The 230,686-nt window shown below is 36.6% G+C and carries 206 protein-coding genes, 2 tRNA genes, 2 pseudogenes and 1 riboswitch (2 of these 211 running past the window's edge); of the genes and pseudogenes, 47 read left to right on the top strand and 163 right to left on the bottom strand.

From position 1 onward, the window contains the following. The 3 genes in view from srtB to E5Z56_RS06460 are tightly spaced (at most 14 nt apart) and all read right to left on the bottom strand, a layout consistent with a single transcriptional unit that may run on beyond the window. On the bottom strand, positions 1-929 hold the start of the coding sequence (gene srtB / locus E5Z56_RS06470; protein ID WP_175405402.1) for a class B sortase. The gene continues 1,192 nt to the left of window position 1, outside the view; 929 of the gene's 2,121 nt are visible here — the first part of the coding sequence; its start codon is at positions 927-929; its stop codon lies off the left edge, out of view. A gap of 11 nt (positions 930-940) precedes the next feature. Continuing rightward, entirely contained in the window at positions 941-2,113 is a 1,173-nt protein-coding gene (gene thiI / locus E5Z56_RS06465; RefSeq protein WP_138157094.1) for a tRNA uracil 4-sulfurtransferase ThiI, read from the bottom strand. A 14-nt stretch (positions 2,114-2,127) separates the two neighbouring features. Continuing rightward, positions 2,128-3,249: a cysteine desulfurase family protein gene (locus E5Z56_RS06460; RefSeq protein WP_138157093.1), complete on the bottom strand. Its 1,122-nt coding sequence runs from the start codon at positions 3,247-3,249 to the stop codon at positions 2,128-2,130. A 118-nt stretch (positions 3,250-3,367) separates the two neighbouring features. On the opposite strand from E5Z56_RS06460, the gene spoVAC reads away from it, so the two are divergent. Then, on the top strand, positions 3,368-3,823 hold the full coding sequence (gene spoVAC / locus E5Z56_RS06455; protein WP_138157092.1) for a stage V sporulation protein AC: 456 nt from the start codon (positions 3,368-3,370) through the stop codon (positions 3,821-3,823). Between the two features lie 1,725 nt (positions 3,824-5,548). On the opposite strand, the gene E5Z56_RS06450 is transcribed toward spoVAC, so the two are convergent. The 8 genes from E5Z56_RS06450 to E5Z56_RS06415 all read right to left on the bottom strand — a co-directional run bounded on the left by E5Z56_RS06450 (position 5,549) and on the right by E5Z56_RS06415 (position 17,789). Beyond that, positions 5,549-5,625: transfer RNA gene (locus tag E5Z56_RS06450), tRNA-Pro, on the bottom strand. A 139-nt stretch (positions 5,626-5,764) separates the two neighbouring features. Beyond that, positions 5,765-6,148, bottom strand: coding sequence for a hypothetical protein (locus tag E5Z56_RS06445; protein WP_022505416.1), 384 nt, complete (start codon positions 6,146-6,148; stop codon positions 5,765-5,767). Between the two features lie 2 nt (positions 6,149-6,150). Further along, complete coding sequence (locus E5Z56_RS06440; protein WP_138157091.1) at positions 6,151-6,927, bottom strand: class C sortase; 777 nt, start codon at positions 6,925-6,927, stop codon at positions 6,151-6,153. Beyond that, on the bottom strand, positions 6,917-7,843 hold the full coding sequence (locus E5Z56_RS06435) for a class C sortase (protein ID WP_232842411.1): 927 nt from the start codon (positions 7,841-7,843) through the stop codon (positions 6,917-6,919). Before E5Z56_RS06435 ends, E5Z56_RS06440 begins: the two co-directional genes overlap by 11 nt. Before the next feature lie 151 nt (positions 7,844-7,994). Next, positions 7,995-9,503 (bottom strand): SpaH/EbpB family LPXTG-anchored major pilin, encoded by a 1,509-nt coding sequence (locus tag E5Z56_RS06430; RefSeq protein ID WP_138157089.1) that lies wholly within the window; start codon positions 9,501-9,503, stop codon positions 7,995-7,997. A gap of 39 nt (positions 9,504-9,542) precedes the next feature. Continuing rightward, entirely contained in the window at positions 9,543-13,463 is a 3,921-nt protein-coding gene (locus E5Z56_RS06425) for a SpaA isopeptide-forming pilin-related protein (RefSeq protein WP_138157088.1), read from the bottom strand. A 382-nt stretch (positions 13,464-13,845) separates the two neighbouring features. Continuing rightward, positions 13,846-16,890 carry a type I pullulanase gene (pulA, locus tag E5Z56_RS06420; protein WP_175405401.1) on the bottom strand — a complete coding sequence of 1,015 codons (3,045 nt, stop codon included), beginning with the start codon at positions 16,888-16,890 and terminating at the stop codon, positions 13,846-13,848. Positions 16,891-17,192: 302 nt separating this feature from the next. Next, positions 17,193-17,789, bottom strand: a complete 597-nt coding sequence (locus E5Z56_RS06415) for a hypothetical protein (RefSeq protein ID WP_138157086.1) — start codon at positions 17,787-17,789, stop codon at positions 17,193-17,195. Between the two features lie 125 nt (positions 17,790-17,914). Here E5Z56_RS06415 and E5Z56_RS06410 point away from each other — a divergent pair, with 125 nt between their 5' ends. Beyond that, positions 17,915-18,493, top strand: coding sequence for an LOG family protein (locus E5Z56_RS06410; protein WP_138157085.1), 579 nt, complete (start codon positions 17,915-17,917; stop codon positions 18,491-18,493). A 50-nt stretch (positions 18,494-18,543) separates the two neighbouring features. On the opposite strand, the gene E5Z56_RS06405 is transcribed toward E5Z56_RS06410, so the two are convergent. The 3 genes from E5Z56_RS06405 to E5Z56_RS06395 form a co-directional block, all read right to left on the bottom strand. Next, on the bottom strand, positions 18,544-19,821 hold the full coding sequence (locus tag E5Z56_RS06405; protein ID WP_138157084.1) for a leucine-rich repeat domain-containing protein: 1,278 nt from the start codon (positions 19,819-19,821) through the stop codon (positions 18,544-18,546). 109 nt (positions 19,822-19,930) lie between these two features. Further along, complete coding sequence (locus tag E5Z56_RS06400; RefSeq protein ID WP_138157083.1) at positions 19,931-21,022, bottom strand: zinc ribbon domain-containing protein; 1,092 nt, start codon at positions 21,020-21,022, stop codon at positions 19,931-19,933. A 197-nt stretch (positions 21,023-21,219) separates the two neighbouring features. Continuing rightward, a complete protein-coding gene (locus tag E5Z56_RS06395; RefSeq protein WP_138157082.1) occupies positions 21,220-22,374 on the bottom strand; it encodes an iron-containing alcohol dehydrogenase in 1,155 nt (384 codons plus the stop codon). Between the two features lie 116 nt (positions 22,375-22,490). Between E5Z56_RS06395 and E5Z56_RS06390 the strand changes: the two genes are divergently transcribed. The 5 genes from E5Z56_RS06390 to E5Z56_RS06370 all read left to right on the top strand — a co-directional run bounded on the left by E5Z56_RS06390 (position 22,491) and on the right by E5Z56_RS06370 (position 26,040). Next, the gene (locus E5Z56_RS06390) at positions 22,491-22,811 is read left to right on the top strand and encodes a thioredoxin family protein (protein WP_175405400.1); all 321 of its coding nucleotides are present in this window, start codon (positions 22,491-22,493) and stop codon (positions 22,809-22,811) included. Positions 22,812-22,923: 112 nt separating this feature from the next. Further along, entirely contained in the window at positions 22,924-23,637 is a 714-nt protein-coding gene (locus tag E5Z56_RS06385; protein WP_175405399.1) for a TraX family protein, read from the top strand. Between the two features lie 18 nt (positions 23,638-23,655). Then, the gene (locus E5Z56_RS06380; RefSeq protein WP_138157079.1) at positions 23,656-23,829 is read left to right on the top strand and encodes a chorismate--pyruvate lyase; all 174 of its coding nucleotides are present in this window, start codon (positions 23,656-23,658) and stop codon (positions 23,827-23,829) included. Between the two features lie 67 nt (positions 23,830-23,896). Next, positions 23,897-25,279 (top strand): Mur ligase family protein, encoded by a 1,383-nt coding sequence (locus tag E5Z56_RS06375; protein ID WP_408638761.1) that lies wholly within the window; start codon positions 23,897-23,899, stop codon positions 25,277-25,279. Beyond that, positions 25,279-26,040: a type 1 glutamine amidotransferase gene (locus E5Z56_RS06370; RefSeq protein WP_138157078.1), complete on the top strand. Its 762-nt coding sequence runs from the start codon at positions 25,279-25,281 to the stop codon at positions 26,038-26,040. The genes E5Z56_RS06375 and E5Z56_RS06370 overlap by 1 nt, the downstream gene beginning before the upstream one ends. A 123-nt stretch (positions 26,041-26,163) precedes the next feature. On the opposite strand, the gene E5Z56_RS06365 is transcribed toward E5Z56_RS06370, so the two are convergent. From E5Z56_RS06365 to E5Z56_RS06320, 11 genes are all read right to left on the bottom strand, one after another. Beyond that, on the bottom strand, positions 26,164-26,787 hold the full coding sequence (locus tag E5Z56_RS06365) for a hypothetical protein (protein WP_138157077.1): 624 nt from the start codon (positions 26,785-26,787) through the stop codon (positions 26,164-26,166). A gap of 102 nt (positions 26,788-26,889) precedes the next feature. Further along, complete coding sequence (locus tag E5Z56_RS06360) at positions 26,890-27,582, bottom strand: CpsD/CapB family tyrosine-protein kinase (RefSeq protein WP_138157076.1); 693 nt, start codon at positions 27,580-27,582, stop codon at positions 26,890-26,892. A 2-nt stretch (positions 27,583-27,584) separates the two neighbouring features. Then, positions 27,585-28,403: a YveK family protein gene (locus E5Z56_RS06355; RefSeq protein ID WP_138157075.1), complete on the bottom strand. Its 819-nt coding sequence runs from the start codon at positions 28,401-28,403 to the stop codon at positions 27,585-27,587. Positions 28,404-28,433: 30 nt separating this feature from the next. Then, complete coding sequence (locus E5Z56_RS06350) at positions 28,434-29,438, bottom strand: LCP family protein (RefSeq protein WP_138157074.1); 1,005 nt, start codon at positions 29,436-29,438, stop codon at positions 28,434-28,436. Position 29,439: 1 nt separating this feature from the next. Further along, on the bottom strand, positions 29,440-29,562 hold the full coding sequence (locus E5Z56_RS12025; RefSeq protein WP_269801945.1) for a hypothetical protein: 123 nt from the start codon (positions 29,560-29,562) through the stop codon (positions 29,440-29,442). A 1-nt stretch (position 29,563) separates the two neighbouring features. Continuing rightward, positions 29,564-30,271, bottom strand: a complete 708-nt coding sequence (locus tag E5Z56_RS06345) for a CpsB/CapC family capsule biosynthesis tyrosine phosphatase (RefSeq protein ID WP_138157073.1) — start codon at positions 30,269-30,271, stop codon at positions 29,564-29,566. 244 nt (positions 30,272-30,515) lie between these two features. Beyond that, positions 30,516-31,808 (bottom strand): phosphopyruvate hydratase, encoded by a 1,293-nt coding sequence (eno, locus tag E5Z56_RS06340; RefSeq protein ID WP_138157072.1) that lies wholly within the window; start codon positions 31,806-31,808, stop codon positions 30,516-30,518. 302 nt (positions 31,809-32,110) lie between these two features. Continuing rightward, a complete protein-coding gene (locus tag E5Z56_RS06335; protein ID WP_138157071.1) occupies positions 32,111-32,893 on the bottom strand; it encodes a ZIP family metal transporter in 783 nt (260 codons plus the stop codon). A gap of 286 nt (positions 32,894-33,179) precedes the next feature. Beyond that, entirely contained in the window at positions 33,180-33,479 is a 300-nt protein-coding gene (locus E5Z56_RS06330; protein WP_138157070.1) for an Ig-like domain-containing protein, read from the bottom strand. A gap of 129 nt (positions 33,480-33,608) precedes the next feature. Further along, positions 33,609-34,043, bottom strand: a complete 435-nt coding sequence (locus E5Z56_RS06325; RefSeq protein WP_175405398.1) for a CAP domain-containing protein — start codon at positions 34,041-34,043, stop codon at positions 33,609-33,611. A 227-nt stretch (positions 34,044-34,270) separates the two neighbouring features. After that, on the bottom strand, positions 34,271-36,328 hold the full coding sequence (locus E5Z56_RS06320) for an elongation factor G (RefSeq protein ID WP_138157068.1): 2,058 nt from the start codon (positions 36,326-36,328) through the stop codon (positions 34,271-34,273). A 345-nt stretch (positions 36,329-36,673) separates the two neighbouring features. On the opposite strand from E5Z56_RS06320, the gene E5Z56_RS06315 reads away from it, so the two are divergent. After that, entirely contained in the window at positions 36,674-37,894 is a 1,221-nt protein-coding gene (locus tag E5Z56_RS06315) for a glycoside hydrolase family 3 N-terminal domain-containing protein (protein ID WP_138157067.1), read from the top strand. Positions 37,895-38,025: 131 nt separating this feature from the next. On the opposite strand, the gene E5Z56_RS06310 is transcribed toward E5Z56_RS06315, so the two are convergent. The 31 genes from E5Z56_RS06310 to rimM form a co-directional block, all read right to left on the bottom strand. Beyond that, entirely contained in the window at positions 38,026-39,426 is a 1,401-nt protein-coding gene (locus E5Z56_RS06310; protein ID WP_138157066.1) for an Ig-like domain-containing protein, read from the bottom strand. 50 nt (positions 39,427-39,476) lie between these two features. After that, on the bottom strand, positions 39,477-40,595 hold the full coding sequence (locus E5Z56_RS06305; RefSeq protein ID WP_138157065.1) for a 3-phosphoglycerate dehydrogenase: 1,119 nt from the start codon (positions 40,593-40,595) through the stop codon (positions 39,477-39,479). A 31-nt stretch (positions 40,596-40,626) separates the two neighbouring features. Continuing rightward, entirely contained in the window at positions 40,627-41,712 is a 1,086-nt protein-coding gene (gene serC, locus E5Z56_RS06300) for a 3-phosphoserine/phosphohydroxythreonine transaminase (protein ID WP_138157064.1), read from the bottom strand. A gap of 184 nt (positions 41,713-41,896) precedes the next feature. Then, complete coding sequence (pyrF, locus tag E5Z56_RS06295) at positions 41,897-42,835, bottom strand: orotidine-5'-phosphate decarboxylase (RefSeq protein ID WP_138157063.1); 939 nt, start codon at positions 42,833-42,835, stop codon at positions 41,897-41,899. Between the two features lie 15 nt (positions 42,836-42,850). Beyond that, positions 42,851-43,516 carry an orotate phosphoribosyltransferase gene (pyrE, locus tag E5Z56_RS06290; protein WP_022505116.1) on the bottom strand — a complete coding sequence of 222 codons (666 nt, stop codon included), beginning with the start codon at positions 43,514-43,516 and terminating at the stop codon, positions 42,851-42,853. Positions 43,517-43,582: 66 nt separating this feature from the next. Then, complete coding sequence (locus tag E5Z56_RS06285) at positions 43,583-44,860, bottom strand: dihydroorotase (RefSeq protein WP_232842410.1); 1,278 nt, start codon at positions 44,858-44,860, stop codon at positions 43,583-43,585. A 2-nt stretch (positions 44,861-44,862) separates the two neighbouring features. After that, positions 44,863-45,975: a hypothetical protein gene (locus tag E5Z56_RS06280; protein WP_138157062.1), complete on the bottom strand. Its 1,113-nt coding sequence runs from the start codon at positions 45,973-45,975 to the stop codon at positions 44,863-44,865. Positions 45,976-46,172: 197 nt separating this feature from the next. Then, entirely contained in the window at positions 46,173-46,535 is a 363-nt protein-coding gene (locus E5Z56_RS06275) for an integrase core domain-containing protein (RefSeq protein WP_232842498.1), read from the bottom strand. A 2-nt stretch (positions 46,536-46,537) separates the two neighbouring features. Then, complete coding sequence (locus E5Z56_RS06270) at positions 46,538-47,110, bottom strand: helix-turn-helix domain-containing protein (RefSeq protein WP_175405397.1); 573 nt, start codon at positions 47,108-47,110, stop codon at positions 46,538-46,540. A gap of 734 nt (positions 47,111-47,844) precedes the next feature. Then, positions 47,845-49,068 carry a fibronectin type III domain-containing protein gene (locus E5Z56_RS06265; RefSeq protein ID WP_138157059.1) on the bottom strand — a complete coding sequence of 408 codons (1,224 nt, stop codon included), beginning with the start codon at positions 49,066-49,068 and terminating at the stop codon, positions 47,845-47,847. Positions 49,069-49,101: 33 nt separating this feature from the next. Continuing rightward, a complete protein-coding gene (locus E5Z56_RS06260) occupies positions 49,102-50,373 on the bottom strand; it encodes a fibronectin type III domain-containing protein (RefSeq protein ID WP_138157058.1) in 1,272 nt (423 codons plus the stop codon). Between the two features lie 160 nt (positions 50,374-50,533). After that, positions 50,534-51,379, bottom strand: coding sequence for a pantoate--beta-alanine ligase (gene panC, locus E5Z56_RS06255; RefSeq protein ID WP_138157057.1), 846 nt, complete (start codon positions 51,377-51,379; stop codon positions 50,534-50,536). A gap of 1 nt (position 51,380) precedes the next feature. Next, the gene (panB, locus tag E5Z56_RS06250; protein WP_138157056.1) at positions 51,381-52,217 is read right to left on the bottom strand and encodes a 3-methyl-2-oxobutanoate hydroxymethyltransferase; all 837 of its coding nucleotides are present in this window, start codon (positions 52,215-52,217) and stop codon (positions 51,381-51,383) included. Continuing rightward, positions 52,207-53,067, bottom strand: coding sequence for a Rossmann-like and DUF2520 domain-containing protein (locus tag E5Z56_RS06245; RefSeq protein ID WP_138157055.1), 861 nt, complete (start codon positions 53,065-53,067; stop codon positions 52,207-52,209). The genes panB and E5Z56_RS06245 overlap by 11 nt, the downstream gene beginning before the upstream one ends. Before the next feature lie 236 nt (positions 53,068-53,303). After that, positions 53,304-54,404 (bottom strand): cell division protein FtsZ, encoded by a 1,101-nt coding sequence (gene ftsZ / locus E5Z56_RS06240; protein ID WP_138157054.1) that lies wholly within the window; start codon positions 54,402-54,404, stop codon positions 53,304-53,306. A gap of 202 nt (positions 54,405-54,606) precedes the next feature. Next, positions 54,607-55,974, bottom strand: a complete 1,368-nt coding sequence (locus E5Z56_RS06235; RefSeq protein ID WP_138157053.1) for a cell division protein FtsQ/DivIB — start codon at positions 55,972-55,974, stop codon at positions 54,607-54,609. An 18-nt stretch (positions 55,975-55,992) separates the two neighbouring features. Further along, positions 55,993-57,246 (bottom strand): UDP-N-acetylglucosamine 1-carboxyvinyltransferase, encoded by a 1,254-nt coding sequence (murA, locus tag E5Z56_RS06230; protein WP_175405396.1) that lies wholly within the window; start codon positions 57,244-57,246, stop codon positions 55,993-55,995. 67 nt (positions 57,247-57,313) lie between these two features. Next, positions 57,314-58,429, bottom strand: a complete 1,116-nt coding sequence (gene murG / locus E5Z56_RS06225; protein WP_138157052.1) for an undecaprenyldiphospho-muramoylpentapeptide beta-N-acetylglucosaminyltransferase — start codon at positions 58,427-58,429, stop codon at positions 57,314-57,316. Between the two features lie 13 nt (positions 58,430-58,442). After that, complete coding sequence (locus E5Z56_RS06220; RefSeq protein ID WP_232842409.1) at positions 58,443-59,666, bottom strand: FtsW/RodA/SpoVE family cell cycle protein; 1,224 nt, start codon at positions 59,664-59,666, stop codon at positions 58,443-58,445. A 33-nt stretch (positions 59,667-59,699) separates the two neighbouring features. After that, positions 59,700-60,731 (bottom strand): phospho-N-acetylmuramoyl-pentapeptide-transferase, encoded by a 1,032-nt coding sequence (gene mraY / locus E5Z56_RS06215; RefSeq protein ID WP_138157051.1) that lies wholly within the window; start codon positions 60,729-60,731, stop codon positions 59,700-59,702. 40 nt (positions 60,732-60,771) lie between these two features. Continuing rightward, a complete protein-coding gene (locus tag E5Z56_RS06210; RefSeq protein WP_232842408.1) occupies positions 60,772-63,021 on the bottom strand; it encodes a penicillin-binding transpeptidase domain-containing protein in 2,250 nt (749 codons plus the stop codon). Between the two features lie 113 nt (positions 63,022-63,134). Beyond that, complete coding sequence (locus tag E5Z56_RS06205) at positions 63,135-63,632, bottom strand: cell division protein FtsL (RefSeq protein ID WP_138157049.1); 498 nt, start codon at positions 63,630-63,632, stop codon at positions 63,135-63,137. Between the two features lie 236 nt (positions 63,633-63,868). Next, entirely contained in the window at positions 63,869-64,792 is a 924-nt protein-coding gene (gene rsmH / locus E5Z56_RS06200; RefSeq protein WP_022505099.1) for a 16S rRNA (cytosine(1402)-N(4))-methyltransferase RsmH, read from the bottom strand. Between the two features lie 2 nt (positions 64,793-64,794). Further along, entirely contained in the window at positions 64,795-65,211 is a 417-nt protein-coding gene (locus E5Z56_RS06195; RefSeq protein ID WP_022505098.1) for a division/cell wall cluster transcriptional repressor MraZ, read from the bottom strand. Between the two features lie 259 nt (positions 65,212-65,470). Then, entirely contained in the window at positions 65,471-65,926 is a 456-nt protein-coding gene (locus tag E5Z56_RS06190) for an ATP synthase subunit B family protein (protein ID WP_138157048.1), read from the bottom strand. A gap of 1 nt (position 65,927) precedes the next feature. Continuing rightward, on the bottom strand, positions 65,928-66,416 hold the full coding sequence (gene coaD / locus E5Z56_RS06185) for a pantetheine-phosphate adenylyltransferase (RefSeq protein ID WP_138157047.1): 489 nt from the start codon (positions 66,414-66,416) through the stop codon (positions 65,928-65,930). 30 nt (positions 66,417-66,446) lie between these two features. Beyond that, positions 66,447-66,995 carry a 16S rRNA (guanine(966)-N(2))-methyltransferase RsmD gene (gene rsmD / locus E5Z56_RS06180; protein WP_138157046.1) on the bottom strand — a complete coding sequence of 183 codons (549 nt, stop codon included), beginning with the start codon at positions 66,993-66,995 and terminating at the stop codon, positions 66,447-66,449. A 40-nt stretch (positions 66,996-67,035) separates the two neighbouring features. Then, on the bottom strand, positions 67,036-68,868 hold the full coding sequence (gene uvrC, locus E5Z56_RS06175) for an excinuclease ABC subunit UvrC (RefSeq protein ID WP_232842407.1): 1,833 nt from the start codon (positions 68,866-68,868) through the stop codon (positions 67,036-67,038). Between the two features lie 66 nt (positions 68,869-68,934). Next, positions 68,935-69,201, bottom strand: coding sequence for an HPr family phosphocarrier protein (locus tag E5Z56_RS06170; RefSeq protein ID WP_138157045.1), 267 nt, complete (start codon positions 69,199-69,201; stop codon positions 68,935-68,937). Between the two features lie 269 nt (positions 69,202-69,470). Then, on the bottom strand, positions 69,471-70,208 hold the full coding sequence (gene trmD / locus E5Z56_RS06165) for a tRNA (guanosine(37)-N1)-methyltransferase TrmD (protein WP_138157044.1): 738 nt from the start codon (positions 70,206-70,208) through the stop codon (positions 69,471-69,473). Continuing rightward, on the bottom strand, positions 70,198-70,710 hold the full coding sequence (gene rimM, locus E5Z56_RS06160; protein WP_138157043.1) for a ribosome maturation factor RimM: 513 nt from the start codon (positions 70,708-70,710) through the stop codon (positions 70,198-70,200). The genes trmD and rimM overlap by 11 nt, the downstream gene beginning before the upstream one ends. Positions 70,711-70,897: 187 nt before the next feature. On the opposite strand from rimM, the gene E5Z56_RS06155 reads away from it, so the two are divergent. After that, positions 70,898-72,592, top strand: coding sequence for a glycosyltransferase family 39 protein (locus E5Z56_RS06155; RefSeq protein WP_138157042.1), 1,695 nt, complete (start codon positions 70,898-70,900; stop codon positions 72,590-72,592). A 104-nt stretch (positions 72,593-72,696) separates the two neighbouring features. Here the strand turns inward: E5Z56_RS06155 and E5Z56_RS06150 are convergent, their stop codons facing one another. Genes E5Z56_RS06150 through ylxM form a run of 4 tightly spaced genes read right to left on the bottom strand, consistent with a single transcriptional unit; the run spans position 72,697 to position 75,016 of the window. Further along, positions 72,697-72,930, bottom strand: a complete 234-nt coding sequence (locus E5Z56_RS06150; RefSeq protein WP_138157041.1) for a KH domain-containing protein — start codon at positions 72,928-72,930, stop codon at positions 72,697-72,699. After that, positions 72,930-73,172 (bottom strand): 30S ribosomal protein S16, encoded by a 243-nt coding sequence (rpsP, locus tag E5Z56_RS06145; protein WP_138157040.1) that lies wholly within the window; start codon positions 73,170-73,172, stop codon positions 72,930-72,932. Before rpsP ends, E5Z56_RS06150 begins: the two co-directional genes overlap by 1 nt. A 59-nt stretch (positions 73,173-73,231) precedes the next feature. Beyond that, positions 73,232-74,638, bottom strand: a complete 1,407-nt coding sequence (gene ffh, locus E5Z56_RS06140) for a signal recognition particle protein (protein ID WP_022505087.1) — start codon at positions 74,636-74,638, stop codon at positions 73,232-73,234. A gap of 12 nt (positions 74,639-74,650) precedes the next feature. Continuing rightward, entirely contained in the window at positions 74,651-75,016 is a 366-nt protein-coding gene (gene ylxM, locus E5Z56_RS06135) for a YlxM family DNA-binding protein (RefSeq protein ID WP_138157039.1), read from the bottom strand. A gap of 336 nt (positions 75,017-75,352) precedes the next feature. Between ylxM and E5Z56_RS06130 the strand changes: the two genes are divergently transcribed. From E5Z56_RS06130 to E5Z56_RS06110, 6 genes are all read left to right on the top strand, one after another. Then, positions 75,353-76,324: a PhoH family protein gene (locus E5Z56_RS06130; protein ID WP_138157957.1), complete on the top strand. Its 972-nt coding sequence runs from the start codon at positions 75,353-75,355 to the stop codon at positions 76,322-76,324. Beyond that, positions 76,311-76,817, top strand: a complete 507-nt coding sequence (gene ybeY, locus E5Z56_RS06125) for an rRNA maturation RNase YbeY (protein WP_138157038.1) — start codon at positions 76,311-76,313, stop codon at positions 76,815-76,817. Before E5Z56_RS06130 ends, ybeY begins: the two co-directional genes overlap by 14 nt. 138 nt (positions 76,818-76,955) lie before the next feature. Beyond that, positions 76,956-77,867, top strand: coding sequence for a GTPase Era (gene era / locus E5Z56_RS06120; protein WP_022505083.1), 912 nt, complete (start codon positions 76,956-76,958; stop codon positions 77,865-77,867). Positions 77,868-77,927: 60 nt separating this feature from the next. After that, positions 77,928-78,092: a hypothetical protein gene (locus E5Z56_RS11685; protein ID WP_175405395.1), complete on the top strand. Its 165-nt coding sequence runs from the start codon at positions 77,928-77,930 to the stop codon at positions 78,090-78,092. Further along, positions 78,043-78,795, top strand: a complete 753-nt coding sequence (gene recO / locus E5Z56_RS06115) for a DNA repair protein RecO (RefSeq protein ID WP_138157037.1) — start codon at positions 78,043-78,045, stop codon at positions 78,793-78,795. Before E5Z56_RS11685 ends, recO begins: the two co-directional genes overlap by 50 nt. A 1-nt stretch (position 78,796) precedes the next feature. Then, positions 78,797-81,151 (top strand): endonuclease MutS2, encoded by a 2,355-nt coding sequence (locus E5Z56_RS06110; protein ID WP_138157036.1) that lies wholly within the window; start codon positions 78,797-78,799, stop codon positions 81,149-81,151. Between the two features lie 60 nt (positions 81,152-81,211). Here the strand turns inward: E5Z56_RS06110 and E5Z56_RS06105 are convergent, their stop codons facing one another. The 16 genes from E5Z56_RS06105 to alr all read right to left on the bottom strand — a co-directional run bounded on the left by E5Z56_RS06105 (position 81,212) and on the right by alr (position 97,155). After that, complete coding sequence (locus E5Z56_RS06105; protein WP_138157035.1) at positions 81,212-81,997, bottom strand: hypothetical protein; 786 nt, start codon at positions 81,995-81,997, stop codon at positions 81,212-81,214. A 48-nt stretch (positions 81,998-82,045) separates the two neighbouring features. Further along, the gene (locus E5Z56_RS06100) at positions 82,046-82,225 is read right to left on the bottom strand and encodes a DUF6472 family protein (protein WP_022505078.1); all 180 of its coding nucleotides are present in this window, start codon (positions 82,223-82,225) and stop codon (positions 82,046-82,048) included. Between the two features lie 14 nt (positions 82,226-82,239). Further along, a complete protein-coding gene (locus E5Z56_RS06095) occupies positions 82,240-83,802 on the bottom strand; it encodes a lipopolysaccharide biosynthesis protein (RefSeq protein WP_138157034.1) in 1,563 nt (520 codons plus the stop codon). A 25-nt stretch (positions 83,803-83,827) separates the two neighbouring features. Then, positions 83,828-84,322 carry an acyltransferase gene (locus E5Z56_RS06090; RefSeq protein WP_175405394.1) on the bottom strand — a complete coding sequence of 165 codons (495 nt, stop codon included), beginning with the start codon at positions 84,320-84,322 and terminating at the stop codon, positions 83,828-83,830. Between the two features lie 11 nt (positions 84,323-84,333). Beyond that, a complete protein-coding gene (locus tag E5Z56_RS06085; RefSeq protein WP_138157032.1) occupies positions 84,334-85,173 on the bottom strand; it encodes a polysaccharide pyruvyl transferase family protein in 840 nt (279 codons plus the stop codon). Between the two features lie 8 nt (positions 85,174-85,181). Beyond that, positions 85,182-86,162, bottom strand: a complete 981-nt coding sequence (locus tag E5Z56_RS06080) for a glycosyltransferase family 2 protein (RefSeq protein ID WP_138157031.1) — start codon at positions 86,160-86,162, stop codon at positions 85,182-85,184. A 20-nt stretch (positions 86,163-86,182) separates the two neighbouring features. Continuing rightward, complete coding sequence (locus E5Z56_RS06075) at positions 86,183-87,307, bottom strand: EpsG family protein (protein ID WP_138157030.1); 1,125 nt, start codon at positions 87,305-87,307, stop codon at positions 86,183-86,185. 14 nt (positions 87,308-87,321) lie between these two features. Then, on the bottom strand, positions 87,322-88,425 hold the full coding sequence (locus tag E5Z56_RS06070) for a glycosyltransferase (RefSeq protein WP_138157029.1): 1,104 nt from the start codon (positions 88,423-88,425) through the stop codon (positions 87,322-87,324). Between the two features lie 43 nt (positions 88,426-88,468). Beyond that, positions 88,469-89,458: a glycosyltransferase family 2 protein gene (locus E5Z56_RS06065; protein ID WP_138157028.1), complete on the bottom strand. Its 990-nt coding sequence runs from the start codon at positions 89,456-89,458 to the stop codon at positions 88,469-88,471. Next, entirely contained in the window at positions 89,458-90,570 is a 1,113-nt protein-coding gene (locus E5Z56_RS06060) for a glycosyltransferase family 1 protein (RefSeq protein WP_175405393.1), read from the bottom strand. The genes E5Z56_RS06065 and E5Z56_RS06060 overlap by 1 nt, the downstream gene beginning before the upstream one ends. Then, positions 90,563-91,702 carry a glycosyltransferase family 4 protein gene (locus E5Z56_RS06055; RefSeq protein WP_138157026.1) on the bottom strand — a complete coding sequence of 380 codons (1,140 nt, stop codon included), beginning with the start codon at positions 91,700-91,702 and terminating at the stop codon, positions 90,563-90,565. Before E5Z56_RS06055 ends, E5Z56_RS06060 begins: the two co-directional genes overlap by 8 nt. 18 nt (positions 91,703-91,720) lie before the next feature. After that, positions 91,721-92,323 carry a dTDP-4-dehydrorhamnose 3,5-epimerase gene (gene rfbC / locus E5Z56_RS06050; RefSeq protein WP_022505066.1) on the bottom strand — a complete coding sequence of 201 codons (603 nt, stop codon included), beginning with the start codon at positions 92,321-92,323 and terminating at the stop codon, positions 91,721-91,723. A 19-nt stretch (positions 92,324-92,342) separates the two neighbouring features. Further along, entirely contained in the window at positions 92,343-93,257 is a 915-nt protein-coding gene (rfbD, locus tag E5Z56_RS06045) for a dTDP-4-dehydrorhamnose reductase (RefSeq protein WP_138157025.1), read from the bottom strand. Next, positions 93,257-94,279 carry a dTDP-glucose 4,6-dehydratase gene (gene rfbB / locus E5Z56_RS06040; RefSeq protein ID WP_138157024.1) on the bottom strand — a complete coding sequence of 341 codons (1,023 nt, stop codon included), beginning with the start codon at positions 94,277-94,279 and terminating at the stop codon, positions 93,257-93,259. Before rfbB ends, rfbD begins: the two co-directional genes overlap by 1 nt. Positions 94,280-94,289: 10 nt before the next feature. Next, a complete protein-coding gene (locus tag E5Z56_RS06035; RefSeq protein WP_138157023.1) occupies positions 94,290-95,741 on the bottom strand; it encodes a sugar transferase in 1,452 nt (483 codons plus the stop codon). A 250-nt stretch (positions 95,742-95,991) separates the two neighbouring features. Continuing rightward, positions 95,992-97,155: an alanine racemase gene (gene alr, locus E5Z56_RS06030; RefSeq protein ID WP_138157022.1), complete on the bottom strand. Its 1,164-nt coding sequence runs from the start codon at positions 97,153-97,155 to the stop codon at positions 95,992-95,994. A 211-nt stretch (positions 97,156-97,366) separates the two neighbouring features. Between alr and E5Z56_RS06025 the strand changes: the two genes are divergently transcribed. Further along, complete coding sequence (locus E5Z56_RS06025) at positions 97,367-97,762, top strand: hypothetical protein (protein WP_138157021.1); 396 nt, start codon at positions 97,367-97,369, stop codon at positions 97,760-97,762. A 35-nt stretch (positions 97,763-97,797) separates the two neighbouring features. Next, the gene (locus E5Z56_RS06020; RefSeq protein WP_138157020.1) at positions 97,798-98,445 is read left to right on the top strand and encodes a 4'-phosphopantetheinyl transferase family protein; all 648 of its coding nucleotides are present in this window, start codon (positions 97,798-97,800) and stop codon (positions 98,443-98,445) included. Between the two features lie 63 nt (positions 98,446-98,508). Here E5Z56_RS06020 and E5Z56_RS06015 read toward each other — a convergent pair whose 3' ends face one another. After that, a complete protein-coding gene (locus E5Z56_RS06015) occupies positions 98,509-99,960 on the bottom strand; it encodes a TrkH family potassium uptake protein (protein ID WP_138157019.1) in 1,452 nt (483 codons plus the stop codon). Further along, the gene (gene trkA, locus E5Z56_RS06010) at positions 99,957-101,312 is read right to left on the bottom strand and encodes a Trk system potassium transporter TrkA (protein WP_138157018.1); all 1,356 of its coding nucleotides are present in this window, start codon (positions 101,310-101,312) and stop codon (positions 99,957-99,959) included. The genes E5Z56_RS06015 and trkA overlap by 4 nt, the downstream gene beginning before the upstream one ends. Before the next feature lie 210 nt (positions 101,313-101,522). Between trkA and E5Z56_RS06005 the strand changes: the two genes are divergently transcribed. Together E5Z56_RS06005 and E5Z56_RS06000 are read left to right on the top strand one after the other, a co-directional pair. Then, positions 101,523-102,107, top strand: coding sequence for a YARHG domain-containing protein (locus E5Z56_RS06005; protein WP_138157017.1), 585 nt, complete (start codon positions 101,523-101,525; stop codon positions 102,105-102,107). Between the two features lie 102 nt (positions 102,108-102,209). After that, the gene (locus E5Z56_RS06000) at positions 102,210-104,138 is read left to right on the top strand and encodes an NAD(+) synthase (RefSeq protein WP_138157016.1); all 1,929 of its coding nucleotides are present in this window, start codon (positions 102,210-102,212) and stop codon (positions 104,136-104,138) included. 70 nt (positions 104,139-104,208) lie between these two features. Here the strand turns inward: E5Z56_RS06000 and E5Z56_RS05995 are convergent, their stop codons facing one another. Together E5Z56_RS05995 and E5Z56_RS05990 are read right to left on the bottom strand one after the other, a co-directional pair. After that, on the bottom strand, positions 104,209-104,937 hold the full coding sequence (locus E5Z56_RS05995) for an HAD family hydrolase (RefSeq protein WP_138157015.1): 729 nt from the start codon (positions 104,935-104,937) through the stop codon (positions 104,209-104,211). Positions 104,938-104,960: 23 nt separating this feature from the next. Further along, entirely contained in the window at positions 104,961-106,229 is a 1,269-nt protein-coding gene (locus tag E5Z56_RS05990; RefSeq protein ID WP_232842406.1) for a chloride channel protein, read from the bottom strand. A gap of 112 nt (positions 106,230-106,341) precedes the next feature. Between E5Z56_RS05990 and E5Z56_RS05985 the strand changes: the two genes are divergently transcribed. The 3 genes from E5Z56_RS05985 (at position 106,342) to E5Z56_RS05975 (ending at position 109,094) form a co-directional block, all read left to right on the top strand. Beyond that, positions 106,342-107,280, top strand: coding sequence for an L-lactate dehydrogenase (locus E5Z56_RS05985; RefSeq protein WP_138157014.1), 939 nt, complete (start codon positions 106,342-106,344; stop codon positions 107,278-107,280). An 8-nt stretch (positions 107,281-107,288) separates the two neighbouring features. Beyond that, positions 107,289-108,014: an NAD-dependent protein deacylase gene (locus tag E5Z56_RS05980; protein WP_175405392.1), complete on the top strand. Its 726-nt coding sequence runs from the start codon at positions 107,289-107,291 to the stop codon at positions 108,012-108,014. 93 nt (positions 108,015-108,107) lie between these two features. After that, positions 108,108-109,094, top strand: a complete 987-nt coding sequence (locus E5Z56_RS05975; protein ID WP_138157012.1) for a YitT family protein — start codon at positions 108,108-108,110, stop codon at positions 109,092-109,094. Positions 109,095-109,879: 785 nt separating this feature from the next. Here the strand turns inward: E5Z56_RS05975 and E5Z56_RS05970 are convergent. The 5 genes from E5Z56_RS05970 to E5Z56_RS05950 all read right to left on the bottom strand — a co-directional run bounded on the left by E5Z56_RS05970 (position 109,880) and on the right by E5Z56_RS05950 (position 116,541). Then, positions 109,880-110,113, bottom strand: a complete 234-nt coding sequence (locus tag E5Z56_RS05970; protein ID WP_138157011.1) for a hypothetical protein — start codon at positions 110,111-110,113, stop codon at positions 109,880-109,882. 97 nt (positions 110,114-110,210) lie between these two features. Further along, entirely contained in the window at positions 110,211-111,215 is a 1,005-nt protein-coding gene (locus tag E5Z56_RS05965; protein WP_022505048.1) for a GGGtGRT protein, read from the bottom strand. Between the two features lie 22 nt (positions 111,216-111,237). Then, positions 111,238-111,930 (bottom strand): iron-sulfur cluster assembly scaffold protein, encoded by a 693-nt coding sequence (locus E5Z56_RS05960; RefSeq protein ID WP_022505047.1) that lies wholly within the window; start codon positions 111,928-111,930, stop codon positions 111,238-111,240. A gap of 203 nt (positions 111,931-112,133) precedes the next feature. Further along, complete coding sequence (locus E5Z56_RS11890) at positions 112,134-113,321, bottom strand: Ig-like domain-containing protein (RefSeq protein ID WP_232842405.1); 1,188 nt, start codon at positions 113,319-113,321, stop codon at positions 112,134-112,136. Between the two features lie 277 nt (positions 113,322-113,598). Next, positions 113,599-116,541: a YhgE/Pip domain-containing protein gene (locus E5Z56_RS05950; RefSeq protein WP_138157010.1), complete on the bottom strand. Its 2,943-nt coding sequence runs from the start codon at positions 116,539-116,541 to the stop codon at positions 113,599-113,601. A gap of 149 nt (positions 116,542-116,690) precedes the next feature. On the opposite strand from E5Z56_RS05950, the gene E5Z56_RS05945 reads away from it, so the two are divergent. Next, entirely contained in the window at positions 116,691-117,242 is a 552-nt protein-coding gene (locus tag E5Z56_RS05945; protein WP_138157009.1) for a TetR/AcrR family transcriptional regulator, read from the top strand. A 58-nt stretch (positions 117,243-117,300) separates the two neighbouring features. On the opposite strand, the gene E5Z56_RS05940 is transcribed toward E5Z56_RS05945, so the two are convergent. The 3 genes from E5Z56_RS05940 to E5Z56_RS05930 all read right to left on the bottom strand — a co-directional run bounded on the left by E5Z56_RS05940 (position 117,301) and on the right by E5Z56_RS05930 (position 120,173). Further along, on the bottom strand, positions 117,301-118,095 hold the full coding sequence (locus tag E5Z56_RS05940) for an ABC transporter ATP-binding protein (RefSeq protein ID WP_138157008.1): 795 nt from the start codon (positions 118,093-118,095) through the stop codon (positions 117,301-117,303). Then, positions 118,082-119,047 carry an ABC transporter permease gene (locus E5Z56_RS05935; protein ID WP_353845988.1) on the bottom strand — a complete coding sequence of 322 codons (966 nt, stop codon included), beginning with the start codon at positions 119,045-119,047 and terminating at the stop codon, positions 118,082-118,084. Before E5Z56_RS05935 ends, E5Z56_RS05940 begins: the two co-directional genes overlap by 14 nt. 136 nt (positions 119,048-119,183) lie before the next feature. Then, positions 119,184-120,173, bottom strand: coding sequence for an ABC transporter substrate-binding protein (locus E5Z56_RS05930; RefSeq protein WP_138157007.1), 990 nt, complete (start codon positions 120,171-120,173; stop codon positions 119,184-119,186). A gap of 320 nt (positions 120,174-120,493) precedes the next feature. Between E5Z56_RS05930 and E5Z56_RS05925 the strand changes: the two genes are divergently transcribed. Beyond that, a complete protein-coding gene (locus E5Z56_RS05925) occupies positions 120,494-122,188 on the top strand; it encodes a glutamine--tRNA ligase/YqeY domain fusion protein (RefSeq protein WP_138157006.1) in 1,695 nt (564 codons plus the stop codon). Between the two features lie 70 nt (positions 122,189-122,258). Next, positions 122,259-122,993, top strand: a complete 735-nt coding sequence (ymfI, locus tag E5Z56_RS05920) for an elongation factor P 5-aminopentanone reductase (RefSeq protein WP_138157005.1) — start codon at positions 122,259-122,261, stop codon at positions 122,991-122,993. A gap of 659 nt (positions 122,994-123,652) precedes the next feature. Here ymfI and hydF read toward each other — a convergent pair. The 3 genes from hydF to E5Z56_RS05905 all read right to left on the bottom strand — a co-directional run bounded on the left by hydF (position 123,653) and on the right by E5Z56_RS05905 (position 126,933). Next, a complete protein-coding gene (hydF, locus tag E5Z56_RS05915) occupies positions 123,653-124,840 on the bottom strand; it encodes a [FeFe] hydrogenase H-cluster maturation GTPase HydF (protein ID WP_138157004.1) in 1,188 nt (395 codons plus the stop codon). Between the two features lie 9 nt (positions 124,841-124,849). Next, the gene (gene hydG, locus E5Z56_RS05910) at positions 124,850-126,271 is read right to left on the bottom strand and encodes a [FeFe] hydrogenase H-cluster radical SAM maturase HydG (protein ID WP_138157003.1); all 1,422 of its coding nucleotides are present in this window, start codon (positions 126,269-126,271) and stop codon (positions 124,850-124,852) included. A 143-nt stretch (positions 126,272-126,414) separates the two neighbouring features. Then, on the bottom strand, positions 126,415-126,933 hold the full coding sequence (locus tag E5Z56_RS05905) for a peptidylprolyl isomerase (protein WP_138157002.1): 519 nt from the start codon (positions 126,931-126,933) through the stop codon (positions 126,415-126,417). 218 nt (positions 126,934-127,151) lie between these two features. Here E5Z56_RS05905 and E5Z56_RS05900 point away from each other — a divergent pair, with 218 nt between their 5' ends. The 4 genes from E5Z56_RS05900 (at position 127,152) to E5Z56_RS05885 (ending at position 131,962) form a co-directional block, all read left to right on the top strand. Next, on the top strand, positions 127,152-128,858 hold the full coding sequence (locus E5Z56_RS05900; RefSeq protein WP_207668576.1) for an ABC transporter permease: 1,707 nt from the start codon (positions 127,152-127,154) through the stop codon (positions 128,856-128,858). Positions 128,859-128,870: 12 nt separating this feature from the next. Next, complete coding sequence (locus E5Z56_RS05895) at positions 128,871-129,539, top strand: ABC transporter ATP-binding protein (RefSeq protein ID WP_138157001.1); 669 nt, start codon at positions 128,871-128,873, stop codon at positions 129,537-129,539. 277 nt (positions 129,540-129,816) lie between these two features. After that, complete coding sequence (locus E5Z56_RS05890) at positions 129,817-130,890, top strand: ComEC/Rec2 family competence protein (RefSeq protein ID WP_232842404.1); 1,074 nt, start codon at positions 129,817-129,819, stop codon at positions 130,888-130,890. 13 nt (positions 130,891-130,903) lie between these two features. Beyond that, complete coding sequence (locus tag E5Z56_RS05885) at positions 130,904-131,962, top strand: FkbM family methyltransferase (RefSeq protein ID WP_138156999.1); 1,059 nt, start codon at positions 130,904-130,906, stop codon at positions 131,960-131,962. A gap of 35 nt (positions 131,963-131,997) precedes the next feature. Here the strand turns inward: E5Z56_RS05885 and E5Z56_RS05880 are convergent, their stop codons facing one another. The 4 genes from E5Z56_RS05880 to coaBC all read right to left on the bottom strand — a co-directional run bounded on the left by E5Z56_RS05880 (position 131,998) and on the right by coaBC (position 136,058). Further along, positions 131,998-132,840 carry an asparaginase gene (locus E5Z56_RS05880; protein ID WP_138156998.1) on the bottom strand — a complete coding sequence of 281 codons (843 nt, stop codon included), beginning with the start codon at positions 132,838-132,840 and terminating at the stop codon, positions 131,998-132,000. A gap of 83 nt (positions 132,841-132,923) precedes the next feature. Then, complete coding sequence (locus E5Z56_RS05875) at positions 132,924-133,865, bottom strand: transketolase family protein (RefSeq protein ID WP_138156997.1); 942 nt, start codon at positions 133,863-133,865, stop codon at positions 132,924-132,926. A gap of 2 nt (positions 133,866-133,867) precedes the next feature. Continuing rightward, a complete protein-coding gene (locus tag E5Z56_RS05870) occupies positions 133,868-134,710 on the bottom strand; it encodes a transketolase (protein ID WP_138156996.1) in 843 nt (280 codons plus the stop codon). A gap of 151 nt (positions 134,711-134,861) precedes the next feature. Beyond that, positions 134,862-136,058 (bottom strand): bifunctional phosphopantothenoylcysteine decarboxylase/phosphopantothenate--cysteine ligase CoaBC, encoded by a 1,197-nt coding sequence (coaBC, locus tag E5Z56_RS05865; RefSeq protein ID WP_138157952.1) that lies wholly within the window; start codon positions 136,056-136,058, stop codon positions 134,862-134,864. A 142-nt stretch (positions 136,059-136,200) separates the two neighbouring features. On the opposite strand from coaBC, the gene E5Z56_RS05860 reads away from it, so the two are divergent. Both E5Z56_RS05860 and E5Z56_RS05855 read left to right on the top strand, forming a co-directional pair. Then, complete coding sequence (locus E5Z56_RS05860) at positions 136,201-136,968, top strand: type III pantothenate kinase (protein ID WP_138156995.1); 768 nt, start codon at positions 136,201-136,203, stop codon at positions 136,966-136,968. A gap of 10 nt (positions 136,969-136,978) precedes the next feature. Next, positions 136,979-137,965: a biotin--[acetyl-CoA-carboxylase] ligase gene (locus tag E5Z56_RS05855; RefSeq protein WP_138156994.1), complete on the top strand. Its 987-nt coding sequence runs from the start codon at positions 136,979-136,981 to the stop codon at positions 137,963-137,965. 54 nt (positions 137,966-138,019) lie between these two features. Here the strand turns inward: E5Z56_RS05855 and E5Z56_RS05850 are convergent, their stop codons facing one another. From E5Z56_RS05850 to E5Z56_RS05840, 3 genes are all read right to left on the bottom strand, one after another. Further along, positions 138,020-138,814, bottom strand: a complete 795-nt coding sequence (locus tag E5Z56_RS05850) for a hypothetical protein (protein ID WP_138156993.1) — start codon at positions 138,812-138,814, stop codon at positions 138,020-138,022. Positions 138,815-138,891: 77 nt separating this feature from the next. After that, complete coding sequence (locus E5Z56_RS05845; RefSeq protein ID WP_138156992.1) at positions 138,892-139,563, bottom strand: SdpI family protein; 672 nt, start codon at positions 139,561-139,563, stop codon at positions 138,892-138,894. 2 nt (positions 139,564-139,565) lie between these two features. Then, the gene (locus E5Z56_RS05840) at positions 139,566-139,832 is read right to left on the bottom strand and encodes an autorepressor SdpR family transcription factor (protein WP_138156991.1); all 267 of its coding nucleotides are present in this window, start codon (positions 139,830-139,832) and stop codon (positions 139,566-139,568) included. A gap of 179 nt (positions 139,833-140,011) precedes the next feature. Between E5Z56_RS05840 and E5Z56_RS05835 the strand changes: the two genes are divergently transcribed. Continuing rightward, on the top strand, positions 140,012-140,344 hold the full coding sequence (locus tag E5Z56_RS05835) for a cupin domain-containing protein (RefSeq protein ID WP_138156990.1): 333 nt from the start codon (positions 140,012-140,014) through the stop codon (positions 140,342-140,344). A 951-nt stretch (positions 140,345-141,295) separates the two neighbouring features. On the opposite strand, the gene E5Z56_RS05830 is transcribed toward E5Z56_RS05835, so the two are convergent. Then, positions 141,296-142,837 carry an alpha-amylase family glycosyl hydrolase gene (locus tag E5Z56_RS05830; protein ID WP_138156989.1) on the bottom strand — a complete coding sequence of 514 codons (1,542 nt, stop codon included), beginning with the start codon at positions 142,835-142,837 and terminating at the stop codon, positions 141,296-141,298. A 121-nt stretch (positions 142,838-142,958) separates the two neighbouring features. Between E5Z56_RS05830 and E5Z56_RS05825 the strand changes: the two genes are divergently transcribed. Beyond that, positions 142,959-143,486, top strand: coding sequence for a hypothetical protein (locus E5Z56_RS05825; protein ID WP_138156988.1), 528 nt, complete (start codon positions 142,959-142,961; stop codon positions 143,484-143,486). On the opposite strand, the gene rpe is transcribed toward E5Z56_RS05825, so the two are convergent. From rpe to E5Z56_RS05780, 9 genes are all read right to left on the bottom strand, one after another. Continuing rightward, complete coding sequence (gene rpe / locus E5Z56_RS05820; protein WP_022504894.1) at positions 143,467-144,117, bottom strand: ribulose-phosphate 3-epimerase; 651 nt, start codon at positions 144,115-144,117, stop codon at positions 143,467-143,469. The genes E5Z56_RS05825 and rpe overlap by 20 nt on opposite strands. Positions 144,118-144,130: 13 nt before the next feature. Then, positions 144,131-146,800, bottom strand: coding sequence for a hypothetical protein (locus E5Z56_RS05815; RefSeq protein ID WP_138156986.1), 2,670 nt, complete (start codon positions 146,798-146,800; stop codon positions 144,131-144,133). Positions 146,801-146,814: 14 nt separating this feature from the next. After that, entirely contained in the window at positions 146,815-147,573 is a 759-nt protein-coding gene (gene rlmB / locus E5Z56_RS05810; protein WP_022504896.1) for a 23S rRNA (guanosine(2251)-2'-O)-methyltransferase RlmB, read from the bottom strand. 112 nt (positions 147,574-147,685) lie between these two features. Then, positions 147,686-148,261 (bottom strand): DUF6512 family protein, encoded by a 576-nt coding sequence (locus tag E5Z56_RS05805; protein WP_138156985.1) that lies wholly within the window; start codon positions 148,259-148,261, stop codon positions 147,686-147,688. A 52-nt stretch (positions 148,262-148,313) separates the two neighbouring features. After that, on the bottom strand, positions 148,314-148,580 hold the full coding sequence (locus tag E5Z56_RS05800; RefSeq protein ID WP_138156984.1) for a hypothetical protein: 267 nt from the start codon (positions 148,578-148,580) through the stop codon (positions 148,314-148,316). A 389-nt stretch (positions 148,581-148,969) separates the two neighbouring features. Beyond that, the gene (gene spoVAD, locus E5Z56_RS05795) at positions 148,970-149,980 is read right to left on the bottom strand and encodes a stage V sporulation protein AD (RefSeq protein ID WP_138156983.1); all 1,011 of its coding nucleotides are present in this window, start codon (positions 149,978-149,980) and stop codon (positions 148,970-148,972) included. A gap of 63 nt (positions 149,981-150,043) precedes the next feature. Further along, complete coding sequence (locus E5Z56_RS05790; protein ID WP_138156982.1) at positions 150,044-151,285, bottom strand: hypothetical protein; 1,242 nt, start codon at positions 151,283-151,285, stop codon at positions 150,044-150,046. A 204-nt stretch (positions 151,286-151,489) separates the two neighbouring features. Beyond that, positions 151,490-153,682 (bottom strand): starch-binding protein, encoded by a 2,193-nt coding sequence (locus tag E5Z56_RS05785; RefSeq protein WP_138156981.1) that lies wholly within the window; start codon positions 153,680-153,682, stop codon positions 151,490-151,492. 219 nt (positions 153,683-153,901) lie between these two features. Beyond that, a complete protein-coding gene (locus tag E5Z56_RS05780) occupies positions 153,902-155,728 on the bottom strand; it encodes a VanW family protein (RefSeq protein WP_138156980.1) in 1,827 nt (608 codons plus the stop codon). Between the two features lie 286 nt (positions 155,729-156,014). On the opposite strand from E5Z56_RS05780, the gene E5Z56_RS05775 reads away from it, so the two are divergent. Then, a complete protein-coding gene (locus E5Z56_RS05775) occupies positions 156,015-157,175 on the top strand; it encodes an MGDG synthase family glycosyltransferase (protein ID WP_175405391.1) in 1,161 nt (386 codons plus the stop codon). Between the two features lie 39 nt (positions 157,176-157,214). Here E5Z56_RS05775 and E5Z56_RS05770 read toward each other — a convergent pair whose 3' ends face one another. The 5 genes from E5Z56_RS05770 to E5Z56_RS05750 all read right to left on the bottom strand — a co-directional run bounded on the left by E5Z56_RS05770 (position 157,215) and on the right by E5Z56_RS05750 (position 165,321). Continuing rightward, the gene (locus tag E5Z56_RS05770) at positions 157,215-159,536 is read right to left on the bottom strand and encodes a SpoIIE family protein phosphatase (protein ID WP_175405390.1); all 2,322 of its coding nucleotides are present in this window, start codon (positions 159,534-159,536) and stop codon (positions 157,215-157,217) included. 201 nt (positions 159,537-159,737) lie between these two features. After that, on the bottom strand, positions 159,738-161,354 hold the full coding sequence (locus E5Z56_RS05765; RefSeq protein ID WP_138156977.1) for an alpha-amylase family glycosyl hydrolase: 1,617 nt from the start codon (positions 161,352-161,354) through the stop codon (positions 159,738-159,740). A gap of 235 nt (positions 161,355-161,589) precedes the next feature. Next, positions 161,590-162,444, bottom strand: coding sequence for a sugar ABC transporter permease (locus E5Z56_RS05760; protein WP_138156976.1), 855 nt, complete (start codon positions 162,442-162,444; stop codon positions 161,590-161,592). Next, positions 162,441-163,943, bottom strand: a complete 1,503-nt coding sequence (locus E5Z56_RS05755; RefSeq protein WP_138156975.1) for a carbohydrate ABC transporter permease — start codon at positions 163,941-163,943, stop codon at positions 162,441-162,443. Before E5Z56_RS05755 ends, E5Z56_RS05760 begins: the two co-directional genes overlap by 4 nt. 103 nt (positions 163,944-164,046) lie before the next feature. Next, positions 164,047-165,321 (bottom strand): extracellular solute-binding protein, encoded by a 1,275-nt coding sequence (locus tag E5Z56_RS05750; RefSeq protein ID WP_138156974.1) that lies wholly within the window; start codon positions 165,319-165,321, stop codon positions 164,047-164,049. A gap of 500 nt (positions 165,322-165,821) precedes the next feature. Here E5Z56_RS05750 and E5Z56_RS05745 point away from each other — a divergent pair, with 500 nt between their 5' ends. Next, positions 165,822-167,288, top strand: a complete 1,467-nt coding sequence (locus tag E5Z56_RS05745) for a UDP-N-acetylmuramoyl-L-alanyl-D-glutamate--2,6-diaminopimelate ligase (RefSeq protein ID WP_138156973.1) — start codon at positions 165,822-165,824, stop codon at positions 167,286-167,288. Positions 167,289-167,340: 52 nt separating this feature from the next. Further along, entirely contained in the window at positions 167,341-168,192 is an 852-nt protein-coding gene (locus E5Z56_RS05740; protein ID WP_138156972.1) for a patatin-like phospholipase family protein, read from the top strand. Positions 168,193-168,243: 51 nt separating this feature from the next. Here the strand turns inward: E5Z56_RS05740 and E5Z56_RS05735 are convergent, their stop codons facing one another. Next, complete coding sequence (locus E5Z56_RS05735; RefSeq protein ID WP_207668593.1) at positions 168,244-168,927, bottom strand: SHOCT domain-containing protein; 684 nt, start codon at positions 168,925-168,927, stop codon at positions 168,244-168,246. A 183-nt stretch (positions 168,928-169,110) separates the two neighbouring features. Between E5Z56_RS05735 and E5Z56_RS05730 the strand changes: the two genes are divergently transcribed. After that, positions 169,111-169,186 (top strand) — tRNA-Trp (locus tag E5Z56_RS05730). A 177-nt stretch (positions 169,187-169,363) separates the two neighbouring features. Here the strand turns inward: E5Z56_RS05730 and E5Z56_RS05725 are convergent. The 9 genes from E5Z56_RS05725 to E5Z56_RS05685 all read right to left on the bottom strand — a co-directional run bounded on the left by E5Z56_RS05725 (position 169,364) and on the right by E5Z56_RS05685 (position 174,961). Further along, positions 169,364-170,506 (bottom strand): tyrosine-type recombinase/integrase, encoded by a 1,143-nt coding sequence (locus E5Z56_RS05725; protein ID WP_138156971.1) that lies wholly within the window; start codon positions 170,504-170,506, stop codon positions 169,364-169,366. Between the two features lie 94 nt (positions 170,507-170,600). Continuing rightward, positions 170,601-170,807: a helix-turn-helix domain-containing protein gene (locus E5Z56_RS05720; protein ID WP_138156970.1), complete on the bottom strand. Its 207-nt coding sequence runs from the start codon at positions 170,805-170,807 to the stop codon at positions 170,601-170,603. Then, positions 170,800-171,354, bottom strand: a complete 555-nt coding sequence (locus E5Z56_RS05715; protein ID WP_175405389.1) for a type II toxin-antitoxin system PemK/MazF family toxin — start codon at positions 171,352-171,354, stop codon at positions 170,800-170,802. Before E5Z56_RS05715 ends, E5Z56_RS05720 begins: the two co-directional genes overlap by 8 nt. A 65-nt stretch (positions 171,355-171,419) precedes the next feature. After that, positions 171,420-171,968, bottom strand: coding sequence for a sigma-70 RNA polymerase sigma factor region 4 domain-containing protein (locus E5Z56_RS05710; RefSeq protein ID WP_138156968.1), 549 nt, complete (start codon positions 171,966-171,968; stop codon positions 171,420-171,422). A gap of 217 nt (positions 171,969-172,185) precedes the next feature. Then, the gene (locus E5Z56_RS05705) at positions 172,186-172,428 is read right to left on the bottom strand and encodes a hypothetical protein (protein ID WP_021882716.1); all 243 of its coding nucleotides are present in this window, start codon (positions 172,426-172,428) and stop codon (positions 172,186-172,188) included. 1 nt (position 172,429) lies between these two features. Continuing rightward, on the bottom strand, positions 172,430-173,152 hold the full coding sequence (locus E5Z56_RS05700; RefSeq protein ID WP_138156967.1) for an ImmA/IrrE family metallo-endopeptidase: 723 nt from the start codon (positions 173,150-173,152) through the stop codon (positions 172,430-172,432). Positions 173,153-173,165: 13 nt separating this feature from the next. Further along, entirely contained in the window at positions 173,166-173,420 is a 255-nt protein-coding gene (locus E5Z56_RS05695; RefSeq protein ID WP_138156966.1) for a hypothetical protein, read from the bottom strand. 4 nt (positions 173,421-173,424) lie between these two features. Continuing rightward, the gene (locus tag E5Z56_RS05690) at positions 173,425-173,715 is read right to left on the bottom strand and encodes a hypothetical protein (RefSeq protein WP_138156965.1); all 291 of its coding nucleotides are present in this window, start codon (positions 173,713-173,715) and stop codon (positions 173,425-173,427) included. 10 nt (positions 173,716-173,725) lie between these two features. Then, entirely contained in the window at positions 173,726-174,961 is a 1,236-nt protein-coding gene (locus tag E5Z56_RS05685) for a DNA polymerase Y family protein (RefSeq protein ID WP_138156964.1), read from the bottom strand. A gap of 165 nt (positions 174,962-175,126) precedes the next feature. Here E5Z56_RS05685 and E5Z56_RS05680 point away from each other — a divergent pair, with 165 nt between their 5' ends. The 7 genes and pseudogenes from E5Z56_RS05680 (at position 175,127) to E5Z56_RS11680 (ending at position 179,008) form a co-directional block, all read left to right on the top strand. Then, positions 175,127-175,543, top strand: a complete 417-nt coding sequence (locus tag E5Z56_RS05680) for a helix-turn-helix domain-containing protein (RefSeq protein ID WP_138156963.1) — start codon at positions 175,127-175,129, stop codon at positions 175,541-175,543. 296 nt (positions 175,544-175,839) lie between these two features. Beyond that, positions 175,840-176,385, top strand: a complete 546-nt coding sequence (locus E5Z56_RS05675; protein ID WP_138156962.1) for an ImmA/IrrE family metallo-endopeptidase — start codon at positions 175,840-175,842, stop codon at positions 176,383-176,385. A 234-nt stretch (positions 176,386-176,619) separates the two neighbouring features. Continuing rightward, positions 176,620-177,051 (top strand): radical SAM mobile pair system MarR family transcriptional regulator, encoded by a 432-nt coding sequence (locus E5Z56_RS05670; protein ID WP_138156961.1) that lies wholly within the window; start codon positions 176,620-176,622, stop codon positions 177,049-177,051. Then, positions 177,047-177,175 (top strand): annotated as a pseudogene (locus E5Z56_RS05665) (radical SAM mobile pair protein A); the annotation flags it as partial. The gene E5Z56_RS05670 and the pseudogene E5Z56_RS05665, both read left to right, overlap by 5 nt. Then, on the top strand, positions 177,172-178,086 hold the full coding sequence (locus E5Z56_RS05660; RefSeq protein ID WP_408638883.1) for a radical SAM mobile pair protein B: 915 nt from the start codon (positions 177,172-177,174) through the stop codon (positions 178,084-178,086). The pseudogene E5Z56_RS05665 and the gene E5Z56_RS05660, both read left to right, overlap by 4 nt. Before the next feature lies 1 nt (position 178,087). After that, positions 178,088-178,441 (top strand): cupin domain-containing protein, encoded by a 354-nt coding sequence (locus E5Z56_RS05655; RefSeq protein WP_138156959.1) that lies wholly within the window; start codon positions 178,088-178,090, stop codon positions 178,439-178,441. A gap of 357 nt (positions 178,442-178,798) precedes the next feature. Continuing rightward, positions 178,799-179,008, top strand: coding sequence for a hypothetical protein (locus E5Z56_RS11680; RefSeq protein WP_175405311.1), 210 nt, complete (start codon positions 178,799-178,801; stop codon positions 179,006-179,008). Between the two features lie 188 nt (positions 179,009-179,196). Here E5Z56_RS11680 and E5Z56_RS05645 read toward each other — a convergent pair whose 3' ends face one another. The 11 genes from E5Z56_RS05645 to E5Z56_RS05595 form a co-directional block, all read right to left on the bottom strand. After that, positions 179,197-179,586 carry an SMI1/KNR4 family protein gene (locus E5Z56_RS05645; protein ID WP_138156958.1) on the bottom strand — a complete coding sequence of 130 codons (390 nt, stop codon included), beginning with the start codon at positions 179,584-179,586 and terminating at the stop codon, positions 179,197-179,199. Between the two features lie 11 nt (positions 179,587-179,597). Further along, positions 179,598-180,260 carry an HNH endonuclease gene (locus E5Z56_RS05640; protein WP_207668592.1) on the bottom strand — a complete coding sequence of 221 codons (663 nt, stop codon included), beginning with the start codon at positions 180,258-180,260 and terminating at the stop codon, positions 179,598-179,600. Between the two features lie 17 nt (positions 180,261-180,277). Beyond that, positions 180,278-183,274, bottom strand: coding sequence for an ATP-binding protein (locus tag E5Z56_RS05635; RefSeq protein WP_138156957.1), 2,997 nt, complete (start codon positions 183,272-183,274; stop codon positions 180,278-180,280). Further along, a complete protein-coding gene (locus E5Z56_RS05630; protein ID WP_138156956.1) occupies positions 183,271-183,636 on the bottom strand; it encodes a hypothetical protein in 366 nt (121 codons plus the stop codon). Before E5Z56_RS05630 ends, E5Z56_RS05635 begins: the two co-directional genes overlap by 4 nt. Then, complete coding sequence (locus tag E5Z56_RS05625) at positions 183,633-186,032, bottom strand: dynamin family protein (RefSeq protein ID WP_175405388.1); 2,400 nt, start codon at positions 186,030-186,032, stop codon at positions 183,633-183,635. The genes E5Z56_RS05630 and E5Z56_RS05625 overlap by 4 nt, the downstream gene beginning before the upstream one ends. 142 nt (positions 186,033-186,174) lie before the next feature. Next, entirely contained in the window at positions 186,175-186,462 is a 288-nt protein-coding gene (locus E5Z56_RS05620; RefSeq protein ID WP_138156954.1) for a hypothetical protein, read from the bottom strand. An 82-nt stretch (positions 186,463-186,544) separates the two neighbouring features. Next, positions 186,545-186,631: riboswitch (SAM riboswitch) on the bottom strand. A gap of 28 nt (positions 186,632-186,659) precedes the next feature. Beyond that, positions 186,660-189,710 carry a type I restriction endonuclease subunit R gene (locus E5Z56_RS05615; RefSeq protein WP_207668591.1) on the bottom strand — a complete coding sequence of 1,017 codons (3,051 nt, stop codon included), beginning with the start codon at positions 189,708-189,710 and terminating at the stop codon, positions 186,660-186,662. Between the two features lie 2 nt (positions 189,711-189,712). Then, positions 189,713-190,984, bottom strand: coding sequence for a restriction endonuclease subunit S (locus tag E5Z56_RS05610; RefSeq protein ID WP_138156952.1), 1,272 nt, complete (start codon positions 190,982-190,984; stop codon positions 189,713-189,715). Continuing rightward, positions 190,977-192,755, bottom strand: coding sequence for a type I restriction-modification system subunit M (locus E5Z56_RS05605; RefSeq protein ID WP_138156951.1), 1,779 nt, complete (start codon positions 192,753-192,755; stop codon positions 190,977-190,979). The genes E5Z56_RS05610 and E5Z56_RS05605 overlap by 8 nt, the downstream gene beginning before the upstream one ends. A gap of 20 nt (positions 192,756-192,775) precedes the next feature. After that, positions 192,776-193,291: a hypothetical protein gene (locus E5Z56_RS05600; protein WP_138156950.1), complete on the bottom strand. Its 516-nt coding sequence runs from the start codon at positions 193,289-193,291 to the stop codon at positions 192,776-192,778. A gap of 5 nt (positions 193,292-193,296) precedes the next feature. Next, complete coding sequence (locus E5Z56_RS05595; protein ID WP_138156949.1) at positions 193,297-194,994, bottom strand: N-6 DNA methylase; 1,698 nt, start codon at positions 194,992-194,994, stop codon at positions 193,297-193,299. A gap of 358 nt (positions 194,995-195,352) precedes the next feature. On the opposite strand from E5Z56_RS05595, the gene E5Z56_RS05590 reads away from it, so the two are divergent. After that, a complete protein-coding gene (locus tag E5Z56_RS05590) occupies positions 195,353-196,015 on the top strand; it encodes a hypothetical protein (RefSeq protein WP_138156948.1) in 663 nt (220 codons plus the stop codon). 65 nt (positions 196,016-196,080) lie between these two features. On the opposite strand, the gene E5Z56_RS05585 is transcribed toward E5Z56_RS05590, so the two are convergent. The 29 genes from E5Z56_RS05585 to E5Z56_RS05445 form a co-directional block, all read right to left on the bottom strand. Next, complete coding sequence (locus tag E5Z56_RS05585) at positions 196,081-198,339, bottom strand: phage tail tip lysozyme (RefSeq protein ID WP_175405387.1); 2,259 nt, start codon at positions 198,337-198,339, stop codon at positions 196,081-196,083. Positions 198,340-198,464: 125 nt separating this feature from the next. Further along, positions 198,465-198,821, bottom strand: a complete 357-nt coding sequence (locus E5Z56_RS05580) for a cysteine-rich VLP domain-containing protein (protein WP_232842497.1) — start codon at positions 198,819-198,821, stop codon at positions 198,465-198,467. 24 nt (positions 198,822-198,845) lie between these two features. Further along, positions 198,846-199,679 (bottom strand): class B sortase, encoded by an 834-nt coding sequence (locus tag E5Z56_RS05575; RefSeq protein WP_138156946.1) that lies wholly within the window; start codon positions 199,677-199,679, stop codon positions 198,846-198,848. Positions 199,680-199,695: 16 nt separating this feature from the next. After that, positions 199,696-202,026, bottom strand: a complete 2,331-nt coding sequence (locus E5Z56_RS05570) for a VirB4-like conjugal transfer ATPase, CD1110 family (protein WP_138156945.1) — start codon at positions 202,024-202,026, stop codon at positions 199,696-199,698. After that, entirely contained in the window at positions 202,019-202,384 is a 366-nt protein-coding gene (locus E5Z56_RS05565) for a PrgI family protein (protein ID WP_138156944.1), read from the bottom strand. The genes E5Z56_RS05570 and E5Z56_RS05565 overlap by 8 nt, the downstream gene beginning before the upstream one ends. Beyond that, a complete protein-coding gene (locus E5Z56_RS05560; RefSeq protein WP_138156943.1) occupies positions 202,374-202,565 on the bottom strand; it encodes a hypothetical protein in 192 nt (63 codons plus the stop codon). Before E5Z56_RS05560 ends, E5Z56_RS05565 begins: the two co-directional genes overlap by 11 nt. A gap of 3 nt (positions 202,566-202,568) precedes the next feature. Then, the gene (locus tag E5Z56_RS05555; RefSeq protein WP_138156942.1) at positions 202,569-203,405 is read right to left on the bottom strand and encodes a hypothetical protein; all 837 of its coding nucleotides are present in this window, start codon (positions 203,403-203,405) and stop codon (positions 202,569-202,571) included. A 61-nt stretch (positions 203,406-203,466) separates the two neighbouring features. Then, positions 203,467-203,829, bottom strand: a complete 363-nt coding sequence (locus E5Z56_RS05550) for a glutamyl-tRNA amidotransferase (protein ID WP_138156941.1) — start codon at positions 203,827-203,829, stop codon at positions 203,467-203,469. Continuing rightward, positions 203,816-205,639 carry a VirD4-like conjugal transfer protein, CD1115 family gene (locus E5Z56_RS05545; protein WP_207668590.1) on the bottom strand — a complete coding sequence of 608 codons (1,824 nt, stop codon included), beginning with the start codon at positions 205,637-205,639 and terminating at the stop codon, positions 203,816-203,818. Before E5Z56_RS05545 ends, E5Z56_RS05550 begins: the two co-directional genes overlap by 14 nt. Then, positions 205,629-205,826 carry a hypothetical protein gene (locus tag E5Z56_RS05540; RefSeq protein ID WP_138156940.1) on the bottom strand — a complete coding sequence of 66 codons (198 nt, stop codon included), beginning with the start codon at positions 205,824-205,826 and terminating at the stop codon, positions 205,629-205,631. The genes E5Z56_RS05545 and E5Z56_RS05540 overlap by 11 nt, the downstream gene beginning before the upstream one ends. Before the next feature lie 17 nt (positions 205,827-205,843). After that, a complete protein-coding gene (locus tag E5Z56_RS05535; protein WP_138156939.1) occupies positions 205,844-206,728 on the bottom strand; it encodes an ArdC-like ssDNA-binding domain-containing protein in 885 nt (294 codons plus the stop codon). A gap of 5 nt (positions 206,729-206,733) precedes the next feature. Beyond that, on the bottom strand, positions 206,734-207,555 hold the full coding sequence (locus tag E5Z56_RS05530) for a PcfB family protein (protein ID WP_138156938.1): 822 nt from the start codon (positions 207,553-207,555) through the stop codon (positions 206,734-206,736). Next, positions 207,539-208,915, bottom strand: a complete 1,377-nt coding sequence (locus tag E5Z56_RS05525) for a relaxase/mobilization nuclease domain-containing protein (RefSeq protein WP_138156937.1) — start codon at positions 208,913-208,915, stop codon at positions 207,539-207,541. Before E5Z56_RS05525 ends, E5Z56_RS05530 begins: the two co-directional genes overlap by 17 nt. Further along, positions 208,906-209,244, bottom strand: a complete 339-nt coding sequence (locus E5Z56_RS05520; protein ID WP_138156936.1) for a plasmid mobilization protein — start codon at positions 209,242-209,244, stop codon at positions 208,906-208,908. Before E5Z56_RS05520 ends, E5Z56_RS05525 begins: the two co-directional genes overlap by 10 nt. Beyond that, a complete protein-coding gene (locus E5Z56_RS05515; RefSeq protein WP_138156935.1) occupies positions 209,228-209,374 on the bottom strand; it encodes a DUF3789 domain-containing protein in 147 nt (48 codons plus the stop codon). Before E5Z56_RS05515 ends, E5Z56_RS05520 begins: the two co-directional genes overlap by 17 nt. Before the next feature lie 138 nt (positions 209,375-209,512). After that, a complete protein-coding gene (locus E5Z56_RS05510; RefSeq protein ID WP_138156934.1) occupies positions 209,513-210,256 on the bottom strand; it encodes a YodL domain-containing protein in 744 nt (247 codons plus the stop codon). Beyond that, positions 210,257-211,219: a DUF3991 and TOPRIM domain-containing protein gene (locus tag E5Z56_RS05505; protein WP_138156933.1), complete on the bottom strand. Its 963-nt coding sequence runs from the start codon at positions 211,217-211,219 to the stop codon at positions 210,257-210,259. 5 nt (positions 211,220-211,224) lie between these two features. Further along, positions 211,225-211,560, bottom strand: coding sequence for a DUF3848 domain-containing protein (locus E5Z56_RS05500; RefSeq protein WP_138156932.1), 336 nt, complete (start codon positions 211,558-211,560; stop codon positions 211,225-211,227). 15 nt (positions 211,561-211,575) lie between these two features. Next, a complete protein-coding gene (locus E5Z56_RS05495) occupies positions 211,576-217,665 on the bottom strand; it encodes a MutS N-terminal domain-containing protein (RefSeq protein ID WP_232842496.1) in 6,090 nt (2,029 codons plus the stop codon). 1,460 nt (positions 217,666-219,125) lie between these two features. Further along, on the bottom strand, positions 219,126-219,458 hold the full coding sequence (locus E5Z56_RS05490; RefSeq protein WP_232842495.1) for a TnpV protein: 333 nt from the start codon (positions 219,456-219,458) through the stop codon (positions 219,126-219,128). 859 nt (positions 219,459-220,317) lie between these two features. Further along, a complete protein-coding gene (locus E5Z56_RS05485; protein ID WP_138156929.1) occupies positions 220,318-221,286 on the bottom strand; it encodes a hypothetical protein in 969 nt (322 codons plus the stop codon). After that, the gene (locus E5Z56_RS05480; protein ID WP_138156928.1) at positions 221,276-221,677 is read right to left on the bottom strand and encodes a hypothetical protein; all 402 of its coding nucleotides are present in this window, start codon (positions 221,675-221,677) and stop codon (positions 221,276-221,278) included. Before E5Z56_RS05480 ends, E5Z56_RS05485 begins: the two co-directional genes overlap by 11 nt. A gap of 145 nt (positions 221,678-221,822) precedes the next feature. After that, positions 221,823-222,059 carry a hypothetical protein gene (locus E5Z56_RS05475; RefSeq protein ID WP_138156927.1) on the bottom strand — a complete coding sequence of 79 codons (237 nt, stop codon included), beginning with the start codon at positions 222,057-222,059 and terminating at the stop codon, positions 221,823-221,825. Then, a complete protein-coding gene (locus tag E5Z56_RS05470; RefSeq protein ID WP_138156926.1) occupies positions 222,059-222,382 on the bottom strand; it encodes a hypothetical protein in 324 nt (107 codons plus the stop codon). The genes E5Z56_RS05475 and E5Z56_RS05470 overlap by 1 nt, the downstream gene beginning before the upstream one ends. 144 nt (positions 222,383-222,526) lie before the next feature. Next, positions 222,527-226,729, bottom strand: coding sequence for a SpaA isopeptide-forming pilin-related protein (locus E5Z56_RS05465; RefSeq protein WP_138156925.1), 4,203 nt, complete (start codon positions 226,727-226,729; stop codon positions 222,527-222,529). 193 nt (positions 226,730-226,922) lie between these two features. Then, a complete protein-coding gene (locus E5Z56_RS05460) occupies positions 226,923-227,870 on the bottom strand; it encodes a ParB/RepB/Spo0J family partition protein (RefSeq protein ID WP_138156924.1) in 948 nt (315 codons plus the stop codon). Further along, positions 227,827-228,651 (bottom strand): ParA family protein, encoded by an 825-nt coding sequence (locus E5Z56_RS05455; protein ID WP_138156923.1) that lies wholly within the window; start codon positions 228,649-228,651, stop codon positions 227,827-227,829. The genes E5Z56_RS05460 and E5Z56_RS05455 overlap by 44 nt, the downstream gene beginning before the upstream one ends. A gap of 516 nt (positions 228,652-229,167) precedes the next feature. Then, the gene (locus E5Z56_RS05450) at positions 229,168-229,347 is read right to left on the bottom strand and encodes a hypothetical protein (protein ID WP_138156922.1); all 180 of its coding nucleotides are present in this window, start codon (positions 229,345-229,347) and stop codon (positions 229,168-229,170) included. A gap of 71 nt (positions 229,348-229,418) precedes the next feature. Beyond that, on the bottom strand, positions 229,419-229,613 hold the full coding sequence (locus E5Z56_RS05445) for a helix-turn-helix domain-containing protein (protein WP_232842487.1): 195 nt from the start codon (positions 229,611-229,613) through the stop codon (positions 229,419-229,421). 301 nt (positions 229,614-229,914) lie between these two features. On the opposite strand from E5Z56_RS05445, the gene E5Z56_RS05440 reads away from it, so the two are divergent. Then, entirely contained in the window at positions 229,915-230,358 is a 444-nt protein-coding gene (locus E5Z56_RS05440) for an Hsp20/alpha crystallin family protein (protein ID WP_138156920.1), read from the top strand. Positions 230,359-230,524: 166 nt separating this feature from the next. Next, positions 230,525-230,686 (top strand): annotated as a pseudogene (locus tag E5Z56_RS11885) (ISAs1 family transposase) (its annotated part continues 54 nt past the right edge of the window); the annotation flags it as partial.

Genomic DNA, 230,686 nt, shown 5'->3' with positions numbered 1-230,686 from the left:
TAATCAATATTTGTATGTGGTACATTTATCCATGCTACAATTTCACTGTTGATGTTTTGTAGTTTTTTAAAATTTCTTACCTTTTCTTTTTCAGAAACTTTCTTTGTTGTGTCACCATCATAGTAGATAGACTGAATTTCTGACTGAATAGCAGTATTCTCAACTGACTTATAAACATTGTTATAAAGTAAGAACACACCTGCAACTACAAAAGCCACAACTGCAACATTCTGAATAGTCTTACGGATTACTTCATTCTTGTTATCTACCTTTAGTGGAATGTGGTTCTTAATAAATTTATTAATGCCACTGTCGTAATTCTTAACTATGTACTGTTGTTGTAGCTTTTTCTCAGCTAAGAACTTTTCACCTTTTAAAATAACTTCATCACTTACATTAACAAAAGCAAAGAAGTCGATTTTTTGGGTACTAAAGCAGAAATAATCCACATCAAGATAAACAGGAATTTTCTTTTTGTTATAGGTTTTGCCCTTTAAATATTTCCAATAATTTTTAGCATAACTTAAAGCAGTTTTTGCTTTAGGTTTAAACTTTGCAAGGGCTATTTCTAACTTTGAAACATCCTTTTTCTTGAGAAGTTCTTTGTCCTTTTCAGAAATATCAAAGTGCTTACCTTGTACCTTTTCTTTCTCAGGAAGCCCCTCTTTATCTTTGTTCAGTTGTTTCTCAAGATATGCAATAGTGTCTGCATAAGTTGTTCTGAACTTTCTTTCTGTATCTGAAGAACCACAAGTAATGATTTCTGTTACATCACTGTTTTTCTGCAACTCAAGAACAGCTTTCTTTAAAAGTTTTGGATTCACTTCATAAGTTTTGTCCACACTTTCCAAGTCAGTTGGCACTTCTTTTAATACAGAAGTTTTTCTATTAACTTGTATATCTTCTTTTAGTAGCAGAAGTATCTTCATTTTCCTCATCCTTATGGATTAATGTGAGTAACTTTTAGGTTATTTAATGATGTTTCGATTAATTCATCAAAATTAGCTTTTTCTTGTGCATCCTTAACTCTCTTTAGTACAGGCTTTGTACGAGGATGCTTTGGTGTAAATACTGTACAACAGTCTTCATATGGTTCAATTGATGTTTCAAATGTATCAATCTTACGAGAAATTTGGATAATTTCTTCCTTATCCATACCGATTAATGGACGGAATACAACCATATCTGTTGCTTCATCAGTAGTAACAATTGCTTGCATTGTTTGGGATGCAACCTGACCTAAACTTTCACCTGTAATTAGGCAACTGCTCTTTGTATCCTTTGCAATTCTTTCGGACATTTGCATCATAAGTCTTCTCATAATAATTGTGAAAAGTTCTTCAGGACAATTGTTCTTGATTCTTTCTTGAATTTCTGTAAATGGTACTGTGTACATTGTGATTTCACCGGCATAAGCAGAAACCTTCTTTAGTAGTCTGACTACCTTGTCCTCTGCTCTCTGTGAAGTATATGGAGGTGAAGCAAAATGTACTGCATTTAGTCTTAGACCTCTCTTAGCCATCATCCAAGCAGCTACAGGGGAATCAATACCACCACTGATTAGAATTGTACCGTTGCCACTTGTGCCAACAGGTACACCACCTGCACCCTTAACAACTCCTGCATGAATATATGCACCAAAGTCACGAATTTCAACAGTAACTTGAACATCAGGGTTGTGTACATCAACTGATAGATGGTTAAAGTGCTTTAGGATAATTCCACCCATTTCACGAGAAATTTCAGGTGACTTTAGAGGGAACTTTTTGTCACTACGCTTAGCTTCAACTTTAAAAGTATTGGCAGTATCAAGATAATCAGCTAGGTACTCAACTGCAACCTCAGAAATACTTTCCATTGTCTTTTCTGCTACTGCTGCTCTATGGAATGCAACAATACCAAAAACCTTGCTGATTCTGTCACAAATATCCTCAATATCAGCATCATCATAAACAGGTTCAACATAAATTGTTGATTGAGCTGAAATAACCTTACATTCATCTCCACCATCAAGTGCTGATTTAATATTCTTAATTAGCTTACTTTCAAAGCTTTTTCTATTTAAACCTTTTAGGATAATTTCTCCAACTTTAATTAAAACAATTTCTTTCATATTATCTCTCAACTTTATTTAAATTTTACCAGTTCTTTCAAACCGTTTTTTATACCCATTACTAAAGCATCAACATCTTCTTTAGTGTTACTTTCACAAAAGCTGATTCTTAGTGCAGAGTTGATTCTATCGGCACTGTAACCATAAGCAGAAAGCACATGGCTAAGTTCACCTTTGTGACAAGCAGAACCTGAACTAATACACACATCATACTTATCGGCAAGATATGTTAACATTGTCTGACTCATAACACAATTTGTTGACACATTTATAACATATGGAAAGTCTGTACTATTAACAGTTAAGCCATCAATATCACCTAACTGTTCCATACAGTAGGAATGTAGTTCCTTGACTTTCTCATAATTTTTATGAACATTAAATTTTTCTACTGCATTTGCAAATGCACCAATCAAAGGCAAAGCCTCTGTACCGGGTCTTACTTTATTTTCTTGCATACCACCATAAGTATTTGGTACAAGTCGTGTACCCTTCTTCACATACAAAGCACCCACACCCTTAGGTCCATGTACTTTGTGAGAAGAAACTGTTAGCAAATCACAACCGATTTTCTTTACCTTACAATTTAGCTTTCCATAGCCTTGAACAAAGTCAGTATGGAAAACAGCCTTGGAATTATTTTTCTTAATAATTGAAGGTATCTTTTCTGTAGGTGTTACAAGCCCTGTTTCGTTATTAACTGTCATAACAGACACAAGGATAGTATCCTTATCAATTTCCTTTTCTAAAGCAGAAAGTGGAATCACACCATTCTCAGGCTTAATATAAACAACATTAAAGCCTCTTTCTTCAAGGACTTTCATTGTTTCCAAAACTGATGGGTGTTCAATAGCTGTTGTGACAATTTTATTGCCATTTCTCTTTTTAGCATTTACAGTACCCATAACTGCAAGGTTATTGGCTTCTGTACCACCGGAAGTAAAATAAATTTCCTTTGGTTCAGCACCAACAGACTTTGCAATAACTTCTCTTGCATTATCAAGTACAAGAGATGCATCATAGCCCATTTTATGCAATGAGCTGGGATTACCGTAATTTTTTGTCATAATGTCATAAGCAACTTTTGCTGAGTCCTGATAGACACAAGTAGTTGCACTGTTATCTAAATAATGCATTTTCATTCCTCTTCATAGTTATACAAGGATATTATACAACAAAAATTTAACAAATGAAATAGCAAAATAAAATTTCATAACATTACATTTATTGGATAAAATAAATTTAGGTGATAATATGATTTCAAACAAAGAATATAGTAAACTTGTAAAGAAATATAGCCACAACAGTCCTATCATAAAGGATTGTTTCAATGCATTTTGGATTGGTGGGCTAATCTGTGCTATTGGTCAAGGCTTTCAAAACCTATATGAATATTTAGGAATGAACAAGGATAATGCCGGTACACTTGTATCTATTACATTAATATTCATAGGAATACTTATAACTTTTATTGGCTGGTATGACAACATTGCAAAAATAGGTGGTGCCGGTACACTTGTACCTATTACCGGTTTTGCAAACTCTATTGCCTCTCCTGCTATTGAATTTAAAAGTGAAGGTCTTGTGCTAGGCTTAGGTGTTAAAATGTTTATCATTGCCGGTCCTGTGTTAGTCTATGGTATCTCAGCATCTGTAGTTTGTGGCCTTGTACTTCAAATTCTTTCCCTATTCGGAATAAAGCCGTTGTAATTATTGTTGCTTATTTTAAATCGTTACCCATATTAATTTGATATTGTTCTTTATTTTATTAGATTTCCTATTTTTGAAATAGTCACAATAATGTGAAATAATAAAAATATAATACATTTAATTATGTAATTAATTAGAATCATATATAATTAAAACAACATAAAAAGATAAAGACCTACAATTTATCCATTGTAGGTCTTATTATAAAATATTAATTTGTTGGCTTTGTGTTGATTATAAGAATTTTTTAATTTTTTGTTGGTAAAGGTGAGTTAGATAAATTAGGGTTTGTAGTGCTAGATGTAAAGTATTAAATTTCAGCAAATAAGGCTCCCTTGTGTAAAGGGAGCTGTCGCTCGTAAATTGGAAGAATGACAATTTACTCTTAAAGAGCGACTGAGGGATTGTTATGGTACATACTTTTTAATATATCAGTTTTATTCGATAGATATATAATAGGTTTTGTTTTCCTATCTAAATTTTATCTATCTATTACTGCCTACTAGACAATCCTTCCACCACTTCGTGGTCCCCCTCCCTTTACACAAGGGAGACTGGTTAGTCTCTGCTAATTCTAAATATCTACCACAAAACAAGCTGAATTCTAACTCTACAAACCCAAATTTGTAGTACTTGTCACTATTTTGCTGGATATAAAAAAATACGGATACCAAACGGTATCCGTAATAATAGTATATATTACTTTTTATTTGTCTATTAATTTCTTCTTACTTTATCGGTGACATACTTTCTTCTTGCACTACTGCCTACCTCGCTTTATTAGCACAAATACGAAAGGATAGGAGCATCTACGCTCTCCCTAAAAACAGTCCACCGGACTGTTTTCTTAACTCCAAGTACAACATGGTCGTTTAGCGTTGTGCATAAATGCACTGCCTCAAACTCCCTGTTGTAGCTCTTCCTCGAACTCCTTTCATCTGCCACCGGCAGCAGTCGTTCTCGTCACCTTCAACTCCTGTCACTCTATTGTTGGATAATAAAAAAACAAGGATTCCTAATGGAATCCGTAATAATAGTATATATTACTTTTTATTTGTCTATTAATTTCTTCTTACTTTATCGGTGACATACTTTCTTCTTGCACTACTGCCTACCTCGCTTTATAAGCACAAATACGAAAGGATAAAGGCATCTACGCTCTCCCTAAAAACAGTCCACCGGACTGTTTTCTTAACTCCAAGTACAACATGGTCGTTTAGCGTTGTGCATAAATGCACTGCCTCAAACTCCCTGTTGTAGCTCTTCCTCGAACTCCTTTCATCTGCCACCGGCAGCAGTCGTTCTCGTCACCTTCAACTCCTGTCACTCTATTGTTGGATAATAAAAAAACAAGGATTCCTAATGGAATCCGTAATAATAGTATATATTACTTTTTATTTGTCTATTAATTTCTTCTTACTTTATCGGTGACATACTTTCTTCTTGCACTACTGCCTACCTCGCTTTATTAGCACAAATACGAAAGGATAGAAGCATCTACGCTCTCCCTAAAAACAGTCCACCGGACTGTTTTCTTAACTCCAAGTACAACATGGTCGTTTAGCGTTGTGCATAAATGCACTGCCTCAAACTCCCTGTTGTAGCTCTTCCTCGAACTCCTTTCATCTGCCACCGGCAGCAGTCGTTCTCGTCACCTTCAACTCCTGTCACTCTATTGTTGGATAATAAAAAAACAAGGATTCCTAATGGAATCCTTGTTTTTTATGGTCGAGGTGACAGGAGTTGAACCTGCGGCATCTTGGTCCCAAACCAAGCACTCTACCAAACTGAGTTACACCTCGAAGTGCCTCATCTCTAACGCTCGTTTATTATATCCTATATAAACTTAAATGTCAACACTTTTTTAAAATTTTTTTAAAATTATTTTTTCTTTGTGTTAAGTGGGCTAAAAGTCTCCTTAACCTTTAGCCCATTTCTATTTTATTTATTCAAAGGTCTTACGAATGTTTTAAAAATATTCTTTGCATCTTTAGAGTCAATTCCATTTTCCAAAGCATACTGCAAGGTTTCTCTATCCTTTTCCCAATCATCAGGGTTGTTGCTTATGAAAAATAATCTTAACTGTAAATTGCCATCATCAAGAACAGAATATCTATATAGATAAGTAAAGATATTTTGTTCTTCTTCCATTTTTAGAAATGGTGCAATATTTATTTCTTCCGGTACTTCATTACTGTCTGCCTCTTGTAACTTTAGGGCAAATTCTTCATCAAGGTATTTTTCACAAACATCTTTTTCATAACCTAAAATTTCAAGTCTGCGGCCTGCCTCTACTCTTTGTAAATTGTTCAAATTATTATCCATTATTACCTCTCACAAAAAACTAAATATCTATCAAAACCACCACTACCGTTGGATATACAAGTCATAAGGATAATCATATCCTTATCTTTATGAATAAATATGTCACCGGCTTGATTTGGCTTTATAATCTTCGTATCTGTTACCTTATATGTAATCTTTGACCAATAGGTTCTTACCTTTACTTTATCCCCAATATTAAGTTGCCTAATATTGTCAAAGAAAATTCTTCCTACATAACCTGTATGACCGGCAAGAACTGCATTTGTATCTTTGCCACCTATAGGTAATGAAGTGTATGTTAAATGAGCTGCACCATAGTTTAGGTGATTTCTGGCAGTACCTAAATATATAGGCAGTTTCATATCAATAGTAGGTGCTTCTAAGTAACCATACACACCATCAAATATTCCATATTTACTTAGCTTTAGGCTAGGCTCTACATATGAAAGTGAACTTGTCAGTTTTTCTCTCTGATGTTTTTTAAGCATATTATTGTACTTAATGCTATCTTCCTTAAGTCTTTTAATGTCAACATCATAAACAACTTGTGTACCATCAGATAGGCAACCGTTACTATCGACTTCACCTTTTTTCTTAGCATCAGCATAAGAGCCTTTTCTTGGGTGATTTGCCCTAGTTTCAAAGTCATCAGAAATACCCTTAGCTACATACTTACCATAAGTATTTGATACAGGTGGAAACAGTACAAGACCTATTCCTGTAACAAGAAAGATTGTAGCAATAATTGTTAGAACTCTACGAACTTTTTTACTTTTCATGAGACTCTACCTTCTTTTCGGAATTATCATCAATATGCTTTAAAGAAGATTTTTTCTTATTCTTTCTAACTGCAATTAAAACAATAATCACAACTAAAAGAACAAACCCACCAATAACTGCACCGGCAGCCCAATAAGGGATTTTGTAACCTAAGAAGTAGAAACACTTTTCAAATGGTGCTTGTTTTACTACTTTATTTTTCGCCACTTCTTCCGGTACATACTTTGTACGAACACCTCTTACAAGAAGTCTGTGGGTATTAATACCATAGGGTGTACAAGTTAAAAGTGTTACATGATCCTCACCGGGAATAATTCTAAGGTCATTTGTATCTTCAGGAAGAACAACTTTGATTTGGTCAACCTTATAGGCTAAAGTTTTATCAAGTACCTTTATGTAGAAAATATCCCCCTTAACAAGGTCAGTTAAGTTATCAAAGAAAGTTTGGTCAGGAAAGCCTGTATGAGCAGAAATAACTGCATGGGTACTTTTACCACCAATAGGCATTGAAGTGTTCTGCAAGTGACCTGCACCTTTTTCCAGCACCTTTTTACTGGAACCATGATAAATAGGTAAATTAACATCAATTCTAGGTACAACAACATAACCGATAAGACCTTTGCCATCAACATTAAGCACATCATTATAATGAGCACCTATAGCCTTATATGCTTCTTCGTCAAATGGGTCGGTGATAATTGAGGTTTGTGTTAAGCTATGATTATACTTTTTAGCAGATTTAAATAATCTGGAATAATCCTTTTTATCAAGTTTCTTAACAGTTTCGGTATAGTCATTCATACCGTCCTTAAACTTAGAATTGTTAATCATGGAACTAACAAGAGGGTAACTCATTATTCCAAGACCAATTATAAATATCAAAATTATTGCTATTATCGGAAGTTTCTTTTTCATAAACATTGTCCTTATTTCTTAATAATACAATTATAAAATATACCTAAAATTATTGCAACACAAAAAATATTGGGATGTAGTCACCCACATCCCAATTAGAAAAATTACATATATCAAATAAAGTTTTAACGATTATTTGTTTATATTAAAATTACTTAGAAGTTTTCTTTCTCTTTAGAACTACAAACATTACACCTGCAAGAACGATTAGAGAAGCACCACAAATTGTGAATAGAGTTGTACCCATACCACCTGTCTTAGGAACTGTAATCTTTACATTCTTAACTGTCTTTGTAACGAAAGCGAAAGTATTATTGTCACCTGCATTTGTTAGACCTGTTAGTTCATACTGAGCATCATTTGCACCGGCATTTGTCTTCTGAGTAATTGTAGGAGTTACTTTGATTTCTGTCCAAGCTGCATCACCTGTTGGTAGAACATAACCTTCCGGAGCAACTGTTTCTTTTACATAATATGTACCCTTAGCTAATAGGCTTGAAAAAACAATCTCACCCTTTGCATCAGTTTCTCCTGTTTCAATCACTTTTGACTTTGCTTCATTATATAGTTCAAATGTTGCACCCTTAAGCTTTTTGTTAGAATCACTAGCATCTGCCTTAACTAACTGTAGCTTAAATGTAAATACCTGTACTGTTGGACCAGGTTCAACGATTTCTGTATCGTCATTAGCGTAGTCTAGAGAAACCTTGTTGTCATTTGAAGTCTTACCTACTGTTGCATTTTCATTAACTGTAGCATTAAATACAACTACCATCTTCTTGCCAGCATCATAAATGTTCTTTACATAACCATCTGTATCAGCCTTGAATTTAACTGCAAATGTATATTCTGTATCCTTAGCTGTGAAAGGTGCATCTACTGTATAATCAGCAGCATCTACTAGGTCAGCAGCACTTAGTGAAGAAGCATCAGTTGTGTAGTAAACCTTAACAGAATTCTTGTTAAATGATAGACCTGCATCCATCTTATCAGCGATAGCATACTTCTTTAGTTTTGAAGTAGCAGAACCGGGAACATTAGCTTCTAGCTTAAATTCAACTGTGCTACCTAAACCGGCTGTAGCATACTTAGCGTTTACATCTGTGTTATCAACCTTAGTGATTGTCTTGTCAAGAACGATGTCCTTTGTGCTAACCTTAGAAGCTAGATCAATATCATCATTCTTAACCCAAGACTTTGTATCAGCATCATACTTAGGTGTTGTTACAATTGAGTCAGCAATCTTTGTAGCTGTACCCTTAGCAACCGGGTGAATGTAATAGATACCGGCTGTTAGGTCTGTGTATGTAACAGAATCTGTTGTAGCATCCCAAGTCTTAACAGCAGAACCTAGGCTTGCTAGGTTGCTCTTACAAGCGTTGATTAGAGCTGTTGTGTTAGCATCTGTACCTTCAGCTTCAACAGCTGTTTTAACAGCAGTAGGTAGACCTGCAACTGTTGTAACTGCGCCTGTTGATGTAGTAATATCAGCAAGCTTGTAAATGTCAAACTTAAACTTGCCTACAACTGATGAGTCACTTAGTTTAAAAGTAACATCTGTTGATGCATCTCTTGCTGCACTGGCACTAAATGGAATCATAAGTGCTAGAGTTGCAACTACAAGAAGAGCTGCAAAAATTTTCTTAATTGATTTTGTCATTTTTCATCTTCTCCTTTTTAATTAAAATATATATGTAATTTATTTCCTACCATGTTTATTGACAGGAGCTTTTGCTCCAAGTCTTCTCTTTCTTAGCATATAGCCACAAGAACAAATTGCACCTAAACCAAGAACTAATGTACCATAAAGAATAAAGTTATGTTGCATTAGATAGTTAACACCGGCATAAGGAACTGTAATGTGTGTATTTAGTGCTACGAAAGAATGAGTATAGCAGTTCTTTGTAGTATCAAAATTTGCACCACTAAAGTTAAACCATTGTTGGTTATCTGCTAGAGTATAACCTTCAGCAGCTGCAGTTTCTACAACATAGTACCACTGATATTCCTTAACACCACCATTACCGTTTTTACTGGTACCGTTTTTATCTGATTTGAAAATATCTAGGCCAGTAAAGGTTATTTCACCATTTTTATTAGTTGTAGCAGTTGCAACCTTTACCATATTATCTTTACTTCTATCAGCGTCAACCTTGTAAAGTGTAAATTCAGCACCTTCAAGTTTCGCATCAGCAGGAACAGTACCGTCAGGGTTAACCTTGTCAGCCTTTAGAACTGTAGCCTGAGCCTTAGTTGATGTATTTTCAAAACTTGCAATATTAGTTGTATTATTAGCATCAATAATATCTTTTACAGATTGTGAAGAAGTACCTCTATAATAAGTACCTGTTGCCTTTAGAACACCGTTATCCTTAGCAACAACAACCTTAAAGATATATACTGAAGAATCAGTTTGATAATCATGACCATTAACTAATGGTTCTTCTGTAATCTTATATAGATATGTACCTTCTGTGCTATAGACAATAGAGTTAAATGTTGCATTACCGTCAGTAACACTGCTAATTGTATCTGTTACTGAATAAGTATCTACAGTTGTTACACCACCAACAGTTGTAGGTTTCATACCTACAAGGTTAAATTTAAATGTTGTACCATTATAAATTTGACGGTCAAGTGTCTTTGTAATACCGGCTGTAATACTTGCAGGAGTTACTGTGTTGATAACATCTACAGTAGCACCTGAATTACCAAGTGTACCTTCATTCTTATTTGTTGTACCATAAGAAACCTCATATCCACTTGGTGTTTGTTCTTCAACCTTATACTTAACACCTACAGGAATTCCTGTGAATGTATAAGGTGAACTCTGTGAAATCTTACCGGTTAGACCGTAATCTTGATATACACCGTCACCGTTAATGTCAAGTTTTAAAGTAACATCAAACTGTGTATCATCATCATCAATTGTATTACCACTTTCGTCAACAACACTCTTGTTTACTGTAATGTCAGCAACCTGAGGTGTGTTTACATAATCAAGTCTTAGATGAGTTGAAACCAAATCATCCTTTGCTTTATTTTTATACTGAAAGTTAGAAACCTTTGTGTCCCCTTTTGTAATTAAGTTCGGTGAAGTGCCACTAACATCATACAATGACCAATTAGTATTGTAATGATCTGCTAACAAACTTTCCTTTGTTGTATCAATTGTGTAATCACCACTTGATGGTGGAGTTGAAGTAAACTTAGTTACTTCACTAATTGAGCTAGAGTTATCACCAACACTAGTATCACCGGTAGAAGTTGATCTCCAAGCCTTTACTTTAATACAGTTAGTATTTTCAGTAATTGCTGAGTATCTTACTTTGTTCCAAACGCCCTTATCATCTTTTCTACCAATGATAAAGCCTTTGTTATTACCACTACTATCTTTTTCAGATTCATAGTAGTAAATTGTTCTGCCATCTGTTTGATAACTATACATTTGATGGAATGTTGCACCATTATCAAAGGAAATTGCAGGAACTGCACCATTATTGAAGAACCACGAACAACTCATATCCTTTGTATCAAGGTAAATCAAACTATCGGTATCCAAATTAGAAACTAGTGTTTCCTTCGGTTCACCTTCGGTGACTTTTATATAATTTCCAATATTAAACTGACTATTAAATGAGGCACTGTCACCATTACCTAGTGTTGCAGTGTTTCCCTTAGTTTTTGCTTTATACTGAGCACTACCATCTGAATAAGTATATCTTTTATCATTAGTGTCTGTATATCCTGTATTCTCAGATTCACTGGTTTGGAAATTAAAACCAAAGTCATCAGCATTTTTTACTGCTGACTGTAGTTTAGAGTTAACACCGGATGCGTCAACTTTCTTTGTAACATCAAGAGAATCTGTAATAGGTTCAAAGTTGAAACCAACCTTTAAGTTAGACTCAATCATACCTCTTTCCATATAGAAAACAGTTAGTGTGTGGTGAGCGTTAACATTGTTGTTGTTAAATTTACTTGAACCTCTGGTTTCTGTATCATTAGAGAATAGTAATGGGAAATCAGCTGAGTAACCGTAACCTGATTTATCTGAACTATTCTTATATACTAAATCAGAGTCTTGATTTTGATATGTAGTATCAATATTATTTACATAAGACTTTAAAGTTGTAAAGTCAATACAACCCTGTGACATCTTGTGGTCACCACCCATATCAAGAACAAGTACACCGTCAAGATAAACCCAAAGGTCATCGTCACCTGAGAAATTAAATACTGTATTCTGACCGTTAGTCTTACCGTAAGCACCAAGAGTAAAATCTATATCTAATCTCATACCAAAACCAAAGTCGTATGCATTGTTGCTATGGTCACTTCGTCTGTCAAATGGGAAGAAACCGGGATTGTTAATAGTACTTTTCGAGAAACCACTTAAAGCATCATAAACCGAGTTACTCTTACCACCGGCATAATTCATTGTAAGATTTCCACCACTTGCAAGATTTTCATAACCATCAAAGTAGCAGTTATCTTTACCATTTAAACTATCATATTCATAGTAATCCTGACCGTGTTTATCAGTTGTCTTTCTCATAGGGAAGTCAGAATGAACAACTGTACCATAGCCATTATTTACAAGCCAATCTTCATCAAAGTATGGCATTGTAACACCATTCTTACTTAACTTCTTGTTATCTGCAAGTGTAACATCGGCAAGGCCGGCAACAGAACCTGAGGTTCCTGATGATGTGGCATTTGAGTTATTTGGTACACTCAAGAACTTCTTTAGGTTACTTACGCCATAACCCTTATAACCGTCTTTTTGATAACCGTCTTTATCTGTGTTAAAATCACCAAAATAAAGAGGTGTTGTCCACGAACTGTTATTTACTCCGTTAGCATACTGTGCAATAGCTCTGTTGAACTTTTCATATGGTTCTCTGTTGTGGCTAGTGTTACCTGACTTAACTGTACGATAGAAACCTGACAGGCTTGTTCTCCAAGAACCATCAACTTCTTCATCGTTATAGTAGTCGAAGAATGTACTCTTAACATTAAGAAGTTCTGTGTCTGATGAATGGTTGATTACACCACTCTGTGCTTTGTAGCTATGACCAGTACCACCTTGAGTTACATCACCTGTTCCTAAATTATTAAGAGTAAATGTAACCTGACTATCATTTGAGTACTCACAATACATATCAACAGTAATTTCTGTTGTACCAGCTGGAATAACAAATGACATATTGCTAGCACCGGCATCATTTGTTAAGCCTCTAACGATCTGTGTTCCTTCACTAAAGGAAGCACCAGACTTAGAATAATAGTCCCCGTTACTGTTGTAGATTTTGAACTCATAAGTCTTTTGACCAGTTAGTCTAAAAGTTCCGGTATAATGGTTATTATCACCATTAACTTTAGTTAGTGCAAAACTTGTATCAGCTGTTGACCATATTGGACTGCACATATCACCAACAAGATAGTAGTCAACGCCTTTAGTCATTGTACCACCGGTAACTTCAATGTCCTTTTTTGCACCAGACTCAGCTACACTCTTATTTACAGCAACGGCAGAAATACAAGAAATAATTATCATTACTATTAATGTAATTGCTGTTAAAGACCTTGCAGCTACTTTTGATGTTTTGTTAATCAAAGTTCTTTTCTCCTTTCTTCTTTTAAGTGTATTAAAAATACACTTATATTTCCATAATTTGTCTGTTATTAATACATTAATAATTATAACACAATATTATATTTTTAAAATAGTTATAGTAAACAAAAATTTTAGTGCTTCTAGAGAAATATTTTATGCAATATTTCACTATGCTAAAGAGTTTAACTTATAAATCATATACCTATTATATAAAATAGACAAAAAGTTAACAATATTCTCTATTTTTATTCATCATTTCGTAATATTGTTATGCATCCAGTATGAAACTTTGTACAAATGCACAAATGATAGACATAGTTTTTGTGCATAAAAACAAAGTGCCAACAAATGTTGACACTTTGAATGTTCATAGTTTATTTAATTATGCCCAGTTACCTGTGAACAGATTACCTGAACCCCAACCGGTAGCAACATACTTTGTGCTTGAACCGATTGTTAAGTCTTCTGACTGATTCCAACGATTATCCCAAGTATTTTCTGTTGTTTTTCCGTTCATACGAACAAAGATAACTGTATCCATACCATCAGGTACTTTTACTGAGTTACTGCTGTCTAAGTCAACCCATACATAATTTGATGTATTTGTTGAATTAAAGAAGTAAGCAGCCCATCTTTCATTACCTGCTGAAACTGCTGATGGGTCAAGTGTTAACACCTTATCACCGGTAGAAACAGTAGATGATGGAGTAGTAGCAGTTGTAGGAACTGTTACTGTTGTAGCTGATGTTGTTGTAATTGTATTTGTAGGAATTGTATATGTAGGTTTCTCATCAGAGAAGCTTTTACCTGATGGGAAACTTGATACTGCACCTGCAATATACTTTTGAATCATTGTTACATCCTTAACATCAACATGATTGTCATTATTAACATCTGATGACTTAAGTTCTGTAGCACTTAGGTCAGTTATATTAGCAACATACTTCTGTAGTCTTGAAGCGTCCTGAACAGTAACTGAACCGTCACTGTTGGTATCACCATATAGGTGAGTATCAGGAATCTTTGTTGCAATAATTGTTACATCTGTATCTGCAGTAGCATTAAAGCTAAGTGTACTTGTTGCTGAGTTATATGCAGTAGAAGTAATATCGTTGCCACCACATACTACCTTAGCATAAACAATTTCGTAACCATCTTCAGGTTCAATTGTCTTTGTAACATTTTGACCATTTGTTACTGTTTCTGTAGAAACACCATCATTAAAGTTCTTAATCTTTGATGTGTTATAAGTGATTGTTTTCTTAGCAGAAGTTGTTGTAGGTGGTACTGTAGTAGTTGATGTTGTAGGAGTTACACCTCTGTCAAATGTACTTGCATCAACTAGGATTAGAGAACTTCTTGCAGGAACTGAAACAGTTGAACCGTTAACTGTACCTAAGTTCTTTAGACCTGCACTGTTACCGTTAGCAACAGTAACCCAAGATGATGGAAGTGTTGTACCGGCTTGTAGCTTAACTGTCTGAGTGTTAGAAGTTGCATTTGTAATTACTGCAACCATACCCCATTCTTTGTTAGCATTAGCTGTCTTGTTCTGCATTGTATAAGCAACCACACCACTAGGTGTTGAACAGAAGTAAGATGAATTTACAGAAGTCATTGAGCTATCTGTAAATGGGCTATATACAGAACGGATTTCTCTTAGACCTTTATAATAGCTTACTAGATCGGAATACTTAGAAACTCTGTTCCAATCAATTAAGTTCTTGCTATCACCCTTGTTATAAGAGTTGTCTTCACCGTACTTAGTTCTTGCAAATTCTTCACCTGCAATAGTAAAATTAATACCTTGAGAAGTAAATTCAATTACTGAAGCAAGTTTGTTCATAGCTAGGTATGTTGAGTTAGAACCATCATAGTCACTACTACCACAAACCTTCATAATCTTATCCCAAAGAGTTAGGTTATCGTGACAACAAGAATATGTTACTGTTTGAGTAGGTGCTTTTGACCAGTTACTGCCCCACATTGTGGAGGTGTTAGCCATTTCACCGGCTTTAATTGCAGTATCAAAACCACTTGTACCCATAATATAGCCGGATGCTGCACCGTAGTTATCGTTGCTACCTCTGATAGCATCTCTAACCTTATCGTTAAACATACCAACTCTTGGATTTAGCTTACTTGCGTTATCCATTAGTGCTGCTGATGAATCGGCAATACCGTTAGGGTCTCTTGGCCATGTACCTGTCCAAGGTTCACCATAAGTTAAAATTCTCTTATCAATAGTATCAAGCTCATCTCTAAGCTTATTCATTGTTGTAATATCGTGACAACCCATTAAGTCAAAACGGAAACCATCAATATGGTATTCATTTGCCCAATACTTAACTGAGTCAATCATATATTTTCTATACATTGTCTTGTCGGAAGCAGTTACATTACCACAACCTGAACCGTTAAGGAACTGACTACCGTTCATTCTGTAGTAGTAACCCGGAACTGTATTTTCAAAGCAAGAGTCAGTTGTGTTATATGTGTGGTTATAAACTACATCCATAACAACAGAGATACCGGCATCATGAAGTGCCTTAATCATTGTTTTCATTTCCTTAATTCTTACTGCACCGTCATATGGGTTAGTAGAGAAAGAACCTTCAGGAACATTGTAGTTCATTGGGTCATAACCCCAGTTTTGACCACCCTTTGTTTCATCAACTGAACCAAAGTCATACATTGGCATAATCTGAACACAATTGATTTTGTTTTCAATTAGATAGTCAATACCTGTTTTAATATCACCTTTGCCGTTAAGTGTTGTACCATGCTGAGCAACACCTAGGAAAGTACCTCTCTTGTCAGCATCTACACCGGAAGAACTGTCAATAGAAAAATCTCTTACTGACATTTCCCAAACTGTAGCTTCTGAAGAGCTATTGAAAAGAACATGAGAGTCATTGTTCCAACCATCAGGATTAGTTGAATTTAAATCAACAACCATTGAACGCTTACTGTTAACACCACAAGCTGTTGAATATACATCTCTTGTTTCATTTGTTTTGCCATTGACTGTTACTAGGTATGTGTAGTAGATACCGTTTAAGTCACCACTTTGTTTTAATGACCAAACACCATTAGAGCTGTCCTTAGTCATATCATAAGTGCCAATGACACCTGCACCAGCTTCGCTATCTGAACCTGTCTTGTATAGTTTAACCTTCACGCTAGATGCTGAAGGTGCCCATACCTTAAAGGTTGTAGAGTCAGCTGAATAATTTGCACCCAAGTCATTACCACTATAAGTGGCATACCCATCACTTGAGTTAGTATACGCTGCTACTTTTTCCACATTAATACCTGCCCCAGTTAGATTTTTGTCGATTGTAGCTGACAACGCTGAGAAAGTCGTTGTTGTAGCTAGAACAACCAGCACCATTACCAAAGATAATGGTCTAAACATTTTTTTCATTTTAAGTGCCTCTCTTTCAAATTTCATAAAACATATTTACCAAAATCTCTTACTACTAATTATATCAAAAAATACAGTAATGTACTATACTCTTTTTCCATAACATTGAGTTTAAGGTTTTATATAAAAAGCACTAATTTTATGAACATATTATGAACAGAAAAACCCTTAAAAAAGGAGCAGTGACCTACTGCTCCTTTACAAGTCCTTGTAATACTATCACAAACCTTGAAATATTTCAAGGCTTATTATAATATGTAATATTTTAAACATTATCTATTAAGGCTTAAACTTTTAATTATTCACAAGGTAACTACTTTTACCTTTCCACCAATAGTATTAACATGGGTAGGGTCATTTATAGAAATTTCTTTGTCTTTGTCAATAGTTTCCTGTACTCTATTCTTAACATAAACTTCTAATTCTTTTAATGACAAATGGTTATAATCTTTTAGTGGAAGTTTGTTCATAATGATTTTTCCACTACCACCCTCAATAGCAAGTGGTGCAAAGAAAGTATTTCTCTTGACTTCCCCATTTTGTATATTCATTCTTATAAGTATTTTCCTCTTTAACTTGTAGCCAATCAGAATATCCATAGCACTACCGTTACCGATATAGTTATAACATTCCTTAGTGACTCTCTCTATCATAATCTGTAGTCTGTCTATCTTTTCAATAAAAGATAGGTTAGTATCTCTCAATATACTTTCCACTACATCAATATAGTCTATTCCGTTATATTTTGTAATGCCACAACAAGCCCAAATAAGATTTTGCTTTTTGTCAACAAAAACCTTCTGTCTATTGTCCAAAAATTTATTTGGTGCAACAGTTTCCCTTGAGTCACTACCTGCTACTATTCCATTTTCATTTCCAATCAAACAAATATATGACATAGCAACGCTCCTTTTTAATATTATACAACCAAAATTAAACAATTTCAACATTAGGTATTAATTGAATTTTTCTGAAATATGATATATAATCAAGATATAATAAGTATTAGAAAAGAGGTAATTATATGAGAATATGTATTTTGGGTTCAGCAAGTAACATCATTGATGATTCATATATAAAAGCAACAGAGGAACTGGGTTATGAACTTGGCAAGAGAGGTCACTCCCTAGTATTCGGTGCAGGTAGCGAAGGACTTATGGGTGCTTCTGCAAGAGGTATGAAAAAGGCCGGTGCTGAGATTACCGGTGTTGTACCTGAATTTTTCTTTGATGACAAGATTGAAAGTTTATATACTGAATGTACTAAACTAATCAAAACCCAGTCTATGAGAGAAAGAAAGCACATTATGGAGGATTTAGCCGATGCTTTCATTATTACTCCCGGTGGTGTAGGTACATTTGAAGAAATGTTTGAAATTGTTACTCTAAAGCAGTTAGGCAGAATTAACAAGCCTATTGCTATTTACAATATCAACCACTACTATGATAACCTACAGGAAATGATGGAACACTCAATGCGTGAAGGTTTTGTAAGAGAAAAATGTCACGACCTATACCGTTACTTTGATGATATGGATAAACTTATTAACTTTGTTGAAACTGACAAAGGTACTAAGTGGACAGTTGCTGAACTAAAAAGATAATATACTATATAGTAAGCAAAAAACCTATGACGAAAGTCATAGGTTTTTCTTTATGCTTTAAACCACAACTTGCTTTCCATAGCACCTATCTTTGTGGTTATTTGATACCATACTTTATTTTTATTATCAACATAATAATCTTCAACTTTAGTGATAGTAGAGTCGGAATTAACGGTAGCAACTGTTTCGGAATATTTATTATGGTCAGACTTTAGTTCAGTACCTTTTGAAAGGTCATAAATATCTTGACCTAAATACATTCTTTCACATTTACTGTATGTAGAAACAGTAGATTTACTAACCTGCTGTATGTTTACAGTAAAAGTACTTTGTTCTTGAGCAACAACAGAAAGAAAATATTCCTTGCCACTTTCAAAATAAGCAAAATAGTCATCGGTATTATTCTTTACCGTTGAAAGTTTTTGTGTATTCTTAGTGGCTTTATTAATATCAAAATCAACACTACTACCCTTTAAAGTAACTCTGTAATATCCACTTTGTGACGGTAAGAAATTCATAATACCGTTATTACCGTTTGACACTTCAACAGTAGAGTATCTATTGCTACCTACATATACAGGGTACTTTGTATATACTTCATAGTATTCATTACAAGGTGCATATTCAATATTATTTTCTCTTGCATAATCCTCAACAATACTACCTGCTACACTACAAAGCATAAAGTCTCTGTTTTCATTACTAAAAGTATCTTTGCCGATTTTTCTTATACCCTCACCAACAGTCATTTTGCTTAGTGAAGTACAACCATAAAATGCCTCATCATCAATAAATAGCAATTTGTTAGGGAAAGAAACACTTGTTAGTTTCTTACAATTCTTAAACATTGATTTACTGATTTTTTGAAGGTCACTAGGTAATGTTACCTTTTTTACTGAAGAATTTTCAAAAGCATTGTTCCCAAAGTTAGTTACCTCTGAATTAAACTTAACTTCCTTTAAATTCTTACAATTTGCAAAACAGTAACTGCCAACTTCTTTTAAATCTTTTGGCATTTCTACTTTTTCAACATTAGTATTATAAAAAGCCTTTTCTCCTATTGAAACCACACTTAGTCCGTTTATTAAGTCGGGGATTTTAAGATTTTTTTCATCACCGGTATATTTTACAATTTCAACACCAATGCCACTTCTCTTAATTTCCATACCACTTGGAGCAAGTTTTATTACACAAGTAAAAATTAGAAATAAACACAGTACCGTTACCAAAACTAAAACAATAACTCCACCCACAATAAGCCTTATTGTACTTAAATTCTTCTTAGTTACCTTTTCAGTTGTTATGTTTTTTACATTTTCTTCAGCCATAACATACCCCTAAAATTTATCTATCTTGATTTTAACATTATTATTTAGGTAGGTCAAGGCAATAAAAAAGGACTGCTAAAACTTTAGCAATCCTTTAGTGAATTTTAAATTACATTTCAAATAGATACCAGCTACCGTCATACTTAACAAAGTAAATATCCTTAGTTAAGTCATTCTCACCTAGAGAGGCTAAACCTGCAATAGCATTTGCAGTATCATTGTCAAAGTCAATATCGTACTTAACCTTAGCTTTTGTTACTTCCTGTACTTCTCCACCATCATAGCCATCATAATTTTCATATCTATCTTGGATATATTCTTTCCAAGTGTAGTTATTTGCTTCACTACAGTTAGAGTCAGTTACATCTTCTTCACTCTTAACATCAAAGTTAATTTCAAAGCTATATTTATCGCTAACACCAAACATATCGTCAATATCACTTTGACTAATATCCATATCCTTAACCATAAATTCAGGTACACATTTCTTGATAGACTCTACATTCTTATCATTAATACCATCTTCCAGGTTATTAAGTACACTGTTAATACCACTGTTGCCTATAACACTAAACACAATAACAATAGCAACAATAACAGCTACTACACCACCGGCAATACCAATGATAAGTGGTAAATGTTTTTTGAAGTTATTGTTCTTTACCGGTTGACCTGTAATTGGGTCAATGACAGTTTGGTTAACACCTTGATTTGGAAAGTTGTTAAACTGAGGCATACCGTTCTGAGGCATTCCGTTCTGTGGTTGGAAGTTACCCTGTGGCATATTGTTCTGTGGATTGTAGTTGTTAGGAATATTATTAGGAACATTACCCTGTGGAATATTATTGTTTGGCATATTATTCTGTGGGTTATAGTTATTTGGAATGTTACCCTTAGGAACATTACCTTGTGGATTATAATTATTAGGAATGTTGTTTTCAGGGACATTGTTCTGCTTCACATTACCCTGATGAACAAAATTACCCTGAGGTACATTGTTCTGATGTACAGAATTATGCTGATTGTTATTCTGAGTAACACTGTTCTGTTGAGCATTATTCTGTGGAATATTATTCTGCTGAGTGTTATTTTCAGGAATATTATTCTGTGGGATTGGATTTGACATTTCTATTTTTTGACCACAACTGGCACAAAACTTTGCACCCTCCGGATTTTGAAAACCACAATTTTTACAAATCATATTTTACCTCCAAAATGCAATTAATCTGTAAATAGTTATTACATTATACCACAAATAAATCGCACAAACAATTTGTTTTTATAAAAAGTTTCATAATATAATAAAATTCTATTTTATAGCTAACAGTACAACATAAATATATATTTAAATTGTATATTTATTATCAATATATGAAACATCAATATTAGTTAGAATACTTACCACAAACCATTATATATTGCAACAATATTTTCTTTGGTACATTCTTTAATTGTATTCTGTGGTGAACCGGACTCTAAAGCATCTGTTGCCATTTTGTCAATATATTTTTCAAATTCAGCCTTATCAACACCATACTCTTTCAAAGTAGGAATGTTACAAATAGCACATAATTCCTTTACTTTTGCTACAAACTTTTCTGAGGCTATTATGTCACTGTCACCTTTATCGGCTATCATACATTCTTTTGCCAGTTTACCGAATTTTTCATATGCTCCATCAATAGCAAATTCAAAACAATGTGGCAACAACATTGCATTGCTTAATCCATGAGGTATATGAAACAATGCACCTATAGGTCTGCTCATTCCATGAATCAAAGTTACAGATGAATTGTTAATACAAAGTCCACCTTGCAAGGAGGCAACACTTAACTTCTCACGAGCTACTTTATCATTACCGTTTTCATATGCTATCGGTAAATACTGGAATATATTTTTCACAGCAGATACAGATAGTGACTCTGTAAGTGGTTGTGACTTTCTAGAGGTATATGCCTCTGATGCATGACAAAAGGCATCTAAAGCAGTAAATGCAGTTACATTCTGTCCTGAAGTATATGTAAACTTTGGTTCTACAATAGCCATATTAGGTACAAGGCTATCACCCTTTAATAGCATTTTTACATTATTTTTTGTATCGGTAATAATAGTAAATTTTGTTGCCTCACTACCTGTACCGGCAGTTGTAGGAATAGCAATCATAGGATACTTTACCTTTCCTATTTCTTCACCACTACAATTATCTATATTTTTATTAAGTGACAATACTGCATTTATTGCTTTCATAGAGTCAATAGGACTGCCACCACCAACTGCAAGTAAAAAGTCAAAGTCATTTTCTTCTTTAAATTCTTCAACTGCTAAGTCAATCATTTCATCAGTTGGTTCACCTGTAATTTTGTCAAACACTCTATACTTAATACCAACTTCATCAAGTACATTTGTAACTTCCTTTGCTATACCTATTTTATTAACATTAGGACCGGTAATAACAAATGCTTTTTTGCCATAATTCTTAATGCTTTCTTTTGCCAATTGTAAAGCATTTTCCCCTGTAAACATTTCATTTGGTGCTACAAATCTATAACCCATTACTATACCTCCAAATATTAATACAACTTAATTTTAATATATTACTTTCTCTTTGCTATGTCAAACACTAATTATAACTAACAATTTGGTTATAATAATTTTGGGAGGTGTTACTGTTGCCTGTAATTGAAATTAGAGGAAACTCAAAGGAAATATTTAACAACAAAGATTTGTATATAGTAGATTTTTATGCAAGTTGGTGCAACCCTTGCAAAATTCTACTGCCTACTATTGAAGAAGTTGGTAGGAAAGAAAACATAACTATCTACAAATGCAACATTGATGATAATACTGAACTTACTAAGAACTTTCACATAATGAGTGTACCTACATTGGTTTTTGTTAAGGATGGTCAAGAAATGAAAAGACTTTCAGGTGTTCATAGCAAAGATGAAATTCTTACTGAATACTATAGTCTAAGGGATAGTGAATTATAGTTTTATGAAAGCACTTCGTAATGAGGTGCTTTTCTTATATAATAATAAAATTACACATTGTTTTTATTTATTCTCAATGATATAATCTATAATGGAAAATGAGGTATTAACAATGAGTAATTTACGGACAACAGAAAACAAAGGTATTTTCTCAGGCAATATGCTGAAAATTTTTGCTTTAGTATGTATGACAATTGACCACATAGGGTTGCACCTAATGGACAACTCCTATCCTATGAGAGCAATAGGAAGATTAGCTTTTCCAATCTTTGCATATATGATTGCTGAAGGTTGCAAATACACCCACAACAGAACAAGGTACTTTTACACTATATTTATAATGGGACTTGCATTTCAGACAGTTTGCATCTTAGCTGATGACAATTATCATATGAATATATTTATAACCTTTTCATTATCTATATTATTAATATATTCACTTGATTACGGCAGAAACAACTCAGAAACAGTACAATGGCAATTTCCTATTTTAGCAGTTTTGTTTGTACTTTTTGTATCGGAGATTATGCCAATGTTTTTAGGTGACATAAACTACGGCATTGACTATGGTTTCTTTGGTATTGTACTGCCACTAATGGTATATCTCTTTGACAAAAAAGAACTAAAGCTAATAATGTTTACAGTAGGGCTTATACTTCTTTGTTTAACAAGGGATGCAATTCAATGGTGGAGTATGTTTGCAGTTATCCCTATTGCTTTTTACAATGGTAAAAGAGGAAAATTAAAAATTAAATACTTTTTCTACGGATATTATCCGTTACATATTGTTGCAATTCAATTAATAAAACACTTTATACTAAAATAAAATTTATGGAGGTACATAATGGGACCATATTATTATGTTGTTGAAAGAATCAGTGGTGACTATGGTTTTCTAAAAAGAACCGATATTGAGGATAATGACTTGTTACAGGTTGCTATGGCACTTTTGCCTAGTGACATTGATGAGGGTACTAAACTAAAATGGGAAAACCTAGTTTATACTGTAATTGATTGATTTTAATTTCATATATAAAATATCACTACACCTATATACCTTGTATTTAGGTGTAATTTCTTGTATAATGATTTTATATATAAAAATTAATGAAATAATTTGTGAGGTTATTATGACTTTCAGACAGAAGTTTGCAATTAAGTTTGCCAAGTTTGTTGCCAAGTTATGCCTAAAGATGGGCAGACAAGGTGTTACATGGGCAGGACTTATTGCCAGAAAAATCGAACCAAATATTCTAAAGGTACTATCAGACCAAGTTAGAGAAAAGGTATATATTGTATGTGGTACAAATGGTAAGACAACTACCAACAATATGCTATGTACAACATTACAGTCACAAGGCAAGAAGGTTCTTTGTAACAGAACCGGCTCTAATATGCTAAACGGTGTTGTTTCTGCATTTGTACTTGCAACAAATGATGATTGTCAGCTTGACTGTGACTATGCTTGTATTGAAATTGATGAGGCATCTACAAGAAGAGTTTTGCCAACACTAAAACCTGACTATATGGTACTGACTAATATCTTCCGTGACCAGCTAGACCGTTACGGTGAAATTGATATTACTATTGATATTCTTAGTAAATCAATTAAAATGGCACCAAATATGACACTTGTTATTAACGGTGATGACCCACTTTCACTTTTCTTAGCTAAGAAAAGTGGCAACAAATTTATTACTTACGGTATTAGTGAAAAGGTATTTGATGCTGATGAAAATTCAGAAATTCGTGAAGGTAGATTCTGTGAAATGTGTGGTACAAAGATGCACTATAACTACTACCACTACAGTCAGCTAGGTGACTATGAATGTCCTCACTGTGGATTTAAGCGACCTGAAATTGACTACCCTGCTACTAATATTGAATGTGGTGACCACCTTGCTTTTACAGTACAAGGCATGAACATTCACGCAAAGTACAAAGGCTTTTACAACATTTACAACATTCTTGCAGTATATGCAGTTGCAAGTCATTCCGGTGTTGATATGAGAGGCTTCCAATCAATGCTTGATAACTTTAACCCTGAGAATGGTAGAATTGAACACTTTAATATTAAAGGTACAATAGTTGAACTTAACCTTGCTAAGAATCCGGCAGGTTTCAACCAAAACATAAATGCTGTTATGGCTGACACTAAGGATAAAGATGTAATTATCCTTATTAATGACCGTGACCAAGACGGTAATGATGTATCATGGTTATGGGATGTTGACTTTGACAGATTTAAGGATAAGAGCATTAAGTCAATTACAGTTAGCGGTATTCGTTGTCAAGATATGAGATTAAGATTAAAGTATGTTGATATTCCAAGTACCCTTGAACCTAATATTGAAACTGCTATTAGAAACAAAATCGAAAACGGTACAAAAAACCTATATGTACTTGTTAACTACACAGGTCTATACAGTACAAGAAACATTCTAAAGAGAATGGAGGGTGAAAAATAATGAAACTAACTATTGGACACCTATTTCCGGATTTACTTAACCTTTACGGTGACAGAGGTAACATTCAATGTATGGTGCAAAGGTTAAAGTGGAGAGGCATTGACTCAGAAGTAAAAACATATAGCTTAGAGGACAATATTGATTTTGAAAATCTTGACATTATTCTTCTTGGTGGTGGTTCTGACAGAGAACAAATGCTGGTTTGTAACAGACTTAAGGAAATCAAAGATAAGTTCAAATCATATGTAGAAGATAACGGTGTTGTAATTGCTATTTGTGGTGGTTATCAGCTACTTGGTAAATATTACGAAACTGATGATGGTAAAATTGATGGTCTTGATATTGTAGATATTTATACTGTTCAAGAAAAAGGCAGACTAATCAACAACATTTTCATTGAAAGTGATTTGTGTGAAATGCCTATTGTTGGCTTCGAGAACCATGGTGGCAGAACTTATATTAACAAAAACAAACCATTAGGCAAAGTTGTTTTCGGCAAAGGTAACAACGGTAAAAGTGGTTACGAAGGTGTTGTGTACAAAAATGTTATTGGCACATATCTACATGGGCCACTACTTCCAAAGAACCCTCAGCTTTGCGACTATCTGCTAACTAAAGCATTGGAAAGAAAGTATGGTGAACTTTTCAAAGGTCTTTCACCTCTTGAAGATAAGGAAGAAAAAGAAGCCAATAAATATATTGTTGACAGATACTCCAACAAAATTGAAAACTTCAAAGAAAGAATCCGTAAACTAATATAAAATTAAGGTCAGTACAAAGTACTGACCTTTTTATTTTCAAAAATATAGATATACAAAAGAAAGCAGACACTTCCGTGGCTAAAGTGTCTGCTTATTTATTTAACAATTTAATTCAAGCTAAAATTATTTAACTCTGATTGTAATTGTCTTTGTACCAGCCTTGTAGTTTCCAGTACCATAATATTTAACTGTTACTTTATAAGTACCCTTCTTAGCACCCTTCTTTAGAGTAACCTTACCCTTAGAGTTAACTGAGATGTACTTTCTTAGGCTTTTAGATGTTGAAGCAGTTGAATATGTCTTCTTACCCTGACCACTAGCCTTAACTGTTACTGTTGTAGCCTTCTTCTTAGAATACTTAACAGTTGTCTTTGAAGCTCTCATAGTAATCTTGTTGTTAGCTTTATTAATCTTATAAGTTTTTGTTAGTTTAAAATTCTTATAAGAATTAATACCAACAACAGTTACCTTATATGTACCGGCATTCTTAGCCTTAGTGTAAACAAGCTTATAGTCTTTACCTTCTCTTAAAGTAACATTACCATAGTTTGTCTTAACCTTGATTGTAACCTTATTGTTAAGGCTCTGAGTCTTACCATTGTAAGTTAGTGACTTAATGGAAACATTTGACTGCTTAACAACGATTGGCTGTGATGGCTTTGATGGGCTGTTAGCTGCTGCAGAAGCACCGGTTACAACAGACATCATCATTAGTACTGCCATAATTACTGTAACAATCTTTTTCATAAATATCTCCTCCTTATAAAATCAATACAAAGGCACTTTTTGCCACGAATTGTACCCCTATATATAATAAACACACTTGCATAACAAATATGTTATTACCAATTAGTTTTCTTTGTATTCACCATACTCTTTATACTTACCATAGTATTTATTGTAAGTATGGGTCTTTGTTTCAACTCTGTTTAGGATTGTACCTAGTAGGTTGCAACCTACATAGTTAAGCTGATTCATTGATTCCTTAACAAGTTTCTTTGATGTTGAACCTGCTCTGACAACAAGGATTGCACCGTCACACAAAGAAGCAACAAGCGAACTATCTGCTACTGCACATAGTGGTGGTGTATCTATCAATACATATCTATAATCATCTGAAAGTTTATCAAGTAATTCTTTGAATCTTTCATCTTCAATTAGAGAAATAGGATTCTCTAAAGAAGTAGTACATGGAACAATATATCCATTTTCTACATTTGTTTCATATACAACATCACTATATTCACATTGACCGGATAGGTAGTGGCCAATACTGTTAATCTTTTCATCAGCAAAATCATGACGATTTTTCAGTGTAGACTTTCTAAGGTCACAGTCAACTAAAACTGTTTTGAAACCTGATTCACTAAGCATTTTCCACAGCTGAACCGATACCATACTTTTACCTTCATTAGGAACACTGCTTGTAATTAAAATTCTCTTAGTATTCTTACCACAGAACTTTACATTAACCCTTAATCTGTTCATAGCTTCTTCAACAGCATAAGGTAGCTTTGGAATTGATAACTGGATTTTTTCCATTGTTAAACCTTCTTTCTCTTGCGCTTTTGTGAAGTTTCTTCTTCACCATCATCAAGTGATTCGTTTTCCGGAATAACTGAAAGTGGTGCAACTCCAAAGTACTTTTCCATATCCTCAGCAGAATGAATTGTATCATCCATTAGATATCTGGCAATAATTACTGCACATGAAAGGATAAGACCGATAACAGCACCAATCATAGTATATTTGGTATAACTTGGACCTGACTTTTGGTCAGCCAGTCTTGCTCTTTCAGCTACATTAGGAGTATTTGAACCCATAGTATCAGGCAAGTAATCAATAGAAATATCCATAACCTTATTGGCAATATCCATTGCTTCCTTAGGGTCAGTTGAAGTAACTGTTATGTTCAAAATTCTTGTATCACTTGGATTTTCAATAGAAATCATTGACTGCAAATCTTTCATTGTATAATTAAGACTTAAACTATCACTCACCTTGCTAAGTACAGGATAGCTTAGAATCAACTGTTCATAGTCAAGTGTAAGGGAAGTACCAACATTGATATCTGAGAAATCAATTACAGAATCCTTTGATGCTGAAACAACATAGATTTTAGATGTTGACTGGTATGTTGGTTTAATAAAGAAATATGAAAAAGCATTTAGTAGCAATGCACCTACAAGTGTACACAAAATAATAATGTGTAGCTTATCAAATAGTGCAAAAAACATATCCACTAAATCAATTTCAGTTTCTTTTGTTTCTTCCTCCTCAAAAGCAAGTAAAGCCTTCGGATTTAATGCTGTTGCATTTTCCACATTTTCAAGAGAAGTATTTTCCTTATTCTCCAAATTCATTTTTTTCTCCCTTCAAGTACAATGTACCGATTATTTTTCAACTTTATCGTAGAATAAATCAATTATTGCATTGTTTAGACTGTTCTTATCAACTCTAAATTCCATAAATCCAAAGTCACCCATCTTGCTTGTGCCCTCTAGAGTAGGGCCTTCAACTTCTTTATATTTAGAAAGTTTTAATGCAACCTTTGACATTTTACTTAGTGACATATCTGTATTCATATACTTTTCTACTTCTTTGTAAACAGTTTCAACAAACTTATTACTTTTGTTGAACTTATCCATATAAGTAGATTTTAGTTCATTTAGATATACCTCTTGACGAGCCATTCGGTTTTCATTAGTACCATCGGCAACATTTTTTCTGTCATGTACATAATGATAAGCCTGGTTGTCATTTAGCTTAACAGTTTCACCTTTCTTAAGTGTTTTATCTGACTTAGAAAAGTCATCAGTAATCTTTACAGTAACACCATCGGCAAGGTGGTTTAATACCTTAATAGAATCCATATTTAATGCTACATAACCGTCAATTACTTGTCTGTTTAAAAACTTTGATACAACTTCCTTAGTAACCTTACTGCCAAAATCAGCAACATCACCATTAGCATGAGCTAAAGCAATTTGACCGTTCATTTCGCCAATAGATTCACCATTTTCATTATATACAAGCATATCAACCATAGTGTCACGGTTAATAGTCAGTGTTTTGTAAGTTTTATTTTTGTCATCCAGCACAAGAACTTTTAATACATCACATTGACCTGTACCATTGTACTTTTTAATTTTAGTCAGTTCGCCTCTTTGGTCAACACCCATAAATAGATATGTTTTAATATCTTTCTTTGGGATACATTTTACATTACCGATTTTTACAATCTCACTAGACTCAGTACCTTTACTTGTTAGCTTTATAGGTTCTTTTGCATCAAGCAAAAAGTACATTCCAACACCAAAGCAAACACCAATTACCAGAATAATTCCTACAATCAATAAATTTTTCTTTAGTTTTTTATTATCCTTATATGTACTCATTTTAACCTAGTAGTCCACCTAATAGACTAGAGCCCACCTCCGGAAATAATTTTTCACAAACAATCAAGCCACATAGTACAACAAATACTGCTGCACTAATAATATAAGCTAATTTTTTTGACATTCTACTTTCCTCCATTAAACAAAAATTCTTCACTGAATATATCTATATTAGAAATAACCTTTTCTCCTAAATCATCAGAAAGTAAATTTCTGCAATCTAAAAGATTAGGCTTTCTGGAAGTTAGGTTGTGGCAATCACTACCTAAAACTATTTTATCACATTTCTTGATTAAAGAATATGTTTTCTTTTTTCTTTTACTATCAAGAATACTACCTGCGTTTATTTGCACCACAAGTGGCATTTTTACTAGCTTTTTGATATATTTTTTATTTTCAGAAATACTGATATATCTGTCTAAATGAGCTAACAAAACAGTAAACTTTCTCTTATTTATTAAATAATCTACTTCTTCAATAATACTATTATCCCATTTATCAAAAGGAAATTCCAAAAGTAAAATTGAAGTATCTTCAGTAGTTAACTTCTTAATTTCATCTGCTTTGCTTATCCCCTGAAAATAAGTAACCTCAGCACCTAGCTTAACATTGATGCCAATATTATTTATTTCATTCTTTATGCTATTATAAGCATTTTCCCTATTACTAAGGAAATCGTCAATTCTATTTTCATCAGCATAAAAATGAGGAGTTGCTACAACAGTATCAACATTTTGCCCTTTCATTTTCTTTAGCATTTCAAGTGACATTTCTGCACTTTTACTGCCGTCATCAATACAAGGCAAAAAATGTGAGTGAAAATCAATTATCAAATCTAGACCCCCACTATTTATTAATACATTAAATATTATATCATTAAAGTATATTAATCACAATTGAAAATATTGCCGATTTTCGTGCTAATCTTTAGTAATTATTTGAGTTTAATAGACAAATTTTAACATTATCTAACAATTCTAACTGTCTAAAAACAAAATAATAAGGAGCATACACAACTGTATGCTCCCAAAATTCGTTATTTTATAATATATGATATGTAAATGAGTATAAAAAATTTTATTTAATATTAAATGCTTTCATCTGAGGATATACAGCACTATCCCCTAGTTCTTCTTCAATTCTAAGAAGTTGATTGTACTTTGCCACTCTTTCTGAACGAGATGGTGCACCTGTCTTAATCTGACAAGTATTTAGTGCAACTGCTAAGTCGGCAATTGTTGTATCGGCAGTTTCACCTGAACGATGAGAAGAAATAGCAGTATAACCTGCCTTATGAGCCATCTTGATAGCCTCTAGTGTTTCAGATACAGAACCAATCTGGTTTAGCTTAATTAGGATTGAGTTACCACAACCCATTTCAATGCCCTTTGATAATCTTTCTGTATTTGTAACAAATAGGTCATCACCAACAAGCTGAACTTTATCACCGAGTTCTTTAGTAAGAACCTGCCAACCTTCCCAGTCCTCTTCATCAAGTGCATCTTCAATAGAAACAATAGGATACTTCTCAATTAGATTTTTCCAATGGTCAATAAGTTCTCTTGAAGTAAACTTCTGACCTGACTTAGGAAGAATATATTCACCTTTCTTTTCGCCTTTCCATTCAGAAGATGCTGCATCCATTGCAATCATAAAGTCTTTCTTAGGTTCATAACCTGCATTTTCAACAGCTTGAAGAATGTACTGAATAGCCTCTTCGTCACTTGCAAGGTTAGGAGCAAAACCACCTTCGTCACCAACAGAAGTTGCAAGACCCTTTGACTTTAGAAGTGAAGCTAATGCGTGGAATACTTCTGCACACCATCTAAGTGCCTCTCTAAATGAAGTAGCACCAACAGGCATAATCATAAATTCCTGAACATCAACTGTGTTTGCTGCATGAGCACCACCATTTAGAATATTCATCATAGGAACAGGTAGTCTGTTACCGGAAATACCACCTAGGAATTTATATAGTGGAATACCAAGTGAAGTTGCTGCTGCTCTGGAAGTTGCAATAGATACTGCAAGAATAGCATTAGCACCTAACTTTGACTTATCCTTTGTACCATCAGCAGTAATCATAGCCTTATCAACTGCATAAACATCTGATGCATCAAGACCTTTTACTGTATCCTGAATAATAGTGTTAATATTTTCTACAGCTTTCAAAACACCTTTGCCTAGGTATCTTGACTTGTCACCATCTCTTAGTTCCAATGCTTCAAACTCACCGGTAGATGCACCACTAGGAGCAGTACCTCTGGCAACTGTACCATCAGCAAGAGTAACCTCTGCTTCAACTGTAGGATTACCTCTTGAATCAAGGATTTCTCTACCTACAACTTTAGTAATTTCTAAATTATTCATTTAACACTCTCCTAAGACAGACAATCTTCCGAAAGGTAAGCACTCCCTTTCGGAAACTCAAACAAATCAAAGAAAAAAGTTAAGTAAAAATACATAGATTGTCTGTAATATTTATTTTAGTTAGCCTCCGCTAACTGCATCTATTATATATCATTTATTTTCAAAATGTCAAGGGATTTTTCAATTTTTTGTTTTAATTTTATTTTTCAATCTTTATTTACAAATTTAAAATTATGCAAACAAAACAAAAACCACTAAACCAAGGGTAAATTACCTATAGTTTAGTGGTTTAAATTTAGAAATTATCCAAAGGCTGAGTCAAGTACCATCATAACAACAAAACCTACTGCTACACCGATTGTACCGATATTAGAATGTTTGCCTTGTTGTGACTCAGGAATAAGCTCCTCAGTTACAACATAAATCATTGCACCGGCAGCAAAAGACAAAAAGTATGGCAATATAGAACTTATCATACTTGCAAATACTAATGTAAGTACTGCACCGATAGGCTCAACTACACCTGAAAGCACACCCATAACAAAAGCCTTTCCTTTGTTCATTCCTCTATCCTTTAGTGGCAAAGAAATTATTGCACCTTCCGGAAAATTTTGAATTGCGATACCTACTGCCAAAGAAAAAGCACCTGCTACTGAAATACTTGTATCCTTCATCATTGCACTTGCAAAAGTAATGCCTACTGCCATTCCCTCCGGAATATTATGTAGAGTAACTGCCAGAACAAGCATTGTACTTTTTGAAAGACTGGACTTTACACCTTCAGGTTGATTACTGTCTAAATGAAGATGAGGAATCACACTATCCAGCAACAATAAAAAGCCTATACCTAACAAAAACCCCACACTTGCCGGAATATACTTTACTATTCCCTTTTCCTCAGCAAGTTCCATTGATGGAATTAACAGTGACCACACAGAAGCAGCAATCATTATTCCCGATGCAAAACCAAGCATAAACTTTTGCAATTTTGGATTTAATTGATTTTTAGAAAACAACACCAATGCCGAGCCAAGGGATGTTCCCAAAAATGGAATTAAAATAATTATTAAACCTTGTAATATCATTTTTCACCTACCTATATAATTCATATGCTGTAAAACAAATCATATATCAGTAAATAACGAATACAAAATTAAATATTACTCATTTACTTCTCCATTATATCATAAGAGTAAAAATCTGTCATCTGATATTATTTAGAAATGTTTTCCACATTATATTGACAAATTGATAAAAACTTAATAGCAAGACGAAAGGGTTGCCCCACCAACACACCAGGAGCAACCCTTCAGGAAATAAATCTTATGTATAAGACTTTAGCCTATAATATAGGCAATTAAATTTTATTTTTTACATTTCTTCAACATCTACAATAACTGTCCAAGTTACCTTTTTACTAGGATAGCCTTTCAGATTTGCAGTAATTGTAGTTTTACCATTGGCTACCGGTAAGACTACACCATTTGCGTTAATCTTAGCAATATTTTCATTAGCTGATTTGTACTGAATACAACTATTGTCCAGATTAGTTACAAAGTCATAGTTATCAACTCTTTTATTAAACTGATATGTGGTGATTCTTCTTGTATAGAAATCATCAAACCATACAGACTTTACACTAGAGCGTAACTTAACATTGGAAGTCTTCATAGATACTGTATATGTAACATCTGCATTAGATTTTTGGGCAGCGTTTCTACTTGCCTTATTATCAACAAAGAATTGTTCCCAATAAATGTAACCGTTTACTTTAAAACAGCCAATACCAACGCTGTTAAATTATTTATTTAAAATGTTCTTTCTATGGGCTGAACTGTTCATCCAGCACTTTACAACCTGCTCAGGAGTTTGCTGATTTAAAGCAATATTTTCACCAACATAGTGTTTCCACTTGTACATTTTAAATGGGTTTTTCTCACCGTTAGGACGGCTATGTGCATAACACAAAGAAATCTCAGCAGCTCGTCTATTAGCTACACCAATAAGACCTTGTGTCATCTTTAACTGTGAAAGTTTCTTTTTCTTTCTTTCCTTGTTGATCAATGTTAGCACTTTGTAGCTATAGCTATAAAGTACCTTTCCTCTTACCTTTTCGTTAACCATAGTGGTAGTAGCTGCACTAACACTTTCAGTTTTTGCGAAAAGTACTGGCAATGATGTTGCAAAAATCATAACACACAAAAATAGCGAAATGAATTTCATTACTTTTTTCATTACCGGCACCTCCATTCCTCATTTTTCATTCTGTCTCTTTATATATATTTAAATAATTTTGTCCACACATTTATAATTATACAATTTCTTTGTTATATGAGGAAAGGACCACAAATGTGGTCCTTTCCATGGAAGAAAGAGAATAGAGAATTAATAAATTCTCAAGAAATGGAGAACAAAATTTATATTGAAATAGGTGTTACCCTATAACAAACTTATTAGTATGATTATTCTTTAACTTCTGCAATAACCTTTTCAGCTACATTAGCAGGTGCATCTTCATATCTTGCAAAGTCAAGAGTAAAGCTACCTCTGCCTTGTGTAACCTGTTTAATAAAGGTATTGAAGTCACCCATCTCAGCCATTGGAACTTCTGCTTCAATCACCTGCATACCATTAGGTGTTGAATCCATACCAATAACTCTGCCTCGTCTTTTTGTAACTTCACCCATAATGTCCCCGGTATGTGTTTCCGGAACTGTTACCTTTAATGAACCAATTGGTTCAAGTAAAGTAGGTTTAGCTTGTGTAATGCCATTCTTAAAAGCAATTGATGCTGCCATTTTAAATGACATTTCAGATGAGTCAACCGGATGGTAGCTACCATCATACAAGTTAGCTTTTACCCCAACAACCGGATAACCGGCTAATGGGCCTTTTTTCATTGAGTCCTGTAGTCCTTTTTCAACAGCCGGGAAAAATCCCTTTGGAACAGAACCACCAACAACTGTTTGTGTAAATTCAAGTCCATCACTGTCACTAGGAGAGAACTCAATCCACACATCACCAAACTGACCGTGACCACCACTTTGTTTTTTGTGACGACCTTGTACCTTAACAGTACCACGAATTGTTTCTCTATAGGCTACCTTTGGTTTCTTCAACTTAACATCAATGTTGTACTTTGACTTTAGTTTACTAACAATAACATCAAGTTGTTGTTCACCTAAACCTGTAACAACTCTTTCGTGAGTTTCGTGATTGTGTACATATTTAATAGTTGGGTCTTCTTCCATTAATTTAAGAATACCCTGAGTAATTTTTTCTTCGTCATCCTTACTGTCAGCATATACTGCCATAGAAAGGTTAGCAACAGGATAATCAATACCGTCAAGTGTTACTTTTCTAAGTGGTGAACAAAGTGTATCACCTGATAAAGTATCAGAAAGTTTTGGTATTGCACCAATATCACCTGCTGAGATGAATGGTGTATCTTCCTGTTTCTTACCTTTTACAGTAAGAACCTTGGTAACTCTTTCATTTGCACCTGTCCTCATATTTACAAGAGGTGTGTCAGTAGAAATTTTACCACTAAGAACTTTTATATAACTTAATTTCCCCACAAATGGGTCAATAACAGTTTTAAACACTATTGCAGTTGGTACACCATCAGAATTAACTGTAACTTCTACTGGCTCTCCATTAACATCTGAGCCGATTTCTGCACCTGACTCCGCTTTTGGAGCAAGCCAAGTAAGTGAATTCAATAACTGGTCAATACCGTATGTATTATGTGCATCACCACAGAATACAGGTATAATTGTACCTTCTCTAACACCTTGTGAAACACCAAGGATAATTTCTTCAGGAGTAAATTCTTCCCCTTCAATAAACTTCTCTAGTAGTTCTTCTGATGTTTCTGCAACAGCCTCTTTGATAGCCTCTCTAAGACCATCAAATCTAGTACCTAAGTCAGGCATATCGGTTGGTTCAACCTTGCCTCCCTCAGAGTACTTATAGGCTCTATATTCAAAAAGGTTTACATATACTTCAGCCTTACCGTCGTTAATGTAAGGAACAACAACAGGACAAACTGCCGGACCAAAAACTGTCTTTAAATCTTCAAACACCCTATAGAATCTGGCACTTTCATCACATAGTCCGTTAACAAAGAACATCTTTGTTTTGCCCATCTCAGTAGCCATATTAACTACTTTCTCAGTTCCTACATCGACTCCATCCTTACCGGATACGACAACCAGCACACTTTCTGCAGCTCTCATACCCTCTGCGATACCACCGGAAAAATCAAACAGTCCCGGTGTATCGATAAGATTAATCTTTGTATTTTTCCATTCAACCGGAGCAACAGCAGTAAGAACAGAAGATTTTCTCTTAACTTCTTCTGGGTCATAATCCAGAGAAGTGTTTCCTTCTTCAATTTTCCCGAGTCTTGAAACATTTCCTGTCAAATATAGCATACTTTCGGCAACAGAGGTTTTACCTGAACCTTTGTGACCGGCTAATGCAATATTGAGAATATGTTTGGAATCATAATTTCTCATTGGATTAAATCTCCTTAATTAAATGTGTAAACATTAATCTCTTTTGATTACAGTTATATTATAACACCCTTGTTCAAAATATACAATATTTTTTAGTAATTTAATATTATTTTCGATTTTATTAACAACATAAACTAATTGTAATTGTATATTTTAACCAATGGAATGTATAAATTGCATAAATTTATGCCTTGTATTTTGAACAATAAAACCACTATTTCATATTAATTATATTTTACAATGTGTACAAAAAAGAACTTATATAATATATTTTTTCTCTCTTATTTTTACTATTAATATATTTTATTATGATATATAATAGGTTTAACCGAAAGGAGCATAGTAATGAATAAAATTAACAATAAAATAATCACTTCTGTATTATGTATTGTGCTAGTACTTTTATTTTCAAGTTGTAGTACGCAAAAGGAAAATAATAGCAGTAGTTCTGCTACTGTATCAACAATTGAAACTACATCTTCCTCAACAGAACCTACCACAACAACAGTTGAACCTACTACTAATATTGAAGAAACTTTTGATAAAAGTTTAGACAATTACATTAGCCAAATGACTACCGATGAAAAGGTAGGTCAAATGTTTTATGTTAGATGTCCCGATACTGATGCACTTGAACAAATAAATCAATATCATATTGGTGGATATATTCTTTTTGGCAAAGACTTTCAAAATAAAACTAAAGAAGAAGTAAAAAGCACTATTAAATCATATCAAGATAAGGCTAAAATACCACTACTTATTGGTGTTGATGAAGAAGGTGGTACTGTTGTAAGAGTCAGTAGCAACCCTAACCTAAGAGAAAGTCCTTTTCTTTCACCTAAAGATACTTTTGCAAATGGTGGTTGGGACGGTATTATAAATGATGCTGAAGAAAAAGCTAAACTTTTACTTTCACTTGGAATTAATGTAAATATGGCACCTGATTGTGATATTACTTCTGATACAAATGGGTTTATGTATGACCGTTCATTTAGTGACAATGTTGATGATGTTGATAAATTTGTCAGTACAGTTGTTAGCACCTCAAAAGAAAATCACCTAGGCACTGTACTAAAGCATTTTCCCGGTTATGGAAACAATGTTGATACCCACACTGGCATTGCATATGACAACAGAGATTATTCTGAATTTACCGAAAAAGATTTTAAACCGTTTATTACCGGTATAAATGCCGGTGCTGACTGTATTCTTGTTTCTCACAACATAGTAAACTGTATGGACAAAAATTATCCGGCATCCTTATCAGAGAATGTACACAAGATTATTAGAAATCAGCTTAATTTTAATGGTGTTATAATGACTGATGACTTAATTATGGATGCAATCACCCAGTTTACCGGTGATGAATCGGCAGCAGTCATTGCAACAAAAGCAGGTAACGACCTACTATGTTGTTCATCGGTTGACACTCAATATCCGGCAGTATTAAATACAGTTAAGAATAATGAAATACCTATTAGCCAAATTAATGATTCTGTAAAAAGAATTTTAAAATGGAAAATTGACCTTGGTATTCTTGATGTTGACACAATATTAAATAGCTAATTAATTACAAAAAAATAATAAGTAGGTCATATTCCCTACTTAGACGAAACAAAGCCCTATTCATTACGAATAGGGCTTTTAGCTAATTATTTTTTAGATTGTATTATTAAAACATTTTAGATTAATTATTATTATTTTTTAACTGTTACCTTACAAGTAGCAGACTTCTTGCTACCATCTTTAGCAGTAAATGTAACCTTAGTTGTACCCTTCTTAACAGCAGTAATCTTAACTGTCTTACCGGACTTAACTGTTGAAGCAGAAACCTTAGCAACCTTTGTGTTAGCAGACTTAACTGCAACATTCTTGTTGTAAGCATTCTTAGGAGCAACTGTTACCTTAACATTGTAAGAAGAACCCTTCTTAGGAAGAACAACATTTGTCTTGCCTAAAGTAATCTTAGATACTGACTGACGAACTGTTACTGTACATGTTGCAGACTTTCTGCTACCGTCCTTTGCAGTTGCAGTAATCTTAACTGTACCTGCCTTAACACCTGTAACTACACCGTTAGAAGCAACCTTAGCAATTTTTGTGTTAGATGACTTCCAAGTTAATTCCTTCTTAGATGCGTTAGCTGGGTTAACCTTAGCCTTTAGAGCTAACTTCTTACCTGTATACATTGTTGCTTTCTTTGATAGAGAAATGCTTGTTACAGGTTGGTTAACTACTACTAGGCAGTAAGCAGTAAGATTTGAACCGTCAGTAGTCTTTACAGTAATAGTAGCTCTACCTGCCTTAACACCCTTAACTACACCATTAGATACAGTAGCAATCTTTGTGTTAGAAGATGACCAAGCTAGATTCTTGTTAGTAGCATTTTTAGGCTCTAGTGAATAAACCAACTTAGCTGTCTTGCCAATATTTACACCAACAGACTTTTGAACATACAACTCTTTTACAAGAACAGGAGTTGTTGGTGATGGTGTTGAAGATGTAACTGTTGGAGTAGTTGAAGATGGCTCTGTATTTGTTGGTTCAGGCTTAGTTGTTGATGGTTCGGTATTTGTCTTTGTAGTTGTTGTTTCTGTTGGCTTTGGAGTAGCTGTAACAACTTCACGAGTGATTAGTCTTTCAGGGTTAAGAATAATACCATCATCAACAATCATATCAACATCGTTACCGTCAGCAACTTCCCAAACATTGTTAACTACATAGCTACCGGCCTGACGAACTGTAAACTTAATTCTGTAGAAGTTTACTTCGTTATAGAACTTGTAGTTACTGTTAATATCAACACCGGTATAATATACTAAACCTTTGTTAAGAGTGTTAGTCATAATACCTGTTGTTACATCCGGCATTTCAAAGCTTTCAAGCTGTAGTCCGTCATAATCATATGTTACATGACCCTGGAAATCTTCCCAAATACAGTCGGACTTTACGAAGTAATCAATAGTAACTGTGTCACCAACATTAGCAACTACACCGTTAACTGTAGCAGTTTCTTCAGCACTTGCTGATGTTACTGCAACTGTACCCATAGCAGTTAGCATTAGAACTGCTAAAAGTATTGAAACTACTTTTCTCATTGTTTTGACCTCCTTTTTAATAATATTAATCTAAAAATTTAAGCTCATAATTATAGACTTCTTACCTTGATAACACCATCAACATTAACTTCTGTGTTTGTAGCATTATCAATAATTGTGTAGCTAAAATCACCTCTTGTAGCAGTTGCAAAGTCATCAGAACCTGTTGCCTTTACAATAGCATCTGTATCAGCATCAGCTTTAGCAATTACACATACTCTTGTGCCACCTGTCTTATCCTTTGATAGACAAGGTAGGTTTACAGAGTTTACGATATTACCGTTTTCTAGGTAATCCTTAACTTCTGTTGCTGCCATAACAGCACAGTTGTCTTCACTTTCAGGAGTTGAAGCACCTAGGTGAGGCATTGCAATAACACCATCTTCACCAAGAATATCATCTGTAGCAAAGTCAGTTACATAAGCACTCATCTTGCCACTCTTTAGTGCATCAAGAATATCTGTTGAATTTACAAGACCGTCACGGCTATAGTTAAGAACTCTTACACCGTCTTTCATCTTGCTGATTGTTTCTTTATTAATCATACCACGAGTACCGTCATTTAGAGGAACATGAACTGTGATATAGTCAGCTTCTGCATAAACTTCATCGTTAGTTTCAACAATCTTACAGTCAACTAACTTAGCCTTATTTGCTTCACTTAGGAATGGGTCGCAACCAACAACCTTCATACCTAAAGCTGAAGCTACATTAGCAACCTTGATACCGATAGCACCAAGACCGATAACACCTAATGTTTTGCCCATAATTTCAGGACCGGCAAAGTTTGACTTACCTTTTTCAACCATTTTGCCAACCTGATCACCGTTGCCCTTTAGAGTCTTAGCCCATTCAATACCGTTAACAATCTTTCTTGAAGACATTAACAGACCTGCAACAACAAGTTCCTTAACTGCATTAGCATTAGCACCGGGTGAGTTAAATACTACGATACCCTTTTCTGCACAATCCTTAATAGGAATGTTGTTAACACCTGCACCTGCTCTTGCAATAGCAAGTAGGCTTTCAGGCATTTCCATTTCGTGCATTGATGCTGAACGAACAAGAACAGCAACAGGATTTGTTTCATTATCAGAAACTGTATAGTTATCGCCAAGAATGTCTGTACCACACTTAGCGATTTTATTTAAAGTTAGTACATTGTACATCAGTAATTCTCCTCACAATAAATAGACTTGATTAAGCGTTTTCTTCTTCAAACTTCTTCATAAATTCTACTAGCTTTTCAACGCCTTCATATGGCATAGCATTGTAGATAGAAGCTCTCATACCACCAACAGTACGGTGACCCTTAATGTTAACGAAACCTGCCTTAGTTGCTTCTTCAACAAACTTAGCGTCCATATCCTTGTCGCCTGTAACGAAAGGAACATTCATAAGGCTTCTGTCTTCTTTAACTACTGTACCCTTAAATAGCTTTGAGTTATCTAGGAAGTCATAAAGAACCTTAGCTTTCTTTTCGTTAAGTTCTTTCATCTTATCTAGGCCACCAACTTCGTTCTTAATCCATTCAAGAACTAGCTTTGCAACATAAATTGTCCAGCATGGAGGTGTGTTGAATAGAGAATTTGCATCTGCATGAGTCTTGTAGTTAAACATTGTTGGAGTAATATCCATTGCATTGCCGATTAGGTCTTCACGAATAATAACAATTGTTAGACCTGCAGGAGCAAGGTTCTTCTGAGCACCGGCAATTAGGCAACCAAACTTGCTAACATCAATTGGTTCACTCATAATGCAAGAAGAAATATCAGCTACAAGTGGAATATCACCTGTGTCTGGTAGTTCGTGATAAACAGTACCGTAAATTGTATTGTTCATACAAATATAGAAATAGTCAGCATCCTTAGAGAATGTTGATTTGTCTAGCTTAGGAATATATGTGAAAGTCTTGTCTTCGGAAGATGCAACAATATTAACTTCACCATATCTGGCAGCTTCTTTAGCAGCTTTCTTAGCCCACTGACCTGTGATAACATAGTCAGCCTTGTTATTCTTGTTCATTAGGTTCATTGGAACCATAGCAAACTGTGAAGAACAACCACCCTGTAGGAATAGAACCTTGTAGTTATCAGGAATATTCATTACTTCTCTTAGTAATGCTTCGCAATCCTTGATGATACCATCAAACTGCTTACTTCTGTGTGACATTTCCATTACGGACTGACCGCAACCCTGATAATCAAGCATTTCATCTGCTGCTTTCTTTAGAACCGGTTCAGGTAACATTGATGGACCTGCTGAAAAATTATAGACTCTTGACATTTTAAAAATCTCCTTATCTGATATCAAAATATTTCAAACCGACAGTTAAGTCGATTATACTCATAAATCACTAATAAAATTATATTACTTTAACATCTTAAAGTCAACAAATTAACTTTTTACATAATGTACAAATCATTATGCAAAAGTAAACTTTTTGTTAACAAGGTTAAACTGTAAAAAATTACTTTAACTTCATTTCACCAATAACAGACTTTAGGTCATCTCTCATACGGATAGCTTCCTGTCTTGCAGCCTTAGCATAATCCTTTTCATCAAGGCCTTCAATCTTCTGCCATGCACACATAATGCCTCTTGATGAGTTAACAATAGCACCAATACCGTTCTGGTCAAATGCACCCTTACAGTCATTAGCACCACCACCCTGAGCACCATAACCGGGTACTAGGAAGAATGTCTTAGGAAGTTCACCTCTTAGTTCAGTTAGCATTTCAGGATATGTTGCACCTACAACTGCACCTACGCCACTGTAACCATACTTGCCAACTACCTTTTTGCCCCAATCTTCACACATTCTGCCCATATGTAGGTAAACTGTTTCGTCACCTCTGAATTCAAGGTTCTGTAATTCACCTGATGATGGGTTAGATGTTTTAACTAGAACAAAGATACCCTTGTCTTTTTCTTCACAAATTGTTAGTAGAGGGTTAATACCGTCAGAACCTAGGTAGCCGTTTACTGTTAATGCATCGCCACCAAAAGCTTCTTCCTTTTCACCGTCAATATCAGTTTCACCAAGGTGAGCAATAGCATATGCTTCCATAGTTGTACCAATATCGTTTCTCTTACCGTCTGTAATAACAAACATACCCTTTGACTTAGCATACTTAATAGTTTCTGCTAAAGCTCTTACACCGTACCAACCGTACATTTCATAATATGCACATTGTGGCTTTACTGCCGGAACAATATCATAAAGTTCATCAATTAAACCTTTGTTATATGTAAGAATTGCATCAGCAGCACCCTCAAGTGTCTTGCCATACTTTTTAAATGATTCTTCCTTAATATATTCAGGAATGTAAGCTAGTTTTGGGTCAAGACCTGCAACAGTTGGGTTTTGCTTTTCTACAATTTTCTCAATTAGTCTATCAAATGACATAATAAATTCTCCTTCTTAAACACCATAAGTTTCTCTGTACTTCTTCATAGCGTCTAGGTGTTCTTTACCTTCAACAACACCATCTTCAATAGCCTTAATAATATCGTCCATTGTAACTACAGAGTGAACTTTGATACCAAATTCTTCTTCCACTTCTTGAACGGCAGACTTCTTGCCACCCTTACCGATTTCCATTCTATCAACAGAAATAACCATATCCTTAACATTTGCGTTACAGATACCCTTGATTTTTTCCATTGACTCTCTTAGTGCTTTACCGGAAGTAATAACATCATCAACAAATACAAGTGTATCATTTTCGCCAAACTGATAGCCGATAATCATACCACCTTCACCGTGGTCCTTGACTTCTTTTCTATCAAAGCAATAGTTCATATCAACACCGAATTTGTTGTTAAGGATAATACCTGTTGCAATTGCAAGAGGGATACCCTTATAGGCTGGACCAAAGATAGCGTCACCCTTAATGTTGTTATCCATAATACATTCAGCATAGAATTCACCAAGTTTGGAAATCTGAGAGCCAGACTTGTAGTTGCCTGTATTGATGAAATATGGCGACAATCTACCACTCTTTAGAGTGAATTCCCCGAAACGAAGAATACCACCATTTACCATAAATTTAATAAATTCTTCTTTGTAAGTAAGTCCATTACCCATTTTTTTACTCCTTTTTATATATTTTAAACTTATTAATAACTAATTTATATGAAACTAATTATATAGTCAGTCTTCTTCAAAAACTACCTTGCCTTCAAGGATAGTCTTTACAACCTTACCTTTCATTTTCATACCCTTGAAAGGTGTGTTCTTACTTTTGCCATGTAGCTTATCTCTGTCAACAATCCATTCCTTGTCAACATCTACAAGGGCAATATCAGCCAAAGCACCTGTCTTTAGAGAACCGGCATTGATTTTTAGAATCTTTGCAGGTGTTGTACTCATTAACTTTGCAATATCAAGTAGAGAAAAGTCTCCATTATGGTATAGCACTGTTAGTGCTGCTGCTAATGAAGTTTCCATACCGATAGAGCCGTTAGGTGCTTTCTCAAAATCCTTTTTATCCTCTTCTGTATGAGGAGCATGGTCTGTTGCAATACAATCAAGTGTACCGTCAGCAAGACCTTCTATAATTGCTAATCTATCTTCTTCTGTTCTTAGAGGTGGGTTCATTCTGTAATCGGCATCCCTTTTCTCAAGAACATCTTCTGTTAAAGTAAAGTAATGTGGTGCTGTTTCGGCAGTAACCTTAACACCATCTTCCTTAGCCTCTCTAATCATTTGTACAGAAGTCTTTGTGCTTACATGACAAACATGAATCGGTACATTATTCTCTTTAGCTAAGTTAATTTCTCTCTTTGTACCTTTATCTTCAGCTTCGGCAGGAATACCCTTAATTCCTAGCTTTTTGGACATTTTGCCTTCATTAATCTTGCCACCGTCAGCAAGTTCAAGGTCCTCACAATGAGCAACAACTGTCATACCAAGTTCAGGGGCTTTCTTCATAGCAGAAGCCATAATTTCAGGGTCAAGTACAGGTCTGCCATCATCAGAAAGACCGATAGCACCGGCTTTTCTAAGTGCTTTTAGGTCAGTAGGTTCTTTACCCTCAAGACCCATTGTAATTGAACCGGCAATATAAACTCTTGACTTACAGTTCTTTGCTTTTTCTTTAATGTAACTGATTACACCGGCATTATCAATTGTTGGGTTAGTGTTTGGCATACATAGTAAGCTGGTAACACCACCGGCTGCTGCTGCATTAGTACCGGTAATAATGTCTTCCTTTTCTTCTTGACCGGGATCACGAAGGTGAACATGAAGGTCAACAAGACCCGGCATTGCTACAAGACCTGTACCGTCAATTACTGTGTCTTGTTCTGTTTTTCTAAATGGGTCTGCTATTCTACCGTTATTTACATATAGATTAGCAACCTCATCTCTTTGTTCTTCCGGAGAAATGATACGAACATTCTCGATAATCAATCTGTTAATAAAAATCACCCTTAAAATTTTCTTCTGGAACTACCCTTAGAGCGTTTATTCTTCTTGTTTCTTCTAGAATTATCTCTTCTAGGAGGTCTTTGGCTAGTTCTGTTATTTTTAGTATTCTCATATTCTTCAAAGAAATCACTATAATCTACTTTATCCGTACTAGTGTTCTTTGGTTCTTCAGTTAGGTTTTCTACATTTCTATGAGCCTCACGGATTAAATCTCTCTCGATTTTATCCATATTTTCAGAAGTTTCATAGCCATCTACACCGTCAAAGAAAGCATCAGGTCTGTTTGCACCTGTAGCAGTATGGCGATTTTTTCTTGCTCTGTCTCTTTCTCTGTTTCTCTTTCTGTCGTTATTATGGATTTCTTCATCAATTTCTCTTAGTCTTTTTCTTAACTTTTTCTTTCTTCTGTGACTGATGATAATGATAAAGATAATCAGTAATACTAAGACACCACCAACAATACAAACAAATGTGATAATGTTAGCATCCCAAAAACCTTTCTCACTATCATATGTTGCAGATTCAAGAACAGAATTTAAAAGGTCCTTATCGTCATCACTGACTGCACCGTCAGCAGAAACCAAGTTAAAATGATAATACTTACCGTCAACCAATGTATCACCCTGCATTGAGTAAGTAACCTCTGCATCAGTACTGTTATTGATTTTTGACTGAATCATAGAAGTGAAATAAACCAGATTGTTGTAATTTTCGATAGAACAACTTTCACAACCATCATTCTTTTGATAAGAATCTTTAATTGTGTTTAGCTGACTTTCACTTAAAGTGTTGTAGTTTTTTACTTTTTTACTATTCTTATCCTCTGTAACAGTAACAGTAAGTGTCTGTGTTGCATCGGCAGAATAAGCTACAAGGTACATATCAAGGTCAGTTAAGTCCTTGCCGCTTGTACCGTACTTTTTATAAACTTCATCATTAGTTGATGTTTCTCTGGTAATAACATTCATATAAGCAGGAAGGCTGATTTTCAGTCCAATTTCCTGAATCTTATAATCTCTAACTGTGTCTCCGGAAACTGTTATTAATGTAGTAGAAATCATAATTATCACAGTTGCAATTAGTGATAATAGTCTTTTCGTTCCCTTGTTTATCATATATTTTCCTCCATAGAAATCCAATATACTAATATACACATTACCATTATACTGTTTTTTCATAGAAAATACAAGGAAAGTTGTAAATTAAATTTTTAATTTTCTGTGTTGTAAATAGATATGACCCATTTTAGGGTAAAAATAAAATACGATTTAATATTTCGCTTGTTTTACTGACTTTTGATTATGAATATTAATTAATGAATGGATTTCAATTCTAACTTTTCACTCAATAACTGCATTGGACTCTTGTAATCAAGTGTTCTCATTGTTTTGTTATTACTCCATTCCAAATGTCCTTTTAATTTTGTGTTTAATTCTTCAATATTTCTGAATGTTTCCCATTCATAGAAATATCTTTGGTCGTTTCTATGACTTCTTTCTACCTTTCCGTTGTGCCAAGGTGTTCGTGGTGGTATTAATTTATGATTTATACCTAGTTTGTTTAATTCTATTTCAAAAGGACTTTTCACTTCACTGCTCTGATATTTATATGTGAACTCTCTTCCGTTATCTGTTTGAATAGTCTGTATTTTAAACGGAAATTCTTTCAATAACATTTTCAAAATTTGGTTGAGTTTTCCAGTGTATGTTCTTCAAACCCATATACAAATCTCATCCTTGTACATTCATCTATTGCAGTCCATTGATAAAAATGCTTTCCGTCCCTTAAAGCCTTACCTCTTAAGCAATTATATGGCACTTCTTTTACATCTATCTGCACCTTTTCTCCAGGTATTAACAGTTCCGGATATCTTCTATGCTTACGGCTCTTTTTCTTGGTCTTTTTATATTTTACTAAGCCCATTCTTTTAGCTGCATATATCATTCCTGAGTAGCTTCTTGTATATCCTTTTCTCTTTAAATCACTGTATACTCCATCCCATCCATATCTTTCATAGCACTTTTTGAAAGAATTTCTAATTTGTCTTTCTTCTCTTTTTGTGTGCCTGTTAGGATGACTATGTGGTCTGTGTGATTTAGGCAATAGCGATTGCCAGGTACCGTCATATTGGTTACACCATCTCTTTACGCTTGAAAGACTTACACCGTACACTCTACTTGCTTTGCTTTTTCCTTTTCTTAGTGCGTATTTTACTATGGCTTGCTTTTTCTTTGCTTCTTGTGTTATCATATTCATGAGGAGTACTTCTTTCTTAGGTTAATGTTTTTTAGCGATTCCATTATACCATATTTTGAAGTTACTCCTCTTTTTTATTGGGTCATATCATTTTAGCACATACAAGTTGTAAATTAAATTTTTAATTTTGTCTGTGGGTTAAAGTGAGAAAGATAAATTTAAATAAATTTGGTTTTCAATTTTACTGCATATGAAGATAAATCATTTCTGCAAATTTGGGTTTGTGGGGATGATTAAATATGAAAAGTGTAAACTATGTCCTTGTATAAACTGTAAACTATGTGGTTGCACAATTCATAATACAATATTATTTTGTAGCATAAACTGTACCATATTTTATATCATATTTTGGCTTACAGTCGTAGGGGCGAACATCGTTCGCCCGTAAAAAAGTGCGATACCTATGGGATTATTGTCCTATGTAGAAACTAAAAATTATAACTTACCATATAGGGCAAAGTACCTATATAAAGGCTAGTTTGTAACGGTCCAACAATGTTGGACCCTACACCTGTGAGTCATAGTTACATATAATTTTAAGTGCATATTCTCACTATGAATTTTTCTTTATAGACGATTGAATTTGATAATTCACCTTAACCCACAATCAAAATTGAAAAAAACTAGTTTATCTAACAAAACAAAATAGGCATAAGAAAAGGCACTTCAAGTGAAGTGCCTTTAGAATTAAAAACTTTAGACTTAATATTCTTTAAACTTAGATAGAATTATTTTACATTAATCTGAACAAAGCCGATTTCTTCATTCATACCTAACATAGAAACCTGAACCTTAGCCTTAACCTGACCTGCTGAAACACCGGTTACAACATAATCATCAGAAACAGTAGCAATACTTTCATCTAATGAAGTAATCTTTAACATTGCCTTTAATTGGTCAAATATAATCATTCCACCTGTTTGTTTAATAGCTTGTTCAAAGCTTTTCTTGATAGACTCATCAGTTGCACCAACATTGACATTAACTGTCATAACACCTTTGTACTGAGCCTTTGTTAACATAGCTACAGAGTTTGCTGAACCTTTATAGGTAACAATCTTGTAGTAGTATGTTTTATTCATTTCTACCTTAGTATCTGTATAAGAAGACTTATTCTTTGACAGTTTGCTTATTAATGTATAATTGCCATACTTACCGTTAGTTGAACGATATAGCTTGTAACCATCACAACCGTCATTTTTACTCCAATTAATATACATACCCTTTGTTAAAGCCATAGCAGAAATATCTGTTGGTTCAACATAAGTAATTTTTCTTGTTGCACTTACAGCACTTGTTGAATTATTTCTTCTTGCAACAACTCTATAGTAGCAAGTTTTTACATCATAAAGATTTTCGTCAACAAAGTAAGAAGTGTTGCCTGTTGTCTTGATTTTGCTTAGCTTACCGTTACCGACTTTTCTGTAAATATCGTACTTATTAGCACCCTTTGACTTTGTCCATGTAATTTTTACACCATAGATATTATCATCAACATCATCAAAATCGTCAAGAGAACCACTACTTAAGATGTCATCAACATCTATTGTACAATCAGGATTCTTAACATAAGACTGAACCTTAACATTCTGTGGTGCAAGTAGTCTTGTGATAGACTTTGTCTTTGACTTTGAAGTTTCTTTGCCTTTAACTGCAACAACCTGATAAGAATAAGTCTTACCTGCTGAAACTTTTTTGTCAAGATACTTTACAGTTTTGTTGTTAGTTTTCTTAACAACTGAATACTTCTTTGCACCGGATGCTTTTCTGTATAATTTATAGCTTTTTGCACCGGAAACCTTTTTCCAACTTACATTAACACCACTTGAAGTGTTGCTAACAGAAACTGTTGTTTTCTTCAATGTTGTCTTTGCAGATGCAGTAATGTCAAATGAAACAAACACAGACACCATAATGCATAGTGAAAGACAAATACTTAATAATCTTTTCATAATTAACCTCCTGAAAATTTATAATAAAAATTATTAGTTTACATTAATTAGGATGAAACCGGCTTCATAACTCTTGCCGTCTAACAATAAATCAAACTTAGCTTTAACTTGACCTTTTGAAACACCGGTTACAACAAAATCTCGTGAAATAGTTGCAATTTTGTTGTTTAATGAAGTAAACCTTAAATACGGTTTTAAATCATCTACTGTAATATCACCTAAATCAGAACGCTTTATCGCTTTTTCAAAGCTCTTCTTAACTGAATCATCAGTAGCTCCAACAGAAACATTAACTGTTTTCATTGGTTTATACTGAGTTTTTGTTATTATTGCAACAGAATTTAATGAACCTTTATATGCAACCATTTTGTAATAATAGGTTTTATTAAATTCTACATTTTTATCAGTAAATTCTAATGTATTTTTTGAAAGTTTAGCTATTAAAGAGTACTTACCGTTTTTACCATTGGTTGAACGATATATTTTGTAACCGTCGATACATTCATTAAAACTAGAACCCCAACCTAAGAACATACCACTTGCATAAGACTCAGTAGAAACTTTTCTTGGGTCAATATAAGTAATTTTTCTTACAGTACTTGATAAACTGGTTGATTTATTTCTTCTTGCTACAACTTTATAGTAACACTTTTTTACTTTGCAACTATCATCATCTATATCATCATCTATATAATAAATATCCTCATCAACATATGCTGATGTGTTACCTGTTGTTTTGATTTTTTCAAACTTTCCACCAACAATTTTCCTATAAATATCGTACTTATTAGCACCCTTAGACTTAGTCCATGTAATTTTTACACCCATTACATTGTTGTCAGGTTCACCAGGATTATCAACAAATAGTTTTGCACTATCTATATCCATATAACCCTTATCTACATAATAGTTATTCTTTACATATGACTGAACTTTTACATTCTTTGGTGCAAGTAGTCTTGTAATAGACTTTGTCTTTGACTTTGAAGTTTCTTTGCCTTTAACTGCAACAACCTGATAAGAATAAGTCTTACCTGCTGATACCTTTTTATCAAGGTACTTTACAGTTTTGTTGTTAGTCTTTTTAACAACTGAATACTTCTTTGCACCGGATGCTTTTCTATATAATTTATAGCTTTTTGCACCGGAAACCTTTTTCCAACTTACATTAACACCACTTGAAGTGTTGCTAACGGAAACTGTTGTTTTCTTCAATGTTGTCTTTGCAGATGCAGTAATGCCAAATGAAACAAACACAGACACCATAATGCATAAAGAAAGACAAACGCTTAGTAATCTTTTCATAAGTACCTCCTTTTACAAATAAAAATTGTATCTCTATAAGCACATTATACTATATTATGGTACAAAATGGAAGTATTTTAAATAAAAATAAATTACTAAGCGTAGAATATTTTGATTAAATTTTATAAAAATTGTACAAACAATGTAACATTATTTTACATTATTTAACTGAGAAATTGTCAATCAATCTTGTTTTGCCGATATAAACTGCCATAGCAACAAGGGTGTTTTCTTTAATTTCCTTAACAGGGTTCATTGTAACACCGTCAACTGCCTCAACATAGTCAATTTTTGCCAATGGTTCATTATTTATAAGTTCTTTCATTTTTGAAATTACAGTTTCTGCATTCTTTTCACCATTAGCAATAATTTCTTTACCTAGATTTACTGCTTTAGATAGGCACAAAGCTGCCTTTCTTTCTTCATCACTTAGGTATGTATTTCTGCTTGACTTTGCAAGACCGTCACTTTCTCTAACAATAGGGCAACCGATAATTTCAATACCATAGGACATATCCTTAACCATTTTACGGATAATTGCAAGTTGCTGAGCATCTTTTTCACCAAAGAATGCTTTGTCAGGAGTTACAATGTTAAATAACTTTGAAACAACAGTACAAACACCTCTAAAGTGAATTGGTCTTGTTTTGCCACAAAGTTGCTTTGGCATATCTGATAGAATTTCTACAAATGTACTGCTGTCTTCATCATACATTTCAGAAACTTCAGGATGGAAAACCAGGTCAGCACCCATTTCTTCACACAACTTTTTATCATTGTCAAAATCTCTAGGATAAGACTCTAAGTCTTCATTAGGTGCAAACTGTGTTGGGTTTAGAAAAACACTGACAACTGTTTTGTCACAATGTTCAACAGATGTTTTAATAAGACTTGCATGACCTTCATGTAAGTAACCCATTGTTGGCACAAGACCTACTGTTAATCCATTTCTCTTCCAATCTTTAACTTGTTGACGAACTTCACTGATTTTTGTTGCTACTGTCATTTTACTTCTCTTCTTTCCTTAATTCATCAATAATTTCTTTATCTATTGCAAAGCTATGGTCTTTATCAGGGAAAGAACCATTCTTTACTTCCTTATCATACTGCTTAAAAGCATCTACCATCTTGTCACCAAGAAGTTCATATCTCTTTACAAACTTGGGTACATAGTCACTAAACAAACCCAACATATCTTGATATACAAGAATCTGACCATCTGTGCCATTACCTGCACCAATACCGATTGTAGGGATAGTTAGTTTCTCTGTAATATATTCACAAAGTTCAGTTGGTGCACATTCAATAACTACTGCAAAAGCACCGGCTTTCTCTACTGCTAAAGCGTCTTCCACCATTTTTCTTGCACCGTCAATGCTTTTGCCCTGAACCTTAAAGCCACCAAAAGCATTTACACTTTGAGGTGTCATACCGATATGTGCCATTACAGGAATATCTGCATTAGTAATAGCCTTGATACGGTCACACATTTCTACGCCACCCTCAAGTTTAACTGCATTTGCTCTAGCCTCTTTCATTAGTCTACCGGCATTCATTACTGCTTGTTCAACAGAAACTTCATAAGACATAAAAGGCATATCAACAACAACCATTGCATTTTTACATGCTCTTGATACTGCACTACCAAAGGTAATCATATCTTCCATTGTAACTGAAAGTGTATCTTCATAACCTAGCATAACATTACCTAGGCTATCACCTACCAAAATACCGTTTACACAATTATCCATAATTTTTGCAGTTGAATAATCGTAAGCTGTTAGCATTGAGATTTTCTCTCCATTTGCCTTCATTTTTGCAAAAGTTGAAACATTATTTTTCATTTTCTGCTCCTTCCAAAAGTTTCTCTAATTCACTATAATCTCGGTTTTCATTTTTTACTTTACTAATACTTAAAATTCTCTTTGACAGTAAAGTATAAATTTCTTTTTCTTCACCACTTAAACAGTTTAAGTGCTTAGTTACTGTATTAGTGTCACATCTTTCTACCGGTCCTGTTAAGCTATTTACCACATCATTTTCCATAACATTCTTAACATTATTAGTCACTATTGGTGTTAGAGCCTTCAAGGCATTTTCCCTTGTGAAGCCACAATCTACTAAAGTAGAAATACAAAAATCAAGTAACCCTACCACAAGGTTGCTACCAATAGTAGCTGACAAGTGATACTTATGCTTCATAGATTTATCAATAACTTGAAAATCATTGCCACACTTTTTAAGAATATCTGTAACTAACTTAACACCAAAGGCTGAGCCTTCCACAGAAAAAAAGCCATCAGCTATTTCACAATATGACTTATACTTGTCACTAATTGCAAATAACGGATGGACTGAACATATCATTGCACCAAAATCTTCTGCATCATCAAAAGCCTCTTTAGCAGACATAACACCACTACAATGGCAAATTAATTTTCCCTTGATTGCTTGTTTTGAAAGAGAAGAATATACATCTCTTATATTATTATCCGGAACTGTAAGAAAAAGAGCGTCACAATTTCTAACCAAATCATTTATACTTTCAAAACAACTTGTGTTTGTAAAACTTGATGCTTCCTTTGCACTAGTGATATTTCTGCTAAAATATCCAACAACAGATATACCCTTACTCTGAAAATATTTTCCCAAAGTAAAGCCAACTTTACCTGCTCCTACAAATCCAATTTTCATAAAATCACCTACTTTCAAGGTGACACCCAAAGTCCCATTCCTTACGGATATAAGCTATAAAAGGATATTAAAAAACATTGTATGTGGTACTATTTCATAAGAATACAGTCCACAAAATATAATATAACATTCTAAAGAAAAAAAGTAAAGAAAAATATATCTTTACACTAAATAATTTTACAGAAAAAGGCAAAATAAAACTCCCCACAATGTGAGGAGTTTAAGTTTAAAACTAATTACTTATTAAAGATTGACATAATGTCATAGAAAGTATCGTCATCATCTTCTTCAGCCTTTGGAGCAGGAGTAGATGCAGGTGTACTACTTACAGGAGCAGTAGCAGTAACCGGCTTTGCAGGAATCTTATCTTCATCCTTATCGCCGTTGAAACCTGTAGCAATAACTGTAACGCTGATTTCGTCTTCCATATTTTCATTGATAACAGCACCCCAGATGATGTTTGCATCTTCAGAAGCCTTGTTAGAAATCATTGTAGAAGCAATATCAATATCTTCAAGTGAAATATCAGCAGAAGCAGTAACATTAATGATAACGCCCTTAGCACCGTCAATAGCTGTTTCTAGTAATGGTGAAGAAATAGCCTGTTCAGCAGCAAGAGTAGCCTTATCCTTACCGGAAGCCTTACCGATACCCATATGAGCATAACCTGCGTTCTTCATAATAGCAGTAACATCGGCAAAGTCAAGGTTAACAAGACCCGGAACAAGGATTAGGTCAGAGATACTCTGAACACCCTGACGAAGAACATCATCAGCAATGCTAAATGCATTCTTAAGAGTGATTGACTGGTCACTAAAGTACTTTAGTCTTTCGTTAGGTACGATAATCAGTGAGTCAACAGATGTTGCAAGTTCCTGAATACCCTGTTCAGCCTGAGCCATTCTCTTCTTACCTTCAAAAGCAAAAGGCTTAGTAACAACAGCAACAGTTAGGATGCCCATTTCTTTAGCAATCTGAGCAACTACAGGAGCAGCACCTGTACCTGTGCCACCACCCATACCGGCAGTAACAAATACCATATCTGTATCTTTAAGTAGAGCTGCAATTTCTTCCTTTGATTCTTCAGCTGACTGCTGACCGATGCTTGGAAGAGAACCTGCACCCTTACCTCTTGTAATCTTTTCACCAATCTGAACTTTCTTGTCAGCCTTAGAGAACTGAAGAACATGTTCATCTGTATTTATAGCAATAAATTCAACATTTTGAACTTCACTAGAAACCATTCTGTTGATAGCGTTACCGCCGCCACCACCGACACCGATAACTTTAATAACTGGTAAATAATTCATTGGTTCATTTTCTAACTCAAAAGCCATTTAAACTTCCTCCTTGTTTCCTATATATCTAATACATAATGCTTTAAATAGACACAATTACTATTATATAAGGTATCATAAAATACGGAAAAAATCAAGTAATTTTGTGCTTTATCTTAAATTTCAAAAAGTATAACTACATATGGTGTATATAGTAATTTTTTCGTCAATATATTACTTATTATTTTAGTAAATATTTAACTTAGTTGTATAGTGTACCATCACCATAACCTGTATCGTAACCTGTACCATAGTCTGTACCGTAGTCAGTGCCATAATCAGTACCATAGTTTGTGCCGTAATCTGTTCCATAATCGGTACTGTTACCGGTACCATAGTCAGTTACACCACCACTTGTGTCAGTACTATAACCATTTGGATCAACATAAGAATTTGCATCGGTAGCATCTGTAGTTGGTTCAGTAGTAGTTGTGGTTGTATCGTCTGATTTATCGGCTTTATCTACAATAGAGTCTTCGTTAAAGTAACTTCTCTTTGTATCATAGCAAGAACTTACATCCAAAGTTCCCTCAATAATACCTTGATTATTTGGGTCTAGCTTTTCTGTAATAATAGCCTTTGCTGTTTTGATTTTATAATTAATATTTTCCGGTAAACCAAGTTTTACAAGAATTCTATTATCATAAGTAAAGGTTAAGTTTGCACTTTTTGATACATTGATTTCTGTTATATCTTCAAGTTTATTGTTGTTAAGTGAAGTGACAATTTCTGTAAGTGACTGTCCTACTGCCTTGTTGCTATATTCAACATAGTCACCTGGAGTATTGGACTTAAGTTTTGCACCTTTTAGGATTGGCAGTCCCTTTACCTTTTTGTTGGAATTATCAAGAATTCTGCCTTCCTTAGAAACTGTACAATACTCTTTGTCGTGTTTAACCATATAACTTGCTTCGCCCTCAGTAACATCAATTACGATTCTGTCAGGCAAACCAAAAGAAACATCAACCTTTTGTACATATGGGAAAGTATTTTTAATATTTTCTTCAGCCCACTTCTTGTTAGCTAAGAAAATATTTTCACCTTCCTTTATACCACAAGCAGAAACAAGCTGTTCCTTAGAATACCTTGTATCTCCCTCAATTTCAAAATTAGCTGTCTTAAAAAATACTGTTAAAGAAAGTGTAATACCGGCTACAACTACAACAGCCACCAAGGCTGAATATGTAATTATCATTCTCCATCTACGACTTTTCTTAGTATTTATACTTTTTGCCGGATTTTTCTTTCTTCTCATTCTGCGTAAATCGTTTTTGTCAAGATATTTGTTGTCATCATAAGCTGATTGGTCAACAATATTCTCACCTAAAAAGTCATTACTTCCGGAATTTCTGTCTTTCCTGGTATTTCTCTTTGTTGTATCAATTTTTCTTACATCTTTACGAGGTGTAATTACATCTTCTTTTAACTTTTTCTTTCTCTTTTTATTGGCTCTTTTAATTGCTTGGTCTCTTCGCTTTTGCTCAGCTTTTCTTTCTTTTTCTCTTTTTTTCTTTTCTTCTTTTATTTTTTTCTTTCTGTTCTTTTCAATGTTCTTTTTTGCATCAGCCAATTTTCACACCTCTTTCCTCTATACTTTCCTTATATTTGCTCCTAAACTTGACAGTACAACCTCTAGGTCTTCATATCCTCTTTCAAGGTACTTAATTCCTTCAATTTCGGTTCTACCCTCTGCTTTTAAAGAAGCAACAACCAAAGCAGCAGCACCCCTTAGTTCTTTTGCTACTACCTTAGCACCAAATAATCTATCTACACCTTCAACAACTGCAACCTTGTTGGCTACCTTTATATTAGCACCAAGTCGTGTTAAGTCCTCAACATGACGGTATCTGCTTTCAAAAATATTTTCAACAAATACAGTTGTACCCTTAGCAACTGTTGCAACAGACATCATAACTGCTTGTGCATCAGTCGGAAAACCGGGATAAGGCATTGTCCTTACAGATTTAAAGGACTTTAGTCTATTAGGACTATCTATCTTAAGTTTACTGTTTCTCACCTTTATATTGCAACCGGCCTCCTCAAACAGAGGAATAACTCCGTCAAGGTGGCTACTGATAATACCGTTAAGTATTAACTCACCACCGGTAACTGCTGAAGCAGCCATAAAGGTTGAGGCAACAATTCTGTCCGGAATAATAGTATGGACTGTTGGAGTTAAATTATCAACACCATAAATATAAATTGTGCTTTCACCGGCACCATATATTTCAGCACCACACTTAACAAGATAATCACACAAATCAACAATTTCAGGTTCTCTGGCAGCATTACTGATTATTGTAGTACCTTTTGCCAAGACGGCAGAAAGAATAATGTTTTCAGTAGCACCTACACTAGGGAACGGCAAAGCAATCTTTGCTCCATGTAATTTATCTTTTACTCTACAAGTGATAAGCCCATATCTTTCGTCAATAATAACACCCATTTTCCTAAGTGCAGAAAGGTGCAAATCAATAGGTCTTGGACCTAATTCACATCCACCCGGAAAGTACAACTTTGCCTTTCCTTTTCTTGCGATTATTGCACCTAAAAATACAATAGATGAACGCATTTCATTCATCAAATTCTCCGGTATATCACACCTATTCATATCTTTGCTATCAACAATAAGTGTGTGGTCGCTGAGTTTTGCACTACAACCAAGATACCGTAAAATCTGTATTGATGCATTAATATCACTAATAATCGGACAACAATGAATTACACTTTCACCACTGCACAAGAGAGTTGCCGAGATAATAGGCAATGCACTGTTCTTAGCACCTTGCAAATTAACTTCTCCCTGCAACCGTCTGTTACCATCAACTATAAACTTAGCCACTTACAACACCCTTTATAAAATACTGAAACTATTTCTACATATTTTATGTTGGTGTTTCAAAAATGTGTTAGCCTAGAATACCTTTAATAACACTAAAGATTCTTTCATTAGCATCAACAATAGCCATCTTTCTGGCATTCTTGCTATATTCTTCAAGAGTAGCACTGCTCTCAAGTAGCTTATCAACTTTTTCAATTAGAAGTTCAGGAGTTAAATCCTTTTCTTCAATAATTTCAGCAGCCTTTTTGTTTACCATAGCCATTGCGTTGTGATACTGATGATTTTCAGCTACATTTGGAGATGGAATCAGAACTGCCGGTTTGCCCTGAGCTTGAATTTCTGAAAGTGTAATTGCACCGGCTCTTGATACAACCACATCACAAGCAGCAAGACAAGTTGCCATATTGTTAATATATTCTCTAATATCAAGGTTAGGACACTTTGAAATGTCTGTACCTTTCTCTTTAACTAAATCAGGAAACCACTTACCGTATTGACCATAAGCATGGATATGCTGATATTTACCGTCTTTACCACTTCTTGCGATTAGGTCAGCTAAGTTTTCGTTAATCTTTCTTGCACCTAAAGAACCACCAAAAGATAGAACAACAGGTCTTTCATCAAGACCAAGTTCTGCTCTTGCACTTTCTCTGTTAGCAGAAAGGATTTCTTGTCTTACAGGGTTACCCGTAATAACATAATCTAGGTTAGGGTCAAGGTGTTTCTTAGCATCAGGAATAGCTAACATAACTTTCTTAGCTAACTTTGATAGCATCTTTGTAGTAACACCTGGATAAGCGTTTTGTTCGTGAATAATAATCGGAACACCCATCTTTGCTGCAGTACGAAGTACAGGACCACTTACATAACCACCTGTACCAACTGCAAGGTCAGGTTTAAATTCCTTAATAATTTTCTTTGACTCAGCAGAGGCTGTAAACATTCTCTTTACTGTTTTAACATTGTGACCGATTGCCTTAACATTAAAACTTCTCTTAAAGCCACTGATAACAATTTGCTTAAAGTCAAAACCTGCCTGTGGAACAAGTCTTTCTTCCATACCACCCTTGTTACCAACAAAAAGGATTTCTGCTTCAGGCATTTGTTTCTTTACATATCCGGCAATAGCAAGTGCCGGATTAATGTGACCGGCTGTACCCCCACCGGCAAATAAAATTCTCATATTTTACACCTCATTATGCTTTTTCAATATTAGAGTGTCTTGAAATTGAAAGTATTACACCCATCTGTGCCATCAATACAACCAGGGAACTACCACCATAAGAGAAGAATGGTAAGCTGATACCTGTATTAGGCAACCAGTCTGTAATAACAAAAATATTTAGAATAACTTGAATACCAATCTGTGAAATCAAACCGATACCAAGTAGTTTACCAAATCTGTCCGGTGCTTTTAGTGCAATCTTTACACCTCTATAAACAAGTGCTGCAAAGATAATTAAGATTACTATTGCACCTACTAAACCAAGTTCTTCACATACAACTGCAAAGATAAAGTCGTTCTGTGGTTCAGGCAGATAACCATACTTCTGTCTTGAGTTACCAAGACCTAAACCGAATAGACCACCTGAGCCTATTGCATAAAGACTGTTTCTGGTCTGCCAAGTTGTTTGCCACATTTTTTCAGTTGTATATTCAAGAGCCTGACCCCAACCTTCCATTCTTGTCATAGCATAAGAAAGAAGACCGGTTACCCAAGCAATCAAGAAAGCAATTACAACTGCCACACCGGCAACAGCAAGCCATTTTGTGTTAATACCGGCTAGGTAAAGCATTACAACTGTAAGTAATAGAATAATTACAATACCTGAATAGTGAGGTTCAAGCACAAGTAAAACTGCAGTACTGACAAATACTGCAAGTGCAGGAACAACCCCATACTTAATGGTACTCATTTTATCATAATAAAGACTTCCCCAATGTGCCAAGAAAAGCACAATTGCGAATTTTGAAAATTCCGAAGCCTGAATACCGTAACCACCAACACCAATCCATCTATGAACATTGTTTACCGGTGGCAACAACAATACCAAAAATAGTGCCAAATAGGAAAGTCCTAAGAATACATAACATAAATGATGCAAGCTATGATAGTCAATATAGGAAATACCCATCATAAGCACAAAGCCGATAACTGCAAATATTAACTGCCTTTTCAAGAAGAAGAAACTGTCTCCCTGATTATAATATGCAACTGCATAAGATGCTGAAAACATCATTATCAGACCGGTTACAAGAAGAACCAATAGAATAATTAGGAAAGGTAGGTCAATACCCATACCAATAGAGAAAGCTATTCTCTTTCTCTTTTTTGGAGGAGCATTTTTTCTTCTTGTCCTGCCACGACTATCATATCTTTGTCTTTCATTTGACATTCTTTTTAAAGTTTCTGATGACATTAAATTCTCCTCCTCCCTATATTATATGAAGTATCAAAGTCCTAAAATTACTAATGCAGTAACAATACCACAAATAACAATTGTAAATGCACTGAATACTACAACAATCTTTGTTTCGCTCCAACCACACTTTTCAAAGTGATGGTGGATAGGACTCATCTTGAATAATCTTTTACCGTGAGTAATTTTAAAGTATGTTACCTGTAGAATAACAGATAGCATTTCAAGTAAATAAGTCAGTGCCATTGGAATTAGGATAACCGGCATATTCATTGAATAAGCCATTGCACAAACAATACCGCCTAAGAATAGTGAACCTGTGTCACCCATAAATACCTTAGCAGGGTTAAAGTTCCATAGTAAGAAACCTAGACAACCACCGGCTACTGCTGCTGATAAAACACCTGTTGCAGAAGAAGTCATAATGCTTGAAATAATCATATAGAAAATAGCAACAAAGAATGTTTCTGAACCAACAAGACCATCAATACCATCAGCTAGGTTAACTGCGTTAACCACACCAACAATAACAATTACACTGATAATGTGGTAGATAATTGCAAAGTTGCCCATATGAACAGTACCTGCAAAAGGAATATATGTTGTGTCACCATAGCCAAAGAAAGCATTGATTACAACGAATGCAATTGCAATTGCAAACTGGAACACTAGTTTCTGCTTAGCAGTTAGACCAAGGTTTCTTTTCTTAACAACCTTAATATAGTCATCAAGGAAACCAACTGCACCGTAAAGTACAGCCATACCTAGGCTGACAAATACCATTAGAACCTCTTTGTTATAAGAATAACCTGTTGGTTCATAAATATCACCGAAAATTGATAAACAAGGAATTGCAATTACTGTTGCAACAACAATACCGATGATAAACATAATGCCACCCATTGTTGGAGTACCTTGCTTTTTCTTATGCCAAGATGGTCCAATATCAAGAATTGTCTGACCATACTTTAACTTGTGTAAAATCGGAATCAAAAATCTTCCTATTACTGCTGAAAGAACGAATGCAACAACTGCACCCACAAGTTCCCATAATCCTGTTGTCATTCTAACACCTCATTTTAACATCTTTTATATAAAAAATTTATTATTCTGCAATACCACTTTGTGGCGAGAAGGTAACTGTAATAACTGTACCTTCACTAACCTTAGTACCCTCAGCTATACTTTGCTTTGTAGAGATACCGTCACCACTTGTACTTGAAGTACCCTTAACAGATACATTCAGTCCATACTGAGAAGCAATACTGTTTACATCACTTAAACTCATATCAAGTAAGTTAGGTACTTCTACCGTTTCTTTTGCCGAAGATTTGTCGGTATAAAGAACAACTGTTCCACCCTTTGGTACAGTAGAATTTGATTCCGGCATTTGAGCAATAACCTTGCTACCTGAACCCTTAACTACCGGTGTAAGTCCGGCATCAGAAATCTTTTGTTGTGCATCTTCTGTTGATAGACCAACATACTGATCGGCAATAACATCTAAGTCTTCTCTTTCGCTATCTGTATATTCTGTTTCAACCTCTAAGTAAGGTAAAACTTCTTCCATAATCTGTGAGAATACAGGTGCTGCTACAACAGAACCGTAGTAGTTATCACCTGTAGGAGTATCAAAGAACATTAGCATTGCATATTTTGGGTTATCTGCAGGAGCATAACCTAGGAAAGACGCAATGTAATCTTCTACACCATCACCATTGCTATCTACCAATTTTTCTGATGTACCTGTTTTACCGGCTACTCTGTAACCTGCAACATAACCACACTTTACACCGCCCTGTTCTGAGTTGTGTTGTAGAATTGTGTTTAATGTTTTAGATACGCTGCTTGATACAACTTTTCTCTTAATCTTTGTATCATAGTTTTGTACAACATTACCGTTGCTGTCCTGAATTTGCTTTACAACATGTGGTTGAACCAAGTTACCACCGTTTGCAACTGCTGATACGGCAGTAATCATCTGAATTGGAGTAATTGAGAAACCTTGACCGAAAGAAGCAACTGCAAGGTCAACAACACCCATTGAACCGTCCGGTGTAAAGAACTGGTCGTCACTTTCACCCGGTAGGTCAATACCTGTTAATTCGGAATAACCAAATGCCTGATAGTATTCCCAGAACTTTGCTGCACCTACTTTTGCACCAATCTGCATAAATGCAGGGTTACAAGAATTGATAATTGCTTGTTCAAAAGTCTGTGTACCATGACCGTTCCAGTCATGACAGTGGATAAGTCTATCACTTACCTGCATAGAACCGGTACAGTTGAAAGTACTTGTATCTGCATTAACAACACCTTCTTCAAGTGCCATAGCAGAAGTAATAATCTTAAATACCGAACCCGGATAATAAGTGTCGGAAATAGCTTTATTACGCCACTGTTCAGCTAAAGCCTCATTATAGGCTTTGTTCTTTTTCTTTTTATCTGTAATAGCTTTGATTTCTTTTTGCTTTGTTTCATCGGCTATTGTATAAGGTTCGTTAAGGTCATAGCCACCGACTGTAGCCATAGCAATAATTTCACCATTTGTAACATCCATCATAATAGCACAACCACGGTTATAAACCTTATTAGTTATGATGTTCTGTTGCATATACTTTTCAACAACAGCTTGAACTGTTTCATCAATAGTAAGAACTAGGTTGTTACCGTCTTTAGCATCAACACTTTGTTCATAGGCAAACGGCATATCAACACCTTGTGAATTTCGTGCTGAAATTAGTCTGCCACTTGTACCTGACAAATACTTATTGTACTGATACTCAAGACCTTCAAGACCTTGGTCGTCTTCACCGGTAAAACCGATTACTGAAGAAGCAAGTTCGTTATAAGGATAATATCTCTTGTAGTCATCAAGTAGCTGAATAACATTTTCCAATTGATATTTTTCACTTAAAGTATCTTGTAATTTTAAAATTTTATTTCTTTCTTTTGTTTCTATTTTTCTCTTAACACTAACATAATATGAATTTTCTTTAGTTTCCTTTAAAACTTCATCATAATCCAAATCAAGAATTTTTGAAAGATTTTTAGCTACATACTCTCTCTGTTCATCAGTTTTGAAGTTAGCAGGAGCCATAACAACTCGCCATACCGAAGCACTCTGGGCTAATACTTTACCGGTTCTATCATAGATAGTTCCTCGTTTTGCTGAAATCTCAGTATCATGTAACTGTTGTTCAACAGCCTTTTGGCTTAAACTTTCTCCCTTAACCACTTGCAAAAATGCAAGTCTACAAGTAGCAGCACCAAAACCAATAACCAAAATAATAGCCAAAAGAATCATTGTTCTATGTCGTAACTTTTGATTTACGCCTTTTACATTCTTAGCCAACTGGTCTTGCTCCTTTCTTATCTCTTTCATATCAATAAATACGGAAAAAGAGTTAAGATAATTAAAATCTCAACTCTTGTACCCTCTATAATCTTATTACACAAACCTAAGGGTTATGACCAAATTGAGGATATCCAATCTACTATAGTATCAAAAATACTTTTATCCTCTTTTTCAACAACCTTGGCTTTATCCCCGCTAGATAAATCCACAAATTCCTTTTGGCTACTGTTTGCTTTAGTCATACCTAGTTTATCCTGTGCATATTCCTCAATAATAGAAGTTGTGTATTTAGCATCAACATTCATTTGCATTTGAGTATATTCACTTTGGCTATTCTCTAATGTTTCCTGTGCTTCTGAAATTTTCTGATTTAATTCTGTTAGCTGAACTTGGCTATAAATAATCATACCAACTACTGCTACAACAACTGCAGAAAACAAGAAACCGACAGTTAACTTCAAAGGATTGCGTTTGCGTCTTTTTGCTTGTTCAATTTTTTTCTTAGGTATTTTTACTACCTTATTTTTCTTATGTAAGTCCTGATTCTCAAGATTTTCATCTTCAAAAACAGAAATGTCATAAGCATTATTACTGCTCAAAAATGCCATTTATTCACCTATATAACCAATTCTTCATTTTTCTAAGATACTATATATAGTACCTTAAAATTTCTTTCTTCTCATAATCTTTACTTATTCGTAGTAATTAAAATCTCAATATATATTTATTGTAATTGTTTTGTTACACTATCTATAGATATTTGTAACTATAATTACACCACTGATATATTTTACTACATATACAGTACTTTGTCTAGGGAAATACTACAAAACTGTCACTTTACCTAAATTTTTTCGCAAATCCTTAGTTTTGCACTTCTACTTCTAGGGTTTTTGTCCAGTTCTTCCTGTGTAGCCTCTATAGGCTTACGGTTTACCAGCTTTGCCTTTGGTACATTTCCACAAACACATACCGGAAAGTCCTTTGGACAAGTACAACCCTTGCACCAAGATGCCATCTTTTGCTTTACTATTCTATCCTCTAATGAATGGAAAGAAATAACTGCAAGTCTGCCCTTTGGACTTAGCATTTCAAATGCTTCATCAAGACCGTTTTCAAGCTGAGTAAGTTCTCCATTTACTTCAATTCTAAGTGCCTGGAAAGTCTTTCTTGCAGGGTGACCTTCTCTTCTAACCTTTTGAGGTACAGAATTCTTAATAATCTCAGCAAGTTGAAGAGTAGTAGTAATTCTTTCTTCTTCTCTTGCTTTAACTATACCCTTTGCAATAGATGGTGCAAATTTATCTTCACCATAGCGATATATAATATCTCTAAGTTCTTCATAACTTAAGTCATTAACTAAATCCTCAGCAGAAGTACCACTTTGGCTCATTCTCATATCTAAAGGTGCATCCTTATGGAAGCTAAAACCTCTTTCGTCAGTATCTAACTGATGAGAACTGACACCAATATCAAGAAGAACACCATCTACTTGATAAATACCTCTGTCGTTTAATAGCTTTTTCATATCACCAAAACAACCATTTACAATAATTGAATTTGGCTCATTTTTAAATCTTTCGGAAATTGTTGTAATAGCATCCGGATCTCTGTCAATAGAAATCAGTTTGCCACAATCAAGTTTCTTTAGAATTTCTGCTGAGTGACCGCCACCACCTGCTGTACCGTCAACATAAATTCCGTTAGGGTTAATGTTCAGTCCCTCAATACATTCATTGAGAAGAACTGAAATATGATTAAATTCCATAATTAAAACTTAATAAGCTGAAGAGCATCCTCAAGTTCTTGGCGTTGTTTAGCCATAAATGCATCGAACTTATCTTTGTTCCATACTTCAATACGACTATCCATACCAACAACTACAGCCTCACCTTGGATGGCGCTGTCCTCACGCAATTTTTGGGGAATTTGAATTCTACCCTGACCGTTTGGACTAACTAGTGTTGCTGCAGATAAAAGCAAATACTGAAGTGCCATAGCTTTGTTAGCAGGTAGCTCCCTTATCTGCTCTCTTAGACGATTAAACTCATCAACAGACATAATCTGTATATTTTCAGAAAAGCCATTGGTTACATAAAATTCTTCACCAAGTTCTTCTCTGAATTTCTGTGGCAGTACAATTCTGCCTTTTGCGTCAACTGAATGAACTGTTGTACCGGAAAACATATTAAACTGCCACCTCCATTTTTAAGTAAATATGACACACGGAAATCACTTATCGACACCAAGTGTCCTATTGTGACACCAAATGCCACTTCTATATGAACCATTATATACTACTTGTAATGATATTGCAAGGAATTTGTAACAATTTCTTTATATTTTCAAACTGTTCACATAATGAGTTTTGGCATTAAAATATTGTTTTAGGCAAAAAAATAACCACTACTTTCGTAGTGGTTAAAAATCTCAATTATTTTCTAAATCAGTCTTTCTTCTGAGCCTGAATGTCCTGACGAGTCTTACGGATTTCGTTAGTTAAATCTGTTAGAGTTTCATCAGCTCTCTTCATTAGGTCAGTAACATAACCGTTAGCTGCTTTCTTCATTTCAGAAGACTTCTTCTTTGCATCACTTAGGATGTCTGCTGCCTGAGCCTGTGCCTGTTTTGTGATTTCATCTTCAGCAACTAACTGCTTCTTCTTTTCTTCACCGGCACGGATAATTTCTTCTGCTTCCTTCTTAGCTTCAGCAAGAATCTGGCTTCTATCGGCAACAATGCTCTTAGCCTGTCTAACTTCACCAGGTAGTGCATCCTGAATGTCGTCAAGGATATCAAGAACTGCTTCTGTATCTACAACAGCCTTACCACCTGTTAAAGGTAGAACTTTTGCATCGTTCATCATATCTTCTAACTCATTGATTAGGTCTTCCACTCTCATCTTAATTAACTCCTTTTAATCTACTGTATATTTTGTCATACAAACAAGCCGGAACAAAATCACTAATGTCCCCACCGAAGGATGCTACCTGCTTAACCATACTAGAGCTTAAGTACATATACTTTGCACTGGTAGTTAGGAAGATAGTTTCCAAATCGGGATTGAGTTTTTTGTTTGTTAAAGCCATTTGAAATTCATATTCAAAGTCAGATACAGCTCTTAACCCCTTAACAACTGCAACTGCTGATCTTTCCTTTGCATAACTTGCCAAAAGACCATTAAAAGATACAATCTCCAAATTGCTGATATGTGTTGTCGCTTCCTTTAACAAATCAATTCGTTCGTTAATAGAAAAACTTGGTTGTTTATTTGGATTAACCATAACGGCAACAATAACTTTGTTGAACATCTTGGATGCTCTTTCTATAATATCAATATGTCCAAGGGTTACCGGATCAAAGCTACCCGGACAAATTGCTATTTTATCCATTCTTTTTCCTCTTTCCAAGTTTAGTACGAACTACTCAATATTTTCTTTGTAACAAAAACTGCTTACCTTTATTTTACCATAGCGATATTCTCTGTCAAGGCTAAAATTAGAATATTTTTCAATAATTTTTTCATCAACAGGATGTTCACATAGTACAACACCGGTTTCTTTCATATTTTCAAATACCAAAGGCAGTACTTCTTCAAGTAGTCCTTGTCTATATGGTGGGTCAAGAAAAGCAATATCAAACTTCTCCTTATTCATCTTTAAGAAACTTACTGCTGAGCCGTTAACGACCTTTGATTTATCTTGAAATTTACATTTTTCAATATTCTCATTTACTACTTGCAAAGACTTTTTGCTACTGTCAACAAACACAGCTTTCTTTGCACCTCTTGAGATAGCTTCTATTCCCATTTGTCCACTACCGGCAAACAAATCAAGAAAAGTTCTACCTTCTATTCCAAATTGTAAAGCAGAAAAGATACCTTCCTTTACTCTGTCTGTAGTAGGTCTTACATCATTACCCTCCAGAGTTCTCAGTCTTGTACCTTTTGCTATTCCTGTAATAACTCTCATAATATCACCACCGTAATTCTAACATATATAAAAGAAAAACTCAATTACTATTATTTTCATTATGAAAATAATTATAAACACTATCAGCAGAAACCTTGTTCATTTTAGGTGCATTAAGTAATTCTTCATAATCAGCCTCGCTGATATTTTTAATTGTTCTAAAATGCTTTAGGAGTGCTTTTGCTCTTTCAGTACCTACTCCCGGAATATCCGTTAATGAACTTTTAAAGGTATTCATACTTCTTCTTTGACGCTGATAACCAATAGCAAATCTATGGACTTCATCTTGCATTTTGCTGATAAAGGTAAACAGTTTTCTCTTTCTGCTAATTGCAATTTCGCCTTTATCGGAAACAATAGCCCTTGTACGGTGACTGTCATCCTTAACCATACCAAAAGTAGGTATATCAATGTTATGCTTCTTTAGTATAGGCAAAACTGCATTTACCTGACCTTTACCACCATCAAGCAAGATTAAATCAGGCTTTCTGCCAAATCCAACAGGCTCTTCTGCTTTTTCATATTCATCAAGTCTTCTGTCAATAACTTCTGCCATACTTGCATAGTCATCTTGACCTTCAAATCCTTTTATCTTGAACTTTTTGTATGCCTTTTTATTTTTCTTGCCATTTTCATAAACTATCATACCACAAACATTTTCACTGCCACTAAGGTTACTGTTATCGTATGATTCAATATATTCAGGAATTTTATCAAGTCCTAAAACTTCCTTAAACTCTTCCAGCACACCATATTCACCGGTAGTACTGCCTTTAGTTTGGGCAAGTCTTTCAATTGCATTTTTCTTGCACATATCTACAAGGTGCTTTTGGTCACCGATTTTGGGTACAACAATATGAACTGCCGAACCTTTCTTTTCACTAAGCCACTTAGTAAGTAGTTTACTGTCCTCAATTTCTCTGTCTAATGTTAACTGTTTCGGAACATCATCTCGGATTGTGTAATAACGGGTGATAAACTCAGCCATTAATTCTTCTTCATTCTCACCGTTATCAACCATAAAATGTTCTCTGTCAAAAAGTCTACCGTCTTTAAATCTAAAAACTTCAAATGTACCTTTGTCACCATCAGTAATATAAGCAATTACATCTTGTTCATCAACCTTAATATCAACTACCTTTTGCTTATCATTCATTTTCTTAACTGAGGCTATTCTGTCACGAATTTTTGCAGCTAATTCAAAGTCTAGATTTTCTGAGGCTTTGTTCATTTCTTCTGTCATTTTTGCAATAGACTCTGTTGTACCACCTTTTAAAAATTCTAACGCTGAGTCAATATGCTCATTGTATTCTGCCAATGACATTTTTCCTCTACATGGTGCACAACATTGCTTAATGTGATAATTTAGGCAAGGTCTTGTTTTCCTAAAATCCTCAGGAAACTTCTTGTTGCAAGTAGGAAGCTGAAAAATTTTGATTGCCTCATCAATAGCATTCTTAACATAATAGGAACTTTTATAAGGTCCGATATATGTTGCCTTTGGGTCATCCTGTTGCAAAGCATAAGAGATTCTTCGCCACTTATCACTACTGACTTTAATATAGCTATAGCCCTTATCATCCTTCAAAAGAATATTGTACTTAGGTGCATTTTGCTTAATCAATGAACATTCAAGGATAAGAGCCTCAAACTCACTGTCGGTAATAATATAGTCAAAGTCATAAACATTACTAACCATTCTACGGACTTTTTCTTGATGGTTATTTTGGCTACCAAAGTACTGACTGACTCTGTTCTTAAGAGCCTTTGCTTTACCGATATAAATGATATTGTGACTGCTGTCTCTCATTATATATACACCGGGTAATAACGGTAAAGCCATTGCCTTTTTTCTTAATTCTTTTATATTCACAATATCACCTCACAATAAAAAAATAAGGGTGGTTAAAAACTAACCACCCATAATGAAAGTCAAAAATTACATACCAGTAAAACCTGATTCTACAAGAGCAACAATACCTTCTGTTGCATCCTTTTCATCAGGACCATCTGCAATAATCTTAATTGTTGTACCACCAACAACACCTAGGGATAAAACACCAAGAAGACTCTTACCACTTATTCTTCTTTCATCCTTTTCTACCCATACAGTTGACTTATATTCGTTAGCCTTCTGAATAAAAAATGTTGCAGGTCTACCTCTTAGTCCTGCTTTGTTCTGAACTAAAACTTCCTTTACATACATGCCTAAATCCCTCTCTTGTCAGTGAATAAAAACCTAAAATTTATCAAATTTTGCTTATAAAATCCAAACATCATAAGCAAATTTTCACATTCAATAAGTGTATTATAACCCTAGAAAACAACTAAATCAACCTTATTTTTTAAATTTGTTTCACTACACATTTGAAAAGAAAATAAAAATCTGTTTCTTGTGCAATCCGACGAAAACAACAACACATTTTTGTTATTACATCACAAGAATTTAATTTAGTTATAACCAATATTACAAAACTACTTTAGTGAGTTTATATAATTTTCCAAAAATTCCTTATCTTCTTTTGATAATTCTTTCTTTTCTAACAAGTCAGGTCGCTTATTATATGTGTTAATTAGGGAATGTTCCTTCTGCCATTTATCCACATTAGCATGATGACCACTATATAGTACAGGTGGAACTTCTCTATCTCTCCACACCTGTGGCTTTGTATATTGTGGACATTCAAGAAGTCCATTATAGTGGCTTTCATCAGTAAAACAAACTGTATCGGAAAGCACACCCTCTGTCATTCTGGAAAGTGCATCAATAAATACAAGTGCAGGTAATTCACCACCGGTTAATACATAGTCACCGATAGAAATTTCTTCATCTACATATTCATCAAGTACTCTTTGGTCAACACCTTCATAGTGACCACACAATACACAAACATTTTTATGGCTTGAAATATCAATTAACTTTTGCTGATTTAAAGTTTTGCCTTGTGGTGACATATACACAAAGTAAGGTTTTTCACCAACTTGTTCACAAATGTTCTCAAAGCATAAAGCAATAGGTTCTGCTTTCATCAGCATACCTTTGCCACCACCATAAGGTGTATCATCAACTCTCTTGTGTTTATCAAAAGCAAAGTCCCTAAGTTGATGAGTGTTGATTTCAATTACACCTTTCTTTTGAGCTCTACCTAAAATACTTTCGTTTAAAACTGTTTCACACATTTCCGGAAACAATGTTATCAAATCAATCCTCATCAAATAGTCCTTTCATAGGCTCAATGAGAATATACTCCTCATAAACATTAATTTCCTTAACAATCTCATCAATCTTAGGCATTAAGTAAGTTTTGCCGTCACTTGCTTTAATTTCATAAACATCGTTTGCACCGGTATAAAGTACATCTGTTACTTTACCATATACAGTACCGTCATTTATATCTCTAACTTCACAACCGATAATATCTTGTACAAAATACACATCTTCAGGAAGTGGACAATCATCTCTGTTAATATACAGAACTTTACCGACAAGAGGAATTGCATCATCAATATTATCAATGCCTTTAATTTTCATTAGTGCAATATTTTTATGAGGTCTGCTTTTTACAGAAATACTTTCCTTGCCGTCTTTATCAAGATAAAGTGTTGTAAAGCAACTAAAAAAGTCACCACCATCACACCACAATTCTACTCTACACTCACCCTTAATACCGTGAGTGCCTACAATTTTACCTACTTCAAGATATTCCTTAATCATAGTATCTCTCCTATTATTTTAAGTATTCTTATTATCTTTTTTTCAATTAACTTTATATAATATATAAATAATACCCATACTTTTAGGATATTTTAACACAAATCACAACTACATTCAATATTCACTTGAATTTATGTTATATTTTAGATATAATTTATAAGTAGAAAAAAGAAAAGGATTTTTTATTATGGACAATTCAAAAAAACTTCCTTCTAATAAAAAGGAAAAAGTAGTTGCCCCTAACCTAAAAAAGCAAAATCTTTTTGAGACTATATGCTCATATGGTATCACAATTCTTTGCTTTATTTTCTTTGGTTATGTGGCAATAATGTCGGTATTACAAACCAGTGAATTTGACAGTGCTAACTTTGGTGGAGAAGTTATTCAGTTTAACTATGATGACCTGGTAATGAACTTCTTTTTACTTGGTGGATTTTTCTTGTTAGTTTTTGCACTAAGCAGATACGCCAATGTTTTCAAGAAAGTTTCCGATTTAGCATTAGTAGTTGGACTTTCGGTTTACACCGTAACACTTGGATTTATATGGATATTTATGGCACAGAGTGTTCCTGCTGCTGACTCAGGCACAGTTACTCAAACTGCTATGGAAGCAGCGAAAGGTAACTATCAATCATTCCAGGCAAGTAATGATACTTTCTATAACAATGTTAGTTACTACAAGATTTATCCATTCCAACTTGGTTTTGTATTCATAAGTGAAATTGTTTACAGAATTTTCGGTACAACAACTTCAATGCCAATGCAAGTATTTAATGTACTGGCTTTAACTGCTCTTTACATTGCTATTGTAGCAATCAGCAAAAGACTGTTTAAGAGTAAGTCAGTTACATTTATTACAGTATTTATGTTAGCCGGTTGTATTCAAGGTATTTTATTTACAACATTTGTTTACGGTAATATTATCGGTATTGCATCAGCAATGTGGGCTTGTTACTTTGTAATCAGATTTATGCAAAGTGAAGAAAAACGCAACTACTTAAACCTACTACCTGCATCACTATTGATGGCACTTTCAGTTGTAGCAAAGTACAACAATATGATTTGGCTGGTAGCTATTTGTATTGCACTTCTAATTTACATTATTAAGAATAAAAAGTGGTTACACTTTGTTTCTATTGCATTTGTAGTTTTGATTTCTGTTGGTTCATTTAACCTGGTTATTATGAGCTATGAAAAGAGAAGTGGTGTTGACTTTGGTAAAGGTGTTGACCAAATTCTTTACTTAGATGCCGGTTTAAACGAATCTGCTATGGCTCCGGGTTGGTACAATGATATGGCAAAGTCAAAGTTCTTAAATGCTAACTTAGACAATAAACAAGCTGACACATGGGCTAAGACAGATATAAAAGAAAGACTAAATAAATTTAAGCAAGACTCTCACTACAGAAACAATTTCTTTAGCAAGAAAATTCTTTCACAATGGAATGAACCATCATACGAAAGTTTATGGGTAAGTCAAGTTAAGGGTCATTACTTTGGTGAAGTTAAAGAAAATACAACACTATACAGTATTTACAATGGCAAGATAAATAAGTTCCTATATGACTACTTTGATTTCTTCCAGATGATTACATTTATTCTATTTGCAATCGGTGTTGCAGGATTAATCAAAAAGAGATGTTCAGCAGAAACAATTATGATTTTGACAGGTCTTGCCGGTGGTTTTATTTACCACACATTGTTTGAAGGTAAGAGCCAATATGTACTTACATACTTTATTGTAATGATTATGTTCTCATCATACGGTTTATATTTACTTGTTAAGCCAAAGAATTTTAACAGTAACAGTGAAAAAGAAACTCTTGGTGACAAATTCAAGAAAGTAATCTTTAAGATTGACAGTAAAACAAGACAATCTTAATAAACTAAATTAACAAAAGCAAAAACTGACTCAAGTAAAACTACTTGGGTCAGTTCTTTTTCTGCATAAAAATATCCCCCATATTGGGGGTTATTTTTGGAATATCAGTCGATTTCAACTGAGATTCTTTCGTTATTACGGATAGCTGCAGAACGAGCTACTGTACGGATAGCCTTAGCAATTCTGCCTTGCTTACCGATAATTCTACCCATATCACTTTCAGCAACATGAATATGATATACAGTAACGCCTTCAGCGTCCTTTTCGTCCTGAGTTACAGAAACCTTGTCAGGTTCTTCAACAAGACCTTTGGCAATGATTGTGAGTAATTCTGTCATTATAGAATACCCTCCTTCTTTAACAATGCCTTAACTGTATCTGTAGGCTGTGCACCCTTTGCAATCCAAGTCTTAACTGCATCAGCATCAACATTAACTGTTGAAGGATTTGTTAGAGGATTGTATGTGCCGATTTCTTCGATGAAACGACCATCTCTAGGATATCTTGAGTCAGCAACTACGATTCTGTAGAAAGGAGACTTCTTAGCACCCATTCTTCTTAGTCTAATCTTTACCATTATATTTTCACCTCCATATTAAGTATCTATATCACCAAAATTAATTGGATAATAACTATTTGTTAGAATGGAAAACCTCCACCCATTGGTGGCATTCCGTTTCCACCCATATTGCCTAGGTCACCAAGTTCATTTAAGTTTGGCATACCTTTCATCATGGCTCTGCGTTTGCCTTTCTTGCCTTTACCGGTAAACTGTTTCATCATTTTCTGCATTTGTTCAAGTTGCTTTAGAAGTCTGTTAACTTCTTCAACCTTTCTACCTGAACCGGCAGCAATTCTCTTCTTTCTACTGGCATTAATTAGGCTTGGCTTTTCTCTTTCGGCCGGTGTCATTGAGTAAATAATAGCCTCACACCAGTCAATTTGTCTATCATCAATATCGGCATTTTCAAGTTGTTTTCCAAGTCCCGGAATCTTACCCAAAATGCCCTTAATAGGACCCATCTTCTTAATCTGCTCAAACTGTTGTAGCAAATCGTTAAAGTCCATCTTGTTTTCCATCATTTTCTTGGCAACTGCTTCAGCTTTCTTTTCATCAAGCTTTGCCTCTACATCTTCAATAAGAGTAAGCACATCGCCCATACCAAGAATACGGCTTGCCATTCTGTCAGGGTGGAAAACTTCTAGATCCTCAAGCTTTTCACCTGTACCACAGAACTTAATTGGTTTGCCTGTAACTTCCTTAACAGAAAGTGCTGCACCACCACGAGTATCACCGTCTAACTTAGTTAAGATAACACCTGTGATTTCAAGCAAGTCATTAAATGACTTAGCAACATTAACTGCGTCCTGACCTGTCATTGAGTCAATAACCAAAAGAATTTCATCAGGATTAACTTCCTTCTTAATATTCTTTAGTTCTTCCATAAGTTCTTCATCAATGTGAAGACGACCGGCAGTATCAAGGATAACTACATCATTACCGTAGTCTTTAGCATGTTTAATAGCTTCTTTTGCAATTTTTACAGGGTTCTTCTTGCCCATTTCAAATACAGGAGCTCCTGCCTTTGCACCAACAACCTTTAACTGGTCAATAGCAGCAGGTCTGTAAATATCACAAGCTACAAGCAAAGGTCTTCTACCCTGTGATTTTAGCATTTTTGCAAGTTTAGCAGTATGAGTAGTTTTACCACTACCCTGAAGACCACACATCATAATTACTGTTGGTGGCTTAGATGCGAATTTAATCTTTTCTTCTTCTCCACCCATCAGTGCAGTCAGTTCTTCATTTACTATTTTAACAACCATCTGTGCAGGAGTTAGGCTTTCCATAACATCCTGACCGATAGCTCTCTCAGTAACTTTGTTAGTAAAGTTCTTAGCAACTTTAAAGTTTACATCAGCCTCTAGAAGTGCCAATCGCACTTCACGCATAGCTTCTTTAACATCACTTTCAGTAAGTTTACCTTTATTTTTTAACTTTTTAAAAGCATTACTTAGCTTATCAGAAAGACCTTCAAATGCCACAGGACTTACCTCCTATTCTTGATTTAGCAGTTCATTTACAACCAAAGTCATTTCATCGACCTTAGCAATAACCGAACTTTTATCTTCTTTATCTAAAACACATTTTGTTTCTTCAAGTGACTTTTTCAGTTTAGAAAGTCCTTCTTGAGTTTCAACAAAACGCTTGTGTAATCCTAATTTTTCTTCAAAAGTTTGGAGGTTACCTTCGGCTCTCTTAATTAAGTCCCTTACTCCTTGACGAGTAATTCCCATATCATCAGCAATCTCCGAAAGTGAGAGGTCATCATTATAGTACATCTCAGTTGCGTATCTAACCTTATCGGTCAAAAGCTCACCGTAAAAGTCAAGCAAAAGAGAATTCTCTATGTTCTTTTCCATTTGACTCACCTTTCAACTGTAAAGTTTTTTTCTTTACAGCATAGTTATTATATAATAAAGCCATACTAAAGTCAATAGTTTTCTTACTTTAATTAAATTTTATTAAAAACACCTTTACTATATTATTTATATAAAGTTTACATCTTGTTTATATTCACTTAATTATCACCTATATATGAATAAGTAAACATATTATATAGCAAAATAAAACAACAGAAAAACTACAAAATATATTTTTGTTAGTGAAAATCACAAAATTAAAATTTCTAAAAAATTTTTGGTGATATGTACTAAAAAATGTGTTATAATTTATTAGTATCAAACAAATGGGGGATTATTTTGGAACAAATAATCAGCATCGACAGAATGGAACACGCAGTTGCTCTTTTCGGTAGCTTTGATGAAAACATCAAAATGATTGAAAACGAGTACAATGTTCATGTAATTGGTCGAGATAGTGAATTAAAAATTTCAGGTGAAGCAGAAAGTGTAAGCAAAGCAGTAAAAGTTATTGATAGCTTACTTTCCTTTATCAACAAGGGTGAAGCCCTTAGTGAACAAAACATTAGATACTGTATGAGCCTTGTAAACGAAGGCAGTGAGGAAAAGATACAAGAACTTTCCACCGACTGTGTATGTATTACAAGCAAAGGTAAGCCTGTTAAGCCTAAGACCTTAGGTCAGAAAAGATACTGTCAAAGTATCGCAAAGAACACTATTACAATTGGTGTCGGTCCTGCCGGTACAGGTAAAACTTATCTTGCAGTTGCAATGGCAGTTACTGCCTTTAGAGCAAAGCAAGTTAACAGAATTATTCTAACAAGACCTGCTGTAGAGGCCGGTGAAAAGTTGGGATTCTTACCCGGTGACTTACAGAGTAAGGTTGACCCATATTTAAGGCCACTATACGATGCACTATTTGATATGCTGGGTGCAGAAACCTACAACAAATATGTTGAAAGAGGTAACATTGAAGTTGCACCTTTAGCTTATATGAGAGGTAGAACTCTTGACGATAGCTTTATTATCCTTGATGAAGCACAGAATACTTCTAGGGAACAGATGAAAATGTTCCTTACTCGACTTGGTTTTAACTCAAAAATGGTTATTACCGGTGACATAACACAGATTGACCTACCCGGTGGAGTAAAGAGTGGTTTGAAGGATTGTATTCGTGTACTAAAGGATATTAAGGATATACAACACATTTCATTTAGCGAGAAGGATGTTGTAAGACATCACCTTGTACAAGATATTATTAAAGCATATGCTAAGACTGAGGAGAGAAGGAAAAATGACAGAAAATAAAATCAGAGTAATCATCACCAACAAGCAAAAGACTGTAAAAATTCCTACTGGCCTAAGAATGTTAGTAAGAAGAACTTGCAATGCAGTTTTGAGAATGGAAAACTTCCAAGGTCCTGCTGAAGTTAGTGTAACTTTCGTTGACAATGCAGGTATCAAGGAACTTAATGCACAGTACAGAAACAAAGATATTGAAACAGATGTACTATCTTTCCCTATGGGTGAAAACGGTGTGTGGGACAAGAACCCTGAAACCGGTGCATATATCTTAGGTGATGTTGTAATTTCTATGGAAAAGGCTCTTAGCCAAGCTGAAACATACGGTCACTCACTTCAGAGAGAAGTTGGTTACTTAACTGCTCACAGTGTGCTTCATCTTCTCGGTTATGACCATATGGAACCACTTGAAAGAGTACATATGAGAGAAAAAGAAGAATTAGTTATGGAACAGCTTGGTCTTCCTGCAAGTATCAGCTACATTCCTGATAACGAATAATCATATCCATCATAGAATATTTCACGCCACACAGATAAGACTGCTGTCAATCTTGTGGCGTGTTTTTGTGTAAGGATTATTATTGCATAAAACTACTGTTTCAATTATAATAGATACAGAAAATTAAGGAGTACAAATATGAACTTTAACGATAAATCAGCCTTTATTGCAATTATTGGCAGACCTAATGTAGGCAAAAGCTCAATTCTAAATAAATTACTTGGTCAGAAAGTGGCTATTGTTTCTTCAAAGCCACAAACTACAAGAACAAGAATTATGGGTGTATTAACAGAAGGCAAGGACCAGCTTGTTTTCCTAGATACACCGGGTATGCACAAACCTAAAAATTCTCTTGGGGACTATATGGTTCGTTCAATTAACGAGTCTGTTGCCGGTGTAGATGCTTGTTTACTTGTAACAGAGGCAGGTCAGGAAATTAGAGAAAACGAAAAGATGCTAATTGAAAAGGTTAAGAAACTTGATTTACCTTGTGTATTGGCAATTAACAAAACCGATACTATAAACGATAAGGAAGTTATATTGGAACAAATCATTAAGTATTCAAAGGAAATGGACTTTGATGCTATTGTTCCTGTATCAGCAGAAACAGGCTCAAAACTTGATGAACTAAAGGAAGAACTAAAGAAATTCACTTCAGAAGGTGGTCACTTCTTCCCTGATGATACACTAACAGACCAACCTGAAAAGGTTCTTGCTGCTGAAATGATTAGAGAGAAAATTCTAAGACTGACAGAAAAAGAAATTCCTCACGGCACAGCAGTAGTTATTGAAAGAATGAAAATGCGTGATGACAAAAATCTTATGGATATTGACGCAACAATTTATTGCGAAAGAGATACTCACAAAGGTATCTTAATCGGAAAAAAAGGTGCAATGCTTAAAAAGATTTCCACATATGCAAGACAAGATATGGAAAACTTCTTTGGTTGCAAGGTTAACCTAAAAACATGGATTAAGGTAAAAGAGGACTGGAGAAACAAAGAAAATCTAATGCGTAGCTTTGGATTTGATAGTAATGATTTTCAGTAATCCCATAATTTTCTGACAATATATTTATCCCTAGGTAAAATACTATTAGGGGTGATAAATATGAATGAAACAGATGCATGGAATTACTTTTTACAAAGTGGTGCAGTTAACGATTACCTAACCTATCTATCTATACAACAAGCTAAAAATACAGGTAAGGAGCTAGAAAACAACAATGAAAACTCTGACAGAGGGGCTAATACTGAGAGAACAGAATATCGGTGAAAGAGATAAGCTAGTAACTGCCCTTACTGTAGATAAAGGCATAATCAAAGGCTTTGCTAAAGGTGCAAAAAATATAAAAAGTCAAAATTGTGCCGGTACTCAGCTATTTACCTATTCTCGACTTTGCTTAATAGAAAGCAAAGGTCGAGATACATATGTTATCAGTGAGGCAAAGTCAAAGGAACAATTCTTTGGTCTTAGGAAAGATATAGCAAATATGTGCTTAGCACAATACTTTTCTGAGTTACTAATGAATATACTTGTTGATGGTGAGAAAAATAAAGAGGTTCTATCCTTAACACTAAATTCCCTATATTTATTGTCAGAAAACAAAAAGCCCCCTACCCTAATCAAAAGTTGTTTTGAGATGAGGTTACTTTCTATTTGTGGATATATGCCTGACCTTACTATGTGCAGTATTTGTGGCGAATATGACAGAGAAACTTTTTTCTTCCTACCACAAACAGGTTCGCTGATTTGTTCCCACTGTGCAAGTAGCGACAGTTTACCTTTTTCCATTACAATGGATAGAGGTATTACCAAGGCTCTCAGACACACTATTTATGCTGATGACAAAAAGCTATTTTCCTTTTCACTTAATGAAACCGGACTTGACACCTTAAACAGAGCAACAGAAGAATATGTAATCCGTCAAACGGAACGACATTACAAAACACTAGATTTTTATAAGGCAATGAGATAATATGAATAAACATTTTAAAGCACTTGAATTTGATAAAATATTAGAAATGCTTGGCAAAGAATGTTCATTTGCCGATGCAAGAGAACAGGCACTTACACTAAAACCTGTTTTCACAAAAGAAGAAACAGAAAAATTACTAAAAGAAACTGATGATGCCTATGTGCTTATCGGTAAATTTGGCACACCTAGCTTTGGTTCACCTACTAACTGTGCAAATCAGTTAAGGAGAGCACAAGCCGGTTCAGGACTAACTACCCTAGAGTTACTTCGCATTGGGGAAAATTTACGAGTTATTCGCTCACTAAGACAATGGCGTAATGCAAGTGATGACAGAGCAAGTTCACTTGATAAATACTTTAACAACCTAATGCCAAATAAGTTTCTTGAAGAAAAAATCAATGATGCAATTATTGCAGAGGATGAAATTTCCGACAAAGCATCCCCTACTCTATCTGATATTCGTAGGAAAATCCGTACTGCATCATCAAAGGCAAGAGAAGTTCTTGACAAGATTGTTAGAAGTTCCAACTACTCAAAGTTCCTACAGGACAAGGTTATCACTCAGCGTGACGGTAGATTTGTTGTACCGGTAAGAGCAGAATGCAGAGGCAGTATTCCCGGACTTGTACATGATACATCAGGTAGTGGTCAAACAGTATTTATTGAACCTATGGGTGTTGTTCAGGCTAACAACGATATTCGTATGTTACGAAACAAAGAAAAAGAAGAAATTGACAGAATTTTACTTGAACTTTCTTCAATGGCAGGTAACTGTGCAGACAGTATTATCGGCAGTTATCAAAACTTAATTGACCTTAATGTTATCTTTGCAAAAGGTAACTTAGCTTACACTATGAAGGCAGTTACACCTATTGTAAATGACAAAGGTTACATTAATCTAAAGAAAGCAAGACACCCACTAATCGACAAAGAAAAGGTTGTACCAGTTGATATTACTTTAGGTAAAGACTACACACTACTAGTTATTACAGGTCCTAACACAGGTGGTAAAACTGTATCACTAAAGACTACAGGACTACTAACCCTTATGGCAATGTCAGGTCTTATGATTCCTTGTGGTGACGAAAGTGAAATCTCTGTATTTAAGAAAATCCTTGTTGATATTGGTGACGAACAAAGCATTGAACAGAACCTTTCAACATTCTCTGCTCATATGACAAATACCATTGATATTCTAAAACAAGCATCAAGATTTTCACTTGTACTGATTGATGAACTTGGTGCAGGTACTGACCCGGTTGAAGGTGCAGCACTTGCAGTTGCAATTTTGCAGAAGTTAAAAGAAAAAGGTGCTAAAATTCAATGTACAACTCACTATGCAGAGTTAAAGGAATTTGCCATTACTACCGAAGGTGTAGAAAACGGTTGTTGTGAATTTGATGTACAAACATTAAGACCTACATACAAACTTTTAATCGGTATTCCCGGCAAAAGTAATGCCTTTGCAATCAGCAAAAGGCTAGGTCTTTCCGATGATATTATTGACAATGCACAACACCTTGTAAGTAGCGAAAGCAGAAGATTTGAAGATACTATTGAACAGCTTGAAAAACGCAGACAAACACTTGAAAAGCGACTAAAAGAAGCTAACGACACAAAGGCACTTGCAGGTCGTCAAAGAGAAAAGGCAAACAGTATTATTGAGAAAGCTAAGCGTGAGGCTGAAAGAGAAATCGAAAAAGCTCATCAAGAGGCTGAAAGAATCAGCAGTCGTACAAAGGCACAAGCACAAAGTATTCTTGACAGACTTGAAAACCTTGAGAAAAAGCAAAAAATGTCTGCTGAAGAAAAAGCAAAACTTCGCAAAAGCATTGACAAAATGGAGAATACTGCTGACCCAATCAAGGAAAAGAAAAATGAAAAGTACACACCACCAAGACCATTTAAGGTTGGTGACTCTGTACTTATCTTTGACATTGACAAGGATGCAGAAATTCTAAGTATTAACGAAAAAGACGGTACTGCTTATGTTCAGGCCGGTATCATCAAGACTAAGGTTAAATTATCTAACCTACGACTAAACAAAGAAAAGCCAAAGGTTACTGTACAGACTTCAAGAAAGAGAAATATGCCTAGCAAAATGGATATGAACCCTACAACAGAGGTTGATGTTCGTGGTGAAACTGCTATGGAGGCAATTATGGATGTTGATGCTGCTATTGACAATGCAGTTCTAATGAACATTAATCAGCTAACCATTATCCATGGTAAAGGCACAGGTGTACTTCGTGCAGAAATTCAAAAATACTTGCGTACCCACAAAAATATTAAGTCATTTAGACTTGGTAATTTTGGTGAGGGTGATGCCGGTGTTACAATCTGTGAAATTAAATAGTCTATAAATTTAATACTACAAAAGCAAAAAGGCAGTTAGTTCAAAACTAACTGCCTATTTTTACTTTTTCAATAGTATATCTAAATCACTTTTATCTTTTTCATAATAATCAAAATCATCTTTTGTACAATCAACAACCTTGCGAATATTATAGCTATGTAACACCTCATCAAGCTTTACCAGTTCACCATAACTATCATTATCATACTTTTCATTAGCCATAGTTTGGGTGTTACCACCTATTCCATATTCTTCACCGTTTTTCATTTCAATAGTAATCATTGCATTTCCACGGTCATCATCACTAACATAATACTTCTTAGCATCACTATAATTTATGGTAGTGCCTTTCCAATCAGTTATGCTATATTCAATAATTTTGTCATTCTTATAAACCACTTCATTTCTAAACATAAAAAGACTTAAGACACAATTTGCAACTAGGAATACAGCTATTGCAACAATAACAAAAGTAATGGCTTGTTTATCTGTCCAACCTGACTCATCATCTTCTAATTCTTTAAGAATTTTTTCTGTTTCTAACTGTTCTTGTGCAGTAGTAGTGTCCTTTTTCTCTGTATATGCCTCTATAACCCACTTGATTAAATATAGCAACACAAAAATAATCAGTGCTATCTCAATAAAAAATATAACAAAACCTATATCCAATATTTTGCCTAAAGTAACACATATTACACCATTTTCATCACTATCAACCGGCATTATATTTTCCAGTAATTTAATAATTCTACTTGCCAGAAAAAATCCACCTACTGCTGATATTGTGGCAAAAATAATTTTTATAGGGCTTGAATTTTTGATAGCTCTTATCTGTCTAAATAACATAATTCACCTTTACTAAAATGCACCCTAAAAATAGGGTGCATTGACTAATTAATTCTGTTTTCTAACGATTTTGTATTCATCATATGGGTCATAGAATGAACAATCATCAAAGCTACCTTGCATAAACTTAACTGCCTCATCTTCATCTAAGTTTACATCACAAGTGTAGTAGTCAAACTCATCATCATACACATAATGACTACAATAATCACAATTTGAACTTGCCATAATATCACTACCTTTTAATTATTCTTTGGTAAAATTTTATGTAAAGGAAGTTTTCCTTTAAACATTTTTTCAATTAGATAAATTGCTTCACCAAATCTTTTATTCTTTCTAAATACTGCAATAAATAAAACATTACTGATAACTACACAAACTATACCTCGTACTACAAGAGTAACAAGGTCACTGCTAAATGTAATTAAGTTACAAACAATATTTGTAACTGCACAAATAATTCCACCTACAATTGCAAATGTAAAAAGTAACTTTAAATAATCTACCATATGCTCTTTTTTGAACAACACAGTAAATAGGTTATGAATAAGCCATGGCATACCAATTACTAATGTTGAAATAACTGTAGAAAGTACAACACCGTATAAACCCCAAAACTGAACCATAATAATATTCATTGCCAAATTAGCAAGAGCAGTTACAAGTGGTCTGAATCTATCCTTATGCCAAAGTCCGGCAGCATCTTTATACATATTTAGCAGTTGATTTATTTCGTATATAAAGAAATAAATACAAATACAAATTACGATTGAATATTCCATCTGTAAATCTTTACCAACCCAAAATGCAATAAATGGCTGATATAAGCAAAGCAAACAACTGGTACAAACAGTTGAAACCCATACAATAAGTGCAGTGAATTTTTTCAAATCATTTAGATTTTTCTCTAAAGTTTCTACAATAATACTATTGCCGATACCTGCCAGACAAGCTGAATACACCATAGTCATTAAAGCTATAAGTGAAGTAATAACAAAGAAATAGTTTTGATAAATAGCTAAAGCAGTTAGTCCAAGGAAAGCAGAAATAACAATTGTATCTGCTGAATTAACAATTGTGCCACCTAATTTTGAGGTAAACAAATCTTTAATTCTTCTGTTAATTTTCTTAACTTCCGATTTTGGTAATTTACCCATTGGGTCATACTGTGGGTACATTTTCTTTGAAAAATATGCAGTAATTACATTTGCAAGAATTTGAGATACAAGAAGTGCAATTACATAGTAATAATAATTATGAAAAACACAAAGACCAACAACCTGTAATAAATACTTAAAGGTATCTGTACCTAAAGTAACTTTACTTGTAACATCAGTACGCTGATATGCTTGTAAAATACTATTACGGAAAGCAAATAGCCAATATGTAAATACTGTAGCCAATAGGTTTAGCAAATACAGTACATACACATTCATATCACTAGGAACTTTGCCACTAATTAAGTTAGGAATAAATGGTAGCAAAATCAAACCAAATACAAGGATTACACCACCGATTATTCTGTAATACCACTTATACAAATTCATTAATGCACAAATGGTTTTATTATCATCCTTTGTAATAGGCTCATACATTGAAAATACCATTGCAGAGCCAACACCAAGTTCAGCAATATTTAACACCTGTAAAATAGATGTAAACAAGCTATTCAGACCTAAATACTGTACACCTATTGTGTATATCATAACTGTTCTCATTACAAATGGTAGAACAATTTGATATAACTTTAATGCAACACCAAAAATAATATTTCTTGTTGCGTTTTTTGTTCTCTCTAACTTCATCTTATCAATTCCCTATATATAACCACTATTTAGAAACAATTTTTTCTATTGTACCATCTCTCTTTAAAATTGAGTTATCTGGTACATCCTTATCTACAATACAACCGGCAGATATTACGCAATTGTTTCCAACAGTAACACCTTTTAAGACCACAACATTAGTACCAAACCAACAATTATTTCCAATTGTAATCGGTGCTGTTTTGAATCCTTGTCTTGCAATAGTTTCAGGAATATTTTTAAAGATATGATTGTGATCATATATCTTTACATTTTCACCAAAAATACAATAATCACCAATAGTAATTTTTTCCTGTGCAGTAATTGAACAATCCCTATTAAAAAAAGTATGTTCACCTATTGTTAAAGTAGCACCCTTTTCTATTAAGAAATCTAGTCTTTCTCTGAAACTAACTGACTTTGGCCATATTAATTGCCCTTTATAAATAAAGTTATAATAAGCTTTTTTAAACTTATTTCCAATACGGAGTTTTAAATACATGATTTTCAATCTATTCATATAAACCTCTTTCAAACTTTCCATACATCAGTTGGGAAAGCATTTATTAGATCATTTCTGATTCTTCTATAAATTTCATCACTTGGTAAATGCATAGGTGACATTTCTATAGCTTCTTCAACATTATTTGCAACTTTAACTGAATATCTTTCAGTTGACCAATAATAATCATAATACTTTAAAAATTCATCTTTTCTAGTTCCTATATATACGGTAGGCACACCATATGCCTCTGCTAAAATAATACCATGCAATGAAGAAGAAACAACTTTTTCGGATGAGGCTATAACATCAATAAAATTTTTATAGTCTGTTGTTGCAACATTTAAATAATTAACACCATCGATTTTTTTAACATTTTTTTCAAAAAAATGAATAATAGCCGTAACTTTATACTTCTTTTTACAATTCGGTTTATAGATAAGTGGCATCAATATTGCCGGATCCCCATATACATTAGGACAATCGTAACCACAATTTAAAAGAATCTGTTGAGTGATAGGACCTCTTACAGCTCTAATATCATACTTAACATATTTTCTTTTGGAATAAATTTTATTAGCAAAAGCTATAGTATTTACACCACTACCCCAAATAATTGCATCAAATTCTTTTATACCTATTATTGAACCTATACCCAGAAAATGAGTGAATGACTTTACCGGCTTATTGATGTCAATATTGTTTCTTTCAATCATATAATCAAAAACTGTTTTAGATAATAAATCACCTATATTGGTATGGTCTTTCCAATATTCTAAATTCATACAATGTTTTTTATAGACAATCTTGTTCATACTTAGTTTATTTCTAAATATTCTTCTATATATCTTTTTCAAAAATTTTTTCATAATAACCTCTATATTTTGCACAACAAACTAAATAAAAGATAACACTTGTGTTTAATTATCTGCAACATTATTTCTTGTTTTTTGCTTAAACCTTGCTTCGAACAATTTTTCAAAATATCAACTACTGCAGGCTCTTTATAATATCTTTTTATGTCAGAATAAAGTTCAGAAAAACCTTTTGTTCTATCAAATCTCTTTGTATACCCTAAAAAACTTTTAAAATACTCATTATGTAATTCTATATTTTGCTTTTCGTTAATGTGCAAATTATAGTGATTAATAAGCTTTATTCTTGTGTTATACACCTTAACTTCATCCATAATTGTGCTGATTTTTGCACTTTTCATAGCACCTAAACTATTGATATAATAATTATAAATAGGCTCATCAATATACTCAAAATCATCTACACACATAAGATATTCCATTACAAAGCAAGCATCTTCTCCAACTTTCATTGATTTATCAAAACGAAGATTATTGCTCTTGATAACATCAGTGCTAAAAACTTTACACCAACAACTATTTACACTTTGATTTAAAACGAACAAATTAGTAATATCTAATTTTAGGTCGGTATTAGTTATTGTGGGATAATGATACACCCACGAACTTCCATCATCATTAAAACAATTATAGTTAAAGAAACAAAGTTTTCTACTGTCATAATCCTTTAAAACACTACGCAAAACACTATCTGCTTTATCATTAAAATAATCATCAGCATCAACGAAAATTATAACTTCACCATTTGCCATATCAATACCGGTATTTCTCGCATTTGAAACACCTTGATTTTCAATAGAAATACCTCTAATTCTTTTATCTTTAACCATATAATTTTCAATTATATTCCATGAGTTATCCTTACTACCGTCATCAACCAATATTAATTCAAAATCAATACCGGTTAGATTTAATACAGATTCTACACATCTCTCAAGATATTTCTCAGCATTATAAACCGGTATTATAAAACTAACTTTCATTTTTTCACCTACTATTACTTTTAGTAAAATAAATATGGGACTGTTTCGTTATATCCTCTGAATACAAAAGTATACCACCAAAAGAAAAATGTTATACCTATAATAATTGTTCCCCAAATAATTCGTGACCTTTTATTAAAAGCCTTAAGTGTATTGCATAATAACAAAATTTGAAACGGCATAAAGTAATAGCCGATTCTAGAAATATAAGTAGAAATCATAGAACCGAAATTTGCCATAAATAAAACAGCAACACTAACAATTAAAAATATACATTCAATATTTTTATTTTTCAGTTTTCTATAGAATAATATACCAAAAGCAATACAAATAGCATATTGCAATATCACCATAAATTCAACACCATTGTTACCGGCAAAACTACCACCTGTAAGATAATTTAAATAATTATCTCTCAACAAGCCAAAGCCTACAAGAGAATCAATTAGAGTTGTGCCTACTACTAATAGAATAGCAATACCAACAACAATAATACCTACTTGAAATATCTTTGTGGATGTTTTTTTGTTTCTATTTTCCCTTAATAACAAATAAATAGGTAAAATCACTAATCCGATTATTGCAGAAGAATGGAAAAGTATAGCAATAATATTAAATAATGCATACATTTTATATTGTCTATTGGCTAAATATGTCCAAGCATAAAACAAAATAGAAATTGCAATACACTGTCTCATTATATTTAAGGAATAGTTATATATTGTTAAATAAAACAACAACATTCCAAACCAAATAGGTATATTGTACATTTTTTTGCATCTTTTTAATGCAAAATACATAAACCCGCAAGTAATCAGTGAATAAACAAAAAATCCTAAATGATAATCTTTTACTACAAGTGAAAGTAAATATGTAATAAAATAATATGCCGGGTCTGATAAAACTGATGTAACTCTAGTACTGAAAAAATTAGAAAATCCTGTGCTATTTACAGCATCTAAATATGAGGATTTACCATAAACTAATACATCTGTACCAATAGTATCGGCTCTAAAACCGGCTAATAATGTTGGTAATAATATGCCCACAATTATAAATACTCTTCTAACTATACTGTATTGTGATTTTTCGGCGAATAAAAGTAAAACTGTGGATAAAGTAAATGTTACAATATAAGGTAACATTAGTTCATCTCCTTTTATTTAAGATAGAAATTTTGCATTTCTAAACTTGCACTTTTAATGTCGTAACCATTATCAATAATCTGTTGTCTGTAAGATTTTCTATTTTCGATAGTTGGTTTGTAATTACAAATTTCTTCAGCCCACTGCTCTTCTGTACCTTCAATTGGCAAGAAATTTACTAAATCAGTCACTGCCATTTCATCAGTTATCTTATCTGAAGCAAGAGACATTAAACCGTTTGATTGATTCTCTACAAGGACTACCGGCAAGCCTTCATATAGTGAAGGTAAAACAAATAAGTCCATAGCATTTAATAATTCAGGAACATCATCTCTAACACCAAGGAAATTTATTTTATCATATATTCCCATCTTTTTAGCTAAAGATTTAATTTCTTTTTCTTCAGTTCCTCTTCCTACAACTACAAGTGCAGTATCATTTCTTTTTTCAAGAACCTTTTTATATACTCTCCATAAGAAAGGATAATTTTTTGGTTCGGATAACCTACCAACAATACCTATCACAAACTTATCTTCTACGCCAAGTTCTTTTCTTTTTTCAAGGCGTTTTTCATTTGAAAATGCAAATTTAGAAGTATCAACTGCATTTTTCATAATGTGAACTTTGCCACTTTCAACTGCTCTCTTACCCCACATAAAAACACCGGCATCTCGGCCACAAGCAAATAAATCTGTTGCATTAGATAATGCTATTCTTTTATGTATAATATTTTTCACTTTTTGCATAAAAGTAATAGGTTCGTAGGCAACATGAGAATGTATAATTCTCTTTTTGATATTATGTTTTTTTGCTATTTGCATTACCTCATCTGCATAAATTCCATAATGAGAATGAATAACATCATAGTCACCCTTATCAATAATATCTTCAATTTGTTTTAAGTATTTTTTCTTATTTTCTGTTTTTTTTACAATTTTGAAAATTTTACAACCTTGTTCAGTCAAATAATCTTCAAAAATACCTTTCTTATATAAATCACTTATAACAAAATCGAATTGCACCTTATTGTGATCCATATTCCGATAGTAATCATATACTAATCTTTCTACTCCACCACCGTCTAAAGAAAATAGTTCATGTAATACTCTTACCATCATAATCTCCTCTTAATCCATATTTATCATTATAATCAAAATTATTTTAAACTGATACACTACCATCAAACTTATTGTATAGTTTCAAGAACAATCTTTTATTAATTAGCAATGATAAAATTTTTACCTTTTCAGCTTTTCTTATTTTTTTAGACTTTAACAAATAACCTGAATTAGTCTTTATAAATTTAATAATTCTTATTTGGTAATCTGGAAAATCATCCATACCACTATTTAAAATCTGCTGAAGATTTTTTAAATAAACTCTTACTTTTAAATTCATAATTTCATCACTAATATTAGGCCAAGTTTTTAGCATAAATTCTGTTTCTTGATCAGCAACATCAAGAACAGCAAGGGTTTTTTCGGAACACTTCATATGCATTATTGATTCATTATGTTGAATGTAAAAGTACATTTTTGCATCACTATATGCAATTTTATCAACTTTTGAAAGCACCCTATATGTAGTTAAATAATCCTCGTATAATTTTCCAACAGGATATTTAAAATCTTTCCACAATTCAGCTGAAAATAATTTTCCCCAAGCCGTGTGGTCAATATCATCACAAAGACATATTTTTCTAACTATTTCTTCACTTGTTGCCACCTTTGAAAAGGTGGCTTTACTGCCCTTAGGTTTTGAATTTTCACCAAATGCCACTCCACCAACAATAGAGACTGAAATATTATCTTCAAGTGTTATTAATCTATATAGCTCTTGTAAATAATCTTTATCTACAATATCATCACCATCAACAAATGCTAAATACTTTCCTACACTCTTTCTTATACCTGCGTTACGAGCATCTGACAGTCCACCGTTTTCTTTATGAATAACAGTTATTCTACTGTCTTTATTGGCTAATTCATCACAAATTTTCGGAGTGTTATCCTTTGAACCGTCATCAACTAACAAAATTTCAAAATCACTGAAACTTTGCTCTAAAATGCTATTTACACATTTTTCAATATATTTTTCTACATTATAAGCAGGTATTATTACTGATATTTTAAGAAAAATATTTTTATCCATTATTCAAATTCTCCTATATATAGTTTTTCAAGTTCTTTTGATTCTTTTTCAATATCATAATGAGCTTTTCTTATGTCATTTAACACATTGGTTTCTCTAGGTACACCCAGCATACTGTCAATCTTTTCTGCCCATTCTTCTGGTGACTTTTCTATTGAATAAAATTCAATATTATCTGTAATTGCACATTTCTTGTCAACTCTATCAGATACTAAACACTTTAAATCAGCAGCTTGTGCTTCGATTGATACTACCGGCAAACCTTCAAATAAAGATGGCAATACAAAAGCATCCATTGCTTGGTAACATTCATTGGCGTTTGTAATATTGCCTGTAAAAATTACAGAACTTTCAATATTCTTTTCTTTTATATATTCTTTTACATTTTCTTCTAATTCTCCGGATCCAATTAACATTAGCTTTGCATCCGGATGGATTTTTAAAAATTTAGCAAAAATATCTACCAAAAATAAATGATTTTTTTGTTCCATAAAACGACCAATATGACCAATACATATTTCGTTATTAATGCCGTATTTTTTTCTTATTTTATTTCGGATTTCTTCATTATATTTAAACTTATTAAGGTCAATAGCATTGTTCATCATATAAACATTACCATTGTCCATATTTTTTTTGCCAAACATAAATACCCCTGCATCATAACCACAAGTAGCATATACATTAGCACAAATTTTATTTACTACCTTAAGCACTTTCCAAGTAACTTTTTTTACAAAACTGTTTGTTTTAAAGGCATTATGTGAATGAGAAATTCTCACCTTTACACCTGCTAATCTTGCAAAAAACAATACTGTAAAGTTTGTCAACGTCATATGACTATGTACAATATCAAACTTTTCTTTTTTCATTAATTTCCTTAAATCAGAGAAATTCTTTACAATACTTTTATTTTTATGTGTTACAATATGTACCTTTACGCCTGCATCTTCAAACTGCTTAATACAACCATCAACATTTATATCTTGTGTAATAATATGAAAATCGAGCTTTTCTTTGTCCATGTGAGAAATGTAATTCAAAAGAATACTCTCAACGCCACCAAATTCTAATCTTGTTACTGACTGTGCTATCTTTATTTTATTATTCATTAATACTTTCCTCATCGTTTAAAAATAATTTTTCTGTTTCTAATGACACTCTCTTTGCATCAAACTTTTCATATACTGCTTTAGTGCTGTTTTCTATTAATTGATTTCTAAATTCGTTATCACTATAAATCTTATAAATAGCATCAGCAGTTTCTTTTGGTGACTCAGGTTTTACCAGCACACCTGTTTTGTTATTATCAATAACTGTAGGTATAGCATCTACACCACAAGCAACAATAGGCTTTTTCGCAAGCATATATTCCGGCAATACAAGGCCAAAACCTTCCCATCTTGAAAGCAAAGTAGCTATATCAAAAAGTCCAACATAACTTAACGGATTATCTACCCAACCGGTAATAGTTAGGGAATTTTCTATGCCCTTTTCTCTTGCATATGAAAGCACTTCTTCTTTCATATCACCATCGCCAACAAGAACAAAATGGGCATTTTTTATCTTTTCTTTAACCTTTACTGCTGATTGAATAAAAATATCAGGTGACTTTTGAAGTGACAATCTTCCTACCTGACCGATTACAAATGCATCCTCCTTGATACCAAGACTTTCTCTTGTAACTGAATTTGCTAATTGTTTTTCACAATTTTCAATATCAATACCATTTAGAATTACATTTAATTTTTTATCTTTTGCGATTTTGTTCTCCTGTGCAGAAACTTTCTCAGCATCGGAAATACACACAAAATCAGTAGTTAACGGTGACAAAAACTTCTCAATCATTCTGTACATCAACTTTTTCTTACTGCCACAATCCATATTAAAAGCCCAACCATGTGGATTATATACAACTTTATTTTTAATACCAAAGTCTGCAATTCTACCGATTGCACCGGCTTTGCTAGAGTGTACATAAACAATGTCAGGCTTTTCATTTTTTATTATTTTTCGTACAGATTTAATAGCAGAGAAATCAGCCTTTGCACTGATTTCTCTCTGCATTTTTACAACAATAAATTTGTCAACTATATTTTTATAGTCTTTTTCTTCAAAGTCATTTGAACATACCAATACATTTTCAAATTTTTCTCTGTCAAAATACTTAAGTAGTGATTGTAAATATCTATCTACACCACCTGCTGCTTGAGCAATATGTAAAACTTTAGTTTTCTTATGCATTGTTATGTTCTCCCACAATTAAAACTTAAATGTATCCTTTAAACCTAACCACTTTTGGTCTTTATCGCTTAGGTTTAGCTTTGTACCGTCTTTTAGGTGATAATTACCTACTTCACAAGTACCGTCATAGTTGCCTTCAAGTTCAGGCCATTCAATACCAATTTCAGGGTCATTCCAAGCAAGACCACCTTCATCTCCCGGATGATAAAAGTCGGTAACCTTGTAACAAAATTCTGCTTCATCACTAAGAACTAGGAAACCATGAGCAAAACCTTCTGAAATATAGAACTGCTTTTTATTTTCTTCAGTTAGTTCAACACCATACCACTTACCGTATGTTTCGCTACCTGAACGCAAGTCAACTGCCACATCAAAAACTCTACCCTTAATAGCTCTTACAAGTTTACCTTGTGGGTACTGCTTTTGGAAGTGAAGACCCCTTAGTACACCCTTTGTACTCATACTTTGGTTATCTTGTACAAATACCATATCAAGACCTGCTTCGTGCATATCGTTCTGGTTATATGTTTCCATAAAATAACCACGGTTGTCACCATGTACTGCAGGTTCAATAATATATAGTCCTTCGATTGGACACTTTGTTACTTTAATCTGTCCCATTTCTCTTACCTCTTATAAATCAATAATCAATTTCTTTCAAATATCTGCTTAAAGCATCTTTCCATTCAGGTAGTGGAGTAAATCCATTATCAACTAATTTAGTTTTGTTAAGTCTTGAGTTAAATGGTCGTCTAGCCTTAGACACACCGTATTCCTCAGTAGTTACAGGATTCACTTTTGTGTTATAACCTGCCTGTTTAAAGATTTCACAAGCAAAATCATACCAGCTAATATATCCACCCTCATTAGTTGCGTGGTAGTAACCATACTTATCGGTTTCTATCATATCAACTAAAAGTCTTGATAAATCATAAGTATATGTTGGTGTACCGATTTGGTCATTAACAACCTTTAGGGTATCAAACTTCTTACCTACATTAAGCATAGTTTTGATAAAGTTATTGCCGTTTACACCGAATACCCATGCAATTCTTACAATAAAGTATTTCTCTAGGTTTAGGCTAACAACCTTTTCACCCATAAGTTTAGATTCACCATATACATTAAGTGGTGCATAGTCCTTGCAATCTTCATTCCAAGGTCTTGTACCATAGCCGTCAAATACATAGTCGGTACTTATATAAACCATTTTGCAATCAAGTTCTTTACAAACCTTTGCAATGTTTTCTGTACCACCAACATTGATAGCCATTACTTTTTCTTTATTTTCACTTTCTTCTGCCAAGTCAACTGCAGTCCAAGCAGCACAATGAACAACTACATCAGGATTTACCTTTTTGATAGTTTCAGTTACTTCTTGGCTATTAGTAATATCCATTTGTACATAGTCCATCTTTGTTACTGCTGTACCGTCATCAGCACCACTGTACTTAGGTGCAATATCTGAACCTACACCTTCATAACCTCTTTTATGAAGTTCGTTCATTACATCATGACCAAGCTGACCTGCAACACCTGTTACTAAAACCTTCATTATCTGTCACCATACATTTTTTCGTAATAGTTCTGATATTCACCACTAATGATAGTTTCCCACCATTCACGGTTATCAAGATACCACTGAATTGTCTTTTTTATACCGTCTTCAAACTTAGTTTCAGGTAGCCAACCTAGTTCGTTGTGAATCTTTGTAGGGTCAATAGCGTAACGCATATCGTGACCCTTTCTATCTGTTACATATGTAATTAAGCTTTCAGGCTTATTAAGTTCTTTACAAATAATCTTAACAATGTCAATGTTTCTCTTTTCGTTATGACCACCAACATTATAAACTTCACCAACTCTACCATTGTGAATGATTAAGTCAATAGCCTTACAATGGTCCTCAACATATAACCAGTCACGAATATTTAAGCCTTCACCATAAACAGGAAGTGGCTTATCGGCTAAAGCATTAGCAATCATAAGTGGAATTAGCTTTTCAGGGAAGTGATATGGACCATAGTTGTTTGAACAACGGCTGATTGTTACAGGTAGGTCATATGTTCTGTGATAAGCAAGAACTAATAAGTCAGCACCTGCCTTTGATGAACTGTATGGACTACTTGTGTGGATAGGTGTTTCTTCTGTAAAGAATAAATCAGGTCTGTCAAGTGGCAAATCGCCATAGACTTCATCTGTAGAAACCTGATGATAACGCTTGATACCATACTTTCTACAAGCATCCATAAGAACAGCAGTACCCTTAATGTTAGTATCTAGGAAAACTTCAGGGTTTTCAATAGAACGGTCAACATGGCTTTCTGCTGCAAAATTTACAACCATATCAGGATGTTCTTCTTCAAATAGCTTATAAACTGCTTCTCTGTCACAAATATCTTCCTTTACAAAACGGAAGTTAGGGTTATCCATAACCGGTGCAAGTGTTGATAAGTTACCGGCATAGGTTAGCTTATCAAGACATACAATTCTATAATCCGGATATTTATTTAGCATATGAAATACGAAATTTGAGCCGATAAAACTGGAACCACCTGCTAAAATAATACCTTTCATATTTTACTCCTTACATGGAACCTTCTCTTTTAAGGATTACTTTTATGGTTTTTAAAATAATTTTCACATCATAACTTAAAGACCAGTTTTGGATATACTGTGTATCAAGTTTTACTACTTCTTCAAAATCAGTAATATCACTTCTTCCACTAACCTGCCACAAACCTGTAATACCCGGCTTTGTAGAAAGTCTTGCTCTGTGGTGAAGTTCATACTTCTGCACTTCATTAACTGTTGGTGGTCGAGTACCGATTAAACTCATATCACCCTTTAGTACATTTAAAAATTGAGGAAACTCATCAAGGCTTGTATCTCTTAAAATATTACCTATACCTCTCTTGGTTGTACCATCCGGTAACTTTTCAAAACCAATAATTCTTGGATCTTCATCCATCTTAAACATAAGACCATCACCAACTTTATTGTGTTCTTCAAGTTCCTTCTTTCTTTCCTCAGCATCCATATACATACTACGGAATTTATACATTTTAAATGTTTTACCGTTTTCACCAACTCTTTCTTGAGCAAAGAATATTGGACCCGGATCAGCCTTTTTAATTAACGGACCGATAATCAGTGTTAAAATGCCTGTTAAAACACAACCGATAATACCGACTACAATATCAATAAGTCTTTTAACAAGTAGTTGGAAAGGTGAAGCATAGTTAATTGTTGTTGTTAATACAGTGTAACCCGCCATATGTTCAACAAACTGTTTTCTACCTAAAGTATTATTCTCATTAAACAACTTAATGTGAGTGATAACACCCATTTCTTCAAACATATCAACCAAGAATGTAGGATAAGGTTGTTCTTGGTCTAGGTTAATAAATACTTCATCAACCCAGTTCTTGCAAACAAACTCATATACATCATCACTATTTGCAACAATCTTTACACCATCAATGTATTCACCTTTTAAATCCTTGTCAATAACAGAAATACCTACAATGTTATATCTTTGATAATTTTTATTTCTGATATTGTCAAGTACAGTTTCCATTAAACTTTCTGTTGTAACAATAAATAGTTTTCTTTTGCCACCGTTAGTTGCTCTTTTAGTTAGAAAAAGTTTCCATAAACATCTTACAGTAAAAGTGATTACAACATAGAATACAAACATCAATAGCAATAAGTATCTATTGTAATAGTTAGTTGTATCTGTAATATAGATTGAAATAATAGAAAGTAACGCAACTATTATTGAATGTTTAACCGTTATAGAAATTTCTTTAAACAAATCTCTCTGTATTACATTTCTGAAGGTCTGATAAAAAACAATAACTGCACTATCAATTAGCGTTACAACAAGTAATGCATTGTTATAAAATGTATTTCCATAAGGGTTTTGCCCTTTAAAAATTATTAAATATGAAAATAAATAAGCCAAATGTAAGCAAAATAAATCTAACAATAAAAAGTCAAAATGCTTTCGCCAACTTTGATACCGCTTTTTATACACAGTACCCCTCCAACAAATTCTTCCACAAATCGCCTTAAAAGCCCATTGTATCTACATTTTTAGACACAAATATACATATAATATTATACAAGATAATAATTGTTCTTTCAATGTATCGAATAACCAAAATAATGTAAATTATAATAAACATTTATAAGAGTTTGACTATAAGTTGTTATCAAATAAAAGATATATGCCAAATAACGGCAAAAATTAAGGGCATCTGCAACTAGATACCCTTAAAATTCTATTAAATTCCAACATAATGGACTTCATCCACTATTTCACCGTTAAAGTAATACACTCTAGGAATTCTCTTACTTACATCACAAACAAATTCATAGTTAAATGAACCGGCTGTTTCAGCTACTTCTTCACAAGATAAGAAATCATCACCATCTTTGCCTACTAAAGTAACTGTATCTCCAACCTTAACATTTGGAATATCTGTAACATCAATCATAAACTGATCCATACAAACTCTGCCGATAATGTTAGCTCTCTTACCGTGAATAAGAACTTGACCTTTGTTACTTAGTGAACGAGGATAACCGTCAGCATAACCAACAGGTACAGTAGCAACTACTGTGTCTTTATCAGCAACATAAGTACCACCGTAACCAACTGCAACACCTTTGCTGATAGTCTTAACAAATGAAACAGAAGTTTTTAGTTCCATAGCAGGAATAATCTTAAAATCTTCTTCTCTCATTTCATGACTAGGATATAGACCATAGTTGATAATACCACTACGAACAATATTTAGATTCATATCAGGTAGTTCCATAATAGCTGCTGAGTTACTAACATGGCAATTCTTAAGCTCTATTCCCTCATTCTCTAGCTTTTCTTTAAAGTTCATAAATCTGTTATACTGGTCAATAGCAATGCTCTTATCGACTTCATCAGCTCTGTATAAATGAGTAAACATACCGTCAATCTTAATGTTAGGCAATTTTGCAATTTCCTTAATCACTTCAACACTTTCATCAGTATCGGCAAAACCGATTCTGCTCATACCTGTATCAAGTGCTAGGTGACATATTGCAAACTTATTCATCTTTACTGCTGTATCAGAAAAGTCCTTTGCCATATCATAAGAGAAAATCGCAGGTATTAAATCATAGTTAATTACATCTTCATACTGTAATTTATCGGTATATCCCAAAAGATTAATAGGCTTTGTAAAACCGGCTACTCTAAGGTCAATACCTTCTTCTACAACTGCAACTGCATATCTATCAATTAAGTCGTCACAATACTTTGCAATTTGTTTTGCACCGTGACCATAACCGTCAGCCTTGATAACTGCCATAAGCTGAGTACCTTCTTTGATACTGTCTTTAACTAACTGAAAGTTATGATGGATTGCATCCAAATTTATATTAGCTTTTGCTCTATAATATTTTTCCATTGTAAACACTTCTTTTCGTTTATTCTTTATAATTATACATTTCCAAACAAGGATAATCAAGTTTATTTAAGTTTTTTATTTAACTACTTTTATATTTCAGATTTTTGTACTATAATATTCTAAAAATATAGAGAACATTAACCCTTATAAGCTCTCGACTTTTTCTATTAAATATGTTAAAATTTATTATATATGAAATAGAGGAAAAGATATGTTATTAGTAAATTTTTTTGATTTTATATGTAAAAAATTCGGAAGAAGTTTCTTTATAATCTTTAAGATAATTATTCCATTACTTGCAATGCTAGTACCAATTGACCAAGTATGCAGATGGCTACTGAGTTCTTCTTCCAAAGTTACTGTACTGATTTTATATGCTTGTTTTTTGGCAATGCTTATTTTTGTACCAAAAATAGCATCAGTAGTTGAATTTATTGTAATAGGACTTGCATTTGTTCTGTGCTTTTCTTTAGGTTCAGTTACCCATTTATTTGGATGGGTAGTTATGATTTTTGCCGGAATATTTCTATTCTTTAAAATTCTGTTTTTCCTAGCCATATTAATTAAACAAGCAAATCCTAATATAGAAATGGATAGTAAAGAGTGATATGCAAAATTTAAATTTTGCAAAAGGAGAAAATTATGGTTGAAACATTTATCTTAAATACCGACCCACTGGATAGCAAAGAGCTATTTGAACAGTTACTTGAACAGGTCGATGACACCAGAAAAGAAAAAATATTAAAATTAAGAACCTTTACAAAACAAAAGCAATCTTTAGGTGCCGGACTATTAATCAAAAAATATGTTGGAGATGTTCATTCTCTAAACAAAAACGGCAAACCTAAGAATAACGATACTGAATTTAACATTAGTCATAGTGGTAAGTATGTTGTACTGACAAAAGGTGGTACAGAACCTGTCGGTGTTGATATTGAACTTATGCAGAGAGGCAACAAGCACATTGCACCAAGATTCTTTACACTTGATGAATGTGTACAAATTGACCGTAGCTATGACCCGGACAAAACATTTACACAGATTTGGACTTTAAAGGAAGCATTTCTAAAATGCATCGGTTCAGGTGTTGGCAAAGATTTAAAGAGGTTTACAATTCATATTGATGATGAAAAAATCAGAATTGACAACAGAATCAACAGAAATTTCTACTACTTTAAGGAATATGATGTTTCCGGTTATAAGCTTTCTGTTTGTAGTGAAGACAACAGATTTGCAGAAACTTTGGAAGATGTTACCGATGAAATCTTTAAATTAGAAGAAACTAAATAAGCAATAACAAAAGTAATGGCACTTCAAATGAAGTGCCATTTTTGTATTTATATTAATTTTTAATTAAACTCTTCTTTTCCAAGTTGATGGAATTAGTAAAATCATCATAGGGAAAATCTCAAGTCTACCGGCAAGCATATCGAAAGAAAGAACAATCTTGCTTAAAACAGATAAATGTGCAAAGTTAGAAGTTGCACCAACACCATCCATACCGGGACCAATGTTGTTGAAACAAGTAACTACTGAAGTAAATGTAGTTACAAGGGACTGTCCCTCAATACTGACAAGTAAAGTACTTGTTAAAAGAATAAACACATAAATAACTAGGTAAGTGTTAATACCCTTTAGGATACTGTTATCAACACTTTTTTTGTTTATTCTAACACTCATAACCTGTCTAGGGCGTACCATCTGTTTAATATCTCTTATCATCTGCTTAAAGTACAGTACAATTCTTGTAACTTTCATACCACCGGCAGTTGAACCGGCCATACCACCGACAAACATTAAACTGATTAGTATTACCTTAGAGAATACAGACCATTGTTCAAAGTCAGCCGTTACAAAACCTGAGGTACTGACTATGGAAGTTACTGTAAAGTAAGAATCTCTAAATGCAGTTTCAAATGCTATTTTGCCTGTTGATAGCAAGTTAATACATATCAAAGTGATACTTGCAACTACCATTCCTAAGTAAACTTTAAGTTCGGTATCTTGTAGCACTGCCTTAAACTTTCTTAGTATCATAAAGAAATATAAGTTAAAGTTTACACCGAATAATAGCATAAATGTTGCAACTACATATTCAACATATGGACTGTGATAACCGGCAATAGATGCATCCTTTACCGAGAAACCACCTGTACCGGCAGTTGCAAAGGCAGTAACAACACTGTGATAAAAGCCAATACCGGAGAACATTAACATAATAATCTCAAGTGCAGTTAAGATAAAGTACAGAATATAAAGAATTCTGGCCGTATCAGTTAGTTTACTAACAATTTTACCGGCTTTAGGACCCGGAACTTCAGCTCTCATAAGGTGCATTGCCTGACCATCACCCTGAGGTACAATAGCCATTAAGAATGTAATAACACCCATACCACCTATCCAGTTAGTAAAACTTCTCCAAAATAGTAATCCGTAAGGATTACCTTCAACCTTAGTTAAGATTGATGAACCGGTTGTGGTTAAACCGGAAACTGTTTCGAAAAATGCGTCAAGATAATTAGGTATCATACCTGAAATAACAAATGGTAAGCAACCAAATGCTGACATAAATATCCACGCAAGACCACAAATCATAAAACCTTCTTTAGCAAGAAGCATTTTATTCTTTGGGGTTTTCACACCAAAAGCAAGTCCAACACTAACTAAAATAACTATTGGAATCAAAAATGCAATCAGTGTATCATATTCACCATAAATAATAGCAACGATAAGTGGAAGTATCATCAAAGTACCTTCCATAAACATTATCTTGCCAAGTACATTTACTACTGCTCTGTAATTCATACAAATATATCCTCGATTGAACGAATTGATTTACTCTTAGTAACAATGATAATTGAGTCACCGGCCTCAATTATATCATCACCGTTAGGGAAAATAATCTTTTTCTTTCTGCTAATTGCTGCAACAAGAAGGTCCTTCTTAAACTTCAAAGTGTGAATTGGCTTTCCTAAATAATCAGCATCATTTGGAGTAATAAACTCAATAGCCTCAATTCTACCACCCATTAGTTTATATAGGTTTCTAATCTGGTCACTATTAGCATTAAGCTTTGCTCTTAAATACTTAACAATAGTAGAAGAAGTTACCTGACTAAGTGAAATCGCACTTTCTCCCATTACCTTTTCGTAAAGCTGGAAAAACTCAGGTTCATTAATTTTAGTTACTTGCTTATGAACATGCAAGTTCTGTGCATACATAGCAACAAGGAAATTAGCCTCATCACTGTCTGTAACAGTAACAACTGCATCACATCTGTCAATGCCTTCTTCAATAAGAAGTTTATGGTCAGCAGAGTTGCCAAGCACAACTCTGGCTTCAGGAAGATTACTGGCAAGGAACTTACATCTGTCACTATTCTTTTCTATGATAGTAACATCAATACTCATCTTTGCAAGAATTGCAGCAAGATAAAAGGAAATCTTTGAACCACCGATTATCATAACATTCTTAACCTTATCTTTTAAGATTCCCATACCCTTTAAGAAGTTTACAACTTGCTTATGGATACCGGTAATATAGATATTATCCTTTTCTCTGATAATAAAGTTACCGTTAGGGATAAATACCTCTTCACCACGCTTTACGGCACAAATTAGGAATTCATTACCGTAAATCTGAGAAATCTCATAAATAGGTTTATCAATAATATTGTTACCTTCCTTGATAGATATTTCAATCATATCAATTTTGCCATTAGCAAAGGTTTCATAATTAGTTGCAGTAGGGAATTTTAGAATTCTGGAAATCTCCGAAGCAACACTCATATCAGGGTTAACCATCATAGAAATGCTAAGTTCATTTCTCATAAAGTCAATCTGATTAACATACTCAGGACTTCTAACTCTTGCGATAGCATGTCTTGCACCCATTTTTCTTGCGATTAAACAAGAAAGGATATTTATTTCATCAGAATATGTTGTAGCAATTACAAGGTAAGCGTTCTCAACTCCTGCTTCTTTCAGAGTATCACACTGAGTACCGTTACCAAGTACACCGTTGACATCTTGTTCATCAACAACTCTGTCAACTCTCTGTTCATCAATATCTACCACAACAACATCATGGTTTTCTTCTCTCAGGCTGCTAATAAGGCATTTGCCTATCTTACCGGCACCGATTACAATAACATTCATTACACAATACCCCTGTAATTTGTAATTTATAATATATCAGCATTATTATATCACTATGAAACAAAAAATCAAACCTAAAAAGTCCCAATATAACAGAAAAATTATTACAGTTTTGGAACATTTTCTACAATTGTCGCTTTTTTATTGACTTAGTCTATTTTATTTGTTAAAGTAAAGTTAAATATGTACTATTAAGGAGGTATATTAATTTTGAAAAAGTTTTTAACTATTTTATCTATTGTGACTTTATCCTCTGCACTACTAGTATTTGCAGGTTGTAGTACAGATAATAACAACAGTTCAAGTAGCGAACCAAAAGAACCTACTGTAACAGTTTCTCAGTCTGTATCATTTAGCTTTAAGGCAACCTCATCTACAAAGGCTACAACAAAGCCATCAACTACTAAGAAAACAACTAAACCTTATACACAGCCAACAACTAAGTATGTTGCTCCTACTACAGAGTATGTAGCACCTACTACACAGTATGTTGCTCCAACTACTCAGTATGTTGCACCTACTACACAGTATGTTGCTCCAACAACAAAGTATGTTGCACCAAGCAGTAACCGACTAACTGCAAGTGAAGTTAGCAAAATGTCTAAGACAGAAATTCAGAACAAAATCAACGACATTTATGCAAGTTACGGTTACATATTCAAAACAAAGAGTATTCAGGCTTATTATGAAAGTCAGTCATGGTATGTACCAAGATACAATTCAGAAACAACTGTTGAATCACTCTTTAGTGCAGATGACAACTACAACAAAAACCTACTGGCACAATACAGATAAAAAACACCTGGGCAAGTTTTTACTTGCCCTTTTTTATTGACAACAACCTATAAAACTAATAAAATATGCTTATAATATTAGTAAAACATTACGAGGTTTATTATGAACGATTTTGTAAGAGTAGCATCAGCAGTAATCAAAACTACTGTAGCAGATACTACAAAGAATACTGAAGAACATATTAAAATGATGGAAAAGTCAAGTAAAGAAAATGTTGACATTACTGTTTTTCCTGAATTATCTATTACAGGTTACACTTGTCAAGACTTATTCTTTCAGAAAGAACTACTTGACAAAACATATTCAAGTCTAATTGAAATTAAGAAAAAGTCAGAAAAGCTAAAGGGTATCTTTGTTGTAGGTGCTCCTATTAAACACAAAAATCAACTTTTCAACTGTGCCGTTGTAATTTCTAAGGGTACTGTTTACGGTATTGTACCTAAGACTTACTTACCTAACTACAATGAGTTTTACGAAAAAAGATGGTTCAGTACAAGTATGGACACAGAAGACAGTTTTATTAATTTTGACGGTGAAGAAGTACCATTCTCACAAAATGTATTTGATGCAAAGGGCTTTACATTTGGTGTAGAAATTTGTGAGGATCTATGGACACCTATTCCACCATCAACTGTACTTTCTATGTCAGGTGCTGAAATTATCCTTAACCTATCAGCAAGTAATGCACTTATTGGCAAGAGAGATTATGTAAACTCAATGGTTAAACAAAACAGTGGTAGCAACATTGCAACATATGTATATTGTTCAGCCGGTTCAGGAGAAAGCACCCAAGACCTTATTTACAGTGGTCACTCAATTATTTGTGAAAATGGTGTTATCTTAAAGGAAAACAAAGAAATTATTGAAAACAACTACCTACTAATTACAGATACAGATTTAGGTAAAATTCGTTTTGACAGATTAAAGAACAAGTCATATAAAGACTGTATCACAAACAATATGTTTTCCACATTTGACACAGTAAATGTGGATTATTTAAGTGATAATGAGATTGTTACTAAGGGTGAAATGTACTATATTGACAGAACACCATTTGTACCGTCAAACAATAGCAAAAAACTTGAAAGATGCTTAGAAATTTTCTCAATGCAAGTTGAGGGCTTAAGAAAGAGAATTTCTGTTATCGGTGGCAAAATGGTAGTTGGTGTAAGTGGTGGACTTGACTCTACCCTAGCACTACTTGTATGTGGTGAAGTTTGTCGCAGAATGGGAAAACCAATGACAGATGTTGTTGGTGTTACAATGCCTTGTTTCGGTACAACAGACAGAACATACAACAATTCCCTTGACCTAATGAGAACACTTGGCATTACTACAATGGAAATTCCTATTGCAGACAGTTGTCGTCAGCATATGAAAGACATTGGTCACAATGAAGAAGTACACGATATTACTTATGAAAATGTACAAGCCAGAGAAAGAACTCAGGTACTGATGGATGTTGCCAACAAGGTTGGTGGTATTGTTGTAGGTACAGGTGACCTTTCTGAACTTGCACTTGGTTGGTGCACATACAATGCTGACCATATGTCAATGTACGGTGTTAATGCATCAATTCCTAAAACACTTATTAAATGGATGATTGATGCAGTAGCAAAGAACAATATCTTTAATGACAGCACAGCTACTCTTGAAGATATTATTGACACACCGATTTCTCCGGAACTTTTACCACCTACTAAGGATGGCAAAATTGCTCAGAAAACAGAAGAAAAGGTTGGTCCATATTTATTACATGACTTTTTCTTATACTATGTTCTTCGTTTTGGCTTTAGACCAAAGAAGATTTATTCACTTGCAGTTACTGCTTTTGACGGTGAATTTAACAAGGACACAATTAAGAAGTGGTTAAAAACATTCTATCATAGATTCTTCACTCAACAATTCAAGAGAAGTTGCCTACCTGACTGTGTAAAGGTTGGTTCAGTTTGCCTTTCTCCAAGAGGTGATTGGCGTATGCCAACAGACTCAAGTGCAAAGCTATGGCTTGATGAGGTTGAAAGTTTATAATTTAGAATAATAAGCATACTAAAAGGGTTGCACAGAAGTGCAACCCTTATTTTTATACTATCTAAATTTTTTACTGTTCTTCTGTTAAGTCAGGTAACTGTAAGCAATATTCGTAAAAGTCCTTTAGGCTACCTTGCTTATAACCACTAATATCAACATTATCTCTGTTAATAAGGTCATCGGTAACAAGGAATGTTTCCATTCCTACTGTAGCAGATACCATATCTTCCCTAGCATCATTACCAACCATCAAAGTTTCTTCCGGTTTACATTTTGCCATTTCACAAGTTTCAATAAAGTACTTTGGGTTTGGCTTACAATACTTTGAATTTTCATATGTAGTAATTACAGAAAAATCATTTTTATCAAGGCCTGCCCACTTTACTCGTCTTTCTGTTGCGATTTTTGGGAAGAATGGGTTTGTTGCCATTACGGTGTTATAACCTTTTCTTCTAACTTCATCAACAATTTTTCTTGAATATGGGTTTACTGTTGTAGCCTCTTTTGTAAGGATAAATTCGTTTTCGTAGTAACCGTTAAACATAGGAATATCGTTGATAATCTCAGGTCCAACCATTGTTGCAACCTTATTCCAAAAACACATTTTGTTTGACATAGCACCTTGGTTCTGGTACATAGCCTCCATACCACCAAGTAATGCTTTTTGTAATGTTTCGGGACTCATTTCTATATAAGGGCATACTGCCTCTGCCATTGAAGAAAAATAAAGTTTCATAAACTTTTTCATATCCATAGGAAGCATCGTTCCATCTAAATCGAAGAATATATTTTTAATCATCTATCTCTCTCCTTCTCCATAAACTAATTTGCTTTCATATTAACATATTCTGCACGAAGCTTACTATAAGCAAATCTCTGACTACTATAAATACTGTAGTAGCCTGAAAGCATATAACTAATACAAACTGCCACAACATAAAAGGCAGTTCCTTCTCCACCAAATAGCTCTATGCTTAAAAGTATTGATGCAATAGGACAGTTTACAACACCACAGAATACTGCCACAATGCCAATTGCTGCACCAAATGTAGGATCAAGTCCTAGGTGTGCACCAATAGCACAACCAAAGGTTGAACCGATAAACAAAGTAGGAACAATCTCGCCACCTTTAAAACCGATAGCCATTGTTACTGCTGTAAAAATCATTTTCAAAATAAAGTCATAGTACTTTGCATGACCTTCATTTACTGCTGTTACAATAGTCTTTGCACCAAGACCTGTATATTCATCACCAAAAATCAGTGCCAATGCTATAAAAATAACACCACCACACAACATTCTAATGTAGGGGTTCTTAAATAATTTGGTTAATCCTTCCTTAGTATATTTCATTATTAAACAGAAAAGAATACTAATAAAGGCACATAGAATTGCAAGTCCACCTGTTTGTAACATTGAAATAAGTGAAAGGTGTGGTACTTTCGGTGGGTTGTAAGGCAAAGTAAAACCTTTAAATAAGTAGCTTATTGCATAGGCTACAAGACTTGATACAACACAAGGTACAAATGCTGAGTAGTAAAGCACACCAACAGCTATTACTTCCATAGCAAAGAAAGCAGCAGTTAGTGGTGTACCGAAAAGTGCAGAGAATAAAGCACCCATACCACACATAACGGCAACATTCATATCCTTTTGGCTAAGTCTAAAAATTCTACCAACCTGAGCACCGATACTACCACCAAGCTGAAGTGCAGCACCTTCTCTACCTGCTGAACCACCAACCAAGTGAGTAAGAACTGTACTAATAAAAATCATAGGTGCAATAATAATAGGCACACCTTTTAGGTGTCTGATTGAATGTAATATTAAATTAGTGCCACCGTCACCTGAAAGTTTTGCTTTGTCATACATTAAAACAATCAGTAAACCAAGCACAGGCATTAAGAATAAAAGTGCCGGATACTGCTGATGCAGACCTGTTACATAGGAAATACTTTTGTTAAAAGCAACTCCTATAAATCCACCCAAAACCCCGGTGATGGAAGCTATGATAATCCACTTAACAAAAACTCCTGCGTATAAGAAAATACGCATAATCTTCATTTTTGCTATCCAAAAAAACTTTTTCAAATTTCCATCTCCAATGGGACAATTATACCACTAATATTAGGTATTATCAATTATAAAAGTTAAAACCTTTAATTTTTTCAGTATTTATGCTATTATATAAAGGAAGATTAATATGAAAAAAATCGTACTGGTTGGCACAGGAATGGTAGGTATGAGCTTTGCTTATGCTTCCCTTAACCAAAATTTGTGTGATGAGCTTGTGCTTATTGACATTAACAAAGAGAGAGCTATCGGTGAGGCTATGGACTTAAACCATGGCTTAGCCTTTTCAAATTCTTCAATGAAAATCTATTCAGGGGAATATACCCATTGTAGCAATGCAGACATTGTTGTAATTTGTGCCGGTGCTCCACAAAAAAGTGGAGAAAAACGACCTGAGTTACTAAAGAAAAACACAGAAGTTTTTAAGTCTATTGTTGCACCTGTATGTGAAAGTGGCTTTAAAGGGATTTTCTTAGTTGCCACAAACCCTGTTGATGTTATGACAAGGGTTACGGCAAAAATCTCAGGCTTTCCAAAGTCAAGAGTTTTCGGTACAGGCACAACCCTTGACTCTGCAAGACTAAGATACCTTCTTGGTGATTACTTTGGCATTAATCCCAGAAGTGTTCACGCATATGTTATGGGTGAGCATGGTGATACAGAGTTTGTACCTTGGAGTCAGGCTCTATTATCCACAAAATTAGTTGATGATGTGCTAGAGGATAATCCAAACACCTTTAAAAAAAGGGATATTGAGAGAATTGAGGCTGAAGTTAGAAACTCAGCTTACAAAATCATTGATGCAAAAGGTGCAACATACTATGGAATCGGTATGGCAATTGTACAGATTTGCAGAGCGATTTTGCAAAATGAAAATTCAGTTCTCACTGTTTCTTGTTGCTTAAACGGTTGCTATAATCAAGAAAAAATTTATGCCGGTACACCGGCTATAATAAATCAAAGTGGTGTAAAGTCACTTATTGAACTTTCACTAACTGATACAGAAATGAAAAAACTTCAAGAAAGTTGTGATGCTCTTGAAGATTACTTTAAAAGTATTAAGTTGTAGGTGATATTATGGAAAATATTGAAAAATTACAAGAAATAATTGATAACAGTAATAACATTGTTTTCTTTGGTGGTGCAGGTGTTAGCACAGAAAGTGGTATACCTGACTTTCGTTCTGTTGATGGGTTGTACAACTTAAAATACAAGTACCCACCTGAACAAATTATCAGCCATACATTTTTCCAATATAAGCCTGAAGAATTCTACAGATTTTACAAGGACAAAATGATGTGCCTGGATGCTAAACCTAACAAGGCACATACTTTCCTTGCTAAGTTGGAAGAAAAAGGAAAACTTTCTGCCGTTGTAACTCAGAACATTGATGGACTTCACCAAGCCGGTGGCAGTCATACTGTTTATGAGCTACACGGTAGCATACATAGAAACTACTGTACAAAGTGTCATACATTTTATGATGCTGAATTTGTTAAAAATAGTAAAGACCTTATCCCTAAATGTACAAAGTGTGGTGGAATCATAAAGCCTGATGTTGTGCTATACGAAGAAGGTCTTGATGATGAAACTGTAACAAATGCCATAAATGCTATTTCTAACTGTGATACACTTATTATTGCAGGTACCAGCCTTGTGGTATATCCGGCAGCAAGTTTTATCAGATATTTTAAGGGCAACCACCTTGTACTGATTAATCTTAGTGAAACATCAGCTGACAAAACAGCTGACCTAGTTATTCATGGTAAAGTGGGAGAAGTTCTATCTCAAATTAAAATTTAATAAAACAAATGCACTTTGAAAAAAGGCAAGGTGCATTTCATATATATAAACCTCACAAACTTTATTGGAAAGAGAAAAGAAAGGGAGATTTATATGACAAACAAAATTCTTAATGGAATAAGAAAGATTAAGCCACTAAATATTTTGGTGCTAACTTTAGCCGGTATTATAAACGCCTTTGGTGTTACATTGTTTTTAGCACCGGTTAAGCTATATGACAGTGGTATTTCCGGTACATCAATGTTGATTTCGCAAGTAACACCTGAGTGGTGTAGCCTATCACTTATTCTTATTGTGCTGAATATTCCTATATTTTTATTTGGCTTAAAAAGAGAAGGTGCAAGTTTCACTTTTTACTCAATTTACACCGTTATTATTTATTCTGTTTCTGCTTACTTAATAACCGATGTTTTGCCTATTGATGTTAGCCTTGTATCACCACTAGCCGGTACAGATTTGTTTTTATGTGCTATATTCGGTGGTGTAATTTCAGGTTGTGGCAGTGGTCTTGCACTTAGATTTGGTGGTGCAATGGACGGTATGGAAATTATCGCAGTTGTATTTGCCAAGAAGTTAAACCTTTCTATCGGCACATTTGTAATGATTTTCAATGTTATTCTTTACATTATCTGTGGTTTGGTAATTAACTCTTGGGTGTTGCCACTTTATTCAATCGTTACTTATGCAGCAGCACTAAAGACAATTGACTTTATTATCGAAGGATTTGACCGTTCAAAGGCTGCTTTCATTATTACTACAAAACCTAAAGAAGTGTGTAAGGCACTTTCAGATACTTTTGAAAATGGTATCACAACTGTTGATGCTAAGGGTTATTATTCCGACTCAAAAAAGACTATGATTTACTATGTTGTTAATCGTTTTCAAGTTGGTAAAATGAAAACCATTGTACATAACATTGACCCTAAAGCATACATTTCACTAAATGATGTGGCAGATATTTTCCCTGCTAATAAGAATGATAACGGTAGTAAAAGTTCTGCTAATGAAAATCCCATCAATACAGAAACTCCAACCCTAGAGGAAGAAATTAAATCTGACTTGTCAGAAAAATTAGGTTGATTCTAGTGTTTATTTTATGGTGCAAATTAGAGTTTGTGTGGATGATTATGTAGTTGTAGGTTAATTAGATAGTAACCGATTAATTCATCTAATTAATAGCTTTTTCCCTCCTTCAGTCATTCTTTAAAAGGTGAATTGCTCTGCAATTCACGAATGACAGCTTCCTCGTCTGAGGAAGCCAAACACAATATGTACAAATTTGTAAGTTTGTACACAAAGAAGAAATTATACAGACCTTGTTGCCTCCCTCGCTGAGGGATTCCATATTAACTGAAACTTTTCTCTATTTCTAACTATAAAATATAAGAAAAATTATGAGTTACAGTTGTAGGGGACATCATTGATGTCCCGTAACAATTTTTCCTATTTATCAGTATTTTGTCCTATTTAAAAATCTTGAAATTATAGTTTGTAAATAGGGCAATAATCCCATAGGTATCGCACTTTTAACGGGCGAACGGTGTTCGCCCCTACGACTGTGAGCCAAAATATGATATAAATAAAACGGCATTATTTATGCTACAAAATATTGTTGTATTATTAATTGTGCAATAACTTGGTATACAAGAGAGAAAGGACATAGTATACACTTTTTTATAATTTACAACAACCCCACAAACCCTAATTTATCATTCTCACCTTTACTCACAGACAAAATTGAAAAACCCTAATTTGTTGAAGTATTTTCAGCTTAGTATAATCAAATTAAAAAAAACAATTTATAAAACTAATCTTTACCCAAAATTAAGAATAAAAAGACATAAGGACTTCTAAAACAGAAGTCCTTATTTTTTATCTTGCTGAGAGGCAAGTTCAATATTCTTTTGTATAATACTTTGACCTTGGTCAACATAGCTTGAAGCGATACTATAATACTTATTATAGTATTTATCATAGGTATTCACTATAGTTTTCTTATATCTATCGGTAAGTGCCATACCACCGACAAAAAGCCCAACTGCCAAAGCAATGATTGATAGCATAATAATCACTTGCTTACCTGTTAGCTTATCTTTCATATTATCACAACCCTTACCTATTATATAACATAAAGTAAGAATTTTTGCAAGAAAAAAGGGAGTGTAAAATACACTCCCTAGTATATAAAGTAATGAATTACTTATTTAGGCTTTCGTATACTGCAACTGCACAAGCAACTGTAGCACCAACCATTGGGTTGTTACCCATACCGATAAGACCCATCATTTCAACGTGAGCAGGAACTGATGAAGAACCGGCAAACTGAGCATCACCGTGCATTCTACCCATTGAGTCTGTTAGACCGTATGAAGCAGGACCTGCACCCATATTATCAGGATGAAGTGTACGACCTGTACCACCACCTGAAGCAACTGAGAAGTACTTAACGCCATTTTCAATAGCCCACTTCTTGTATGTACCTGCAACTAGATGCTGGAAACGAGTTGGGTTAGTTGAGTTACCAGTGATTGAAACACCAACATTTTCCTTCTGCATAATAGCTACGCCTTCACGAACATCGTTAGCACCGTAGCAACGAACAGCAGCTCTTTCACCATCAGAGAACTTAACTTCACGAACAACCTTTAGTTCGCTGTTGAAGAAGTCAAAATCTGTTTCAACATATGTGAAACCGTTGATTCTTGAGATGATGTAAGCAGCATCCTTACCAAGACCGTTAAGGATAACTCTTAGTGGTTCTTTTCTAGCCTTGTTAGCGTTTCTAGCAATACCGATAGCACCTTCAGCAGCAGCGAATGATTCGTGACCTGCTAGGAATGCGAAACACTTTGTTTCGTCTCTAAGTAGCATTGCACCTAGGTTACCGTGACCTAGACCAACATTTCTCTGTTCTGCAACAGAACCAGGGATTGTAAATGCTTCAAGACCTACGCCGATAGCTTCAGCAGCTTCAGCAGCAGACTTAACGCCCTTCTTAAGACCGATAGCACAACCTAGTGTATAAGCCCAGCTAGCGTTTTCAAATGCGATTGGCTGAACACCCTTAACGATTTCGTCTGGGTCAAAGCCGTTATCTAGACATAGCTGTCTTGCCTCTTCAAGAGAACCGATACCATTTTCAGCAAGGCACTTCTCGATTTTTGGCATTCTTCTTTCCATACTTTCAAATGTAACTGCCATGTTTAAATCTCCTCCTTACTGATTATTCTTCTCTTGGGTCAATGTACTTAGCAGCGTTATCAAAACGGCCGTACTGACCAATGTTATTTTTATATGCTTCATCCGGTGTAACACCATGACGAATATCCTGCATCATCTTACCAAGATTTACAAACTGGTAACCGATAACTTCGTCATTTTCGTCAAGAGCTGTCTTAAGAACATAGCCTTCTGCCATTTCCATAAAACGAACGCCCTTAGCCTTTGTTGAGAACATAGTACCAACCTGTGAACGAAGGCCCTTACCAAGGTCTTCTAGACCGGCACCGATTGGAAGACCGTCTTCTGAGAAAGCAGTCTGTGAACGACCGTATACTAGCTGTTCAAAAATGTTCTTCATAGCTGTGTTAATAGCATCACAAACAAGGTCTGTGTTTAGACATTCTAGTAGAGTCTTGCCAGGTAGAATTTCTGCAGCCATAGCAGCTGAGTGAGTCATACCTGAACAACCAACTGTTTCTACAAGAGCTTCTTCAACAATACCGTCTTTTACGTTTAGTGATAGCTTACATGCGCCCTGCTGAGGAGCACACCAACCAATACCATGTGAAAAACCTGAAATATCTTTGATTTCATAAGATTTTACCCATTTACCTTCTTCAGGAATAGGTGCAGGACCGTGCTTTGGTCCTTTTGTTACAGTACACATATTCATTACTTCATTAGAATAATTCATTGTACTTAACTCCTTTCTTTGATTTGTTTGAGAAAGTCCTCTCATACAAGGTAATTATAATCTTTTTTAAGTATTTTATCAAGCATTTTTCTTTATTATTTGCTATTTTTTATCATATTAACTTTTGTTTAAAGATTTTTTGACATACTTTTAACTTAAAAAAGTAAAAAGTAGCTTCCAAATGAAAGCTACTTTATCTATCGTTATTTTACTGTAATCTTACATTTTGCAGACTTTTTACTGCCATCCGTTGTTGATACAGTAATTACTGCTTTACCCTTTTTCTTACCAATAACCTTACCCTTTGAATTTACAGTAGCAACAAGCTTTTTGTTTGTTTTCCAAGTAACTTTCTTGTTGCTTGTTGTGTTAGGATTTACAGTTGCTTTTAGTGTATAAGCACTACCTTTTTTCAAAGTTTTGTTATTTACATTTAGTTTAATCTTGGTTGCTTTCTGAACAACTTTTACTTTACAAATGGATTTAATTGTATTATCACTTGCCAGTTTAGCAGTAATTGTGCAAAATCCATTTGATACAGTTGTCACCTTACCGTTCTTATCTACTTTTGCAACTTTACTGTTACTTGAGGACCAAATAACTCTTTTATTTGTTAGTTCATTTGGTGTAACAGTTGCTACTAGCTTGGTAGAAATATTCTTGTTTGTTTTTGCAAGGGTAAGACTATTTTTACTTAAACTTATTTTACCTTTAACTATTGGTACAGTTGTAGGCTCTGTAGTTGTAGAATCTGATGAAATTGGCTCTGCAACTGCATAAATAATATTTATCTCTTTATCACAACTTACATAATATGTGCCGTCACCATTATCTTTACAAATATACTGTTGATAATAATAATCGCCATCATTTTCTTTCATCAATCCATAATAGATTACAGTAGTTAGCTTATAGCCATCGTTTGGAGTAATTATCTCGCTATAATGACCACCACTTAATACAATGTTGGATTTTCCGGATGATGTACAATTTACAAGGTTACGGCTAATAGAAATATACCTGCTATTACCGATAGCTTCGGTTGTATCGGCAGTTTTTTCATAAGCCTTTGCAATAATCTTAACATCATCAGTAACTTTTGAAATAATAATCTTATATGATTCGTCTGTTATTTTTTGAGGATAAACAACCTGATCCCCCATCATCGCTCTTACATCCATACCATCAAAATTTTTGACAATATTTGATGTAATAGTCGCAACATATGAGTCACCTTTCTTTACAGTTTTATCTGTATTTGAAATAGTAACATTATTTGATGAAACATATTCTATACTACAAGTTTCAGTTGTTACTGCAAATGCAGATACCCCTACAAATGATGATAAAATCATCATTACCGATAAAATAATTGATATTGTCCTTTTCATACATATCCTCCTTAGTTTATCTTTCTACAGGAAATTTGTCAATTATTCCCATTATATATTGTTGAATTAACTTACAATCCATCACCGTTATTATAACATATATTATAAAAAAATGTTACATTTTTACAATATTCGTATATAAAAAATATCACACCACATTTGTATATATTACACAACTTAATGTACATTTTGCACAAAACAAAAACACCCTTGAATTAAATTCAAGGGTGCTTTGCATTTTGTTATTATATTTGGAAGAATATACGGAATAATCTGATTAATCCTTAAATGGAACTGAGAAAGCCTCATCAAGTAGTCTTGATAGACCATATTCCTTTTCATTCTTACTCTTAACCTTTACTGTAGTTACAATAATGCTTAGTGCAATAAATACTGCTGCAAAGCCTGCTAGTACAAGCATAATACCTGTAATATCCTGACCTGTAGCAATTGTCATTCTAAATCCGTCAACTGCATAAGAGAATGGGAAGAATGGTTTCATGGTTCTGTAGATACTTGGTGAAAGGTCAAGTGGATATGTACCACCGGCACAACCAAGTTGTAGAACTAGAAGAACAAGTAATGCGAATGAACCAACCTTACCAAGGATAATGTTGAAGAAGTATGCAATTGCAGTAAATGCTACAGAAGTCATAATAGCTAAAGCAAATGTTCTGCCAACATAAGCCGGATCCATACCGTTTACATTAATTAGAAGTGTTACAAGAACTGCACCTGCACCAACTGCAAACAGTGCAAGTTCAAATAGTTTTCTAATCCAAAGTTTCTTCTTTCTTCTGATACGCTTAGGGTCATTTTCTGCACCTGTTACAACACAGAATGAAATACCTGCTACCCAAAGACCTGCACACATCATATATGCTGCCATAGCTGAACCGTTGTTAGCTACCTTAGAAACCTGAGTTTCATTTGCATTTACAGGAGAAGCAAACATCTTCTTCTGCTTACTTGAGATTGTTGTATCCTTAGCAGTATCAGCGCCCTTCTTAAGTGCTTTCTTAAGAGTTGTAACACCATTATCAACTGTTGTTAAGCCCTTACCCAGTGTCTTTGAACCGTCATAAAGTTTATCTGCACCGGTAGAAATCTTTGTTGCACCATTTGCCAATTCCTTACTACCGGAAACAAGCTTATCGTTATTATCCATTAACTGTCGTGTACCATTTGCAAGAGTTGTTGAACCGTTAAATAGTTGTTCAATACCACTTGAAAGTGTTGGTACACTGTCTTTTAGTTTATTAGCACCATTTGATAAATCAGTAGCACCCTTATTAAGAGTCTTGTTGTTATCAGTTAATTTCTTAGTACCATCAGCAAGTGTCTTAACACCACCTGTGTATGTTGTAACACCGGTCTTTAGTGACTTAGTACCGTCATTTAGGCTCTTAGCACCATCGTTAAGGCTCTTACTGTTGTCATTTAACTGTTTTGTACCCTTTGCAAGAGTATCAACACCACCTGTGTATGTTGATAAACCTGTTTTTAGAGTACCAATACCACCATCTAGCTGAGAAGCACCAATTTTAAGAGCAGTAGCACCTGGGATAAGCTTTGTATCAAGTGTATCCTTAACAGAGCTTAAACCACCATATAGTGCAGTTACTTGAGTACTTGCAGTAGGTAGTAGTAATTTTGAGTTTTCACTAATCTTCTTAACTGATGCCTTTACAGTATCAACTGACTTACCAACTTCTTTAGCTGTTGATGCTGCTGTCTTTAGGTCAGCACCGGCAGTTGTTAAGTCAGACTGTACACCGGATAAACCGTCACCGATTTCTTTTGCTGAAGATTTTAAACCATTAATTACAGATGCTTGAGTTGCTGCATCAAGGCTCTTGAACCAGCTTGAAGTAGAAATTGTTGCAATTTCTTTCTGTAAAGATGTAAGACCGTCTGATGCTGATTTTAGTTCAGCACCTGCATTTTGAATATCAGCACCAACAGTTGTTAGATCACTTCCAAGTGTTGACTCTTCTGCATTTTGTAGGCTATCATTTAACTGAGAAATACCACTGTTTAGAGCAGTAAGACCACTTGAAAGTGTCTTTAGCTTTTCTGCATTTTCATCAGTTACTGACTTTGCAAGTTCACCGGACATTGTGTTAAGTCCTGACTTTAAAGTTGAAGTACCTGTTGACAATGTGCTTGAACCTGTCTTTAGAGAAGAAGCACCACTGTTAAGTGTGCTTGAACTTTGTGACAATGTTTGAGCACCTGTGTTAGCAGTTGCAACACCTGAAGTATAAGTCTTAATACCTGACTTTAAAGTTGTTGTACCGTTATGCAAAGTAGAAACACCGTTATTTAGTGTACTTGAATTTTTGTTAAGTGTCTGAGCACCTGTGTTAGCAGTTGCAACACCGTCAGTATAAGTTTTGATACCGTCTTTTAGTGATACACCACCATTTGCTAAAGCACTAATACCACTTGAAAGAGTAGGTACATTACCGTTTAATGTATCAAGACCTGCTTTAATTCTCCAAGCACCGGAATTTAAGGATGTAACACCATTAGTATATGTTACAAGACCTGTGTTTAGAGTATTTGCACCATCGGCAAATGTTACTGAGCTATCTGCTAAAGTCTTTAGGTTAGTTGTAATAGTGTCATTACCATCTGAAAGTTTACCAACACCGTCATTTAGCTTCTGTGCACCATCAACTGCATCATAAAGGCTATCAGCTGTATCTCCAATAGTATCAAAAACTGTCTGTGTATAAGTTTCTGTTACTGTATGTTCGATTTCTGTTTTGATTTTTTCCAAAGCAGTTGAACTCATCTTAGAGGCAATGTAGTTTTTGCCCGGATTAGTTTTGTAGTCAAGCTCCATCTTCTTAGGATTTGCATCCATCAAAGTTGTTGCATTTTTGGAAAAATCTTTTGGAATGGTAATAACCATATAATATGTACCATTCTCAATACCTTGTTCAGCCGTATCGCTATCAACAAAATTGAATTTCAAGGAATCATTATCCTTTAGTTTATCTACAAGGTCATCCCCAATGGACAATGTTTTGTCATTGTACTCAACGGATTTGTCGTAATTCACCACAGCTACCGGTAGGTCACCTATGTTACCATAAGGATCCCACATTGAACCCAAGAATACACAAGCGTATATTGATGGAATCAACATTACAATACAAATCGCAATAATCGGTAAGACCTTGAGTATAAAAGTTTTTTTCTTTTTACTCATACAATCACCTCATAAAAAAATTAAACATAGTGTTGATTTCTTGAACATTTTCTATTATACTAGTATTGTAAAAAAACACAATAAGCAATTTGCAACCATATGTACGATAATAAACATATTTGTAAATTGTGTTGAGAAGGTGAAATTTTATGGGTACACAGGACAGAAGAATTAGGAAAACCAGGGCCGTTCTAAAAAGTTCACTACTTTCTCTAATGAAAGAGAAAAGTGTGAAACACATTACGGTAAAAGAGTTGTGTGACAAGGCAGACATTAACAGAGGAACTTTTTATCTTCATTATACAGATGTATTTGATATGTTAGAACAAATTGAGGACGATATGTTTAGGGAACTTGATGAATTTCTTGTTCCTATTGAAAAACAAGATGATGTTCTAAACGAAGAACTTTTCAGAGAAGTTTTTATCTTTGTAAAGAACAACAATGAATTTTGTCAGGTTATGCTTTCCGATAGAGGAGAAATTGCCTTTACTAAAAAGTTGATTAAATTCTTGCATAGCAAATTTACAAATCACTTTGGTGATACTAATACAGCAGAGCATTACTTTTCTTTTATGGTGTTTGGTGTTTTGGGCATAATTGAAAGTTGGCTTAATAATGGTATGAAGGAAACTCCCGAAGAAATGGCAGAAATTTGTTCTAATATTATTCAAAACAAAATCAGAGAACAACTTAACTAAATTTTTCTATGAAAAAAGGTCGGTACTTATTGTACCGACCTTTCTGTTATTTATTAAGTTAAGATAACAACATTTTGTCTGACTCAGCATCTTCACCGGCAATTTCAGCAAATTTAGCCATAAGGTCAGCTTTTGTTAGTTTCTTCTTTTCTTCACCTTGAACATCATAGATAATCTGACCGTTGTTCATCATAATAAGTCTGTTACCGTGAACAATAGCATCATTCATATTATGAGTAATCATCATTGCAGTCAACTTATCTCTCTCAATAATTTCTTCAGAAATCTGTAGAACCTTAGCAGCAGTTGTAGGGTCAAGTGCTGCAGTATGTTCATCAAGAAGTAGTAACTTTGGTGTTTGTAAAGATGCCATAAGAAGAGTTAATGCCTGTCTTTGACCACCTGAAAGAAGTCCTACCTTTGATGTCATTCTGTCCTCAAGTCCTAAGCCTAAAATCTTTAACTTTTCGTGGAACATTTCCTTTTCTTTCTTTGTAATGCCCCACTTTAAAGTTCTTTTCTTGCCTCGTCTATAGGCAAGGGCTAAGTTCTCAATAATCTGCATATCGGGAGCAGTACCCATCATAGGGTCTTGGAAAACTCTTCCGATAAACTTTGCTCTTTTATATTCAGGTAAACCTGTAACATTTACACCGTCAAGAATAATACTACCGTTATCAACAGGCCATACACCTGTAATAGCATTCATCAAAGTTGATTTACCTGCACCGTTACCACCGATGATGGTAACAAAGTCACCCGGATTAAGGTGGAGAGAAACTTTGTCCAGTGCTTTCTTTTCATTAATTGTACCGGGATTAAAGGTTTTTTCAATAGAACTAATCTTTAGCATCTAACTTCTCTCCTCTCTTTTTAGCTTTACTAAATGAACTTTTACTCTTTGACTTTAAGTAAGGAACTGCTAGGAACAATGCAACGATAATTGCAGTAAATAGCTTTAGGTCGTTTGAATTTAACTTTAGCCACAATACAATTGTCATAATGAAGTAATAGATAATACCACCGATTACAACAAAAACAAGTTTACCGATAAAGTTCATCTTCTTGCCTAAGATAGCCATACCGATAGCTTCCCCTATAATAACTGCTGCAAGACCTGTTACGATAGCACCTCTACCTTGGTTAACATCGGCAAAGCCTTGATACTGAGTCATTAAACCACCTGAAAGTGCTACGATACCATTTGATAATGAAAGACCGATAACTTTCATTGTTGAAATATTGATACCTTGTGCGCTACTCATTGAGTGGTTACTACCTGTTGCTCTAAGTGCTGAACCTTGTTCTGTACCAAAATACCAATATAACAAAGCAATAAGTGCTACTGCAAAAATAGCAGAAACAATAATTGCCTGTGGTACATTGCCAAGAGTAACATATAAATCCTTTTCACCAAAAGCAAATGATTTATTTGATGAGAAGTCCATAATTCTTAGGTTAATAGAATATAGAGCAATCTGTGTTAAGATACCTGCAAGAATAGCCGGAATACCTAACTTAGTATGTAAAATGCCTGTAACAAAACCTGCCACAAGTCCGGCAAGTACTGCAATAATTAAGCAAGACCACATAGGGAAACCTGCAAGTTTTAACATAATAGTTACTGCACCACCGGTTGTAAAAGTACCATCAACTGAAAGGTCGGCAACATCAAGTAGCCTAAAAGTAATGTAAACTCCCAAAGCCATAATACCCCAAATAATACCTTGAGCAACTGCACCGGGTAAATTATTTAGAAGTTGTAGTGGACTAAGAGAGCTAAAGTATGACATAATAGCGTCCATTTTTATCCTCCTATAATTACGCCCAAAAGCATATAAATGTATTTTCTCATTTGAAACACATTTATATGCCTTTGAACCAACTTATTAATTAGGGGTTGACATAAGCCAACCCCTATTTTTGTTTAGTAAATTTTAATTACTTATCTTCACCGATTGCCTTGTAATCTGATGGAATATCAAGACCCAGAGCCTTACAAAGTTCAACATTGTATTCCTTTGTAAACTTAGGAGCTGACTTAACTTCCATCTTAGAAATGTCTTTGCCATTTACAAGAACATCATAAGCCATTTCGCCTGTTGCATAACCAAGGTCATAGTAGCTGATTGAAAGTGTTGCAACACCACAACCTGAGCAAATACCTTCTTCACCGGCAATGATTGGTGTCTTTTCCTTTAGAGCAACATTGTTAACTGTCTTAGCACAGTTAGCAGCTGTGTTATCTGTTGGAACATAAAGAACATCACTTTCACCACAAGCTGTCTTTGTAACAGAAGCAACATCGTTAGAGTCGGCAAAAGTAAATTCCTTAACTGTCTTACCAAGTTTCTTTAGGTAATCTGTAATTGTTGTTGCCTGATACTTTGAGTTTGGTTCACCTGAACAATATAGAATACCAACAGTCTTTGAGTTTGGATATAGTTCATTAATCATATCAGCCTGTTCATCAAGTGGAGCAAGGTCTGTTGTACCTGATACATTAGCACCTGTTGTACCTGTCCAGTTGTCAATACCAAGAGCTGAACCGTAATCTGTAATAGAAGTACCTAGGATAGGAATAGTCTTTGTTGCAGAAACAGCAGCCTGTAAAGCAGCAGTACCGTTAGACATAATCAAATCAACATTGTCAGAAGCAAACTGATTGCAGATTGTAGCACAAGTAGCTGAGTCCCCTGCAGCGTTCTGTTCTGTGAAAGATACCTTGTCACCAAGTTTTTCTGTTAAATAAGCCTTAAAGCCCTTTGTTGCAGCATCAAGAGCAGGATGCTGAATAAGCTGACAGATACCGATTTTGTAACTTTTGTTTGCGTCATTACTTGAGCCGTTTGAGCTATTTGAACCACTGCCACAAGCAGTTGCACATAGAGCCATAGCAACAACACAAAGCATTGCTAATAATTTTTTCATTGTTTTTTCCTCCCAAATAGAGTTCCTCTCTATTTTTAATAACACAATTTTATCACAGTAAAATTTGGTTGTCAATAACGCTTTAAAGTGTTAAAGAATTAGCAAAAAAATTTAGTTAACTGCACAAATAAGCCTTCTTAAATTCGTTAAAATTGATAGTGATATTCTTTATATTTAGTTATTTTCACCATATACAATCCTTATTATTTGACACAATAAAGTCCTAAAATTAGCTATAAATCAAATATTGAAAATTTCTATATATATGATATAATAATTTTATCTATATATTTAAGAAAAATTTTTAAGCGAGGAACACTATGGCTGAGGAAATAAAGAACAATAATAATGAAGAAGTAATGTCAAGTAACTTCATCCATACTTTTATTGATGAAGATATTGCCGAGGGTGGTCAGTATGAAGGTAAAACAGTACACACTCGTTTTCCTCCTGAACCAAACGGCTACCTACACATTGGTCATGCAAAGGCTATTTGCATTGACTTTGGCACAGCAGAAAAGTACAACGGACTTTGTAACCTTAGAATGGACGACACAAACCCTACTAAAGAAGATGTAGAGTATGTTGATGCTATTAAGGAAGATATTAAGTGGCTTGGTTTTGATTGGGGTGACAGATTCTACTTTGCATCTGAATACTTCCCACAAATGTATGACTATGCAGTTGAACTTATCAAGAAAGGTTTAGCTTATGTTTGCGAACTAAACGCAGAACAGATGAAGGAATACAGAGGCGACCTAAAGACTCCGGCAAAAAGCCCATATAGAGACAGACCTATTGAAGAAAGCCTTGACTTATTTGAAAGAATGAAGAATGGCGAATTTGAAGACGGTAAAATGACACTTAGAGCAAAGATTGACCTTGCTTCAGGTAACTTTAGTATGCGTGACCCTGTAATCTACCGTATCAACCATATGGCACATCATAAGACAGGTACTGAGTGGTGCATTTATCCTATGTATGACTTTGCACATCCTATTGAAGATGCTATTGAGGGTATTACACATTCACTATGTACACTTGAATTTGAAAGTCACCGTCCACTATATGATTGGGTTATTGCTAATATTTCAGCACCGGCAAAGCCTAGACAGATTGAATTTGCTCGTCTTGGTATTAATAACACAGTAATGAGCAAGAGAAAACTTCGTCAGTTGGTAGAAGAAGGCTATGTTAATGGTTGGGATGACCCAAGAATGCCTACTCTATGTGGTTTAAGAAGAAGAGGTTATACACCTGAATCTATCCGTTCATTCTGTGAACAGATTGGTGTATCTAAGGTTAATTCAACAGTTGAATACGGTTTCTTAGAACATTGTCTAAGAAATGACCTTAACGATAGAGCAAACAGAATTATGGCTGTTATTCACCCTATTAAGCTAGTTATCACTAACTATCCTGAGGGCAAAACAGAAGAATTCACAGTAGAGAACAACCCTAACCACCCTGAAGATGGTGAAAGAACAATTACATTCTCAAGAGAATGTTACATTGAAAGTGAAGACTTTATGGAAGAACCTTTCAGAAAGTATCAGCGTCTATACCCTGGCAATGAAGTAAGACTAAAGTCAGCTTACTATGTTACTTGTACAGGTTGTGACAAGGATGAAAACGGCAATGTTACTACTGTATATGCTGAATATGACCCTGAGTCTCGTGGTGGTGATACTCCTGACGGTAGAAAGGTTAGAGGTACTATCCATTGGGTAGATGCTAACAACTATGTACCGGCAGAAGTTAGACTATATGACAATCTATTTACTGATCCTGAACCTGACACAGGTGACAAGAACTTCCTAGACTATATTAATCCTGAAAGTCTTGTTGTACTAAATGATTGTAAGGTTGAGGCATCTGTTAAGGATAACCCACATACTCATTATCAGTTTATGAGACTAGGTTACTTCTGTACTGACAACAAAGACAGTAGCAAAGACCACTTTGTATTTAACAGAAGTGTTAGCCTAAAGGATGGCTTTAAGAAGAAAAAATAATTTTCTTTAATATAACAACAAAAGGCATTGGTTATCCAATGCCTTTATTTTTAGATACGAGGTAAAATTTATGAATACTGTTCTTGTAACCGGTGGTTCAAAGGGTATCGGCAGTGCTATTGCTGAAGAATTTGCATCCCTTGGTTATGCCGTTGCAATTAACTACAACAAAAGTGAAGAAAAGGCAAAGGTTCTTTCCTTAGAGTTGATGAAAAAATATAAAGTACCTGTGGGTGCATACAAAGCTGATGTTAAAGACAGAAATGAAGTTGCAAATATGGTAGCTAAAATTAAGGATGAACTTGGAACAATAGTTATCCTTGTAAACAATGCCGGTATCAGCACACAAAAGGAATTTTCACAAATCACAAATGAAGAATGGAAAGTAATGTTAAGCACTCACCTTGACGGTGCATTTAACTGCACACAAGAAGTAATGCATGATATGATTTATCGTCAATACGGCAAGATAATCAACATTAGCTCTATGTGGGGTGTTACCGGTGGTAGTTGTGAAGTTCATTACAGTACTGCAAAGGCAGGTATTATCGGCTTTACAAAAGCTTTGGCAAAGGAACTTGCACCTAGCAATATTAATGTAAATTGCGTTTGTCCCGGTGTTATCAAAACAGATATGCTGAATATTTTTAGTGAGGAAACCTTAGAAGACCTTAAAAATAATACTCCACTAAAAAGATTAGGTACTCCTAAAGATATTGCAAAAGCAGTTGCATTTTTCGGTAGTAAAGATTCCGACTACCTAACCGGCAATATTCTAAATGTTAATGGTGGGTTTGTAATTTAAGATTGAAAACAATTTAATTCCTATAGCAAATTTTTATATTAATTATAAATTATTCCATCAGTAATAACCACTAAATTAGAAGAAAACTTTGGGTTACCGTTGTAGGGTCCACCATTGGTGGACCGAGCAAATTAGCCTTTATATTGATATATTGTCCTATGCAGATATTATAAATTTATAGTCTGTAAATAGGACAAAGTCCCATAGTTATCACACTTTTTAACGGTCGAACAATTAAGTGAACATCAAAGAAAACGAGCCATAGGCGAAGTTTGATTTGCTAATGTGAACTTATGCAAAAGTTTTTTATATAAAAACTTTTGTAGTGAAGCCCCTACAACTGTAAGCCAAAATATGATATAAAATACACAAAAGGGTTTCCAAACGGAAACCCTTATTTTTATATTACTATGTAATTACACATTAATTCCTTGTTGTTTTTTCACTATCTCAATATACTGTGACATAGTAATTTCTTTATTAAGCAATTTATTACACAAGAATTTATATTTATCTTCAACAGTAAAGTCCTCTATTTCAAGAGAGGCAGTTGCATTTCTAATAATTCTTTCATTTGTAAGTTGAGCTATAATGCACCTCCAAATATTAAATTATTTACTTTATTCTATATCTAGCTTTTATCTATGTCAATTACTTTTTCACTTAATAAACTCTAAAAATTCAGGGAAAATCTCTAGACTTCTTTCCAGTATTCCTTGCATATAGGCAATTGATGTACCGTAATTTGTGAAGGGTACATTTTGCTTAATTGCCATATTCATTCTGCTTTGGACTTCCCTTTCATTTAGCATACAACCACCACAATGAATTACAAGTTTATACTTTCCTAAATCATTTGGAAATTCTGTTCCACTGCAAAAATCAATTTCTATATTTTTATTTGTGAAATTGTTTAACCACTTTGGAAGTTTAACTGTGCCTATATCTTCACATTGTCTATGGTGAGTACAACCCTCTGCAATAAGAATTTTGTCACCGTCATTTAGGTCACTTATTGATTTAGCACCTTTTACTGCTGTAGCCAAAAAGCCTTTGTACCTGGCCATTAATATTGAAAATGAAGTTAAATAAATATCCTTTGGTGTATCAGCATTTGCCTTTTTGAATACCTGACTATCTGTAATAACCACCTTTGGCTTTTTCTTAAGGTTGTTAATAGTTTCGGTTATTTTGTCCTCTTTACACACAATTGCAGTACAGTTGCTATCAATAATATCCCTAATAGTCTGTTGCTGAGGAAGTATAAGCCTACCCTTTGGTGCTGACTTATCAATTGGCACAACTAAAATGGCAATATCACCTTCATTTAGTTTGTCACCGATAATCTTTTTATCCTCTACTTTTACAAAATGTGCAACCTTTTCCCTTAAATCATTAATACCTATATTTTCTGTGGCACTAACCATAATTTCATTATTAGATAGTTTGTCTAATTTTTGCAAATCCGTTTTGTTATATACCACAATATACGGAATATTCTTTTCCTTAAAAAGTGAAATCAACTTTCTGTCAAAATCATTCTTGCCTTTTGTTATATCAATCACAAGAATTGCAACATCGGTTTTCCTAAGAATTTGGAAAGTCTTTTCTACTCTTAATTTTCCTAAATCACTGTTATCGTCAAACCCCGGTGTATCTATAATTTCAACAGGACCTATTGGTAAAAGTTCCATTGACTTACTTACCGGATCGGTTGTTGTACCAAAAACATTTGAAACAACAGAAAGCTTTTGATTTGTAAAAGCATTTACAACAGAACTTTTTCCTGCATTGCAGTTGCCAAAAAATGCAATATGAAGTCTATTTGACTTTGGTGTAGTGTTCATAAATTCTCCTTAAAATCTAAAATCACGAATACCTTGTTCAATCTTTTCCAAATGGTCCTTACAAATTTCTTTTACCTTTTCTTTAGGAATATTCTCTAGTTCACTTTTAATCAGTTCTTCCCCAACTTTTCTTGTTTCTTCACTTGCATAGTCCATTAAATATTCCTTTAAGGTCATTAGTGCATTAGGGTGGCAACAGTTTTGTATTTGCTTAGATTTACAAAGTGCCATAAACCTGTCACCTGTTCTGCCCTCACGATAACAAGCAGTACAGAATGATGGAATGTATCCCATTTTCATTAACCACAATACAACTTCATCAAGTGTACGGTTATCGGAAACATCAAACTGTTCTGTATCGTGTGGTCTGATTTCCTCTGTATAGCCACCTACCGAAGTTCTTGATGCACCTGAAATTTGTGATACACCCAGTCCGATTACCTTTTCTCTAACTTTTTGACTTTCTCTTGTAGAGATAATCATACCTGTGTAGGGTACTGCAATACGGATTAATGCACAAATTTTTGCAAAGGTATCATCATCAATACCATTGTCAAAAACATCAGGGTCAATGTCATCTGCTCTTTTTATTCTTGGAACAGAAATTGTATGAGGGCCTACACCATGAACTGCCTCTAGGTGTTCAGCGTGCATTAGTAGTCCTGCAAATTCATACTTGTACATTTCAAGTCCAAAAAGTACACCAAGACCTACATCATCAATACCACCTTCCATTGCTCTGTCCATAGCCTCTGTGTGGTAGTCATAATTATGCTTTGGGCCTGTTGGATGCAACTGTTCATAACTTTTCTTGTGATAAGTTTCTTGGAACAAAATATATGTACCTATACCGGCTTCTTTTAATTTTCTATAATTCTCAACAGTAGTTGCAGCAATATTTACATTTACTCTACGGATAGCACCATTCTTATGCTTAATAGAGTAAATAGTGTTTATACACTCAAGTATATATTCAATAGGATTGTTCTTAGGGTCTTCTCCGGCTTCTATTGCAAGTCTTTTATGACCCATATCTTGAAGTGCAATAACCTCTTTCTTTACTTCCTCTTGAGTTAGCTTTTTTCTGCCTATATGCTTATTTTTCATATGATAAGGACAATATACACAACCGTTTACACAATAGTTAGAAAGATACAGTGGTGCAAACATAACAATTCTATTGCCATAAAAATCTTTCTTTATCTGCTTTGCAAGTGCATACATTTCCTTAATTTTTTCTTCATTGTCACAAGCTAAAAGTACAGATGCCTCTCTGTGGTTTAGACCTTTTCTTTCCTTAGCTTTCTCCAATATTTTATCAATTAATTCTAGGTTATCCTTATTTTTCTCAGCATAATCAAGGGTATCAAGGATTTCTTTGTCATTGATAAATTCCTCTGCTTTTAAGGATTTTACATTATATTCTGCCATATTTTCTCCTAACAAAAAGGCGCACCCATATTTGGGTACACCAATTAAACACTACCGAATAGTGCTTTGTGAACTCAATCTATAGTATAACAATTATACCATCACTGTTCTAATAATACAAGATATTGTGTTTTAAAATACAATTAGCACTTTTCAGGTTCGCCGTATTCTTCACCGAAAGTTTCAGCAGTTACTTTCTTCATAACCTGTGGGTCTAAAGGTCTATCCTGAAAATCTGTATCAACTTCAGCAATTTCATTTACAACATCCATACCTTCAATAACCTTGCCAAAAGCAGCATACTGACCGTCTAGATGTGGGCTTGTTTTGTGCATAACAAAGAACTGGCTACCTGCTGAATTTGGCATCATTGAACGAGCCATAGAAAGTACACCCTCTGTATGCTTTAAATCATTTTTAAAACCATTTCCTGAGAATTCACCCTTGATGCTATAACCAGGACCACCCATACCTGTGCCTTCAGGACAGCCACCCTGAATCATAAAACCGTAGATTACTCTGTGGAAGTTTAGGCCATCATAATAACCACTGTTTACTAGGCTTAGGAAGTTCTTTACTGTATTTGGTGCAATTTCAGGATATAGTTCAGCTTTAAAAACCTTACCGTTTTCCATTTCAAAAGTTACAATTGGATTTTTCATTTTTCATTCTCCTTATATAGAAAATTATTCTATATGTAATATTAACAATAAAGATGATTTTAGTCAAGGTTCATTTAACTTTAAAAGGTTTTACACTTTATGTTCAAGGTTTTATCACTTTAACCCGTTAATATAATAACTGTAAAGAAAAACAGAAAGTCTTTATGAGAAAACAGAATTCTTGAGAAACGGAAATTAAAAAAACGGGAGTGAATGTCTTGTACGTAATTAAAAACGCTTTGCGTAACATTATTAGAAATAAGGGTAGAAATATCTTGATAATGATAATTGCCCTTGTAATTGCTCTTTCAGCCTGTATTGCACTATCAATTAGACAATCAGCCGAAAGCACCAGAGAATCTACTTTGTCAGATATGGAGATAACGGCAAATATCTCAGTTGACAGAAGTAAGATGATGAAAAATGCTACCAGTAGTAGTTCGGACAGTAGTAGCAACAAAGAAAATATGAAGTCAGCTTTACAAAACACAAAGGACCTTTCCATTGATGAACTTGAAAAGTATGCTAAATGCAAAAGTGTAAAGGATTTCTACTACACACAATCAGCCTCATTAGATGCTAGTGGTAGCCTTGAAGCAGTTGACACAAGTAGCAATACTGATAGCTCAAGTAGTTCAAGTGACAGTTCATCAAGTAAATCTTCAAGTTCAGACAGTAAAAATTCTACCGATAACAACGGTAACACACCACCTGATATGCAAGGTAATAACGGTGGTCAAGGTGGACCTGAAATGAAAGGTGGTATGGGTTCACAAGGTGATTTTACTGTAATAGGTTATAGCAGTGAAAGTGCTATGACAGACTTTATTGACGGCACATCAAAAATCACAGACGGTAGTATGTTCGACATTAATTCATCAGACAAAAAGTGTTTAATCAGCAGTGAACTTGCTACTCTTAACTCACTTGAAGTTGGTGACACAATTAAACTGCAAAACCCTAATGATGAGGATGAAACCATCACCTTTACAATCAGTGGTATTTATACAAAGAGTGACTCTAGCAGTAGTAGTGAAAATATGATGGGCTTTAACGCAAGTAATGACCCTGCAAACCAAATCTACACAAGCTACAAGTGCTTATCATCAATCATCACAAAGTCAGAGAAGAATGCCTCTACTTCAACAGACAGCACTACAGGTATGAAAATGAGTTCTGCTATTAGAGGTCAAGTAAACGGTACATATGTATTTAGTTCAGTTGATGACTACAACAGTTTCCAAAAAGAAGCTAAGAAAGCCGGTTTATCAAGCGACTATACAATTCAGTCACAAGACCTTACTGAATATGAGAATTCTCTAGTACCTCTGGAAAACCTAAGTTCTTTTGCAGGTTGGTTCTTACTTATCGTATTAATTATCGGTGCAATTATTCTGATTGTATTTAATATGTTTAACATTCGTAACCGTAAATATGAAATCGGTGTACTTACTGCAATAGGTATGAAGAAGTGGAAAGTTGCACTTCAATTCTTAACAGAAACATTTATTGTAACATTTGTTGCTATTATTCTTGGTGCAATAATCGGTGCTTGTACCAGTGTACCAATTACAAATGCACTACTTGAAAATCAAGTTACTTCATCACAAACTCAGCAAACTCAAGTTGAACAGAACTTTGGTCGTGGCAGTGATACACAGAACAATAATTCCAACAGTTCTGACAATAACAGTAGCCAAGACAATAAGCCAAGTGACAATGGTCAAGATAAGGGCAACCCTCCAAGTGGTGGATTTATGGGACAAGCAAGTAACTACATTAGTTCAGTTTCTTCAGCAACGGACCTAATGGTTGTATTGGAATTAATCCTACTGGGACTTGGACTGACAATTGTAAGTTCACTAACCTCTGTTATTTTTGTAATGAGGTACGAACCACTAAAAATTCTATCTCAGAGAGATTAAGGAGGTAATAATATGGCAATACTTGAATTAGAAAAAGTAAGTTATGCTTACGACAGTAAAAAGGTTATTGTTCTGGATAACCTTGACTATACATTTGAAAATGGCAAAATCTACGCTATAACAGGTAGGAGTGGTGCAGGTAAAACTACACTGCTCTCCCTACTTAGTGGGTTAACCAACCCAACAAGTGGCAAAATCTTATATAAAGGTCAAGACATAAAAAAGCAAGATAAATACAAATACAGAAGTAACTGTGTGGGTGTTATCTTCCAAAGTTTCAACCTACTTACTAACCTCACTGCACTTGAAAATGTAATGCTTTCTATGGATATTTCAGGAAAGAAATTTACCGACAAAAAGCAATATGCTCTTGACCTTTTATATAAAGTAGGACTGACTGATGATGAGATTAACCGTCACATACTTAAACTTTCCGGTGGTCAACAACAGAGAGTAGCTATTGCTAGGGCATTATCCTATAATCCGGAAATCATCTTAGCTGATGAACCTACCGGTAATCTTGACCTTGAAACTCAGGATGAGATTATGGATATTTTCAAAATGCTTGCACATAAAGAAAACAGATGTATTATTCTTGTGACACATTCTCCTGATGTAGCTAAACAAAGTGACATTAACTATCAGCTACAGCCATTTAGGAAGAATACACCTAAAAAATAATGAACTTTGGTTCATTTAACTTTAATCACATTTACACATTATGTTCATTGTATTTTCACTTTCACAGAGTAATATAATGACAGTAAAGAAAACAACAACTAAATTTTTAATAGATAATTTTTTCATTTTTTCCTTTCTTGTAAAGAGCACCTGAACAGGTGCTTTTTGCTTTTGTGTTTTGTAAATAATTGCTATATATTCACCTACTTATTCTACTATATGAATATTGCATTACATTTTTATTTGGTATATAATTATTAATATGAAAAATATTATATTGAAAAGTAAAGGGACTATATTATTAGTCCTTTGTTTACTTATTACAACAGTTACTTGTGGTTGTGATGTAAGCGACAATACACAAGTAAGTTATAGTGGACTGACAGTAAGTTTCATTGATATTGGTCAAGGTGACAGCATATTATTACAATGTAAAGATGAGTCTATGCTGATAGATGCCGGTGAAAATGACAAAGGTGATACAGTAGTAAATTACCTTGAAAGTCACAATGCCACCAAGCTAAAATATGCAGTTGGCACTCACCCACATTCTGATCATATTGGTGGTATGGATACTGTGCTGAAAAATATTCAGACAGATACCCTAATTTGTCCTAAGGTTACATACAACACTAAAACTTGGAAAGATGTTGAAACCGAGGCTAAAAGTAAAAACACTAAGATTGAATATGCCAATGCCGGTGAAAGTTACACTTTAGGTGATGCTACATTTACAATTATCTCACCTAAGAAAAATCACATTTACAGTGACTGCAACAACTACTCAGTAGTTATTAAAGCCGAATATGGGGAAAATTCTTTCCTATTTACAGGAGACGCTGAAAAGTTAGTTGAGGATGAGATTCTGGAAAGTAATTATGACATAAAAGCTGATGTACTAAAGGTAGGACATCATGGCAGTTCAACCAGTACCAGTGAGAAATTCTTAAACAAAGTTTCTCCAAAATATGCAGTAATCAGTTGTGGTGTAAATAATGAATACGGTCATCCACATAAGGAAACTTTAGAAAAGTTAAAGGAAAGAAATATTAAAACTTACAGAACCGATTTAGAGGGTACTGTTGTTGCTCAAAGTGATGGTAAAGAAATCAGTTTTGCTACTGAAAAGAATAACAGTAGCAACATAAAAACCGAAACTTATACCACTAAAGGAAATAAAGGAACTACAATATCTAAAGAAAAATTTATAGGGAATAAAAACAGCAAAAAGTTTCACAAACCTAATTGTGACTCAGTTTATGCAATGAGTGATAAAAACAAAGTTTATTTTGATAATCGCAAGGATGCATTATATGAGGGATACACACCTTGTAAAAGTTGCAATCCTTAAATGAGGGGTTTTTATGATAAATACATTGTTGAAAGAAAAATCTGTATGGGAAAAACTTATGGTTACCAGAAAGCCGATTATACTTTACGGTATGGGTGATGGTGCTGATAGAGTTTTACAAGAATTTGAACTGCTAAATATTCACGCAAGTGGTGTTATGGCATCTGATGACTTTGTAAGAGGTCAAAGTTTTCACAAATTTACAGTAAAGACACTTGCACAGATAAAGGAAGAATTTAAGGACTTTATTATTCTTATTACTTTTGGCACACACATTCCGGAAGTTATGGCTAACATTAAGGCATTGGAAAAGGAATATGAAGTTATGATTCCCAGTGTACCGGTAGCCGGTGAATGTATTTTCAACAGAAGTTATCTTGTTAGAAACGGTGAAGAAATAATGAATGCTTACAACCTTATGGCTGATGAAGAGTCAAAGGAAGTATTCAAGAATATGTGCTACTTTGAATATACAGGCGAATTAAAGTACCTTTATGCTATGGAAAGTAGCAAAGATGATGCATTTAAAATTCTTAACCTAAATTCTGAAGAAGATTATCTTGACCTTGGTGCTTATCGTGGTGACACTATTGATGAGTTTCTAAAATACACTTGCAACCACTATCACTCAATTACTGCTCTAGAACCTGAACCAAAAACTTTTAAAAAGTTAGTAGAGGCTAAAGGTGACTTAGAAAATACAACATTGCTAAATAAGGCAGTATGGAGCTTTGACACAGAACTTGAATTTAGAGCAGATATGGGCAGAGGTTCACTTATCAAAAACAATGGTGGACTACTTGCAGAAACTGTCAGCATTGATTCTTTGGCAGAGGACACAAAGTTCACTTACATAAAAATGGATGTTGAGGGTGTTGAGTTTGTGGCACTTTCAGGTGGTATGACATTAATGGCTGAACATAAGCCAAAGCTAAACATTGCTTGTTATCACAGATGTTGCGATATTTACAGGCTACCTGCCGTTATCCATAGAGCCAACCCTAACTACAAAATATATATGCGACACCATCCATATATCCCATGTTGGGACACAAACTTATATTGTATATAAAATAATCTCCACAAGAATTCTTGTGGAGATTTTCTTTAGCTATTTACTTTTATCATAAGTGTTGCGTATGCATATTCAGGGGTGGAGTTATAAACTAGGTTAACACCTTTTTCTTGAAGATTATTTGATGAGTCATACAAGGCACTTTCTTTATTCAGTCCTTGCAAGTAAAGTGGAATATTCTTTTCTTTACACTTACTCAGTAATGTATCAACTGCATTTTCATCAGCAGTACCACTATGATACCCAACAAGCAAACAAGCCTTTGTATTATCATCAAAGTTAATCATACCAAAGTCTATAAATGGGTACATTTTTATGATAGCTACTTTATTATTAAATGTAATATTTTTACTGCATTTTATCATAGTTAAAGGACTGTTACCGGTTCTGAATTTATCGGAAAAATAATCAGCCTCCATAACAGTATCGGCACTAAAGATGCTGTCAAATACAGTCCACACCCCTACTCTATTGTCCATTATTATTTCAACTGAAGTTGTAAAGTTACTATAACCATTGCTTGTAGGGTCACTGAGGACTTTATCTGCACCTGTAAGTACAACAGGAATTTTATAATCTTTACAAAATATAGATACAAATGCTGAGGTATAAGAAAGTGTATCACTACCGTGAGTAATAATAATTCCCTTGTAGTCACTATAATCTTTCCTTAGTTCTGCAAAAAGCATTTCTATATTCTCAGTTTTAATATTTTCAGAAAGTATAGAATAAAGATTTACAACATCAAAATCAATATTGGAATTAAACTTTTCTTTCCACATTGAAGCTATGTTAGAGTCTTTATTATTCTTTACAACACCATTAACCTTTTCGCTACCAACTGTACCACCGGTAAGGATAACCTTTATCTTCATAAAATCACCTATTGTTATTATAAGTAAAAATTCTAGTATAACTAAAAAAAGCCGTCATAAAGACGGCTTTAATTTTTATCTCATTAGCTATTTACTACCTGAGTAATAACTTTCTTAATGTTTGTTTCTGTTAGGCCAAAGATTTCCAATAGTTCCCAAGCAGGACCTGAGTAACCGAATCTATCGTTAACACCAATTCTTGTTACAGGAACAGGACAATACTGAGATGTAACTTCACAAACTGCATCAGCAAGACCACCCATAACATTGTGTTCTTCAACTGTAATAATCTTACCTGTTTCCTGAGCTGCCTTAATAATAATATCCTTATCAATTGGCTTGATTGTGTGGATATTAATTAATCTTGCATTGATACCTTCTTTTTCAAGAGCCTCTACTGCCTTTCTAGCCTCGTTAACTACAAGACCTGTAGCAATAACAGTAACATCGTTACCTTCGTGTAGAGTGATACCCTTACCAAGTTCAAATTTATAATTTTCCGGATCGTTAAATGAATCAATAGCAAGTCTGCCAAGTCTGATATAAACAGGACCATTGTGTTCAAGAGCAGCCTTTGTTGCTGCCATCATTTCCCAATGGTCAGCAGGGTTAAGAATTACCATATTAGGGATAGTTCTCATAATACCAATGTCTTCTAGGCACTGGTGAGTTGCACCGTCTTCACCTGTTGAGATACCTGCATGAGAACCGGCAATCTTAACATTTAGGTTAGGATATGCAACAGAGTTTCTAATCTGTTCAAATGCTCTACCTGTTGAGAACATTGCAAAAGATGCTGCAAATGGCTTTTTGCCGGCTGCTGCAAGACCTGCTGCAACGCCAATCATATTGCTTTCTGCAATACCACAGTTGATAAATCTTTCAGGATACTGCTTCTGGAAAATACTTGTCTTTGTTGCTGCTGAAAGGTCAGCGTCTAGTACAACAATATCTTCATCAGTTTTTGCTAGTTCACAAAGTGCTTCGCCAAAACTTTCTCTAGTTGCCTTAGTTACTTTTTCCACGATTAACCCTCCAATGATGCAAGTGTAGCTTCTAGTTCAGCCATTGCTTGTTTATATTCTTCATCGTTAGTTGCCTTACCGTGCCAACCAACCTGATTTTCCATAAAGCTAACACCCTTACCCTTAACAGTTTTCATAAGGATAGCTGTTGGCATACCTTTAGTTTCTTTTGCTACTGCAAAAGCCTTGTCTAGTTCTTCAAATGAATGACCGTCAACCTTTAGAGTATTAAAGCCAAATGCTTCAAACTTCTTATCTAGTGGTTCAATACCACCAACTTCAGCAACTGTACCGTCAATCTGAAGACCGTTCTGGTCAACAATAACAACAAGATTGTCTAGGGTCTTATGAGCAGCAAACATAAGTGCTTCCCAAACCTGACCTTCTTCACATTCACCGTCACCAAGAACAGTATATACTCTGTAGTCCTTGTTATCCATCTTACCTGCAATAGCCATACCACAAGCAGTTGAGATACCCTGACCAAGAGAACCTGTGCTCATATCAATACCCGGTGTACCCTTCATATCAGGGTGACCCTGTAGCATAGCACCTACATGACGAAGTGACTTTAGTTCGTCCCAATCAAAATAGCCCTTTAGTGCAAGTACTGCATAAAGTGCAGGTGCTGAATGACCCTTTGAAAGAACAAAACGATCTCTATCTGCCCACTTAGGGTTTGATGGGTCAACATTCATTTCTTTAAAATAAAGATAAGTTAAAACATCAGCAGCAGAAAGTGAACCACCCGGATGTCCTGACTTAGCATTATAAGTGCCGATGATAGCACCCATTCTTGCTTTAGTTGCGTTAATTTGCAACTGCTTAATTTCGCTAATCTCCATGTTTAGCCTCCAGTTATTACCTTAAAATAAATACTGTTTTCTGAATAAACCATAGTTATTCATAATATTGCTTAATAATGATAACACAATAGTTTTTTGCAAATATTCTTTAAAAGAATAATACTCTTATTTTTCTTGTTTTTTCCACATTTTACTGTATTTTTTCAACAATTCGGTCAAGGAGCTTTTCTGCTACTTGTTCTTTTGTCATAATAGGCAATGTTTCCTCATTGTCTTTAGTGATGATTGTAACAACATTTGTATCTGTGCCAAAACCTGCACCCTTTACTTTTACATTGTTTGCTACAATCATATCAAGATTCTTTCTTGTGAGTTTGTCCCTAGAATTTTCCACCATATTTTCTGTTTCCATAGAGAAACCACACAAGAACTGATTTTCCTTATGCTCACCAAGGTATTTAATAATATCCTTAGTTGGCTTTAATTTTATTGTGTCCATATTTCCACTGGATTTTTTAACTTTTTCATCAAATACATCTTCCGGTGTAAAGTCTGCTACTGCTGCTGACTTTATAACAATATCTGCATTATCATAATTTTCAATAACTGCATTAAACATATCTTCAGCTGACACCACATCAATAGTATTTACAAATGGTATTTTCTCAAGAGAAGTTATACCACTGATTAAAGTAACATCAGCACCACGCTCCATAGCTACCTTAGCAATAGCATATCCCATTTTTCCGGTAGAATGATTTGTAATATATCTTACAGGGTCAATTTTTTCCTGAGTTGCACCGGCAGTTACAACTACTTTCTTACCTAGTAAATCTTTCTCATACTTACATTCTCTTTCAATGTACTTATACAAATCCTTAGGTTCAGGCATTTTACCTTTGCCTACTGTACCACAAGCTAATCTGCCACTTGATGCCTCTATAATTTCATAACCATAGTTCTGCAACTTTTTCATATTATCCTGTACAATAGGATTTTCGTACATATTAGTATTCATTGCAGGTACAATAAACTTCTTAGCTTTTTTACAAGCCATTACTGTTGTAGTCAGCATATCATCAGCAATACCGTTTGCAATTTTGCCAATAACATTTGCAGTACAAGGTGCAATCATTACTACATCTGCCTTTTCGGCAAGACTGATATGTTCAATCTCAAAACTATGAAATCTATCAAATGTATCTGTGATACATCTGTTTTTTGTTAATGCCTCAAATGTATTCGGTGTAATAAAGTTCATTGCATTTTCTGTTAAAATAACATCAACATTATAACCTTGCTTTACCAGCATTGATACAAGGTTAGGTGTTTTATAGGCTGCAATTCCACCTGTTACACCGATTAATATATTTTTTCCATTCATAATAAACATTCCTTTAACCCTTTAGGTTTCTATATTTTGATTATATCAAATAGTCCAAAAAAATCAACAATATTACCTTTATACTTGATTTTATATGTTTTTTAAGGCATAATTAGAATAGATATTTTCGACATTGGAGGATAATATGTTACTTGCAATAGATATAGGCAATACAAATATTGTAATTGGCATAATAGATAATGACCAAGTTGCCTTTACCGGCAGACTTGCAACAGACAAGCTAAAGACTGCTGATGAATACGCATTACAGTTTGTCGGTATGCTTAATATGAAACACATTGATGTTGCTGACATTGAGGGTGTTATCATCAGTTCTGTTGTGCCACCACTAATCTTAACAATGAAAAGAGCTATCAAAACATTAACAGGAAAAGTTCCTGTTATCTTAGGTCCGGGTACAAAAACCGGTCTTAATATTAAGCTGGACAATCCGGCACAATTAGGTTGTGACCAAGTAGCTGATGCAGTTGCAGTAATCAACAAATATCCTACACCTGCAATGGTACTTGATATGGGTACTGCTACTACTGTTTCTGTTATTGACAAAAACAAAAACTACCTTGGTGGGCTTATTATTCCCGGTATTAGAATCAGTCAGGATGCTTTGTCATCATCAACCAGCCAGTTGCCAAGAATCAGCCTTGAAAAGCCTGAAAAGGTTATTGGCAAAAACACTATTGACTGTATGAAAAGTGGTGCAGTTTACGGTTCAGCATCTATGATTGATGGTTTAGCAGATAGAATTGAAGAAGAACTTGGCGAAAAGGTTACTATTATTGCAACAGGTGGCAATGCTGAAAGTATTGTATCTGTTTGTAAGAGAGATGTAATATATGACGGGAACTTACTATTAGACGGATTGAACTTTATATATAAGAAAAACAACAAATAAGAGTGATATTATGAAAGCGAATGAAAAGAAAGACACTATCCTAAAAATGTTAAAAGAGAATAGTGACAGATATATTAGTGGTGAAGAACTTTCAGAAATGTTTAATGTTAGCCGTACTGCAATATGGAAAAACATTAACGATTTACGAAAAATGGGTTATGAGATTGACTCCGTTACAAACAGAGGCTACAAACTTATGTCATCACCTGGTATTTTAAATGCAGGTGAAACTAAGACTTATATTGATGATAATGCTCTGATTGGCAAAGAATTAATAGTATTTGAAACTATTGACTCAACCAACAACTACCTAAAGGCTAATGCAGAAAAGTACCCTACCGGTACAGTTGTTTCTGCCAGAGAACAGACCGGTGGCAAAGGCAGACTAGGCAGAGTATGGCAAAGTAAAAAAGATGACACAATCAGTTTTTCCGTACTTTTAAGACCGGAAATTTCACCAATGGAAGTTTCTGCAATTACTCCACTTTGTGGGTTGGCAGTTGCAAAAGCACTTAATGAGTACTTTGACTTTGGGGCAAAGATTAAGTGGCCTAATGATGTTATTATCGGCAACAAAAAGCTGGTTGGTATCCTTACAGAAATGAACTGTGAATTTGACAAGGTTGATTTTATTGTTGTTGGTATCGGCATAAATATTCTTAACAAAGATTTTCCGGAAGAAATTAGCAAGAAAGCAACCTCTTGTGCATTGGAAAGTGACAAAGAAATTGACAAGAACAAACTTCTTGCACTTATCCTAAAGCACATTGAAAATATACTTCTAAAGGGTAACTACTCCTTTAATGAAGAAAATTTAAAGGAATACAAAGACTACTGTGCAACACTTGGCAGAGATATTATTTTTACAAGAAAAGGTGAAAAAGTATCAGGTAAAGCTACTGACATTGATAATAACGGTGAACTTGTTGTTACATTGGAAGACGGTACTACAGAAACTGTCTTTAGTGGTGAAGTTACAGTACAAGGTATTTACTGATTTAACACAAAAAATTAAGGGCTATTGCAAAAGCAATAGCCCATTTTTTATGAATTACTCACCGTAAGCATCTTTCTCGTCTTGTGGTTCATCAATTACATTTTTATTTTTATCATAGTAAGTATATGAAACAGCATTACCCTCACTATCGTAACTAGTTTCCATATAGTAATTTACCTTACCGTTTTTGTATTCTGTACGAATATCCTTAGCCTGTATACCGTCACTACGATAAGAATAAACTGTCTTTGTTGTTACAACATTATTTGCATCATAGATTGTATCTTCTTTAGTATAGTAAGTGTCACCGTATTTTACATAAGAAGTTTTCTCAGTTGAGAAAAGCTTATTCTGGTCATCATATGTTGTACTCTTAATGTTATTGCCGTTTTCATCATACTCCATAACCATAGTAGAAGTTAGGTTATTTCTATCTACCTTACCGGCATAACTAGTGATTTTTGTATTCTGATTTTTCTCATCATACTCTCTAACTTCTGTATAATCAAGTGTTTCACCCTCATAGTGAGTTTGCTTAATTATATTGTGGTTACTGTCATAAACATTTATGTCACCACTTTTGATTGTACCATCTTTATCACACTCAAAGGACTCTAATGGATATGCATGTGACACATCATCATCAGCATAAATCTCATACATATTAGATTCATTAAGTTGGGATTTATCAACCTTACCACCAACAGGATAAGTTAACTCAGCAGTTGTAGGCTGAGTTTCTGAATTTTGGCTATCGGTATTTGTGCCTTGACTATCACTGCCACAACCAACCAAAAGCATTGAAACTGATAATGTTAATATTACTAAAAAAGAAAGTGATTTCTTCATTTATTGCACCTCATTTCTATAACATTTTAACATGAAGAATTATCTTTTGCAATAATTTGTAAATATATAAATAATATTTACCCTTTATTCATATTTGCTTTTACTCTGTAAGCATAAATTGTTGGCAAAACTGCAATAGTTACAACAAAAATAACTATACCAACAATGGAAACTACTGCACTAAAGTCACCACAAAATAGAGAAACAAAACCGGTAATCAGCACTAAGAAGCTACCTACCATACCTGTTTTACCGGCAAATCTATGGGTCTTTTTCCATACAGTTTCGTTATTTAAAGTTGCAGATACTCTAATGCCAAAAGTACCGTTAGGCTTTATCTTTGGCATAAAGTTACTAAACAATACACCCATTAAACCAAGAATAACACTACAAATAAATGGAACAACTTTTCCGATAATTTTACCGTTACCATTTGTTGATAAAATCAATAATGCCCAAAACATTGCTAACATCAAAACAATAAAACCTGTAATGCAAATAGTTAGGTATTTACTGTTTTTCTGATAATTAATATTCTTTGCCATAACCTTTTCGATTATAAGGAACACTACTGCCATTACAACTAAAATAGCAGGTAAAAACATAAAAGACCATTTAGAACCTTCATTATCCACATTACCGTAAAAATCATAATGGATAGGCACAATATCTTTATCAATAAGTGCAATATAAATTGCTGTGGCTACTGCATTTAACAATGAAATAATCAAGCATAGATACTTTTTCATAACTAATCCTTTCCTCTGCTACTTAAGTCAGAAATAAGTTTCAAAACATCCTCAAGAACACTGGTCTTGAGGGAATAATTTACATTTTGACCTACCTTTTCAGCATCTACCAGGTCAGCTTGTTTGAGAATATTCAGGTGATTGCTGATTGATGGTTTTGTCATATTAAACTCATTTGCAATTTCACCGGCATTCATATCTTTATCCTTTAATAGTGATAAAATTTTTCTTCTTGTAGGGTCAGCCAATGCTTTCCACACATCTCCCACACATAACACCAGCCTTTCAAATTTATAAATAATAAATAACAGTTAGTTAATTAGACAATTATCTAATTAACTAATTACAGTATATTAAGTAAAAGTAATATTGTCAATACTTTTAATAAAAATATCTTTATATTTTCTAAAATTTATGGTATAACATTATTATAAAAGGAGTGTTTCTTATGGAAAAACTAATTAAAAATATAGAAAAATCACAGGTATTAAAACTAAAAGATCAGGTTAACTTTCAGGATGGCCAAATTGTAAGCAAGACTTTAGTGCAAAATGATGCAGTTAGTCTAACACTTTTTGCTTTTGAAAAAGATGAAGAAATCTCTACTCATCAGTCAGAGGGGGACGCAATGGTTACTGTTCTTGAAGGTAAAGGCAAATTCACTGTTGGTGGTGTAGAACACATTGTCTCCGAAGGTGAAACACTTATTATGCCGGCAAAAGTTCCTCACGCAGTTTATGGCGAAGAAAGATTTAAGTGGCTTTTAACTTGTATCTTCTAATTTAGTTTTAGGTTATTTTTATTCTAATTATTAAATTACTCAGGTCTGTACCTAACGGTGCAGACCTTTTTCTATTTTTATTTTTGTAGATAAATTAGGGCTTTTCAATTTTGTTTCTGCGTTACGATAAATTAATTTTGCAAATTAGGGTTTGTTTTTTTAATTTTGATTGTGGATAAAGGTGAATTTGTTATAAATTTAGTTGAGTATAAAGGAAAATTTGCAAAATTATCATACCTTATATTATCACAAAAGTATGGCTAACAGGTGTAGGGGACATCATTGATGTCCCGTAACAAATTTTCCTAAATAAATGTATTATGCCCTATGTAGATATTATAAATTTATAGTCTGCAAATAGGACAATATGCCAATAAAAAGGCTAGTTTGTAACGGTCCACCAATGGTGAACCCTACAACTGTAACTCATAATTTATATAATATTTTATAGTTAGAAATATAGGAAAGTTTCATATATGATGATATTTTAAACAAGTTTAAAATATCAATCACTCCTTCCGTCACCATTCGGTGACACCTCCCTCAGCGAGGGAGGCAAAATAGTCTGTACAAATCTAAAATTAGTACGCAATTTTTAAAATAGTACAGACTTTATAAATTAATAGAAATTATGGTAAAGACAAAGGCTTCCTCAGACGAGGAAGCTGTCGATTGTAAATTGACGGTACGGCAATTTACCTTTTATAAATCGACTGAAGGAGGGAAAAACTATAAATTAGATGTATTAATCGGTTGCTATCTAAATCAACCTTTATTACATAATCAGCCTCACAAACCCTAATTTATAGAACTAAATTTCAAAATAACACAATCAAAATTAAAAACATTACTATACTAAACGAAAAGGCTAGTTACTATTTAAGCAACTAGCCTTTAATTAGTTATAAAATTTAATTTCTACGATAAATCAACAGAATTAAAATTCGCAAATTACTTTACTTCAAAGATAGCAAAAGAACTACCGTAAGCAGTAACCTTATTATCCTTTACTTCTGTTTTGCCGATTTGGTATAGAGTTGAAGCAACATCAAAATCAAATGGTACAGTTTCGTCATTTGAAGATGGGTTTACAACAACAACAAACTTACCTCTCTTGTAGATGAAAGGATACTTTTCTTTCTCAGCATAAACAACTTCAAAGTCACCGTCATTGCCTAGGTCCTTATTATTATGACGAAGTGCAATAACATCAGTTACAACCTTATAAATTGACTCAGGGTCATTCTTCTGATTTTCAACAGTTGGTGCATCTGCATTCTTGTCAACAGGTAGATAACATTCATCAGCAGTTGAGAAACCTAGGTTCTTTTCACTATTCCACTGCATAGGTGTTCTTGAACCTGTACGAGAATAACCACCTTCCTTAGAAACAAGGTCACCCTGGTATCTCATACCGATTTCATCACCATAATATAGGAATGGTACACCCGGTAAAGTAAATAGAGTTGCAAAAGCAAGTCTGATTGTTTCTTTATCTGCGTAGTGAGTCATTCTTGGCATATCATGGTTATTAGTCATAAAGCTAATGTAACCGTTAGCCTTAGTTTTTTCAAAGTTAGGAACATACTCATCCATAGCAGCAGTAATATCACCCTTACCGTTCTTATGGAAGAATGCTTTGTTTTCACCATCTTTTTCATATCTGAATAGACGGCTATAACCATTGCCGTAATGGTCAAGGTAAAAGTCCATATGGAAACCGGCATTATTGATAGCTCTTTCAGGGTTACACCATTCTGAAACCATAGCAGCCTCTGGATAATCCTTATCTAGCATTTCTCTGACACCACGCCAAATCTTAGCAGTAGCGATTTTTTCATCATCGTTCTTTACAAGAGAGTCAGCCATATCAACTCTGAAACCATCAGCACCCTTATCTAGCCAAAATCTCATAACATCTTTAATTGCTTCTGCTGTAGCTAATGCATCAGGATGGTCATAAGGTAACTGCCATTCAGGGTGAGTTACTTCATAGAAACCATAGTTAAGAGCAGGTTGGCTACTAAAGTAGTTAACCATATAGTTACCGTCACGCTCACATAAACCACACATCATTCTATATTCAGGTGGTGCATCCCATACTGACTTTGTAAAGATATATCTGTTTGTATATTCACTTTCCTTAGCTTTCTTACTTTCTAAGAACCATGGATGTTGGTCACTTGTATGACCCGGAACAAGGTCAAGTAAAATCTTGATACCCTTTTTGTGAGCCTCATCAAAAAGTCTTACCAAATCTTCATTTGTACCATATCTTGGAGCAACCTTCTTGTAATCTCTTACATCATAACCGGCATCCATAAATGGTGAATCGTAAACAGGGTTTAGCCAAATTGCGTTACAACCAAGACCCTTTACATAATCAAGTTTTTCAATAATACCCTGAATATCACCGATACCATCACCGTTAGTATCGTTAAAAGACTGAGGATAAATTTCGTAAAATACTGCGTCACTTAACCACTGTGGCATATTTCATCTTCCTTTCGTTAGTAAATTTTTGAAATTAATTTAGTGTTTTATTTACTGTAAACAATAATCAGTTGATAATGTCCTAAGTACCATTTATCCTTTATATAAAGGAGGTAATAGTATGACTATTACAAAGATAAATAATACTTCATTTATGTTTGAATTTTTACAAGACGAACTTACCTTTAATACTGAGGACGATTTAATATATCACATTCTGAACATTGTTGCAACTGTTGAAAAGTTAAACACAAAGCACTGTGCATTTGTGTTAGAGGCTGTTAAATCAAGGAAAGGTTCAATCTTTCTCTTAACCATTAGATATGGCAGAAAAAGATTTAAAATAAAAAGAAACCTTGACCACACCATATATTCTTTTGAAAATTGTGATGATTACTTAAATTGTATATTAGCACTACACAAATCTTCTTATCCATTATCAAGAAACTACAGTTACATAATGGATAACAAATACTACCTATGTTTTTCTAATTCATTTATCTCTAAAAAGACAAAACTCCTTGTGTGTCAATATGGAGAAAAATGTAAAAACAGTATTCTCTTAGCTAGGCTAAAGGAATACGGAAAATATATTGGTGAAAATTGTGTAGATAATATCGGTAAAAATCTTACTTACAAAGAGCCTTAAGGTTGTTAATAGCCTCAGTAGCGGAGTCAGCCTTAAATACTGCTGTACCTGCAACACAAACATCAACACCGGCATCATATGCCTGTTTAATAGTAGCCTCACCGATACCACCATCAACTTCGATAAGAAGTTCAGGATTTACCTTGTTAGCTTCTTCTCTGATTTCTTTAACCTTTGGTAGCATATCTGCCATAAATGACTGACCACCAAAACCGGGTTCAACTGTCATTACAAGAACCATAAACAAATCCTTTAGATAAGGGAAAACTTCTTCAGCCTTTGTATTAGGCTTAATTACAAGTCCGGGCTTTTTGCCACAAGCCTTGATTTTATCAATAGTTTCCTGAACATCACTATCACTTTCAATATGGAAAGTAATAATATCAGCACCGGCATTTGCAAAGTCCTCAATATACTTTAGTGGTTCGGAAATCATTAGATGAACATCAAAAGGCTTTTCGGTATATTTTCTAACTGTTTTAATAACAGGTGCACCGAATGTAATATTTGGTACAAAGTGACCGTCCATAACATCAAGGTGCATATAGTCTGCTCCTGACTTGTCCATTCTCTCTATTTCTTCACCCATAACTGAAAAGTCACATGATAGTAGTGATGGTGCGATTAACATAATAAAATTCCTCCTAAGGTTTCTTAATCATAGGGACAATCATTGTTGCTATTCCCCAGAAAATTGTATAAAGTAGCATTTCCACTGTACCTAAAATTGAAGTACCGGCATAAAGGGCAATTGTTGACATAATCATAATACCAAGTGCCACACCGATTAGCTGAATAATTACTGAAATGCTTATATTTGTTCTCATTTGTACACATCCGGATAATGCTCTGGCAATCTGAGTAAATCTACCTCTTGTTGCTAAGTATGCTCTGGATTTTTCTTCATGTACACCGGTTACTTCCTTACAAACATTGCCAAGTCCTGTTGGAAGTACCTTTACGCTTCTATAGAACACTCCAAAGTCCTCAGAAACTTGTTCTGATGTAATATTACAGTCACTTGTGCTGATTAGTAGGCTAATGCCGTTGTACTCAGCCCTTTGAAGTTCTTTGGAAATTTCAATACTAGGTCTGTATGTTGTAATTAGCATTGCAACAAGCACCCCTGATTGAGCAATGAAAGTTGTCTGCTTATGCTGATGGTGGTATGTTTCTTCAATATTTCTTTCAGGCATATTGATACTGTACTTTCTCATAAGTTCTCTGTTACCTACAAGAATTCTATCACCATTTACCCAACCAACTAATCCTAGACCGTCTTCATACATTACAGACTCAACATCAGGAAGTACCATTCTGCTTTCTTGAAGTGCTTTATCAAACACATAAGAAAGTGGACTGTTAACTTCTTTTAGTACTGCTGCTGCACATAAACAAGATTCATCAAGCTTTACTTCATTAAAGGCCTGAATGTTGTTTAGGATAATTGAGCCTTCCGGATAAAGTTCACTGGCATCAACTATAATTGCCGAAGTATCACAAAACTGATTTACACCTTGATAACCACAAAGCATTGCACCCTTTTTAAGTAGTGTTTTGCACAATTTTCTCATAGGTACATTAACTGCCATTAAAGTGCAAATAGGAATACTTACTGTCGTAATAAGTGAAAGGGTGCTGATTGCACCTACAAAATCTTTCTTAATTAATCCGAATAAAATTGCAACAACTATTGCACAAATTGTGGTGTATGGTGCAATTTTACCGGCAGCCTCTTCTGATGGGTCAGGTGCATAGGAAAGTTGCAAGTAGTTTGTCAAAAAGTCTGTTTTGTGCTGATAAGCAACAATAGGCTTTTCTACAACAGTACCACTCATCATCTTTGAGGCAATATTTTCATCAGTATAAATTTTTGCTGAATACATTTTCTTATTATCATCAGCAATAAACTTAAAGTTCTTGTCAACTCTGCTAACCATATAATACTTACCAACAGAGTTACACAGTAGCCCTACAATAAGGATAACTGTATAGTAACTGTACTTACCCATAAAGTAACTTTGACTGGCAAAAAGTCCCACAATACTTGAAAGCACACCACAAACATAACCTACTGCTACTGCAGTATCGGAGTTACCCTTAAACTTGATAAGTGAGGATAAACCATTCTTTAGTGCTACTCTTGAAACTGCACCTGCTACTAAAATAACAATTAAGTTTAGCACACCATAAATTACAGGTGCTACATAACCTGCACCTAAAGTTGATGGTAATGCTCTCTGTAAAAATACAAAGAACAATGTTGCCACAGCCAAAACACCTAAAGCAAAACTTTGGAACTTTAGTTTACTTAGGTTACTGTTAATTTCATCAGCAACACTTTCCTTGTCATTTTCGTCATCATAGTCATCAACAGTAACAACCTTCTCAGCAGTTGTTCTGTTTTCTACAGTATCTTTACCCTTTGAAGTAAATAGGTTGATAACTGATTGTGCAAATTTATTTTTATTATTAACCGGTTCTTCCGTAACAACAGTTGAAGTTGGCTTATATGTAGCAGAAATTTCAGGATTCTTACTTTTTAGGTATTCTTCATACTCTTGTCTAACTACAACGGAAAACTTACCTACATTAACATTTAACTGTTCCAAAGGACTTTCAGGTTTATAAATCGGCACTTTAGAAACCTGAGTTGTACCTTGAGGTACAGGCTTTTGCTTTCCGAAAAGTTTTTCATAATGGAAATCATCAGGTTCTTCCTCATCCTCATGCTTAGGTAGTGGTGGAAGATTTTTTTCCTTAATCAATTCATCAAGGCTGTCTTTCTTGAACTTTTCTTCGTCAAAGTCCTCATTAGCCATAGCTATAGGGAAAGTATCTTCTTCCTTCTTTTCCGGTACATCAGGAATATCAATATCAATAGTGTCAATATCTTCAATTTCAATTGGTTTAATGTCAAACTGAGGTACACTCTCAATAACATCATCAGCTACCAGTGTACCCTCCGGTACATCACTACTAAGTTCAACATCCTCTTCAACAGGAACAGGAGCATTGAAAAAGTCACTGCTATAGTCCGGTAAATCTTCTTCATCATCTGACACTTTACCGTTTTCGTCACCTTGGCGTTCCATCATAACCTCAGCGTTCATGGTAGTGCCGATTTTCTCTCCTACAATTGTATTATTTTCTTCATCTTCATCATCCACAGGAGCCATTGAGTAAAACATAGTCTTAATATCCTCTGTTACCTCCGGTGGAGCTTGATTTTCTTTCTTAGTTACCTTTTTCTCTTCCTTTTTAGGTTTTTTCTTAGCCTTACTTTTTAGGAAGTCAGGTTTCTTAAACTCCATTGTTTCTCTCCTATTTATCTTTTGTCTGCTATTTCATACATTAAAATACCTGCTGCAACAGAAGCGTTAAGAGAATTGATTTTGCCTTTCATAGGAAGTGAAACTATAACATCACAATCCTTTGCAACAAGTGGACTGATACCCTTACCCTCATTACCGATTACTAGGGCAACTGCACCATCAAAATTAACTTTCTTGTAATGTTCACCGTCCATATCAGCACCATAAACCCAAATACCTTTATCCTTTAGCTTTTGGAGTACTGCTGAAATATTCTTAACTCTTACAACCGGCATATATTCTAATGCACCGGCAGAAGTTTTCTCTACTGTATAAGAAAGTCCTGCACTTCTTCTTTCAGGAATAATTACACCATGAGCACCGGCACATTCTGCAGTACGAATAATAGCACCTAGGTTGTGTGGGTCTTCTATCTTGTCAAGAACAATAATGAAAGGACTTTCCCCTCTCTCTTCTGCTAAAGCAAAAATATCCTCAAGTGTACTGTATTCCTTTACTGCACATTGAGCAACAATACCCTGATGGTTTACACCTTTAGCTAAGAAATCCAGCTTTTTTGAGTCAACATCTTTAACAGGAATATTCTTCTGTTTTGCTTTTGCAATAATTGCAACAACTGAGCCACTTCTTTCACCTTTTGCAACAAGGATTGACTCAATACTTCTGCCACTACGGATTGCCTCCATAACAGGGTTACGACCTGCAATTATATCATTTCTCTGATTATCTAAATTCTGTTTATTTTGTTCCATAAAAAATTCCTTTTGTTTATACCTTTTCTAGTAATTTGTACAGAATAAGTATAACACAAAAGGAAATTAAGTAAAAGCAAAAACATAAAAAAACTAAAATAATTATGGGGTTTTACAGATTATTTAAAACTGCTGCACCTTTATCTACATAATTCGGCAAAATTCCGTAAAAGCCTGTTGTTTCATCTTTGAAAAGTCCCATATGTGGTGGGAAAACCGTAAAGGAAAAATACGCAATAAGGAACAGTCCCAACAAAAATAATGAGGGTATAAAGTAAGCACCGAAATTTTTATCACTTAAAGCAACCCTATAAGAAATAATCTGAGAAAAAATAACTGCAAAAATGCCAATAGCAATATCAACACCGACCATTTTATCCCCAACAAAAAGTGAAAACAAATAGTGCATAATAATTATAAAAAATCCCATAAAGTAAATGCCAAGGACTTTGCCCACAACAAATGGCTTAAAATACACATTAGAAACCAAAAGCTCCACAAGTCCCCAAATAGCATATGCAATGAGAAATATTTTTGTATTTTCCCACACAGACTCATTAACTGCACCAAAGAGAATTGAAAAAACCGTACCGTCAGTTAGTTGATAAATATAGTGCAACAAAAATGCCAAAGAAAATACAAAGAAAGCACCTACTATTTCAAGGTTACGAAAAAATTTAACTTTCATAACAGCCTCCATATAATTTATATAAAATTATATGAATAGCTTAGGTATAAGATTACATAGAAAGTAATATTATTATAGCAGTAGCCAGTCCACCTATTAAGGCAGAAATGCCTAGCCTAATTGACCAATAAATAATCTTAGACTTTATTTTAATTGCTGATGGTGGGTACATTCGTCTTAGCATTAACTTTGCTTCTCTTTCCAAAACATTTTTCTGAGCATCTGTATATTCAGGACGAACCACAAGCAATGCCTTTTCGTAATACATATTGTTGGTTTCTGTAATTTCAAGAACTTGTCTGTTTATGCCTCTTAACATAGCAAAACCCTCTTTCTATGTATATTTTTGACCTGATTTTTAGTATGTAATCAACAAAAATAAAACAAATTTGATAATTCTTTGTAACAATTAAAATTGCAATTATACAAATAGTAAACTAACATTTTACTAACATTTATGTGGAAAACTATGTTGACAACTAGGAAAACCCTTAAAGTTATCCACTAATACTCTAAAAATAATGCATTTTTCTACAAGGAAAGTTTTTCACATTAACAATTTCCATATGGTTTTCAACATAATTATATTACAATTAGTAATAATACCTCTGTCAAGGAAGTTACAAAAATAAAACAAAAAATTTAAAAATTCTTACATAAACAACAAAAGCACCCCTATTATAGAGGCACTTTTGTTGTTACTATTTACTATTGACATTTTAAATGTATCAGATGTGCAACTCCCGGGATACTCTCTCCTTGCTGATTTGCAGTTGGACTCATCAATGCACCTGTAGCTATAAACAATACATTATTGTACTTACCCTTTTCCATATCCTTTAAAATTTTGCCACACAGTACCGATGCACCACATCCACAGCCTGAACCACCTGCATGAACATCTTGGGTATCCCTATCAAAAATCATCAGTCCACAATCCCTATGAATACTATCAATGTTATAACCATCATCATTTAGTAATTGATGTAAAAGTTCCGAACCTACCTGACCTAAGTCACCGGTAAAAATTCTGTCATAATCCTTAGGTGTGGTCTTGGTATCATTAAAATAGGTCAAAATTGTATCGTAAGCTGCCGGTGCCATAGCAGCACCCATATTGTTTATATCCTTTATCCCTTTATCCACAATTTTTCCTACTGTGGCATTTACCACTTCAATGCCTTTACCCTCGTTACTGACAATTACAGAGCCTGAACCTGTTACTGTCCATTGAGCAGTTTGTGGTCTTACACCACCATATTCTAAAGGATAACGGTACTGCCTTTCTGCTGTACAAAAATGTGATGAAGTTACAACTGCTGTTTCTCTTGCACTTCCACCACCTACTGTAAATGATGCCATAATTATTCCTTGAGCCATTGTTGAACAAGCACCATACTGACCAAGGTAAGGAATATTAAAACTTCTCATTGAGTAACTGGAGCTTATAAGCTGATTTAATAAATCCCCTGCAAAAACAAAGTCAATGTCTTCCGGATGTGTTTTGCTTTTTGTCATTGCACCAATAAAGGCCTCTTGCTGAAACTTAGCCTCTGCTTTTTCCCAAGTAGGTTGACCAGCCCTTGAGTCGTAAAAAATCTTATCAAAATATTTTCCTAAAGGACCTTCAGCCTCTTTCTTGCCAACTACTGAGCTGTATCCTGTTATTATTGGTGGATGCATAAATTCTACTGTATATGAGCCAACTCTTTTTATCATAAGAAAAACCCCTTTTACACTTATTATGTGCAAAAGAGGTTCTTTTATTTTATTAAATTTAAATTATTTCTTTCTGTTTACTGTGAATGTTTTTCCATAGCCGTTATAAGCCTTTTTGCTTACTGTTGCAGTACCGTAAACTCTGAAAGTTGTTTTGCCTTTAGATACTGTTAACTTGTAAGAAGTAGAAGAAAGTGTTTTTACATTTTTCCACTTGCCCTTAACATTTTTCTGAAGAACATATCTCTTAGCACCCTTTGACTTACTCCAAGATAAAGTAGCTTTGCTACCCTTTACTTTAGAAGTTGCCTTAGTGATTTTGCTAGGTACAATTCTAAATGTCTTTGCAACAGAACCGATTGTAGTACCACTACCGTTAATATAAACTGTTGCAGTGCCTACATTCTTGTTATTTCTATAGCTTAGTCTGTAACTTGCAGCATCATAACCTGCCTTTACAGAAAGGCCACTTTGACCAACATTCTTGCCGGTATAATCTTTATTTTTAACACCGACTACTGTTGCAGTATACTTATTTAAGCAAAGAGCATATGTTTCGGACTCATAACCGTTTACATCTTTAACCCAAATACTCATATGTGCATTAGGGTCTTGATTTTTGTAAGTATAGTTAAATTCCTTCTTAGCATTTAGTGTTACTGTGCTACCACAAACTCTAGTTGTAGTTCCTGTTGTTCTGCCATAGTTACAAGTATGAACATAAACAGTTTGTGGATCATCTATAGTATTTAGTCTATATGTAACTGTCTTGTTGCTATTAGTTCTTACATAAGAAACTGTAGTGAATTTAGTGTTTTTGTTAACTTGACCTAGTGACATAAAGAAGTTGTTGCTTACTTTAGTAGCTTTCTTATTCTCGTAATACGCCTTTACATAATAAGTACCTTTGCCTAAGAAACCATACATTGCTTCATTGTTGTTATCATTTTTAATTACATTTAAATCTTTCTTATAAAGCAAGTTAGGGTCAGTATAAACTTCAACAAGATACGTTTCATCCCAGTTATACTGTGTATGATTAGTAAAACCAAAGTTAAGCATAAAGTTTGCATTATCCTTTAAAGTGAAAGAATAAACTTTCTCAAAAGTATCAACAAAACTGTCTGATGCTTGAGTTGTGCCTTTTCTTACACTGTCAATATAAGCAGTTCTGCTTTTGTATGTAGGAACATCCTTAATAGCAGTAGCAGTTACTGCTGATGCTGAAACAGAACCTACCATTAGTACGCTAACAACAATACTTATTGCCATTAGAATTGAAATCAATCTCTTAGTTTTATTCATAAATATCCTCCTCAATATTATACTACAATTATACTATTATATAAGAAATCTTTTCAATAGTTATAATTTATAAATAAAGACTGAACAAAATTTACTAAATGTACATAAATGACAAAAGAAAAGAACTGCCTAACGACAGTTCTTTCCTTGAAATATTCTTTTTTCTGGAGAAAAAATTTTAATGAACAAAATCTATTAACTAAATTATAGGTTAAGTACTGACTTTTGGATAGCTGATGCATCCTTAACATCAATTTTACCGTCTTTGTTGTAGTCAGCAACTGATAAGTTTTCAGGAGCAATATCTGCCATTAGAACAACATACTTCTGAATTAATGTTGCGTCCTTAACATCTACCTTACCGTCACCATTAGCATCACCTAATAGCTTTTCGCTACTAGCTTCACCAACAGTATATAGCATAGTTTTCTCAACAGTTTTGCCGTTAGAATCCTTAGCAACAAACTTTAGTGAATAGCTACCATCCTTTGATGGTGTCCACTTAGCAGTATTTGTTGTTGTGTTAGTTAGCTTTTCGTTATTTACATAGAATTCGTAAGAAACATTACCCTTATTGTTATATGCTTCTGACTGTAGAGTAATTGCAGTACCAACACCCTGACCTGAGTTTTTGTCTGCACCACAGTTAATTTCAAGAGGAGCTTCGTTTACAACTGTATCTGATAGTAAAGCACCCATTCTTGCTAGTGGTACTGTAATATTATCAATATCTTCCTTTTCGTGAGAAGTTGATGGGTCATAGCTATATTCAACATTTGCATTGTCTAGCATTGATGGGTCATGTGGTAATGTATCCATACCGGAAGTACCGTATGTTAAAATCTGCATTGCACCGATACCCTTAGTTTCAATATAGTTTCTATCAATACCTAGAGTTTTTAGTGGAATAGCTACTTCATAGATGTAACCATATTCTGATTTGTAGCCAAGGTCCTTAAAGTCAACCCAGTTTGAGTTAGGGTCAAGGTTGTCGCCAAGTTTACGGCTACCCTTTGCACCGTTTACACCGATAATTGAGTCACTCTTTGTACCATTAGCATATTTAATCTTAAAGCCGTTTTGGTTGTCCTGTGCTTGGAATGAACGAACACCAATAGGAATTCTTGTGTCATAGTTAAACATATATGTGCCGTCAGTATCCTTAGTATCAGCCTTAAAGATTGATGCACCACCGTTTGAATTGTTAGAGTCCATTGCTACAAGTGTATCAATATGTGTTGTGAATGATGTACCACCGTCTTTAGCAGTACCACCGTCACAGCCCCAAACAAATGGATTTGTGTATGTAGCACCTGACTTATCTGTACCAACTGCCTTACCTGTTGCCTGTTTGTCAGGGTCAATAGAAAGTGCTAGGTACATTGGAATACTGTTTCTCCATGGTCTTGCTTCGTTTGATGCAGCAAAGTTATCACTTGGTGAAACAATATAAGTTGTGTTTGCCATTTCCCACATAAAGTATAGGTTATCATCATCCCATGCACCATATAGTGCGTATGCATCCCAAGGTTGTTCGTGCATTGAAGATGGCATATATACTCTTGGGTCGTCATTAGCAACACCCTGAGCAATAATCATTGAGCTATCCCAATCATCTGTTTTACCATCAACTGTAATTGTCTTGTACTTACCAAGTTGCATATTAGGGTTTGTACCATAGTAGCCACCCTCTGCATCAGTTGTGTGACCGTCTGACTTAGCAGAGAAAGTTGTCTTAGTTGATGTAAAAGTTTTCTTAAATGTATATTCTTGAGTTGTTTCAACAGCATCACTACCCTTAGTTGTAAGAGTTAGTTTAATTGTGCTGTTACCGATTTTACCTTCACCGACTCTGATTGTATCACCGTTAGCGTAAGTTTTCTTAGCTGAACCGTCAATAGAATAAGAACCTGTCTTGCTACCCTTTAGACCAAGTTTTACTTCAATGTAATCTTTGCTGAAAGCAGTACCTGATGGTGTGTAAGAAAAACCATAAGCATGGTCATCCATCTTACCGTAATCAACCCACTGAGAATCAGCAGTTAAAAGTTTACATTCACCTGTCTTTAGGCTAAGACCTGAATTTTCAGGAAATTGTTCTTTACCTTCGCCTTTTTCAAGGCCGTTGTTGAAAATCACATTTTCTGATTTATATGTAGCCGGAAAATCAATAGAATAAAGACCATCTGCACCTTTTTCCATTAACTGACCAGGCCATTTTGCATTTTCTTTTGTACCGTAGGCATATACATAAACTTGTGCCCAATTGTATTTTGAGTTATCAAAATATGCTCTTGAACCTTCAGCAGCTGAAACTGAACCCATTGTGATTAATGTACAGCTTAGCATAATTGCAAGTGTTAGTAGTACGCTTACATATCTTTTCATATGTTTCATAGTTACCCTCCAAAGATTTTCTGTAAATAATTATAGCATATTGAATAAATTTGTACAGTACCTTTCAGTTATTTTGTATCTTTAAACAAAGAATTAAGGGCTTTATAATGCAAAAAATACAAACTAAATTACAAGACTGTGAACAAACATAATATATTCTGTTAAGTTGTTCATAAAAATAAGGGAGTCTTTGGGACTCCCTTAAAATTTAACTGTATTTTATTCTACATGACCACCATGCTTATAGTCTGTACCACCACTGTCAGGTGTCTGAACAGATGCACCATTCTTTAGACTATAATATGAACTTGGCAATTCTTCTCTGCTGATTTCTTTACCCTTGCTATCCTTATAAATTCTATATGATCTTGCTCTATAGTAAGATGACTGAATATCATAGTTTTCACTATATGTATCAATTACATCATAAGAATCATCCTTGATACCGTAGAATGCTGCATGAAGAGTTGTACCCTCCATATAACAAGCTAGGAATACCTGATACTTAGAATCGTTCTTTAGCTTTAGGTCAAGGTTGCCATAGTCAATAGCAGCATCAAAACCACTCTTAGCATATGCTGATGGATAAGTATGAGGTGAACGCTCTGCAATAGTTAGGTTACTTCTTACTGCTGCATTATAAATTGTTGTACTGGACTGGCAGATACCACCACCAACACCATCAGTAAAGTCACCGTCAACAATAACACCTGCTGATGCATAGCCTAGAGAAGTATCGTTACTGTTGCCTGTGCAACCGTTAAATGACCAAGTTTCACCCGGGTCAATAATACTGCCGTTACAAGCCTTTAGAGAAACTTTCATATTCTGATTACCGTTAGCATCATTTGTTGAATATGTTTCCCAAGCAGCAAGTAACTGCATATTTTTCTTTAGGAATGCAACATCATACTTAGGCTGAGTTGCATTTCTTGTAACTGTAACTGTACCTGTATATGTACCGGAAGCATTGCCTTTTTCGATAATTGAATTTATCTGTGACTGTAAATCATCTTTATCTACTTCAAGACCTGACTTACCTTCTTCATAAGTAAACATAGGACTTGAATCAGGGTTAAACTTAGTTACCTTTGCATCCTCTGCTTTTACATTATATTTCTTGTAAATCTTATTAATTAGCTTATCAACAGATGACTGGTTTAGACTGGCAGAAATCTTCATTACCTGTTCTTTAGCATACTCATTACCGTTGCTATCAGTTGTTGTTGGATAAGTTGTACCGTCAGCCATTCTCTTTGAGATAATCTTTTCATCATCAAGAACAGTAGAAGTATCATATTTAAAAGTAAAGTCATCTTCGGTATATGTTGTTTCTTCGCCATCAACATTAACTGTAATGTTCATCTTTGGTCTAGACTTAATTTCTTCACTTTTTAGAAGAATTCTAGCCTGTACTACTGTTAAGCCACCAATATCAACACCTGAGACCTTAGTACCCTTTGCAAATACAAATTCACCTTTGTCATTTGTAATAGCTACAGTTGGCTTAGTTTCGGAAGTAGTTGTTTCCTGCTGTACATTATTGTTACTTGGAGAAACAACACCTTGAACAACAAACACCAATACAACACAAAGTACAACTGCTGCACCAATAATTGAACCTACAATAGCCTTTTTGTTCTTTGGTTTCTTTGTTCCATCTTCAGCATCATCAACCTTTTCAGGAGCTTTAGTTATGTCAACTAATTCTTCGGTAGGGTTACTGTTAGAAGGCTCATTTTCTTTCTTTTCTTCTTGCTTTTTATTTTCTTTTTTCTCTTTATGTTCTACCTTTTTCTCTTTGTGTTCAGGTTTCTTTTCTTCTTTATGTTCAGGCTTTGTTGCCTTTTTGCTAATATCTACTTGGTCAGAGTCTTTATTTTCTGACTTTTCGTTTTTAGCCTGTTCATCATTCTTACCATAAAGAATACGATTTACTTTTTCATTTATATTACGCATATCTTGTGTATTATAGTCAGATGGCTCAAAGTTGTCGTCATCTTCTAAATCGGCAAGATAATTTAGTTCATCCAAATCTCTACTCACAGAAAACTCTCCTTCTTACATATTCTCTTTCTCTTAATCATTTCTTAATAATCGTATAATGTCCTACTTATAAGAATACTACAATAAACCGAAAAATTAAAGTGACAACCTTGTAACTTTTTGTCGAATTAATGACAAAGATATATTGGCTAAAACATTAGTTTTTAGGGAAGTTACATATAATGACAAATTATTTATATAAAAAGAAGTATCATTATTGTAGTTTTGTTGAAAAGTCCGATATTTTTTTATATAATTAGTATTAGAAATTTATATGGTGAATAAAATGAAAGTGTTAATATTACTGACCGATACCGGTGGAGGTCATCACAGAGCCAGTCTTGCTCTGAAAAAAACAATAGAAAATGTTGAAGGTAATGAGGTTGTTATTGAGGATGCCTTAATGTACAGTTCTAAGTTTTTACATTGGATTGTTACCAAGGGCTACTTGTTCTTTGCAAACAAAACTCCCAGACTTTACGGTAAAATATATAACTCTGCTGACAAGGTTTCTTTCCTAGACAAGGCAGTTCATGGTATTGCTTCTTTTTACTCAAGAAAGTTAGGAAAGTTATTTGATAAATTTAAGCCTGATTGTGTAATCAGCTGTCATGCTTTTTGCACAGAGATGGTATCTGCCCTTAAAAAGAAAGGTCGTACAAATGCTCTGCTATTTAGCATTGTTACAGACTATGCTGCTCATGCTGCATATATTAATGACCTTGTAGATGCTTATATTGTAGCTAACAACGATATTGTTCATCAGCTTAGAGACCAATACAATGTTGACTGCTCTATTATCTATCCTTTGGGTATTCCGATTTATGAAGAGTTCTACAAGCATTGTGATAAGTACGCTATGAGGGAAAAGCTGGGACTTTCCCCTCACAAGAAAACTGTACTGATGATGGCAGGTTCTTTTGGTGTTACTAACATTCTTGAAATTTACAAGAACCTAAACAAGTACCCTAGTGATTATCAACTGATTGTTGTTACCGGTAAAAACGAAAAGTTGTTTAGAACATTCCGTCATATGGTGAGAAGTGGCGTTATTAAGAACAAAAAAGAACCAACAGTAAAAATCACTATTCCTACAAAGCTATGTTACTTTGTTGACAACATTGAGGACTATATGAGTGCCAGTGATTTAATCATCACTAAACCCGGTGGTCTTACTGTTTCGGAAGCTATGGCTAAGGAACTTCCTATGGCAATTTTCCGTTCTTATGACGGTCAAGAAAAAGACAATGCTGAGTTCTTAAAAAGGCATAACCTAGCCTTTACCCTTAGAAAAGGCAGAGAAGGAATACATCAGCTAAATGACTTTATTGCCAATGACCAAGAACTTGAAATGATGCGTAACAACATACATATCTTCAAGAAAGAAAATAGCAGTCAAAACATTTACAGACTACTTGAAGAAAAACTTCATCAATCTAATAACTAACTGTAAAAGTCACATTTTTATGTGGCTTTTATTTTTTCCTTAATTATCCTTTAACCTTACTGCAAGTACAGTTATATCATCATCTTTTATTCCTTCATTATGTCTCATAGCTTCTTCAACAACTGCCTCGGCAAGTTCCTGACAGCTACCTTTATTCCAAGACTTTATTAAACTTAGCAGCCATTTATCGTCACCCATAATAGCTCCATCACTTAACATAACAATCATATCCTCTCCGGAAAGGGTGGTTTCCTCTTTTGTAAAATACACTTCGTTTAATATACCTGCCGGAATTGATGGTATTTCTTTTCGCATCACCCTACCTTTCTTTTTCACATATGTATAAGGTGCACCGGCTTTCAGAAATTCTGTTCTCCCTGTAAATAGATTGATTGAAGAAACATCAACTGTAGCCAAACTTTCTTCTTGGCTTTTTACCATCAATGCTGAATTAGTCAGCCCTAAAGCACAGTCAAATGAAAGTCCTGATTTAACTAACTTTTCCATTAAGTTTACTGTCATCATAGAGTCAACTGCTGCTCTGCCACCTGTACCCATACCGTCACTAATCAAGGAAACAAAGTTGCCTTTATCATCGTTAAAACATACTATGCTGTCACCACACATTCTGCCATTGTTAGCAATATGCTGATATGAGCCAACTTCAGTTTCATACAGTGGTCTTTCGTTTAGCACAACTCTTACTCTATCCTGAGCAATAGTAGTTACCGGATCAAGAAATCTTCTGCCACAACATTTTTCCACTTCTCTCCTAAGTACAGACTTTTTAATTGAGCCTTTGCTTCTATCGGAAAGTTCCATTTCTACTGTCATTTCACTATCCATAATCCTACAATTGCAAAGTATAGGAATAAGGTTATATTGCCTTAGCATATAGGAAATTTTCTCACTACTGTCTAAGTCACACACATCCGTCTTAGAAAATTCATCTGCCATATCCTTTAATATGTCGGAAAGTCCACCAAATTGACCTGCAAGACCACCTCTGATAGTATCAATTCTCCTCATACTTTCCATACTCATAAGGTAAGACTGATAATACCGATTTATTGCAGTACTTAGTTCAGATTTTCTACAACATTTCTTAACAAACAAAGCATCAATATCATCAACAGTTATGTGGCAATTTTTCTTTAAATTTTCTGTTAGTCGGTTAAAATCATCCTCAGAAACACCTTTCTCTCTTTCCCAACAAAACACCCTCATTCCACAACTTGAACAAACATTTGCTTTGGCATTTAAGTAAACATCAGGAAAAGAATCAACATTCATTTCTCGCATTTTGTCAGAAACTCTTGTAACACAAGAAGATACATCTTTCAAGGCTTTTGAAGAAAAGTTAAGCCTACTGATAACATTTTCTTTTAAAGCAATGCCACTATTTACATCATCACAAGGAGAAAACAAGGCCGAAACAACATTACCTACTGCATTAGGTACCATAAAGAATAACCCAGCCCCAAATACAGACTCAACTGCTAAGGCAAAAATCAAGTCCTTATCACCGGAAGAAAAGGACATTATTATATTTGACAATATAAATGCAACTGCAGTACCAATCTTTCCTGTAGAAGAGAAAAGCCCTGCCATCAGACCACCAAATCCAAAACCACCACACAAAAAGCTAAGTGAAAGTGAACTTAAAGAAAATACAACACCCGTTGAAATACCACCGATTGTACCACCGGCAACACCACCAAACTTAGCACAAAGAAGTACAACCACAACTGCTAAGGCTCTGCCAAAGGAAAATTCACCAATGCCAAGACCACCAAGTGCAAGTAAAAGAATACAACCTGACATTACTATGCAAGAAAGTTCTTGCTGAGTAAATGAAGTTAAGTTTCTCCTAGAGGAACAAAGGCAAATTGCTCTATCTAAGAAAAATGCTCCTGATGCTGAAATTAGTGCTTCAACTGTACAAAGTGCAAATGAACTTAACTGAGAAGTATCGGAAAAAAGCAATGCAATGCCTGTTGCAAATACCGGTAAAAAAGCTACCATTGATGGGAAAGCAGTGCTTTTGCTGATATTCTTAATATCATTTGCAACAAATCTAATAGCACCTATAGCAACCACAATTGCTATGTATCTAAAACAATTTTCCCGATCAAGGACAACATATCCGAAAATTGTACCAAGCATTGAAGTTATAAGGTTTCTATACGGAACTGAGGCAACATATGCAGCTCCAAATGGAGAAAGTTGCCCAAAGACTGCACCTCTTGAAATAAGCACACCACACAAAAAATATATGCTTTGCATCAAAATATTTTTTCCTGTTGAACTTTCTTTAAAGTCATTCCACCTACCGGAAAGTAGCTTTTTAACTGCTGTCATTTTTACACATCCTGTCATATTAATAAGGGTAATTTCATATCCTTGATATTGTGTTTTTATTATAGTCAGTTGCCCACAACAGTTTTGTCACAATGTGAATGTACCTTTTTAGTTTGTTTTCCTTTACTTTGTAGAATAAAAAAAGAAAGCTCCCATTGTCGAGAGCTTTCCTCATTTTTACCGTTATATCGGTAGAAAAAATTATTTTGTTGAATGTAAAACGATTGTGCTATAAGCAGGTAAAGTTAGTACATTTTTCTCGATTGACACCTTACCACTCTTTGCACTAAACATACCGGCAATTTTGTAATCATCATTGATTAGTTTATCTGTGATTTCAAAACTGTGCTTGTCTGTATCTAGGTTGTGAAGTACAAGATACTTTTCGTTTTTGTATGTTAGGTAGTAACCACCTACACCTGTACCACCATCAAAATCATCAGGTAAAGCAGAGATTGTACCTCTTGCAATGCCTGGGTGACAGTTTCTAAGTTTAATTAACTTTTTGTAGAAGTTTAGTAGGCTATCCTTGTTCTTATCCTGTTGCTTAACGCCACCACCATCAGTATTGTCTTCAACTCTGTCAATACCGTTAGCAGTAACATTTGGAAGATTATCGCTATCCCAAATCATAGCAGTTCTCTTTGCAGGGTCATCACCTTCATCATATGTTTCCATACCAAGTTCTTCACCATAGTATGTGAAAGCATTACCCGGAGTTGTCATATAAAGGGCAGCAGCCATCTTCTTCTGATATAACTCAGTTAGTGAGTCACCAACACGGTTCATATCGTGGTTAGTTAGGAAGTAAGAGTTAATAGCGTCCTTATTAGCTTCCTTAGTTTTCTTTTCATAACTTAGAAGTGTATCTGTATAGTCATTGATAGAACCTGAAATAACACTAACTAAGAATTTACCACTGGTATCACCAAATGGGAAAGCAAATAAACTGTCAATACCTGACTTGTACATTGCAGAAACTTCGTTCATATCTGATGACCAGTCTTCACCAACCATATAAATGTCGTTCTTTTCTTTCTTACAAGTGTCATAGAACCACTTTAGAGTATCTGAACTCTTTTCATAGTCATTGTAATATAGGTATCTAACTGCATCAAGTCTGAAACCTGCTACACCTCTATCAATCCAGAATTTTGCAGCCTTAGCCATTTCCTTCTTTGTACCTTCATAGTCGTAGTTCCATTCAGGCATTGTATCACTAAAGTTGCTTTCATAGATAATACTGCTATCATTAGGGTCGCAGTTATAACCTGATTCAGTTTCAGAAGATTTCTTAATGTTAAAGTACTTTGCATAGCCGTTAAAGTTGCCTTTTTCAGCTTCTTTAAGAGCTTTCTTGAACCAAGGATGTTCGCTGGAACAATGGTTAGGAACAAAGTCGATAATAACATCAATACCACGCTTATCACATTCCTTGATTAACTGGTCAAAGTCATCAAGTGTACCAAACTGAGGGTCAATGTTGTAATAATCCTTAACATCATACTTGTGATATGATGGTGATGGCATCATTGGGCTTAGCCAAATACCTGTATAACCAAGGTCAGTATCTGTACTATCATCACCGTCATTAATGTAATCCAGCTTACTGATAATACCTTGAATATCGCCGATACCATCGTTATTTGAATCGCAGAATGAGCCAATCCAAATTTGATAATAAGTGTTGTACTTATCCTTAGGAAGATTTACTTTTGCATTTTCCATTAAATCTTCTGTTGACTTTGTACAACCTGAAAATACTACGGCAGTTGATGCAACTACCAACACCATAAACAGTGCAACTAATTTTTTCATAGATTTCTCCTTTAACAGAATATTTCATATTAATTTTACCATTTTTCTTAGGCTTTATCAATATATCACACCTACATATAAGAGGACTGTTTACAGAAAATTAACAAGCAAATTTATGCAATATGTACAACTGTCATTCTATTATTTTGATATAATCAAAGTTACTTTAATTATATAAGATGAATACAAAAGCAAAAAACTCCACAGGAAACCCTGTGGAGTAAATTTTGTAAAATTAACCCTTAACGCCACCGGCTGTAACACCTTCAACATAGTAGTTCTGCATCTTCAAGAACAACAATGTAATAGGAATAGCAACAACAGTTGAACCGGCTAAGAATCTCTGATAGTACTTAGAAATGTAAGTCTGGCTAGCCATTAGCTGTAGACCAACAGATACTGTGTAGTTATCACGAGCATCACCCATGATAATCTTAACTAGAATAAAGTCTGTCCAAGGACCAATAAATGCTGTTAGAACTGTGTAAACAACAATTGGCTTTGACATTGGAAGGATAATCTTCCAGAAAATCTGATTCTTAGTTGCACCATCAATAGTAGCAGCTTCGTCAAGTGCTCTTGGAATTGTATCAAAGAAACCTTTACTAATCTGGAAACCGATACCGGCACCGGCTGAGTAACAGATAACAAGAGCAGGTAGAGTCTGTGTTAGATTCATTGCCTTTAATAGGTAATAAATAGCGATCATTGTCATAAAGCCAGGGAACATACCGATAATCATACCGATGTTGATAAGAGGCTTTCTAGCCTTAAATCTTAGACGGCTGAATGCGTATGAAACCATTAGAACTGACAATGTAGAAATGATACAAGAGAAAATCGCAACTACAAGAGTGTTAAGGAACCATCTTGGGAAGTTCAAAATTGATGTATCAGTAAATAGGTTAATGTAATGTTGGAAAGTAAATGTTTTAGGAATTAGGTAATAAACAGCTGATGTACCTTCGCCTCTAAATGAGTGAAGAACCATCCATGCTAGTGGAGATACCCAAATAATACCCATAACTGCAAGGATTACATATACAACGGCATTTGTGATATTTCTTCTTAACTTGTAACTTTTTATCATGAGAATGCCTCCTCATCCTTAGCAGATTTTGTCATATTGAATGTAATTAGTGACAAGGATGCACAAACAATAAATACTAAGATACCGATAGCAGCAGCATAGTTGTAATCCTGTGCACTCATTGTTAACTTAAATAGCCATGTAACAAGCAAGTCGGTCTGACCGGCACCACCGTACAACTTATCTGTTGTAGGACCACCACTTGATAACAAGTAAATAACATTGAAGTTATTGATATTGTTGATAAATGTTGTGATTAGATATGGTGTTGTAACGAATAGCATATATGGAAGAGTAATCTTGAAGAAACTCTTTACAGGACCTGCACCGTCAATTGTAGCTGATTCATATAGGTCAGCCGGGATATTCATAAGAATACCGGAAGTAATTAGGATAGTATAAGGAATACCAACCCATAGGTTAACAACAATAACTGTAATCTTTGCTGTTAGAGCTGAACCGTTTAGGAAGTTAATTCTTGCTAAACCTAGGTTCTGTAATAGAACGTTAATAGCACCACCGTCATACTGTAGCATCTGGTTCATAACCAGTAGAGTAACGAACTGAGGAACAGCAACTGTGATAACGAATAATGTTCTCCAAAGTGACTTTAGCTTAATGCCCTTCTTGTTAATCATTAGAGCAACGATCATACCAAAGAAATAGTTTAGGAATGTAGCAAAAATAGCCCAAATAATTGTCCATTCAGTTAGTGTTAGGAATGTTTCACCCATGTTAGCGCCACCAACATTACTGAATACATCCTTAAATGTCTGGAAACCTACCCATGTAAACAAGTGACCAGGAACCTGATGGCTGTGGTCATAGTTTGTAAATGCAATTAGCACCATGAATATAAGTGGTAGTACAGTAAATACACCAATTAGTAGGCATGGTAGAGAAAGAAGTGTAACGTGGAACTTCTCATCACCGAACTGCTTTAAATCTTCCTTAAATGTAGGAACGTGCTTACCTTCAGCCTTTAGCTCTTGAGCTTTCATAGCTGACTTAGTATTCATAATATAGAATACTAGGAATACAACTGAAACAACAATTGTTGTAACACCATATAGAAGGATAAGCATTGAGTTATCACCTTCAACATAGCCGTAAGCACCTGTTGTTGGGTCAATACCAAGTCCGCCTTCTTGAGTACCAAGTGTGCCGAACTGTGAAATTTGGTCAATACCAAAGAAAATTAGGAACATTGCATATGCTGCTTCAATAATTAAGAATAGTAAACCCTTAATGTACTGTCCCTTACTAAAGTTACCCATACCCATAATAAGGTAAGATAGCTTTGTTGCCCAGTCACCTTTAGCAAATCTTTTACCAAAGTTTGCAAAGCCGTGACCGATACCTAAGAATAATTTCTTGAAGAAGTTACCAATTGCAGCAAAGAACTTAAGAAGATTATGAGGTAAATTCACAAAGAAATTTTTACACTTATATCCAAACTTCTGGAATGCATTTAGCTGGACATAATCTATGTATTTCATGACGTCACTCCTTTATACTTTATTTTCCATTCATAAATACTGGAGATAACAAGATGTTATCTCCAGCACTTAAAAATCTTAACTATTAACAGTCTAAATTAAATTAGCTGTTGATGTTTGTTAAAGTATTCTTTAGAAGTGTCTTCATTGTAGCTACATCGCTCTTTTCGCCTGGCTTGTAAACCATGTTACCTAGGTTAGCCATTGGATCCCAGAATGCCTGGATGATGTTAGCCTGAACAACGAATGTCTTTGCTTCTGTTAGCATTGTCTGAATAGCGTCGTTACCTTCAACTTCAACGCCCTTGTTTGTTGGAGTCCAACCAAGCTTGTCTAGTCTTGTCTTCTGGCAATCAGCACTTACTAGGTAGTTAGCTAGTTCTTCAGCAGCGTTAGGGAACTTAGTAACTGACTTAACACCGATGTACTTGTAACCGATCATAGCAACTGTCTGCTTGTCTGTACCGTTAACATTGATTGTTGGTAGAACTGCTACACCGAAGTCCTTACCTAGAGCTTCTTCGTTAACAGCTGCATTCCATGTACCGTCAATACCTGCAGCACATGTTCTCTTAGCTGTTGAGAAACCGGCACTGATCTTATCAACTGTAGCAGATACGAATGTATCCTTATACTTGTGGAATAGTTCTGAGAAAGCTGACATTGTCTGTGCAACTTCGTTTTCGTCATATTTGTTGAACTTCTGAGTATCCTGAGCGTCACCTTCAAGGCCATCTAGCTTTAGACCACCTGTGAATGGGAACATACATGAGTAGTAACCGTTACCGGCATCCATGATGAACTGACGGCCAGCCTTCTTACATGCAGCAAGAACGCCTTCCCATGACTTTGCATCTTCATCAGAAACAACTGACTTATCATATACTAGATAATAACCGTTATCTGTTTCTGGGAATGCATATAGAACTTCTTTACCGTTTAGGTCACCCTTAACTGTATCAACAGCAGCTGCTGTATGATTCTTTGAAATATCAGAAACATAGTTGTCATATACAGGTAGAAGAGCCTTAGCCTGTGTTAGCTTTGTGAGCTGGTCTGAAGGGAATGCAAATACGTCAGCAGCAGCTTCAGAGTCATTAAGTACCTGAGTACCTGCATCTGATTCTTCCTGTGCTACAACTTCGATTTTAACATTCTTGTCAGCATACTTCTTTTCAAAAGCCTTAGCCTGTTCCTTTAAGATAGAAAGTGAAGCAGCTGGGCCCCATAGCTTTAGCTTTGCGTTCTTTTCAACTTCTACTGTTTTTGCAGCACCGCTTGTTGAAGATGTCTTATCTTCTGACTTACTACAGCCTACAAATACAACTGCCATCATAGCAGCTGCGAGAACTAATGATAAAATTCTCTTGATTTTCATTGTAATTTTCCTTCCTTTGTAAAGAGATAAATAATTTGTGTCGGTAACTACTTGTTCCCTCAGGATAGAACTTTCGTTCACCATATCACTTGACTAAATTGTACCACAAAATAGGGGTAAATTTCAACTCCCTTTGTACTTTTTATCTAAAGTTATAAAACTGAGGATTAAATTTATGCAAAATAACAATAAAAATATTTGCTAATGTGTATATTGCACAAATTAATAATCTTTTTATTATTCAATTTGCTTATATTCCATTTGTGCAAAGTGTCAATTCATTTTCTACTTAATTGAAAAATATGTGAAGTCCAAATGTCTTGCTGATGAATTCTCCCCTATTTCTACACTATTTTTCGTATCTATAGTGTAAAATAACCAAAAATAAAATTTATGGCACAATATGTTGTTTGACAAACCTTAAAAAAAGTTGTAAATTTAGCTTATACATTTTATATAGAAAATAAAGATGGAAGTTAATTCCACAGAAAGGGTATTTTATGCAACTTTCAAAAATTTTACAAAATATAGAGTACACTCTTATTAAAGGAAATACAGAAACTGAAATTTCCGATGTTATTTATGACAGTAGAAAGGTAACTGACGGTACAGTTTTCGTAGCACTTAAAGGTTACAATGTTGATGGTCACAAGTTTGTACCTCAAGCAGTTAAGTCCGGTGCAAGTGCAGTTGTTATTTCTGACAATGTAGATATTCCGGAAGATATTACAGTTATCAAGGTTGATGACACAAGAAAAGCTCTTGCATATATGAGTGCAATGCTTTTTGGTGAACCGGAAAAAGAATTGACTACAATTGCTCTAACCGGTACAAAAGGAAAAACTACTACTGTTGCAATGTTAAAAAGCATTCTGGATGCTGAGGGCATTAAGTCAGGAACAATCGGTACACTTGGTATTATAATAGGAAACAAGATTTATAAAACCAACAACACAACTCCTGAATCATATGAAATTCAACATGCTATGAGAATGATGGTTGATGCCGGTTGTAAAGTTATGATTATTGAGGCATCTTCCCTTGGCTTAAAGTGGCACAGAACAGATGCTATTTACTTTGATTATGGTATTTTCACAAACTTCAGTCATGACCATATTGGTGATAGTGAACATAAGGACCTTGAAGAATACTTACAATGCAAGGCTTTACTATTTAAGCAATGCAAGAAAGGTATTTTCAACATTGATGACAAAGTATTTGACAGAATCACAGAAAATGCTACTTGTGATATTACAACATACGGCTTTAGTGAAAAAGCTGATATTGTAGGTTATGACGACAATCTAATCTCAAAGCCGGGATATATCGGTGTAAACTTCAAAACAAAAGGTCTTAAGACACTTGATGTTAATGTTGCCATTCCCGGTAGATTTTCAGTATATAACGCCTTGGCTGCAATGACTACTGCAATTGAAATGGGTATTTCTGATGAGGCTATCTTGAAAGGTCTTGATACTGTTAAGGTTAAAGGCAGAGTTGAAGCAGTAAAAGTTCCGGGCAACTATACACTACTTATTGACTATGCTCACAATGCACTATCAATGGAAAATATCCTTGAAACACTTAGAGAATACAACCCACACAGACTGATTGTACTATTTGGTGCCGGTGGTAACCGACCAAAGGTTAGAAGATATGAAATGGGCGAAACTGCCGGTAGACTGGCTGACCTTTCAGTTTTAACTGAGGACAACAGTCGTGATGAAGATGTTATGGACATTATCAATGATATTATAGAAGGTGGTCTTAAAAAGACTAACGGTAAATATGTTGTTGTACCAAAAAGACAGGATGCTATTCGTTACTGTATGGAAAACGCAGAAGATGGTGACATTATTGTTCTTGCAGGTAAAGGACATGAAGATTACCTAGAAATCAAGGGTGTTAAGTATCACCTTGATGAAAGAGAAGTTATTGCAGATATTATTGCAGATATGAACAAATAATTTTTAGGGAGCAAGAAATTGCTCCCTATTATATAAGAAAGAGGTTTTAGTTTTGGAGAAAGCAGCATTAATTCTTGAGGGTGGAGCTATTAGAGGACTATTTACTGCCGGTGCATTGGACTATTTACTGGAACAAAATATGCAATTCGAGTATGTTGCCAGTGTATCAGCCGGTACTTGTTGTGCTTTAAGCTACATTGCAGAACAGAAAAATAGAACAAAAGATTGCCTTTTCCCTACAAACAAATCTGATGAATGGATTGGCAAAGGTTCATTAAAAAGAGGCAAAGGACTTATTGACCTAAAGAAAGCCTTTTACGAATTTCCCTACAAACAATATCCATTTAGATTTGACAAATATTTTGCAAGTAAAGTAACAAATGAAATTGTTGTAACTAGCCTAGAAACAGGCAAGGCTGAATTCTTAACAGAAAAATCTGATGAAAAAAGATTACTTGACATTGGTGCTGCATCAAGTTCACTACCTATCATTTCAAAAGCAGTAAAAATTGACGGTAAAAAATATTATGATGGTGGTGTTTCCGACTCTTTACCTTATGAAAGAGCTATGGAACTTGGATATAAGAAAATCGTTGTAATCCAAACCAGACGACTTCATCAATATCCATCATCCTCAAAAAGTATGGATTTGCTGTACAAAGCTAAGTTTGCTTTACATAAAGATTTTCTAAACACTATGCTAAGCAGACCTGAAAATTACAAAAAACAAGCTGAACAATTAGCTGAACTTGAAAAGGAAAACAAGGTTTTTGTTATTCGTCCTACAATTCCGGAAATTTCCCGTACCGAAGATGACTATAATAAGAAAATCACTTACTATAATCACGGATATAGTCAAATGAGAACCGGATTTAACGATTTGCAAGAATATTTGAATTCATAAAACTTTATAATAGTATGAAAAAGCCAACCAAATTACCGGTTGGCTTTTGTATTATCCCAAAATTTCTTTCTTTTTCTTTTCAAATTCTTCTTCGGTCAACACACCCTTATCAACTAAGTCCTTCAACTTTTTAAGACTATCAAGTTGCTTGTTGTATTCATTAATATTTTTCTCAACATTCTTCTGTTGAAGTGCATCAACACCACTTTGAAGTGACTTTTTCGCAGACTCTTTTATGGTGTTAGATTTACCTGATATTTTCTTAGTTCTGCTCTTTTTCTTTCCAATTCCACCAAAAATACTACCGATAACACCATTCTCAATAACACCTTTCACTGTATCCACTGTGCTAAATCCTAAAGTGTCATCTACAAGATTAATGCCATCCTTAACCTTAGCAGCACCTCTTTCTGCCATAGTGTGACCTGTGAGAAGTTCATTTGCAGTATGTACAAATTTATAGGCATCCATTCTTGAGTTGAAAGTAACTGATTTTTCCTGATGTTTAAAGTACATTTCAACTAAAGAACCTTGTTGCTTAATCTGTGGCTTTTCATTATAAAACTTTACATCATCCTTAGGAATTACCTCTACAACGGCTTCATCACTATGCAGTAACCTTTTATTTATATTTATAAACACAAAATTTAAATTGGTTAAAATAATTTTCAAATCATCTGAACAATCACACTTAAAAAGTGGAGATTCATCTTCCCCTAATTTGTAATATTCCATAAACTGCACCCCATTATTATGTTAATCAATGATATAAGTTTATCACTTATTCAACTAAAATCATTATGCTGGTAGGTTAAAAATAGAAATTTTTTGACAATTTACAAAATAGCACAATAAATATTATAAAACCACTTGACATATGGTAAATTTAATGATAAAATAACCATTGTTCGAGAATATAGGGGTATAGCTCAGTTGGTAGAGCAGCGGTCTCCAAAACCGCGTGCCGAGGGTTCAAGTCCTTCTGCCCCTGCCAAATCCACTCCTCAGAAATGGCTTATCTAAGCCGTTTCTGAGGTTTTTTCTTTTTCTGCTTGATTTCCGGTTTCTTGTGAGTTTTGATGTTTCCACCACTTTTCCACCACTTTGGTCATCATCAGGTGTTTACTTGGTGTTTGTTTTTGATGTGTACAATGGTATAAAACTGGTAGAATCAACCTGCATTTAGCTTGTTTGCAATTGCCATTTTTGAAGTTTTGTCAATATGAGCATAAAATTTTAAAGTCGTTGTAGAGCTACTATGACCTAACCATTCGGCAACCTGAACAGTCGTAAAGCCATCATTTAGCAGATTACTTGCTACACTATGCCGTAAATCGTGAAATCTTATTTGAGGAAACTCATTCTGCTTTTTTATGAGAAGATGGAATTTCTTTGTTAGGTAATTGGGAGTAAGTTCTTTTCCATTATCAAAAGTACATACATAATCACTTTCGATATACCCTGTTTTCAGAAATTCCCTATTTCTCTCCTGACGCTCTTTCTGTTCAAGAAGGAGCTGTTTTACTTTCGGTATCATAGGTAGAGTACGGTTACTGCTTTCTGTTTTCGTTTCGGATGTATAGTTTGTCTGTCCACTAATCTCTTTGGTGCTTTGCTGTAATGTTTCCCTGATCCATATTGTTTCATTTTCAAAATCTATGTTGTGCCATTTTAATCCCAGCACCTCACTTCTTCTGAAACCATACACCGTACAAAGATAAGTTGGTAGAAAAATGCTCGTATCTTTCAGATAATTCAAAAGCTGCTTTATTTGCTCCTTATTCAAAAACTCCGCTTTAAAGCTATTAGTTTGCTTCGGCGTTTTTGCAGCGGTGGCTGGGTTTATTGTTATCAATCCTTTTTCAACAGCGTCAGAAAGAGCTTTTGAAATATTTTGATGATGGTGCTTAATTGTTGTAACTGAAACAACACCAATCTTAGACTTGTAGTATTCGGTGAGTTGGAAGGGTTTTAAATCTTGAAGCTCAACACCTAATTTCTCGAAATAAGGAATAATATGGTTTTCCATATTCCCCTTATAACTACGATAGGTGTTCGGTCTTATCTCAGGCTGGATACTTATAAGCCACTTTTTGAAATAGTCAGCAACCTTTATGTTAGAGTAAAAACTGAGGTTCTTATTATCATACTCAACACAGAGTTGCTTCAATATTTGTTCAGCCTTGCGCTTATTGTTCTTGACTGTAAGCCCTGTTGCGTGAGATTTTTGGATTCTCTTACCTGTACTATCATAGAGATTTAGAACCGCATAATAACGTCCATTTTTTTGTCTTAAATATCCTGTGGTCGGCATATTCTCTCTCCTTTCTTAATTGACCAGCCGACCAATAATCATCATCTCAATTATATCAATATTGATCGGCTTTTACAATTATGCGATTACGTTATCACGGAAATAGTACATCAATAACGCTCTGCTTCGGAATAATATACTTTCTTCCAATTCTCACTGACCGCAGAGTGCCTTCTTGCAACATTGAATAAACTGCTGATCTTCCAACTCCCAACATTTTCATAACGTCTTGAATTGAAACTATATCACCGTACTCCTCAAACATAGTAGGAATCTGCTGCTTTTTCATTTCATTAGCCATTTTTCTTACCTCCTCGGCGCAAAGCTGCTTTTTTGTCAATAATTAAATAGTCATAACCAAGTCTATTGCATTTATCGCATTTCTCCTTGATTACCTGAAAAGGATTAAACCTACGAACAATATAGTTATTTGTTGAAAAATACTCCTCTTTGTGAGATTGACACAAACACCTTAGTTCATTCTTAATCCTCGGCTCAATGTATTTTATGCCCATTACTTCTCTTACAGTTCTATTGAGTTTGGACAAGATTTCGGGATCATCAACCGTTCCGATGTAATACTTAAGTTTGCCTTTATCAGCCGGGGCAATTTGCTCACAAAGAACCATCGAAGGGTACTCAAGCCCAAATCGTTTTCCCAGATAAATGTGAGGAAACCACTCAGGGTGTTTGATTTTGCTCGTTAATGGAGCTACTAATACTTCCGGCGAAGTTTTCGTTATGTTGTCGTTTTGGATAACCAAGACAGGTCTATAACCACCTTGTTTTGAACCAGATGGCTCTCCGAAATCATAAAGGAATATTCGCCCTCTTTTTACACTTTTCAATTTAAAAAACCTCTTTTCATCTTTCGGGGTAAAAACCCTCTCACCCTTAATGCAAAAAAATGAGGTTAAATATGACCACTACCGAGCATTTTTTTAATATTTTCTTTAGCCCTCTGTATTGAACGGCATACTGCTGCCTGATCAACCCCCTCTTCTAATGCTATCTCATCTTGAGTTTTATCATCAAACAGGTATTTTTTTATTCTTCTTTTCTGTTCTTTCTGAGGAAGTCTATTGATTATAGAAATAATCCTTTCATACTGTTCTTTTATCTCCACCATCTCTTCTAATGACATATTATTTTGAAACAAAACGCTACCCACATTAGTCTTTTCTCCGATAGAATATGGTGTTCGGTATTCTGAATCCCTATACGCTTCCGCTCTTTGGCGCTGGTAGTCTGTATTAAGAAAACGCAGATATTTTTCATCTGTGACGACATATGGTGAATACTTTTTTATTTCATCACCAAAACGTTGCAATAATTCTTGCTCACTACTTTCAGAAATTATTACAAATTGAATACCACCAACCGGATCAGTATACTCCTTTTTCAAATCTACAACTGTATAATCTTCGGTTCTTAAAATAATAGATTCATAAATCTTTTTCATCAGTAACTCCTTTCACGGAGCCACCTGATGAAAAGATAAAAAGCCACTTGATGCGTCGCCTACTGCCACAAGATAGACCTATCCCTTGTAAAAGGATAAAATCTAAATCAAGTGGCAATAGGAATCAACGCATCAAGCGGCTCCAAGCTCATACTTGCTTTTTATAGTTTTTTAATATTTGATTTTATTGGATAATATTGAAAAAAATTTGTTTATGTTAGTTGTTGGATGCCTTTCTGAACGATATAGGCGGGAAATAGACCACCTCTCCGCAATTAGGGCATTTTTCGCTTGTCCAACTGTGTTCGCCCTTAATAGCGATAGACAGTTTATAGTCGCAATACGGACACAGGCGAGCTAATCGCAACTCTGACTTGCACCGTGTCTGCAACTTAGCCTGTTCTTCTTTCACCCTTGCATAGCGCTCAGGATCGTTTTCTTTTGCGTTAAACTTTGCCAATTCAAATACCTCCATCACAATATATATCTGTTAAGTCGTACGGATTACCAAAATAGTTTTTGTCAACCAATCCGAGTTGAGTAAGCCGGATAGACAAGGCTGTTTTGGATACACCTAAAAAAACCGCCATAGACGAAAACTGTTCGTATTCCCAAGTAGCATATACCTTATTTATCATTTTTACCCGCTCACCAAAACCAAATAAGAACAGCGCTCGCATTATAACTTCTTTTGGCATAAGAATCACGGAAGCGATAGCGTTAGCCTGCCATTCTAACCAGTCCATTTTTCGTTGCTTCGGTGGGTGTGCTAAACAGAAATGCAGTTTTCTGTTATCGCCGCCATATTCTTTAGGAAAAAGCATTTTCAGAATCTGATGCCCGGCTTCGTGCGCTTTGGTGAAATTACATCTGCCAATCTGCGAAATATCCTCATTCAGATCACGTTCAATGAATATTGTTTTGCCGTCAAGATAGCAATAACTCTCCTCATCAGCGTAATCAAATACTTTGTATGTTACAGCTCCATACGATGATGTAAGTCCGAGGACAGATCCATCTAAAGATAAGTGGTGATATTCAAGATTAACTCCTAACAAATCAGTAATTAGCTTGTCAGGTGTAATCTTATATACTGTTTTGCCCGTTAAGTCAGGTAATCGGAAATATGCTTTTGTCACTCGTTCACCAATAGCTTCAATATCTTTGCGTGACAAATATTTCAATTATATGTTCCTCCTAAACAGTCTTAAACTCTACAAACCATTTGCCGTTTTCTTCATCAAAAAGGTAGGTTTGCTTTCCGCAGATAGATACCGTATAACGGATACCCGTACCGCCAACTTTTGTAGCTGCCGCACGGCAGCGATGAATCAGACGGTCAATCTCGAATTTGCGTCCGTCCTCCAGCGTAATGAACCGGGGACGACAAGTCCCGTCGGGATTGTGGTCTGCGTTTACTAATACATAAACTTTGTTCCTTTCCTGTTTCATATATCTATACCTCGTAAGACTTATAAGCAGCAATAATCCTACCGACATAATCATAGCCTTCAAGCTCACATATAAACAGTTTGAATTGCCCTTGCTTATTGATAAAACACGATAGTGTGTTTTCCTCATATTCTGCATCTAAATCAATATACAAAGTAGTTCCCTCAACTATTCCATAAGCAAGAAAGTGATTTCCATTATCGGCAATTAAGGCGATCAAATTACGATGTTCTTTCAGTAAAGACTTTGGTGCTTCAACATAGCTTTTGATTGATTCTGTTTTAATAGCGAACATAGGCAACCTCCTATTTGACTAATCCTGTTGGCATAGTAATCTCAACATTACCCATCGGCATTCCAAGCTCCTGCAGCAGCACAGCATTTCTTATGCAGCGTTTACCAAACCTCTGGCGAAGATTTTCAACACAGCTATCCAGCTTTTCTTGTTTCTCGGCTCGCTCATAATCGCAGAACAAATCAATCTGTTGCGGCATATCCTGTGGAAACAGGTTAATCGCCTGAATAGTTACCGATCTAATAGGATTTCTCCAATCATATCTTTTTCTGAATAGCTGAAAAGCATATTGTGCCAAAACAAACGGTGATTGTGTCACCATCTGCATTTGCGTCTGCCACTGCTTTGAGAACAAGGTATTATCCCTAACATAGATAGCAACGGCTTTTGCAACCTTTTGATGTACACGCAGCTTATGTCCGATGCCTTGTGTCAATTCTAAGAAAACACGCCAAACTTCTTCTTCGTTACTCAAATCTACAACCGTTGTGATTCCGTGTCCGATACTCTTAACAGGTGAAACAAACTTAATATCCTTAACCGTAGAATTATCTCTACCGTTTGCATATAACCATAGTGATACTCCGTTCTTGCCTAATATTCTTTTTATAAAGTCATAGTCAGAATTTGCTAAGTCACCGATTGTTCTTATGCAGTAGTTATTAAGGACTCTTGTTGTAGCTCTCCCTACGCCGAGTAAATCAGAAGCCGGTAAGCCCCAAATCTTTTCCCGGAAGGTTTCTTTTTCAAAAACAGTTACAGCGTCAGGCTTTTTATAATCAGAGCCTAACTTTGCAAATATCTTATTGAAAGAAACGCCTACGGAGATGGTCAAGCCAAGTTCAAACTTTATCCTCTCACGAATCTCATTAGCAACATCTACCGGATTGCCAAACAGCTTTTTTGTGCCGGAAATATCAAGCCAACACTCGTCCATACCGTAAGGCTCTACCTGATTGGTATAATCACAGTAGATTGCTTTTGCCAATTTGGAATACTTCAAGTATTCTTCGTAATGAGGTGGTACAACAACTAAATCAGGACACTTCTGTTTTGCCTGCCACACTGCGTCACCTGTTGCGACCTTGAATGCTTTGGCTTTGTAGTTTTTCGCAAGTACAATGCCGTGCCGTTCCTCAACTGATCCACAAACAGCAACGGGGTACTGTTTCAATTCAGGGTTTAGCATACATTCGACAGAAGCATAAAAGTTATTCATATCGCAATGCAAAATATTTCGTGTCATTTTTGTAATACCTCTTGACTTAATTCACAACTTAATGTAGAATACAAGTAGTAATTCACAAGTTACTTGTGGGTTACACACCCATTATACACAAGATACTTGTGAAAGTCAAGAGGTATTTTTATTCATTCACAAGTTAGTTGTGAAATCAAGGAGGTTGTAATAATGACATTTGGTGAGAAACTTCGTGAAAGCCGAGCAAAAAGTGGGATGACACAAAGCGAGCTTGCCAAAGCGGCGAATCTCGGACTAAACACAATTAGTAATTATGAAAGCGGAAAAACATATCCCAAGAAAAGAGAAGTATATGATATACTCGCAGAGATCCTTGAGGTTGACGTTAATTATCTCCGAAATGAAAATGAGGAGTTTATTACTGAAGCATCTGAAAAATATGGATATAGAGGTAAGCAACAAGCCGATCAGCTTGTACAGGAGATTGGCGGCTTATTTGCAGGCGGTGAGCTGTCCGATGATGAAATGGATGGCGTTATGAAAGCTCTCCAAGATATATATTGGGAGTGTAAGGCAGAAAACCGGGAAAAATATACTCCCAAAAAATTAAAAAAATCTGACGAGTAGCGGAGCAAAGTCCGTTTTTTGGGACACTTCTTGATTTATAATTATAGTAGGCAGTAAAAATTCGGGCTGAATTTTCTCGAATTTGCTGTTTTCGGTAAGCGTTAATTAAGAGGTGAGCTTATTGCAATTCATAAAACGACTTAAACACTTGTTCATTTCAAGAAAACATTGCAGTCATAATTGCTTATGGTGTAAGTATTATTCTGACTGTTGTACAGAGATTAAAAGGAATCTATAAGAATATTCCTCTCTGATGTTTTATTCAAGTTAATTACTCTTATTAGGGTGGTGATATTATGATTGATTCATTTTACATTTACTCTAAGGCGACCGAAATGGTTAAGCAAACAGGCACTCGCAATCCTATGAAGATTGCTTCCGAAATCGGTGTAATGCTCCGTTATTCAGAGGAATTAGATAAACTGTTGGGACTTTACACATATCGCTGGAAGCACAGAATTATCCTTCTTAATGATAAGATGGAGGAAATAATGGCACGAATGGTCTGCGCTCACGAGCTTGGACACGATGCCCTTCATAGAGATATAGCCAAAGGCGACGGGCTTAAAGAGTTTGTGCTTTTTAATATGAAAGACACAACGGAATATGAAGCCAACGCTTTTGCAGCACATCTGATCATTGACAATGATGACATTTACTCAATGAGTAAGGAAAAGTACGATGTCGTTCAGATGGCAAAAATGCTAAATGTGAATATCAATCTTGTTTTGATAAAACTTCAAGAGCTTAACAAACTCGGTTATGATTTTAGAGTTCCTTGTGAAGCCGATAGCTTTTTCTTCCGCAAGCCGAAAACACTGACCAGCAATGAATTAAACTGAATCATTCTCCGTGAAAGGACATAGGTGATTTTATGTTCAACGACAAGGATTTTATGGGCGGAATGTTTGACTTTGACGGAAACGGCAAAACAACATTAGACGAGCAGTATGTATAATCGGCGGAGCGGTTTTCAGTGAGCGGATAAATTAGCGTTGGTAATAAAAATTATGGTTGACAAAACTACTCCTATATAGTAGAATATAATAAACTACGATATAGGAGTAAATGTTGCGATGAACGGCGGATTTTTAGTCTCGAAAATCAAACAGCTCAGCGACCGTATATTTGAAAGAATTTTAGCACGCCACGGTATCGACGCCTTCAACGGCGCTCAGGGACGTATTCTCTATGTACTCTGGCAGGAGGACGGCGTACCGATTAAAACGATCTCGGAAAAATGCGGTCTTGCCATCACCTCGCTAACCACCATGCTGGAACGAATGGAAAAGCAAGGGCTGATCCGGCGCGTGCAGTCGGATGATGATAAGCGAAAGACGCTGCTCTATCTGACCGAAATAGCGAAGTCTCTCAGGGATGAAGCGGAAATCGTATCACGGCAGATGAACGATGTTTTTTATAAGGGATTCAACAGCGACGAAATAGAGCAGTTTGAAGCGTACCTTGACCGAGTCCGCAATAATTTAGAGGAGTGGCGGGAAACATAAGCTCAGCATTCCGGTTTTTATGAAAGAGGATCTTGTTCCGATCATGGGTGAAGAAAATATGATTCAGGAAATGCCAAAGGCTTTTACAAGAGTATTGGAGGAACAAAAGAAATGGCACAGATGATGATGGACGGTATTCTGATCGGTGAAGTAGAGACAAAGAATATTATGACAAAATCAAGCCTGCCTGTCGGCGGCTACTCTGTCAATCCCTATGTGGGCTGTACGCATGCCTGCAAGTATTGCTACGCTTCCTTTATGAAACGCTTTACCGGACATACCGAGGATTGGGGTACCTTCCTCGACGTAAAGTATTGGCAGACAATCAAAAATCCGGAAAAATACGCAAGTCAGCGCGTGGTGATCGGTTCCGTGACGGACGGATACAATCCGCAGGAAGAAAAGTTTGGCAATACTCGAAAACTCCTTGAACAACTCAGAGGCAGCGGCGCGGATATTTTGATTACAACAAAATCCGACCTTGTACTCAGGGACATTGATTTATTGAAGGAGTTAGGACAGGTCACGGTCTCATGGTCGATCAATACGCTTGATGAAGATTTCAAGAATGATATGGATCAAGCAGTCAGCATTGAGCGCCGTATCGCCGCCATGAAGCAGGTCTATGACGCGGGTATTCGAACCGTTTGCTTTGTGTCGCCCGTATTTCCCGGTATCACCGATATAGAAGCCATCTTTGAACGGGTAAAGGATCAGTGCGACCTGTTCTGGCTGGAAAACCTGAATTTGCGCGGGGGTTTTAAGAAAACCATCATGGACTATATTGCAGAGAAGCATCCGGAGCTTGTGCCGCTTTATGACGAGATCTACAACAAGCATGACCGTAGATATTTTGAAACGCTGGAGAAGAAAGCCGAGGAAATGGCGAAAAAATACGACTGTCCCTTTGTCGATAACGAAATGCCCTATGGTCGAGTGCCGCAGGGACATCCGGTGATCGTTGATTATTTTTACCATGAAGAGATCAAAGGCTCCGATAATACCGGAGCACGCAATAAAAAGGAGGACAAATAATATGTCAAACTACAGCAAATGGAACGCAAAACAAGACCCGAGAACAGAGCTGCACGATGTACTGGGGCTGACCGGCGCAGAGGTAAGCATCAACCACCTGCCCGCAGGAGCTGGCGTGCCGTTCGTTCATTACCACAAGAAGAACGAGGAAATCTACATCGTCCTGTCCGGCAAAGGAATAGCGGTACTTGATGGCGAGAAAATTGATTTTGAAGCAGGGGACGTTATCAGGGTCGCTCCCGCGGCAAAAAGACAGTTCAGCGCGTCGTCGGATTCCCCCGTCAGCTACGCCTGCATTCAGGTCAGAGAAAACTCTCTTGGAGAGTATACCGCTGCCGACGCAGTGATAGAGTGATGCAGCTGTGCTGAATGCAGTCTTTAATACTGATCCTTGTCTATCAGCTCAAAGCAGTTCGACTCGCAGGAAACAGGAAACTGAAAATAAATGATTACACCCGCAATAGTCATCAGGTCGCTGTTGCGGGTGTTTCTTTGTTAAGGCGGGGTAATAATTCCCTCGTATGATATTAAGGTCACACAGCTGATAGAATATAATAAGACGATTATAGAAATGCCGTCAAATAGAAAGTTTTACTGCTTGACGGCTGTGCTAATTAGACGTTAAGCAAGCCCTGATAATCTTACGCTCAAGCAACTAAAGAAAGCTATCCGAGAAGCGGATACTGCTATAGAAAATCTATGGCGAGGTATTGTGCAAGGTCAATCCGTTCCAATACTGACAGAACGCCTTAACAAACGTCAGGCTGAAAAAGATGCGCTTGAAGAACAGCTCGCCATTGAAGAGAATAAGCGTATCTGTCTTTCGGAAGCGCAGATACTCGCCTTTCTTGATTATGTATGTGAAATGCCATTGGAGGAGGAAAAACTTATACGAATTGATTACGAAGATTATATCAGATAAAGCTAAAGCCGTGCTACATCAAGTTTGTAGCACGGCTTGTTTATAGTTTGCTAATTATCCTGTTATTATCATAGTCCGGAGGAGCAGACGAAGATGTATGTTGTTCAACGGATAATATTCTTATGACTTTATTCGTTGAAACAGAATAACTCCATTTACAGAAAAGACAGAACTGTACAAATTTCTTACTAAAACAACAATCCATTTATCATACGAGTTATTATTTCTACTGTATCTGTTTCGTGTTTATATAAAACGTACTTAGAAGACTCAGTATCATAACAGATAAAATTGCCTGCTGCATCAGAAGCAAACGGGAATAAGTGATTTTCTTTGAAAAGCTCTGGATAAATGCTATAGATAGTTTCTTTGTCGCCTTCATTATACGACAGCATAGCCTTAAAAACATACTCTTGATTAGTATCAGTTATAATAGCCTTATCGGACGGTCTCCCACCATTATGTTTTTCCATTATTTCAATTAGTGAGTCTGGTAAAATAATACTATTTTTATCAAGAAAACTTTTTACTGCTATCGGGTTATTCAGTGGTTTATCATATTTCCATGATAGTTCCATATTTACGCCTCCTATCTGTTGTTTGAGCCGCCGCCCCACAAAGAGCGTCCCCCAGTATGTCCGGTACGGGAATGTGTTTCAAAATCTACAAGTTGTAATTTCCCGGCTACTGAGTCGTGGTGCCATACATAGCCATCAGGCGCAGTGCCATCATATATACCATCCATAATTTGTTCAAGTTGTTCTTCTGAGAACAATTTTCTTAGCTCAAGATTATTTTCTATTTCTTGAGCTAATTGCCTGTTACACTCTCTAAATTGCACTCTATCAGGTTGAAGGTACAGATTCTCCGGTATTTTTGCATCAAATATAGATTCAAATTGAGGGAATACACCTTCAATTTTTTCACCATCAGGCAATTCTACAACTTGCCTCTCAAAGCTTACACCAGTAATCGGATGTCTATCGTTTTCCAATGTCTCATTTCTTGTAATAACATAACGTGGTACATCAGAGTATGTCGCTTTTTGCTCAATATCAGCTTTCTTCCATGCTTCCCGTCCTATATCAGCTGGAGATATTGGCTGGTCAACATTTTGTTGCTGTATTTCCGGCCATAGATCATCCGCCAGTTTCACGGCATCTTTTACAATCTCACTCATCTTTTCTGCTTTGGAGATTGTTTCAGCACCTTCAACTGCTTTACTAAGAGCAGCCACAATAGGTATTGCCATACACTACACCCCCGATATTAAGTACCTTTCATGAATGTATTTCTGAATTCGCTCATATAGTTTTTTAATTTCATTCCCTTCTCAGGTTGGTCAATCTGAGCTGCCTGCAACCAGAGAATAGATTCCAATGTCATCAACTGTGAAAACCGATAGAACTGTTCTGATTCTTTACTCAGGGAGATAGATTCATCAAAATCGAATTTTTGAAGTTGTGTGATGACGCTATCATTCCATTCCTCAAAAGAATTCATATCTGATAATCGGTTTAAACATTCCCTAATCTTGAAATACTTAAACGCCAGCTTCTGCCAAGTCATTTGTGCCTGTTCAAATGGAGTTCTTCGAAAATCAATTAGAAGTGCTTTAATCGTTCCTTCACAATTTATCTGGTTAAGGCAATCAATAAACTCATAATCAGATTTTCTTAGGATATATTCAGGATCATAAACACACGAATTAATATAGCGACGTGCTATAGCATTCTCTCCTGGCATATTATCTCCATCTATAACATTCTGGAAGTCAACCTTTGAGTTGTATTTATCTATCATACATAAAATAGGCTCAATCCATTCGTTTTGATAAACAGCCGCCACTCCTCTTTGTAATCTGGCAAGTTCCCTGATTTGTTCATCATTCAGATTTGCCGCCCTACCAACCAATTCACGGTCATCTTTATCTGGTAATCTAAGGATAATCTTAGTATTAGTGTTACGTATTGCAGACATATCAAGCAATGATGGTGATTGATCTACGATAATGAAGCCTTCTCCATAAGTTCTCATTTCAGCAATCGCATTTGCAATCATTTCAACTGATTTTTCAGATACATTAGATCCTTCAATAGTAGTTGATGCTGAAGCTTTGCGAAGAAGGTTATGAGCTTCTTCCAAAACCGTTACGTGCCTGAGTTCAGAATTAATGACTGCTTCTGACATCCTATATTCTTGCAGTCTGATAACCAGCAATCCCATTATCAGAGACTTATTCTCACTTGAGCCAATTCTGCTAAGATCAATTATCGTGTTTTGTTCAAACAAATCCTTATCTGATAGATTACCATTACAAAATATCAGTTGGTTAATGCCATTTGTAAGAGAATTTAATCTTGTTTTCAGTGATCCTCTATAATTGCCCTTGTTCTCATCAGAATAATCTGAACTATTAATGATACTGTCAATCTCTTCGCATATATCAACAAATGTTGGAAATATATCACCCTTCTCATTCGTTGATGTAATAAGATTCCATCCGCAGTTCTCATATGCTTTTATTATCGCATCCTTTAAAACTGCGGGCATAGCTGCATACATAGGCCAGCAAACATTAAAGACATCCAGTAATCTATCTATATGTTCATAAACATGGATTCCTCTATTAAAGGAAAAAGGATTGATTCTTAGAAGTGCACTCATCTGTGGATTTGAACCAAACACCTTAACATTATCTGCAAATTCGTATTTATATTCTCCCTTTGCAGGTTCTATTACCATAAAGGTTGTTTTGAGCGCATTGAGAATGGTGTAAACCGAATTGCTTTTTCCAGATCCAGTTGAACCAGTAATAAAAACATGAGAGGAGATCGAATTCTTATTCAAGTCCACATTCTTTTTTTCGTTATGATGCATATGGTGTATTTTTCCAATATGAACATCACCCGAATATTCTTTATCAAATGATAATACTTCTCTTCCGAAAGAAGCGCATTCTATCAGTGATAATCCCGGCACTGACTTTTTGGGCAAATTCATTGCAAGAGCCAGTTCTGCTCCGGAAATAATAGATGTAGGAGTAACTTCATTCGCCCAATATTCTGCATAATTATCTTTATAGTCAGGTTTCTTTATAAACGTCGGATGGACGATTTTCCGAACACATTTTGCAATAGCACTTACTGCTTCTTTAGTCTTTTTCTCGTTTCGTTGCGAATTCCAAACATTGATTGACGGTTTTTCATAGAAAGATTCATTGCCTTGTGTAAGAGACATATACATATGAGCCACTTCACTGGCAAGTTGACAATCAGGAGAAAAAACATAAGTTGCAATATCCCAAATCCCCAGCGCTTCGCACTTTTCAAGACGCTCCATTTGCTTTTCTATAATTTCGAGAGTATGAGTCACTGCATATTGATTAATCTCTACGGATGTTCCAGAAGACTCGCTTTCAGACTCACTTTTGTTCTTGCCGCCACCAAGACTTACAATAAAAGCAAGCCCTGCATTCCAGTTCTTACTCCAGTTCTGGCTTTTTGACCAATTCCAATTCTCGGTTCGTTTTGAATACGGACTTAATCCAGTATAGATAGCGTACAGCTCACGCTTTTTTCTTTCCAACATCTCATTATTCAAAGCTTCGCCCAAAATAACCATAGTATATTCCTTGTTTTCAGCCGGAACAATACCATCAATCACTTTTTCAATCCCTTGATTGATATAGTCCTCTGAAAACTGAGAAGCAATGTTTGATACTACAGCAATAGAATTATAATTAGATATATTATTTTCATTAAAGAAAGAAGACTCATTCAGCGCTTGGAAGATGCAATCTTCAGAATCCGTATAAGAAAGAACCTCACTACAAGATGTTCCCGGAAAATTCCCAACTAACGCATCTTGTAAGCTCTCAGCCATTTTTGTAGCCGCTTCAGAATCCTGACATTTACCCACCGCAAGTCCAATTTGGCAACCATCATGTTTTCTATGGATGATTAGAGCAAGACTTTTGTCTGAGTATGCCAATAAATGATATACATTCTTCAACTTTTCTACCATCTTGTCTTTTTCCTCTATAACAAGTTTTGTTATATCAAAAAAGGCAACTGTTTCCTCGGGCGCTATTGAATCTTCGAGAGACTTTACATCATATGCTCTCGAAATATATGGAAGATAATTCTTGAACACTGATGCTGAGCATTGACCAATCATTTCATTGACCACTTTTTGTACTTCATCCGAATCGACCGGAGCCACATAGGTTTGTTTGTTCGTTATTTCCTTTTTTCTTTGATTCATTTTGCACCTCTTATAGTCACGATGATAACAATGCCGACAACAATTACAAAGCCAACTACACCGCCTATGACCAATAGTTTCTTCCCACTGAATCTGCTTTTGCTTGAATAGATTTCCTCAGACAACAACGCCATTGTCCGAAGTGCATCTTTTGAAAACACTCCCGAATTAATGGTATCTGAAAGGGCTTTCAAATGCTGCTCCTTCGTCATATTTGAACCATCTGGAAGTTCAACTGGCATATCCCAGTCACCAAACTTTGCTTCAAGATCTTTTATCACAGCTTCGGTTTTCTCAACGCCACACTTACCCGAACAAATATTTCTGGAAAGTTTCAAAATCGAACTATTCAATTCACTCATAAGCTTACCTCCAACTCTTGGGCATTTAGCACAGTCCCAAGAATAACCTCCACATCAGTCAGATTGTTAAGTCTATTTTCAAGTCTTTCTATTTGCTGTTCAAGCTCTATGATATAAGCATCATACTGACTCAATATATAATTATCTTTATCTAACGTCTCTTTGATTCTGTCAATATGAGTAGATTGCCAAGTCTTAAGTTGAGAAAAATACGCCTGTACAGGTTGCTGAATACATTGTTCTGCGAATAAACCAAGCCTATCCTTCCTAAATAGACCTCCTTTTTGGTGCTTTAGCTGTTTGCAAATGCTTTCGGCAATACTCTCAATATACATCTTTTCAAATTGTTCTCTGAAAAAAGGTATCTGTGCGATAAGGTTGAAGAGCTGGTTCCCATTAATACCCACTTCCACAAAATTTGGAGTATTGATAGAATTAAAAATTTCGCTCAGCTCCTCCAGAGCATCTTCTGACAAACTGCTGCCCTCACCTTTGACGATTCTAAGCAGTTCTGCCTTGTAATCATTAGCGCACCCTGATAGAATCTTGACTATTTCTCTCTGGATTCCGGTTTCTCCTTCATAAGCTTTTAGAAACAAACCTTCCATACAATGTGTCTGCAAATGCATCTCAACATATTTTGTTGGATTCTTAGATTTTTTAGCTTCTCCCCAAATAGATTGAATTTCAGGTAAAACCGTAGAGCAATAATCTTCCAAAATTGTTTGATATTTTTCAATCACACACTGAATATTAATGGTTTTGATTTTTACTCCATCAATAGCCTTTATCAGTTCGTTCCTTTTGGCGGTTTGTTCTTTCTCTTTCTTATCTTTAGTTTCTGCCAGTTCTTTTTTCTGGTCTTTAAGCTGTTTCTTTGCCAGTAGCAATGCGTTTTGAAGTAGTTTACTTCCGCTCACGCATTTCTTGTAATTTGCATATCTCTGAACATAGTAATTGATTTCATCTTCAACAGACGGGATACCTGTTGCGTACAATTCGTCGCTAATCAATGCACGTGTATTCGTATCCATCACCCTTCCGCAGGGAACTATATTATGACTCGGAAGTGTTCTGTGATCACTGTTATATTTCAGCTTCCAATCCTTATATCCATCCTGATATTCCGGATCAAGCCATCTTTCATCTCTTTTCTTCTCTCCAATAGCACCAACAGCACAGACATACAAAAAAGTAGCCTTTCCATGCCAATTAAGAAATGCCGGTGGTATTGGCTGACTAAAGGCAGAAGTTGGAATATTCTCTGCTTTTGAGAACACAATAAGACAGTTAGGATTTGAGAATCCCTTCCTGTTTTCATCAAGCAGACTTTTTACCTCGTTATTATCGTTTGAAATAACTTGATTCCTATCCATAACGAATATCGGAAGGGCATTGGTCTGTTTACCCATCATCTTTTCAAGGGACTCTCTATGTGCGTGCTGATCAATATCGCTATTGTTGCTTCCGGGCGTATCAAAAATAATGATTTTACACTTATCTTGTTTAAGAATAGAATTTACAAACGGAAGCCTAATAGAAATATTCCAGCCTACATCAGCAATTGGAGGAAACGTTTTCTCACTCTCATTAAGCGCAATCAGAATATCGTGAAGAATCTCATTTGAATTCTTACCTAAAAAAACACAATGCTCACAAATAGCTTTTCTGAATTCTTCAGCAAACTCTGACTCTTCATCACGAGATTCAATATGACCGGGATTAATAACGTATGTAATCGGCTCTCCCTTGTATTCAATACTAAAGGAAACTTCTGTTCCGCTTTCAACTTTAACATCTTTAGCTGTGCAGGGATCAACCTTGCTTGGAAGTATCTCATCTCCGATTATAGCATTGATAAACGCCGATTTACCGACGCTATAAGTACCAATCACGCAAATTGGTATATCGCTGCTAACTGTAGCAGTAAATAGGTTGATTAAATCACCAATCTCTGCATAACTGGTATTAGTTTCATACTTTTTATTTCCGGGAAGGTAGTCCTCAAATTCACTTGATATTCTGTTATATGCAGAACGTATTATTTCGATTGATTCATCCGCCGATTTATACACTCCTACATATTCAGTTAGTATCTTACCTTTTTTGTTAGAATTCCTATTCTCGCTCTTAACTACTTCTTCAAGTATCGAAAAATCATCGCCTGTGCCAACAAATTGTATACACAGTCCTTCCAAGCTACTGTTCTGGTACTGATTGATGTAGCTAACAATATCTTCTACACAATTTGAAAAGACACATTCCTGATTCTGATATTTCAAGAGTTCAGATGTATCAGCAAGCTCCTGCCATACTTTACCAGAATCAAGTGAGATAATAAACTTGATATGATTGTCATATGGATTATATGTGATTTTTATGATTTTCTTAGCCATTGTTTTAGCTCTCCTCAAAACCATATAATTAATATTATTTTATCACAAATCTATTTAAAATCCAATAGGTGAATATATATTTTATATACAAATGATCAGAATTAAGCCGTGCTACAAATATATCATAGCACGGCTTAAGCTATCATCGGATGAAATCCGCGTAATCAATGCGTATTAGGCTTTCATTTCCAATTTTTTGGACATTGCTACCAAAAGCTATGTGACCAACAGTTCCTACATAGTTGATGGTATAATCTTTATTGACTGCGATCACATCGCTTATGTGTCGCTCTGTTGGCTTAACGCCATCTTGGAAAGCAAAACCTTCCTGTTCAGCTTGATTCAAAAATTGTTGACAAAGATCGGCTGTCTTAAAATACACATACACTCTGCCATTCATTTGGGAAAGTTGTTTAATTGTGTGTGACATAAGAATCCTCCTGAATATATTGTATTACCAAAAGAGAGCAGAGCAAAGCGCCCATCGGTTGATAGGCGCTTGTATTTATAGTCACCCATCATTCAAGCATTACCACCTTGCCTTTCGGTAGGTTGGTGTGCGGTCACAGGGCTTGTCCCTCACGCACTCTATATAGGCAAAAAATATTTAGTTTTGTGTTTATATGCTTAATCTTTTCTCAGTGTCTTATATAGTTCTTTTGCCATAACGTCCTGTACTTTCTGATAGAATTCAGGATCGTTAAACAGTTTCTGGAAAGATTCGTTGTTATCAAGGAAACACTGTGTAACAATCTCCTTGAATTTATCAGGGAAAAGGGAATTCACAAACATTTCAGTGCTATTATCGTTGGCATATTTTTTGAACTTTTTAACGTCCTTATCGTCCATAAACATTCGATATATGCCCTCAATTATAACCCTGTCTGCTTCGGTGAATTGACCGTCAAAGCGCTCGTTCACTTTATCTATGATACTCTGCAATGTATCCTTTTTCTTGTTAGGTTTTTTAGGTTCCGATGTCCCGCTTGGAGTCCAGACAACTTTCTTTTCATCAAGTATTATTGCGCCTGTATGCGTTTCTTTAAGATTTGCATATTCAAGTTTGACCTTATCGTCTATATCAACGATGTCTTTTCCCGATTTAGGCAATAACCTCAGAAGGTTTGAAGTGTAGAGATACTCAGCAAAAAGGTCTTTGTCGTGAAGTCTGACAATTTGAGTGACATAACTATAAGTCCTTGTGAACTTACGGAGGTAATCACGAACATCATATTGGTCATCTTCAGAAAGCTCTCTATATCTGTCTATAACAGGTCTAAACATACCAGCAAGTTGACCGAGAGCGGCAGCATTTTGACCTTTTCCGGACTGTCCTGACATAAAGTTGTTGAATTCTTCTACATCATCATAGTTGAACAGCATATAATCGTGCAGCTTATTTCTGTAATCATAAACAGCATTCAGGTCTGTTTCACCCTCCATAGAAGATTCCTCATAAAACGGTTGGAACGCCTTCTTGATCTCCTCTTCGGTGTTCTCAAAATCAAGGACAAAAGTGCTTGTCTTTCCAAAACAAGTTCGATTCAAGCGAGAGAGCGTCTGTACTGCTGCGACACTTTTTAATTTTTTATCAATGTACATTGAATGTAACAGCGGTTCGTCAAAACCTGTTTGGTACTTGTTAGCAACAACAAGGATATTGTATTGATTGCTGTGGAAAACTTTTCGGAACTTTTTATCAGTTGTGATATACTTTCCGTTTTCATCAAGGTTCATAGTCGCTTCTGTAAAAGGCTTTTCCGTTGGCATTTCTTCAAGCGTGATTTCTCCTGAAAAAGCAATCATAACATCACATCCTGCTGAAACCACTGGATTGTCTTTCAGATATTGCTTGATTGCAAGATAATAACGAACCGCATTTGCACGGCTATCTGCAACCACCATTGCCTTACCTTTCCCTCCAATTTGAAATCTGCCGTTAGCAAGGAAATTAGACATAATCATTTCAGTTTTTTGCGTAATTGTATATCCGTGCTTCTTATAATATTTGAATAGTGCTTTTGAAGCCGCTCCTTCAATTAGTTCGGGATTATCCTCGGATACTTTTACAAGCTTGAACGCTTCACGGATAGTGGTATAGTCCTGTAATACATCAAGGATAAATCCTTCATCTATAGCTTGCTTCATAGAATAGACGTGGAATGGACGTTTACCCGGAGTACCGTCAGGTTTGGTGTAAGGCGTTCCGAAAACCTCAATAGTTTCACCTTTTGGCGTTGCTGTAAAAGCGAAGAAAGACTGATTTGCGTGTCTACCCTGACCGATTACTGCGTTTATATACTCATCTGTCAGATCAACATCTTCTATGTTGATTTCCTGCTCCTCGGCATAATCTTTGATAGCTACACCAAGATCTATCAGGCTCCTGCGGAGCATTCTTGCACTTTCGCCGCTTTGTCCCTGATGTGCTTCATCAATGATGATTGCAAACTTTTTACCCGTATAACTATTCATATCCTTGTAGCCAAACAAGAATTTCTGAACCGTACTGATAATTATTTTTTTACCATCGTTAATTGCTTCTGCAAGGCTGTGGGAATTCTTTTTATCATCTATCGCTTCCACAAGACCAACCTTGTGCTCAAAGCTGTTGATTGTGTCCTGAAGCTGCCCGTCAAGTACGACACGGTTTGTTACTACGATAACGGAATCAAATATCCCTTCGTCATTTGCGTCGTGAATAGAAGCCAGACGATAGGCAATCCACGCAATAGAATTTGATTTGCCCGAACCGGCACTGTGCTGGATAAGATAATTGTTTCCAGAACCATTAACCTTTACATCGGCAAGAACTTTACGCACCACATCATATTGATGATAACGTGGGAACAGCAGTTTCTCTTTTGTTTTTCCTGTATCTACATCCTTTTCCTTAACGTGAGAAACAAATCTGTAGAGGATATCCATAAGTGAATCCCGTTGCAAGACTTCTTCCCAAAGATAATGTGTTACATATCCATCAGGGTATTCAGGATTGCCTGCGCTACCACTAACGCCAGCTCCGTTTGAGCCTTGATTGAACGGCATAAAATAGGTGCTTCCGTCTTTGAGTTGCGTTGTCATCCAGACTTCATAAAGGTCAACAGCAAAATATACGAGGAAGCGATGGTCAAGTCGGAAACAAAACTCCTTACTGCTACGATCGTTTTTATATTGCTTGATTGCACATTGATAATCTTGCCCTGTAAGTTGGTTTTTCAGTTCAATAGATACAACGGGAATACCATTCACGGATAGTACCATATCAATGGTATTTGTATTGTGTGGGGAATAGCGGAATTGTCTTGTGCAGCCGAGGATATTCGCCTCATAGCGCTCCACATCGAGATCATTGAGGGCAGTTTCGGGCTTGAAGTAGCAGACTTTCAGCTTGATGCCGAGGTCTTCGATACCGTGGCGAAGAACATAGATCAAGCCCTGTTCGCTGATGCACTTTTCAAGGCGGAAATAGAGCTTTTCCTGTGCGTTCTCGCCGTAGTATTTGAGATACTTCGCCCACGCTTTCGGCTGTGTCTTTTCGATGAACCTGCACAGCACGTCCATACAGATGCACTTGTCAACATCGAACTGACTGCTTTTCAGCGAAACATAACCGCCCTCATCGGAGAGGAAGAACGTCTCGATATCCTGTTCAAAGCGTCTTTCTTTGGTTTCCAAGGTCATACCTCCTTTTTGCCTGTAACATATTCGTATATCAGGGATTTTTTATACTGCTGTAACTTCTCGATCTTCTGCTGTTTGAGGGCGATGAGCTTGTCTATCTGGGAGCATTTGTGGTTGAGAAAGTCAGAAATGGCTTGTTGTTCACTAATTCGTGGGAGTGGAATATATTGTTTTTTCAAAAAGCCTTGGTATATACCAGCCTGTGATTCTCCAACTATTCCTCTGATATAAACATACATCGCCTTAAAACAGTAAAAAAGGTATTTATAAAACAGGAAACGATTCGGAATAAGATATGCAAGATTTTGATTACAGCAGCATTCAATGTTTAGAATCGCTGTTAATCCCTTTGTTTTTCCTTGACCAATTAAACCGAGCATTACTGTGTTTTTGGGTAAAAGTTTTGCATTGGAATTATTAAGTCCTTCTTCTGTAATCTTTTCAGCAGTATCATTGACATATTCGAGATTTATTTCACCAGATGACATCCATGGTATTGTACCATCTTTCCAATATTCAGGTATATTTCTATTTGGTGTTCCTCCCGAACCGATTTCTGCTAAATTCCCAATATGACTTAACTGCCAATGCTCCGGTATCTCCCCGATCCATTCAACCCCACTTTCTTTCATCTGCACATCAGAATCAAGCCCCTTTGTGACAGTCTCGGTGATTACGCTTTGCTTGTATGATTTCAGCTTTTCAATCTGTTTCTCTGCGTTTGTGATAAGTGCGTCTATCTGGATACTTCTCTTTTTTATACTATCTACAATCAAATCTTGTTCATCAACACTTGGGAAAGGAAGCTCATATGCCTTTACGCTTTCTGCGTTAATAGTCCATCTGTTATCATATGAAACACCCTTGCCGTGAGCGAACATAGCCATTGTCCAGTATTGAATCTTAAAATAATAATCGAAGAAAAATGGGTTTATTGATTCTTTGGCTCTTAAATTCACATATGCAGGACTTATAACACCTTCAACTTCAGAGACATTACAATTTGCCCCCGAATACAAATCCATAGGATTTAAAAGAAGGTCTCCAACCTGAACAGGGTTGTAATCATCATAGCTTTCAGCCATTTGCCCACCATTAACTGTTACGTCCTTTACTTGTACTCCACTTCGTGCCAATTTAAGGACAACAGGATTCTTTGTTCCTGCCTTAACTTTTGAGATATAGAAGCAATTCTTAACACGGCGTATTTCCCAATCTGATGGAATGGATGGACACCAAACGATGCCTGTACTAATCATATCACGCATTACCAAACAGCTCCTTCATCAGTATTGTTTCTTCCTCCTCCAGTGCCTTGATATCCGCAAAGATATCTTCCGAGGATTCGGGCTCAGTAAACTTGTAAAACAATCTTGTAAAAGGTATCTCATAGCCGATCTTATCTTTCTTGCGGTCAACGAATGCCAGCGGATTGTACGGCAGGACGTTCTTTGCGATAAACTCGTCTATATCTTCTGAAAGCGGAATAATCTCACTGTCGTTAGAACCTTTGACAGCCTGCGGCTTACCCTTTTTCAGTATGGCTTTTCCATCTTTGTCGGCTTGTGCGGTCATAACAGTTACTTTTGTATAACCGAAATAGTCATTGTCGAACGTCTTTGACTCCACTACAAGATCATCTTTAGTATATATTTCGTTTGAAAAATCTATATAGGCTTTCATAATAAGCTCAATACACTTATCATCAAGGTCAACACGCTTATTGCCGATATTCTTGCGGCGTTTAACAAAACATTTTGATGCATCGATAAGTTGAATTTTTCCTAAACGGTGTACAGGCTTGCCCTTAGTAATCACCCAAATATAAGTAGAAATACCTGTGTTGTAAAACAGATCTGTCGGCAACTGAATGATTGCTTCAACCATATCTTCAGTGATAACGTAACGACGAATCTCTGAAGAGCCGCTACCTGCGTCGCCCGTAAACAAAGACGAACCGTTTTGAATGATTGCCATTCGTCCGCTGCCTTCTTTCAGCTTCTTGATGCCATTAAGCATAAAGAGCATCTGTCCGTCAGAAATAGTAGGCAGTCCGGGGCCAAATCTTCCGTCGTAGCCTTTCTTCGCTTCTTTTTCAACTTCGGCTCTCTCACGCTTCCAGTCAATACCAAATGGAGGGTTGGAAATGATATAATCAAACTCATAGCCACTGAATTTATCATCGCTCAGTGTATCGCCATACATCATACCAGAAGCATTTCCACCTTTGATTAGCATATCCGCTTTTGCGATAGCATATGTTTCAGGGTTAAACTCCTCTCCGAAACAAGTGAGGTCTGCATCTTCGCTAATGTCGGTCAAACGCTCTGTCAGACAGCCGAGCATCTGAGATGTACCCATAGCCATATCGTAGGCGGTTTTGGTACAACCATTTGCCTTAATATATTCTTTTTCGGGAGCTATAAGTAGCTCGGTCATAAGGTATATAATATCACGGCTGGTGAAGTGCGCTCCTGCTTGTTCATCATAGCTCTCAGAGAATTTTCTGATTAGCTCCTCAAAAATGTAGCCCATATCAGTTGAGGTAATTCTATCCGGGGACATATCGCCCTTCGGCGATATAAACTCCTGAATAACCACAAAAAGCACATTGCCGTCAGCCATAGTCTTTACTTGATCGGTGAATTTGAAGTTAGAGATTATATCCTTGACGTTTGAGGAAAAACCTTGCAGATAATTTTCAAAGTTGGATTCGATATTATTCGGATCAGAAACGAGTTTTTTGAAATCAAACTTGCTTGTGTTATAAAAGGCATAACCCGAAGTTTTACACAGAACGCCGTCACGGGCTTCGCCCTCAACTTTCATTTCTGCAAGTTTTTCATTCATCTCAACAACTGCCTGTTTGGTAGGCGCAAGTGCATCATCAAAACGCTTTAGCACCGTCATAGGCAATATGACCTTACCGTATTCGTGCGGCTTAAACAGTCCCACAAGATGCGTTGCAATCTCCCATATGAGATTTGCTTTTTCCTGAATATTGGTGTTAGTTTGCTTTTGTAAAGAATTAATTGACACTATATCTCACTCCTTGCACGTTATATATAACCGATGGCTTGCTGTTCCTGCAATGCCATTTTGAAATTAGTCTTTGTGATTTTTAATTCATTTGAACCAAGTCTAATAACCTTCGGATAGCCGCTGGCGTTTTCCATATTGGCAATAGCACTGCTACTATCTCCTTTGCCAGCTGTGCTATGTGGCATAGCACCTACGATTACAAGCCTGTAGTTTGGATTGTATTGCAGCTTAGAAAACTGATAGCTTACAATTTTTTTATAGTCTAAACAGAATTCAAACCTACTTTTGTCAAGCCCAAGGTTCTTTATGACTCCCAGTAACTCGTTTTCCTTTGTCTGTGGACTGCCAAGAACAACTATTTTTCCGTCTTTATATGTATCATAAAAGTCATCGCTGCTGGGAGCATCGTCTGTTATTAGATCGAGCAACCCCCATTGCTCAAGCAGGCTTTCAAGTTCTCCGGTTCTGTTTGCCAGATATATCTTCTCAGTAACAGCATCTATAAGCTCTTCAATTCGTTCTGTATCTAACACTGCACTCACCCCTCGTTATCAAGAAGTGTTCTTTTTCGCTCTAATAGCTTTTTCATTTTCCGTTTCAGAACGGTATATTCATCGAGTGCAGCCTGATACTTTTGACCTATCTTTTTCTGCTTCTCAAGAGAAGGCAACGGAATCATAATTCCTTTTACTGCTTCTGCGGATATTGTCATAACAGCTGAACCGCCAGCTCCATAATTAAGGGCTGCTTCACCGGCTTTACTGTCAAAAAAAGCTTGAATATAATAAGGATCAGCTTTGCTTTCATCAATCTCGATAATATAAAGGTTACCTGTTGCAATAATTGAATAATTCCTTTCAGAATTAACAACTGCAGAGCGGAAAGTTGGCGAAGCCATTTTAGATAGAACAATCGAGTTTTCAGGAATGACGTATTTTTCAAGAGTTTTGGTTAGCTCAGTAAGGTATTGTTGTCCTTCTTCAATATCAATAGAACCGTTCACCACATTTGCGAGCGTGATGAATCTGTAATTTGACGGCATTATAGATTTATAAGATTCAAGAAGCGCAGGCTTAACTTGAACTCCTCTTGTAATGCTTTTAATCAATTCTCCAAAACATACTCCATTTTCAACAACGGGCTTGTCAAGATAGTGGGATGCCATCAGATTATAGTCGTGATCTCGCATTTCTTCAGGTGAAACATCAATAGTGTTATCACCACCTACGTTAAGGCAATCAAGAATTGTTTGTACGTCATCATCTGAAAGAATATTAAGCCTTCTACCATCTTTGGTAAAGATTTTTTCTGCGTTTATTAGTCTTGTTGAGCTATTGTTGTGACTAAATATAATCAAGGTTGTTGGAATTGCAGTTTCAACAAATAAGGCAGAGGGAAGATTAATGACAGCTTCTATTAAACCATTTTCTGCAAAATACTGACGCATATAGACATCTGGTTTATTAAATGCTGCTCCATTTGTCATTATCGCAACAGCTTTACCAGTTTCTTTAAGAGAACGAATGATTACTGTATTGAACAGCCAATCCGACGAACATCTGGAAATAGAAGTGCTATTGAAACCAAATTGTTCCTGCAATTCACGACGACACTCATCTAAATCAGTTGCTCCTCTAAGACCAAACGGGTAATTTGCAAATATTTTATCATAACTTGTTGGGTAATGATAAGTCAGTGCATTATTAATTATAAAATGGTAGTTATCTCCAATCAGGGAACCACGAAGTACCGCTATATCATTTGAGTTATAATTGATCTCAATTCCTGTATATTCACTTGCTCTTGAATCTTGCATAGCATATGTAGGAAATGTTGCACTACCTGAACAAAGCTCAAGCACTTTATCATTTTCACTGATACCAAGAATCTTACCGGCAAGTTTCACCAAAGAAGCAGGTGTACTCATTTCAAAGAATGAGTTATCATAGAGGACAAGTTCCTCTAATACAGAAGCATCATATCTGCCAACATAGCTCAACACTGTTTTCCATAAACCATTAAGATTTCTTGCAAGCACCTCAGCAACGTCAGAACGAATATCTGCTGTCTCAAGGAACACATCAAGTGTCCTAGTGGATAGTGATGGTTTCTTCTCTATTATGCTTAAAACAAAAGCAGTAGAAATGACTGCACCGCCTAAGTTTGTTATTTTTCCTCGGTATGCTTCGCTCAGCTCGTTTGAAATTTCTTTAATCAGATCAGTATTAGATTTCAATTTGTACTCCTCCTTGCTTTTAGGTAATATCCAACCTAATTTCACTGTGGCTATATCTTATCACGTACGTCTTTGTTTGTCAACAGAATTTTTGATAATTTATAACCTAATTATGCAATTTGTCATATTGCATAAATTTTGCTTGCTGATATTGTGCGTTTTTCTTGTGTAATACTACAGAATTAGCATTTTTTCTATAACCAAGAAGAAGCCTATGGATTATTCCGTAAACTTCTCAGTTCTATTCAATCTCCGTAAAACATCATTTAATAGCCATAGCTCTTGAGTTTTAAAATAGTTGCGTGAATAAATATACTGTGATAAAATAATAGTCAAAGATACTAACAGGAGTTTATTTATGGGAAGTATTAAAAGAATGACCGGAACGTCTTGGCACGTCAACATTTTAAGTAAAAAAGAAGAAGATAATAGAAGACATAAGAGTAGATGTGTATTTTACAATAAAGAGAATGGGTTTTGCAGCAAAATTGTTTCTCGCTGTCCCGGCTCGGCTCATTGTAAGTATTATTCTGAAAATGCTCAAAAAAGTAAAACCGAACAAGATAAATATGTAACGCAGAGAGCGATTCCCTTTCAAAATAAAAAGAATATTAATGTGAGAGATATCGTTGTACCTATGTATCTATCAAAAAAGAAGTATAAGAGCCCTATCCAAATAGGACATCTTATTAAGCATTACGAGAAATTTAATGAATTGTTAGGTACAGTTATCGTAACTATCGAAGATGGAAAATATCAATTAGTTAGTGGCTTACCCTTTTTGAATGCAGCAAGAGCTTTAAATCTAAAAGAAATAGCCGCTACATATGTAGAATCATTTAATATAAGGAAAGTCAATTCTAAAAAGAACTTTAAAATAAATCAATGGGTTGAAAACAAAAGTGTCGGTATAGGAAAGATAATAAAAATAGACGATAGCTCTTTGACCGTAAAATATGACAACGGAAGTAGTAAAACCTATCCTATAGATAATTGCAGCACTTTTTTGTATGTGTTTTAATATTTTTCCTTAATAACCTATAAAATGAAACAACGGCGACAGCCCGTAATGGACTGCCGCCGTTCTTATTTATGGAATCTGTTATATGCCTTTTCTGCGTTGTCTGCCCTGCGTGAATCCTCAAACGAGTAATCTCCGCAGCGCTCATATACCCGTTCAAAGGCTATCGCCGCCGTTCGGGTATTGGACTTTAGAAATTCGCTATAAGTGATACCGTTATAGTTTCCTCCGTAGTTTGCAAACTCGGATTTTATCGTCTTTTGCAGATACTCACATTGTTCTTTAACATTAGAGCCTTTGAATCCCGTAGGAGTATATCTTAGACACCATTGGCACAAGCCATAGAATTCATCACCGTTGTAGTGTCCGACGATGTTCCAATCGAGATTAAGTGTATCGCCGCCGCACTCTCTCATCATATTTCCGATAATGCCTGCGGCAACGCTGTCTGAGTAGCCATAGCTTTTAAGATACGTCCACACTTGCTGCGCTGTATCACCTGTCGCAACGGTATTGTTACCTGAGTAAAAACCATATCCCAAAATTTCTTTGTTGCCAATGCTGTACTGATTCTCACAAACCTTATCACCGCTATTGCCTTCGATTGTGTAAACTGTGCCGCCCTCGACTTTTTCAACGATACCCGTATGATCGCCACCACCATCAATTCCGTCATCAGCCCAATCAAAGAAGATTATCATACCCGGTTCCGGTTCTTCTGAGCCATCAAGCCATTGGTCTTTGTTCTTAAACCATACAACTCCATCATCAACAACAGAATACTTTGGAATAGTACCGCTCTCAATATAACCGCACTCATTCGCACACCAAGAAACAAAGCAACAACACCATTCAACTCGAGAGCTGAAACCGTACCAGCTCCAATAAGGTTTTCCGCCGACGTTTCCAAGCTGCTCCTGAGCAATCAGGACAATATCGCTGTTCGAGCTTGTTACTCCGTTTAGAAGCTCACGCCATAAGTCGTTGTTCTCATCAGATAACAACTGCCGACACATTTTCTTCTGTTCCGCAGTAAAGCCTTTATTGTTCATCATCGTTTCAAGGTCAACGTGAGAAACGGTTATATAAAGTGCTTTCTTTTGGACTTGCTTATTGACTTTTTTAACCTTGCCGTCTTTTTGCTTTTCCTCGACCTGTTCAGTTTCGGTGTACGTTTCTATTCTGTGGTCAATCTTATTGATCTCCCAAAAGAGATTGCGTATATATTCTTCCTTGTTTTCATCAAGGGTTACTACCTGTACTTCATCAGGATTGGCTGGGTGCATATCCGTCATATTGTAAGCAACAGCGTAAATAGCAAGGACTTCCCGCCACTCAGCTTTTGAGCCGGACATAACGAGTTTATCGTGTGGGTTATCGGTCTTAATATCTGTAATCTTATCGTTAAACTCATTATTGATACGAGTAATAATGTTGTGCATAGTGTATTCACCATTATTTGCGTTAGCGGAAGCGAATAAGCCGTACACGCTCCAACATAAAAGAGCGATCATACAAATTATCAGGATCACGAGCAGTGACACCCAACCTCCGGCGATGATTGCAGAAATCAGTTTTTGCATAGCCGCTATGATAGCCTTGATAATCTTAATCAAGAGCTGTATAGCCGCTTTCGCTGCTTTGGCTGCCAACTTAGCCGCTTGTTGAGCCGCTTTAGCGGCTTTCTGCGCTGCCTTTGCCGCCGCCTTCGCTGATTTTTCTGCGGCTTTTGCGGCTTGCTTTGTAGTCTTAATAGCTGCCTTCGATGTTTTCTCCGCTGTTTTAACGGAAGTCTTGACGGTTTTGACTGTGCCTTTCTGAGCCGTCTTAACGGTTGCCTTGCCCGTGGATCGGGCTGATTGCTTAACAGTCTTTGCCGATGTTTTCTCAACGGTGCGAATACTTTTACGTCCTGCGCTGTTGGTTGCCCGGATAGATTTCTCTGCGGATTTCTTAGCGGCGTTTTTAGAAGCTCGCTCTGCTGAGTTTTTAACCGTATCCTTTGCGGTATTCTCGGCTTTGCTTTGGACCTTCTTCTTAACTCTGTCCTCGATTTTTCGCTCAACCTTGTCCTTGACATTCTCAGCGCCTTTGTTGACGGCTTTCTTCGTTTGATGTACAGTTTCTTCCGCCATTCGCTTGGTACCGGATTCCATACGATCAGAAGCGTACTCCGTTTCGTTATGCTCCTCCGGCTCGATGGAGTGCTCCGCTTTGTTCTTTGTCTGTATATAGGCTTGTTTCATACGGCTGGCGGCAATCCTACCCTTATCAAGAGTTCGGATTGTTCCTTTGACCGTATCTCTTGTCTTAATATCAGCCAACTTTTAACCTCCCTTCGTAAACGCCCGTAAAGGGCAAATATAGGAAAATCAGGGGTAAAGGTAAAACTACCTTCACCCCTCAATTACTGCACTTGAAAAGCCGCATAAATACTGACTTTTTCAAGCTAACTTTGTACACTTTTCAAACGCCTTTTTGCCATACTTTCAGCGTTAATCATTCTGTGCCTACGTTTAGCGCAATCAACACAATATTTCTGATTGTTTCTCTTGCTCTTAGGCACAAACGGTTTTTTGCAATCCTGACAATACTTGATATTGACAGGACTTAAAATTCCCGCTTCAAGTAATGGCTCTGTCGGTAAAACTGCCGCCCGAAAATAGTTGCAGCATAGAGAATAGGAAATACTCTGAACGCAAACACACGGCTCGTCGTCATCAAGTAGCAGGCAGTTTCCGTCCTGATAGTTAGCGCATAAGTGCTTTATCAGCTTATTAGCTTGGCGGCGTTGCTGTATGTTCATTCGTGGCAGCATAATTTCACCGCCTTATCTGGTTGTACGCTTTGCTACGACAACAAGTCTGCCGTTGTTGTTCGTGTATTCACAGGTAGCAAGTGTCAGGAGCTTATCGCCTTGCTTTGCCGATACCCCTGTTTCATAGAACGACAACGCCTTGCATTTGCTGATAAAGCTGCTGTAATGCTCGGAATCATAAGCGTTGACAAATTCATAAAACTTAAATGTGTTCTTATTGCTCTCATCAACGGGGACGGCGAACACGGCGAGAATATCATAGTTCGCTTTCTTGTTCAGCGTATCGAAGCTGATTGTCTTATGGGACGACCAATAATCTTTGCTGCGATAATTCTCAAGTCCTGCAAACATAGAGCCGTCGTTCATATGGTGAGCGTAAATGATTACATTGTCTGAGGGAGCGTCAACATCACAATTCGCCTGAACATACGGACAGCCGTACACGGATTCATTCTTGTAGAAATCGTGATTGAGATAGTAGTCTGGGATCTTCTTTGTCTGCATTACGGGATAGTTAATGACAGTATCGTTAATCTTAATCCAACCTACCATATCAGGGTTAGCGCTGGGATTCATATTGGTAGTATAGCTCTCAGAGCTTCCGCCGCTTGCGCCGCCGTTTCCACTACCGCCGCTAACCGTTGTGTTATCCGTATAAGGATTGACGGGTGCTTTGGTCGGTGTAGGCGTTGTGCTTTCCTCCGTAGCCGAAACTTCTTCAGCTACGGATTCATACATCTTCTTGTTGTTGTCGGATTCCACCTTGTTCTTGATGTGGAAAAAGGTGCTAACGCCGCAGACGGCAATCAGCACCGCAAGACCGATAATAAGGATTTTCTTTTTCATAATGGTCGTCCTTTCTTTATGCTGCCGTGCCTTCGCCCGGCTTGGTGGTCATCAGCTTGTAGAGCTTGGTGTTCTTGGGGAATTTATTTGCGAACGGTACAAGGGAGCTGCCGACCTTAATCAAGCCGTGTCCTGCGTCAACATTGGTGATATACGAAAGCTGTAAATCGGAAATATTAAGCAGACGTGCAAGCTCCTCTCTGTCGGTGGAAGCCTGATTGAGCATTACGATAAATTCAGAGTTTGCGAGCATTGTACGGGCTGTGTGGCTCTGGAGAAGGTCATCGACATTCTGTGTGATACCTGTCGCAAATGCGCCGTACTTTCTGACGCGTTTCCAAAGGGTAAACAGGAAGTTTGCGGAATACTCGTGCTGGAACAGGAGGTAGATTTCATCAATAAAGATGAATGTTGCCTTACCCTTCGCTCTGTTTTGCGTGATACGGTTGAGAATACTGTCCATTACGACAAGCATACCGATTGACATAAGCTGCTTGCCGAGGTCAAGAATATCGTAGCAGATAAGGCGGTTGTCAGTATCCACGTTTGTCTGCTTTGCAAATGTGTTGAGCGAGCCGTCTGTAAACAGCTCAATCGCAAGGGCGATACTCTGTGCTTCCGGTTCCTCCTGTCTAAGCAGTTCTTCACGGAAGTCCTTTAAGGTCGGCACTTTGCCTGTGTAGTTTCTCTGCTGATAGCCACGATATACATTTGCGGTACAACGGTCAATAATGGACTTCTCCTTTGCGCCGAGGGGTACAAACTGTTCGCAGAGGGACATAATAAACTCGGATTTGAGGATAACGGGGTTAGCGCCGTCGCCGTACTCCTCGGACATATCCATAGCGTTGATATGGTTTTTAGAGGTAGCTGAGATATTGATGACCTCGCCGCCGAGAGCATTGACAAGTGCTCCGTACTCACGCTCAGGATCTACGATAATAACATCTGCGCCCGTTGCGAGAATGATATTAACAATATCGCCCTTTGCGAAGAACGATTTACCACCGCCGGATACACCGAGGACGAAGGCGTTACCATTAAGGAGCTGCCTGCGGTCAGCGATAATCATATTCTTTGAAATGACGTTCTGACCGTAGTAGATTCCGTTCTCGTGGAATACGTCCTGCACACGGAATGGCATAAGGACGGAGAGGGATTCTGTAGTCAATGTACGGAAGCTGTCAATCTTGCGTACTCCGAAAGGCATAGCGGTATTCAGTCCGTCCATCTGCTGGAATTTGAGGGTAGCAAACTGACAGAGGTGTTTTCTCGCCGTAGTCAGGATAGCTTCGGTATCGTTGTCGAGCTGTTCCTTTGTATCAGCCGTGTGTACCATTGTCAGTACGGCGAACATCATACGCTGGTCACGGGTAGTCAGGTCGTCGAGAAACTCTTTCATTTCCTTTTTCTGCTGTTCCATATCATAGGGGACGGTTGCGGAGAAGTTGTTGTTAGCGTTCTGTCTGCGCTGCCAATTCGTAATGTTGGTTTCAACGCCGAGCAAACGGCTTTCCGCTTCTCTCACGGCTTCATCAGTTGGAACAGGGATAACGTCGATAGACAACATCAGATTGCGGTTAAGCTCGGTAATCTCGGAAATCATACTGTCCTTGATATAGGACGCATACTCACGCATAAAAAGCACTCTGCCGTATCTGTCGCCAATCTTGAAATAGTCCTTTTCAAACTCCATAGAATCGGGACAGATATAGTCCTTAAAGCTGTGACCTTTCTGACGGTTTTCCTTGATGTCAAAGTGATAGCTGCTTTCTTCGCCGACACGGTAGAAGTCGTGGAAGATACGCAGACGTTCTTCAACGTCAAGCTCTGTACACCTGCTGCCGAGCTTACTCAAATGGGCAATCATATCATTACCGACACGGCTGAAATAAGTGCGGGCGTCCTCGATATTCTTCTTGCAGACGGATACCGTGATGTATTTGTCCTGCACCATCGAATTTGCGCCTGTCGCTTTTTCGAGGAGCATTTGGTTGTACTCCTTGCGGTACTCGTCAAGATAGTCGCCCTTGAGGGGAATCAGGATTGACTTCTCAAAGTCAAGGCGGTTAAGTCTGCGGTTGTTAATCGTGATTTTTGTGGTTGCCCCGCTGTCAAAGCTGTTGAGCAACTCTGAGTATTCAAGGAACATTTCTTCCTTGTCCTCACGGGAAGCGACAGCATAGTTAATATCAGTGAATTTGAAAGTCTTTGTAAACTTATCCTTGCCGATACGGAAAATGCCGTCGCTATAAATAGCAGTAACAGGAATTACGTCCTGAACGCCCTTCGGGACGACGAATCTTTCCTTGTCCTGCTTACTGATAGCTCTTAAAGTTTTAATCATTGGCTTTCATAGCCTCCTTTTGCTTTTTCTCAATTACGGGCTTCATCAGCTCGTAGTAGGTATTCGTTGATTTGAATGTCAGCTTTTTAGGGGTGAGAAATTCGGATTTCACCCAAGCGACAATGAATTTTTCGGCGGTCATTCCGTTGTATTTGACAAAGCCCAGCGCCGCAAACGGAGCTGCTGCGATAATGCAAATCCAAGATGTGGTTTCCGTACCAAGCGTAGGCTTCAACAGGAAGAACACGCCAACCGAAACCGCAAGCGCACAGACAGAAAAAATGATCTGTCTAAGTGACAGACCAAAGAATACTGCTTCTGTATAGTTACGGATTTCTCTGTTAATCTTAACTTCCATTAAGCGTAAATCTCCTTTCTTTCCGGCGGGCAGCTTCAATTTCCTCTTTGCAAACACATTCTCCCGCAAGGCATTTCACTTTACCTCTGCGCCTGCCGCCGAAATATAAGCAGTATTTGCAATTACAATCTTCAAGGGTATAGCCCTTAAACTTGTTATATATCTTTGTGTTGTTCTTCATAGCTTACAGTCCCATCATCTCACGGATAATGCGATCAGACATCTTAACCGTGCCGACGAGTACCAGCATATTGAATACAAGCTCACCGATGTACGCCCATACCATCGTGACAGGCGGTGCGTCCGCAGCCACAACAGGCGGCGAAGATACAAACAGTGAGAAAATAATGCAGGCTAATACGATAACCGCACCTTCCAAACAGACGGCGCAATAGCTTTTAAGAAAGCTCTTGCCGACGTTCTGCGTAGGCTCACCCGCAAAGGTAGAAAGCGGAATAGGAGCGATAGCCGTGTACATATAGAGCTTGAAGAATCTGCCGTACACGCTCATAATCATAATGAAGGACATTATGGTGATGAACAGTCCGCCGATAAGCGTGACCGCCCACAAGGGAATACTCTCCCAAAATCCGCAGTTTTCGATAGCGGATACCAAGTTGTCCGGCAATACGGTGTCCGTTGCTGATGAAACGCCTGCGGCTGTCATAATTGAAGCGATACCGCTTTGCACCACGCCAAACAGAGTTGTCATTAGCTCCATTCCTTGCGTGATAACTGCCTTTGCCAAGATGAATCTGACAAAGAGCTTTACAGCGTGTTCAGGCTTTTTCAAGTCCGTAAAGCTGCCGCACGTTTTAACTACGCCTATCACAAAGAACAGGACTAATAAGCCCGTGCCGAGAGCCTGCATTGCGGTGTTGACATTGGTGATTGCCGTCCAGATACCGCCGCCCTTAAAGTTTTGCGGGGAGGTAAGGATCAGATTCCACAACTCGGTAACTTTGGCATTCCAAGTGTCGAGTGCGTTTTGTAGATTACCTACAACCCAATTATCGGACATTTAAGCACCTCCTTAATTTATTCGGGGTATGGCCGTGAAGCAGCCATACCCCTCGTTCTGTTTAAGAGCCGATAATGAGGTTGAGGATTTCCTTTGCAAAGGTGATGATGACACCGCCCGCAAGGGTAAGAAAGCCGTTAGCTCTCTGTGACGGATCGTGTGATTTGAGCGAAAGACCAATCTGCACAACGCCGAAGCCTGTCAGAATAAGACCAATCGCACGGATTAAACCGAAGATGAAGGTGGAAAGATTATTGACTGCGGTTAAAGCGCCATTGCCGTCAGCAGCAAAAGTCGTTACGGTGAAACAGCTCACAATGAGCATTACCGCAATAACGACAGCGCAGTAGGTACGAAAACCTCTCTTGACCTTACCCTTCATCGGCAGTCTGTTTGTATTTGAATGGTTGTTAAATAATCTCATTATTTTTATCCTCCTGTATAAGATTAAATTGAATTTGCAAGTCCTCCTCGGACAATAACTCAAAGCTCGTATCAGATATGGGTATATCTTCAATCTGCTTTTCATCGACAACTATGCCAACAGTAATAGTGGCAATATCATCTTTGACTTCGCCGTGTCTATAAACATCGGCTTTACCGTCAGCCGTCAAGCTGACATTAGGGTGCTTCAAGATGTCAAACTTGAAGTCCTTTATCGGACGCTCACCTCGTATAAAGAGGATTGCGTATTGGTTATCAAGTAACCTGACCTCATCAGGTGTCATCAGCTCTCTGCCGCTTATCTGATAGTTGGTAGAATAGCTGCCGCTATGACCTGTGCTTTTGCCGTAGGTATTGGTATCAATCGTTTCCTTGCCAAGCAGCTCGGAAACGTACTTGTGCGTACTCTGTTCGTTGCCGCCGAGATAAAGAAACTCGTCGCAGTTACCGATGATACTTTCCCATTGCTTTTCAAACAGCGCCTTGAGCTGTGCCAAGTTCTGTAATATAATGCTGACCGAAACGGCACGGGAGCGCATAACCGAGAGTATCTTATCGAAATCATCGGGAAGCGAAACATTCGCAAACTCGTCCATCAGGAAATGGACGGGAACGGGGAGCGCTCCGCCGTGTATGTGGTCGGCAGAATAAAAAAGCTGTTGGAATAGCTGTGTGTATAGGATAGATACCAAGAAATTGAATGATGAATCGTTATCGGGTATCAGCGCAAACAGGGCGACCTTCTTCTCACCCATAGAGGGTAAGTCCAGCTCGTCCGTAGAAGTCAAAGCCGCAAGGCTTTCAAGGTTAAACTTTTCAAGTCTTGCGGCAAGTGTAATCTGTATTGACTTTAATGTTTTAGCTGAGCCTGAGTGATAGGAATGATAGTATTTGAGTGCGATATGGTCGGGATTCTCAAATTCCAAATCATTGAATAGATTATCGAGGGGCGAGGGGACGTTGCTTTCCTCGTCCTCAATTTCTGCGGCTCTTAGCATTTCCATAACCATAGCGAAGTTCTGTTCTTCCTCCGGCGCTTCATAGTGTAAATAGAATACTAACGCAAGGAGGAGCATTGAAGCAGCCGTGTCCCAAAAGGGATCATTGGACTGCGAGCCTTTGGGTGTGGTGGATTTGAAAAGGTTAGTTACCAATCGCTGAATATCGTTGTCATCACGGAGATAGACAAACGGATTGTAGCAATGGCTCTTTTCCATTGAGATCAGGTCGAGCACACGCACCTCATACCCCTTTGCTTCAAGCAATCCGCCTGTGTCACGGAGTATCTCACCTTTAGGATCGAGAATGACAAACGACGTATTGCATTGCATAAGGTTTGGCTTACAGTAGAATCGGGTTTTACCAGCGCCCGATCCACCGCAGACCAACGTGTTGAGGTTGCGCCTGTGCTTCTGTGCGTTGATACCGATACGGACATTCTGCGTCATCAGCTTATTATCAGACGGCGGAGATTGACGGTATTTTCTATCAACGGCTTTTGCGTTGCCCCACTTAGCGGAGCCGTGTTCTTCTCTGCGTCGGTAGTTTCTGCGTGTGGAAAAGTAAATACCTATGCCCATTGCGTAGGCGGCAAGCAAAAAGAGGACAGTTTTTAAGCTGTCCTCACAAAGCTGTATTTGGAATGGGTGTTCAAAGGACTTCATCAGTCCCGTCACAATTTCCGTTAAGCCGCCTTTTACAAACGGGGCAATCAGTAGCGATAACCACACTACGGGAACGATACCGATTGCGGAAAGAATGATAGCTGACTTTCTGTCGCTATCTTGCATTATCCCTGTCCCTCTCAATCACCTTAACCTTACGATAAGGGGCGTTACCGATTTTGAGGATAAGGTCGTCGTAAATATCCGTAGGCTTGCCCTCGGCAATACGAGCGTTTCGGGAATCGTTGAGGGACTGAATAACGGCGCTCTGTTCGTTATCATCGAGTGCGATATGATACATAGGCTCTTTCATAACAAACACCTCCGTCCTTATCTTGCACGGTCAGCCGTGCGCTCCTGCTGCTGGCGATAAAGCTCGTCGGAGATACGGGAGTGAATATCGCTCATAGCCGTTCTGACTTTGGAAAGCTCCGCACGAACATCTTTCGGCTCCTTATCCTTCCACTCAGCGGGAACACGGTCTACGGCAAAGCTCTTGGTGTCAACGCCGTACTTTTTACAGAGCATATAGCCGACGCATACCGCCTGAAAGCTCATATCCTTGCGGCTGAAGCTCTCGCTTCTGCTTGACAGCTCAGCGTAGCCGAGTTCCAGGGCAACGCCCTGAAAGAGTGCTACGCTGTCGCCGACGCCCTTCTTGATGAAAAGGGTATCCTTACTGTTATCGTAGTACGCAACAGCGTCGGGATTGGGAAGCTGTTCGGCGCTCTCGCAGTTCACGGGCGAAGTGTTAATCATAACGGTAACAAGATTTCTCGGATCACGGTTTACCGTAGGAGCAGGCTTGCGTCTGCCGTTTGTCTGTGTAACGTCGAAAACCTTTTTGACGTTATAGGAAATGCCCTGTGTGCCGTCGGATCTGGTGTAGTCAACAGGCTCAAGAATCGAAATGCTCTTTGCGCCTTTCTTGATACGGACGTTTTCTTCACGCCAACCGTCAAAGTCCTTGAGCTGAGTAGCTTCGGGACACTGCTTATAGATAAGCAAGGCGTTTGCTGCCGAGTACCTGTCCATACGAGCCTGCGTGTCGAGAAACTTCTGAAACTCGGTGGGCGAGGATACAACATTGGCAACGGCGCTGTCTACAAGCTGATAGACGGCTTCCTTTTCCTCTTTCTTAAACTGCTTATATTCTTCGGGAGAACGCTGCGGCTGACGATAGCCGTTTTTTCTCGCCTTAAAATCGTTGGTCATAGATATTACCTCTCTTTCGATTTATAGTGCTTAGCCTTCTGTTTCTTCTTAGGCTGCTTGTGTTTGGTCTGTCTGTTTTTTGAAGGAGTTTTCTTCTTCTCCTGAATGTGTTTAGGCTGATAACGCTCTGCTTCTTTCTTCTGTCCTGCGGCGTGTTCAGCCTTATAGCGTTCCAGCTTTTCCTTTACGGAAGGCTTTTTGCCGTCGGATTTGGAAGTACCCTTATCAGTGTTCGTATCTTGTTTGCCTGAGTTTTGCCTTGACTGAGGGCTTTTGTCGGTCTTGGCAGCAATGGGGTTTTCGTGGGCATTTTCCTTTTTTTCGGAAGGCTCCGCCATAGCTTCCTCGACGATAATCTCTCCTTTGGATTTAACGGGTTCCTCAATCTGAGTTTCCTTTTTATCCTTTTCCTTTGACTTCTCAACTTCCTTAACGATGGAAGCCTTGTCAACCTTGGAGAATTCAAACCTGTCTGCGATACGCTGAATTTTTGAAGCGTCCTCCGCACGGGCGATTACATCAACCGTAGCGTTTGGATCTTTGCTGTTCTTATCACGGAGGACAGTATATAAAACACCGTAGCGCTTAGCCTGTTCGGTAAACTTTTTTAAGTCTTTGTTTTTGAAAGTAAAAACTTTCAAAGGGCTGCCTGATTTAATCATCTGTGTCAGCCGAGCTTTGCCCTTAGATTTTGATTCCTGTTTGAGCGTCGAAGCGAGCAGCGGTACTAATTCCTTAATACCCTTGCCGGACAACTTGACAACTTCCTCAAAACCTTCAAGGTACAGCCTGACTAACATTTCGGCAGCGTCACCGCCGTTGGTCATATTCACGGCTCTCCTTTCCTTTGGATTTTTCTTCTTCTGCAAGCACTTGTGCGAGGTGTTCCTTCATCAGTCCCGACCTCTCGGCAATGCCGTTGCAGAGTTTCACTTCCTTACGGAGTGTCCGTAGCTTCTCTGTGATTTGCGAAATCTTATCCTTTGCCTGTGACAGCTCAACATCATCAATCTTTCTGCGTGTCATTTTTCGGAGATCTGTTCTGTCGGCAGTAAGGGATTTAATCTCGCCCTCAACAGAGGACTTATATTGTAAAAGCTGCTCGTCGGTCTGAATGCCGTGCTTTCCGAGCAGCCTTGTCTGTTCGCTCAGTTCATCGAGTTTCAATAACTCCTCTTTAAAATAATAGTGAATCTGAGCGCTGTTAAGTTTTCGGTAGCTCGGCAGCTTGCCAAGCCGATAGCAGTAGTAAAGATAAAGACCGTATAAGCCGCCGATTCTCCGTATCTTATCTCCCCGTGTGGGAAGTCGATACTGACGGCTGACTACTGTGAGTTGGGTGTAACGGTGCATACCGACACGACTTCTGTTTTCTTGTAACCGTCTGAGGATAGCTTCTCTCGTGTAGTCGTCGCCAACTCTGTTCAAACGGATAGACTTCGTATAGCCGGGCGGCTTGACAGTCCAATACTTCCTGCGTGGGTTAAAGTCATAGCCGTAACCCATATCTCTCAGAGCATAACCAACCTCTGCTACACTTTTGCTGTGTTCAATAGCGTGGTTGATAGCGTCACGGATCAGTTGATACCTGTTCGGCATACCCGCTTTTTCGAGCTTGTCAAAATAGTAATTGGTAGGTCGCTCAAATTTGGGATTTGGATTGAAATGCAAGCCATACTCTTTACAAACAGCGTCGGCGATATGTCTAAACTTAAACCAATTCTTTTCATTATCCACCATTCGCTTGCCGTCAACAAAAGAAATACTGTTGATAACGAAGTGACAATGCAAATGCTGAGTATTAAGATGGCAAGTTACAACCACCTGAAACCGCTTGCCCCAAGCTCGGCGAGCAAACTCCATTCCAACCTCTTGCGCTTTCTCAGGAGTGATGTCCTGCTCCTTGAAGCTCATATATCCGTGATAGGCTTGAATACCGTCTGTCTTACCAAAATATTCTTTGGTCGTTATGAATTGGTCACGGGCAGTTGAGGGGTTGCAGTTGATACCGTCAACAAAAAATTGTTTCTCGGTTTTCTCCTCGTCCTTTGCATAGGTGAGAACATCGGCAAGAGCCTGATACTGCTCCTCGGTATATTTCGGGTTGCGGGTTTTATTAGGATTGTTGGCGTAGTCAATAACCTTCCCTAAGTTGGTTTTGACCGCCCATAGCTTTGTTACTGCCATTTCAAATCCAATTTGTCAGGGCGTAAGAACACGCTCTCAATATCTGCCTGAAATTTGTGCCAACGCTCCGCTTCACGGTAGAGCATTGGAGCGTCAACAAAGCCAAGTGAGTTTGCTTTTGCGGCGAGCTGATTGATATTGTTGCCGATAGCCGACAACTCTCGCATAGCTTCAAAGAAACGCTCGTCAGGCTTTTCCTTTGGTGCGTAACCTTTCATCAGCAAACGAATAAGTGATGATTCATTCAAGCAAGTCATAGCTGCCTTGTGCTGCCAATCATCACGCTCCTCTTTAGTCAGGCGTATATGCTTATCATAGCTTCTCCTCATCGGCGGTCTTATCCTCCTTATCCTTCATCTCGTAATGATTCAGGCGGTTGATTTGAAGCAGACACATCATAGTCACACCAAGAAAGCCGCCGAGGAAACAGCCGAGTATGAATAAAAGAATTCCGTTCATTATATCAGTCCTTTCTTTACGGGGTATTAGGGGGCAGCCCCTAACAAGCTCTGCACTGTTTTATCCGCTTCGTGGATACAAACAGTATGCTTGCTAAGATTATACATCTCACACAGGGGCTGCCGATTTCTTCAAGGTTTAGCGTTCCATATCACGATTTTTCGGTTTAACCGGATAGGCTTTAATCTGTCCGTTTTGCTTGTAAAACCGTTCAGGATATTTGAATTTCTCGGCGTATTTCTTCTCCAAATCTTTCGGAAGGCTCTTAAAGTTTTCCGATCCAACAGGAGCATACGCAATAAAGAAATCTCCGGCGATAATCTCAATCATTTCCTTGCTATGCTCGTCATAGACGGCTCTATTCAAGGAGCTGCCGTTCATTTTGCCTTCCTCGTTGCAGATTAAAGCAACCTCATCATCAAAGGGCATATACTCCTCAATATACCCACCGACAAGACGCTGCATTGCTTCAAGGGAGTTGTCAATGGAAACCGTTTGTGGTAACTTACCGACCTGCAAATAGAGAACGGTAATCTGATTTTTGCTGACGGTATCCTGTGCTTTCTCAGGCGCAAAACTAATCGTCTTGAAGCCGAAATTGTCGCAGTAGTAGAAACCTTTTTCTGTGTTATTGCTCTCGATAATCTCAACAACATCGGACACCGAAAGCGATCTGCCTTTATATCCTGCGGGGTGTTCCTCGTTGAATTTTCTGTAAACATCTTCAAGCGAATGGCAGTCAACATCACCGCTGAAAATCTTGTCGTAAATCTCAGCCTTGACCATCTTACTGCCCGTGAGCTTTTGTACTTCGTCCAATCCGAAGAACATCAATCGTTTATCGTCACGCTCGTGGTTGATTTGATAAATGTTAATCTTCATCTATCGGTCATCGTTCCTTTCCTTGTATTTATGTTTTTGGATATTCAGTTGTAAACATAAAAAGTCGTTGAAATCCTTGCCCTGCGGGGGAGGTAAATCAACGACCTGATACTCTTTTTGAAGCCTATTTTTGAGTGCAACGGCGGCTTCTCTGCCTTTGCTGTCGCTGTCAAAATGGATAGCGATTTTCTGTGTGTGAGGGTGTTCTTGCAGATAATTCACAAGGGCAACAGGGACTTTCACAAGCTCCTTATCTTTGTTCGGTGAGTAGATTCCCGCAAGGGACAACAGATTGAAACGGCGGTAATCATAGCCCCTCATTTTCAGTAATGTAGCGTAAGATAAAAGGTCAATGGGACATTCAAAAATGTGGACTGTGTTGCTCTCGCTGTTCGCCAATCTGAATGAATAATGCTTATCACTACCCGAACAGTCGCCCAATATCCGCATACTGCCCGTCGCTCGGTAGGAAGCGTACCTCGGTTTGTTTTCCTTATCAAAGCCCACAAAAACAACATTATGGTACGGAAGGCTCTCGAAAATTCTCCCCTCGGCTACACATAAATCTATCAGCTCTCGGTCTATTCCTCTGCCGCTTAGATACCTGTAAATCACTCTGTTGGAAGCACTTTTATCCGGCAGAAGTAAAGGCTTCGGCTTTTTGTTTTTCTTCTGTTCTACATAGACGGGCGGCTCAACCGCACACTTTCCGATGATAGTTTCTACGGCTCTCGTGAAGCCTAAACCTCGTACTTTCACGAGGTAGTCAAGGGCGGAGTAACCTCCATATCCCCTTGACCACCAATACCATTTACCGTTGGAAATCTTCAAGCTGTCGTGGCTGCGGGTGCAGTAGGTGTCTGCGGAAAACTTGACCAACTCCTGCGGCTCGTAGTTCTGCAAATAAGTGAGCAAGTCCATTTCTCTCGCTTTGGCAACAGCCTGAGCGTCTATATACGGCATAGCCGTTATCTTGCGTCGAGCGTCTGATTTTTCATCTCACGCACCGCCGAAGTCGCACGGTCTTTGATGGTATCCCGCAGTATATCGTTGTAGCTGTAATCGTTATGCAGCCACTCGCTGTAAAGAGCGTCAAGCGGATGGCTCAGGCGAAGCAAAGCTCTTGCTTCGTTCTGAGTAAGGTTGCTGTCGCCGATACTGCACACCAAATCTTCCTTGATAACCTTCTCATAAGCACGGCTCAATGCTTCGTTGGCAGGGAGCTTTTCAAGCTCCTCTACCAATTCCTTGTGTTCCTGTGTGACCTTCTTAAAAAGAAGTTCATTGTAATTTTTGTCTGTCATAACAGTAATTCCTCCTTATCGTTCTTCTCTGTTGTTTCTGTCCCGTGTCTGCTGTGAATCCTTTTCGTCAGGCTCGCCGCCGACAACGGGAACGTCGCCCTGATTCATATCGAGCAAGGCGTTCAGCTCGGTCAACCGAGCCATTTTTTGTTGTAATTCGTCCTCTTGGGCGAATGGTTTTTCCACCTCGACCTTTGCGGTTTCGAGCTGGGCTTGCGTGTTTGCGAGTTGTTCTTCCGCTTTATTCAGGCGGCTTTCAATACCGTCGATAGCGTTATCCAAACGTGTGATATTACCGTGAATATCTGTACCGAGTGTAACGTGGTAAGAGGAGTTTTCCCTAAGAGTTACTACATAAGCTCGCTCATACTGATTAAACTCAATTTCCATCTTGAAGCCACGATATTCACCGAGGATTTCTGTATCAGCGTTTGTTTTTGTTTTGCAAAACTCGATGATAGCTTTGCCCGCTTCGGCTTTATCCTTGTATTCAGTACCCTGAATTGTCATACCGACAAACTTGCCGTCAATTTCCTTCGGGTGCGTTTTTTGGATTTCCAAATCAGCTTTTAAGCCTTTGATTCGTGCTGTTTGCAAAGCGATTTCCTGCGGATAAAACTTGATGATTTTATCTTCAAGGTCGTACTTCTGAGAGAGGTAATAGGATTTAAGCATTTTCAGTTTGTTCACCTGAATATCCAAATCCATCTTCTCTTTGATGTACGGATTGCCTGTCGCCAACATCTTAATCTCGGCATAGGAAAGAGCCGTGTCGTCAATATCCTCGGCGGTACGCACAGGTGATTTGCTGGTCATAATCTGAGCCGCAAACTTCTGTTTACCCTCGACGAGCTGATACAAATATGCGTCAAAGGTTTCCTCTGTTACATATCTGTATATCTCAACATCAGGGTTTTCGTTGCCCTGTCTGATGATACGTCCCGAACGCTGCTCAAGGTCGCTTGGTCGCCACGGACAATCTATGTCGTGCAAGGCTATGAGCTTATTCTGTACGTTTGTACCTGCACCCATTTTCTGTGTAGAGCCAAGTAAAACTCTGACCTCGCCCTTACGGACTTTTTTGAAAAGCTCCTGCTTCTGTACCTCGGTTTTTGCTTCGTGAATAAAGCGGATTTCGCTCTCCGGCACACCTCGCTCAATCAGCTTTTGCCGTATATCCGTATAAACGGAAAACTCAGCGTCCGGCTTCGGAGTTGAGAGGTCACAGAACACAAGCTGCGCTGATTTCTTATCGGTGTTATCCTGCCAAATCGTAAAAATATTATCTACGCAGGCATTGATTTTACTACCCTCGTTATCAGGGAGCATAGGGTTAATCATACGCTGATCGAGTGCGAGCTTGCGTCCGTCATTGGTGATTTTCAGCATATTGTCTACGCTCGGATCAACATTACCACCTCTGACTTTTTCAGCTCGCTCGGCGAGGTCTGCAACCATCGTCTTTTGCATTTCGGACGGTTTCACGGCGACATTGTGATAGTGCGGCGTTGGCGTCGGCAGATTTAATGTATCCGCCGTCTTTATATCCGCAACCTGTTTGAACATCGCCATTAGTTCGGGAAGATTGTAGAATTTAGCAAAACGAGTTTTCGTTCTGTATCCTGTTCCTTCGGGTTTCAGCTCATAGGCGGTTACGGTTTCGCCGAACGTGGAAGCCCAAGCGTCGAAGTGCTGCAAGCCGTTCTCAACAAGGGTTTCATACTGCAAATATCTCTGAATGGTATATAACTCAACCATTGAATTTGAGATAGGAGTACCTGTTGCAAATACCGTTCCTCTGCCGCCTGTGATTTCATCAAGATAGCGGCATTTCATAAAGAGGTCGGAGCTTTTCTGCGCTTCGGTCTGAGCGATACCGCCGACGTTCCTCATTTTTGTGTAGAGGTAAAGGTTTTTGTAGTAGTGACTTTCATCAATAAAAAGCCTGTCTACGCCGAGTTCCTCAAAGGTGACTACATCATCTTTTCGGGTTTGGTCGTTCAGCTTTTGCAGTTTTACCTTGATGGATTTTCGGGTTTTTTCAAGCTGCTTAATCGAGAAGTTATCTCCTCGGTTTTCTTTCAGCTCGGCAATACCATCAGTGATTTCATCAATCTGCTGTTCAAGCAAAGCACGTTGACGCTCTATGCTCATCGGAATTTTCTCAAACTGAGAGTGACCGATAATGATTGCGTCATAGTCGCCTGTGGCGATTCTGCCGCAGAAACGCTTACGGTTGGCGGTTTCAAAATCTTTCTTTGTCGCCACCAAAATATTCGCCGCCGGATAGAGCTGTAAAAACTCCGCAGCCCATTGTTCGGTAAGGTGATTCGGCACAACAAATAAAGACTTGGAGCAAAGTCCAAGCCTTTTAGATTCCATAGCAGCCGCCGTCATCTCGAACGTCTTCCCAGCCCCAACTGCGTGTGCAAGGAGCGTATTGCCGCCGTATAAAATGTGGGCGACAGCGTTCTTCTGATGTTCCCTGAGTTCAATTTCGGGATTCATACCGCTAAACGTAATATGGCTACCGTCGTACTCACGGGGACGGGTGCTGTTAAACTTTTCATTGTAGATTTTACAGAGCCGTTCACGGCGCTGTGGATCTTTCCAAATCCATTCTCGGAAGCCCTCTTTGATAAGCTCCTGCTTCTGCAAAGCGATTGTCGTTTCCTTTTTATTAAGTACCGGCTTGCGTTTGCCAAACTCGTCCTCGACATAATCGAAGATACGAACATCTTTCAGATTAAGGGTTTCCTCAATGATTCTGTAAGCGTTTATTCGGTCAGTACCGTAGGTGCGATACGCTTTGATATTGGTGTTATCATAGCTCTTGTTTTCAATGCTCCATTCACTCGTATAGGGTGAATAGTGTAACTGCATTTTCCACTGGGCATAGCGTGGTGTACCGAGAAATTCAAACACAAACTGTTGGATAATCTCAGGCGGTATCCAAGTAGCGCCGAGCCTGACCGAGATTTCAGAAGCTGTCAAAGGCTCCGGCTGTACCCGTTCAAGAGCCTGCACATTGATGGAATAGGTATCAGGGTTTACTGCCGCCGATTTCTGTGCGGTTTCAAGTTTCTCCCTGACATTGCCCGACAGGTACTCATCAGCCGTCAGATATTTCTGCTCTGAATAACGGTTGTTTTCATACAAAGGATTGAGGAAAATTACGCCTTGTAATTCGTCGTAAATCTCCTGTTCGCTCTTACCTGTCAGCTCACACATATAGTCCATATCGACCTCTGCCTTTTCACCCATAGAAACGGCGAGCGCTTCGGTTGCGGTATCAACAGAAGTAACAGGCTTATGTGCCTTGACGGTACGTTTGAAGAAAATGTCAGCCTTGCGCTCAAGGTTTCCGTCCTCGTCCAACACCTCAAGAGAGGATAAAAGCGAATAGGAGCTGTCCCTTGAAAACGCCATATTATTAGCACGGCTACTGATAAGTCCGTACTTCTTCGTATATTCGTCGTACAGCGTATTCAAACGCTGCATTTCGGCTTTTATATCGCTGTCGGGATAGTCCTCAGTCTGCAACTCCAGCAAGTGCCTGACGGAATTGCGGATCTCAATCAAGCCCTTGATTCGGTTTTCTGCTGTCGCTGACATATCAACAGGCGACATTCGGCTGTTCTCACGGAAATAGATTACATCGTCAAGCAGCGTGTAAGAAAAGTTTCTGACGTTCGGATCAGCGGGGATAGAATTATCTTCTTCCTCCAGTTCCTCGTCTTGCTCGTACTCGTTTACCTCACCGTGAATATTGGAAACAGCTTCATCAAGCAAAGCTGCAAGGTCAGCATTTTCGTATGGAACACACGTTGCTTCCTCGCCAAACCGTCCCGACACCATCTTCATATCACCGAGTACCATATCGGGGTGTTCTACAAAATAGCTGTTCATTCGGATACCGTTTTCATCGGTATTCAAATGCACCCAATCAGGCTCGATGTCGATAATGCGGTCACGCTTTTGCAGGATAAGAATATCCGACACAACCTCCGTGCCTGCGTTGCCCTTAAATGTGTTATTCGGTAAGCGGATTGCTCCGAGCAGCTCGGCTCGCTGTGCAATATATTTACGCACGGCGGGATTTTCTTTATCCATTGTACCCTTTGAAGTTACAAGAGCCATAACGCCGCCCGGACGGAGCTTATCGAGGGACTTAGCAAAGAAGTAGTCGTGTATAAGGAAATGGTTTTTATCGTAGCGTTTGTCTGCTACGCTGAAATCGCCGAAGGGGACGTTGCCCACAACAGCGTCAAAAAAGCTGTCGGGGATATTCGCTTCCTCAAACGGCTGTCCGGCAATAGAGGAACGCTGATAGAGCTGCTGTGCGATACCTGCGGAAATCTTATCAATCTCCACACCGTAAACACGGCTGTTCTCCATACTCTGCGGCAGCATACCGATAAAGTTACCGATACCGCAGGACGGCTCCAAAATGTTACCTTCCTTAAAGCCCATCTGTTCCATAGCCTTGTAAATGGCTGAAATCACGACGGGTGGGGTGTAAAATGCGGTCAGCGTACTTTCTCTCGCAGACTGATATTCTTCGGGTGAGAGTAAGCCGTAAAGCTCTGTAAATTCGTCCGACCACGCTGTATTGTTCTCGTCAAATGCTTCGGGGATTCCGCCCCAACCGACGTACTGTGCGAGGAGTTGTTGTTCTTCGGGTGTGGCAAATCTGTTATCAAACTCACATTCTTTCAAGACACGGATAGCTTCAACATTTCTGCGGAAACGTGCTTTTTTGCCAACCTCCTCTACCTCAAAGGCTTTGAGGTCAAAGGTATGACGGTCAGCCATAGGAATGTCGGGGTGAAGGTCAAAGGTCTGCGCCTTTGCTCTCGGTTGACGCTCCCAAGCGGGTGTAATTTCTTCCTGCTGTGTCTGTTGTTCTTCAATAGCACGGCGTACAAAACCTACCTTTTCGGAACGGAATATTGGAAAACCGTTAGTGTCCTCAAAGGTAATATCACGCATTGAAACGTCGCCGTTACTGCCCACGCTCTCAACAATGAATTTGCGTTCATCAAGCGTTAGTTCCTGACCGATAAGGTCGGACTTGTCGGCAACGGCTTCTGCGTCAGCCATAACCTGTTGAATAAAGGGATCACTGTTCAGCTTATCTTCATCGACAAGCTCACCGTTGACTATCCCTGCGTCCTCAAGCTGCTGACGAATAACTGCGGGATCTACGTCGTCAAGCTCGTCGTGTTCCTCATAGAACGGTGCAAGCTCCTCATCGGACACATAAATGAGGTCGTCAAACTCCATACCGTCCAAGCCGTTCTCGACAATATCCTGCAATGAATCATATTGCTCAGTGCGGACAACGGTATTATCAATCTTTGTTTCGATACGAAAATCAACAAGGTTTACATTAGCCGTTAATTCGTGCTTTTCGTCCTCGGTGGTTGTGTATGCGACGTTGATTTCAGATAAATCGTCGGGTAACTCAAAGTCATCTGTACCAAATTCTCTTTCGTTATATTCGCCGATAAGCTGTCTTGCTCTATCAAGCAAAACCTTATACTCAGACGGTCTTTCAGGGCGTGGCTCAACGGTCACGCTGACTAACGGCTTTGGCAAATCATCAACAAAGCTGTAATCAATCGTCTTGCCGTTTTCATCAGCGTACACCACAAGTCCCATCGGAGAAGGACGGTTAATATCGTCCAAAATATCCCGACGTAACTGTTCTGCGTCGAGATATTCAAAGCTCGTTTCAATCTTCTTATCAGAATTATTGCTGTCGTAATAATCAAGACGTGCAATAGGCTGTGATTCAATAGGATTGTCAGCTTTTTGTGATGGCATATTGAGGTAGTACCGCTTGCCATCAAAATTTACACCCGATACTCCGATATTAAAACCTCTGTCAAGAAGCATATCAATATTAGGCGTTGATTTGTGGACAGGAAAGCCGCACATCTTAATATCTTCTTCGGAAGAAATCCTACGCCTTGTTAATTGCAGTCCCAACGCCTGAGATACAAGCTCTGCGTCGTCGCCCATTGCTTCCAAAAATTCACCCATTCTATACAGAATAATGGTGTCGGGATGCTCGTCCTTCAACCTGAAATATTCCTGCATAAGAGGATTGTATTTTGAATAGTCACGCTGGGCGGTTTCCTGCTCTTTTTTGGGTTGTACGGCGACCTTCAAATGGTCGTTCATCGGGTTTTCTTTGACCTTTGCGTCAAACTCAGCCCTCGGCATTTCCTTGTTGAATAACGGGAAACTCTTGTCAAAGAGCATTACACGGTCATCATCAACGGAGAGGATTTCATACTCGCTTGCGCCGATATATACCGAAGCACCAAGCGTATATCGGTATTCATACTCAACAGGCTCAGGTTCAGACTTTTCTGACGGCGGCGTAAAAAGTGCTTCACGAATCTCTCGCTCAGCGGCTCGCTCTGCCCGTAGTTCTTCCTGACGTTCAAGCCACCTCGGATAATACTCTTTTTCTTTTGAGTTGAGATAACGGTCAAGTTTGATAAGTTCACCGATACGCTTTTCAACGTAATTCCAAGTGAGCATTTGTCGTGGAGAGCCTTCGCCATAACCAAGATGAAGTTCAATCCCTTTACTGTCGTGATCCTCTCCGACACCTGTGTACGGTACGGCACTTGACGATCCGCCTATACCGTACTCTTTTTTGAGGAAAGATATATTTTCACTCTTTGATAGTGATTTCTGATATTGCTCATAAATTCGCATTTTGCCTTCTTCCACGCCGCTTCCTCTTGTGAGAGCTGCGTCGATAAGCTCCTGCGAAAAAGAAAAGGCAGGATTGTTCCTTCCTGCCGATTCTGTAATAAGCTGTAATTGTCCGTCCTGTGACGGTAATGGTTTAATAACGCTGTGCAGCATACCAAGTAAGCGCATTGCTTCAAAGTGTCCGGCAACAGCGTCCCAACGATGAAAGCTCTGTCCCTCACGGTCAGGATAACGCCCTTTCCAAATGAGCAGTCCGTTTTCGTAGGTCTTATAGCCTACACGGGTATCATCAGCAAGGATAATCTCCGTAAAATCATCGTTGAATATGCTGCGGATATACTCGGTACGCTTTTGAATGTCTGAAAAACCTTCAAAGTATCCTCGGATTTCATCAAGGCTTGCCTTGAGGTGCGGTGTGGTAGCAAAAATCTCATTCACCACTTCATCGACACCGAAAAATGGGTGTTTTCTGAGTTCTCCGTCCTCGTCAAAGACGTTGAAATTAGTGTCGCCGCTAACATACTTGTCGCTGCTTATAACGGTAAGTAAATTGCGGCGCTGTTCAACCTGCTTATATACTCCTTCAAAATCCTCACTTGCCGATTCGGGGATAATAAGGGCTTTCATTTTATCCAAAAGCCTTTCTGTATCTTCGGCGTGATTAAAGGTGTAGCTGAGCCGTACAAACGCCTGCGTGCGGTCAGTTCCAAGATTTAATTCAGAGTATAAGTGCGGGTATCTTTCAAAGAAATCTACCACATTACCGATAAGCTGAATGGTATCTGCGGTAGAAAAAACAGGCTCAACACTCTGAGCCTGTTCTTCTGGATTTAAGCGTAAATCACTTCCGCTTGTACGATCTCCTGTGCTGAGTGCCGGAGATTGTTCATCAGGCGTGTCCACTTCATCGGATCTTCCGCTTTCAGCTTCTCCGTCACGCCCTCCTGAGCTGCCATCTGTTTGAGCAGGCGTTCCTCCATCTCCAGCGCTGTCTGTTCGATTTCCGCCAAGTGTTCGGTCAGCTTGCCCTTCGTCAGCAGATTGGTATAGAGGATTCTGCGCTGACGATACAGATACTTCCTCCTCATCTGAGCGTACTGTCCCAGCTCGACCTTCGGCTGTTCGGGAAGCGTCAGATTGGGAAGCAGATAATCGCCCTGCATTGTGTAAGTCAGTTCTGCCATCTTCAAAACTCCTTTCAATGTTTCTGTCATTAGTATATTCGGGTTGCCTGTTTTCCGCAAATGTGCGATTCTGTCGGTTGAGTGCCAAAACGGTTTTGGATACTTCCGATAAGCCCATCTCGGCAATAGCGCTGGTAGCGACGCCGAGTGCGTTCAGGGTGTCATCGGAATTGAAATTGACGACGTTTCTGAAATCGTCGTCGTCAAAATACATTTCGGTATCAATACCGAGCCTTGTCATCAGCATATACGCAACGCTGTTTGTGACAAGCTCTTTATACATAGCTGTTACGCTGTCCTCACCTAAATCTTCAAGGAAGGTGTCGTTTGTGCCAAGAAGCAAGTCCCTGATATAATCGGGCGTGTTATCCTCGACAGCGTTGGTTGCCGCCGACATTATCGCTTTCGCAAGGCTTTCCTTATCTTCGAGGTCGCCGAAGCTGCTTTCAAGCGTAGCAATCACATCATTTGTATATTCGGGCTGCATAGTCCAAATAGGGACAGCTCGTGAGTATTCGCCTGCGTGGGTGTCGGATATATCGAAGTAATGTACTAATTTCTGTGAAACGCCGTCGTGCCTTTCAAAAACGGCAATACCTTTTGCTCCTCGGTTTACCCAGCGTCCAAAAGTCCTGTTCCACCTCTCGATAGGAAGAACAGCGGTTGCTTCCGGTTTCTGAGCGTAAATAAGGAGCTGTTCGTCAAAGCGCAGTCTGTAATTATAACAGGCTGTGCGTAAAAAAGCCGCCCATTTATCGGGCGACAAAACCTCTTTCGAGGTATCTACATATAGTTGTGAGATAAGGTCAAACTTTCTCGCCATAGGAAAAGCACCTCCTTATCTTGCGTCGTGATTTCTGTTTTTAGGCTTGATTAAAGTTCCTTTCTCGGTATAGTTTTTAGGATCAGCGTCCGGCTTATCAAAGCCAAAACGTGAGCCTTGCTTCATTGCCGCATACTGTGCCTTTGTAACGCCGAGCTGCTCGTTCATCTTGTTTACCATAGCACGGTTTTCGCTCGGTCTGCCGTTTGCGGATTTAGCGTCTGTGTAGCCAAGCTCGCCCTTATTGATAATCGCAATCATATTCAGCCCTTCAACAAAGGTGTAGCATTGGTCGGGGAGCGACGCTCTGAGCGGGACAACAACATTGCCTGACTTTTCGAGCAGCTCTGCAAATTCGCAAATGTGACGAAGATTTCTTCCGTACTCAAAATGATAGTCGTCGATATATCGAACATCATACCTTTCGGAACGGTCACGCAAACCGTTGTGCGTATCAAAGCTGCCGTCGGGCTTGCCGATAACGATTTGGTCGCCGTCATACAGCCTGAATTTCTCGTTGTAATGGGAATCAATAAAGCGAATCCCACGCTCCGCCTTTTCAAGATGGTGGTCAAGCCAATCCTTCTTATAGCAGTAGCAGTAAAGATTGTAGTTACCCTTATACGGGTTAAGGCGCATAAGGAAGGCGTAGTCCTTCGTATTCACTCTTACGCCGTAATCAACGCCTGTATTATATGCGAATACTTTGTCGCTGTTAATGCAAAAATCTTCAAGCTGGTCACGGTTGGAAAGAAAACCGCCTTTCTCCCTGAAGGAGTTAATGACGGTATCAATATCGTCTTTGAAATCCTGTGTATTCAGGTCATCACGGAAACCGTTCCACGTTGAGAAGAATTCCGTGCCAAGCGTTCCCATATCCGCACGGAGATAACCGATTAAGCCTGTCTGCGAGGAAATTTGCTGACTATTGCGGTAGGTGTAAAGATATTCCTTGCCTTTCAGCGGTGCGACATTACTCTCCATTATAAGCACCTCTGCAATCGAAACAACGATTGTTTCTCAGTGCAGAGAGTACATCGTCGCCAATGCTGTCAAGGATTTCGTCAAGCACTTCGTAATCAAAATCCTCATCATCAAAGTCTGCAAATAAATGCTGAATCATACTCAGCGGAGCTTCCTCGTTAAGTGCAAAGTATTGTTCTGTTCGTACTCCCAAACGGTCAACACCATACGAGCAAAAATCGCCGTTTTCGTCGATATACCACTCGGCAAGGTCATAATCCGTATCAAGACAGCCACCAAGATTGCCAGAGTCAATGACTGTAACACGAGTATAGTCCCCAACGCTTTCATTAATACCCTCATACTTGGTAATAACGATTATCGGCTTACCAATACTCGCTTTATCGAGCATTTTCTTGACCTTTTCAAAGTAGCGGAAATTGAAAGCTAAAACGATGGCGTTCAGTTCTTCTTTGCTAATGTTTGGTGTTTCCTGCTTTACCATTTCTTTGGCGCACAGCAAGCCGGGGTTGATACTTGTCCAGATAATCTTTTTGTTATTCGTTGTGTTGTTCATCAAACATACCTCCAAGATAAGAATAGAGCTTATTGCTCTTTGTGTATTGTTGTAATTCGGAAATGATACTCATATCCTGCACGGTTAAGCCTTCGATGCGGAAAACATTCTGAAAGTTGATGCTCTGCAAGTCCTTCTCAGACTTAAAGCCCGCTTCAAAAAGTTTTGTCAGCACCTTAAACCTGTGCTGGGGAGTAATTACGGTTTTATCTGCCATTAGTTACCCTCCCTGTCTAAAGCGTAGTTCGTGTAAGCGACAACGCCTTTGTTTCTTCTTCGGCGGGCAGCAGGCGAGCAACCGAGTTCCGGCAAAATCGCCTGAATCTTCTGTCTTGTCCGTCGAACGCTCTCAAAGCCGGGGCAGCCCAGCTCTTTATAGTTGGTCATAACTTCTTCAAAAGAGAGGTCTGCTTCACCGTGAGTTTCGCTTATGCAATCACGGCAAACGTAAAAGTATAATCTCATATCGTCGTCACGAGCGTCGGGATTTGAGATTAAGACGTTTAACACCATATTCTCAACGGTTTTTAACTTGTACATTCGTACCTCCTAAATCTGACGGGCGACCTTTTGAGCCGCCCGTCGCAGTAGTTTTTCACTTTTTGTTGTTGCGGTTTTTAATCTGCAAGAAGATAAAACCGCCGATAATGAAAACAAGTAAAACGATAGCAATAATCACTTTCATTATGCTGCCTCCTTGTTATTCTTCTTTCTCTTTCTTACAAGAGCTGTCACGCAAGCCGCAACACCGACAGCCGAAACGCCGCCAAGCACAAGCCAAAGGTTATTGGGCGTTCTGTCGTCGCCTGTCTGCGGAACGTGGATTTTTTCATTGTGCATTTTTACGGTTGCGGTCTTGCCGTACTCAATCTCGATAACCTCGTCATCGGGAAGAATATATCCGGCAGAAGCGTCGTCGTTTACCTCAGACACAACATACTTGCCAATGCGTAAACCCTCAATGAGAATTTCACCGTTCTTGTCGGTCTTGAATACCTTATCAAAGCCGTTTTCGCCTGTTACACGGAAGGAAATACCTTCAACCTTGTTATCGGAAGAAGTCTTAACGATTTTGAGCGAGCCTTTCATAGCTTCATTCAGGAAGCCCTTGCCTGCGTCGTTCTCAACATCATAGGTCTTACCGTCAGTTTCGATAAAGACGGGATAGGTGTTTTCATCGAGGACAAAGCCGTCGGGAGCCTTCTTCTCTTTTACAAGATAGTGACCGTAAACAAGGTCGTCCATCTCATAAATGCCTGTGTCGGTTTCTTTGATTTCGCCGAGCAGCTTATCGTCCTTATCGAGCTTGCCGTCAGCGTTGGTATCGGAATAGATTTCAAATACTGCGCCTGTCAGCTTATTGTCGGGATAATCAGCGTCAACCTTTGTGGTCTTAACATTGCCACGAATATGCTCGTTGACAATCTCGATTTCAACTACATCGCCGTCCTTCCCGATTGTAACGGGATAGACAGTATCATTGAGTACAAAGCCTGTCGGCTGTTCGATTTCTCTGACATACCAAGTGCCGTAAGGGATAGTATCCTCGCCAAAGGTGAAGCTGCCGTCCTCGGCTGATTCTGTTGTCAAGGTTGCGTTTTCCGCAGTAAACTCTGCGTCTGCGCTCTTAAACAGTCCGATAACTGCGCCGCCGAGTGCTTCGCCGTTCTCGTCAATCTTTTTGCCGGAAACAGTACCGTAAATCAGCTCATTGGTGATAGGCTCACCGTCATTTACGGTAAGGTCAACGGTCTTTGTGTTTTCACCCTCGTATTCAAATACAACGGGGAATTTGGTGTCGGTCAAGATATAATGCTCGTCGGTGGCAAGCTCCTTGACATAGTAACTGCCAAAGGGAAGGTCTGTACCGACAAAGCCGTTGCCGTTTTCATCAAGCGTGATGATCTCAATCAAGCCGTCTGCGGGAATGGTAGTTCCGCTTGCAGATACAAGCTCCTCGGTAGCGAATAAGCCAAAGGAAATATTCTTGATTTCCTCGTTAGTGCCGATGTCAAACGGCTCGTTGGTTTCAAGCCACTTTTCGAGGTTTACATTAACCTTCTGTCTTTCGTTGTAGAACGATGTAGAGGTTTCTGTGATTTCTACGGTCTGGTCGGCGTAGACAAGCTCCACATTATGAGTTTCATCACTAAGTACCATTCCGTAGGGTGCGTGGATCTCCTTGATTTCGTACTTACCAAGATAGAGAGCCTTACTTTTTGCAAAGCCGTCATTACCTGTGGTAACGGTATCTACAAGGTCGCCCTTGTGATTGCGGACTGTGCCGTCGGGAGTGATAATATCTTCTGCGGCACGGATTTCATAAGTAGCGCCTTTCAGTCCTGCGCTTTCATAAACAGGCTGGTAAATGGTCTGGATTTCATTGCCGTCCTCATCAGTTCCGCCGCTGACATTTACGCCGTAGAACACTTCGCCCTCTTTTGCAATGGTGATCTTGCCTTTCTGAGCGTAGTTCGGCTTGTTTACCTTAGTCAAAACAATGCTGCCCTCCTCTGTGGAGTTTTCTTCTGTGATGTCAAAGGTGATAGGTGTACTGTCAAGCACATACCCGTGCGGAGCCTGTACCTCTACGAGCTTATAGCCCTTATCGTACACGAGCATTTCGGGCGTAATCAGATAGCCCTCGCTGTTGGTGTAAAAGGTGTCGATTGTCAGGTTTGAGGGGTACGGCACGGACATTGTAATCAGAGTATTATCGGGTGCATAAATCTGGAATCCCGCTCCCTCGTAGGGGATTGTCTTTCCTGATTCAGCGTCCACCTTAACCACCTTGAGATAGGATTCAAAAATATCATTATTAATGATGAAGCTGTACGGTTTGGAGTTGTCGCAAACATACACATCGAAATCATCGACATAGTGACGACCTTCCCATCCGTAGGTCTGATGCACGGTGTAAGTGCCATAGGGCAGCTTTTTGGATTTTGCGTAGCCTTTTTCGTCGCAGACAAGGGTGTCACGGACGCTTTCGTGTGCGTTGTCAAAACTCCCTGCGCTTTTGAGAAAAAGTTGAAACGTAGCTCCTTCTTCGGGTGTTTCGATTTTGGTCTGCCCCTGATCGGTGTGCTTAACGATTTCAATATCGCCCTTGATAACGTCCTCGTTTACGCTGAGTACGCATTTGTTGTGTTCGATGGTGTATTTCTTGGCTTCTGCGCCGACAGGATAGACGGTCTTATCGAGCTGATAGCCCTCGGACGGCTCAATCTCTCTGATAGTCCAATTATCGCCGCAAACATATTCCTTAGTGGTGAATTTACCGTCCTTATCGGTGGTGTAGGTATCAATCAGCTTATCGCCGTCATAGATGCCGTACTTCGCTCCTGCAAGAGAAGCGTCGCCCTGCGGCTTCTTTGTTTCTGAATCGACCTTTGCAACCTCAACGATAAACTTTTTGAGGGTGTTGGTGAATTCTCTCTTTGTCACCGTATCCCAAGTGATAGGTGCGGTCTGGGACTTCGGAACAACGTAACGAGTAGCGGTATCCACTTCTTCAAGGGTGTAGGGCTTGTCGCCGCTTACAAGGATATTCTTGAAGTTGGCTACGCCGTTCTTGTCGGTGGTAGCGTACTCGTCAACATTTGCGCCTGAGAGTGATGTGCCGTAAAGGTGGAATTTAACACCCTCGTTGAAATTATCCTCCGAGGTCTTTACAACCTCAAGGTCGCCACGCTTCAGAATATTGCTGAATTTCACGGTGGCGGTCTTGCCGCTTTCTACCTTAACGGTCTGCGCTTTCTGATCCTCATATCTTTCCTCAGTGACCTCAGTTACGGTATATGTGCCAACCTTGAGGTCATCAATCTGAAATTCGCCCTTTGCGTTGGTGGTAACTGTCTTGCTGTAATTGTCAGCGCCCGTAATCTTAAACTTAACGCCCTCGACCTTTCCGTCGTCGGAGGTCTTGACGATTTTGAGTGAGCCTGCCGAAGTCTTAACAGCGAAATACGCTGTCTTGGTTTCGGTATCGGACTGAACGCCCGTTACAACGTCCTGCTTTGAGGAGCTGCCGCAAGCGACAAGGGTTGTCGTGACATTGGGCATTTTCTTCGTGGCGCTGAATACGAGAGCGTCGGGGATTGCCTTCGTCGATGTCAGAGTAATGCTGTTACCCGAAACGGAAACAGACACATCGCCTGTCTTTTTGAAGGTGTAGTCGGATAAAATCTTGTTGCTGTCAGTCAGCGTAAGGCTGTACTTGCCGTCGCTGTATTTCAGCTCCTTGACGCTGTTCTTTGCCTTTGCCTGTGTATCGAAAGAAAAGCTCGGAATCACGTTATAGCTGTTGAGCTTGGCGATAATCTTGTTGTAATTGGTCTTTACATTCGGATTGTGGTCGCCTGCGGTGATACCGTCAATAAACTTGGAATTGCTGAGCTTGAACGTAGAAGCGTCACGACAGCCTGTGCAGAATTCCCATACAACAAGCTGGGTTGCAATCCACTTCTGTCCGTCAGTACCGACAAGGCTGGAGCTGCTGCCTGACTTTCCGAAAAGAAGGGCGAGATTGACCGCCTTTTTCTGAGCCTTGCTGAGTGCGTTCCACGCAGCCGAAGCGTCGGTAGTCAGGGTGTTGCCTGAATAGAGCGAGTGTCCCGGCTCAATGCAATATGCGTCTTTGCCGTCTGCATAGATGCGGCAGAGTTCCTCGCCGACAGTTCCGACGGTATAGCCGCCGTGTTCGGTGTACTTTACGAATGAGATGATATTGCCGCCTGTGTCGTAGCAGTAATCAAAGGTCACAGTGACCTCTTTTCCGGCAGCGCTGGCGGTGGGAATGATGAAAATTGAAGAAACGACAGCTACAACGGCTAAAAGGATCGCCGTAACACGCTTGGCGTTTCTCTTGTTGAAAACTTTTGTCATTGGTTTACCTCCATAAGTTTTGAATTGAAATTGTGTGTTTGAATCGGTTTGCCTGCACCTTTAAGAAAGATATTGTTTATGAGATAGAGTATATTTAAGAGATAGTTAATATCTTTCTTTTCGGTTGGTACAGGTAGTCTTAGGGGTTAGAGTGTGAGAAAGGGGGAAGTCAAAAAAATAAGTTTTGCACTTCCTACCTGCTGTCACGTTCTGAACGGTGGCGCAGATACTTGGCGTAATGCTCCAGAGCCTTGCACACATAGTCCTCCGTGTCCTTCAACTGAACATTCTTCGGAATAAGGCTTCGTACTCTGTCACCACGCAGCACAATACGCTCACGCTGGTTGGGCTTTTCTTCCGACATAATCGCTTCAACAGCTTCCGCCGTCAGTTTGCCGCTATCAAACATTTTCCTCATTCGGATTGTCTGGTCGTGCGACGGTGTGCAGTCGTTAATGTCAATCTGCTCGACAACATCACGCTGACTATCTTCGTCGAGATAGGACAGCTCAACGGCAGGACGCATTTTGATTCTGCCCTCGTCCACAAGCTCTAAAAGTTCGGGAACAAGGTTCGTTAAACGAATATATCGTCGGACTTGCTCTCTACTTTCTCCACTCTGCTCTGCAATTAAATCACGGCTGGTCTTGCCACCGAAATTCTGCTCCACTGGTGCAGAATTATTCTTGCTCGGTCTGCCTGCTTGTCGCTTTATAGCTTCCAACCGCATTTTGTAAGCAAAGGCTTTCTCGCTGGGAAGGATTGTTGTACGCTGAAAATTACTCTCAACCATATATACAACCGCTTCATCACGGGTTAAGTCCTTAATCTCACTTCTGAGAGTAGTAAGCCCTGCAAGCTCACAAGCTCGCTTTCTGCGGTGACCTGCGACAAGCTCATAACGCCCGTCCTCTTTTTGACGAAGGACGGCAGGCGTTAAAACGCCGTTGGTCTTGATACTCTCGACAAGCTGTACCATATCCTCGTCATCTCTAACGTGAAATGGGTGGTCGGGAAAGTCATCAATCAAGTCAATGGGAATATCCCTAATCTTTTCGAGCCTTGCGTCGTCCCGTTCCTCCTGCGTGGAGAAAAGGTCATCGAGCGTCGGCAGAGCGAAGTCGCTCTTTCTGTCTGCCACTTGCAAGCACCTCCTTTGTGAAATCAGCGTATGCCATAGCCGCCTTGCTGTTTGGCTCGTAGGCGTAAATACTCTTTCCTTTAGACGATACCTCGGCGGCTTTTACCGCAACGGGGATTTTGGATTTGTAAATCCTGATAACGCTCCCAAAGTTTTCACGAATTGCGTCCATCGTGCTTTTAGCAAGGTTTGTCCTGTTATCAACGATTGTCAGTAAAATGCCGTCAATCGCCAAATTAGGATTGGTGTGCGCCTTTACCTTTGATACTGTCCGAAGAAGCTGTGTCATAGCCCTTGCAGGCAAATACTGCGCCTGAACAGGAATAACAACGCTGTCAGCAGCCGTCAAAGCGTTTAAGGTCAACATACCGAGTGAAGGTCTGCAATCAATAAGGATATAGTCGTAGTTCGGCTTCACCTTGTTCAGATAGTTTTTCAAGATGTTCTCTCGGCTCATAGCCGTAACAAGGTACATCTCCAGCGCTTCCAAATCCGTATTGGAAGGAATGAGGTCTACACCTTCATCGTGGTGGAGAATACCGCTTTTTACATCTGTGCTATCGTCACGGATAATCTCGTGCATTTTGGTAGCGAGGGTAACAGGGATTTCATCGACACGCTGCCAACCAAGACAGGTTGTTAAGTCGCCCTGTGGATCACAGTCAACGAGGAGTACCTTTTTACCTTGCTTTGCCAAGCCAATGCCCAAGTTCATTGTGGTTGTCGTTTTTCCGACGCCGCCCTTCTGATTGCAAATAGCAATAGTTTTGCAGTTTGGCATTCGTTTTCCTCCTTTCAAATGGTTTAATAGCTGTCCTGCAAAAACAGCTATGTAACTTTTCCGCTTATTTGTCCTCGACACCCCAGCGGATAGATAAATCTATATGGGAAGTTCTTCAAGCGCCTGACTGCTATCAGGCTCATAGGAATCTCACCTCTGCCGGGTACTCCGCCAGCTCCGTAGAGAAGTATCATTATCGCTTGTGTAGGTCGTCGCCATATCGGGAGCAGCCCGATACTCACAGACGGAATTAGCGCTCGCTCTTATATGGAGGTCGTGGCGTACCGCTGCGGTAGCTTTGCATTTCTGCTTACACAAGTAACGTACTTGAAGAAATGATATTCAGTTGTCAAAGTTCAGCGAAAAGGACTTTTCCGATTGCTCGGAAATAACCCCTTCACCCTTAATGCAAAAAAACGGGCAAAAATATGACCACTAATTTAAAAAAATATAAAAAATTTTAAAAAAAATAAGCCTACCCACTCAAATGAGTAGGTAGGCTAAGGAATTGGAAGCTTATCTATAGGTAATTCTTATTTTCTTTTTTTTGGCTTTACTGAACTTAAGTAAAACCTCGTCTATAACATCAGTATATCGTCCTTGTTCCATCATTTTGTTCTTTAGCTCCACAAGACAATGGATAACTTGGCTATATTCATCATCGGTTAAGTACAAATGGTAATTAGGCATTTTCATATTCGTCAATCCTTTCTATGATTATTGTACGACAAAAAAATAATAATAAAAGGCTGCGAATCAATAATCGCTTAGTCCAGACTAAGAAAATCTATTATGCTTTGCTTTGGTATGATATATCTTTTACCAACTCTTATAGACTTTATTGTTCCTGCCTGAAGCAAATGATAAACACCACTTGTGCTAATTCGGAGTATTTCTTTTATTTCCTCTGGTGATATAACATCGGGATACTCAGACAAAGTTTTCGACTTTTTATTATTCATAATCATCTCTCCAGGGTTTTTGAATATCTTGATACAATCGTTATGAATTGGCTTTGTTCATAATTGTCTACTCATTCAAAAAACCTGCATTATTGCTCACAACCCAATGTGACATTCTTGTCAAAAAATATGAAACCTGTGTGAAAATTAGCACTCTCCCCTTGACAGTGCTAATCAAGAGTGCTATAATATAATCAGAACAAAGGAACAGAGAAGCACCAAAGGATCCGGGTGCTGAACCCTCCGTCCCCTTGCTCGAAGCAATGGAAACAATGTAACGAGTAAAAAGGAGGACTGACCTATGTTGTATCCAAGTATTTTCGGTGAAAACTTATTCGACGATCTCTTCAGATTCCCTGATTTTAACAGAGACGTGGAGAAGAAGCTGTACGGTAAACACGCCGCCCAGATTATGAAGACTGATGTTCATGAGCATGATGATCACTATGAGATCGTGATCGACCTGCCGGGCTTCAAGAAAGATCAGATCAATCTTGAGCTTCAGAACGGTTATCTGACTGTCAGTGCCGCAAAGGGACTTGACAAGGACGAAAAAGCTAAGAAGGGCAAGCTGATCCGTCAGGAGCGTTACGCAGGCGCAATGCAGAGGAGCTTCTATATCGGAGATACTGTTACAGAAGCCGATGTGAAGGCGAAGTTTGAGGACGGTGTTTTGAACATCTGCGTTCCGAAGGCAGAGCCTAAGAAGCTGGAGAATCACAAGTATATTGCAATTGAGGGATAATACCTCGCTAAGTTATGATCCCAAAATGATGCTCCCCGGAGCTGTTCGTATGAGCAGTTCCGGGGAGTTTGTTTTTATGTGATTTGAATGAATCATTATCCTCCATATCAAACAGGCTCTTGAAATTATTTTTGGAGAACGAGGTCAGCCTTCCGTTGCTCACCCATTTTCAGCCGAACACGGTCTTGTAATAGGTCAGCTTGCCTGTGAAGAAAAAAGCAACGAAATAACAGCGATTCCAAAACTTCTTGAAATGCTGGAGATAAAAGGATGTATTGTGACGATTGACGCAATGGGTACACAAACTGAAATTGCCAAAGCAATAAGA

Source organism: Ruminococcus bovis (assembly GCF_005601135.1).
Classification (GTDB): domain Bacteria; phylum Bacillota; class Clostridia; order Oscillospirales; family Acutalibacteraceae; genus Ruminococcoides; species Ruminococcoides bovis.
The sequence above is the reverse complement of the archived record's forward strand: the minus strand, read 5'-3'. Positions and strand labels throughout refer to the sequence as shown.

What these genes read in the sequence shown, in the direction of transcription:
- thiI (WP_138157094.1), bottom strand. Translation starts at nt 2,113, where the DNA reads ATGAAAGAAATTGTTTTAATTAAAGTTGGAGAAATTATCCTAAAAGGT.
- E5Z56_RS06460 (WP_138157093.1), bottom strand. Translation starts at nt 3,249, where the DNA reads ATGCATTATTTAGATAACAGTGCAACTACTTGTGTCTATCAGGACTCA.
- spoVAC (WP_138157092.1), top strand. Translation starts at nt 3,368, where the DNA reads ATGATTTCAAACAAAGAATATAGTAAACTTGTAAAGAAATATAGCCAC.
- E5Z56_RS06445 (WP_022505416.1), bottom strand. Translation starts at nt 6,148, where the DNA reads ATGGATAATAATTTGAACAATTTACAAAGAGTAGAGGCAGGCCGCAGA.
- E5Z56_RS06440 (WP_138157091.1), bottom strand. Translation starts at nt 6,927, where the DNA reads ATGAAAAGTAAAAAAGTTCGTAGAGTTCTAACAATTATTGCTACAATC.
- E5Z56_RS06435 (WP_232842411.1), bottom strand. Translation starts at nt 7,843, where the DNA reads ATGAAAAAGAAACTTCCGATAATAGCAATAATTTTGATATTTATAATT.
- E5Z56_RS06430 (WP_138157089.1), bottom strand. Translation starts at nt 9,503, where the DNA reads ATGACAAAATCAATTAAGAAAATTTTTGCAGCTCTTCTTGTAGTTGCA.
- pulA (WP_175405401.1), bottom strand. Translation starts at nt 16,890, where the DNA reads ATGAAAAAAATGTTTAGACCATTATCTTTGGTAATGGTGCTGGTTGTT.
- E5Z56_RS06415 (WP_138157086.1), bottom strand. Translation starts at nt 17,789, where the DNA reads ATGTCATATATTTGTTTGATTGGAAATGAAAATGGAATAGTAGCAGGT.
- E5Z56_RS06410 (WP_138157085.1), top strand. Translation starts at nt 17,915, where the DNA reads ATGAGAATATGTATTTTGGGTTCAGCAAGTAACATCATTGATGATTCA.
- E5Z56_RS06405 (WP_138157084.1), bottom strand. Translation starts at nt 19,821, where the DNA reads ATGGCTGAAGAAAATGTAAAAAACATAACAACTGAAAAGGTAACTAAG.
- E5Z56_RS06400 (WP_138157083.1), bottom strand. Translation starts at nt 21,022, where the DNA reads ATGATTTGTAAAAATTGTGGTTTTCAAAATCCGGAGGGTGCAAAGTTT.
- E5Z56_RS06395 (WP_138157082.1), bottom strand. Translation starts at nt 22,374, where the DNA reads ATGGGTTATAGATTTGTAGCACCAAATGAAATGTTTACAGGGGAAAAT.
- E5Z56_RS06385 (WP_175405399.1), top strand. Translation starts at nt 22,924, where the DNA reads ATGAGTAATTTACGGACAACAGAAAACAAAGGTATTTTCTCAGGCAAT.
- E5Z56_RS06380 (WP_138157079.1), top strand. Translation starts at nt 23,656, where the DNA reads ATGGGACCATATTATTATGTTGTTGAAAGAATCAGTGGTGACTATGGT.
- E5Z56_RS06375 (WP_408638761.1), top strand. Translation starts at nt 23,897, where the DNA reads ATGATTTTATATATAAAAATTAATGAAATAATTTGTGAGGTTATTATG.
- E5Z56_RS06370 (WP_138157078.1), top strand. Translation starts at nt 25,279, where the DNA reads ATGAAACTAACTATTGGACACCTATTTCCGGATTTACTTAACCTTTAC.
- E5Z56_RS06365 (WP_138157077.1), bottom strand. Translation starts at nt 26,787, where the DNA reads ATGAAAAAGATTGTTACAGTAATTATGGCAGTACTAATGATGATGTCT.
- E5Z56_RS06360 (WP_138157076.1), bottom strand. Translation starts at nt 27,582, where the DNA reads ATGGAAAAAATCCAGTTATCAATTCCAAAGCTACCTTATGCTGTTGAA.
- E5Z56_RS06355 (WP_138157075.1), bottom strand. Translation starts at nt 28,403, where the DNA reads ATGAATTTGGAGAATAAGGAAAATACTTCTCTTGAAAATGTGGAAAAT.
- E5Z56_RS06350 (WP_138157074.1), bottom strand. Translation starts at nt 29,438, where the DNA reads ATGAGTACATATAAGGATAATAAAAAACTAAAGAAAAATTTATTGATT.
- E5Z56_RS12025 (WP_269801945.1), bottom strand. Translation starts at nt 29,562, where the DNA reads ATGTCAAAAAAATTAGCTTATATTATTAGTGCAGCAGTATTTGTTGTA.
- eno (WP_138157072.1), bottom strand. Translation starts at nt 31,808, where the DNA reads ATGAATAATTTAGAAATTACTAAAGTTGTAGGTAGAGAAATCCTTGAT.
- E5Z56_RS06335 (WP_138157071.1), bottom strand. Translation starts at nt 32,893, where the DNA reads ATGATATTACAAGGTTTAATAATTATTTTAATTCCATTTTTGGGAACA.
- E5Z56_RS06330 (WP_138157070.1), bottom strand. Translation starts at nt 33,479, where the DNA reads ATGAAGACTTCCAATGTTAAGTTACGCTCTAGTGTAAAGTCTGTATGG.
- E5Z56_RS06325 (WP_175405398.1), bottom strand. Translation starts at nt 34,043, where the DNA reads ATGAAAAAAGTAATGAAATTCATTTCGCTATTTTTGTGTGTTATGATT.
- E5Z56_RS06320 (WP_138157068.1), bottom strand. Translation starts at nt 36,328, where the DNA reads ATGAGAAATTATGATTCCAAACATATTCTCAATATTGCATTAGCCGGT.
- E5Z56_RS06315 (WP_138157067.1), top strand. Translation starts at nt 36,674, where the DNA reads ATGAATAAAATTAACAATAAAATAATCACTTCTGTATTATGTATTGTG.
- E5Z56_RS06310 (WP_138157066.1), bottom strand. Translation starts at nt 39,426, where the DNA reads ATGAGAAAAGTAGTTTCAATACTTTTAGCAGTTCTAATGCTAACTGCT.
- E5Z56_RS06305 (WP_138157065.1), bottom strand. Translation starts at nt 40,595, where the DNA reads ATGTACAATGTACTAACTTTAAATAAAATCGCTAAGTGTGGTACAGAC.
- serC (WP_138157064.1), bottom strand. Translation starts at nt 41,712, where the DNA reads ATGTCAAGAGTCTATAATTTTTCAGCAGGTCCATCAATGTTACCTGAA.
- pyrF (WP_138157063.1), bottom strand. Translation starts at nt 42,835, where the DNA reads ATGTCATTTGATAGACTAATTGAGAAAATTGTAGAAAAGCAAAACCCA.
- pyrE (WP_022505116.1), bottom strand. Translation starts at nt 43,516, where the DNA reads ATGGGTAATGGACTTACTTACAAAGAAGAATTTATTAAATTTATGGTA.
- E5Z56_RS06280 (WP_138157062.1), bottom strand. Translation starts at nt 45,975, where the DNA reads ATGATAAACAAGGGAACGAAAAGACTATTATCACTAATTGCAACTGTG.
- E5Z56_RS06275 (WP_232842498.1), bottom strand. Translation starts at nt 46,535, where the DNA reads ATGTTATTGAAAGAATTTCCGTTTAAAATACAGACTATTCAAACAGAT.
- E5Z56_RS06270 (WP_175405397.1), bottom strand. Translation starts at nt 47,110, where the DNA reads ATGATAACACAAGAAGCAAAGAAAAAGCAAGCCATAGTAAAATACGCA.
- E5Z56_RS06265 (WP_138157059.1), bottom strand. Translation starts at nt 49,068, where the DNA reads ATGAAAAGATTATTAAGTATTTGTCTTTCACTATGCATTATGGTGTCT.
- E5Z56_RS06260 (WP_138157058.1), bottom strand. Translation starts at nt 50,373, where the DNA reads ATGAAAAGATTACTAAGCGTTTGTCTTTCTTTATGCATTATGGTGTCT.
- panC (WP_138157057.1), bottom strand. Translation starts at nt 51,379, where the DNA reads ATGACAGTAGCAACAAAAATCAGTGAAGTTCGTCAACAAGTTAAAGAT.
- panB (WP_138157056.1), bottom strand. Translation starts at nt 52,217, where the DNA reads ATGAAAAATAATGTTTCAACTTTTGCAAAAATGAAGGCAAATGGAGAG.
- E5Z56_RS06245 (WP_138157055.1), bottom strand. Translation starts at nt 53,067, where the DNA reads ATGAAAATTGGATTTGTAGGAGCAGGTAAAGTTGGCTTTACTTTGGGA.
- ftsZ (WP_138157054.1), bottom strand. Translation starts at nt 54,404, where the DNA reads ATGGCTTTTGAGTTAGAAAATGAACCAATGAATTATTTACCAGTTATT.
- murG (WP_138157052.1), bottom strand. Translation starts at nt 58,429, where the DNA reads ATGAGAATTTTATTTGCCGGTGGGGGTACAGCCGGTCACATTAATCCG.
- E5Z56_RS06220 (WP_232842409.1), bottom strand. Translation starts at nt 59,666, where the DNA reads ATGTCATCAGAAACTTTAAAAAGAATGTCAAATGAAAGACAAAGATAT.
- mraY (WP_138157051.1), bottom strand. Translation starts at nt 60,731, where the DNA reads ATGACAACAGGATTATGGGAACTTGTGGGTGCAGTTGTTGCATTCGTT.
- E5Z56_RS06205 (WP_138157049.1), bottom strand. Translation starts at nt 63,632, where the DNA reads ATGGCATTTTTGAGCAGTAATAATGCTTATGACATTTCTGTTTTTGAA.
- rsmH (WP_022505099.1), bottom strand. Translation starts at nt 64,792, where the DNA reads ATGGAATTTAATCATATTTCAGTTCTTCTCAATGAATGTATTGAGGGA.
- E5Z56_RS06195 (WP_022505098.1), bottom strand. Translation starts at nt 65,211, where the DNA reads ATGTTTTCCGGTACAACAGTTCATTCAGTTGACGCAAAAGGCAGAATT.
- E5Z56_RS06190 (WP_138157048.1), bottom strand. Translation starts at nt 65,926, where the DNA reads ATGAGAGTGGAAGACCTAATCAATGAGTTAGAAGATATGATGAACGAT.
- coaD (WP_138157047.1), bottom strand. Translation starts at nt 66,416, where the DNA reads ATGGATAAAATAGCAATTTGTCCGGGTAGCTTTGATCCGGTAACCCTT.
- rsmD (WP_138157046.1), bottom strand. Translation starts at nt 66,995, where the DNA reads ATGAGAGTTATTACAGGAATAGCAAAAGGTACAAGACTGAGAACTCTG.
- E5Z56_RS06170 (WP_138157045.1), bottom strand. Translation starts at nt 69,201, where the DNA reads ATGTATGTAAAGGAAGTTTTAGTTCAGAACAAAGCAGGACTAAGAGGT.
- trmD (WP_138157044.1), bottom strand. Translation starts at nt 70,208, where the DNA reads ATGAGGATTGATTTGATAACATTGTTTCCGGAAATGTGTGAAACAGTT.
- rimM (WP_138157043.1), bottom strand. Translation starts at nt 70,710, where the DNA reads ATGATTAAGGAATATCTTGAAGTAGGTAAAATTGTAGGCACTCACGGT.
- E5Z56_RS06155 (WP_138157042.1), top strand. Translation starts at nt 70,898, where the DNA reads ATGGACAATTCAAAAAAACTTCCTTCTAATAAAAAGGAAAAAGTAGTT.
- E5Z56_RS06150 (WP_138157041.1), bottom strand. Translation starts at nt 72,930, where the DNA reads ATGACAGAATTACTCACAATCATTGCCAAAGGTCTTGTTGAAGAACCT.
- ylxM (WP_138157039.1), bottom strand. Translation starts at nt 75,016, where the DNA reads ATGGAAAAGAACATAGAGAATTCTCTTTTGCTTGACTTTTACGGTGAG.
- ybeY (WP_138157038.1), top strand. Translation starts at nt 76,311, where the DNA reads ATGACAGAAAATAAAATCAGAGTAATCATCACCAACAAGCAAAAGACT.
- era (WP_022505083.1), top strand. Translation starts at nt 76,956, where the DNA reads ATGAACTTTAACGATAAATCAGCCTTTATTGCAATTATTGGCAGACCT.
- E5Z56_RS11685 (WP_175405395.1), top strand. Translation starts at nt 77,928, where the DNA reads ATGAATGAAACAGATGCATGGAATTACTTTTTACAAAGTGGTGCAGTT.
- recO (WP_138157037.1), top strand. Translation starts at nt 78,043, where the DNA reads ATGAAAACTCTGACAGAGGGGCTAATACTGAGAGAACAGAATATCGGT.
- E5Z56_RS06110 (WP_138157036.1), top strand. Translation starts at nt 78,797, where the DNA reads ATGAATAAACATTTTAAAGCACTTGAATTTGATAAAATATTAGAAATG.
- E5Z56_RS06105 (WP_138157035.1), bottom strand. Translation starts at nt 81,997, where the DNA reads ATGTTATTTAGACAGATAAGAGCTATCAAAAATTCAAGCCCTATAAAA.
- E5Z56_RS06100 (WP_022505078.1), bottom strand. Translation starts at nt 82,225, where the DNA reads ATGGCAAGTTCAAATTGTGATTATTGTAGTCATTATGTGTATGATGAT.
- E5Z56_RS06095 (WP_138157034.1), bottom strand. Translation starts at nt 83,802, where the DNA reads ATGAAGTTAGAGAGAACAAAAAACGCAACAAGAAATATTATTTTTGGT.
- E5Z56_RS06090 (WP_175405394.1), bottom strand. Translation starts at nt 84,322, where the DNA reads ATGAATAGATTGAAAATCATGTATTTAAAACTCCGTATTGGAAATAAG.
- E5Z56_RS06085 (WP_138157032.1), bottom strand. Translation starts at nt 85,173, where the DNA reads ATGAAAAAATTTTTGAAAAAGATATATAGAAGAATATTTAGAAATAAA.
- E5Z56_RS06080 (WP_138157031.1), bottom strand. Translation starts at nt 86,162, where the DNA reads ATGAAAGTTAGTTTTATAATACCGGTTTATAATGCTGAGAAATATCTT.
- E5Z56_RS06075 (WP_138157030.1), bottom strand. Translation starts at nt 87,307, where the DNA reads ATGTTACCTTATATTGTAACATTTACTTTATCCACAGTTTTACTTTTA.
- E5Z56_RS06070 (WP_138157029.1), bottom strand. Translation starts at nt 88,425, where the DNA reads ATGATGGTAAGAGTATTACATGAACTATTTTCTTTAGACGGTGGTGGA.
- E5Z56_RS06065 (WP_138157028.1), bottom strand. Translation starts at nt 89,458, where the DNA reads ATGGATAAAAATATTTTTCTTAAAATATCAGTAATAATACCTGCTTAT.
- E5Z56_RS06060 (WP_175405393.1), bottom strand. Translation starts at nt 90,570, where the DNA reads ATGAATAATAAAATAAAGATAGCACAGTCAGTAACAAGATTAGAATTT.
- E5Z56_RS06055 (WP_138157026.1), bottom strand. Translation starts at nt 91,702, where the DNA reads ATGCATAAGAAAACTAAAGTTTTACATATTGCTCAAGCAGCAGGTGGT.
- rfbC (WP_022505066.1), bottom strand. Translation starts at nt 92,323, where the DNA reads ATGGGACAGATTAAAGTAACAAAGTGTCCAATCGAAGGACTATATATT.
- rfbD (WP_138157025.1), bottom strand. Translation starts at nt 93,257, where the DNA reads ATGAAGGTTTTAGTAACAGGTGTTGCAGGTCAGCTTGGTCATGATGTA.
- rfbB (WP_138157024.1), bottom strand. Translation starts at nt 94,279, where the DNA reads ATGAAAGGTATTATTTTAGCAGGTGGTTCCAGTTTTATCGGCTCAAAT.
- alr (WP_138157022.1), bottom strand. Translation starts at nt 97,155, where the DNA reads ATGGAAAAATATTATAGAGCAAAAGCTAATATAAATTTGGATGCAATC.
- E5Z56_RS06025 (WP_138157021.1), top strand. Translation starts at nt 97,367, where the DNA reads ATGTTATTAGTAAATTTTTTTGATTTTATATGTAAAAAATTCGGAAGA.
- E5Z56_RS06020 (WP_138157020.1), top strand. Translation starts at nt 97,798, where the DNA reads ATGGTTGAAACATTTATCTTAAATACCGACCCACTGGATAGCAAAGAG.
- E5Z56_RS06015 (WP_138157019.1), bottom strand. Translation starts at nt 99,960, where the DNA reads ATGAATTACAGAGCAGTAGTAAATGTACTTGGCAAGATAATGTTTATG.
- trkA (WP_138157018.1), bottom strand. Translation starts at nt 101,312, where the DNA reads ATGAATGTTATTGTAATCGGTGCCGGTAAGATAGGCAAATGCCTTATT.
- E5Z56_RS06000 (WP_138157016.1), top strand. Translation starts at nt 102,210, where the DNA reads ATGAACGATTTTGTAAGAGTAGCATCAGCAGTAATCAAAACTACTGTA.
- E5Z56_RS05995 (WP_138157015.1), bottom strand. Translation starts at nt 104,937, where the DNA reads ATGATTAAAAATATATTCTTCGATTTAGATGGAACGATGCTTCCTATG.
- E5Z56_RS05985 (WP_138157014.1), top strand. Translation starts at nt 106,342, where the DNA reads ATGAAAAAAATCGTACTGGTTGGCACAGGAATGGTAGGTATGAGCTTT.
- E5Z56_RS05980 (WP_175405392.1), top strand. Translation starts at nt 107,289, where the DNA reads ATGGAAAATATTGAAAAATTACAAGAAATAATTGATAACAGTAATAAC.
- E5Z56_RS05975 (WP_138157012.1), top strand. Translation starts at nt 108,108, where the DNA reads ATGACAAACAAAATTCTTAATGGAATAAGAAAGATTAAGCCACTAAAT.
- E5Z56_RS05970 (WP_138157011.1), bottom strand. Translation starts at nt 110,113, where the DNA reads ATGAAAGATAAGCTAACAGGTAAGCAAGTGATTATTATGCTATCAATC.
- E5Z56_RS05965 (WP_022505048.1), bottom strand. Translation starts at nt 111,215, where the DNA reads ATGGCAGTTACATTTGAAAGTATGGAAAGAAGAATGCCAAAAATCGAG.
- E5Z56_RS05960 (WP_022505047.1), bottom strand. Translation starts at nt 111,930, where the DNA reads ATGAATTATTCTAATGAAGTAATGAATATGTGTACTGTAACAAAAGGA.
- E5Z56_RS11890 (WP_232842405.1), bottom strand. Translation starts at nt 113,321, where the DNA reads ATGAAAAGGACAATATCAATTATTTTATCGGTAATGATGATTTTATCA.
- E5Z56_RS05950 (WP_138157010.1), bottom strand. Translation starts at nt 116,541, where the DNA reads ATGAGTAAAAAGAAAAAAACTTTTATACTCAAGGTCTTACCGATTATT.
- E5Z56_RS05945 (WP_138157009.1), top strand. Translation starts at nt 116,691, where the DNA reads ATGGGTACACAGGACAGAAGAATTAGGAAAACCAGGGCCGTTCTAAAA.
- E5Z56_RS05940 (WP_138157008.1), bottom strand. Translation starts at nt 118,095, where the DNA reads ATGCTAAAGATTAGTTCTATTGAAAAAACCTTTAATCCCGGTACAATT.
- E5Z56_RS05935 (WP_353845988.1), bottom strand. Translation starts at nt 119,047, where the DNA reads ATGGACGCTATTATGTCATACTTTAGCTCTCTTAGTCCACTACAACTT.
- E5Z56_RS05930 (WP_138157007.1), bottom strand. Translation starts at nt 120,173, where the DNA reads ATGAAAAAATTATTAGCAATGCTTTGTGTTGTTGCTATGGCTCTATGT.
- E5Z56_RS05925 (WP_138157006.1), top strand. Translation starts at nt 120,494, where the DNA reads ATGGCTGAGGAAATAAAGAACAATAATAATGAAGAAGTAATGTCAAGT.
- ymfI (WP_138157005.1), top strand. Translation starts at nt 122,259, where the DNA reads ATGAATACTGTTCTTGTAACCGGTGGTTCAAAGGGTATCGGCAGTGCT.
- hydF (WP_138157004.1), bottom strand. Translation starts at nt 124,840, where the DNA reads ATGAACACTACACCAAAGTCAAATAGACTTCATATTGCATTTTTTGGC.
- hydG (WP_138157003.1), bottom strand. Translation starts at nt 126,271, where the DNA reads ATGGCAGAATATAATGTAAAATCCTTAAAAGCAGAGGAATTTATCAAT.
- E5Z56_RS05905 (WP_138157002.1), bottom strand. Translation starts at nt 126,933, where the DNA reads ATGAAAAATCCAATTGTAACTTTTGAAATGGAAAACGGTAAGGTTTTT.
- E5Z56_RS05895 (WP_138157001.1), top strand. Translation starts at nt 128,871, where the DNA reads ATGGCAATACTTGAATTAGAAAAAGTAAGTTATGCTTACGACAGTAAA.
- E5Z56_RS05885 (WP_138156999.1), top strand. Translation starts at nt 130,904, where the DNA reads ATGATAAATACATTGTTGAAAGAAAAATCTGTATGGGAAAAACTTATG.
- E5Z56_RS05880 (WP_138156998.1), bottom strand. Translation starts at nt 132,840, where the DNA reads ATGAAGATAAAGGTTATCCTTACCGGTGGTACAGTTGGTAGCGAAAAG.
- E5Z56_RS05870 (WP_138156996.1), bottom strand. Translation starts at nt 134,710, where the DNA reads ATGGAGATTAGCGAAATTAAGCAGTTGCAAATTAACGCAACTAAAGCA.
- E5Z56_RS05860 (WP_138156995.1), top strand. Translation starts at nt 136,201, where the DNA reads ATGTTACTTGCAATAGATATAGGCAATACAAATATTGTAATTGGCATA.
- E5Z56_RS05855 (WP_138156994.1), top strand. Translation starts at nt 136,979, where the DNA reads ATGAAAGCGAATGAAAAGAAAGACACTATCCTAAAAATGTTAAAAGAG.
- E5Z56_RS05850 (WP_138156993.1), bottom strand. Translation starts at nt 138,814, where the DNA reads ATGAAGAAATCACTTTCTTTTTTAGTAATATTAACATTATCAGTTTCA.
- E5Z56_RS05845 (WP_138156992.1), bottom strand. Translation starts at nt 139,563, where the DNA reads ATGAAAAAGTATCTATGCTTGATTATTTCATTGTTAAATGCAGTAGCC.
- E5Z56_RS05835 (WP_138156990.1), top strand. Translation starts at nt 140,012, where the DNA reads ATGGAAAAACTAATTAAAAATATAGAAAAATCACAGGTATTAAAACTA.
- E5Z56_RS05830 (WP_138156989.1), bottom strand. Translation starts at nt 142,837, where the DNA reads ATGCCACAGTGGTTAAGTGACGCAGTATTTTACGAAATTTATCCTCAG.
- E5Z56_RS05825 (WP_138156988.1), top strand. Translation starts at nt 142,959, where the DNA reads ATGACTATTACAAAGATAAATAATACTTCATTTATGTTTGAATTTTTA.
- rpe (WP_022504894.1), bottom strand. Translation starts at nt 144,117, where the DNA reads ATGTTAATCGCACCATCACTACTATCATGTGACTTTTCAGTTATGGGT.
- E5Z56_RS05815 (WP_138156986.1), bottom strand. Translation starts at nt 146,800, where the DNA reads ATGGAGTTTAAGAAACCTGACTTCCTAAAAAGTAAGGCTAAGAAAAAA.
- rlmB (WP_022504896.1), bottom strand. Translation starts at nt 147,573, where the DNA reads ATGGAACAAAATAAACAGAATTTAGATAATCAGAGAAATGATATAATT.
- E5Z56_RS05805 (WP_138156985.1), bottom strand. Translation starts at nt 148,261, where the DNA reads ATGAAAGTTAAATTTTTTCGTAACCTTGAAATAGTAGGTGCTTTCTTT.
- E5Z56_RS05800 (WP_138156984.1), bottom strand. Translation starts at nt 148,580, where the DNA reads ATGTTAAGAGGCATAAACAGACAAGTTCTTGAAATTACAGAAACCAAC.
- spoVAD (WP_138156983.1), bottom strand. Translation starts at nt 149,980, where the DNA reads ATGATAAAAAGAGTTGGCTCATATACAGTAGAATTTATGCATCCACCA.
- E5Z56_RS05790 (WP_138156982.1), bottom strand. Translation starts at nt 151,285, where the DNA reads ATGAATAAAACTAAGAGATTGATTTCAATTCTAATGGCAATAAGTATT.
- E5Z56_RS05785 (WP_138156981.1), bottom strand. Translation starts at nt 153,682, where the DNA reads ATGAAACATATGAAAAGATATGTAAGCGTACTACTAACACTTGCAATT.
- E5Z56_RS05775 (WP_175405391.1), top strand. Translation starts at nt 156,015, where the DNA reads ATGAAAGTGTTAATATTACTGACCGATACCGGTGGAGGTCATCACAGA.
- E5Z56_RS05770 (WP_175405390.1), bottom strand. Translation starts at nt 159,536, where the DNA reads ATGACAGCAGTTAAAAAGCTACTTTCCGGTAGGTGGAATGACTTTAAA.
- E5Z56_RS05765 (WP_138156977.1), bottom strand. Translation starts at nt 161,354, where the DNA reads ATGAAAAAATTAGTTGCACTGTTTATGGTGTTGGTAGTTGCATCAACT.
- E5Z56_RS05760 (WP_138156976.1), bottom strand. Translation starts at nt 162,444, where the DNA reads ATGATAAAAAGTTACAAGTTAAGAAGAAATATCACAAATGCCGTTGTA.
- E5Z56_RS05755 (WP_138156975.1), bottom strand. Translation starts at nt 163,943, where the DNA reads ATGAAATACATAGATTATGTCCAGCTAAATGCATTCCAGAAGTTTGGA.
- E5Z56_RS05750 (WP_138156974.1), bottom strand. Translation starts at nt 165,321, where the DNA reads ATGAAAATCAAGAGAATTTTATCATTAGTTCTCGCAGCTGCTATGATG.
- E5Z56_RS05745 (WP_138156973.1), top strand. Translation starts at nt 165,822, where the DNA reads ATGCAACTTTCAAAAATTTTACAAAATATAGAGTACACTCTTATTAAA.
- E5Z56_RS05735 (WP_207668593.1), bottom strand. Translation starts at nt 168,927, where the DNA reads ATGGAATATTACAAATTAGGGGAAGATGAATCTCCACTTTTTAAGTGT.
- E5Z56_RS05725 (WP_138156971.1), bottom strand. Translation starts at nt 170,506, where the DNA reads ATGCCGACCACAGGATATTTAAGACAAAAAAATGGACGTTATTATGCG.
- E5Z56_RS05720 (WP_138156970.1), bottom strand. Translation starts at nt 170,807, where the DNA reads ATGGCTAATGAAATGAAAAAGCAGCAGATTCCTACTATGTTTGAGGAG.
- E5Z56_RS05710 (WP_138156968.1), bottom strand. Translation starts at nt 171,968, where the DNA reads ATGAAAAAGATTTATGAATCTATTATTTTAAGAACCGAAGATTATACA.
- E5Z56_RS05695 (WP_138156966.1), bottom strand. Translation starts at nt 173,420, where the DNA reads ATGAAACAGGAAAGGAACAAAGTTTATGTATTAGTAAACGCAGACCAC.
- E5Z56_RS05690 (WP_138156965.1), bottom strand. Translation starts at nt 173,715, where the DNA reads ATGTTCGCTATTAAAACAGAATCAATCAAAAGCTATGTTGAAGCACCA.
- E5Z56_RS05685 (WP_138156964.1), bottom strand. Translation starts at nt 174,961, where the DNA reads ATGACACGAAATATTTTGCATTGCGATATGAATAACTTTTATGCTTCT.
- E5Z56_RS05680 (WP_138156963.1), top strand. Translation starts at nt 175,127, where the DNA reads ATGACATTTGGTGAGAAACTTCGTGAAAGCCGAGCAAAAAGTGGGATG.
- E5Z56_RS05675 (WP_138156962.1), top strand. Translation starts at nt 175,840, where the DNA reads ATGATTGATTCATTTTACATTTACTCTAAGGCGACCGAAATGGTTAAG.
- E5Z56_RS05670 (WP_138156961.1), top strand. Translation starts at nt 176,620, where the DNA reads ATGAACGGCGGATTTTTAGTCTCGAAAATCAAACAGCTCAGCGACCGT.
- E5Z56_RS05660 (WP_408638883.1), top strand. Translation starts at nt 177,172, where the DNA reads ATGATGATGGACGGTATTCTGATCGGTGAAGTAGAGACAAAGAATATT.
- E5Z56_RS05655 (WP_138156959.1), top strand. Translation starts at nt 178,088, where the DNA reads ATGTCAAACTACAGCAAATGGAACGCAAAACAAGACCCGAGAACAGAG.
- E5Z56_RS05645 (WP_138156958.1), bottom strand. Translation starts at nt 179,586, where the DNA reads ATGGAACTATCATGGAAATATGATAAACCACTGAATAACCCGATAGCA.
- E5Z56_RS05640 (WP_207668592.1), bottom strand. Translation starts at nt 180,260, where the DNA reads ATGGCAATACCTATTGTGGCTGCTCTTAGTAAAGCAGTTGAAGGTGCT.
- E5Z56_RS05635 (WP_138156957.1), bottom strand. Translation starts at nt 183,274, where the DNA reads ATGAATCAAAGAAAAAAGGAAATAACGAACAAACAAACCTATGTGGCT.
- E5Z56_RS05630 (WP_138156956.1), bottom strand. Translation starts at nt 183,636, where the DNA reads ATGAGTGAATTGAATAGTTCGATTTTGAAACTTTCCAGAAATATTTGT.
- E5Z56_RS05625 (WP_175405388.1), bottom strand. Translation starts at nt 186,032, where the DNA reads ATGGCTAAGAAAATCATAAAAATCACATATAATCCATATGACAATCAT.
- E5Z56_RS05620 (WP_138156954.1), bottom strand. Translation starts at nt 186,462, where the DNA reads ATGTCACACACAATTAAACAACTTTCCCAAATGAATGGCAGAGTGTAT.
- E5Z56_RS05610 (WP_138156952.1), bottom strand. Translation starts at nt 190,984, where the DNA reads ATGCGTGATATGATTAGTACAGGCATCGTTTGGTGTCCATCCATTCCA.
- E5Z56_RS05590 (WP_138156948.1), top strand. Translation starts at nt 195,353, where the DNA reads ATGGGAAGTATTAAAAGAATGACCGGAACGTCTTGGCACGTCAACATT.
- E5Z56_RS05580 (WP_232842497.1), bottom strand. Translation starts at nt 198,821, where the DNA reads ATGAACATACAGCAACGCCGCCAAGCTAATAAGCTGATAAAGCACTTA.
- E5Z56_RS05575 (WP_138156946.1), bottom strand. Translation starts at nt 199,679, where the DNA reads ATGAAAAAGAAAATCCTTATTATCGGTCTTGCGGTGCTGATTGCCGTC.
- E5Z56_RS05570 (WP_138156945.1), bottom strand. Translation starts at nt 202,026, where the DNA reads ATGATTAAAACTTTAAGAGCTATCAGTAAGCAGGACAAGGAAAGATTC.
- E5Z56_RS05565 (WP_138156944.1), bottom strand. Translation starts at nt 202,384, where the DNA reads ATGGAAGTTAAGATTAACAGAGAAATCCGTAACTATACAGAAGCAGTA.
- E5Z56_RS05560 (WP_138156943.1), bottom strand. Translation starts at nt 202,565, where the DNA reads ATGAAGAACAACACAAAGATATATAACAAGTTTAAGGGCTATACCCTT.
- E5Z56_RS05555 (WP_138156942.1), bottom strand. Translation starts at nt 203,405, where the DNA reads ATGTCCGATAATTGGGTTGTAGGTAATCTACAAAACGCACTCGACACT.
- E5Z56_RS05550 (WP_138156941.1), bottom strand. Translation starts at nt 203,829, where the DNA reads ATGAGATTATTTAACAACCATTCAAATACAAACAGACTGCCGATGAAG.
- E5Z56_RS05545 (WP_207668590.1), bottom strand. Translation starts at nt 205,639, where the DNA reads ATGCAAGATAGCGACAGAAAGTCAGCTATCATTCTTTCCGCAATCGGT.
- E5Z56_RS05540 (WP_138156940.1), bottom strand. Translation starts at nt 205,826, where the DNA reads ATGAAAGAGCCTATGTATCATATCGCACTCGATGATAACGAACAGAGC.
- E5Z56_RS05535 (WP_138156939.1), bottom strand. Translation starts at nt 206,728, where the DNA reads ATGACCAACGATTTTAAGGCGAGAAAAAACGGCTATCGTCAGCCGCAG.
- E5Z56_RS05530 (WP_138156938.1), bottom strand. Translation starts at nt 207,555, where the DNA reads ATGACCAACGGCGGTGACGCTGCCGAAATGTTAGTCAGGCTGTACCTT.
- E5Z56_RS05525 (WP_138156937.1), bottom strand. Translation starts at nt 208,915, where the DNA reads ATGGCAGTAACAAAGCTATGGGCGGTCAAAACCAACTTAGGGAAGGTT.
- E5Z56_RS05520 (WP_138156936.1), bottom strand. Translation starts at nt 209,244, where the DNA reads ATGAGGAGAAGCTATGATAAGCATATACGCCTGACTAAAGAGGAGCGT.
- E5Z56_RS05515 (WP_138156935.1), bottom strand. Translation starts at nt 209,374, where the DNA reads ATGAACGGAATTCTTTTATTCATACTCGGCTGTTTCCTCGGCGGCTTT.
- E5Z56_RS05510 (WP_138156934.1), bottom strand. Translation starts at nt 210,256, where the DNA reads ATGAAGATTAACATTTATCAAATCAACCACGAGCGTGACGATAAACGA.
- E5Z56_RS05505 (WP_138156933.1), bottom strand. Translation starts at nt 211,219, where the DNA reads ATGCCGTATATAGACGCTCAGGCTGTTGCCAAAGCGAGAGAAATGGAC.
- E5Z56_RS05500 (WP_138156932.1), bottom strand. Translation starts at nt 211,560, where the DNA reads ATGACAGACAAAAATTACAATGAACTTCTTTTTAAGAAGGTCACACAG.
- E5Z56_RS05495 (WP_232842496.1), bottom strand. Translation starts at nt 217,665, where the DNA reads ATGCAGGAATATTTCAGGTTGAAGGACGAGCATCCCGACACCATTATT.
- E5Z56_RS05490 (WP_232842495.1), bottom strand. Translation starts at nt 219,458, where the DNA reads ATGCAGGGCGATTATCTGCTTCCCAATCTGACGCTTCCCGAACAGCCG.
- E5Z56_RS05485 (WP_138156929.1), bottom strand. Translation starts at nt 221,286, where the DNA reads ATGGAGAGTAATGTCGCACCGCTGAAAGGCAAGGAATATCTTTACACC.
- E5Z56_RS05480 (WP_138156928.1), bottom strand. Translation starts at nt 221,677, where the DNA reads ATGCTCGATAAAGCGAGTATTGGTAAGCCGATAATCGTTATTACCAAG.
- E5Z56_RS05475 (WP_138156927.1), bottom strand. Translation starts at nt 222,059, where the DNA reads ATGGCAGATAAAACCGTAATTACTCCCCAGCACAGGTTTAAGGTGCTG.
- E5Z56_RS05470 (WP_138156926.1), bottom strand. Translation starts at nt 222,382, where the DNA reads ATGTACAAGTTAAAAACCGTTGAGAATATGGTGTTAAACGTCTTAATC.
- E5Z56_RS05465 (WP_138156925.1), bottom strand. Translation starts at nt 226,729, where the DNA reads ATGACAAAAGTTTTCAACAAGAGAAACGCCAAGCGTGTTACGGCGATC.
- E5Z56_RS05455 (WP_138156923.1), bottom strand. Translation starts at nt 228,651, where the DNA reads ATGCCAAACTGCAAAACTATTGCTATTTGCAATCAGAAGGGCGGCGTC.
- E5Z56_RS05450 (WP_138156922.1), bottom strand. Translation starts at nt 229,347, where the DNA reads ATGAAAATGCCTAATTACCATTTGTACTTAACCGATGATGAATATAGC.
- E5Z56_RS05445 (WP_232842487.1), bottom strand. Translation starts at nt 229,613, where the DNA reads ATGAATAATAAAAAGTCGAAAACTTTGTCTGAGTATCCCGATGTTATA.
- E5Z56_RS05440 (WP_138156920.1), top strand. Translation starts at nt 229,915, where the DNA reads ATGTTGTATCCAAGTATTTTCGGTGAAAACTTATTCGACGATCTCTTC.